Below are 230,686 nucleotides of genomic sequence, written 5' to 3'. Positions count from 1 at the left end.
AAAAAGCGAGTAGTGAAAGCCCGTTAAAACGCCCAAGTTCTATTCTTTAAACCAACTTGAATATTTTAAATAATTATTGGCAATTCTGTCAATTTCACCAGAGATTAATTCTTGCGAAATATCTTTCACTTTTTTAGCAGGAACGCCTGCATAAATACTGCCACTTTCTACCCTTGTATTTTTGGTAACTACTGCTCCTGCCGCAATAATTGAGTTAGATTCTACTACACAATCATCCATAATAATTGAGCCCATACCAACCAAAACATTGTCTTGAATTGTGCAACCATGTACAATTGCATTGTGCCCAATAGAAACGTTATTGCCTATTGTAGTTGGCGATTTTTGATAAGTTGCGTGGATAACTGCGCCATCTTGAATATTGACTTTATTACCAATTTTTATGAAATGTACATCGCCTCTAAGTACTGCATTAAACCAAATGCTGCATTCTTTTCCTAGAGAAACTTCGCCAACAATAGTGGCGTTTTCTGCTACATAACAATCTTCTGGAATTTGTGGATGTTTACCTTGTACAGGTTTAATTACTGCCATAATTTATGTTCTAAAATTGAAGCATAAATTTACTTAAAATATGACAATAAATTTCCTTTTTGAGAGGCAGAAACTAAAATTTCTTTTCCGTTAGAAACAATGACACTTCCGCCTTTTCCTTTTTTGTATTTTGTAATGGCATTTACATTTACCAAATACGATTTATGAATTCTTGCAAATGTATATTCGGTTAAAGCTTCTTCGAAATACTTTAGTGTTTTACTCACTAATTTCTTAGAATTTGCTAAATGAATTTCTGTATAATTATCGTCTGCTTTACAGAAAACTATGTCGTTTATGTCTAAAACCTCAAAACCATCTTGCTGTGGAATGGTAATTTTACCGGTTGCAGAATTTGCTTTTGGTGCTAATATTTGATGTTGTAATTGGTTTTCTTTTTCCTTGATTTCTGTTACAATATTTACAGCTTTTATTAACTCATCTATAGAAATTGGTTTTAATAAATAATAACTTGCATGATTATTTAGCGCTTCTATTGCATAATGATCGTACGCAGTTACAAAAACGGTTTCAAAGGTTCTGTTTTCTACTTTTTCTAACAAATCAAATGCATTACCAAAAGGCATTTCTACATCTAAAAAAACCAAATCTAATTCGTGTTTTTGAATTAACTTGTAAGCTTCATCAATATTACTTGCTTCGCCTAACAACTGAACATTTGGGCAATATTTACCAATATAATTTCGTAGAATATCTCTACTTATTTGTTCGTCTTCTACAATGATTGCTTTTAGTTTCATAGTTTTTTACTTTAATTTTTTTGAAGCTATCTCCTGCTTTCACTACTCGCTTTTTTTATCCTAAAAAGGAATAAAAAAGAGCTCAAACAGACCGTTCAATCAGGGCTAAACCTGTTTACCAACTTATTAAAACATTAAATTAGTTTCATATTTATTTGCCATTTACTGTTACTGAAAACTGCAACTGAATACTAATTACTTTTTCTTTAATAATAATGCTACTTTTGTTCCTTCTCCGTTTTCTAAAACATCAGCAACATTTACAGAAATTCGATCTTTATACATATTATTTAGAATTGTAATTCTGTTTTTTATAGTACTCATTCCTTTTGATTTCTGTTTTAACTGATTTTTCGTTTTTAATTCTTGCGATTTTTTTCTTCCAATTCCGTTGTCAATAATCGAAATTAAAATCGTTTCATCATCTTTTCTATTGATAGAAATTTCTAAATTTCCTTTGGTTGTTCTATATCTTAATCCGTGCCAAATTGCATTTTCTATATACGGTTGCAACAACATTGGCGGAATTGAAAATTGTTCTAAATCTATTGTTTTATCAATATTTATCTGATAATCAAACTTTTCTTTAAACCTGTTATGTTCTAATTTCACGTACAATTCTAGCAACTCAATTTCTTTTGTTAACGGAATAAAATCTTCATCAGAATTTTCTAAAACAGCACGCATTAATACAGAAAATTCAGACAAATATCTATTTGCATTACGCTCATCATTTACTGCAATAAAACTATTTACAGAATTTAAAGCATTAAAAATAAAATGCGGATTCATTTGAGAACGCATCGATTTTAATGCCAACAAATTATTAGCTAATTTTTGTTGTTTATTATTTCTAAACATAAAATACGCCAACAAACTTAAAAGTAGAATTCCGCCAAAAAGAGCATAAATTATAATACGTTGTCTTTGATTACTTTCTTCTGATAATTTTTGATCTACATACGCCAAACTAATTTTACTTTGAGCTAACTCTTGGTCTTTTTCTAAACTAGCTATTCTGTTTTGATTGTCTGCAATTTTTTTTGAAAAACGTTTTACTTGCTGAATTTCTTGCTCTTTTTTTATATATAATTCATCTACTAACTCTACATATTCTTGGTAACTTTTTAAAGCATTATTATAATCGCCAACGGTTACATAAGCTTCTGATAATTTTCTTGTTGCCTCTTTTTGAACAACAATATCTTCTTTATCATTTGCGCCTTTAATACTTTTTTGTAAAAACGGAATTGCTTCTTTATAATCTTCTTTTAAAAGATATGCATTCCCAATTTTATAATTTATTTTTTGTGATGTAATAGAATCTTTTTCTATTGATTTTCTTTTTGATGCTTCATTTTCTTCTGCCTTAATTAAACTCTTTTTACGCAATTGAATTTCATCATCAAAACGTCTATTAGAATTGTAAAAATCTGCCACTTTTTCTTCTTCTTCTAAAGCACGTTTCGGATTTTCTTTTTCAGCAAGATTTAAAGAGTTTTTAAACAATGTTTCTGCTTTATTTATTTTTCCTTGCGCAGCAAAAACATCTGCTATTTTAGAGTTTAAATCTGTAATTTTAGGAGTTATCAAATTATCTTTTGCAACTTGTAAGGCTTTTTGATAATTGATAATTGAAGTTTCAAATATTTTGGTCTTAAAAAACACATCTCCTAAACCTTCAAAAATCTGAATCCGCTCATAAATACTTAATTTTTCTTTTGATAATTCTTGATAAGTTTGTTTGCTTTCATCAAAATTATTCAATAAAAATTGTGCGTTTGCTAACGCGATTTTAGTATTTATTTCTTTATTAATTTGATATGATAATTTGTAATTATATACTGCTAAATCAAACTGTTTCCAATACAAATAAACATCTGCCAACAACTTATATGTTGCAGCATTTCTTTTTGTATTTTCTTTATTTTTTAACGCTTTTTCTATAAAAGAAAGACTTTTTTCTATATCTTTCTTTTTATAAAATTTTGCAGAATCTAAATGCCCTAAATAAAAATCTGTTTCTTTAGAAACCGTTTTTAATTTAGAAGAAATACTTCGTTTATTCTCATAGTTCTCAACAATAATTTTAATGTCTTCACTAGAAGTTAACGTGTAATACACCGTTTCAAAATCTGGATGAGAAACTCTAATTTCATCTCCAACTTTTGCTTTTACAATAAATCTACCATTAACATCCGGAAGTGAATAATACATACCATTTACTTCAATATCAATATTTTTTACAATCTTAATATTGTGTTTATCAACAATTGTAATTCTCACAAAAAAATCAGTTCCTTTTTGATTTATTATGTTTACTTGAGAAAAAACATTGGTTAAAACCCCGAATAAAAGTATAAATATTATGTATATTTTTTTAGTCATTATTTTTATCTTTTTTTCTAAAAAAAGCACCAATTCTTTTAAAAATATTAGGTTTTTTCTCAATTGCAATCATTCCTGTGGTAATAACAATTTCTCCTAAAATTGCATCATCTTCTTCCATTTGTATTATCAACGGTTTTTTTATTGATAAAACATCAATTTCTTGTGTTTTATATCCTAAATAAGAGATAACTAATATATGAGACTTTCTCTTTTTATTAGGTATTTTAATTAAAAAATTTCCATCAAAATCTGTTTGCGAAACAATCTCTGTTCCTTTTAAAACAATACTTACTCCTGGTAAATCTCCTAATTTATCTTTTATTTTTCCTTTTATGCTGATAAATTTCTCTATAGAATCATTTTCAATAAGTACTTTTCCTTTCTGATAATTGACAACTTCAACTGCATCTTTTTTTGATTGAGAAAATACAGATTCAGAAACTGCAATTGTAGCAACTAAAACCAAACTTGCAGCAATTTTTTTTAAGTTACTTTTCTTATTGGTTTCTATTTCTTTATTTAATTGAGCATCTTTAAAACGACCACATAAATTTTCTTCTTTTAATACTTTTTTAGAAATCTTTAAGGCTGATGATTTTGTAAAATCAACCACTTCTTTTCTACAACTTTTACAAAATTTCCCTTTCTGAGTTTGAGACATATTATTCCAATTTTCATGACATGGTTTTGGTATTGTAATTTTATATTTCATCATAAACTCATTTAAATTCAGTGTAAACATAAACACAAAAAACCAATCAGAAAAACGCAAAAAACCAATAAGAGCCTACATAAATCATTAAAAAACAGGGTTTACTAAATTTATATTCTCATTCACTCATTCAAAAAGCTATTTCACTCATTCTTGTTTTTTTATCAATAAAGTTAGCATTAATATTGAACCATAACAACCACCAAACTTTTAATCTATTTATAAAATCTTAAAACAAAACATTATGAAATCATTTGTATTAAAAGTAACCACCATTTTATTTGTTTTTGCAACTAGTTTAGGTTTTGCAGAACATCAATCAACAAAAGAACCAGTAAAAAATCAAACTATAAAAGTGGCGCTTTTATTAGACACAAGTAATAGTATGGATGGTTTAATCAACCAAGCAAAAGCACAACTTTGGGAAATTATAAACGAACTTTCTTATGCAAAATATGGGCAAAAAAAGCCTAATTTAGAAATTGCTTTGTATGAATATGGAAATTCTAATTTATCATCAAGAGAAGGATATATTAGACAAGTTTTACAGTTTAGCAATGATTTAGATGAAATATCAGAAAAATTATTTTCATTAACTACAAATGGTGGAAATGAGTTTTGCGGACAAGTAATACAAACTTCGCTAAACGAACTTTCGTGGGGTAAAAACAAGAATGATTTACGTTTACTTTTTATTGCCGGAAACGAACCTTTTACACAAGGAAAAGTTAATTATAAAGATGCAATTGTAAACGCTAAAGAAAAAGATGTGGTTATAAATACCATTTTTTGTGGAAATTATTCTAACGGAATTTCTGGCATGTGGAAAGATGGCGCAGATTTAGGTGGTGGCGATTATTTAACAATAAATCAGGATGAAAAAATGGTGCATATTGTTACTCCTTTTGATGATAAAATTATCATTTTAAATAAGAAATTAAACAACACTTATATTTATTATGGCAATAACGGATATTCAAAATTTTCTTCTCAAAAAGAACAAGATGTGAATGCAGCAACTTTAGATGAAGTTGTAATTGTAAAACGAACTGTTAGTAAAAGTTCTAGATTGTATGATAATTCTAGTTGGGATTTGGTAGATGCTGATAAAAAACAAAAAATCGATTATAAAAAAATTGAAAAAAAGAAATTACCAAAAGAACTACAAAATAAATCTGAAGCAGAAATTAGAGCTTATGTAAAATTAAAAGGAGAAGAACGCGAAGAAATTCAGCAGAAGATTAAAGAATTAGATACAAAAAGAAGAAATTATGTTGCCAAAAAACAACAAGAATCAAGCAAGAAAAACAATCTTAATAATGTACTAATTAAAGCAATAAAGAAACAAGCAAAACTAAAAAATTACTCTTGGTAAATTTCTTAGTAAATTATTAAAACTAAAAAACCTCATAAAACATTTTGAGGTTTTACTCTGTTTTTAAAACCTGATTAATATTTATAATATTATCTCTTAGATTATTTATTTGCTTTAATCTAGCAACAGAAACTTTAAATTTTCTGGCAATAGAATATAAAGTATCACCTTTTTTTACGGTGTAAAAATGGACTTCTTCGTTATTATCTTCCTCGCCTTCTTCAATATTACTTTCGTACTTAAAACCGTCTTGTTTTATTCGATCAAAATCATGCAATTTATAATCTTCAATAATACGTATAAGTTTTGCTGGGTAACGAGGATCGGTTGCATAACCTGCTTTTCTTAATCCCTTTGCCCATTTTTTATAATCAGTAACTCTGTAAGTAAACAGAAAAGCATATCTTTTTCTCTGAGTTAAAAAAAGTGAATGATCTTTAAAAGAAGAAGACACATATTTGTATTTTCTAAAACATTCTCCTTTTTCATCATCATCATGATAAACTCTTTTTCCTTGCCAATCCGTGTGACATTTTATACCAAAATGATTGTTAGATTTAGATGCAAGTTCACTTCTCCCAGAACCAGATTCTAAAACGCCTTGCGCTAAAGTTATACTTGCAGGTATGCTGTGCAAATGCATTTCTCTAACTGCAATTGCTGCATATTTTTTAATATATTCTAAAGAGTTTTCGTTTAATCTTTTTGAGCCTTCTTCTAACTTATCTATATGTTCATCTCCATGTACATCAGGCAAATTTTCGACTTTGCTTTCTATCTCTTTATGAGTTGTTTTGGTTTTACTTTTAACTGTTTTTTTACTTGATCCACAATTAGAAAGCATCAAAATAAATAAGCAACAAAGTAAAATTTTAACTTTCATTATAGTAGTATAATTTCTTTATTTTTTTCTTTTAATTTCTGATTTACGCCGTCTATTCCTTGAATTCCACCAGTATGAATTGCTAATATTTTAGTGTTTTCTTCAAAAAAATCTTTTTTAACTAAATCTAAAATACCAAAAATCATTTTACCTGTATACACAGGATCTAACAAAATATCAGTTTCTTTTTTAAAACTATTAATAAAACTTATTAATTCATCATCATATTTTGCATAACCTCCAAAAGTATACTCTTTTTGTAAACGCCACTTTTTGTTATTGGTAGAATATTTTTTAATTTCTTCGGATAAAAAATTACCTTTTAAAGCAGGGAAACCTATCAATTTTTGATTTCTTCTTGATCCATTAATCAATCCAGAAATCGTACCACCTGTTCCAACTGCACAACAAATTATATTAAACTTTTTGTCTTCAGATGTTAAGATTTCCTCACAACCTTGAACTCCAAAAATATTAGTTCCACCTTCTGGAATTAAATAAAAATCTCCCCATTTATTTTTCATCTTTTCGATAAAACCAAACGATGATTTTTGTCTATATATTTCTCTAGAAACAAAATGAAATTTCATTCCGCTTTCATGTGCTCTTCTTAAAGTAGCATTTTCTTCTAATGTTTTAGCTATATTTAAACCTAACTCTTCTCCTCTAATTACTGCAAAAGTTTTAAGTCCTGCTTTTTCACCAGCAACTGCTGTTGCTACAATGTGGTTAGAAAATGCGCCACCAAAAGTTAGTAACGATTTCTTTTTTAGTTTTATTGCTTCTTCTAAGTTATATTTTAATTTCCTAAATTTATTACCTGATATATAAGGATGAATTAAATCTTCTCTTTTAATAAAAAGTTCTACTTTTTTTTCTTCTAAAATTGGAAGAAAAACCTGTTGGTTTTTGGTTTGTATTTGTGAATTAAAGTTCATAATTTATAATTCCTAGAAAATAGGAACCCGGAATTGACTTATTGAAAATGTGAGTCCCTTTTTAATAAAAAAAGGGGATTTATATATTTATTTAATAACTTTACTAATGAATTTCCGTTTTACCAGAAATGAATAAAAATTAAGAAAAATTAGAGATTTCTGCTTCCAATTTCTCCCATTCTTCCATTAAACTGTCTACTTTTGCTTTTTTTGCTTTGTATTTTTGAAAGAAGTTAGGCCTAGAAGAAACTTCATCATAGTTTTTAGCTAATTCTAGATCAATTTTAGCAATTTCGGCTTCTAAATCGGCAATTTCTGTTTCAGTTTTAGAAAGTCTGTTGTTTAATTTTTTTAGGTCTTTTTCTTGTTCTTTAGAAAGTTGTTCAACCTCTATTTTAGCACTCGATTTTTCTGCTTTTACAACAGTTCTTTTTTCAGCTTCACGTAGATTTTCAATTTTATGCTGATCTAAGAAATAATCAATATCACCTAAATATTCTTTTATAATTTTATCTTTAAAACCATAAACAGTAGATGTTAATCCTTGTAAAAAATCTCTATCGTGAGACACAATTATTAACGTTCCGTTAAATTGTTTTAAAGCTTCTTTTAATACATTTTTAGAAGCAATATCTAAGTGATTTGTTGGCTCATCCATTATTAAAACGTTAAATGGTTGCAACAATAATTTACACAAAGCTAATCTGTTTCTTTCTCCTCCAGAAAGTACTTTTGCTTTTTTATCTACTGCATCTCCTCCAAACAAAAACGAACCAAGCATATCTCTAACACGCATTCTATTACCATCTGTTGCAGCGTCTTCCATAATTTCTAAGACGGTTTTTTCTGGTGGTAATTCTTCAGATTGATTTTGAGCAAAATATCCCAATTCTACATTATGACCTAGTTTTAAATTTCCTTTAAACGGAATTTCGCCAACCATCATTTTAGCCAAAGTAGATTTTCCTTGACCGTTTTGACCAACAAAAGCAATTTTACTATTTCTTTCTATAAGTAAATCTACATCTTCTAAAACGTGTTTATCTCCATAACTTTTAGATAAATTCTCTGCTTCAACAATAATTTTTCCTGGTTCTTTAGAAATTGCAAAACGAACATTCATTGCTTTATTATCATCTTGATCCACTTCAATCAACTCAACTTTATCTAGTTGTTTCATTAAAGATTGTGCCATCGATGCTTTACTCGCTTTTGCTTTAAATTTATTAATTAAATGCTGCTTTTGTTTAATTTCTTTCTCTTGATTTTTCTGAGCCTGTAATTGTTTTTCTTTAATTTCTCCTCTTAATAATAAGAACTGAGAATATGGTTTTTTATAATCGTAAATCTGACCTAAAGAAATTTCAATAGTTCTATTGGTTACATTATCTAAAAACATTTTATCATGAGAAACCAATACAATAGCACCAGAATATGATTTTAAAAAGTTCTCTAACCAAATAATAGACTCGATATCTAGGTGATTCGTAGGCTCATCTAATAATAAAATATCATTATTTTGTAATAATAATTTTGCCAATTCTATACGCATTCTCCATCCACCAGAAAAAGTATCTGTTAGTTTGTCAAAATCTTCTCTTTGAAAACCTAATCCTTGTAAAATTTTTTCTGTATCTCCTTGATAATTATAACCCCCAAGCAATTCATAACGCTCAGTATTGTCTGTTAAATCATGAATTAACTGGGTATAACCTTCACTTTCATAATCGGTTCTTGTAACTAATTGCTCGTTAATATCATCAAGTAAAGCTTCAATTTCTTTAATTTCTACAAAGGCTTGATACGCTTCTTCTAAAATAGTTCTTCCTTCAACAAAATCTATATCTTGTCTTAAAAAACCTATTTTTACGTCTTTATCAAAAGCCATTGTTCCGCTACTTTCAATGTCTTTAGAAAGTACTTTTAAAAGTGTAGATTTACCGGCTCCATTTTTACCAATTAAGCCAATTCTATCTCCTTTATTTAATTTAAAAGTGATTCCTGAAAATAATTCAGTTCCCATAAAGGAAACTGTTAAATTGTGTACGTTTAACATTAAATGTAATAAAAGTTACAAAGTTAGATTGATAAAAATTTATCTTTGCAAAAGTATCAATTTTAAATTTTATGATGTTTAAAAAAGGAACAAAATTATATAGCATTTCAAAAGGCAAGTGCCCAAAGTGCCAAGAAGGTGATTTTTTTAAGTATAAATTTACTTTTAACCCTTCTAAAGTTACTAAAATTCATGATCATTGCCCTAATTGTAATTTAAAATATATGCTTGAGCCTTCATTTTTTTATGGAGCAATGTATATAAATTACGGAATTACTGTTGCAATTTCTATTGTTGTTTTTTTAATAACCAAACTTGGTTTTGATTTAAACTTATTACAATCTTTTTTAAGCGTATTTATTGCTTTAGTTATTTTAGCTCCAATAAATTTACGTTTATCTAGAATTATTTGGATAAATATGTTTGTTAGTTATGAAGAAAAAAAATAGATTTTTAGATTTTTAGATTTTTAGATTTTTAGATTTTTAGATTTTTAGATTTTTAATACTAATCTTTATTTTTGATTGTAAAAATTTACGTTCAAAAACTTATTCAAATCTTTTAATATCGATATCTAAATCTAATTCTTCACCTTTTTCTAAGTGATTAAATAATTGTTTTGCAACTGTTGGTGCAATCATTACTCCTCGTGTTCCTAAACCGTTTAAAATTGCCAAATTATTATATGCAGGATTTACACCAACCAAAGGTCTTCTATCTCTAACTGTTGGCCTTATTCCTGCAGTTTGTTCTACAATTTTATAAGGAACAGTAATTACTTTTTTAAGTTTTTCTACCAATTCAGCTTTTCCTTCTTCGGATGGATTTGATGTTTTATCTCTCCAATTAAAAGTTGCACCTACTTTGTATAAATCATTTCCTAAAGGCAATATAAATACTGTAGATTTTATTAAAAAATTAATTTCTAAATCTGGTGCATGAATAGTAATTAGTTCTCCTTTTACCTCTTTTAATGGTAAATAATTAAAAAAAAGATTTTTACTCATTCCAAATCCTTCACAAAAAACAATTCTATCTGTAGCAATATCTTTGTATTCTAAATGATTTTCTCTAAATTTTATTTGCTGGTGTTCAAATTTTTCGAATTGAATTTTTTCTTCTTTTTTTAAATAATCTCTATAAACTTCAACTACTTTTTTTGTATCAATTCTACCAGCTTCTCTAACATTTCCGCAACCAAAATCTGCAATAATACCTTCTCTCTTTTGATGATCGATTTTAGGATCTAAATAAGGAGATAATAAAGGTTTATCTAATGCTGCAAACCAATTATTTTGATCTTCTATAGATTTAAATATTTTTTTGATTAGAAACTTTTCATCAAACTTTATATTTAATTTTTTTTCTAATTGCTGATAAAAAGGAAGTGCAACTGCTAATTGCTCTTTAGCGTTCCAAACTGGTGTAAATCGTTTTAAAATAACAGGGTTATAAACTCCGCCAGCAACTAAAGAAGAAGTTTGAGAGTCGTCTTCAAAAACTATAAACGTTTTTTTTGCTGCTAATAATTCTTCTGCAAAAGCTAAACCTGCTAATCCTAAACCAACAATAATATAATCTACTTTCATAGTACAAAAATACTTAAGTTTTTATTAAAACTATGAATTTTATAAGAAGTTACAACTAGTTTTAGCCCTGATTAAACCTTTCATCAAGCTCAAGATAGGCTCCTTATTTGAGCTCTTTTTGTTTTTTTACAAAAAAAGCGAGTAGTGAAAGCCGGAAATAGCTTCAAATAAAAAAACGCTTACTTTCGTAAACGTTTCTCTTTATAATTTTTGATTTGGAATTAATAATTCCACATATCAATTTCTCTGTTTCTAATATCTTCTTTAATTTTATCTGCTTCTAAAAGCTGAAATAAAGAATTACCACGAACATAATCTTCAATGGCTCTATTGCCATAAATATTTTCTTCTCTTACAATTACAGAGCTAAATCTACGAGCATTTAACAAGTGATCGTAAGAAATTGGATGCGTTGCATTGTCTGGATTAAATACTTTTGAATCGTGTAATGTTTGTCTTGCTGTTGGAAAGAAAATCCAAAATAATTCATATAAAGTTTCATCTTCAATACCTTCTGCGCCTATTGTTTGCACATCTTTACCCATTGGCGCAATTGCCAATAATCTGTATTTCATTTCTCCTTGACGCTTGTCAAAATACCACATTCCTTTTAACATATATCCTCCAATATCTTCAGATTGAACTCTATAAGTATCTTCGTAACCATTTTGTGTACGAACATTTACCAAACGAGAATTTATCTCATCTTGTGTCATTTTTGATGTAAAGAAAGAATCTGAATATGCTTCTTGTATTTGCCCCTGTCTAATACCTCTTATTAAAGTATCGAACAAAGATCTTCTGTCTGAAGAAATATTTGTTGTATCTATTGGAAAATAATATGGTAAATTTATTTTCTGATTTAAATCTACAAATTCCCAAACAACTTTAGACCACATAATATCTCTGTCGCTTACATAACCGTAAGGAATTGGTCCATCATTATCAGACACAGATTGCTCTATACTTTCTTTACCAATTTGATCTACAGATTTTGCGTTTAATAAATTAACTTGCGCACTTACAAAACCAGTAGTTAAAAAAGCGAAAAATAATATTAAAAAGTTTCTATTCATAATCTAATTTTTTATGCTAATTAGTTAATTCTATATTTACAGGTAAAACTTGTTTAAGGTTATAACCATTTGCTGTTGCTTTAATATCATAGATATTAATAATATCGCCTCTTTGTGCTTTGTTTAAAACTTTTTTTGCTGCTGCACTTAAAGTTGTTCCGTTTACTATAATTGTTAATTCTCCTGGAACTTTAATTTTAAAGCTTTTTACCGTTATATTTAAATCGAATTCAAAATCTGGTAAACCCGCAGAAATTGGTGAATTTGCTAAACCAGATTTTGGCATTCTAACCGTTCCATATTGTTCACGAACAGAACCCATTGCTGCCGGTATATCTTTAATTCTAAAGGTTGCTTTAGAATTTACTGTTTTACCACTACTTAATTTTGCACTTACATTTATAGTTGCAATTTTACCAGATCCTGGTTTAATACTATATTTACCATTACTACCAGTTAAATTACCTCCAGATGCAGAAACGCTTAAATTGTTATCACTAACTCCTGGTAGAGAAACAGAAATAGGATTATTTAAACCTCTATAAACCACATTCATTTTATCTGCAGAAACTACAGCATTACTTGGTTCTGGAATTACAGAATAAGAACTTTCGAAAGGAACTTCTACTACTTTACCATTTTGCGTAAAAGCAATTTTTCCTTTAATATCATGATTACCAATATTACCTGCTGGCATATCGATAATTACTTGACCAGATTCTATTTTTTTATAATCTTTACCATTTAAAATCACATTATCTGGTACCATTTCTGCATCATAACGTCCTAAAACTATTTTACCAGTAACTTTTTCACCAGCAAAATATGCGTTTTTATCAAGTGCAACAATTCCTTTATAATTATTTAAAGATAAAGACTCTTCTAATTTACCACCTAATAAAGAATTTAAAATTTCGCTTTCAGAATTTTTAATATCAGCTTGCATTTGTGTTAAATTGGTTAAAGAAGCAATTAAAGGAAAACCTTCATATCTGTATTTTAACCAAGGTACAGTTTTACCATCAGAATCAATTACATCATTAGTATCAAACCTGCTGTTAATTAAAGCTTCAAACTTACTGCCTTCTCCTAACGTAGCGTTTACATTAGTTCTGTATGCATTAATGTTATCTAAAAACTCTTGCCCTTTTGGAGTGTAATTATCACCTTTAAAGAAATAAGTATCTAAAAAAGTAGTTTTATCCATGGATTCATAAGCCTTTTTATCTTCTAAATCTGTAGTCATTTGAGTTTTTAACTCACCTAAATAGCTATAAAAATCAGCAGAATATTGTTTAATTTTCTTTGCTTGAGTATTTAACTTTCCAAATTTCTCGGTTTGTTCTGAAGCTTTTGTAGCTAAATTTGCATAAGCTTGTTTATTTTTCTCAATAGTTGAAATATTATTAGTTTCTAACTTTTCATTCATAAAACCAAAAGCTGATAAAACCTCTCTACTCATTTGCATTGCTAACATAGCAATAAAAACAAGGTACATTAAGTTTATCATCTTTTGTCTTGCAGACATTTTTCCTCCAGCCATATTTTCTAATTAGTTTTTAAGTTATTCAAATTATTTAACTAATTATTTACTAGACATAGCAGAAAGCATATTTCCATAAACGCCGTTTAAAGAAGATAAGTTTTTTGCTAAAGAATCCATTTGCATTTTTAATCTTTCTGTATTTTCTACAACAGCTGTATTTAATTCTGTTTGCTTACTTGAATTTTCTACTTGTACTTTATACAAATTATTTAAAGATTCCATATGAACTGCTGCTAAAGAAACTTGTTCATTATATTTATTTGTAGATGAAATAGATTCTGATGCAACAGATAATCCTTCTGCAGCTCCTTGAAAATTCTTCATACTATTTCCTAAACTTGTCATTAAAGAGGCGTCTATTTTAGCTTCTTGTAATAAAGCATCTAGTTTTTGAGATAAAAGACCTTCTGTACCAATTTTCTCTTCTGTAGAAAAACTATCTTCTCCCAATTCTGGATATACTTTTGACCAATCTAAATCATCTTCTGGAGTATCAAAAGCAGATAAAAAGAAAATAAGTGCTTCTGCAATTAACCCAACTGCTAATACATTTGACCCATTAAACCAACCATAACTAATATGATTTAACTTAAATAACGCTCCTAAAATTACAATTGACGCTCCAATATTATAAGCGATGTTAAACAGTTTTTTTTTATTCTTAGATTGTGCCATAATATATTTTTTTGTTTTTTCTTTAATTTATTTATTTCCTGTACCTATATAATTCTGTACGGTTCTAAAACCGATATAACTTCTTGCTGTATCTGCATATTCATAATCTCTAGAAGCTACTTCCAAATAATATGCTACATCTTTCCAAGAACCTCCTCTAATAATTTTTCTTTTGTTTTTTCTATCTTCTACATTAGGGTTCATTGTTGAAGCCATGTAGTAAGAAGATAAATTGTAAGCAGTATTTGTCCATTCAGAAACATTACCAGCCATATTGTATAAACCGTAATCATTTGCATTAAAAGATTTTGCTTCCATAGTATATAAAGCGCCATCTACAGAATAATTACCTCTAACAGGTTTAAAGTTTGCTAAGAAACAACCTCTATCACTTGTAGTACTACCTGTTCCCCAAGGATATGTAGCAAAATCTAAACCACCTCTTGCTGCATATTCCCATTCTGCTTCTGTAGGCAATCTAAAGTCTGGCACTTGAGTTGCATTTTTTCTAGTTCTTAAATAATCATTTTTCATTTTAGTTCTCCAGTTACAAAAAGCATTTGCCTGCTCCCAAGTAACACCAACAACAGGATAATCTGCATAAGATTGATGGTAAAAATAATCTTGATGCATTGGATCATTGTACGAATAATTAAAATCTTTAACCCAAACAGTTGTATCTGGATAAATATTTAACACTTCTGTTTGAACAAAATCTTTTCTATTTCCACCTTTTCTAGCAGCGTTATCTCTATCAAACCAAGAATATTTATATTTTAAATACTTTGTATTAAAAGTTCTTAAACCATCTACAGCTTCTTCTCTACTTATAAATAAAGAATCCATTACCTCTACATAATCTAAATCTGGAAAGTCTTCTGTTTTCCAAATAATATCTTCAGACCAATCTAAAGGCTGAATCGTATCAAAACTATAATAGTTTTCGTACATATATTTTTGATAAGGAGTAGAATTTGCAACTGTATCTTTAAATTTATAATTCTGAATTCCTCCAGAAGGTAGATTTCCATCTGCATCAGGAGTTGCTCCTAAACTAGCAAATTCTGCTTGATACGCTAATTTTGTTCTTACAACAGAATCTTTAACCCATTTTACAAACGCTTTATATTCATTGTTTGTAATTTCGGTTTCATCCATATAATAAGGTCTTACAGTAACAGTTTTTGTGGGCGTATTTAAAGTTCCTATAAGATCTTCATCTTGTTTACCCATTGTAAAAGAGCCACCAGGAATTAATGCCATTCCGTGAGGTTTTTCAGAAAACCATTTCTTGTTAGATTTTACACCTACTAATTCTCCCCTATCGTTAGAACCACAACTGTAAAAAACGGTTATTAAAAGTGCAAATATTGCTGCTTTCTTCATATTTTATTTTTGTCTTTACTAAAAGTTCGTAAACCTATTATTTTTTTTGCTAAAATACAATGTTGAAACCGTAATTTAACGTATTGTTTTTTAATATATTTTTAAATCACTACATTTTTCTCATTGCTTTATACCATCTTTCTGGTATAATTTGCTTTGTAGCTTCTTTGTAATCTTGGTATGTACATGGTATTAACGCATGTCTTTTGTATTTATTATCTGATAAAATTCTTATCTCAATCCACCAACGACCCGTTTTATTACTTTTATAAAAAACTAAAGGATCGTCATCTTCTAAAATTACCGTAAATTTTTGATAGTTTTCTTTTCCAGAAAACGGATAATCTTTTACTCTAAAATTAACGCCTTCAATAAAATACCAAATCATTTGCGCAATTAAATTGGCTGTTTGATGATTATTATCGTATTGCGAATTGTACTCGTAAATACCAAACGAAGAAACTTTATCACTAATACCTGCATACCTAGAAATAGCGCAAATTTCTTCGCCATAAAAACCATTTGGAGACGCATTATTATTAGCAGGAGCTTCACTTTGTCTAATTGCACCAATATCTATAGAAACAATATCTGCGTTTCTAAAAGCTGGCTCTATATTTTCTAATTCTTTTGCTTTTCCAAGTCTATAAGCATCAAAAAATAAATTATCTAACAATTGTATTTCTTCTTGAGAATTAAAATATGTTTGATATCCAACATTGCTGTAATTAAACAAATTATTGGGTTCTTGCATAATTATTTTACTCAAATACGATTGCGATGTCAATTCAGAATCTAAATCCCCTAAATCAAATCTACTATCTACAGCGGTAATATTTACAGTTTGCTCTAACAAATCGTAAGCTCTGTAATTTACATACGTAATATCCTGGCCTCCACCAATTATAATAGGAATGATATTCTTCTTTAACAAACCTGTTATAATTTCTGAAACCGCATAATATGTATCTGTAACAGAATTTCCTTTTAAAACATTTCCTAAATCTGCAATTTCTGTTTGCCAATTTCCTGGAAATAATTCATATAATTTTTTTCTGATAAAATACAAATTTTCTCCACAACCAAAATTATCTTCAGAGTTTCTATCTTCTTGAACTCCAAAAATTGCAATTTTTACATTATCTAATTCAGGAAAACCTTCTTCTTCAGAATAAATTTTAATTTTATTACCCAAGCATAAAGAAGATTGCAGCTCTAAATGTGCTAAAACAGTTTCTTTTACAGGGGTTAAAAAGTCTTGACTCATCAATTTTTTATTGGGCTTGGAAAGATACCAAATTCTTTATTTCTTTTTTGCAGTTTTTTTAGCAGTTGCTTTCTTTTTTGCAGGCGCTCTCTTTTTAGCTACTTTTTTCTTTGGTGTTTTAGCCTCAATCATTGCAACAGCTTCTTCTTTAGAAAGTTTTTCAATCTCTGTTGTTTTTGGCAACTCAATTTTTATTTTCCCTTTAATAACGTTATACCTTCCCCAACGTGCTTTTTCTACACGAATAGCTACGTCTTCCCAATTATGGATAACTTTATCTATTTCTTTCTGTTTCTTAACCTCAATTAATTCAATAATATTTTCATCAGAAAGATTGTCAAAATCATACTTTTTACTAACATTAATAAACATATTATTCCATTTTATAAATGGTCCAAAACGCCCAACTCCTTTTTGTACAGGTAAATCTTCATAATGATAAATTGGTGCATCTGCTTTTTGTTTTGCAACAATTAATTCTTCTGCTCTTGGCATATCAACTTCCATCGGATTTTCTCCTTTAGCCAAAGAAACAAACATAGTTCCGAAACGAATATAAGGCCCAAAACGCCCGTTAGAAACAATTACTTCTTCACCTTCATAAACACCTAAGGTTTTTGGTAATAAAAACAATTCTAAAGCTTCTTCTAAAGTAATTGTACCTAAATGTTGATCATTATTTAAGCTTGCAAACACTTTTTCTTCATCTTCTGGAGCACCGATTTGTGCAATTGGCCCAAATTTACCTAAACGAACCAAAACTGTTTTTCCAGACTCTGGATGTTTTCCTAAAATACGCTCACCACTTTCTCGCTCTGCATTTTCTTTAACATCCTCTACGTTATCATGAAATTTTTGATAGAAACCTTTAATCATTTCCCTCCAATTTTCTGTTCCTTCAGAAATATCATCAAAAGAACTTTCTACTTTTGCAGTAAAACCAAAATCTAAAACGTTAGAAAAATTAGCAACTAAAAAATCATTTACAATATTCCCAATATCCGTAGGCACTAATTTATTTTTATCTGAACCTGTTTTTTCTGATAAAGTATGCGTTTTTACAACTCCGTTTGATAAAATTAATTGCTGATATTCTCGTTCAACACCTTCATTTACACCTTTTTCTATATAACCTCTTCGTTGTACTGTAGAAATTGTTGGCGCATAAGTAGATGGACGACCAATACCCAACTCTTCTAATTGTTTTACCAAAGATGCTTCTGTAAATCTGTATGGCGGACTTGTAAAGCGCTGTGTAGCATTTATAAAAGTATAATCTAAACTTTCATTTACTTTTAAATTTGGCAACATTCCTGCTTGCTCTTCATCTTCATTATCATTTCCTTCTAAATATACTTTTAGAAAACCATCAAATTTTATCATTTCACCATTAGCAGTAAAAATCTTTGAGTTTTCAGAATTTTCAATTTTCACGTTGGTTCTTTCTAACTGAGCATCACTCATTTGTGAAGCTAAAGTTCTTTTCCAAATTAAATCATATAATCTATTTTGGTCATATTCTGTATCAACCGTATGCATTTTCATGTTTGTTGGTCTAATCGCTTCGTGGGCTTCTTGCGCACCTTTTACTTTCGATTTAAAAACACGTTCTTTACTATATTCTTTCCCGTAATAATTTGTAATTTCTTCTGCAGCTTCATTTCTTGCATCTACTGATAAATTTACACTATCAGTTCTCATATAAGTTATTAAACCGGCTTCATACAAACGTTGTGCAACTTGCATTGTTTTTCCCACTGGAAAACCTAATTTTCTAGACGCTTCTTGTTGTAATGTTGATGTTGTAAATGGTGCAGCAGGAGATTTCTTTGCTGGTTTTTTTGTTAAATCAGCAATTGAAAAATCTGCATTTATACAAGATTTTAAGAAATTTTCTGCTCCTTTTTTAGTTTCGAAATTTTTAGGAATTCCGGCTTTAAAAGTTGCGCCTTCTTTATTAGAAAACTCTGCAACTACTTTATAATGAGTTTCGGCAGTAAACCCTAAAATACTTCTTTCTCTCTCAACAATTAAACGAACAGCAACAGATTGTACTCTACCTGCAGATAAACCTCCTTTTACTTTTCGCCATAAAACTGGTGATAATTCGTACCCAACAATTCTATCTAAAACTCTTCTTGCTTGTTGCGCATTTACCATATTATAATCGATATCTCTAGGATTGTCGACTGCTTTTAAAATGGCTTTTTTAGTAATTTCGTGAAAAACAATACGTTTTGTACTTTCTTCTTTTAATGCTAACTGCTCTTTTAAATGCCAAGCAATAGCCTCACCCTCTCGATCCTCATCACTTGCTAACCAAACCACTTCTGCTTTTTTAGCTAACGTTTTCAGTTTTTTTACAACTGCTTTCTTATCATCAGAAACTATATATGTTGGGCTAAAATTCCCATCAACATCAATACCTAATTCTTTGGATGGTAAATCTGCAATATGCCCAAAACTCGATTCTACTTGATACTCTTTTCCAAGAAATTTTTCGATTGTTTTTGCTTTTGCTGGTGACTCTACTATTACTAAATTCTTTGCCATTTATCTTTCTTTTGTCAAAAAAACATACTATAAACCGCATGTTTTAAGAATGCAAAAGTATGTAGTTTTTTCGTAAAAAAAATTTTTTCGTTACTTTTCAGTAAATAATTAACAGAATTGCAACATTATTTTTCTGCCAATCTGTCATAAAAAATGATTTTTGGTTGTATCTTTGCACTCTTTCAAATCTTAAATTGATTAATGGAATACGTAGAAAAAATCATCGACGAAAAACTACAAGGCAAAGCACTTGTTACCGAACATAAAGTAGAAAACGGCAAGAAATTATTTATTGAAAGCTATGGCTGTCAAATGAATATGAATGATAGTGAGATTGTTGCATCTATTTTAGCAGAGCAAGGTTACAACACAACACAAATTCTTGAAGAAGCAGATTTAGTTTTAGTAAACACTTGCTCTATTAGAGAAAAAGCAGAAACAACTGTTCGTAAAAGATTGCAGAAATATAATGCTGTAAAACAAATAAATAAAAAAATGAAAGTTGGCGTGTTAGGTTGCATGGCCGAACGTTTAAAAGAAAAGTTTTTAGAGCAAGAAAAAATTGTTGACCTAGTTGTTGGGCCAGATGCTTACAGAGATTTACCTAATTTATTAGAAGAAATTGACGCTGGTAGAGATGCTGTAAATGTAATTTTATCAAAAGAAGAAACTTATGGTGATGTTTCTCCAGTTCGTTTAAATTCTAACGGAGTTACCGCTTTTGTTTCAATTACTAGAGGTTGCGATAATATGTGTACTTTTTGTGTAGTTCCTTTTACACGTGGACGAGAAAGAAGTAGAGATCCGAAGAGTATTTTAGAGGAAATTCAATCGATGGTTGATAGAAACTTTAAAGAAATTACACTTTTAGGACAGAATGTAGATAGTTTTTTATGGTTTGGCGGCGGATTGAAGAAAGATTTTAACAAAGCATCTGAAATGGCACAAGCAACCGCTGTTAATTTTGCACAATTGTTAGATATGTGTGCTACTCAATTTCCTAAAACACGTTTTCGTTTTGCAACTTCTAATCCGCAAGACATCAGTTTAGATGTAATTTACACGATGGCAAAACATAAAAATATTTGTAAATATTTGCATTTACCTGTTCAAAGCGGAAGCAATAACATGCTAAAAGCCATGAACAGACAACATACTCGTGAAGAATACATCGAGTTAATTGACAATATTTTTAGAATCGTTCCAGAAATGTCCTTATCTCAAGATATGATTGTTGGTTTTTGTGGCGAAACAGAAGAAGATCATCAAGATACTTTAGAGTTAATGAAATATGTAAAATATGACTTCGGATTTATGTTTACGTATTCTGAAAGACCAGGAACTTTAGCAGCTAAAAAAATGGTTGATGATGTGCCTTTTGAAGTTAAAAAACGAAGATTACAAGAAATTATAGATTTACAACAAGAACACGCTTTATATAGAACACAACAACATTTAGGTAAAATTGAAGAATTTTTAATTGAAGGTACTTCTAAGAAAAATCCTAATGAATGGAAAGGTAGAAATACACAAAATACAGTTGCTGTTTTTCCTAAAGGCAATTATAAATTGGGAGATTTTGTACTATTAAAAGTAGAAGATTGCACCTCTGCAACCTTAAAAGGAACAGTAATTGGGTATTCTGATAATAATTAAAAAATAGCGATAAAGTTGCAAAGTAAGTTTGAGTTTTCACTTTGCCACTTTATAACTCTGAAACTTTGTAACTGAAAAGAAAAATGGAAAACATACAAGCAATAAAACAACGTTTTGGCATTATAGGTAACGATTTACACCTTGATAGAGCTATTGAAAAAGCTGTAAGAGTTGCGCCTACAGATATTTCTGTTTTGGTTACTGGAGAAAGTGGTGTTGGTAAAGAAAATATTCCGAAAATTATACATTCTTTATCACACAGAAAACATGCAAAATATATTGCAGTAAATTGTGGTGCAATTCCAGAAGGCACAATTGACAGTGAACTTTTTGGACATGAAAAAGGTTCATTTACTGGAGCAAATCAAGATAGAAAAGGTTATTTTGAAGTTGCCGATGGAGGAACCATTTTTTTAGATGAAGTTGGCGAATTACCACTAACAACACAAGTTCGTTTATTACGTGTTTTAGAAAATGGCGAATTTATAAAAGTAGGTTCATCAAAAGTATTAAAAACCAATGTTAGAATTGTTGCTGCTACAAACGTAAATATGCAATCTGCCATTCAAAAAGAAAAATTTAGAGAAGATTTATATTATCGTTTAAGTACTGTAGAAATTCATTTACCTGCTTTACGAGATCGTAATGAAGATATTCACTTATTGTTTAGAAAATTTGCTTCGGATTTTGCACAGAAATACAGAATGCCTTCTATTCGATTAGATGAAAACGCTGTTGCTGTTTTATTAAATTATCGTTTTCCAGGAAATATTCGTCAGTTAAAAAATTTAGCAGAACAAATATCTGTTATTGAAGAAGAAAGAATTGTTACAGCTGCAAAATTACAACAATATTTACCTAATAATAACGGAAATTTCCCTACAGTAATTGGCAGTAAAAAAGAAAATGATTTTTCTACTGAACGTGATATCATGTACAAAATTTTGTTTGATATGCGCAACGATATCAACGATTTAAAGAAATTGACTTTAGATTTAATGAAAAGCGGAAACGTTGAAGAAGTACAAGAAGAAAATCATCAATTAATAGAAAAGATTTATGGAAATACTAATTCAAAAACGTCTAAATTCGAAGTTTTAAATATTCCTCAAAATTCATCCGAAGAAAAAGATTATGATTTTATTGAAACTATAGAAGAAGATGAATCTTTATCTTTACAAGACAAGGAAGTTGAAATGATTAAAAAATCATTAGAAAAAAACAGCAATAAGCGTAAATTAGCAGCCAAAGAACTAGGTATTTCTGAAAGAACTTTGTACAGAAAAATTAAACAATACGACCTTTAAAAAAGGTTAAAAATTTTTAGTTTAAAATTCTAAGATTTACAAAAGTTACACAATCTTTGAATTTTAAATATTAAACCTTGAATACTCAAGAATGAAAAAAATAATTTACATATCGCTATTTTTAATAAATTCACTAGTATTTATTGCTTGTGGAGCGTATTCTTTTACAGGTGGAAATACAGGTAAAGCAAAAACGATTCAAATAGATTTTTTTCCGAATCAAGCGCAATTAATAGAACCTGCACTAACACAACGTTTTACAAACGACTTGCAAGATTTATTTACAAGACAAACAAATTTAACACTTACAAGTTCTAACGGCGATTTGCATTTTAGTGGAGAAATTACAGGTTTTAGGGTAACACCAATGAGTGGAACATCTAACCAAACTGCTGCTCAAAATAGATTAACAGTTACTGTAAATGTTCGTTTTGAAAATAAATTAGAACCAAAAGATGATTTTGAAAAAACATTTTCTTTTTATTCTGATTATGGAGCAAACTCTCAACTAACAGGTAGCGTTTTAGAAGCTGCTTTAGATGAAATTATAGAAAGACTTACACAAGATATATTTAATGCTTCTGTTGCAAAATGGTAAAATTAGTAGAAAATTAAAAATTTGGAATTAAATACTAACATAGAATTTATAGATAATAAACGTTCAATTGAGCAACTAGATATTGCTGAATTGAAATCTGTTATTAATGAGTTTCCTTATTTTCAATCTGCAAGAGCGTTGTATTTAAAAAGATTAAAAAATCAGAATAGTTTTAAATACAATAACGAATTAAAAATAACTGCCGCTTATACTACTGATAGAACTGTTTTATTTGATTTTATAACATCCGAAATATTTATAGAAGATCAAGAAGAAAAAGTTTGTAAAGAAACAAAAGTAGAACTTTTAACAGCAAATACTTCTGACGTTATAATTAAAGATAATGAAATTCAGACAGCAACAGCATCAAAACCTATAGAAATTGCTAAAGAAAAGCTAGAAATAGGCAAACCTATTGCTTTTACAGAATCAGAAAATTTTTCTTTTAATCAATGGTTACAATTATCAACAAAAAAACCAATTGTTAGAGAAGATACTGTAAAACAAGAAGCGAACAAAAAGCAAAGTATTATTGAGCGATTTATAGAAAATAACCCCAAAATTTCGCCTTTATCAAAAGACAAAAGCGTTAATGTTTTAGTTACTCAAAACAAACAAGATTCATCTTTAATGACAGAAACTTTAGCAAAAGTGTATCTAGAACAAAAGAAATATGAAAACGCAATTCAAGCATATAGAATTTTAAGTTTGAAATATCCAGAAAAAAGTGGTTTCTTTGCAGACCAAATTAAAAGAGTACAAATTTTACAAAAAAATAAATCATGAGTTATACAGCATTTTTAATTCTAATTTTGGTTGTAGCAGTAGCTTTAATCTTAATTGTTATGGTTCAAAATCCTAAAGGTGGAGGATTATCTTCTTCTTTTGGAGGTGGTGGAGCACAATCTTTGGGTGGCGTGCAAAACACTAATAACTTCTTAGACAGAACAACTTGGACTCTTGGTATTGCAATGTTTGCTTTGATTTTATTATCAAATTTCGCAATTCCTAGAGAAGGAGCAGGTAATGTAAACTTAGATAATACTTTAGACGGAATCGAATCAACTTCAACTCCTGTAGATAACACAAGTTCTACAACTAAAGATACTGTTAAGTAATCATTTAGAAAAATTTTAAAAAAATGCCAACGTAAATGACACGTTGGCATTTTTTTTTGCCCAAAATTTAACATTAAAATCAATCAAAGAAAAAATGTCAGTTATAAGTAAATGGCATAGTTTCTGAGCATTTCAAGAAGAAATAATACTTAATTTAATTAATCAAAATTTATAAAAAATGGGATTAAACATTAAACCTTTAGCAGACAGAGTTCTTGTAGAACCTGCTCCAGCAGAAACAAGAACAGCATCTGGATTAATTATACCAGACAACGCAAAAGAAAAACCACAGCAAGGAACTGTTGTAGCTATTGGAAACGGTAAAAAAGACGAACCTTTAATCGTTAAAGTTGGTGACACTGTTTTATACAGTAAATATGGTGGAACAGATTTAAAATTAGAAGGTAAAGATTATTTAATGATGCGTGAATCTGATATTCTAGCAATTATTTAAAGAGTTATTTGCTTTTGGTTATTCGCCTTTAGCAAGAACATAAAAAAATTAGTAATTATTTTTAGCTAAAAGTCAAGTGCTATCAGCTAAAAGAAAAATAAAAAAAATGGCAAAAGACATAAAATTTGATATTGAAGCAAGAGACGGCTTAAAACGTGGAGTTGATGCGCTGGCAAATGCAGTAAAAGTAACCTTAGGACCTAAAGGAAGAAATGTAATTATTTCTAAATCTTTTGGCGCACCAACAGTTACTAAAGATGGTGTTTCTGTAGCTAAAGAAATAGAATTAGAAGATTCTTTAGAAAATATGGGAGCTCAAATGGTAAAAGAAGTGGCCTCTAAAACCAACGATTTAGCTGGTGATGGAACTACAACTGCAACTGTTCTTGCACAAGCAATTGTAAAAGAAGGTTTAAAAAATGTTGCTGCAGGCGCAAATCCTATGGATTTGAAACGTGGTATTGACAAAGCTGTTACTGCAATTGTTACTGATTTAGAAAAACAAGCTAAACAAGTAGGAAACTCATCAGAAAAAATAAAACAAGTTGCTGCAATTTCTGCAAATAACGATGATGTTATTGGTGATTTAATTGCAACCGCTTTTAGCAAAGTTGGTAAAGAAGGTGTTATTACCGTTGAAGAAGCAAAAGGAATGGAAACGTATGTTGATGTTGTTGAAGGCATGCAATTTGACAGAGGATATTTATCTCCTTACTTTGTAACAGATGCTGATAAAATGATTGCTGATTTAGAAAATCCGTATATTTTATTATTTGACAAAAAGATTTCTAACTTAAACGAAATTCTTCCAATTTTAGAACCTGTTGCGCAATCTGGTCGCCCATTATTAATTATTGCTGAAGATGTTGATGGCCAAGCCTTAGCTACTTTAGTTGTAAATAAATTAAGAGGTGGATTAAAAATTGCTGCTGTAAAAGCTCCTGGTTTTGGAGACAGAAGAAAAGCAATGTTAGAAGATATCGCTATTTTAACTGGTGGAACTGTAATTTCTGAAGAAAGAGGTTTTTCTCTTGAAAACGCAACTTTAGATTTATTAGGAACTGCAGAAACAGTAACAATCGATAAAGATAATACTACAATTATAAATGGTTCTGGAGATGCTGATACTATAAAAGCTAGAGTTAGCCAAATTAAAGCGCAAATCGAAACTACAACATCAGATTACGATAAAGAAAAACTACAAGAACGTTTAGCTAAATTAGCTGGTGGAGTTGCAGTTTTATATGTTGGCGCTGCTTCTGAAGTAGAAATGAAAGAGAAAAAAGACAGAGTTGATGATGCTTTACACGCTACAAGAGCAGCTGTAGAAGAAGGTATTGTTGCTGGTGGTGGAGTTGCTTTAGTTAGAGCTAAAAAAGTTCTTGAAAAATTAGCAACTGATAATTTAGATGAAACTACAGGTGTACAAATTGTAAACAAAGCTATTGAATCTCCTTTAAGAACTATCGTTGAAAATGCTGGTGGAGAAGGTTCTGTAGTAATCAATAAAGTATTAGAAGGTAAAAAGAACTTTGGTTATGATGCAAAATCTGAAACGTATGTAGATATGCTAGAAGCTGGTATTATAGACCCTAAAAAAGTAACAAGAGTTGCTTTAGAAAATGCTGCTTCTGTTTCTGGAATGATCTTAACTACAGAATGTGCTTTAGTAGACATTAAAGAAGATGCTCCTGCTGGCGGAATGCCTCCAATGGGTGGTGGAATGCCAGGAATGATGTAAACCATTAGCAATAACAGGCAAGTAATTCAAACTTATTACAATTAAACAAACTTTGCTTTGTTATATAAAAAAAACCGATAGAATTAAATTCTATCGGTTTTTTTGCTTTATTAATTTTACAAACAAAACAACTACAATATGTATCATCTTGTTTTTTCTGATGAAACTTTTATTTATTTTTAAACTAACGTAAATCTTAAAACACCTTTTTTATGTTATAAGATTCTATTGCTTTTTTTGTTTTTTCAATTCGCCTTTATGATCTAGAATAATCTCATCATCTCTATATTTACAACAAGGATGCACAGAATTATAAGCTTCTATTGTTGCTTCTATTTTTTTATCTTCTTCTAATAAAACATCATGACCAACTGCTAAAATATTTTTCTGCACTGTAGCAACATCGGTTTTACGTTCATCCATAATTAAATTTAATTGATGTGTTTCTACACTCCAAATTGCAAACTTTACTCCTTTAGATTTTAAAGCGGCAGTTTCAATTCTTTTTTTACACATTCCACAAATTCCATCTACTTCAAAAGAAACTTTAGCGTTTTTGTTCTTTTTTACTTCTTGCGATTGTACAGAAAAACCAATCATTATCATACTGAATACTAAAACTATTTTTTTCATTTTTATTATTTTTTATCATTGTGAGTCTACGAAACAATCTTATAATTATTTAAAAGATTATTTTATTTTAAATCTTAATCCTGTATAAATTGCGCGACCAAAAATTGGCGAATACACAATTGTGGTGTCAAAATTTGAACCAAAAGGATCATTACTAGCTAAAATAGGATTTTTCTGTTGAACATTTGTTAAATTCTCTGCTCCTATATATATTTCAAATTTATCAGAAAACACTTTTGTTATTTGTGAATTTAACAATTGATAAGGATTTGAATATGCTGGTAATTGATATTGAACAGGATTTGATGCTGTATTTGGTAAACGCTGCTTACCAATACTGTTAAAAGTAATATCAAATTTCCAATGAGAATTATTCTCTTTTACAACCGTTTCATAAGAAAGGTTTGCAAAAAATCTGTTTTGAGGCTGAATTGGTTTTTGCAAATTACCGCTTTTAAAATCCGTAGAAATATCAAAATATTTATAAGCAGTTCTAAAATTAAAAAACGGAGCAATATTATAATTAACTTCAACCTGAAAACTATTAGCAATACTTTTTCCGTTTAAATCATAAAAAGAAATTTCTTGCGGATTTTCCCAATCAACAATTACTTGATTTTGAAAATTTGTTTGATAAAAATCAAAAGTAATATCTCCTTTTTTATCAAATAAATTAAAACGCTGTAAATATGAAACTCCATAATTCCAAGCAATTTCTGGATTTAATCCGTAGATATTTCCACCAACATTATCAATATTAATTTGTCGAGAACTTGCAAATAATTGCTGATTTTCTGCAAAAATATTCGCACTTCTTTTCCCTCTACCAACAGAAGCTCTAAAAACTCCTTTTTCCCAAGGCACATATCTAAGATGTAATCTTGGTGTTATAAAAGTGCCTAACAAATTATGTGCATCAATTCTTAAACCAGCAGTTAAGCTAAAATTTTGTAAATTATCAAAGGCATATTCAAAAAACGCTCCAAAATCATTTTCTATTCTACTAAAATCAGTGGCATTTACAAGTTCATCAAATTTATCATGAGTAAAACTAATTCCTGTTTTAAATTTGTTTCTTGTATCTCCAATAATTGAATTAAAAATAACATTAGAATACAAGCTTTCATGTTTAATATCATACACATTTAAACCAAAATAAGAATCTTGCTGATGATTACTATAAGCCATTTGAATACCAATACTTTGAAAAGGTAATTCGGGAAAAACATACCCTAATTTTGCTGATGTTTCAAAACGTTTTGTATCAATTTCACTTCCCCAAGCATTCGTAGTTCCTTTATCTAAAGTTGGATTAAAATTGATTTCACCCGTTTGTTTTTCATCCTTTAAAAACCGAACATTTATAAAACTTACCCAACCTTTTTCTGCATCTGTATATTGCCAACGATTCATCACATTTACTTGATTAGCAAGCGGATTATCCAAAAAATTATCATGGTTTTTATCAAACTTTTCTCCTCGATAATTTCCATGAATATATACACCTGTTTGCCATTTATCAGAAACCCTTTCATTAAAATGTGTGTTTAATTCCAATCTTCCATTTAAAGAACTATAGCCATTTATAAAAAACTTATTGTCAGTAAAAGGTTTTACCAATTCTGCATTAATTTGCCCAGAAATACTTTCATAACCATTTACAACAGAACCTGCACCTTTAGAAATTTGAATACTTTCTACCCAAGTTCCTGGTGTAAATGTGAGTCCGAATGCTTGTGATGCGCCTCTAATTGAAGGAATATTCTCTTGTGTAATTAACAAATACGGACTCGTTAAACCCAACATTTGAATTTGTTTTGTACCTGTTAATGCATCAGAAAAACTAACATCTATTGACGGATTTGTTTCAAAACTTTCAGCTAAATTACAGCAAGCAGCTTTTAAAAGTTCATCTGCATTTACAGTAAACATATTTGCAGTTGAGAAAAATGATTTCTGAGTTGCTTTTCTTTTTGCATTAATTGTAACTTCCTCTAATTCACTTTCTAGCGTTAAAAAATGATGAATTGGTTCTAAATTATTAATGGTAATCGTATCTGTTTTGTAACCTAAATAATTAACAACTAATTTTTTATATTCGTTTTTATACGCAATTGTAAACCAACCTTTTTCGTTTGTTACTGCACTTACATTTGTGTTTAGCCAATGCAATGTAGCACCAGGAACACCTAACTGATCTTTTGGATTATTTTTATCCATAATCATTCCCTTTAAGGTTGTTTGAGAAAAGAAAATGACTGGAATAAATAGTAGAATACTACTTATAATTATTTTTTTCATTATATATTTTTATTTAATAACATGTTTGTTCATCATCATAAATTGATGCTGTTTTTCTTGTTAAAAAATAAAAATCAAATTAAAAAAGTTTGATATAAAATCTGATAATCAGAACGAATATCAGGTGGAGAAAAATCTCTGTAAAAGTTATTTTTTGATTCATTATTTACAAATAAATCGGCGTAAGAAATTACGAAAGCTGTTAAAAATTGCTGTTTTTCAAAAGAAATTTTTTCTATTTTACTAAATTGAAGTTTATCTTGACCTTCAATTTTATGAACCTCATCTTTACAGCAATTCTTCTTTTTTGTTGGCGCAACTGTTTCCATTTGCATTCCACAAGCTTCAGTTTTACCAATAAAAGAAATATCTACTAAAAAATCTCCACAATAATGCTTTTCTACCGTAAAAGAAAAGGTAGAAAAAAGCACTAAAAAGGCTAAAAGAAAAGACGATATTTTAGCGAATAGGTTTTTCATTTTCTGATTGCAAATTTACAATAAGATTTTTTAAATAAATGTTAAAACTATTTTTCTTGTAAATTTTAAACTAAAAAACGATTTACATCATAAATAAGATATATTTAAATTATTTTTGCAATCAATTTTTTACATATATGGATACAACTTTTTTACTACAAGAAATAGATGTTATAATTGCATCAACAAAATTATCAAAAGAAGAAAAATTACAAGCAATTTGTGACTTTCTAGAAAGCGAAATTTCTTATTATGATTGGGTTGGTTTTTATTTTAAAAACGGAGATAAAGAAGAATTGAAATTAGCGCAATTTACAGGAGAACCTACAGATCATGTAATTATTCCTTTTGGAAAAGGGATTTGTGGCCAAGTTGCCGTTAGTAACAAAAACTTTGTGGTACAAGATGTTACAGCACAAGATAATTATATTTCTTGTGGATGGAAAGTAAAATCAGAAATTGTGATTCCTATTTTTGTTAATGGAGAAAATATTGGTCAAATAGACATAGATTCTCATACTGCAAATACATTTTCCGCAAAAGACGAGCACCTTTTAGGGTGTATTTGTGAAAAATTATCAGAGATTCTCTAATTTACTTGTTTTTTATTTATCTTTTTGCTAGATTTGATGCATATAATGTAATTTCCAACCATCTTATTACAAGAACAATGAATAAACAACATCTATACTCTACATTTTCCTCCAGAAATTCAGAAACTAACTACAATTCAAAATTTGAATCTATTCTATATCAATTTAGAGATTGGTTTAGAAATTTTCTAGATAATGCAGAATAGAACATCCTTTATTTAGAGAAAATATAGATTTTACTTAAAATTATTGTTGATTACTTACCTTAATTTGTTACTATCTTTTTATTGCGACTCACTCAATGTTTGTGTAGATTTGCATGCTTAACAAGACAACACAAAATGAGCACTTCAAAAACAATTAAATCTGCATTAATTTCAGTTTTTCACAAAGATGGTTTAGCACCAATTGTAAAAAAATTAGACGAATTAAATGTAACTATTTACTCTACAGGAGGAACCGAAAAATTTATTAAAGAACTAGGAATCAATGTAATTCCTGTTGACGAGATAACTTCTTACCCTTCAATTTTAGGCGGAAGAGTTAAAACTTTACATCCAAAAGTTTTTGGTGGTATTTTAAACAGACAAGACAACGAAAGTGATATTGCCGAATTAGCAGAATATAATATTCCGCAAATAGATTTAGTAATTGTTGATTTATATCCGTTTGAAAAAACAGTTGCTTCTGGAGCACCTGAACAAGATATCGTAGAAAAAATTGACATTGGTGGTATTTCTTTAATTAGAGCATCCGCAAAAAACTTTAAAGATACTTTTACAGTTTCTTCTATGGATCAATATGAAGAATTTTTATCAATTCTATCAGAAAACAACGGAAAAACTTCTATTGAACAAAGAAAGAAATTTGCTGCAAAATCTTTTAACATTTCTTCTCATTATGATACTGCAATTTTCAATTATTTTAATGAAAATGAAGTAGTTTTTAAAGCAAGCGAACAAAATTCTAAAACTTTACGTTATGGAGAAAACCCTCATCAAAAAGGATATTTCTTTGGCGATTTAGATGCAATGTTTGATAAATTACATGGTAAAGAATTAAGTTACAACAACCTATTAGATGTTGATGCTGCTGTAAATTTAATGAACGAATTTATTGGCGAAGACCCAACTTTTGCAGTTTTAAAACACAATAATGCTTGTGGATTTGCACAAAGAAACACAATTAAGCAAGCTTATTTAGATGCATTAGCTGGCGATCCTGTTTCTGCTTTTGGTGGCGTTTTAATTGCTAACAAAGAAATTGACCTTGAAACTGCTGAAGAAATTCATAAACTTTTTTGCGAAGTTGTAATTGCACCAAGTTATTCTGATGAAGCTTTATCAACTTTAAAAGGAAAGAAAAATAGAGTTATCTTAATTCAAAAAACTACAGAATTACCAACTCAAAATGTTAGAACAGCCTTAAATGGTTTATTAGTTCAAGATAAAGATGCTATTACAGACACTTTAAAAGACTTAACTTACGTTACAAATACAAAACCTTCTGAAAGCGAAATAAAAGATTTATTATTTGCTTCTAAAATTTGTAAGCATACAAAATCTAATACAATTGTTTTTACAAAAAACAATCAATTATTAGCAAGTGGAACTGGGCAAACTAGTAGAGTTGACGCTTTAACACAAGCTATTGAAAAAGCAAATAATTTTGGTTTTGACTTAAACGGAGCTGTTATGGCTAGTGATGCATTTTTTCCGTTTCCTGATTGTGTAGAAATTGCAGGTAATGCTGGTATAAAAAGTGTTATTCAACCAGGAGGATCTATAAAAGATAAATTAAGTATAGATTACTGTAATAACAACAATATATCTATGGTTATGACGGGAACAAGACATTTTAAACATTAATTAATTTAATGTTAATTACAGATTAATTTCACTAAATTTGTAAGAACACATTAAGAACAAAACAAGAAAATATTTTATGGGTTTTTTCGATTTTATGACTGAAGATATTGCTATCGATTTAGGGACAGCAAATACATTAATAATTCACAATGGAAAGGTGGTTATTGACAGTCCTTCTATTGTTGCTAGAGATAGAACAACTGGCAAAATTATTGCAATTGGTCAAGAAGCAAATTTAATGCAAGGAAAAACCCATGAAAATATAAAAACAATACGCCCATTAAAAGACGGAGTTATTGCAGATTTCCAAGCATCAGAAGAAATGATTAAGGAATTTGTTAAGAAAATTCCATCAATTAAAAAGAAATTATTTCCACCAGCATTAAGAATGGTAATTTGTATTCCTTCGGGAATCACAGAAGTTGAAAAACGAGCTGTAAGAGATTCTGCAAAACACATGAATGCTAAAGAAATTTATTTAATTTACGAACCAATGGCTGCTGCAATTGGTGTTGGCATTGATATTATGGAACCAAAAGGAAACATGATTATTGACATAGGTGGAGGGACAACTGAAATTGCGGTTATTGCTTTAGGTGGTATTGTTTGCGATCAATCTGTAAAAGTTGCTGGTGATTTGTTTACAAACGATATTATGTATTATATGCGTACCCAACATAATTTACATGTTGGAGAAACAACTGCAGAAAAAATAAAAATTACAATTGGTGCTGCTACAGAAGATTTAGACACTCCGCCAGATGAAATGTTAGTTCAAGGTAGAGATTTACTAAGCGGTAAACCTAAACAAGTACAAGTTTCTTATAGAGAAATTGCTAAAGCATTAGATAAATCTATTTTAAGAATTGAAGATGCTGTTATGGAAACCTTATCTAAAACTCCGCCAGAATTAGCAGCAGATATTTATAATACAGGAATTTATTTAGCCGGTGGAGGCTCTATGTTAAGAGGTTTAGACAAACGTTTATCTCGTAAAACAGATTTACCTGTTTATGTTACAGAAGACCCATTAAGAGCTGTTGTTCGTGGAACAGGAATTGCTTTAAAAGAACTTAAAAAGTATAAAAACGTGTTAATGAATTAGCATTTTTAAGTTCTAACAATGCAACAACTTATCTATTTTTTTCGGAAGTTTAAATATTTTCTATTTTTTTTATTGCTAGAACTTATTGCACTTACTTTAACGTTTAATAATCTTGACTTTCACAAAAGCAAATTTGTAAATTCTGCAAATTCTGTTACGGGTGGCTTGTATTCTAAAACCTCTAGTATTTCTGAATATTGGAGCTTAAAATCAGAAAATAAACTTTTAGCTGAAGAAAATACTCGTTTAAAAAATCTTTTAGAAAAAAAGATTTCTGTTAGCTTAATTAAAGATTCAACTGTAATAGATTCTACCAAGTATCAACAAAAATTTACATTTACAACTGCAAAAATCATCAATAATAACTATTCTAAATCATTCAATTTCTTAACGATTGATAAAGGTGAAAATCAAGGAATAGAAAAAGAAATGGCAGTAATTAATAGCAGAGGAATTATTGGTATTACTGATAACAATTCTAAAAATTATGCAAGAGTACAATCTATTTTAAATAGAAATAGTAAAATTAATGCTCGTTTAAAGAATAGCTATTATTTTGGAACTTTAGGTTGGAATGGTGAAGATTACAACATTGTTCAGCTTTCTGATATACCAAGACAAGCACCTTTAAAAATTGGAGACACAATAGAAACTGGTGGTAAATCTACCATTTTTCCTGAAGGAATTTTAATTGGTACAATTTCATCAATCAATAAAGGAAATTCTGCAGACAACAAAGTGAATGTTACACTTTTTAACGACATGAGTAATTTAGGTTATGTACAAGTTATTAAAAATTTTAACAAATTAGAAATTAACACATTAGAAGCACAAAATGAATAACCCATTTAAAATGGTCTCTCTTTTTTTCTCTCTGCTTTTATTGCAGGTTTTTGTGCTAAATAATATTTTATTTTTAGGATATATAAACCCTTATATATATATTACTTTTGTTTTTTTATATCCTTTAAAAAATAATAGAATACCATTTCTTTTTTATAGTTTTTTATTAGGTCTCTTTGTTGATTTCTTTTCTGATTCTGGAGGAATTCATGCTTTTTCAATTTTATTTATTGCTTATATAAGATTGTTTTTTGTGAGAGTTTATTTTAGAAAAACTGAAACAGATTATTCTTTTTTCAACCTAAATTCAGAATCTTTTGGTAAGGTTTTTAATTATGTGGTAACTTTAACAGTAATTCATCACCTTATATACTTTTCTTTTGCTAATTTTAGTTTTCAAAATTTATCTACCGTAATTTTAAACACTATTTTTTCTAGTATTTTTACGTTGACCTTATACTTTTTAGGAACCTATATTTTTACCAAAAGCAAATAATGAAAAGAAGCTTTTTATTGTATTTTTTAATAACCCTTGTAGGGTTTGTATTTATTGGAAGACTGTTTCAATTGCAAATATTAAATAAAGATACTTATGATCCAATACATAATGCTGCTGTAAAAATCGAATATGATTACCCAGAACGAGGTTATATATATGATAGAAACGGTAAACTATTAGTTGCAAATCAACTTTCTTATGATGTTATGGTGCAACCAAATCAAGTTGAACCTTTAGATACATTAGAATTTTGTAATCTTTTAAAAATTGATAAAGATGATTTTTTAAAAAGATTTCAAAGAGCTAAACACTATGCCTCTTATTTACCATCCGTTTTTTTAAAACAATTAGCAAAAGAAGATTTCGCTTTTTTACAAGAAAAAATGCACAAATACAATGGCTTTTATATTCAAAAAAGAATTATTAGAAATTATCCAATAAATGCAGCTGCAAATGTACTCGGGTATATTGGCGAAGTTAATGAAGAAAAAGCTAAAAAAAGTGATTACTATCAATCTGGAGAATTAGAAGGAAAAGATGGTGTAGAAAAACAATATGAAGATATTTTAAGAGGAAGAAAAGGTAAAAAATATTTACACAGAAACCGTTTTAATAAAGTTACAGGTTCTTATAAGGAAGGTATTTATGACACACTTCCAGAAAATGGAAAAGATTTAACATTAACATTAGATATTGATCTACAATTATTTGCTCAAAAATTAATGAATGGAAAACGTGGAGGAATTGTTGCCATAGAACCTTCATCTGGAGAAATATTGGCTTTAGTAACCTCTCCTTCTTACGACCCAAACATGTTGGTTGGCAGAAAACGCTCTATAAATTCTACCAGTTTAATGGATCCTAATAATCCTGAAAAACCAACTTATGACAGAGGATTACTAGCTGCTTATCCGCCTGGATCTCCTTTTAAGATTATGAATGCTTTAATTGGCTTACAAGAAAATGTTATTAACAATAATACTACTTTTAGATGTTTTGGTGGATATAGATATGGAAGTAGAGCTAGTGCATTTATGAAATGCCATTGCGGAATTTTCAATTCTCCAATACATCTAAAAACTGCTATCGCAAGATCTTGCAACAGTTATTTTTCTAATACTTATAAAAAAATTATTGAAAAAAACAACGAACCTAAACAAGGTTTAGACAATTGGAACAGACATATAAGTAGCTTTGGACTTGGTAATTACTTAGGTTATGATTTACCTGCGGGACAAAAAGGATTAATTCCTGATGCAAATTATTATAATTCTAGATACAAATATGCATGGGGAGCATCTACTACGATATCTAACGCAATTGGTCAAGGAGAAGTTTTAACAACTCCTATTCAATTAGCAAATTTTACAGCAGCTATTGCAAACAGAGGTTTCTTTTACACGCCACATATCGTTAAAAAAATAAATAAAAAAACAATTAAGAATCCTAATTTTACGATTAAAAAACAAACAACTATCAATAAAGAGCATTTTACACCTGTAATTGAAGCTATGCACGAAGTTTTTAAAACCGGAACTGGAAGATGGAGCCAAGTTAAGGGAATTGAAATTTGTGGAAAAACTGGAACATCAGAAAACTCTATAAAAATGGTTGATGGTGTTAAAGTCCAAGCAGAAGATCATTCTATTTTAGTTGCATTTGCCCCAAAAGATAATCCTAAAATTGCGATTGCTGTTTTTGTAGAAAATGGAGGTTTTGGATCTACAATTGCTGCACCAATTACAAGTTTAATGATAGAAAAATATTTAAATGGTAGTATTTCTGATGCAAATAAATATAGAGAACAAAATATGTTAAATATGAGTTTGCAAGCAGTTTACGATAAACAAATTCCAAAACCGAAACAAATTGCGTCAGGAAAAGAATAATATTTTTGCAGGTATAGATTGGATTTTAGTTGTCCTATACATCGTTCTAATTGGTTTTGGTTGGTTAAATATTTTTGCAGCTTCAAAAACTGAAGAAAACAACCAAATTTTAGATTTTTCTACAAAATATGGTAAACAAATTTTATGGATTGGATTAAGCGTTCCATTAATAATCACAATTCTTTTCTTTAATTCTAAATTTTACGAAAAATTTGCGAGTGTTTTATATTTAATCTCAATCCTTTCTCTAATTTTATTGTTTCCTTTTGGTAAAGAAATAAACGGAGCCAAATCTTGGTTTAATTTTGGCGCAATGAGTTTACAGCCATCAGAATTTGTAAAAGCATTTACAGCTTTAGCCGTTGCTAAATTATTAAGTGACAGACAATACAATTTTAAGTTGGTTAAAAATCAGATAAAAGCTTTTATCATCGTTTTTTTTCCTGCTTTTTTAATCACTTTACAACCAGATGCTGGTTCTGCACTTATCTATTTATCATTCTTTTTTGTACTAAATAGAGAAGGTTTAACCCTTAATTATATTTTATTAGGAACAACAGTTATAGCCTTATTTGTACTCACAATATTTTTTGGAGCAAGTAAAATGTTCGTCTCTCTTTTTATCATCATTTCATTCATAGTAGCTTACACAATTTATAGAGGCGGAAAAAGATTCTTTCGATTTAATTGGTATAAAATATTAGCTTTCTATCTTTTTGTTGCGTTGTTTATTTTTGGAACAGAATTTACATACAATAATATATTTAAACAACATCATAGAGATCGTTTTGAGGTTTTACTAGGCATGAAGGTTGATAACACTAATATCGGTTATAATTCTTACCAATCAGAATTAACAATTAGTTCTGGCGGATGGTTTGGAAAAGGTTATTTAGAAGGAGACATAACCAAAGGAGACTTTGTACCAGAACAACATACAGATTACATTTTTAGTACCGTTGGTGAAGAATGGGGTTTTATTGGTAGTAGCTTTGTTATTATTCTATTTATGTTAATGATGTATAGAATTATTTATTTAGCCGAAACACACACGAATAAATTCGGAAGAATATACGGCTACAGTTTAGCATCTATTCTATTCTTTCACGTAATTGTAAACATTGGAATGGTTATAGGCTTATTACCAACTGTTGGAATTCCTTTACCGTTCTTTAGCTATGGAGGGTCTTCACTATGGGGCTTTACAATCTTACTTTTTATCTTTATTAGATTAGACGCTCACAAGAATTACGATTGGTAAAACAGTGGTTTTAAATAAATATCGCACATAACACAATAGATAGAAATATTTCTAAACTCTTAGAAATATAGAATCCCTATTAATTCTTCTAACTAATATTTATGTACAATTCTAAAAATCCCACAACTTTTAGATTTAAGCGATAATTATTAAAAAATATATTGCATATTAAAAAACGCTCTGAATACAATTCAGAGCGTTTTTTATTTTTTTTGTAAAAAGTTTTAAAAATTACAATGCAGCAACGTGTTTTGTTAATTTAGATTTTAAATTAGCAGCTTTATTCTTATGAATAATATTTCTTTTAGCTAATTTATCTAACATAGAAATAACATTACCTAATTTACCTTGCGCTTCTGTTTTATCTTCAATAGCACGTAAATCTCTTAAAGCATTACGTGTACTTTTATGCTGATATTTATTAAGTAACCTTTTAGCCTCGTTACTTCTAATTCTCTTTAAAGCTGACTTATGATTTGCCATAATTCTTAATTTATTAGTTTTTTATATTAAAACTTTGTAGTCCGTACGGGAATCGAACCCGTGTTACATGGATGAAAACCATGCGTCCTAACCCCTAGACGAACGGACCATAACAATTAAATACTTCTCAATTGCGGGTGCAAATATACAACGTTTTTTGAGTTGTGCAATCTTTTTTTAAAAAAAATTACTTTTTTTTTAAAATTAATAAGATTTAGCAAAAAGCACTCTTCTTTTAGAAGGTTTCCCTGTTAATACACAAACACCTATTTCTTCTTTAGAATCGTTAGGAATACACCTAATTGTAGCTTTAGTATACTCTTTAATTCTTTCTTCTGTTTCTATTGTTCCATCCCAATGTGCAGAAACAAAACCACCTTTATTTTTTATTGCTTTTTTAAATTCAACAAAAGTTGTAACCTCTGTGGTGTGTTCTTTTCTAAATTCGATTGCTTTATTAAATAAATTATGTTGAATTTCTACTAATAAATTATCAATATAAGTTACAACATCATCTTGCGAAACCGTTTGTTTGTCTAGAGTATCTCTTCTTGCAATTTCTACCGTATTATTTTCTAAATCACGACTACCAATAGCCATTCTAACAGGAACACCTTTTAATTCGTATTCTGCAAACTTTGCTCCAGGTCTATATGTATCTCTATTATCATATTTAACAGAAATTCCTCTTTTCCGTAATTCTTTTACAATTTCATTTACTTTTTCCGATATAGCATCCAATTGCTCATCATTTTTATAAATGGGAATAATTGCAACTTGAATTGGTGCTAATTTGGGAGGCAAAACCAATCCAAGATCATCTGAATGTGTCATAATTAACCCACCAATTAAACGCGTAGAAACTCCCCAAGAAGTTGCCCAAACATATTCTTGTTTTCCTTCTTTTGATGTATATTTTACATCAAATGCTTTTGCAAAATTCTGACCTAAAAAATGACTTGTTCCTGCTTGTAATGCTTTTCCATCTTGCATTAAAGCTTCAATTGTATACGTTTCGTCTGCACCTGCAAAACGCTCACTTTCAGATTTTGCACCTTTAACTACAGGCATAGCCATAAAGTTTTCTGCAAATTCTGCATATACATCTTGCATTTGTTTTGCTTCAAATAAAGCTTCACTTTTACTAGCATGTGCTGTATGACCTTCTTGCCATAAAAACTCTGCTGTTCTTAAAAACAAACGTGTGCGCATTTCCCATCGAACAACATTTGCCCACTGATTTATCAATAAAGGTAAATCTCTATAAGATTGAATCCATCCTTTATAAGTATTCCATATAATTGCTTCTGATGTTGGTCTAACCACCAATTCTTCTTCTAACTTAGCTTCTGGATCTACTCTTAATTTACCTAGATTATCAGGATCATTTTGTAAACGATAATGAGTTACAACGGCACATTCTTTTGCAAAACCTTCGGCATTTTTTTCCTCAGCTTCAAACAAACTTTTAGGAACAAAAAGAGGGAAATAAGCATTTTCATGCCCAGTTTCTTTAAACATTCTATCTAATTCAGCTTGCATTTTTTCCCAAATTGCATATCCGTAAGGTTTTATAACCATACATCCTCTAACTGCAGAGTTTTCTGCTAAATCAGCTTTTACAACTAATTCATTATACCATTTAGAATAATCTTCTGTTCTTTTTGTTAACTTCTTGCTCATAAATATTTACTTTGGCACAAATATTGTTATCTTTAAAGTGAATTTTTTGTTAAAATAATAATAATTTATTTTCAAAAACGTTACAAAATTACTATAATTTAGTGTTTTTAAAAGCAAAAATTCGTTATTTTAAAAAGACTCACTTAAATACCAATATTATGGATACACATTATAAAGGCTTAAACTTAAAACATATTGTTCTATTTATTACTGCAAATTTACTTCTAGTTTCTTGTGGTACTTATCGAAGTGTGTACAATAACGATGGTATTTATGGTGATAATAATGTTACAAGAGAAAAAGAACAAGTAGTTGTTTTAGAGGAAAAAAAACATAATGATTATGAAGACAATTACTTTACAAAAAGGTTAATAGAACTAGAAAACATTCAAGATGATGATTTTTTTACTGATGTAGATTCTTATAATTCAAATAACAGGTATGATGATGAAGCTATTGATGAAACTTTAAGTTATGATGCAAATGAACCTTGGGGATATGATGACAATGTTGTTGTTCAAGTAAATTTAATTAATGACCCATATTGGTACGACTATTATGGCTATAATAATTATAGCTTATACAATGGTTGGGGATATAATAATTGGAGATATAGAAATTGGGGAATATGGAATAACAATTACTGGAATTACAATAATTTTTACAACCCTTTTTATGGGGGCTACAATTGGAATATAGGTTATTACAATAATTTTCACTACTATAGACCTGGAAATTATTATGGTGTAAATAGAAACAATACTTACGGCAGAAGAGTTACTAACAATTCTTACAACAGAAGAGGTGTAAGTTCTAATACTAGATATTCTAACTCTGTAAGCAGAAGAACTAATACTTCAAATACTAGATCTTCATCAAACACATCAAGAAGAAGTTCTAACACAGTAAGTCCAACTAGAAGAAGCACTTCTACTTCACGAAGTTCTTCAACAATTAAAAGAAGTACAACACCAACAAGAAGAACATCTACTAGTAGAAACAACACTTCTTCTACACGAAGCGGAACTACAACAAGAAGAACTACTACTTCAAGTTCAAATAATAGTTCTTCAACAATGAGAAGATCAACTTCTACAAGTAGTAATAGAGGAAGAAGTTCATCATCAAGTAGAAGTTCTAGCAGTTCATCTTCTAGTAGAAGAAGAGGAAATTAAAAAATAAAAACTTTAAAGAAAAATCCAATAAAATGAAAAGATTTTTTACAATAGCGGCTTTGTTCGCGACAATATTTGTGTCTAATTCTCAATCTTTAGGCTATGAAGGTTTAGGAATTATGTTTTCTCAAAATGACAATAATGGTTCGGCGCGTTTTACAGCAATGAGCGGTGCATTTGGAGCTTTAGGAGGTGACATATCTTCAATTAATGTAAATCCTGCAGGTTTATCTGTTTTTAATAATAGTGAATTTTCTGGAACATTTAATTCAAGAAATTCTAATATTACTTCGACATATTATGGTAATTCTAGAACAACTCAAGATCAATTTATAAACCTATCTAATGCAGGTGCCGTTTTAGTTTTTGATAGTGCTTATAGTAAAGATTGGAGTAAGTTTGCAATTGGTGTTAACTATAAAATTACCAAAGATTTTGCAGATAGCTTTCTATCAGAAGGTAATAGTAATATTACTACTTTTTCTGAATACCCTTTAGACACTAACACCCCAGCTCTTGTTTATGATATTGCAGATGGGCAACGTTTTAACAATACTTATACGGGAGAATTAAGCGAAATAAACATTGGTTTTTCTTCTGTACATCAAAATAAACTACATTTAGGAGCAAGTTTAAATTTTTATGATCTTAATTTTAGTCAAAGATCTACTCTAACAGAGTTTAATAGCGATGTAAATGGTAATGAGTTAGATGCAAATTTATATCAAGAAAATTTTACTGCAGGCTCTGGTTTTTCTATGAATATAGGTTTTATTTACAAAGCAAATCAAAATTTTAGATTTGGGTTATCCTACCAAACTCCAACTTGGTTTACAGAACTTCAAGAGGAAACTAACATTATAGATAATGATGGCTTTTTTGGTGATACAGAAATTACTGTAAGCGAAGACAATTTAATATATGATAACACTGCTGGTGGCTACTACCCTTTTCAATCATTAATTTATAAATTAAAAACCCCAAGTAAATTAACTGCAAGTGCTGCTATTATTTTTGGTAAAAACGGATTATTAAGTTTAGATTATACTAATAAAAACTACAAAAGCATTAACCTTTCTGGAGCAGATTTTTCTGCAGAAAACCAATCATTTCAGGATAATTACAGAAATACAAACAACTTTAACTTAGGTACAGAATGGCGTTTTGATAGATTTAGCATAAGAGGTGGTTATATGTTTGAACAAAACCCAGATAAATCTGCTATAGATTCTGATAATTTAGAAGGTTATTCTCTAGGTGCTGGTTACAACTTTGGCAATTTTAAATTAGACTTTTCTTTTACAGACAACAACAAAACATCGGTTTACAACTTTTACCAAGGCTTTAATGTAAACCCAACGAACTTAGATTTAAACAACAAAATATTTACAACAACGCTTACTTTGGCTTTATAAACTAAATCGAATTAATAAAAAAGACCTTGGATTTCTAAAAACATCCAAGGTCTTTTTTATTGCATTTCAGTTTTTTGCCGTAATTTCGCAACTTATTTTAAGACAATGCAAGAGACAAAAATTACCATACAAGAAACTACAAATAACACCATATTAAAATTTAATAGTACAACAATTTTAATAAATGGTGGTAGTTATGAATTTTCTAATATTGATGAAGCTAAAAACTCTCCTTTAGCACAAGAATTATTTTATTTACCTTTCGTAAAAAAGATATTTATAACTGCTAATTTCATTGCAATTCAACGTTATGACATTGTAGAATGGATTGATGTTCAAGAAGAAGTTGCAGAACAAATAGAAGCTTATATTGCAGACGGAAATATTGTTGTAAACGAAAAAACTTCATCAACCAAAAAAGAAGCGATTGAAGTTTATGCAGAAGTTACACCAAATCCTGCAGTAATGAAATTTGGAACAAACAAAGCATTAACACAAACAGATGTTGAATATAAAAACATTGATGAAGCAAGCAAATCATCGCCTTTAGCTCAAGCAATATTCAACTTTCCTTTTGTAAAAGAAGTTTTTATTTCTGATAATTATATTTCTATTACAAAATATGACATGGTAGAATGGAAAGAGGTTTTTGCTGAAGTAAGAACTTTTATTCGTGAATATTTAGTAGATGGAAAGATAATTATTAAAGAAATTCCGAAACAAAATACAGAAAACAATACAGCTATAGAAACTCCAATTGTAGCACTTGAAGGAATTTCTGCACAGATTTCTGATATTTTAGACGAATACATAAAACCTGCTGTTGCTGGTGATGGAGGAAATATTGCTTTTCGTTCTTATAATGAAGAAACCAAAGTTGTAAGTGTTGTTTTACAAGGCGCTTGTAGTGGTTGCCCTTCATCTACTGCAACTTTAAAAAACGGAATAGAATCCTTGTTAATGGAAATGTTACCAAATCAAATTAGTGAAGTTATTGCCTTAAATGGTTAGAAAAAGAAATTTGAAGAAAAGTAAAAATTTTAGCTTAAAGCCTAAAAAATGTCAGCAGAAAAAATAAATCCATACAAAGATTCTCAACTAGGTAAAAAAGAACAGGTTACACAAATGTTCGATAATATTTCTGAAAATTACGATGGCTTAAACAGAGTTATTTCTTTAGGAATTGATGTAAAATGGCGTAAAAAAGTAGTGGAAATTGTTGGTAAAAACAATCCGAAACAAATTTTAGATATCGCTACAGGTACTGGAGATTTAGCACTAATGATGGCTTCTTTAAATCCTGATAAAATTGTTGGTTTAGACATTTCTGCAGGAATGCTTGAGGTTGGAAAACGAAAAATTGCAAAAGTAAATTTATCAGAAAAAATAGAAATGATTGTTGGCGATTCTGAAGAAATGCCTTTTGATGACAATACTTTTGACGCTATTACGGTTTCTTTTGGTGTTCGTAATTTTGCACATTTAAACAAAGGAATTACAGAAATTGCACGAGTTTTAAAACCTACTGGAGTTTTAGTTATTTTAGAAACTTCAAACCCAACAAAATTTCCTTTTAAACAAGGGTATAAATTTTATACAAATTATATTCTTCCAATTATTGGTAAATTATTCTCTAAAGACAAAGTTGCTTATTCATATTTATCAGAATCTGCAAATTCTTTTCCTTTTGGAGAAGCTTTCAACAATATTTTACAAAAAAATGGGTTTACAAATACAAAGCATAAACCTGTAACTTTTGGAGTTGCTACAATTTATACCGCAAGCAAATAAAAATGAATAAAAAAGTATTACTTTTTGGTGTTTTTCTAATGATTTCTAATGCATTTTACGCACAAAGAGAACGTGTAGAAAATATACCAACGTTTGATGAAAAAAAAATACATTATGGTTTTTACCTTGGTTTAAATCAGAATGATTTTAAACTAAATTTAAGAAATAGTATTTTTGACGATGCAGATATTACAGTTGAACCTACCTCGGGTTTTAATGTAGGTTTAATTGCAGATTTACGTTTACACAAAAACCTAAATCTACGTTTAGAACCAGGTTTAGTAAGTAATTCTAAAAATATTTACTTTAATCATTTAGACACAAAACAAGACAGCGTTAGAGAAATTGGATCAACTTATTTACATGTTCCTGTAATTTTTAAATTTAGCACAGACAGATATAAAAATATTCGCCCGTATATATTAGGTGGTATTTCTTATAATTACAATTTTTCTAGTAATGAAAATAATCAAGATGATAATTCTTCTGGACAATTTAGAATGACAACTCATAATTTTATGTACGAAGTTGGACTAGGAATTGACATTTATCTGTATTACTTTAAGTTTTCACCTTCAATACGTGGAATTTTTGCCATTAATAATGAGATAAAATATGATGATGACCCAGACAGTCAATGGACAGCTCCGATAAACTACATGGGAACTCGTGGTGTTTTTCTAACTTTTGCTTTTGAGTAAAAAATAGTTACAAACTAAAAAAGTTTTGAAGTTTTAAAAATTGAAAAATACTTCAACTAAAACCTTATTTAATAACTACGCTTAAATTCGCTCAATAAAATAGCAGTTGCAGTAGCAACATTTAAACTTTCAGTTTCTTGAGTTTCTCCAAATCTTGGAATAGAAATTTTGTTTTTAATAAGTGTTTTTAATTCATCAGAAACCCCATTTGCTTCGTTACCCATAACTAAAATTGCTTCTTTTGGTAATGTTGATTTATAAACATTTTCACCATCCATATCAGCAATAAAAATTGGCAATTTGGTCTCTATTAAATACATTTTTAAATCAACATATTTAATAGAAATTCTAGTTAAAGACCCCATACTTGCTTGTACAACTTTTTGATTGTAACAATCTACAGTTTCTCTAGAACAAAGTAATTGAGTAACACCAAACCAATCGCACAAACGAATAATTGTACCTAAATTACCAGGATCATTTATAGCATCTAAAGCAATCGATAATCCGTTTTTTTGAAGTGGTTTTTCATCAGGAATCATAAATAATCCTAATACTTTATTTGGCGTTTTTAAATTGCTGATTTTTTGTAATTCTTTATCAGAAATTCTAATTATTTTATCTGATGAAATATCAGTTTTAAAATCATCAGTAGCAAATAGCGTATCAATTTTAAAAGAAGAATTTAGCAATTCATTTACAACTTTAACACCTTCAGCAATAAATAATTTATATTTTTGTCTATACTTTTTTTGAGATAAACTTGTTATAGTTTTAAGTTGATTTTTTGAAATGCTCATTAATTGTGTGTAAGTAGAAATTAACCGTTGAAAAATACTATTTTTGATTTTCTTTGCAGCGCTAAAATAATGAAAAAAATATCGTTTTATTTTTTATTAATTGTCTTTTTAATTTCGTGTAATTCTACAAAACACGTTATCGAAGGAGAACACATGTTAAATGAAAATTATATTTTTTTAGATAGCGTAAAAATAAAAGGTGCAGAATTACAAAAATACATATTACAAAAACCAAATTCTCGTTTTTTAGGGCTTCCTATAGGTTTATATCTTCATAATATGGGAGATCATAACATACCAAAAACACCTACAAAATGGGCTAAGAAAAACCCAAAATCTTACAAAACTGTTAAAAGTATTTTTTCTGAAAAACAAAGTATTGCCTACGCAAATTGGTTTATAAATCTAAATAATTGGTTTTTAGATTATGATGAACCAGAAATAATTAACGACGTTAAAATAAGCAGAACGGCAGATAATTTGTGGGCTTATTATAAAACTCAAGGATATTTTAATTCGAAAGTAACTTCTAAAATTAATAAAGATTCTATCAGTAAAAAAGCTTCGGTTGCATATTATATTACAAAAGGAGAACCTACAATTTTAGATACTATTAATTTTAAAATAGCTTCGCCAGTTTTAGATTCTATTTATAAAACTTCTGGTTTAGAAACGCTGTTAAAAAACGGCGATCAATATAAAGATGAAACTTTTAGACATGAATCAGAAAATATTGTTAAGCTTTTTAGAAATAATGGAATTTATCATTTTACAGAATCTGCATTAGGTTTTTATGTAGATTCAAGCAGAACAGATCATAAAACAAACGTAGAATTATTAATTTCTGCTGATAGACTAATTGAAGAAAACGATAACTATATCGAAAAACCATATAAGGTTCATACTATAAAAGAAGTAAATGTAAAAACAGATTATTCTTTTACAAAAAAAGGAGAACCCATAAAAGACACAGTTCTCTATAAGGGAATTAAATTTTTATCATACGATAAGCTAAGGTATAATCCAAAATATTTAGCACAGTCTATTTTCTTAAAACCAAACGAAGTTTACAAAGACACATTAAGCAACTTAACAAGAACACATTTAAAATCTTTAAAGAATTTTAAATCCACAAACATTATTTATTCTTCAGTTCCAGATACAGATGATGAGTTAATAATGGAAATCCGTTTAGCGCCTTTAGAAAAATTTACTTTAGGTTTAGAAACAGAATTAACACACTCTAATATTAGAAATATTGGAACATCAGCAAAATTTTCTATTACCAATAGAAACACTTTTAAAGGTGCTGAGCTGCTAAAAATGTCTCTTTTGGGTTCTTGGTTTAATTCTAATAATGGTCCTGGTTGGGAATTTGGTGCAGATGTTTCTTTAGAAATACCAAGACTCGTAGCTCCTTTTGGATTAAATAAATTAGTACCCAAAGAAATGTCGCCAAGAACATTATTTTCTATTGGTTCAAGTTTGCAAAAAAATATTGGTTTAGACAGGCAAACGTTTTCTTTTTTAACTGATTATAAGTGGCAATTTAATTATAAGAAAACCATACAATTAGAAGTCTTAAATACTCAATATGTAAAAAATTTAAATATTGGTAGTTTCTTTGACATCTATAGCTCTGAATTTGAAAATTTAGACGAAGTAGCAGAAGTCTACGACAATGTAAAAAACACAAGTAATTACCCTCTTCCTACGGATGAATCACAGTCTATAGAATCTGTAAAATTCATGAATGCTGTTACAAACGACAGTAGTTTTAAAACATCAAATCCTGATGAATACAACACAGCAACTAACATATTAAATAGATATAATATAATTACCTCAGATTTTTTAATTCCCGTATTAGCGTTTTCATATACTTACAATAATCAAACAAATTTTAAAGACAGCGATTTTTCTTTTTTTAAAATTAGAGTTGCAAACTCTGGAAACGTTTTAGGCTTACTGTCTGATAAGACAAATATTCATGACAAAAAAACATTTTTAAACATTCCGTTGGCACAATATTTTAAAACGGATATTGAGTATAAAAAATTCTGGGATTTAGGTAATAGTTCAGTTTTTGGACTAAGAACCTTTTTAGGAGCAATAGTTACCTATGATAATTCTGATATTCCTTTTACTAAAAGTTATTTTGCTGGTGGATCGAATGATATTAGAGCTTGGCAAACATACGAATTAGGTCCAGGAAGTAGAAATACAGGCTTAGAATACAATGTTGGTAGTTTTAAATTTTTATCTAGTTTAGAATACAGGTTTGATGTTTTTAGTAGATTAAAAGGTGCTTTATTTGTTGATGCTGGAAATATTTGGGATATTTCTGGTTCTAGCCTTGTAGATGATGATTCTAAACTTACTGGTTTTGATTCTGTAAAAGACATTGCAGTTGGTTCTGGTTTTGGCGCAAGATTAGATTTTAGCTTTTTAATTGTGCGTTTAGATATTGGTTTTAAAACCTATGAACCTTATTTAGAAAGTAATAAATGGTTTAGAAATTATAATTTCTCTAATGCCGTTTATAATATAGGAATCAACTATCCTTTCTAATAAAAAACAGTACTAAAACTCTATAACGTTTTCGTTATTTTCTTAGATTTCTAGCCACTTAAACTACTATTTTTTAGTACTTTTGACATATAAAATATCCATAAAAAAAATAAAAGATGAGTCATAATATAAAACCTGGAGTAGCAACAGGAAAAGAAGTTCAAGCAATTTTTAAATTAGCAAAAGAAAAAGGTTTTGCTTTACCAGCAGTAAATGTTATAGGTTCTGACACTATAAATGGTGTTTTAGAAACTGCAAGAGATTTAAATGCACCCGTAATCATTCAATTTTCGAATGGTGGAGCGCAATTTAATGCAGGTAAAGGATTATCTAATGAAGGTGAAAAAGCAGCTATCGCTGGTGGTATTGCAGGTGCAAAACACATTCATGAATTAGCAGTAGCTTACGGAGTTCCTGTAATTTTACACACAGATCATTGTGCTAAAAAATTATTACCTTGGATTGACGGTTTATTAGACGCATCAGAAAAACATTTTGCAGAAACTGGTAAACCTCTTTATAGTTCTCATATGATAGATTTATCTGAAGAGCCAATTGAAGAAAACATCGAAATTTGTAAAACTTATTTAGCTAGAATGGCTAAAATGGGTATGACTTTAGAAATCGAATTAGGTATTACCGGTGGTGAAGAAGACGGTGTAGATAACTCTGATGTAGATGATTCTAAATTATACACACAACCAGAAGAAGTTGCTTATGCATACGAAGAGTTATTAAAAGTTTCTCCTCAATTTACAATTGCAGCAGCATTTGGTAATGTTCATGGAGTTTATAAACCAGGAAATGTAAAATTAACACCAAAAATTTTAAGAAATTCTCAAGATTTTATTACTAAAAAATATGGTGTTGAAGAAAATCATATCGATTTTGTATTTCACGGAGGATCTGGTTCTACAGTAGAAGAAATTAGAGAAGCTATTGGTTATGGAGTTATCAAAATGAATATTGATACTGATTTACAGTTTGCTTTTACAGAAGGAATTAGAGATTACATGCAAGGAAAAGCAGCTTATTTAGCTACTCAAATTGGTAATCCTGATGGAGCAGACCAACCAAATAAAAAATATTATGATCCAAGAAAATGGTTACGTGAAGGTGAATTAACTTTTAAAACACGTTTGAAAAAAGCATTTGAAGATTTAAATAATATAGATACATTATAAAATTTTAAATTCTAAAATTTATAAAAAGCATTTTGAAATATTTCAAAATGCTTTTTTTTATGCTTAAAAAAGAGGCTTATAAAAAGAATCTATTAAAGAAAATTTATAGTTCATAAAAATCTTTTACATTTGTAAATTGGTTTCTTTATTTTTTAGAAGACAAAAATTAAACATCAACAATAAAATAAACTAACTATGACTGCTTGGTTTAAACGTAAAGACAAAGGAATTCAGACTCCTACAGAAGAAAAAAAAGATACTCCAAAAGGGCTTTGGTACAAAACTCCTAGTGGAAAAATTATTGATACCGAAGAGCTAAAAAAAAACTTATATGTTAGTCCAGAAGATGGATATCATGTAAGAATTGGTAGTAAAGAATATTTCGAGCTGTTTTTTGATGACAATAAATTTGAAGAATTAGATGCAAATCTAACCTCTAAAGATCCATTAAAGTTTGAAGACACTAAAAAATATCCAGATAGATTAAAATCTGTACAAGAAAAAACCAAATTAAAAGATGCTGTTAGAACAGCAGTTGGTAAATCTTTAGGAAAAGATTTAGTAATTGCAGCTATGGATTTTGCTTTTATTGGTGGCTCTATGGGTTCTGTTGTTGGAGAAAAAATTGCAAGAGCTATCGATTATTCTATCAAAAACAAGATTCCTTTTTTAATGATTTCTAAATCTGGAGGAGCAAGAATGATGGAAGCATCACTTTCTTTAATGCAATTGGTAAAAACATCAGCAAAATTAGCACAATTAGCAGAAGTTAAAATTCCATATATTTCTTTGTGCACCGATCCTACTACTGGTGGTACAACTGCTTCTTACGCAATGTTAGGTGATATAAATATTGCAGAACCTAATGCATTAATTGCCTTTGCAGGACCAAGAGTTGTAAAAGATACCACAGGAAAAGATTTACCAGAAGGGTTTCAAAAATCTGAATTTGTTCTAGAACACGGCTTCTTAGATGCAATTTATGAAAGAAAAGAACTAAAAAAACAAGTAAATTTATATATTGATTTAATTCAGAATTTACCAATTAGATCTTAATAAAAAGAAGCCAGCGACTGCTGGCTTTTTTCTATTCTTTTAGCAATAATTCTATTTCATCATCTAAGGAGTTAACAAAAAGATTATCTTCTCCTAAAGCAGGGTATCCATTATATCTTACTTTCCCATTCTTTAAAATTATTAAATGAGGATACTTATTAAATCCAAGTTGTTTAGGAATAGTATCTGAGTCTGAATACAAAACAGGAAATTGATAATTATATTTTTCAATCATTTTTTTTGCAGATCCAAAAGTATCTCTTTTAATAGGTATATTAACAGCATATAATTTTACATTTGGATTCTCTTTATATTTTAAATATAACTTTTCGAATTCCGGAAATTTTTTAAAACATACACCACAACTTGTGGTCCAATAATCTAAAACAATAACTTCATTTTTAATTGTATCAATTCTTACCTCATTATTATGAAAATTCATTATTGGTGAATTATAATTTACTCTTGAGTTAAAATTTGTAGTATAATACCATAAATTAGTAAAACCGTAAACACCAATTAAAACTAAAAAAACTGGGTATATTATTTTATAAAAAACATGTTTATTTTTTAAATAATATCCTAAATAGAAAGTTAATGGAGTAAAGATAAAATAGATAATAATATTAACTATTATTGAACTTTCTCTAAAAAAATGAATTCCCCATATTAAAGTTAAAAGTGACATTGAATAAATCATCTCTTTTTTTTCAATGAAAAAACTGAAAATAAAAGAAGAAATCATGAAAACAGAAAAAATAAACTCATGTCCATTCAATAAAAATCTTACAATAAGATAAAATAACACAACACCTATACTGTAAATAAAGAATTTCTTCATTTTATTTTTAATTAAGCACAACTACCATTACAATCATCATTTCCAAAAAAACCACAATCACCATTATTAAGTTTACAACCTTCATTACTTAAACAATTACCACTTACAACTCCACAACCCCAATCAAATTTACAATCGCAAGTATCTGGTGGATTTTGATCTATAATACGTTTTGAATTATTCTGAATTGAAGGTACTTTTGATTTCAAAACCACATTGTCAGTTGCGAAGAATAAATCATGAATAAATTTATCACTCCATCCAAACTTCTCCTTAGCTTCTAACGTCTTATTTTTCATTTTCACATTCAAATATTCAGGCGTTGTTTCTTAGTGTTTTATTTCTTTAAAGATTCCTGCAAACCATTTTAAGTACCCATTTCTACTTTTGGCAAATCAAGAGTTAAAATATGATTAACTTTTTCTTGCCATAAATCTTTTCCTTTTTTTGGAGATAAAGCCCACAATATTGCTTTTTGTTCTTTTTCTGAAAAAGTAGTTAATTTCCCCCAATCATAGTTGATAATTTCTTTTTTATTTTCTTGAACCCAAGACTCTATTTTAGAATCATGAGAGAACTCATGATAACTAGTTTCACTACAACTATTTAAAATTGTAGCTAAAATAATCGTACAGATAAATGCACAAAAAAAAGTTTACTTTTTTCATAATAATTTAATTTAAAGTTAATAATATTTATTGGTTTGAAAATTTACAAAGTGTTCATAGCATTTATAAAAACCTTCATGGCAATAATAATAATAATAACTTACTAATATTTAAGGAGATAGTTATATAAAGTTATTTTTATTTCTCAATTCATATTTTCATTTATGTAAGAACTCGTTGTGCATTTTGGACTAAAAATATCCAAAACTGTCAGTTCGAGTGATTTTGAGGAACGAAAAATTGTATCGAGAACTAATTAAAAGCTAAAATTCTTATTCTCGATACAAATTTTACTCATTTCAATCGTAAAATTCACTCGAACTGACAGAATTTCATCAAAATGCACAACAGGTATGTAAGAAATTAATTATATATTTGCAGCTTCAATGTAAAGCGCATTGAAATACATAAAAATCATTTAAATAATATTGGCATGTACTTAACAAAAGAAGTAAAAGAAAGCATCTTCGAAAAACACGGTAAAGGTAAAAACGATACTGGTACTTCAGAAGGTCAAATTGCGTTATTCACACACAGAATTAACCACTTAACAGAGCATTTAAAAAGAAATCGTAAAGATTTTAACACTGAACGTTCATTAGTAATGTTAGTTGGTAAACGTAGAAGTTTATTAGATTATCTTAAAAAGTCTGATATTACTAGATATCGTGCAATTATTCAAGAATTAGGAATTAGAAAATAATTCTCAAAAAAAAGAGGCTCTATAAACGTGCCTCTTTTTTATTATGACAAATTTCGTGTAGCTTGCTACAAAACAATATTTGTCTTTCCTACAAGAGTAGGGATTAAAAAAAGTATTTAATTCTGTCTAACAAACAGAAAATTAATAAAAAAATCAAGAATCCTAACAAAATTCTTGTATTTCCATTGCAACAACAAACAACAACACAACAACAAACAAATTAAAAATTTAGAATTAAAATTTTATGATTCCAAAAGTATTTAGAGAGGTAATAGACCTTGGAGATGGAAGAACCATCTCATTAGAAACCGGTAAATTAGCAAAACAAGCACACGGTTCAGTTGTTGTTCAAATGGGTAAAGCTATGTTATTATGTACTGTAGTTTCTAACTACAAACAATCTGACGTTGATTTTTTACCACTTACAGTAGATTATAGAGAAAAATTTGCTGCTGCAGGACGTTATCCTGGAGGTTTCTTTAAAAGAGAAGCAAGACCAAGTGATGGAGAAGTATTAACAATGCGTTTAGTAGACCGTGTTTTACGTCCATTATTTCCAAAAGATTATCATGCAGAAACTCAAGTGATGGTACAATTAATGTCTCATGATGAAGATGTTATGCCAGATGCTTTAGCAGGTTTAGCTGCATCAGCAGCTATTCAATTAAGTGACCTTCCTTTCGAAACTCCAATTTCAGAAGCACGTGTTGCAAGAGTAAATGGAGAATTTATAATCAACCCAAACAGAGCTCAATTAGCAGAATCTGACATCGATATGATGATTGGAGCATCAGCAGACTCTGTAATGATGGTTGAAGGTGAAATGGATGAAATTTCTGAAGAAGAAATGGCAGCTGCAATTAAATTTGCACACGAAGCCATTAAAGTACAATGTGCTGCTCAAGTTAATTTAGCAGAAGCTTTTGGTAAAAAAGTTACACGTGAGTACGAACCAGAAAGAGAAGATGAAGAATTAGCGAAAAGAATTAACGATTTAGCATACGATAAATGTTATGAAATTGCTAAAAAAGGAACTTCTAAAGTAGAACGCACAAATGCTTTTGCTGAAGTAAAAGAAGAAATTACAGCAACTTTCTCTGAAGAAGAATTAGCAGATTTTGGCGGATTGATTGGAAAATATTTCAACAAAGCACAAAAAAATGCAGTTAGAGAATTAACTTTAGCAGAAGGTTTACGTTTAGACGGACGTAAAACTACAGATATTAGACCAATTTGGTGTGAGGTAGATTACTTACCATCAACTCATGGTTCATCAATATTTACTCGTGGAGAAACACAAGCATTAGCAACCGTTACTTTAGGAACATCTAGAGATGCTATTCAAATAGATATGCCATCTTATGAAGGTGAAGAAAACTTCTATTTACATTATAACTTCCCTCCTTTTTGTACTGGTGAAGCTCGCCCATTAAGAGGAACTTCTCGTAGAGAAGTTGGTCATGGTAATTTGGCACAAAGAGCATTAAAAGGAATGATTCCTGCTGATTGCCCTTATACAGTAAGAGTTGTATCAGAAGTGTTAGAATCTAATGGTTCTTCTTCTATGGCAACTGTTTGTTCTGGTACAATGGCATTAATGGATGCTGGTGTTCAGTTAAAAAAACCAGTTTCTGGTATTGCAATGGGATTAATTTCTGATGGTGATCGTTATGCTGTTCTATCTGATATTTTAGGTGATGAAGATCATTTAGGAGATATGGATTTTAAAGTAACAGGTACAGAAGATGGAATTACTGCTTGCCAAATGGACATTAAAGTTAAAGGTCTTTCTTACGAAATTTTAGTAAATGCTTTAAAACAAGCAAGAGATGGTCGTTTACATATTTTAAGTAAATTAACAGATACTATTCCTGCTCCAAATGCAGAAGTAAAAGCTCATGCGCCTAAAATGATTTCTAGACGTATTCCTAATGATATGATAGGTGCATTTATTGGACCTGGAGGTAAACATATTCAAGAATTACAAAAAGCTACTGGAACTACAATTGTAATTACAGAAGACACTGTAACCGAAGAAGGAATTATTGAAATTTTAGGTACTAAACCAGAAGGAATTGAAGCTGTTATTGCTAAAATTGAGTCAATGTTATTTAAACCACAAGTTGGTAGTGTTTACGAAGTAAAAGTAATAAAAATGTTAGATTTTGGTGCTGTTGTAGAATATACAGAAGCTCCAGGAAACGAAGTTTTATTACACGTAAGCGAATTAGCTTGGGAAAGAACAGACAATGTTTCTGATGTAGTAAAAATGGGCGATATTTTAGATGTTAAGTACTTTGGTTTAGACCCAAGAACTCGTAAAGAAAAAGTTTCTAGAAAAGCTATTTTACCAAAACCTGAAGGATATGTTGCAAGACCACCAAGAGATGATAAACGTAGTGGTGGACGTGATAATAGAGGTGGTAGAGACAATCGCAGACGTGATGACAGAAAACCAAGAGAACCAAGAGAACCAAGAAAAGAAGAGTAAACCTCTAAAAAATTAAACATACAATAAAAGGCTGTCTATAAAAAGACAGTCTTTTTTTTTAAGAAAAAACATGTATAAAATTATTTCTAAAGATTTTCAGTTCTTTTTAAAATATAATCTTTCAATATGAAAAATACTATAAACAAATATTTCTAAAATTAATATCAAAAAATATATTTCATTGAATAATTTCTGTTTATTAAATTTGTAACTTATTCAAGAATAAAATACATTACTATTAACCTTAATTATACATGATTTTAACTCCTGTTTTTATTATTCTATTTCTACTTGTGTTTATTCTACTATGGCAATTTGTAAAAAGTATTGACAATAGAAAATGGATAAGTTTACTATTAAATATAGTTTTTACTCCTATTGTATACTTTTTTCTATTTTATCCATTATTAAATATATTTAGCAGTTACCATCACGAAAAATATTTTGATTCTGAAGCCTGGAAAAAAGAACCTAAATTACGTTTCGAAATGAGTAACCAAATTATAGAAAACCAATTATTTAAAGGTAAAACAAAAACTGAAATTCTAAAAAGTTTAGGCAAAAGCGAATGGTATGGTTGGAATGATAGTATCAAAGCAAATTCTCAAGACAAATGGAATTACAACTTAGGTTTTAAACCTGGCGCTTTTAATTCAAAACAAGAATGTTTAGAGTTAATTTTTAAAAATGATACTGTTATAAAAAGCGTACAATACCAAATAGAGAAAACTGATTACTAAAAATAAAAATTAGTGATTCTTTTCATAAACTTTCTACTTCTATTGCCAAAAAAAATATAAATTTTGAACTAAGATTATTAGAACAAAATAAATCACAAAAAATTTATTCTATTAAATTTATGAAAGATGGGGAATAATTAGATTCCTTTTATTTTCTTTGCAAATCTTATATGAAAATTCAACGTATCACATATTTATCTCTAGGAACAAATCAAGGTAATAAACTTGAAAACCTTCAAAATGCAATTAATTTAATTGCTGATAAAGTTGGTGACATTCAAAAAGTATCTTCGATTTACAAAACTGCTTCTTGGGGCTTTGATAGCGAAGATTTTTTTAATATTTGTTTAAAAGTTACCACTTATCATCCGCCAGAAAAACTAATTAGTATTCTTTTAAATATAGAAACAGAATTGGGTAGAAAACGAAAAGAATCTAAAGAATATTCTGATAGAAATATAGATATTGATATTCTTTTATTTGATGATGAAATTATCTTTTCTAAAACACTTACAGTGCCACATCCAAAGATGTTAGAACGTAAATTTGTTTTGGTACCTTTAACAGAAATTGCAGGAAATACTTTTCATCCGATAGAAAAAAAACAGCTTTCTATTTGTTTAAAAAATTGCAAGGACTCGTCTAAAGTTTCATTAATTAATGACAAACTAAAAAGACCAGTTCCTTTATCAGAAAAATACAATTATATTGCTATTGAAGGAAATATTGGTGCCGGAAAAACATCTTTATCAAATATGTTGTCTGATGAATTTAATGCTAAAATTGTTTTAGAACGATTTGCTGACAATCCGTTTTTACCAAAATTTTACAAGGACAAAGAACGTTATGCGTTTCCTTTAGAAATGAGTTTTTTAGCCGATAGATACCAGCAATTATCTGATGATTTAGCTCAATTAGATCTCTTTAAAAACTTAATAGTTTCTGATTATTACATCTTTAAATCATTAATTTTTGCACAAATCACACTACAAAAAGATGAATATTTATTGTACAGAAAAATGTTTGATTTAATGTACAAAGAAATTACAAAACCAGATTTGTATGTCTATTTATATCAAAATACAGACAGACTTTTACAAAATATTAAAAAGCGTGGTAGAGATTATGAACAAAACATAGAAGCAGCATATTTACAAAAAATACATGACGGTTATAAAAATTTTATAAGCACACAACAAGACTTAAATGTAGTAATTATTGATGTATCCGATATAGATTTTGTTAATAATCCAGAAGACTATGATTTTATTATCAATAAAATAAAAAAAGCTTAAAAACTTACTTTTTAAGCTCTAATTTTTCTGCAAAATAGTCGCAAAAGTCACGCATAGTAGCACTCATCTTTTGATCGTCTGTAGCTTTTTCAAAAGCATCTGCCATAGAAACTAATGTTTGATGATAAAATTGTTTCATTTCATCAACCGGCATATCTTTGGTCCACAAATCCATACGCAATGTATCTTTTTGTTTGTGATCCCATACAGAAATCATAATCGCTTTAGATGCTTCATTATCAATTCCGCCATCTTTTGCAGTCCAAGAAATTTCTTCAGGAACTTTGTTTTCATCTAAACCAACATTAAATTTTATTTCAGAATTGTGTTTAACGGCCATTACTTTTTAGGTTTGTATTTAGATTTATTAAATAAATCTGATTCGTCTATTTTTAATAATTCTTGCAAAGATACATTATTATGTTTCATGTAAGACCTTACAATTTGCCAACCTAACCAAACACCAATTCTTCCTGGAGATAAATTATCTTGTTCCATGTAAAATTTTGAGAAAGGCGCGTTTTCTAAAAATCGCTGATTAAGTTTTGTATCTGTACTAAACAGCAATTTTTTATCTATAAAATACATCCAAATTTGTTCTTCGTTTCTAGTTGCCCAGTTTATTTTATCTTGAGAATATCCTATTTTTTCTCTATCAGAAATTGAGGGTAAATACATATCAAGTAAATACATTTTTTTTCCTTCAAAAATCATTTTTGCAATAAAATCTCTTTTGTTTGATAGATTTACTTGTTTATCAATTATAGTATTAGCAACATCAACAATTATATGATTTTTTGTATTATTTTCTTTAATATACTTTGGATAGTCTCCATAGAATTTGTGATTTTCTCCAAGATACACATCCAAAGAAATAAGCAATAAACTATCTGCATAAATAACCCTACTATCATAATCTATATTCGATAAAATTGTAACAACATTGGGCTCTTTAAAATCTGAATTGTAATATTTTACATATTTAAAAAGCGATGTTAATTCTTTTTCTTCGGATGAAAGGTTTTTATATATTTTTTGAGTTTCGGCAAATAATTCTTGTTCGTCTTTATTATTTATTTTTGCAAAAACAATGCTATCTGTAAATTCTTGTGGAAATAAATAGGGATATTTTTGCTTTAATTTTGGCAAACTTTCATTTGTAGTATTGTAAAAATCAACATCATATCTATTTACAGAAAAATCTACATTTATCTTAGAAACATCAATTTGGTTAGAATTTTTATCAGAACAAGAAAAAAAAAGGCATAAAACCATTAAAAGTGTAAAAAAAAATCTCATATTCTTTGTATCTTAGTCATTCAATTTAAGAACGATAAAAATACTAAAATAGTTTATCAATGAATACCGAAAAAGTAGCAGAATATATTATAAATTGGTTAAAAGAATATGCAACAAACGCAAAAGTAAATGGGTTTGTAGTTGGTGTTTCTGGCGGAATTGATTCTGCACTTACCTCTACTTTATGTGCAAAAACAGGTTTACCTACTTTATGTGTAGAAATGCCTATTCATCAAGCGGCAAGTCAAGTTTCTAGAGCAGAAGAACATATTGCACAATTAAAAAAACGTTTTTCTAATGTTTCTGAAGCAAGAGTAGATTTAACTTCTACTTTCGAAGATTTTAAAAATGCAGTTCCAAGTATTGAAAATTCTGCAAAATTAGATTTGTCTTTAGCAAATACTAGAGCTCGTTTACGAATGACAACTTTGTATTATTTTGCTGGTATAGAAGGTTTACTAGTTGCAGGAACAGGAAATAAAGTTGAAGATTTTGGTGTTGGTTTTTACACAAAATATGGTGATGGAGGTGTGGATTTAAGTCCGATTGCAGATTTAATGAAATCGGAAGTTTATAAATTAGCAGCATATTTAGAAGTGCCAAACTCTATACAAAAGGCACAACCTACAGATGGTTTATTTGGTGACAGTAGAACTGATGAAGATCAAATTGGTGCTTCTTATGATGAATTAGAGTGGGCAATGCATATGGAAGACAAAGGTAAAACTGCTGATGATTTTTCTGGACGAGAAAAAGATGTTCTCAAAATTTACACTCGTTTAAACACAATAAATCAACATAAAATGTTGCCGATTCCTGTTTGCGAGATTCCTAAAAAGTTTATGTAGATTAATATTTAAGTATAAAAAAACGCCTTAATTATAATTAATTAAGGCGTTTCTTAAGTTTTTTATTAAAAAACTTGTTACAGTAGGTTTGCAGCAATCATTATTTTTTTAATTCTTTGCTGAGTTCTTTTCTTAGACCCTTTAGATATTTCAAATGGTAAAAGAATAAATAATTGGACAATTTTTAAAATTTGTAATATTTTTTTCATAATACATGTTTTACTTTTTCTTACGACAAATATACAAAATATTTTTTCTGCTTATATTTAACTGCGTTAAGGAAAAACCCCTTTTTTTTTACTTTTAATAATAGTCTATTTTTATAAAATATTCACTCTAAAAACAAACACTAATTAACTACAATTCAACAATCTAATAGACAAATATTACTAATTCTATAGAACCATAAATTAACATTTACCAAACTTGAAAACTAAGACAGAATCAATTAAACAACTCTTTTAAGCTTTTCTGAAAGTCGAATTCTTAAAGAATTATAGCTCATAATCTCTTCTTTTTCTTCATTCGTAAATTCTTTTCCTTGAACCAAAAATTTATTTACTAATCTATCAATTAAAATTCTACGCAAATTATAAATTACATCAGAAACCGCTTTTGGTAATACTTCTAAAGCAGATTTAACCTCAATACTTTTTCTACCCCAATTACTTAATTGATATTTTTCTTCATCCATTAAAATAGACGTTACTGTAGTTGAAATGTCTATATTTTTATTATTTACAAATTTATCTATTTCTAATTTTTCAGATTGATTTAATTGATGAATCATTTCTGTATAAATTTCTTGAAAAAGAGGATTTGTAAATTCTATTTCATCTTCTTGTAAATGCAAATAAATTTCTGCGGAAACTAAATTTTGGTATTTTCTATTAGAAAATGTTTCTCTTCCTCTTTCATCAGTTGTAACAACTTCTTCAGAAAAACCTACTTCTTCATTTCCAAATAATAACAAAATTTTTATAATTTCTTTTTCAAGAATTGATAATTGATCTATTTTTTGAGAAGCAACTGGCCCTTTTTTAACAAGTGCCATCGAAGCCTGTTCTTGTTCATAAAAATATTCTGGTGGAGGCTCATTGGGATCTACATTAGTGTTGTAACTTGGAGTTGGTTTTTTCTTCTGAGTTGTTTCTTTTTTTAATAATTGTGCTAATTCACTAAACAAAACACGCTCAGAAATATCCATAATTCTAGAACATTCTTGCACATAAACCTCTCTTTGAATTCCGTCTGGAATTTTAGAAATACTAGTAACAATGTCTCTAATTACTGATGCTTTTTTTATAGGATCATTATTAGAATCTTTTAATAAAAGTGATACTTTAAAATTGATAAAATCTTGCGCAGAAGTTTCTAAATATTCTTTTAATTCTGTATTTGTATGCGATTTTGCAAAACTATCTGGATCTTCGCCATCTGGAAATTGAACTACTTTTACGTTCATTCCTTGTTCTAGAATTAAATCTATTCCACGAATTGACGCTCTAATTCCTGCTGCATCACCATCAAAAAGTACTGTTATATTTTTTGTTAATCTGTTTACTAATCTAATTTGATCTGATGTTAATGCTGTACCAGAAGACGCCACAACATTCTCAATTCCTGATTGATTAAAAGAAATAACATCTGTATAACCTTCTACTAAAAAACAATTATCTTGTTTGGCAATCTCTTTTTTTGCCTGATAAATTCCGTATAAAATTTTACTTTTATGGTAAATATCACTTTCTGGCGAATTTAAATATTTAGCTGCTTTTTTATCTGCAGTTAAAATTCTACCACCAAAACCTAAAACACGACCAGACATTGATTGAATAGGAAACAAAACTCGTCCTTTAAAACGATCAAATTGTTTGTGTTCTTTAACAATCGTCAATCCTGTTGATGCTAAATATTTTAGATCGTATCCTTTTGCTAAAGCTGCATTTGTAAAATTACTCCATTCATCTAAACAATATCCTAATTGAAATTTTTTAATTGTTTCATCTGTAAAACCACGCTCTTTAAAATAAGACAAACCAATTGCTTTACCTTGGTTTGTATTGAGCATTAAATTATGAAAATAATCTTTGGCAAAATTAGATACCAAAAACATACTTTCTCTTTCATTAGTTTGCTCTTTTTGTTCGTCGGTTTGCTCGGTTTCTTCAATTTCTATATTGTATTTTTTGGCTAACCATTTTAATGCTTCTGGATACGAAAAATGTTCATGTTCCATTAAAAAAGAAACTGAGTTCCCTCCTTTTCCGGTAGAGAAATCTTTCCAGATTTGTTTTACTGGCGACACCATGAATGAAGGAGATTTTTCATCAGTAAACGGACTTAATCCTTTAAAATTACTTCCTGCTTTTTTTAACTGAACAAACTCACCAATAACCTCTTCTACTCTGGCAGATTCAAAAACTCGATCTATTGTACTTCTAGAAATCATTTATTTTATATAACAAAGGGGTAACAAATATAAGAATTAGTAGTTTTATAATTCTAAAAAAGATAAACTTCAAAGATTTTAAAAACCTTTGAAGTTTATCTAAGTTTAAAAAAAAGACAACTTTCTTTTTTAATCTACTCTACGCGTTAAGGATTGAGCAATTGTTTGAGCTCTTTTTTGTTTTTACAAAAAAAGCGAGTGCGAAAGCCTGACCCTTGTGGTAACGCCCAACAAAACTTAAGAAGCTGCTCTTAATTTTTTTAACGTAGTATTTGTTAATTTAGTTTCTGCGTATTCTTTATTTACATTAAATAATTTATCATCAGAACTTGGTAAATCAAACATTGCATCTGTAAAAATTGCCTCGCATAAAGAACGTAAACCTCTTGCTCCTAATTTATATTCTATTGCTTTATCTACAATATAATCTAAAGCTTCTTCTTCTATTGTAAATTCTACTTCATCCATCAAAAACAACTTTGTATATTGCTTAATAATAGAGTTTTTTGGTTCTGTTAAAATTGCTCTTAAGGTTTTTGCATCTAAAGGATTCATGTAACTTAAAACAGGTAAACGCCCAATAATTTCTGGAATTAATCCAAAAGATTTTAAATCTAAAGGCGTTATATATTGTAATAAATTTTCTTCATCAATTTTATCATCTTCTAAAGAAGCACCAAAACCAACAGCTTGTCTGTTTAAACGTTTGCTAATTTTTCTATCAATTCCTGAAAAAGCACCACCTGCAATAAATAAAATATCTTTGGTATTTATTTCGATAAATTTTTGCTCTGGATGTTTTCTACCTCCTTTTGGTGGCACATTTACTACAGAACCTTCTAATAATTTTAACAAAGCTTGTTGAACACCTTCACCTGAAACATCTCTTGTAATTGATGGATTATCGCCTTTTCTGGCAATTTTATCAATTTCATCGATAAAAACAATTCCTTTTTCTGCTTTTTCTACATCGTAATCTGCCGATTGTAAAAGTCTACTTAAAATACTTTCTACATCTTCACCAACATAACCTGCTTGTGTTAAAACGGTAGCGTCTACAATAGAAAATGGCACATTTAACATTTTAGCAATCGTTCTTGCAACCAATGTTTTTCCTGTTCCTGTTTCTCCTACCAAAACGATGTTAGATTTTTCTATCTCTACTTCATCATCTGTATCTTTTTGCAATAAACGCTTGTAGTGGTTATAAACTGCTACAGACATTGCTCTTTTAGTTTCTACTTGACCAATAATATATTGATCTAAAAACTGCTTAATTTCTAAAGGTTTTTTAAGAATTAAGTCTTTTGATAATTCACTCGATTTTACATTAGATATTTCTTCTAATACAATACCATGCGCTTGTTCTATACATTTATCGCAAATATGAGCATCAATACCTGCAATTAGCAAATCTGTTTCAGCTTTTTTTCGTCCACAAAACGAACACTCTAAATTTTCTTCTTTCGACATTTAATTTGGTTTATGGTTTATGGTAATTCGTTTTTGGTAATAACCAATAACTACTAACCAACAACTAACAACTACTATTTTCTAACTAAAACTTCATCAATCATACCATAAACTTTAGCTTCTTCTGCTTTCATCCAATAATCTCTATCAGAATCATCATGAACTTTTTCTATAGTTTGTCCAGAATGTTTTGCAATAATTTGATACAATTCATCTTTTAATTTCAAGATTTCTCTTGCAGTAATTTCGATATCTGAAGCTTGCCCTTGAGCACCGCCTAAGGGCTGATGAATCATAACTCTAGAATGTGGTAAGGCAGAACGTTTTCCTTTTGCACCTGCACACATTAAAACTGCACCCATTGAAGCTGCCATTCCTGTACAAATTGTTGCAACATCTGGCTTAATAAATTGCATAGTATCATAAATTCCTAAACCAGCATAAACGCCTCCACCAGGAGAATTAATGTAAATTGAGATATCTTTGTTTGCATCTACACTTTCTAAAAACAATAATTGGGCTTGAATAATATTAGCAACTTGATCGTTAATTCCTGTTCCTAAAAAGATAATTCTATCCATCATTAAACGAGAAAAAACATCCATTTGAGTAATGTTCATTTGACGTTCTTCCATAATGTAAGGAGTTAAACTACTTGTAATTTTTGTATAGCTAGTACTACTAATTCCGTGATGTTTAGTAGCATATTTTTCGAACTCTTTTCCGTAATCCATTGGTGATTATTTTTAATATTTTGATTTGTAAAGATAAGAAACTATTTATTAGTTTTTTGTTAATGCAAATGCTAAAAAAACCTGAATTTAAAAATTCAGGTTTTAGCTTATTCTTTTCAGAAATTGATCATTGCGATTAAAAAAATGACAAAAGTGATCTCTTTTTTACACCAAAGAGATTACTTTGCTTCTCGTAATAATTTTTACTTATAAACTTCTTTAATAAAGTCTTCGTAAGAAACTTCTTTAGTTTTAAAGCTAATTTTCTCTTTAAAAAAAGTTAATAATTTATTACTAATTAATTGTGCTTGTAATTTTTGAGCTTCTTCTTGATTTTGTAAAACTCTACCAGCAATATCTTCTAATTCTTTTTCTTCTGGATTCATATTACCAAATTGAGCCATTTGCGAACGGATAAATCCTTTTGCATAATCGATCAATTCTTTATAATCGATTTTGATATCGTTATCTTTCATAATCTTACCTTCGATTAATTGATAACGTAAACCTTTTTCAGATTTTTCATATTCTGCAGCCGCTTCTTCCGCTGTTAATGGTTTTTCACCAGCAGTTTGCAACCATTTTTTTAAGAAATCTGCAGGTAAATCAAATTTAGTATTTTCAACTAAATACTCAGTAACAGCATTTAATAACTGTTGATCTCCTTGCTGTAGAAATTGCTTTTCTGCATCTTCTTTAATTTTTTCTTTCAATTCTGTTACATTCGTAACACTTCCATCAGCAAATAATTTATCAAACAATTCTTGATCTAAATCTGCAGGTTCTGTTTTTGTAATATCGTCGATAGTAAATGTAACAGTAATTTCTAAATCGTGAATTTCATCATGAGAAACATCTAAAAGATGTTGTAATCTATGATCATCTTCAAATAAACCTTTAGTTCCTAACTCAACAACATCACCTAATTTAGCACCAATAAATTTAGCCTTATTATCTCCTTTTAATTCTTTTACAGAAAAAGTAGCTTTTTTATTGATTTCTTTTTCTTCGTTTACGAAAGTTCCTGATAAATTAGAATCCTCATCAGCATCATCTAAAGAATTAGCGTTTCCATAACGAATTTGAATATTTTTAACCTCTTCTTCTATTAATTCATCTGTAGCAACAATATTATATTGTTGTATTTTATTTTTCTCACTTAAATCAACATCAAATTCAGGAGCTAAACCTAATTCAAATTCAAAAGTAAAAGTATCTGCATCCCAATTAAAGTCTTCTTTCATTCTAGGTAAAGGATTACCTAAAATATCTAATTTTTCATCACCCAAATACTTATTTAAAGAAGTCTGTAAAAGCTTATTAACCTCATCTATCATTATAGATTTACCATATTGCTTTTTAATCATTCCCATTGGCACATGACCTTTTCTAAAACCAGGAACATCCGCTTTTTTTCGATAATCCTCTAAAAGTCCTGATACTTTTGCTTGATAATCTTCTGCAACGATATCAATTTTTACAACTGCATTTAATGCGTCTACGTTTTCTTTTGTAATATTCATTTCTTATTATGTCTAGTTCTTAAAAAATCGAGTGCAAAATTAATCAATTTTATGAATACTACAAAGGTTTAAATAGTTCTATTTCAGCATTTTCATTTTATTTAAAAAATTAAAAATCAAAACAATAAGTCTGACTTTAAAAAAAATAAAAAAATTCCGTAATTTTGCACAACTTTAATTCTTTTCAAATAAAAAAGGATTTACAAACAATAAACTAGATGCAATACAAAAGAATTCTTTTAAAATTAAGTGGTGAAGCCTTAATGGGCGATAGACAATATGGTATAGACCCTAAACGTCTTGCAGAATACGCAAAAGAAATTAAAGAAGTTGTAGATAAAGGTGTTGAAGTTGCCATTGTTATTGGTGGTGGAAATATTTTTAGAGGCGTTGCAGGTGCAAGTAATGGTATGGATCGTGTTCAAGGAGATCATATGGGAATGCTAGCAACTGTAATTAACGGACTAGCTTTACAAAGTGCTCTTGAAGACGAAGATGTGCACACTCGTTTACAAACTGCTCTTGAAATTAAAGAAGTTGCAGAACCTTATATTAAACGAAAAGCAAATAGACATTTAGAAAAAGGTCGTGTTGTTATTTTTGGTGCAGGAACAGGAAACCCTTATTTTACCACGGATACAGCTGCTGTTTTAAGAGCAATTGAAATTAATGCTGATGCTATTTTAAAAGGAACTAGAGTTGATGGAGTTTACAACACCGATCCAGAAAAAAATAAAGATGCTATTAAATTTGAAACAATTACATTTAAAGATGTAATTTCTAAAGGTTTAAAAGTAATGGACATGACAGCTTTTACTTTAAGTGAAGAAAACAAATTGCCAATTATTATTTTTGATATGAATGAAAAAGGAAACTTAATAAAATTAGTTTCTGGAGAAAAAATAGGTACAATAGTAGACAATTAACATGCAAAATCTTTAAATTTAAAAAGATGAACGAAGAAATTGAATTTATATTAGACGCTGCTAAAGAAGCAATGAATAATGCACTTGATCATTTAGATAAAGAATTACGTTCTATTAGAGCTAGCAAAGCTACACCTGCAATGCTAGGCACTGTAATGGTAGATTATTATGGTTCTCAAACACCATTAAGCCAAGTTGCTAACGTTAGTACTCCAGACCCAAGAACTTTATCAATTCAACCTTGGGAGAAAAATATGTTACAAACTATAGAAAAAGCAATTATGTTAGCTAATCTTGGTTTTAACCCAATGAATAATGGTGATGTTATTATGATAAACGTACCACCATTAACAGAAGAACGAAGAATTAACTTAGCAAAACAAGCAAAAGCAGAAGCAGAACACGCTAAAGTTGGTATTAGAAATGCTCGTAAAGAAGCTAATAATGATATCAAAAAAGTTGATATTTCTGATGATATGAAAAAAATTGCAGAAGATGAAGTGCAACAATTAACAGATACTTTTGTAAAAAATATTGATAATAAATTCTCTATAAAAGAGAAAGAAATAATGAAAGTTTAGTCAAAAAAAAAAAAAATGATAAAAAAAAGGAGTGTTGTAAAGCACTCTTTTTTTTTAACACACAATTACTAGTTAACTAATTTCGCACAAAAAAACATTAAATGAATTTCTGGACAAAAGTTGCCGGTATAATACTTAGAAACAGGCATTTAATCTTAATAATTATTGCAATTATTACTGGCTTATTAGCATCACAAATGAAGTATATGAAGTTTTCATATACAGAAGCAAACTTGTTACCAGAAAACGATGAAGCAAATTTAGAATACAATAAATTTCTTGAAATTTTTGGTGAAGAAGGTAACTTAGTAATTCTTGGTATAAAAGATTCTACTGTTTTTACTCCTAAAAAATTTAATGCATGGAACAATTTAGTACATCAGTTTGAAAATTTAGATGAAATAGATTTTACAGTTTCTATTGCTGATGTTAAAAAACTAAAAGCAGATAGAAACAAAAGAAAATTTATACTAGAGCCCTTATACGAAAAGGATCCTACAACAACAAAAGAGGTTTTTGAAATTAAAAAACAACTTTTTGAAAAGCTTCCTTTTTATGATAACCTACTTTTTAATAAAGAAACAGGAACCTTACAAACTGCCATTTATATTAAAAAAGAAATTATAAATACACCAGCTCGTAGAGATTTTATTTTTGATAAACTAATACCAACTATAGAAAAATTTGAGAAAGAAAACAACCTAGATGTTCGTATTTCTGGAATGCCTTATATAAGAACACTAAATGCACAAAACATACAAGACGAAATTCTACTTTTTGTTGTTGGCGCATTAGGCATAACTGCTATAATATTTTTCTTCTTTTTTAGATCTTTTAGAGCCACATTTATTACTCTTTTAGTAGTATTAATAGGTGTTATTTGGGCTTTTGGCTTTATTGGTTTATTTAGATATGAAATTACCGTTTTATCAGCATTAATACCACCATTAATTATTGTTATTGGTGTACCAAATGCAGTTTTTCTCATCAATAAATATCAGCAAGAAATTAAAAAACATGGTCAACAAGCAAAAGCTTTACAACGTGTAATTTCTAAAATAGGAAATGCAACCTTAATGACCAATATTACAACTGCATCTGGTTTTGCAACTTTTGTTTTTGTAAAAAGTAATTTATTACGCGAATTCGGAATTTTAGCATCAGTAAACATCATTAGTATTTTTATTTTGGCGCTGTTAATTATTCCTATTATTTACAGTTTTATGCCACTTCCTAAAAAGAAGCATTTAAATCATCTTGAAACAAAATGGATTGAAAATGTTGTTAATTGGATGGAAAAAACTGTAAAAGAGCAAAGAATTTCTATATATATTGCATCTGTTGTTGTTATTATTTTAGGAATTATTGGCGTTTATCAAATTAGAGTTTCTGGAAGTTTAATTGAAGACATGCCTAAAAGTACGGGCTTTTATAAGGATATAAAATTCTTTGAAAAGGAATTTGGCGGCATTATGCCTTTAGAAATATTAATTGACACTAAAAAAGACAAAGGTGTTATGAAATTATCCACCTTAAAAAAGATGGATAAAATTAATGAAACTATAGAAAGTTTTCCTGAATTATCAAAACCAATTTCTGTAGTTAACTTAGTAAAATACTCTAAACAAGCATACTACAAAGGAAATCCTAAATATTATCAACTACCAACTAGTCAAGAGCAAAGTTATATTTTTTCGTATACAAAAAACTCTAATAGCGAAGCCGGAATGTTAAAGAATTTCGTTGATTCTACTGGTCGTTACGCAAGGATAACTACCTTTATGAAAGATATCGGTACAGATAAAATGGATATTATTCAAGAACGTTTAAAAGCTGTAATTAATAAAGAATTTCCTTCTGACAAGTTTACAGTTTCTGTAACCGGTAAAGCCTTAGTTTTTATAAAAGGAACTAATTATTTAATAAATAATTTAGTACTATCATTATCATTAGCTATTATTTTAATTGCTCTTTTTATGGCATGGATGTTTAGATCTCCACAAATGATCTTAATTTCTTTGTTACCAAATATATTACCTTTATTAATTACCGCCGGATTAATGGGCTTTTTAGATATCCCAATAAAACCATCTACAATACTAGTTTTTAGTATCGCTTTTGGTATTTCTGTAGATGATACAATTCATTTTTTAGCAAAATATAGACAAGAATTAATGGACAGTAAATGGAAAGTTAAACCTTCTGTTTACGCAGCATTACGCGAAACTGGAGTAAGTATGTTTTACACTTCTATTGTTTTGTTTTTTGGGTTTTTGGTATTTACACTTTCTAGTTTTGGAGGCACAATTGCCTTAGGAGGCTTAGTTTCTATAACCTTATTGTTAGCAATGGTTTCTAACTTATTACTTTTACCTTCTTTGTTACTAACCTTCGAAAAGAAAATTGCTAACAAAAGAGTTTTTAAAGAGCCTTCTATAAAAATTATTCCAACGAAAGACGAAATATCAGAAGAATAAAAAAACCTTTACTATTTTAAAATAGTAAAGGTTTTTAAACGAATCTAAGTTAGGGGACAAATTCATCTTAATCGATAGCAAAGTTTTATAATTCCTTTTTCATAGCGAATCTTTTTACTTACTCTTTTTCAATAGAATTTATTCAAAAATAAAGTATATTTACAAAATTGTCAACTGTGTCTTTTCGCAGTTTTATATATTTTTGTAAGAAATGAAGAATAAATTTGGAGAATATACAAGAGAAAGAGTATCAAACATACCTTTTGACGCAAATGATCCTGTTTACAAAGAATACAAAACAAGAGTACCTCATTTCATTGGTCAAGCTATTTATATTTACTCTTTTGAAAAAAATAGAATGCTTTATGCTTATGGATGGGAAGAAATGTTAGGCTACAAAGATGAAGAAATAACATTATTAACAATTGTTAGCTCAACATCTAAAAGACACTTCAACTTCTCTAACGACTTAAATGACAAAGGGTTACAGTATTTAAAAAATATAACCGAAGATTTAGAAAAATATAGTTTTACTTTAGAAGTTGAAAAAATTCATAAAAACGGAGAAATAGTTCCACTACTTTCTAGAGTTGGAATTTATAAATCTCATAAAGGAACAATTTTAGAAATAATCGGTATTTCAGAAAAAATACATGCCAGAAAATTAGGAGATATTATGCAATATGCAGCTTATGGACCAATAACATCTGGTTTTGAAGAATCTCTTAACGATCAATTGTTTAATAAATTAGGAATTTCCAGAAAAGAAAAAGAAGCACTAGAATTTGCTGCTAAAGGATATGCTTTTAAAGAAATTGCCGAAAAATTAAATGTTAGTCAATCTGCAATTGAAAAAAGAATTATTCCTTTATACAAAAGGTTTAAGGTAAAAAGTTTACCGCATCTTATTAGTTTTGCACATGCTAATCATATTTTGTAAAATTTTTACTTTATAAATTTATTGTAGTAATTTTTTGTTCTTCTACGCCAATATTTAACAACATTTCTTTCCAATCATCTTTATTTTTTTCATCTAAAGGCTGCTTGTTTCCTAAAACCCAAATTATATTTTTATTTTTTAGAATTTCTCTATTTTTCTTGTTTTCTAATTTTAGAGTATCAATAAAACTTAACAATTTTGTTGGCGAAATTAATTCATCCTGAATAGGTTCACTTGGGTTTATATCATCAATCATTAAAAAATCTACAGTTTTCCAATTCCAAATTTCATGAGATTCTAAAACATCTCCTTCATCTTTAAAAAAATAATTGAACATTTTTATAGCATTTACATATAAACAACTATTATTTTTTATGCTTAATTCATTTAATATTCCAACGCCTAAACTTGTTTTTCCAGCACCTAAAGATCCAAAAAGCAATAAATGATTTCCGGTGTTTTTTAAATCTAAAAAGTTCTCAACTTTTAATTTATCGGAAGAATTTATAGTAAAATCCCACTGACTTAATCGAAATTGAAAAGGAAATCTAGCATAAAATTGATACATTTTGGTTACATACCAATATCTAGTGGCAAATGCTAAATAAATAGACAAAACTGCAAGAATAATTATAATAGTATTGTTGTTAAATTTATAGATACAAAAAGCAAACAAAAAACTGCCTACAATAAAAAAGCATACATCTGTAAAGGTATCAAAAGCAACATTAAACCATTTAGGGCTAAAGATATATTTGACCTTTTTTTGTATAAAAAGAACATCAGAATTAGATTCTTTTTTGCTTAATAATGGTCCTAAAAAGTTATATAACTCAAACAAAAACCAAAAAGCAGAAACATATAAAGCAGCTTTTAATGCATCTAAATTTAACAAATAATACACTAAAAAAGAAGGAATAAATCCTAATGAAATATGCCCAAATTGATTTGCCAACCAAGCATATGTTAAAGTTACACCTCTATATGAATCTTTACCAATTAAATCTGCTTTTAATTGTTGTAGTATTCTTTTGAAAGGAATTTTATTTTTCATAGTTTCAAGCTTTTTTTTGATAAAAATATAATTTTAAATAAGACTGATGCCGAGAAAAAATGATATAATTTTAGATTCTTTAAAAATTCTCAATATTTTTTTGAATAGCTTTAATTTTAGATTTTCGATCAATCCTACTAGTTCAAAAAACCAATTAAAATATTAGTTCCGTATAGATTGATAAAATAATCAAGTATTGTATGAAAGTTTAATAGGATAGAAAATATATCTAAAACAAAAAATCAGATGCCTTTTACAACATCCGATTTTTCTCTTTAATTCAAACTACTTCTACTCTTTCACTATTCTTTTTGTCATTTTTGCATCGTCACTAAATACATTTACAATATAAATACCTTTAGCTAATTGTATAACATCTACCGAGTTTCCTGGGTTTTTATGAGTTGCTATTTTTTTCCCTAACAAGTTATAAATTTCTATTTTGTTAATAATGATATCTGAATCGTTTTGTATTTGTAGGACATTCGTAACTGGGTTTGGATATAGTTTAATAACATTCGAAAATACTTCATCTTTAGTGCTTAAAGCAGTATCAAAAGTTAAGGTTACCCTTTCTGTTTCTATGGTTAACCCTGTTACAATGCTATTGGTAACTCTACAATAATAAAACCCTGCATCTTGTTGTGTAGCATTTGCAATTTCAAAAGTACTATTAGTTGCATCTGTAATAGGGTTATAATTTTTATACCATTGATACGTATTGTTAGTCCCACTAACAACAGCTTCTAATGTTTTATCAAAACCATCTCCAAAATCTATATTTTCTTCTTCACCTACTTTTTCTTGAGAAGTATAAGAAAACGTCTTTAAATTTTGATAAGTTATAAATTCATCTTCAAAATCACCAAACTGAAATTTATTAGAACTGATGTATAATCTTTCTAAAGTTGAAGCTTCCGTAAAATCAGGAACTTTACCCATAATTTCATTATTTTGTAAATAAATGGTTTTTAACTTTAACATTCTAGTCATTTCTGCTGGTAAACTTTCAATTTTATTACTGTTTAAATACAAAGTTTCTAAAGATGTTAGGTTACCAATAGAGCTTGGTAAAGCTCCAGAAATATCATTAGAACTTAACTGTACGTTTGTTAATTTAGATAAATTACTAAAACTTTCTGGTATTTCTCCTTTTAGCTTATTTGATGACAAGCTAACATCGGTTATATGCTTTCCTCCGTCTACAATTTTTGTAGTTATCCCGTTCCATTTAGTAGCATTGTACGGATTACTTATTAATGCCTTTGCAAAATTTCCTGTCCAGTTTTCACTGTTAGTCCAATTAGCTCCATCTAAATTATTATACATATCTACCAAAGCTTGCATTTCATCTTCTGGCACATTGTTGTAAGCACTACAATCTTGACCCCAAACAATATTTGGATTTGAAGTTGCAAAAGAAGATGACTCCCAATCTGCAATTGTGTTTTGTGGCACTGCTATACAGTTTAAATACGTGTTACTTGAAAATGCAAAAGATTTTCGGTATTCACTTTCAGAAACATATGTATTATCAAAAACACTTGGAGGTACACCTATTTTTAAACCTGTTATTTGGTTTGAATTAACACTTAAAGACTCTAGGTTCACCAAACTAGAAAAATCTAAATTCCCTTCTAATTGGATACCGGTAAGAGACAAATTTTTTAACGAAAGAATGTTATTAATTTCTACTGGTATCATTTTTAAAACATATTCTGATTTCTCATAGCTATATTGATGATTAAACGTTAACTGTTCTAAATTAGATAATTCTCCAATTTCTGGTGCAATTTCTGAAACTGCATTATAATCAAATTTTAACGTTTTTAATTTCGTTAAGTTTTTAATAACTGAAGGGATTGTACCATCTAATTGATTACTATTTAATTCTACTTTTGTAACATGTTTTTGTCCGTTTACAATTGCTGTAGTTACCCCAAACCAAGCACCTACGTTTCTATTATCTTTGGCATCATTTACCCAAGTTACTCCATTGTATGCGTTTGATAAATCGTTTTTCCAACTTCCACCATTAGTACTGTTATAAACTGCAATTAGTGCTTCTCTTTCTATATCTGGAATGGAATTATTTGTAACGACAGCACAATTATCTGAATACACAACTCCATTATCTATTACATCTCCTTCTTCATTATAAAATGAGAGTTGCCATGCAACTAACTCATCACTTGGCACCTCTATACAGCCTAATGCATTTCTTTTAAGACCCAATCTGTTTGACGAAGGATTTTTTTCATTAGTTCCAAAAATAGTTGGAGACACAGCAATTTTTAAAGACAGAATATTATTATAATCTGCTTCTAAAGTATTTAAAGATTCTGATTTTGATAAATCTAGCGCTCCTGAGATTCTATTATGCCTTATATCTAAATTCTTAAGAACAATTAAATTGGTAATAGAACTTGGTAAACTTTCTAATATATTGTATTCTAAATCTAACTTTTCTAAAGTAGCTATATTTCCAATCTCATCTGGTAAATTGGTTAAGGTATAAATCAATTCACCTCTTACAGGATTTGTTGCTTGACTATTTAACCTTAATTCTTTTAAGTTCGTGAAATTACCTATGCCTGATGGTAAACTTGTTAATCCATTTGAACTCAAATCTAACTTTTCTAAACTAGCTATATTTCCTATCTCATCTGGCAAACTTGTTAAGGTACTTGTGTAGGTATAAGAATTTTCATCTTTTCGTTGACCGCTTAACCCTAACTCTACCAAACTTGTAAAGTTCCCTATTCCTGTTGGCAAGCTCTCTAAACTATTGCTTGCTAAACTTAAATAAGTTAATTTACCTAAATCTCCTATCTCTGTTGCTATAGACGCTATAGAACCGTTACTTAAATCTAAATAGGTTAACTCTGTTAAATCTTTAATCTCTTTTGGGATAGATCCTGATAGATTTTTATAATTACCTAACTCTAATCTCGTTACGTGTTTTTGTCCGTTGATAATCTCTGTAGTAACTCCTTCCCAAGAACCAACATTGGTTAATTCTGTAGCATCAGAACTCCAATTAGTTCCTACCCAAGTTACACCTGTTGTTGCATCTCTTTCTTCTCCTCCATTGGTTGCTTTATAAATCGCAACCAAAGCTTCTCTTTCTGACTGTGGAACTCTAAATCCTGTACAACTATCACTAAATGCTATTCCATTATCTGCAATGCTTGAATAACTTGCATACCTAGTTTCCCAATTACTTACTTCTAATGTTGGTACTTCTACACAAGTTAAATAAGAATTATTACTTAAATTAAAAGAGTAGGTACCACCTGAATAAGTATTAAAGTTTGATACAGGTGCATCAATCTTTAAATCTTCTATCTTATTATTGTGTAATTGTATTCTTGTCAAATTTATTAGATTCCTTAAATCTACCAAACCTCCTATTCCACTATTAGATGCTTCTAAAACTTCTAAACTTGTTAACTTATTCATCGTGGTTGGCAAACTTTCTAAATGATAAATATAAGTACCATCTGTTTGATAAGTGTACATATTCTCTATATACAACTCCTTTAAATTACTTAAATCTCCTATCTCATCTGGTAAACTTGTTAGCTTATTATTACTACTAGAACTTGATATATACAACTTCTCTAAACTTGTTAGACCTCCTATGGTTGTTGGTAAACTTGTTAACTCATTGGCTTCAACATGTAATTCTACTAAACTTGTTAATCCATTTATTGTACTTGGTAAACTTGTTAATACATTATTGTTTAAATACAACTTTTCTAAACTTGTAATACTACCAATCTCATCTGGTAAATTGGTTAAGGTATAAATCAATTCACCTCTTACAGGATTTGTTGCTTGACTATTTAACCTTAATTCTTTTAAGTTCGTGAAATTACCTATGCCTGATGGTAAACTTGTTAATCCATTTGAACTCAAATCTAACTTTTCTAAACTAGCTATATTCCCTATCTCATCTGGCAAACTTGTTAAGGTACTTGTGTAGGTATAAGAATTTTCATCTTTTCGTTGACCGCTTAACCCTAACTCTACCAAACTTGTAAAGTTCCCTATTCCTGTTGGCAAGCTCTCTAAACTATTGCTTGCTAAACTTAAATAAGTTAATTTACCTAAATCTCCTATCTCTGTTGCCATAGACGCTATAGAACCGTTACTTAAATCTAAATAGGTTAACTCTGTTAAATCTTTAATCTCTTTTGGGATAGATCCTGATAGATTTTTATAATTCCCTAACTCTAATCTCGTTACGTGTTTTTGTCCGTTGATAATCTCTGTAGTAACTCCTTCCCAAGAACCAACATTGGTTAATTCTGTAGCATCAGAACTCCAATTAGTTCCTACCCAAGTTACACCTGTTGTTGTATCTCTTTCTTCTCCTCCATTGGTTGCTTTATAAATCGCAACCAAAGCTTCTCTTTCTGACTGTGGAACTCTAAATCCTGTACAACTATCACTAAATGCTATTCCATTATCTGCAATGCTTGAATAACTTGCATACCTAGTTTCCCAATTACTTACTTCTAATGTTGGTACTTCTACACAAGTTAAATAAGAATTATTACTTAAATTAAAAGAGTAGGTACCACCTGAATAAGTATTAAAGTTTGATACAGGTGCATCAATCTTTAAATCTTCTATCTTATTATTGTGTAATTGTATTCTTGTCAAATTTATTAGATTCCTTAAATCTACCAAACCCCCTATTCCACTATTAGATGCTTCTAAAACTTCTAAACTTGTTAACTTATTCATCGTGGTTGGCAAACTTTCTAAATGATAAATATAAGTACCATCTGTTTGATAAGTGTACATATTCTCTATATACAACTCCTTTAAATTACTTAAATCTCCTATCTCATCTGGTAAACTTGTTAGCTTATTATTACTACTAGAACTTGATATATACAACTTCTCTAAACTTGTTAGACCTCCTATGGTTGTTGGTAAACTTGTTAACTCATTGGCTTCAACATGTAATTCTACTAAACTTGTTAATCCATTTATTGTACTTGGTAAACTTGTTAATACATTATTGTTTAAATACAACTTTTCTAAACTTGTAATACTACCAATCTCATCTGGTAAATTGGTTAAGGTATAAATCAATTCACCTCTTACAGGATTTGTTGCTTGACTATTTAACCTTAATTCTTTTAAGTTCGTGAAATTACCTATGCCTGATGGTAAACTTGTTAATCCATTTGAACTCAAATCTAACTTTTCTAAACTAGCTATATTCCCTATCTCATCTGGCAAACTTGTTAAGGTACTTGTGTAGGTATAAGAATTTTCATCTTTTCGTTGACCGCTTAACCCTAACTCTACCAAACTTGTAAAGTTCCCTATTCCTGTTGGCAAGCTCTCTAAACTATTGCTTGCTAAACTTAAATAAGTTAATTTACCTAAATCTCCTATCTCTGTTGCCATAGACGCTATAGAACCGTTACTTAAATCTAAATAGGTTAACTCTGTTAAATCTTTAATCTCTTTTGGGATAGATCCTGATAGATTTTTATAATTCCCTAACTCTAATCTCGTTACGTGTTTTTGTCCGTTGATAATCTCTGTAGTAACTCCTTCCCAAGAACCAACATTGGTTAATTCTGTAGCATCAGAACTCCAATTAGTTCCTACCCAAGTTACACCTGTTGTTGTATCTCTTTCTTCTCCTCCATTGGTTGCTTTATAAATCGCAACCAAAGCTTCTCTTTCTGACTGTGGAACTCTAAATCCTGTACAACTATCACTAAATGCTATTCCATTATCTGCAATGCTTGAATAACTTGCATACCTAGTTTCCCAATTACTTACTTCTAATGTTGGTACTTCTACACAAGTTAAATAAGAATTATTACTTAAATTAAAAGAGTAGGTACCACCTGAATAAGTATTAAAGTTTGATACAGGTGCATCAATCTTTAAATCTTCTATCTTATTATTGTGTAATTGTATTCTTGTCAAATTTATTAGATTCCTTAAATCTACCAAACCCCCTATTCCACTATTAGATGCTTCTAAAACTTCTAAACTTGTTAACTTATTCATCGTGGTTGGCAAACTTTCTAAATGATAAATATAAGTACCATCTGTTTGATAAGTGTACATATTCTCTATATACAACTCCTTTAAATTACTTAAATCTCCTATCTCATCTGGTAAACTTGTTAGCTTATTATTACTACTAGAACTTGATATATACAACTTCTCTAAACTTGTTAGACCTCCTATGGTTGTTGGTAAACTTGTTAACTCATTGGCTTCAACATGTAATTCTACTAAACTCGATAAACTTCCAATACTATTAGGTAAACTAGAAAGTCTGTTACTATATATTTTAAGTGATGTTAATTTATTTAAATTACCAATATTAACAGGTAATTTGGTTAATTGGTTATTGTATAGAGTCAACTCTTCTAATAAAACCAAATCACTCATATCTTCTGGTAAATCAGTATTAAAATTTGAGTTGTCTTCACCTAATCTATTATTATGTAACCGCAAAAATTTTAATTTTGTAAATCCACCTAAACCAGCAACTACTTGTAATTCGTTATCATTTAAAAATAATGTTTCTAATTCGGTAAGATTAGCAAAAGCAGCTGGAGTATTTGATAATTCACAATTAGCAAAATCTAAATAGGTCAGTTTTGTTAATTGCCCAAATTCAGATGGAATACTTGCAATATTATTAGGTGCAGCAACCAATCTTGTTAATTCAACCAAACCACCTATTTCAGGCGGTAACAAAGATATTTTTGTATTGGCAAATTCTAACGTTTCTAATTTTTTTAAATTACCTATAGTAGTTGGTACTAAATCTACTTGGGTATTGCTAAAATACAATTGTTCTAAATTAATTAAGTCTCCCAAACCAGAAGCTATAGAAGTTAGTTGATTGTTGTTAATGTTTAGCATTCTTAGATTTACTAAACTATAAAACTCATTAGGAAGACTAGTGATAAAATTATTATTTAAATACAACTCTTCTAATTTAGTCATATTATTAATTTCTTTAGGAATACTGTTAATACTAGAACTTGGAACATGTAAATATTTTAATTCTGTAAGAGCCCCTATTTCTGATGGTAGAACATCGTTAATACCTAAACCTGTAGTATGAATTTCTGTAACTCTTGTTTCTCCTTCAATTACTTCTACCTCTAACCATTCTGTATCATTTACTCCAGATTTTAGGGTATTAGCATACGTATAGGATTTATTTTGGTATAATTTTTTTAATGCATCTCTTTCTAAAATATTTGGTTTTGCTGTTTTATCAGCTTGATTGTATGGTACAATTCTAACTCCTATATCAAAATCATCATCCTCCAAATTCGTAAAATCTGAGACATAAGGAACTTCAACAAAAGCTAAGTTTGGAGTATCTTTAATATGAAATCGATTACTTGTTGTTGTAACTGAGCGTGGTAGTTTTAAAAAGTTTAATTTAGTATTATTAACTTTTAAAATATACAAATCTTTAAAGCTACTAAAATCTAAATCTCCTTCTAAACTTGTATTCCCTGATAAAAACAATACACTTAGCGTATTAGGAAAAAACTCTTCACTTATTACACCTGTAAAATTAGTATCTATAAGAAAAAGCTTTTCAAGAGCAGTAAAAGAACTAAAATCGCTAAAATCTCCAGTAAAATTATTTTCGTTTAAACTAATAGACTTTAATTTTTTTGGAAATAAATCAATATTTATATTTCCAGTTAATTTATTTGTTGCTACACTAACCCCCTGTAATTCTGTAAGCTGAGATAAATCTGGTAGCGTTCCTGTTAAATTATTATCCGTTAATACTAAATCACGAACATGATAAACACCGTCAATGTATGTAGCTGTTACTCCGTGCCAAGTCTTTACGTCCGATGTAGAATTTATATCTGTATCCCAATTGGTATTATTGGTCCAATTATCGCCATCTGTAGCATTATAAAAATCAATTAATGCTTGTCTTTCTGCTTGTGATACTTGTGCGTTTATAGCTAGGCATAAAAATGTAAAAAATAGAAATAGTTTTGTTTTCATAATAAAATTTTTTAATGATTTTCAAATATAAACTTCAAATAGATGCCTGTAAATACCTAAAAGTAGGTATATTTAATGCAGTAATATTTTATACTTTTTTAGTATTCTATCTCATTTTTAGTATTCGTATTTTAAAAACAACATAAATTAATTTTTAGAGGTCAGTATTTAAATTCATATCTTTAAAGTCAATAAATACAATATTATTATGAATATATTTAAGGGACAAAATCTTCTAGAGTTTGCTGATCGGTTTAAAACGGATGAAGATTGCAATAAATATTTGGCTGATATTAAATGGAAAGATGGATTTCAATGTGTTAAATGTGGTCATAAAAAGGCTCAAATAAGAAAAGATTTTTCACGTACTTGTAATATTTGTTCTCATCAAGAGTCATCTACCTCAAACACACTTTTTCACAAGGTAAAGTTTGGTGTTAGAAAAGCTTTCTTTATTGTTTTTGAAATGAGTACAAGTACTAAAAACCTTTCTGCTAGTTATGTTTCAGTTCGTTTTAGTGTAACAGAAAAGACTGCACGTTTATTTATGCGTAAAATTAGAGAAGCTATGGAAAGTAGTGGAAATAGTCCTATGACCGGTATTGTTCATGTGAATGAATTTTAAAGCACTTCATACAATGATTCATCAGGTGAAATCTTGGATAAGAACAACTTATTCTTGGGTAAGTGACTTTGATCTAAATAGATATTTTAATGAATTTTGTTTTAGAATTAATCGATCACAAAGTAAAGCAACAATATTCAATAACTTAATAACTAAAATGGTTGAAAAAGATAAAGTAGAGCATCAGAAAATTATATGCAACTAACTACTGACCTCTAAAAATTTTTAATTTTATCATTTTACAAGCACCCTATAATTTTATACTATTATTGACAATTGATAATTGCGCAATTTGTTGCAAAAAAGTATCTTTACGTTTCAGTAAATTAATTAAGTAGTAAATCAAACATAAAAAAGAGATGACAAAGAAAAACGTTGCCGAAATTTTAAAATCGGATTCAGTTTTACAAGAAGTAGAATTAAAAGGTTGGGTAAGAACATTTAGAAGTAATCGTTTTATTGCTTTAAATGATGGCTCAACTTTAAATAATATACAATGTGTTATCGATTTTGAAAACACCGATGAAACCACTTTAAAAAGAATTACAACAGGAGCTGCTGTTGCTGTAAAAGGCATACTTGTAGAAAGTCAAGGAAAAGGACAATCTGTTGAAATTCAAGTTTCTAATATTGAAATATTAGGAGATTCAAATCCAGATGAATATCCTATTCAACCTAAAAAACATAGTTTCGAATTCTTAAGAGAAAATGCACATTTACGTGTAAGAACAAACACTTTTAGTGCAGTTATGCGCGTGAGATCTAAACTATCTTTTGCAGTTCATAAATATTTTCAAGAAAACGATTTTAACTATGTAAACACACCAATTATTACAGGTTCTGATGCAGAAGGTGCAGGAGAAATGTTTAGAGTTACCAATTTTGAAGACAATAAAGCTCCCGTAACGGAAGACGGAAAAGTTGATTATTCTAAAGACTTTTTTGGTAAAGAAACCAATTTAACAGTTTCTGGACAATTAGAAGCAGAAACTTTTGCAATGGCCTTAGGTAAAGCGTATACTTTTGGACCAACTTTTAGAGCAGAAAATTCTAACACAACACGTCATTTAGCAGAATTTTGGATGATTGAACCAGAAGTTGCTTTTATGGATTTAGATGGCAATATGGATTTAGCAGAAGATTTTATTAAATCTGTAATTAATGATGTATTAAAAAATTGTGAAGACGATTTAGCTTTTTTAGATAAACGTTTAACTCAAGAAGAAAAAAGTAAACCGCAAGCACAACGCAGTGAAATGAGCTTGTTAGAAAAATTACGTTTTGTTGTTGACAATAATTTTAAGCGTGTTTCTTATACAGAAGCAATCGATATTCTAAGAAATTCTAAACCTAATAAAAAGAAAAAATTTCAATTCCCAATTAATGAATGGGGTGCAGATTTACAATCTGAACATGAACGTTTTTTAGTTGAAAAACATTTTAAATGCCCAGTAATTTTATTCGATTATCCTGCAAACATTAAAGCATTTTATATGCGTTTAAATGATGACGGAAAAACGGTAAGAGCAATGGACGTTTTATTTCCAGGAATTGGAGAAATAGTTGGTGGAGCACAAAGAGAAGAACGTTATGATGTTTTAGTTGAAAAAATGAAAGCCATGAATATCGACGAAAAAGAATTATGGTGGTATTTAGATTTGCGTAAATACGGAACAGCTGTTCATTCTGGTTTTGGTTTAGGCTTTGAACGTTTGGTACAATTTACAACAGGAATGGGTAATATTAGAGATGTAATTCCTTTTCCTAGAACACCTCAAAATGCAGAATTTTAAATGTTAAAACAAAGCTTACAATATAAATTACTTCAAAAATTATCTCCTCAACAAATACAGTTGATGAAGTTAATTCAATTGCCTACTCAAGCTTTTGAAGAACGTTTGAAACAAGAAATTGAAGAAAATCCGGCATTAGATACAGGTAAAGAAGAATCAGATGCTATAGATGATGATTTATCAAATGAATTTGACGATGATGAAGATACTGGAAATGAAAAAATTGAAGCAGACGATATTAATATTGATGAGTATTTGAGTGATGATGAAATACCTAATTATAAAACTCAAGCTAACAATTATTCTGCAGATGATGAAGAAAAAAATGTGCCTTACGCAGCTGGCACAAGCTTTCATCAATCTTTAAAAAATCAATTAAATACTTTTATTTTTGATGATGAAGAGCGCGCAATTGCAGAATTTTTAGTTGGTAGTATTGATGATAGTGGCTACATTAGAAGAGAAGTTATTGATTTAGTTGATGATTTAGCTTTTACCGCAAATGTATTTACATCCGAAGAAAAAGTGGTTACTATTTTAACAAAAGTGGTTCATAAATTAGACCCAATTGGTGTTGGCGCTAGAGATTTAAAAGAATGTTTAATTATTCAATTAAAGGCAAAAGAAAAAAATAAAATTAGAAGTTTAGCAATAGATATTTTAGAAAATTCTTTTGACCATTTTGTTAAAAAACATTACAAAAAACTTCAAGAAAAATATAACATTTCTGAAAAAGAATTAAAAGAAGTAAATACAGAAATATCAAGATTAAACCCAAAGCCTGGCAGTTCGTATGCTGGTAATAATAAAATTGCCGAACAAATTGTACCAGATTTTTCGATTAAAATTTTAGATGGTGAATTAGATTTAACTTTAAACTCTAGAAATGCACCAGAAATGCATATTTCTAAAGAATATAATAATATGCTAAAAGGCTATCAAGAATCTACTGTAAAAAGTAAATCTCAAAAAGATGCTGTATTTTTTATCAAACAAAAATTAGATTCTGCAAAATGGTTTATTGACGCTATAAAACAACGTCAGCAAACACTTATGGTTACAATGAATTCGATAATGCATTATCAATACGAATATTTTTTAACGGGTGATGAGCGCAAGTTAAAACCTATGATTTTAAAAGATATTGCAGATCAAATTAAAATGGATGTTTCTACGGTTTCTAGAGTTGCAAACAGCAAATATGTTTCAACTCCTTATGGTACAAAATTAATAAAAGACTTCTTTTCTGAATCTATGAAAAATGACCAAGGAGAAGATGTTTCTACCAAAGAAATTAAAAAAATATTAGAGACAGTTATTGCTGAAGAAAACAAAAGAAAACCTTTAACTGATGAAAAATTAGCTGCAATTTTAAAAGAAAAAGGTTATCCTATTGCACGAAGAACTATTGCCAAGTATCGTGAACAATTAGATTTACCTGTAGCTCGTTTACGTAAAGAAATATAGTGCGTTTTTATAAATTCATATCTGTAATTTTACATCCAATAGTTGTACCAACAATTGGTGTAATGCTTTATTTTTTATTGATTCCTAATAATTTTGAAAGCAAACAACGAATCAATATTCTAAGCCTTATTTTTGTTGTAACATACTTAATTCCGTTGTTGATATTAGTTATTTTTAAAAGGTTAAGAATTATAGAAACATATCAAACAGAAAGTATAAAAGAGCGAAAACTACCTCTTGCATTAATGATAACTTTATTTTACGTTTTAGGAAACACTCTAGACAGCGTTATAAACCTAAGAGATTTAGGCTTGCTTTTTTATGCCACTTCTTTAGGATTATTTATTATTTATATACTTTTTTACTTCCAAATAAGAGCTAGTATTCACTTATTATCAATAGGAATCGCAATAGGCTTTTTTATAGTTTTAGGTACTATTTACTCTCAATCTTTTATAATAATAATCATTGCACTATTTTTAATTGCAGGTTTATTGGCAAGTGCTAGACTAAAGTTAAATGCACATACATCTAAAGAAGTTTATATTGGTTTTTTTATAGGATTTTTATCTCCACTAAGTATGTATTATATATTATAGAAGATAAAAGATTAATCCAAATTTTAAGACTCGAGTATCAATATTTTCTCCATTAATTGTTCCTTTTTCAAAAACTGGAGTTAAACTATAAAAAAGATATGCATTAAATTCTGTATAACCTGCAGAAAATGTTAATCCGTATTGTAATTTTCTATAAGCAGAAACATCTTTATACTTATAAGCTGTTTCGTTTTCTGTAAACTGAAAAGTATTAGATATATTATATAAAAATTTTACACCAGTATAAATTCGCCAAAATTCATATCTTTTAGCAGTTGAAGTTCTCCATCTAATTTCTAAAGGAAACTCTAAATTATGGGCTTTAAATACATTAGAGCTAATATTTTCTGATGTATCAAAAAACGTGCTATTATTTATTTCTGACACTTTTAAATCATGGTTAAAAAAATCAAAACCATAACCAACACCAAGCGCAAAAGAAAAACTGCCTTTTTTATTAAGAATAATATCTTTTAAAAACCCAGTAGATACTGCATACGAAAAACTACTTTTAGTAACTCCAGATGGTTGACTATCAAATTGTGCATACGTAATTGCTGCATAAATTTGATCATCTGCATAGCGATCTCCCAATTGTAAAGAATCTTTTTGCGAGTAAATATTAGCTGTAAAAATCAGTAAAAAGAAAGAAAAAAATAATTTATCCATAATTAATTAACGAAATATAAATATACAATATTTCAAAATTAAATATCAATAGTTGTCTCTAAATTGAAAAAGTATTTAGATAAATCTTTAAACCATAATTAAAGTTGTTTTTATTAATTTAAAATCAATTATGTTTCTAATCTTTAAAAAACTTAACTGAATGCATATTATTTATTTTTAAAAGATAAATTCCTGTTTTTAAATTAGAAATATCAATAGTTTTTGTAATACTATCGGTTTTAATACTTCTTATTTTCTTACCTTTAATATCGTATATTTTTATAGAGGTTATTTTATTTTTTAATCCTTTAACAGTAATATTGTTTGTAGTCGGATTTGGATATACTTTAAATAATTGGTTATTTTCATTCTCAAAATCTTTAACATTTAGTGTAGTTTTATCCATAAAAGCATCCATTGCTACAGAAGGACTTCCATCTTCGTCCCAAGCTCCTTTAGAATAAGAAGTAAAATCGCCATGCGCAATTGGCTCCCAATAAAAAACACCCAAACCTTCTGCTTGCCTTGTTTTTTCTATAATATACACTAAAAATTGATAAGAAATACTTGGTTGATTTGAGTTAAAACCAACTTCTGATACGATTACCTCTTTACCATATCTAGATTTTAGATCTAGCATATTTGCATACGCATTATCAGTCATTTCTTTCCAATTATCTGCATCAGGATATAAAGACATTCCAATAATATCAATTTTATTAGCGTTTAAACCATGGTTAAGCAAACCATCTATATTCCATCGAAATAAACCATTATCATTTCCTTCTGATAAATGAAGAATAGTTTTAATGGTATTATTAAATGTCTTTACTGCATTTGAACCTGCATTTACAAATTTGGCATAATTTGCAAAACCACCTTCGGATGCCTTACCATCATCCCAAAGCATTCCATTACTAGTTTCATTGCCAATTTGCACCCATTTTGGTGTAATATTTTTTACTTTTAATGCTGATAAAATTTCTGTTGTATGATTAGAAACTGCTGTTTCTAATTCTAGAACCGATAATCCAGACCAAGCAGCAGGTTTATTTTGCTTACCAGGATCTGCCCACCAATCGCTGTAATGAATACAAATCATAATATCCATATTTAGTGCATTTGCCAATTCTGCTTTTTTTACTAAATCATCAATATTACACCAACCATTTGCACCAGAATTTTCTGGATTTACCCAAACTCTCAGTCGTACAGCATCTAACTGATATTCTTTTAATAACGGTAATAATTCTTTTGTATTTCCATTATTATCTTTCCAAAAATATCCTTCGGATTCCATTTCGGTCATCCAACTTATATCTGCTCCTTTGGAGATTTTATTTGTACTAAAATTAAAATTACTCGTATCTTGAAAAACCAACGTTGGTGTATTCCAATAACCCGCCCAAGCATTTTCTATCCAACCTCCACTTTTATATAAAACTGCTTTTACTTGATAATAATATCCAGATGGTAAATTTGCCGATAATTGATTATTACTACCAATAAAAAACTGCACATTTCCTTTTATATTTTCTCCTGAAGATTGATTTTCTAAAGTTATACCAGAAACCGAAGCATAAAATTCGTTCGTACTATCTAAAATCTCTAAACCAATATAAATATGATTTCCTACAGAATTAGGTTCACTAGAATATTTATAATTGATTGTTAAATTGTTTCCTATTAAAGGATTTACTTCTAACGGATTTTCACTGAATGAAACTATTTCTATTGCTTGAGAAAAAACAAAAGTTGGAAAGATTAATATAACAAGAAAAAATATTTTTAAATTTTTCATTTTATTATTTTTAATCATTTTAATGCTCAAATACTTAGATTATAAAATGATATTCTAATCCTTTTAACCTTAATTACTTTTCTATAACACTAAATATAAAAAACAGAAGAAACATTTTTATTCTCTTTACAAAATTACAACAAAAATGAATTTTTAATATTAAAAAGGCTGATTTTCAATAATTTTATAGTTTTTATTCTAATTTAAACTGTTAAGTAAAATAAATTAGTATATTAGTTCACTAATTTAAATCTATCCCCCATGAAAAAGATTTACTTTTTTTTTCTGACCTTATTTATTTGTATACAATCATATTCTCAAAATCAAAACTTTATAATTGACAACAGTTTTCCTTATCATGTAAATGAAGAAACATTAGGAAAAGCAACTATTGGAGGAGATACTATCTTTATTTCTTCTACTAGAACGAATCCTTTACGATTTCAATTTACAAATGGAGATATTAATAATCCGCTTGTAATTATTAATAAAGGAGGTCAAGTTAAAATTGAAAGTCCTAATAGTTACAGTTGGGGAGCAATTACTTTTGAAAATTGTAAATACATTAAAATTAGCGGAGCAGGACATCCAAATTATAAATACGGATTTCAATTATCTGCTGATAATTGTGGATTGGCTTTTTCTGATTTAAGTTCTGATTGTGAAGCCGAATTTATAAAAATAAGTCACGACGGTTTTTTTGGTATTATGGCTAAAAAAAATTATGATGGTAATCCTCCTTCTCCTCATCCTCTTTTTGAAAATTTAATAATCCATGATTGTTTTATTGAAAATGTATCCGAAGGGATGTATTTAGGTGAAACTAAATCACCCGGAATGGAGTTTAAACATGTTAAAATTTACAATAATATTGTAAGAAACACATTAAGAGAATCTATACAAATTGCTAACATGGTTGAAGATGTAGAGATTTACAATAACACACTCTTAAACGCTGGTTTAGAGAACATGATTTACCAAACCAGTTTACTACAAATTGGCGATAACAGCGTAGCTAATGTTTATAACAATATTCTAATTGAAGCCCCAACTACAGGTATTGCTATTTATGGTAAAGGAAATTCTTCATTTACCAATAATTATATATCATCAAATATGGGAATGTTTGTAGATAACCGCATTTTTACGGATAGTTTAACACCAATAAACATCAAACAAAATTATTTTAGAGAAGTTAGAGGAAATCAAATAATAAAAAATTACAACGAACTTAATTATTTAACTGTTCAAGATAATAAGTATGAAACAGATACTATATTTTTTCTAAATCAATCTGGTAACATAAATAATTTTACGGAACAAAATAACACTTTAACAAGTATTCCTGAAATAGAATTTACAGATCCTTCTAGTAATGATTATTCTCTAAAAAGCACAAATCCAATAGAATATCAAAACATGGGTGCGCCAGGAGGTCCAGAATATTTTGAACCAGAACCAGAACAAATTGTTATTAGCCCAGAAATGATTACAGATTTAGTTCAAGGCAGCAGTGTAAATTCGCCATTGTTTTTATTTGATGAACAAAATTTAAATATAGAATCTGATGAACATGCTACAAGCAATTCATGGAAGCCAGATTATGTAATGAAAGAAACTTCATATCATGCAATTATAGATTTAGGAAAAGAGTATCATATATCAGAAATAAATTTGCATGATATGCATAATTCTCAAGATTTTACTGTAGAATATGGTGATGAATCTAATTGGAATACACTTTTTATAGATCCTTGTAATACTTTTAATATTTGGAGTAAAAATGAAACTGATGTTACAACCCGATTCTTAAGAATTTCTATGTACACAAGTATTTACGCAGCTGTTAATGAAATAATTATTTACGGCTTTCCAGTTGAACCAGAACCAGAACAAATAGTAATTACACCAAATATGGTAACAGATCTTGTAGAAGGAGGAAGTGTAAATTCGCCCTTGTTTTTGTTTGATGAACAAGCAATAGATTTTAAGGCTGGTGAACATGCAATTAGCAACTCTTGGAAACCTTATTACACAAATGCGAATGCTCCATATTATGTTGTAATTGATTTAGGACAAGAATATCATATATCAGAAATAAATCTTCATGATATGCATGATACGCACAATTTTACAGTTGAATATGGCGATTTAACTAACTGGACTAATTTGTTTACTGATCCTTTGGATAAATTTCAATTTTGGAATAAACATATAACTGATATTTCTACCCGTTATTTGAGATTAGTAATTACAGATAGTCCTTATGCAGCTGTAAATGAAATAATTATTTACGGATATCCTATTGACGAAGAAATTGAAACAGAAAAAGAAGAAGAAACTATTGATGACGAGCAGATAATTGTAACATCAAATATGGTAACAGATCTTGTAGAAGGCGGAAGTGTAAACTCACCATTATTTTTATTTGATGAACAAAATTTAGATTTTCAATCTGGCGTAACTGCAACAAGTAATTCTTGGAAACCAGATTATGCAATGAATGAAACTTCATATCATGCAGTTATAGATTTAGGAACAGAATATCATATATCAGAAATAAATTTACACGACATGAACGATACATACAATTTTACAGTAGAATATGGTGATGAATCTAATTGGAATACTTTATTTGTAGATCCTTGTGATACTTTTAATACATGGAGTAAAAACACAACAGATATTTCAACTAGATATTTACGTTTTTCTATGTATCAAAATGTATTTGCAGCTATTAACGAAATATTTATTTTCGGATATCCTATTACGTCAAATTCAGCTAAATCTGTTAATGTAGAAAAAACTGAAAAAAAAAGTTCTAATAATTCTGTTTTTGGCACTGAAAAAATTAAAATGTATCCAAACCCTGTAAATAAAAAATTAAATGTAAAATTTCCTGTTGATATGTTAGGAAAAAGCAATCTAGTTATTAGAGATGTTATAGGAAAAACATTTTATAACAAGGAAATTATAATTAGTGCTACAAATCCTAATCTTGAATTAAATAATTATCAGTTACCAAAAATAAATGGAATATACATGTTATCACTTTTTCATGAATCAGGAGAATTAAAAACCTTAAAATTTATTAAGAAGAATTGAAGTGAAAAACCATTTTTTTTGATTCATCTTTTACAATATTATACTAAGCTCAAAATACTATTTTTAGTTGTTTTGAGCTTTTATTTATAAAAATCAATTCAGATAATTTTTTCATTCTAAAATTTAGGATTTTTAATTACTAGCCCTAAACTTTAAAGTGTGTTTTGTCTCCCTCTATAAAACTCTTTTAAAATATTTACTTGAAAATCTCCTACAACCGGTAAATTGGGGCTAGCATTCATCAATACCAATCCATAACCCAAATTAGAAAGTTTACAATCTTTCATAATTTCTCGATTTATAGAACTATAAATAGGCATAAAGTGCTTATGAACACCAATACCTGAAGAACTTGCAACTTTAACAGCCAATATTAAAGCATCTGAAATTTGCTCTAATGACAATCCTTTATTTAAAAGATCACTTGCCAAATACTTCATTTGTAGACCATAATAAAAGTCCATAAAATTCTGAATAATATCAGACGTTTCGCGCTTTCTAGTATAAATAATTAGTCCCATAATTTGTGTTTTTTATAGTGCTTTTTTATTATAGACCTTTGGCATATTCAAAAACAACCTTTTTAAAGTTTTTAAAGTCACTTGTAAAAGTTTCCATTCTTAAAAAAATATGACGGTGTTTTTCTCGATAATCATTATCAGAAATTCCTTTTTCTCCATCTAAGATTCTAGATAATAATTTTTCATGTTCAACAATACTACCTTCTAAATCGTCAAACAAATCTTTATGAATTTTATCTAAGCTTCTCAACATTTTTTCATATTGGGGATTGTTTTTTTCTGAAGATTCTTTTTTCTTTAATAAAATATCAAAGAACTTAACTTCGTCTTTCCAAAAGGCAATAATTTCTAACCATTCTCTACTTTCAAAGTGAAGAATATTTAGACCCGCACCTAATAATAATTCTGTTTTTGGATTTAATGTTTTAGTTTTCATGTTATTATTTTTTATATGTTTTTCTAATTTATTTTCCTTTAAAAGAGTTTAAGTAAATATTATTTTATAACTAATCTAAATTTTAAAAAGATCTTTTGTTACAGCATGATAACCTGTAGATATCACTTTTTTTTCTATTTCTTCTATAGCTACTAACTTAGAAGTGTAAACAGTAAACTCTTTAGGAAACACATCAAAATTGAATAATACATCTTTAACACCACTCAACTCTAATAATTGAGTTTTAATTACATTTAAATCATGCATAGCATTTGCATTTGTTGTAAATACTTTTCCGTGGTTTCCTGGTATTATATTTTTTTGTAGTAAACTCATCGATCTTATATTTTAATTTATGTTAACTTTTTTTCTCATAAATATTAAAACAACAAATTATATTTATTGCTCTCGTTTATAGTCATAAAGGTGCAATAAGATTAGAAGAAATAAAATGACCGAGGTCAGTAAGAATATTTTAATTAAAAAATATAACTATTTTAAAATCAATAGAGTTAGATGACATATTTTATAAAAAAAATTAAACTGACCCAGATCATTTGGAACTTTTTAAAGTGATTGTACATTTGATGTATAATTAAGAAAATAAGTTCTTTGATAATTAAACACATAGATTCTTAGGAAGCAATGCCCTTTGAGTTTAGAGGTTATCTAAAAGTATTTTAAGTTTTTTGTACTACGTTTCTACAAATAGAGATGCTCCAAATTAGCAAAAGTTTTAAATTACATTTAATACCTTCAAGGAAATCGAGATATCTAGATATCTCGATTTCTTAAAAAAACATATCTTTTCTCTGTAAATTAGAATAGATATTATGTTAGTTAATTGTTGTTTTTCTTTTTAAACCTAATTTTAAAAGGCTCTAGAGATAGATTTTTTTAATGACAGGAATTAAGAGAAAAATAATAGTTCCTTAATAGAAAACAGGGAGTTTAGGCTTCCTGTTTTTATATTTATTTGTTGATTAAAAATTGAAGAATGATTTAAATAAAATAAAGATTTAAAAAAACGCTATTAATTAGGGGAAGTTGTGTAAAATATAAATTTTACACAAATTAGAAACTGGGAGTTTAAAACTCTCAGTTTCTTCTCTTTTTAAAAGAAAAAAATCTTTACAAACACCTTAATTAACATCTTTTAATTCTACTGATAAAACTTTAAAAAGAACTACACTACTTAGAATTAAAAAATTTTATCTATTTGAATTTCAAATAATTAAAAACACTGACTTAGGTCATTTCAATACTTTTATAATATCTGTATTTTTGATATTATATTAAGAGTAATTTATACTTATTAGCTTGTAAAAACTAATTAAAATATCAGTATCAAAACATTAGGTCTTTTATACAATATTTTCCTAAAATTTCTATTCAATTAAGTTTTAACAAGAGTAATTGAAATGTCAATTTTTGATGTTTATATAAATATTTATGTTAGAAAAATAGAATAATTTAATACAAAATGAAAATAAAAACTATAGAAAAACTGATTTTAGCATTAAATACTTGTGCTATTAGTAATACAGAAAGCTGCTATCTAAACGCTCTAAAAAAAATAAGTATTCCACTTAAAGAATGGGAAAAATATTTCAAATTTAAGGAATACAGGCCAGGAAGAGTAAGCCTTTTTAAAAATAAACGTTATCAGTTAGTTTTATCATGTTGGGAAAAAGGTCAACAAAGTCCAATACACGACATTGATTCTAAAGAAGCATGGATTCATCCAATATCTGGGCAATTTATAGAAGAACGCTATAGAATATCAAAAGAAAAAAAAGGACTAGAACAGGTAAGCTCAATTTTAATGAATTCTTTGAGTTACTCATATATGCAAAAATCAAAAACTATTTATAGGTATATAAATTCATTTGAGCATCGATCGGCGTGTTTGCATTTATACTCAAAACCTGTTTTAGAAAGAAAAGAATATGATAAAAATACTGGCAGAGTAAGTATTGTAAAGCAATTATATGATATGCAAGTTAAAGAATATAACCATTTAAATAATTAAAAATGGATTAAAAACAACTAGTAAAGAAGTTCAAATTAAATTAATAAACATTCTTAATAATATTTAAACTTTTAATCATGAAAAATAATCTTTTCACACATTTATATGGTTCAATTACAATACTGGGAGGTTTTTTTCTTATTTTCTCTAAGTATTTTACATTCGAAAACATAAAATTTAGCTTAGGATTATCTCTAATTACAGGAGCTATCTTAGCGTTAGTAACAGCTTTTTATCGCAAAAGAAAACAAGTTGAATTTACTTATCATGAAATGCATGCATTAGCAATGATGGTTTATGGAGCTTCTGTTTTGTTGTTTTGTAAAAATATAGAAACACTTATAAATTTTACTTCTTTTCTGTTTCTCTTTTATACGTTATCAGAAATTATTTTTTGTAGTTGGCTTTTTAATTTAGACAGAAAAGTAAGTTATAAAATTATTTTTATTCGTTTACTTTTAGCATTAATAGTAGGTTTTGGAGTTGTAATACTCGAGTACTCTCCCGAAATAAATAAAGAAATAAACATAGAAGGTTTTGGACTACTTTTTATCATAATTGGTATAAATATTTTTCTTTATGCTCCTGTTATGAGAAATAAAAATTTAAATAAAGTTGATAATTAAAAGTTTACATTTAATAAAATAACGAAAGAAATTAAAAGAACTCTTTTGGATAAAAAAGAGCATAAATTGCAAGTAAAATTAAATAACTTTTACAACCAACATAAGCATAGATTTGAGTAATTTTACAGAAAATACTGAAACAATAATAAGTAGATTAATTCACTTTTTATGCAAGTTAAGGATTCAAATACACAGATTAAACAAGAACTCGTAAACAGCATTGTACATGGCTTCGGAATCATTTTTGGCATTGTAAGTATTCCTATTCTTATAGCATTTGCTATTAAAAGTGATAATACGATTGGTATTATTGGTGCGGCTATTTATGGATTTTGTTTTCTACAACTTTTCACCTTTTCTACACTTTATCATAGCATACAGCACGCCCAAGCAAAACACACACTTGAAATCCTTGATCACATCAGTATCTATTTCTTAATATCTGGTACTTACACTCCTTTTTTATTGATGTATATGCGCAATTCTTTTGGTATAACGTTACTATCTGTTTTGTGGGGTTTAACTGCATTCGGAATCATTTTTAAGATTTTTTTTACAGGAAAATGGAATATTTTATCAACAATAATTTATATAGTAATGGGCTGTATTATGATTGTTGGTGGGCGAACATTTTTTGAAAGTATTCCTTCTAACATCCTAACAATGCTTCTAATTGGATGCGGACTTTACCTTATAGGCGTTATTTTTTACTTATGGAGAAAATACCCTTATAATCACGCTGTCTGGCATTTTTTTGTACTTGCAGCAGCTGTTTGTCATTATATAGCTATTTTATTAGCAGTTGAATCAAATTAATTATAAAGTTATTTATCCCTTTTTTTCGTTTTCTATGTAAATTCATTATTCTTTAGCAATAACAAATGTAAAGGCTTCTTCTATTTGAGAAACATCAAAATATCGTTCTTCTCTTCCTTTGCTTGTTTTGGCAAAAAACAAATTATCTATAGATACTAAAGCTTTTAACAAATCAGAATGAGCTACAATTGCAAAACGCCCCATTTTATTATAATTTCTAGATAACCATATAATATCTTCAAAAAAGACTTTTACCTTACACTTAGAAATTTTAACCTTATCAACCCTTACAAGGATATTAATAGACTTAAAACCCTTACTTATTTTTCTCTGGAATATTCTCTCGCAAACTTTTTCATCTATTTTGGTAAAACCATCAATTACCTCAATAGCGATTACATTTGAGTCGAAAATTTTTATTTGTTCTATCATAATTATTAGATTTTAAATGAAGTGTAATTGTTTGAATATGCTTTTTAAACAACAATCTAATTCTTATAAATTTAGCCTCATTAACAAGAATAATTGATGTTAAGAATTGAGATTTTACAAAGGTTGATTATTTCATCTTTAATCGATATGACTTGTGTCATTTAGATAAAAAATAATGTATAAATTCTCTAGAAGCGTACAATAAGATTAGTAGTCAAAACCCTCTTAAAACAAGATTAACACACAATATTTACAACTATGTAAACTGATCAAAGTCATTTATCTATAGCTAAAATTACTCTAAATTAGCTTTAAATAATTGATAAAAATTGAGCAAAACGAACTCTATAAAAGCAAGTACCAAACTCTTTTTTAATGAAGTTGGCGATATAATTTATTTCGCCATTCGTTTTTTTAGAGAAGTTTTCACATCTCCTTTTGAGTGGAAAGAATTTTTAAGACAATGTTACCAAATTGGTAATCGATCGTTTTTATTAATTGGTGTTACAGGTTTTATTTTAGGATTGGTTTTTACGCTACAATCTAGACCTACACTTTTAGAATTTGGAGCTACTTCTTGGATGCCATCAATGGTAAGTTTATCAATTGTAAGAGAATTAGGACCCGTAATTTTTGCACTAATTTGTGCCGGTAGAATTGGCTCTGGAATTGGCGCCGAACTTGGTTCAATGAAAGTTACAGAGCAAATTGATGCGATGGAAGTATCAGGAACAAATCCTTTTAAATACTTAGTTGTAACACGAATATTAGCAGCAACATTAATGCTACCGTTACTTATTCTTATGGGGGACGCTATTGCTTTATTTGGATCTGCACTTGTAGAGAATTTAAAAGGGGAAGTTTCTTATCTTTTATATTTTAATAAAGTTTTTGACGCGCTGCAGTTTAGTGATATTCTTCCCGCAACCGTAAAATCTTTTTTCTTCGGTTTTTCTATTGGTTTAGTAGGTTGTTATAAAGGATATAATTGTTCTAAAGGTACTGTTGGTGTTGGTGAAGCATCGAATGCTGCAGTGGTTTACACATCAATGTTATTATTTATTATCGATTTTATTGCCGTATTTATCACAGATATTTTCTTTAAGTTATGATAAAAACAAAAGACAACATACAGCCTGTTTTAGAAATTAAAGATTTACATAAAAGCTTTGGTACAAATCATGTGCTAAATGGTTTTAATTTAAAATTATACGAAGGAGAAAATCTGGTTGTAATGGGTAAATCTGGTTCTGGAAAATCTGTAATGATAAAATGTTTGGTGGGTTTATTAGAGGCTGATAGTGGCAGTATTACAATTAAAAATCTTGATATTCTAAAACTAGGCAGAAAAGAATTAGATGTTCTTAGAACAGAAATTGGTTTTTTATTTCAAGGCAGCGCATTGTATGATTCTATGACAGTTAGGGAAAACTTAGAATTTCCGTTACGTAGAAATAGAGACAAAACAGATGCAACAAAAACAGATGAAGAATTAGTAATAGAAGCACTACAAAATGTAGGGTTAGCAAATACAATAGATTTAATGCCAGCAGAACTTTCTGGCGGAATGCAACGTCGAGTAGCATTAGCAAGAGCTTTAATCTTAAAACCAAAAATTATTTTATATGATGAACCTACAACAGGTCTTGACCCTATTACTGCAAAAGAAATCATTCAGTTAATGAGAACTATTCAGAAAACATATAAAACATCATCTCTTATTATTACGCATGATGTGGATTGCGCACGAGTAATTAGCAACCGAATGATTTTATTAGTAGACGGAATTAATTATGCAGAAGGTACTTTTAAAGAACTTTCTACATCCGAAGACATAAAAATTAAAGCCTTTTTTAAAAATTAAATACGATGACACGCTATTTACCGCTTTATAAACCAAATGGAATGAGTACTTTAATTAATCTTATTATTTAAAAATTTTATTATGATAAAAAAAACAGATCCTCATAAAACTCGAGTTGGCATATTTGTAGTAATTGGTACTCTTATTTTATTAGTTACCCTTTATTTTATTGGAAACAGACAACATCTTTTTACTAAAAACATTGAACTTTATGCAGTATTCCAAAATGTTAATGGATTACAATTAGGAAATAACGTTCGTTATTCTGGTATAAATATAGGTACTGTTAGCAGTATAAATATGATAAATAATACAGAAATAGTTGTACAAATGATGATTGATACTAAAACAGGAGCCTTCATTAAAAAAGACGCAATTGCAAGTATAAGTTCTGATGGTTTGGTAGGAAGCATGGTTATCAATATTATTCCTGGAAAAGAGAATTTACGTGCGGTTATTTCTGCTGATACAATTACATCTTATAATAAAGTTGGCACAGAAGATATGTTATCTACACTTAATGTAACCAATAAAAATGCAGCTTTGTTAACATCAGATTTATTAAAAATTACTACTAAAATTTTAAAAGGAGAAGGCGCTTTAGGTGCGCTAATTACAGACTCTTTATTAACAAAAGATATTCGAGCTACGTTAGTTAATTTAAAAAAAACTACAAACGGAACAAATAAACTCATTGGCACTTTAAACAATAAATTCTCAAAAATTAATATGGAACAAAGTGCTTTAGGTCTTTTAGTTAATGACACTATTATGGGAAATCAGGTAAAACAAATAGTTTCTAACTTTGAACAGTCTAGCACAACTTTTTTAGAAACAACAAAACAACTAGAGGAAATTATTTCTGGAATAAAAAATAGTGAAAACACTTTTAATTATCTTACAAAAAATGAAACCTTACCAAAAACAATAGATTCTACAATGATAGAAATTAAAGAAGCTTCACATAAATTAAATGAAAATATGGAAGCGTTAAAACACAATTTCTTTTTTAGAGGATATTTTAAAAAACAAGAAAGAATAGAAAAAAGAAACAAAAAAATACAAGAAAAAGAAAATTAAACATACAACTATGCCTTTTTAATTCTATCGATAATGACATTTTTTTGCACCACACCAGATTGACGCCATATTTGCTGTCCGTTTTTAAATAATAGTAGCGTTGGTACACCTTTTACATTATATTTAGATGAAATAGATGTGTTTTTATCTACATCTATTTTAACAATTTTCACTTTATCCCCAAGCGTTTCTTTTACTTGTTTTAAAATTGGCGCTAATGTTTTACAAGGACCACACCAGTCTGCAAAAAAATCTACAAGTACAGGAACTTCTGATGAGATAATGGAATTAAAACTACTTTTCATTTTGTATTTATTTTTTATTAAATCCAGTGTAATTTAAGATAAAATTAAGCAACTAGATTTATAGAAGAAATGACATAAGTCATTTTATATCTAATAGTAGGTAGTTAACTTTGAGATATTAAATCCACACTTTAATGAAACATATATTACTACCCACAGATTTTTCAAAAAATGCAGATAATGCTATTTCCTATGCTGTGCAACTATACAAAAACGAAGTATGTAGGTTTTACATTCTTCATACCGATATACCTATAAGTTCTGGAGCAGAAGATTTAGTAGATAGCTATTCTATACTTACTTTACAAGAAATACAAAAAGAGGCTGCTAAACAAAAACTCAAAAAAATAGAAGATCAATTAAAAAAGAAGTTTAATAATGCAAACCACTCATTTATTCCTATGGCTTCATTTAATCTTTTTATATCAGAAATGAGAAGGGTTATTAAAGAAAATAACATCGATTTGATAATTATGGGAACAAAAGGAGCTACAGGAGCTAAAGAAATATTTATTGGTACAAATACAATGCAAACCATTAAAAAACTAAAATGCCCAGTAATTGCTATTCCTTCGGATTTTAAATATGAGAAACCAAACGAAGTTTTATTTCCTACAAATTATGAAGCTATTAAATCTAATAAATACCTTCCACTAATAAAAAAAATATGCAAAGAGCATAAATCTAAATTACATATTTTAAATGTTTATCAAGATATTCCTTTAAAAGAAAAACAAGAAAAAATAGAAACCTTTTTAGACACCTATTTTAAAGATACTCATCATTTTTTTCATAGCAGTGAAAAGCATGACCTTATTGAAGCTATCGAAGATTTTGAAATTGAAAATAGAATAAATTTTTTAATAATGATTCAAAACCATCATAACTTCTTTGAAAACTTACTTTTTAAACCTATCGTTAATCAAATGGTATATCACACAAACATTCCATTCTTAGTAATCCCCTCAAATGAACTGATAAAAAACTAAAAGAAGCACTTTCTTATGAAAAATATTCTTGTGCTAACAGATTTTTCAAAAAATGCTTATTGTGCTTTGTTTTATGCGGCAAAATTATTTGAAAAAGAACCGGCTCATTTAATTATTTTAAACTCGTTTGAAGCTGAAGTTTCTAGGCACTCAAGTGTTATAGATTTAGATATATCTCAAGTAAATATTGATAAACTATTTCACAAATCAGAAGCAACATGTTTAGCTATAAAATGCAAACTCATTAAAGAATTAAAATCTACAAAACATACTTTTAAAATAATTGCTACCTCATTATTATTAACAAGAGCAATTAATGAGTTTATTGAATCAGAAAATGTAGATTTTGTAGTAATGGGAAGTAAAGGTAAAACAGCTACAGAAAGAATATTTGTTGGCAGTAATAGTTTTAGAGCAATACAAACAATAAAAAAAGTACCTATTTTAATTATTCCTGATGAAATAGATTATAAAGAACCCAAAAAAATAGGATTTGCCTCTAGTTTTAAAAGATCTTATACTAATGAACAGTTAGTACCATTAAAGGAAATTAGTAAATTATTTAATTCAAAAACAACCATAATTTATGTTTATGAACATGAAAAACTTAATGCAAAAAAACTAGCAAATCTTGAGAATTTGCTAGAAATTTCAAAAGATGAAAACATAGAACTAAACTGGCTACCTAAAAGACAAAGTAAGGCAGATACTATTATGGAATATGTTTACAAAGAGCAATTATGTATGTTAACTTTTTGCTATTATAAACACAACTTTATTAGTGATTTATTTAGGGAAAATGTAGTAAAAGAAATAACATATCACATTAGAAATCCATTATTGATTTTACCTAATTTCAACTGATGATTGTGATAGCTTTTAACAACCTGTTTAGCTAATTTTATTAAATAAATTGTAAATATAAACTGATGAAAAAAAAGATAATACTTCCAACAGATTTTTCAAAAAATGCATTAAATGCAATAAGTTATGCTATTGAACTTTACAAAGAAGAACCTTGCGAATTCTATATTTTACATACCTATTATCTTCCCGGCTTTTCTAAAAATAATTTATTAAGTCCAGAGCCTACGGATAAAAAATTAAATGAGGTAAAAAAAAGAGCTGAAAAAAATATTCAAAAATTAAAAACTCATGCTCTTTTTAATAATGTAAACAGCAAGCATACGTTCTATTTTCTTAATGAATTTGGTTCTTTTAACAATGTGCTTAAAAAAATTATAGAAAAAGAAAACATTAAGTTAATTATAATGGGAACACGTGGAGAAACAGACGATAAAAACATAATTCTTGGTAGTAATGCAGTAATTACGATGGAAGAAGTTAGAAACTGCCCCGTGTTTGTTATTCCAGGAAACGTTCGTTTTAAACATCCAAACGAGATTGTATTTCCTACTAGTTTTAAAGCTGATTATAAAGAAAATGAATTGACTACTTTAATAGAAATTTCTAAATTACTAAAAGCTCCAATCAGAATTTTACACATTAAAAAAGACAAAGAATTTAGCAAGGAACAATTTAAAAATAAAAATTTACTAAATCATATTTTAGCTTCTACCAGCTTTACTCATCACGAGCTTTACAACTCTAATTTACACGAAGGTATTCGCTGTTTTTCACAAAGTAGAGAAAGTGAAATGATTGCTTTTTTCAATAAAAAACATCATTTCTTCGGCAGTGTTTTTTCTAATCCAATGGTTAAAGAATTAGGTAATAATGCCAATATTCCTATACTTGCATTGCACGATTTGAAAAACTAGTTTTAAAAAGATTAAAAATTCAATTGATAAATTATAGGATTAAATCATAGTTAAAGAAAAAACAAAAATTCTAAATAAGCTTATAAAACGTATTTATTTTTTTCCAAATTGATAAAAAATACTAATCCTATATAAACAGTTATCTCAAAAGAAAAGTATAACAGATAAATTGTTAAGCAGGTTAAAAAATTAGGCTAACCACCTTTACATATAAAGATAATGGATAAATAACCTTGTTAATCCATCCAAAATAAAAACTAGGCGAGTAAGCAGAAAATCGTTAAGAGTAAGCAATTACATTAAAAATTTAACATTGTATGAAGGTACGTTTTATATTTATTTTATTAGCATTTTTTTCAATTAGTAAATCTAATGCACAAACATTAAGAAGTTTATTAGAATTGATTCTAGATAATTCGTATGAGAAAAAAGTTGTTGAACAAAACACTATTTTCTTTTTTGATAAATCAAATGGAGTAAATAAAATTTACGATATAAGTGAAAACGGTAAACTAGGTACAAAGACTTATGATAAAGAGGGATTAAATAAGTCATGGGATCAAGTATTTACATATAAAGCAGATTCAAAAACATTTGCTTTTTTTTATGATAATGAAAATGGTACTATTAAAATATATGATATTTCTAATAGTAGCCTTGGTGTTAAAACCTATAACAAAACGGGTTTAAATAAAGATTGGGACATAATAATACCCATAACCGAAAATGATAAAAGATATGTTCTTTTTTATGATAATGACAAAGGAGTAATGAAAATTTATTCATTAACAAGTAATGGTGAATTAGGTTCTAAAACTTTTGAGAAGGCAGGTTTACATAAAAATTGGTATTCGATCCAATCATTTGAAACAGCAAATTCATCATTTATAACATTCTATGACAAAATGAATGGTGTGATTAAGAATTATTCTATTAAAAATGGTCAATTAGGCACTAAAACTTATGAAAAGGCTGAACTAAGTAAAGATTGGAATATTATAAATACTTATTCAGTAAAAGGCATTAATATTATATCATTCTTCAGCAATAATGGAGGTATTTATAAAAGTTATATCTTAACAAATGATGGAGAAATGGGTGCAAAAGTATACGATAATGCTATCAATACATCATGGGACATTATATTACCATATTCTATTTCTAATAGTACATACATATTGTTTTACGATAAAGAACGAGGTTTGTCTAAGACTTATGTCATAACCAAAGAAGGAGGATTGGGAGATAAAATAGATGAGAATATTTCATTAAGAAAAACATGGGATATAATTGCTGTATATTAAGTAAAACCCTATAAATATTGGATAAAAAAGAGAACATCTTGGATATTCAACAACTCAAAAACAAAACTTCAGCTCTGATAAGACTTACTAAATGGGATGAAAATAATCAAATCCCACAACTTTTTGACTTGATCCGTTTTAGGTGTGTTTTAAGAAAGAAATTAACAAAGCTTCACAGAAATGTGAAGCTTTGTTAATACTTGTAGCGGGAACTGGACTCGAACCAGTGACCTTCGGGTTATGAGTTTTCAGTAATTAACACCACCGTGAATCCAAACACACTAATTGTCAGTATTTTAAATTTTTTAAACATTAAATAAACCTGAATTAAACCGTTTTAAAACACTATTTGTTGTACCTATGTTGTACCAAATTTGTATCTTTGTTTTAGTAAAATAAATTTATGAGTTCAATATCGGCAACATTGCGCAAAAAACCAAACAAACAAGGTTTGTTTCCTTTAGCGGTACGTATCACTAAAAACAGAAAATCGACTTTCTTATATATTGGACAGTATATTGAAGAAAAATATTGGGATGCTCAAAATAAACGTGTAAAAAAATCACATTCTAATTCGGTTAGATTAAATAATTTAATTGCAAAAAAAATATCAGAAGCTAACGATACACTTTTAGAAGTTGTTGCAGAAAACAAAAAAGCAAGCGTTAAAAATATTAAGACAAAAATCACCTTAGAAGAACGTTCAAATGATTTCTTTTTTGTTTCAGAAATCCATTTAGAAAATTTAAAGGGCAGAAATAAATTCCATCAGATAAAAACAGAAAAAGGACGTTTGAAGGTTTTCAAACAATTTATAAAATCTGATAAATTCTTATTAGAAGATTTAACATCTACTTTGCTTAAAAAATTCCAATCACATTTACTTTTAACTAGAAAAATTTCTCAAAGAACTGTTGTCAATTACTTGATACTTATACGTACAGTTTACAATATTGCCATCACTCAAAATTTTGTAGACAGAAAGTTTTATCCCTTTGGAAAAGGCAAAATTCAGATTAAAATTCCAGAAACAGAAAAAATAGGCTTAAATGAAAAAGAGATTCTACTTCTAGAAAATATTAAATTAGAAAGTGCTGCTCAACGCCACGCTATTAATATTTGGTTAACAAGTTTCTATTTTGCAGGAATTCGTATCGGAGATGTTTTGCAATTAAAATGGTCTGATTTCGTTGATGGACGATTACACTACCGAATGAACAAGAACCAAAAATTAGTAGCCTTAAAAATCCCAGAAAAAGTGATTCCTATTTTAGAACAATACAAATCTTCACAAAAAGGAAAAAATGATTTTGTTTTTCCAGAAATGAAGAAGGCAAATATGAAAGATGCAAATGATGTATTAACCAAAACTCAAACGGCTACTAGAAAATTTAATAGACACCTTAAAAATATGGCTAAAACAGTTGGTATCGATAAAAATTTAAGTTGTCACCTTGCTAGACATTCTTTCGCCTCTATAGCAGGAGACAGTATCAATATTCAAATCTTACAAAAGTTATATAGACATAGCTCTATTACCACTACTATCAATTATCAAGCTAATTTTGTGCATAAAGATTTTGATGAAGCTCTTGATTCTGTTTTAAATTTTTAATTTCAAAATAGCAAAATAATGAAATTTTATTATTCTATTAAGTGAAATAAATACTCAATATTATCTTATCTTAGATTACTAAATTTTAAGCTATAAAAAGAATAAATATGGATAAAGGAAATCATTACAAAAAATGCGACTTACAAATACATACCCCAAGAGATAGAAATTGGAAAGGTGGACCAAAAGTCACAGAAGAAGACCGAGATCTATATTCTCGAAACTTCATAAAAGAATGCCGAGATGCAGGTCTAGATGCAATTGCAATAACAGACCATCATGACATGGTCTTTTATGAATACATTAAAAAGGCTTCATTAGAGGAATTGGATGAAGAAGGAAATGCTATTCCCGAAGAAAACAGAATAATAATTTTCCCTGGAGTTGAGTTAACACTGCATTCCCCTCCAATTCAAGGCTTATTAATATTTGATGCAAACTTCCCAATAAGATTATTCCCTACAATTTTAGGAGCGTTATCTCTTGCTCAGGCGCCCAAAACAGATTCTAAAACATCTCAAACCGTAGCAATTCCAAGCGGATCAATTAGTAGTATAAATGACATCTACTTTAAACTTGATGGCACCGATGGAGTAAAAGGGCGATACGTCTTTTTACCACACGTTAAAGAAAAAGGACATAAGACTCTTATGAGAGATGGTTTTCACGAAGCTTATGCAAAAATGCCTTGTGGAGCAGGATATGTAGATGGTAAATTTGAAAATGGTGGAGTTGGATACTTAAAGGTATTAGACGGAACTGTGGCTGCCTATGGATATAAATCAATTGCAGTAATTCAAACAACAGACTACAGAGCAGAAAAAGAAATTAAAGATTATGATGTTGCGACTTGGATAAAGCTAAAGGAACCAACCGCAGAAGCGTTAAGACAAGCTTGTCTAGCTAAAGAGTCTCGAATTAGTTTAACTGTCCCAGAAATCCCAAATACTTTTATAGAAAAAATTGATGTAACCAATTCTGCCTTTTTATCTAAATTCGATTTAGATTTTAACCCACAATTAAACTCGATTATTGGAGGTAGAGGCTCTGGAAAATCAACTATTCTTGAATATTTAAGATGGGCTTTGTGTGACCAAACAGAAAAATTTGGCAGTGATGAAGCAAAAACAGAAATAGAAAGAAAGAGGAATTCTTTAATTGAAAAAACTTTAAAAGAAGTTGATGGCGAGGTAAGGGTTTTCTTTAATGTTAATGGAACAAGACACATAATAAAAAGAAACCCCAAAAGTGAAGAAGTTAAACTTAAAATAGGTGATGAAGAATTTCAAAGCGTAAGACCATCACAGATATCAAATTTATTACCAATCCAAGCCTATAGTCAAAAACAACTTAGCAGCATATCAATTAGACCTGATGAATTAAAAAGGTTTATTGTACAGCCAATTGCTAATGAAATTGAAGAAATTGATAAACAAATTGAAAGTGCCTCTAAAAAAACAAGAACTGACTATCTTAAATTATCTAGTAGTAAAAAAATAGAATCAGATATTAAAAATAACTCATTAGACATTAAATCTTTTAAATTACAGATTGAAGAATTAAAAGGCGGATTAAAAGGTATTTCAGAAGATGACAAAAAAACAATAGATAGAGCTAAATTTTATGTAAATGAAAAGAATAGACTTGATGAGATAAACTTAGAGTACTCAACTGTTAATGATGGTATTTCAGAATTAAAAGAATTAGTAGAAAAATTAAATGGAATTAGTTTAGAGGAAGGTGTTGAGTATGAAAATATTGAAAAATTCAAACTAATAAATGATGAGCGAAATAAATATTTAAAAGATTTACTGGAGAATCTTACCAATTTAGAAAAGACCCATTTAAATTCAGAGACTACAATTGAAACCTTAATAAAAGATTGGGATATATTAAAAATTGAATTTCAAAAAGAATATTTAAAGGCAAAAGAGAAAACTACTTCAAGTCAGGCAACTTTAAATGGCATTAAAGAACTTGAAGGAAAGTTAGAAAAATTAGAATTAATTATAAGACAAAAAAAAGTAGAATTATCTAGTTATACTGTTACTGAATTAGATTTTTCTACAAGTTTAAAAGATTTTATTAAATTACAAGATTTAAAAATCAACAAGCTAAAAGAATCTACAGAATTTTTCACAAAACTATCTGATGGTTTAATTAAAGTAGATTTTTCGAAAATTATTAATGCAAATAATTTATCTAAATCGCTAATAAGTCTTTTTTCTGGAAGTAGTTTAAACATCCCAAAAGCTAGAAGCATTCAACTAACAGAATTCGTTTCGAATTCAGAGGATTCATTAAAAAATTGGTTAGAAATTATATTAGAGTTTAAACTTTTAAGTGAGTTCAATATAAACCCCGAGTCTCAAAACGAATATCCTCATTCTCCAATCCTTGATAGTCTTGGGTTTTCAATAGCTAATAAAAAGAAAATTACAGAAAACCTAAACAGCAATAATTTTTTAGATATAGCTACAATTTCATTAGATTTTTTACCTAAATTTAAGTATCAAACTAATAACCAAATGGAAGATGAAATCCCTTTTGAAGATGCTTCTGCTGGACAACAAGCTACCGCTTTGTTAAATGTTTTATTAAACCAAAATGGCTTCCCGTTAATTATAGACCAACCAGAAGACGATATTGACAATAGAGCTATAGAAAAAATAATTAAGAATCTATGGAACTCTAAAAAGCACAGACAAATTATTTTTAGTAGCCATAATGCTAATTTAGTTGTTAATGGCGATTCAGAATTGGTTATATGTTGTGACTACAATGAAACAAGTAATCAAACCAAAGGGCAAATAAAACATGAAGGTTCTATTGATAAAAAAGAAATCAGAGACGAAATAACTTCTATTATGGAAGGTGGAGAAAGAGCCTTTAAATTAAGAAAAGAGAAATATGGTTTTTAGACATTAAAATTTATAGTGTTTAAAAATTATTAAACTTTACATAAAAAATAGGACAAAAACTTGTCCTATTTTTTTTGGTTTAAAAACTATTTATTCATTGAGGTTCCAATCCCTACCGATATTGAACTTTTTCCTTATTTCGGTTCTTCCAAATTTCTTTTACCATACCAAAAAACAGAGAATTAAATTCTTCTTTTGCCTCTGTATTGTCGTTTATTACTTTGTAAAAATCAAAATTGGTTGTTACGTATTTTAATAATTCTTCTTGTGCTACCTTATCACTCGTAATTCTTGCATTTTGTTCGTCTGAATGTTCAAGTGAATTTTGCAAATCAATATTTTCAGCGCCGTCAACCGCAATATCTTCGACCATTTTCCTTACTTTATCTGCATCTTCAAACTCTGTTCCATATCTATCATTAAATGTTTTTAAAATATTCGATAGTTGGTCAATTTCAGGGTCTTTAACTCCCCCTCTCATTTCAGTTGGAATAGGCTGTAAGTCATCTCCCTGTTCCATAGCAATATTCGTTGTTGCCTCCAACTGTAGTCGGTAGGTTTCCATATCAATATCATCTAAAACACCTTGTGAAAAATCTGGTTCTGATTCTGTAACTAACTTGTTTTGTAAATGATTTAAGAAAATATACAAACGTTCTAAATAGGCATTTTCAAAATCTACTATTTGAGATAAGAAAATATATAATCGAACATAAGTTTTCACTTTTGCTCTAAAATCTGCCTGTTGTTCTTCTTCTAATTCTTCTCTAAAAACTGCACTAGATTCATCTAAAATAGCGTGTAATTCGTCAACTTTTACATTTGCTAATATTTTATTAGAAAATTCCTCTACTTGCTCACGAGAATATACTTGGTAATTATCTAAAGCATCTTGTAAGTCAAATAATTTATTTGGGTCTGTAGCTTCTCCTAAAATTGTGTTTTCAAAATAAGGTTTAAAAGCCTTTTCTATATCTTCTGAGGTATTGGCAAAATCCAACACAAAAGTCTCTTTCTTTAAAGGATGACTTCTATTTAAACGTGATAAAGTTTGAACCGCATTTACACCTCCCAATTTTTTATCTACATACATTGTATGCAATAAAGGTTGGTCAAATCCTGTCTGAAATTTATTCGCTACTAATAAAAATTTGTATTTGTCTTTCTCGAATTCTTCAGGAATATTTCCACCAGAAAAGCCATTTAAACTAGCCTCCGTTTCTCCATCAACTTCTCCCGAAAATCCAACAATTGCTTCGTAAGGACTATTTATTGATTTTAAATAAGCATCAAATGCGTGTTTGTATTGCACCGCTTTTGCACGACTACTAGTAACCATCATAGCCTTAGCTTTGTTGCCCATTTTTTTCTTCTTAACCACCTTGTCCATAAAATGATCTATCATTAAGATAGACTTCTTTTTAATGGCGTGATCGTGTCCTTCTACATAAGCTTTTAATTTTTTTTGTGCTTTCTTTTTATCATACTCTGGGTCGTCTTCTATTTTTTTAAGTAGCGCATAAAAACTTTGATATGTTGTATAGTTTTGCAAAACATCTTTAATAAAACCTTCTTCAATTGCCTGTTTCATTGAGTATAAATGAAACGCTGCATATTTGGTTTTTCCATCTTGCTCAAAAGGTTCTCCAAATAATTCTAAAGTTTTGTTTTTTGGTGTGGCTGTAAAAGCAAAGTAACTGGCATTTGGTAACAGTTTACGTGCTTTAACAATTGCTCTAATAAAATCTTCTCCTGTTACTTCATCATCTTCAGTTTCATCATAATTTTCTAAATCGTTTTGCAGTTTTTCTTCATCAGAAACTTTGGCAAGTGTTTCATTTAATTTACGAGCCATTTGTCCACTTAAACTACTATGAGCTTCATCAATAATAATCCCAAAATTATTTCCTGGTAAATCCCCAATTTCTTCAACAATATGAGGAAACTTTTGAATGGTGGTAATAATTATTTTCTTACCATCTTCTAAAGCAGATTTTAATTGTTTACTCCCTTCTGTTATGGCAGCTACAACTCCTTTTACTTGTTGGTATTGCTTTATATTTTCTCGTATTTGTTTGTCTAAAACTCTACGATCTGTAATAACAATAACTGTATCAAAAATGGTAGAAGCTCCTGTTTTATCGTGCAAACCAACTAGTTGATGTGCCAACCAAGAAATAGAATTACTTTTCCCTGAACCTGCTGAATGTTGAATTAAATATTTTTGTCCTGCTCCATTTTCTTTGGCATCTTCTAATATTTTAGAAACCGCATTTAACTGATGAAAACGAGGGAAAATTAATTTTTTGGTTTTCTTTATTTTCTTTTTCCCTTTTGAGTCTTTGTATTCTTTTTCTTCGGTAATTAACTTCGCATAATTTTGAAAAATATTCGTAAACGTATCTCTAGTTAAAATCTCTTTCCAAAGATAATCGGTTTTTATACCTCCATTTGGCTCGTTTCCTGCTCCGTTTTTATTTCCTTTATTAAACGGTAAAAAATAAGAACTATCGCCTTTTAATTGCGTACACATCCAAACTTCTTCTGTATCAACAGCAAAATTAACCACCATTCTCCCTAAACGAAACAATTCTTCATTTGGGTCTCTATCTGTTTTGTATTGTTTAATAGCGTGTTTTACATTTTGCTTGGTCAATTCGTTTTTCAACTCAAAACTTACAACTGGCAAACCGTTTATAAAAGTTACAATATCTAATGAGTTTCTATTTTTGGTTGAATAATAGACCTGTCTTATCGCCGAAAATATATTCGCTTGATATAAGGCTGTGTTTTTGGTGTTATAAGCAGAAACAGGTTTATCAAAAAACAATCGAATTTTAGTGTCTGTAAAACCGTCTGTAATTCCTTTACGTAAAACTTCAATAACGCCTTTTAGTTTTATTTGGTCGTTTATACGTTTTATTATTTTTTGTTGATATAATTCTTTATGGTATCGTTTTAGTTTTTCTACTGCTTTGGGTTGTGTTGTTTCTAAAAACTGAAATAAAAGCTCACTATCTACACAACTAACATTGTTATAATCTTGTGAAGTACGCAATACATAACCATTATTGTTTACCAAATAGTCTACAATATGTTTTTCAAACCCGTTTTCTTTTGTATTTGTAGATTTACTCATCTTTATTCTTTTTCTTAGGAAGATTTTTAGTCAATTTATCAAAATCTGATAGATAATTTCTGTCTTGTTCTACTCTAAAAACATCATATTCGCTTTCTGCTTTTAGTTTGGCTTCTAAGGCTGATATTTTTCCTTTGTGTAATAATATAGGATAATCAGATAATTCTAAAAACTTATCTAAAAAAACCGTCCAATCTTTCATATTCATCACAATACCTCTTTCTGCTCTATTTTCTGCCAAATCTAAATACGCAGTTACCAATCTTTGTAATTGGTTTAAATGTTCTTTTTCTAAGTAATTTTTGGCAATACTTACATCGCTTTTTAAGATTTTACCATCAGGTGCATTTTTCCAAGTTTTTAAACCCATTGCTATTTTTTTAGCATCTACTTGAGAGTAAATAATTTCGGCGGCTGTTTTACCTTGTATTGCCCAATGCAATTTATTTTGAGTTGTTGCAAAAAAGTTTTTAGTAATAAACGCATCTGTGCTGTAATCTGCCGAAAGTGCGTAGATGTCTGTTATTTTTTGATAAAAACGTCTTTCACTTAAACGTATTTCTCTAATACGTTCTAGCATTTCATCAAAATAGTCCTGCCCAAAATGTTTCATTTGTTTTAGACGTTCATCATCCATAGCAAAACCCTTAATAATGAATTCGTGCAATATTTCTGTTGCCCATTTTCTAAATTCTATGGCTCTGGTTGAATTTACACGATACCCAATAGCAGTTACCGCTCTTAAATTATAATATTTTGTAGTATAGTTTTTTCCATCTTTGGCAGTTGTTCGGAATTCCCGAACAACTGCATTTTCATTCAGTTCTCCGTCTGCAAAAATATTCTTGAAATGTTCACTAATAGTCGATTTTGATTTCTCAAACAATTCGCAAATTAGCTTTTGAGTTAACCATAAAGTGTCGTCTTTAAAATAGACTTCTATATTCACTTTTCCCTTTCCTGTTTGGAAAATAACAAAATTGGGTATTTTTTCTAATTCACTCATTATTAATCTACTTTATTATAACTTATAGCTTCTTCTGCTACCATTGCCAAAGGCTCTTCTGTATTCGGAATTTCAAATTCTCTTACATCTATTTTACCTGTAACTGCTTCTGCAATTAAAGCTGTTTTGTATTCCTCTACTAAAGTGATTTCTTTTTCTATGGTAGAGATAGTTTTGTCTAATATGGAAGTTTCTTCTTTAATATAAGAGACTATTTCATTTTGCTCCTTTATGTTTTTAGGAATAGAAACAATTATTTGATTTAACACTCCAGTAGTTAACTGATTTATTGTAGAGGTAAAAAACATTCCTGACTGTGCCTTAAAGCTCGCCGAATTAAAATAATAATGTAAATATTCGAAATAAGGACTACGAACAACTGTCATAAACGCACCAAAAGATTCATTACTTGCTTTTTCATCAATTAGTGCATTTTTTCCAACTAATTTAATACTTCCATTTCTTGAGCAAATTAATATATCACCAACCCTTGTTCTTTTCTTTTCTGGGATTTCAGTAGTAACATAAACGCAATCTTCATAGGCTAATTTCCCTTTTTGAACATTAGAAGAACGCAAAACTAAAGTTCCTTCTCCTTCATCAACCATTTCTGAAGGACTATAAGTTAATCCAATAATTGCATCTCCCAAAAATTTCATCCTTTTCGTTTCCCAATGTTCAGGTATATCACCAAGCCATTCAATACCTGAAGGTTTTAGTTTTACATTCGGATTGATTCCTTTGGTAACTGCTTTGTTTACAATAGCTGCTTTTTGCTCATTAAGTAATACAATTAACTGTTTTTTCTTTTTTATAAAACGGTCTATTTTTTCTGTTTTGAAATCAAGATAATTGACTAATGCTATTTGTTCAGAAATATTGGGTAAAGGTAATCTCATTGATCGCAAATCATCTCTTGAAATCTTCAGTCTCAAAGTATTATATTTCCCTTCACCTCTATCAATAGCTATCAAACCTCTACCAAGACTATATAAAACGCTTTGAACTACTTTACATCTAAATAAATATTCATAAAACCTTGTAGTATAGGCATCACTATTATTTCCATAAAAAGTATAATAAACAGGACTTACACAACCAAAATATTTTGAAACACCAACAGCTCCAACAATCATATTCATACTGTTTAACACCAAATCACCTTTATGAGCTAACTTATATTTACTAACATCATCTTTAAAGCGGTCTAAGTTTGTGGTTTTTTCAGCATATAAAGTAACTCCTTTGTTAATTGAAAGTGAAAGAATTTCTTTAGTCCTTATAGGGTTATTTTTTTCATTCCTTTCTTTTAGAATATTTTTAAATGATTCAATTCTCCATTGCTCAGGAATCTCCCTCAACCAAGCAATACCACTATCTTTATATTTAGAATATCTTTTCATTAGTTCACTATTTCTTTAAGTAAACTTTCTGTTTCATTTTCTAAAGCTAAAATATCTCCTGCAATATCTTTTAATGGTCTCAAAGGTTTATATTGATAAAAGTATTTATTGAAAGCTATTTCATAACCAACCTTCATTTTCTTTTTATCGTACCAAGAATTTTCAGCAAAAGGTAATACTTCTCGAGCAAAATAATCTTCAATATTTTCTTTCATTGGCACATTTTCAGTATCCTTTAAATCCTTGTCTGACTTGAGGATTCCTTTACTGTCTTTTATAAATTCACCCTTTTCGTCCTTTGCTGGCTGATGCGTTGTAATTTGGTAATATCCAAAATCCTCATTATCAAATATTTTAGAATATTCATTTTCTTCAAAATCGAAATAGATATTTTGAATATCTAGAATGTGATTTGGTTTAAGTTCATTACTTTTACTACCCAATGCCTTTCGCATTTTACTAAAAAACTTATCAGAAGAAGCATTAATCAATTGTACTTTCCCTTTACGCTCTTTAGCTTTATTGTTACTCAATATCCAAACATAAGTTGCGATACCTGTATTATAAAACATAGCATTAGGCAACTGAATAATACATTCTAATAAATCATTTTCTAAAATGTATTGTCTTATACCACTTTCTCCACTACCTGCACTACCTGTAAAAATAGCCGAACCATTGTGTACAGAAGCAATTCTACTTCCTCCATCTTTTGGGTCTTTCATTTTAGACAACATATGCAACATAAACATTAATTGTCCGTCATTACTACGAGTGGTTAAACATTTTTTTTCTAATTCACCTTTAAAGTTTTTAATTTCTAGATTAAAACGAGTATCGTTTATTTCTATTTTTTTTGCTGTACCAACGTTTAGTTCTTTTTGGTCTTCTTTCCAACTCGTTCCATAAGGAGGATTGGTTAACATAAAGTTGAACTTTAGATTTGGGTCAAAACCGTATTTACTCAATGTAGAACCAAATTGTATTTTATCAGGATCTTCTCCTTTTAAAAGCATATCAGATTTACAAACCGCATACATTTCGCCTGTATTTTCTTGTCCGTATAAATGAAAACTTGCTTTACTTTTAATTTCACCTTCTGGGTTGGTTGCAAATTTTTTAGATTGCGTAAGCATTGCACCAGAACCTGCACAAGGGTCGTATACCAAAAAAGTTCCTTTTTTAATTTTATCTTTTACAGGTAAATACACCAAGTGTGTCATCAACTCAATAATTTCCCTTGGTGTAAAATGTCGCCCAGCAGCAGCGTTGGTTTTTTCGTTGAACCTTCTAATAAGGTCTTCAAACATATACCCCATTGCCATTGGAGAAATTTTCTCTGGGCTTAACTCTACTTTTGGACTACAGAATTTTTCTAATAAGGAAAAAGTAATCCCTGTTTCTTCAAAAGTTTCTAACTGATTTCTAAATTTAAACTTTTGGATAATATCTTGAACATTTTCTGAAAACCCATTTAAGTAATCTAAAAGATTAGTATCAATACTTTTCGGGTCGTCCAACAACATTTTCATTGTGTATGGAGACGTATTGTAAAACTCCAAACCAGAACCATGATCTTTACTTGTTAAAAGTCCCGAAAGATTGTCCATTTTGCTTTTAAACTCATTGTGCGTTTTTAGGACTTGTTTTTTAGTAGGTTCTAAAGCTAAATCTAAACGCCTTAAAACCGTCATTGGTAAAATAACGTCTTGGTATTGATTTTCTAAATATTTATTAATCAATACATCATCTGCAACTGTCCAGATAAAATTGATAATTGGTTGTAGACTTTGAGTATCTAATGTCATTTTTTATTTTTATAGTACAGCACCACAATACTAATTTCAGTATAAATGGCGAATGTTTTGAGCAATGTTATTTTTTGTAGACTACTAAAGTAAGAAACTTATTAATTTTAGACTTCTTTTTTTTGATTAATTAAAGTTCCTAAAATTAGGAGAAAATTAAAATCTAAAATCCAGTTTTGATTATTATTAGAGATTTTTTTTCAGGGATTCCATAAGGGTTTTCCCTTTGGCAAGTTGTAACTTTAGCGAGAAATAAGTATTTGAAAAATACTGTTTCCGGTAAAGTTGCAAACTTGCTATTCACTTTTGAGCCTACCAAAGTGTTTTTATATTCTGCTAATTTCAAAGCTCAAAAACAACAACGCTAAAACTTTTTTTAAAATTATTCGATAGAAAATTTTAGAATGTGTTTTGACCTTTCTTTAAACTACAACTTCTTGTTTAAGATGTTGTAGTTTTCTTATCAATTATTAAAAACTCGTAATGTTATAGAAATTCTTCTTCCCTTATATTTGTTAAAGTTTGGTACTTCGTGTGTCCATTTTGAGTTTACACTCATTGGTAAAATGATAATATCTCCTTTTGCTAAAAGTAAATCTTTAAAGCCTTTTTTCTTCCAAGGTCTCATTCTAAAAATCCGTTCTTCTCCAAGCGAAATAGTTACAATTACACTATCTTTAATTATATCTTTTTCATCATCTCTATGTGCACCAATATAATGGTTCTGTTCTCCATCATACCAATTTATTAATAAACCATTAAGTCGTTCGTCAATATTACTTTTACACCATTTATGGATTGAATTAAGAAAATCAGGAATAGGTAAAGCATTATTTAGCGAACCAGAATATTCATAGTTCTTACCATAAGCTTGTTGCCATCTTGGAGTTGGAATCATTTTCCCAAACATTCTTACCAAATGAAAATCTTGGGGGTGTAAATTCCAAATTTCATCAAAATCATTTAAAAATACATCAAATTGAATTGGCAACTTCCCTTTCCAGATACTTGCTTCTTCATCTAAAGAAATTTCTTTAAAAATATTGTTATTCAAACTCATAGCTTTGTTAGTTTTTTGTCTAACAAAGTTAATGAGTTTAATTTTTAAATAGGGCTATATCTCAAGCCCTAAAAAATCTGCTAAATCATAAGCAACTTGCTCAAAAGAAAACCAAGCTAAATGATTTTTTAATTGATGTGGTATATGCATTACCTCACCTGTAGACTCTTCAAATTCAGTTTTCAAATCCATTATTTCTTCATAGTGGAAATCAAAGAATTTTTCTGTGTCACGGTAGTAGATTAATGAGCTAATCATTCCACTGGAACAACCATTTTGAAGTAAATCTTCAAAGAAATCTGTAATGTTATGGTAATCAAAAGCTTCTTGAATAACACACGCTTTTACGGTATTTGGGTTTTCAGCTAATACTTTTTGCAATTGTTTTTTTAGTTTTTTCTCAGAAATGTTTCTTGTAGTGCTCATAGTATGATAGATTAAAAAATGAATACACTCCGTACATTTGAAAGTTTTAAAAAAAACAAGGAGGAACTCGCAGAGGCAAATCCTTTTATTTTTTACAAACTGGAAAATAGGTTTGTGTTTTCTTTTTTTAACTAGCTAGGAGTATTTAGAAATCTTTCTTAAAAACGAATACATTGTTCAAAAAATTTGCTCACAAATAACTAAATTTTGTTTTCTAAGGTTGATTCTATACCTATGTTTTCAAGGAAATAAGTTCGTAATCGTTCCCGTAAGGAGCTCCAAACCAAACTATCAGTACATAAAACAGGCTTTAAGCCTTTACTAGAGCGGTTATAATTGAGTTCGATTCTTCTATTTTCCAAGTCAAACAGATGTTTGATTTTTTTTATAATTGAAAAGGCTAAAGACAACTCTATGCTTAGTTTTTCTCCATTTATTAAGAAGTTCGATCCAATTAGATTTAAAATCTTTTTTCTTTGTTCAAATGTGCCAGACTGGAATTTTTCTTGTGCATGAAGAGTGAATTCAAATAGGCTTCTTACTTTATCAAAATCTAGCTCAGTTTGTTTTTTTTGATTCTTTATTCTTTGTTGAATTAATGATAATTCTTCTTCTAATTTTTGATTCATTTTTAGATACAAATCATCTTTTATAATTCCTTTAATTAGCTTTTCTCCTAAAACAGTAATTTCATTTTCTATTTCAGTATTCCGTCTTATAAGTAATTGTATTTTTTTAGCATCTTGATTTTCTTCTTGTTCGCTCACTTCCTTCAACTTAACCAGTACAAAATCAATGATACTTTCAGAAAGAGTTAAACCTTTAAGTATTAATAAAACTTCGCTATCAATTTTGGCTCTTGTAAGTGGTTTTTGAGTGCAATTTTTATCCTTATTCACACACTTTAAATAATGATAAGTTGAAACTCCTTTAAAACGATTAAGTTTAGTTTTCGAATACCCTGTTATGAAAGACTTACATCTAGAACACTTAATAAAACCCGAATAATAGTTCTGATATTTACTTTGACTAATTTTTTGTTCTCTTCCCAATAAAAACTGAATTTTCTCATATTCTTCAACCGTTATCATTGGCTTATGTTTTCCTTTTATCAATTTTCCTTGCCAGTAATATTCCCCACAATAAAAACGCCTTTTTAGAATTAAATACAAACTACTATTAGAAAAAGGTTTATTAGACCTTGCAAGAATCCCCTCTTCTGTCATTTTTTTTCTTAATTCTGGAACAGAATATATCCCTGTAGCAAATGATTTTAAAAATTGTTGAATGGGTTTAAAATACTTGTCATCTACAAAAATTTTCTTCTCACCCTTCAAACCTACTGGGTCATTTACATAACCATAAGGGGCTTTCACTGGCCTATAACCACTTGAAACCTTCTTATTCATACCTTCTTTTACATCTTTAGATAATTCTATCGAAAACTGGGTAGCTTGTCCAAAGTCAACACCCATTATAATCTGATTTTCATTCTCTCTATATTCCCTATCACGAGCAAGAATATGCGTTATTTTTTTACGCATAAAAGCGTATTTAATAACTCCTTCATCAATAGGATTTCTAGCCAAACGAGAAATTTTCCATGTAATTACACCAATTGGTTCTTCGGATTTTTCTATTGCTGCAATCATATCTTTAAACCCTTGTCTATTTAATTTGTGTGCAGAACTGCTGTCTTCAAAAAATTTAGCGATTTTTAACCCTCTTCGTTTAGCTTCTGTTTTACACCATTTATATTGCTTAGGTATAGATTGAATCTGTCTTTTTTTATCCTCAGAAGATTTTCGGATATACGCATAGTATTTCATTGAATGAAGGGAGAAGAAATAGTTTGATTATCATAAAGGTTTTTTTGAAATATTCAAAATTTATAAAAAAAGAACTCAATCATAAATGAACATATGAAAGCATTCATAAAGATTCAAAAGCATTTTTTTTGCTTCTTTTTCGGATATTTCTTGATTGGTTTCTAACTTAATTATTTTTTGAAACTGTTGAATTTCTTCAATAGTCCAAATAGGAGAGATGAAAGTGTTAGGGACAAATAAATTGTTTAATTAATGAAATATAAGTCATGAAGTTGGGGTTAAAAATTATTCTTGAAATTCTCTATTTATAAAATCAACTTTTCTAAGTTGAAAAAGCCTTAACACGTTTCCAGATAGGCAGGTTGAATCTTTAATATATTCAAGTTTTAAAAATTCAGCTAAAGCTTCGGTAACTAATTCCAAGTCAACCAAAGCTCCTTTTCCTATATCAAAATCAGATTTTGAAATTGGCGAAAAAAGCGCCTTCTGAACGAACACAAATTCTCTTTTTGTTTTCATGTTTATTTTTGTTAAAAATGCACAAGAAAAAAAGCCCTTTTTAAGGAACTAAAAAAACGGGGTTAAGAAATAAATAAGAGGGCACAAATCTCTATAGCTAGAAAAACCTAGCATACAGCTACCTGTTTTTTAAAATATTTTGGGTTGTACGTAATTAGTAAATGTTTTAGTTAGATGTTATCGCATAATGCTATTCAATGAATATTTCATCCTATTTTTGAAATTTTTAAGATAATTCTCGTTAAGGTCTATATAAGGAATATCTCCCTCAACTATTTTAAAACTAAATTCCGAAGGGAAATTATCTAATAAATAAGACACCTCCCTTAAGTTATTTTTAATAAACTCTTGCCCTTCAATTAAATTGCTATTAAAAAAACATATTTCTAATAAATATAGAAACCCAATATATGATTTATCAATACTATCATTTCGTAAATACTCACAAACAGAAATCATTGAATTTTCATCTATAATTTTGTTTACATAGCCAATTTTTTCTTCATTATAAAAATTCTTAAATATAGTAGAAATAAAGAGTGTAAAACTAAAAGACTCTATTTTTGTAATTCCGATTCTTTTTAAAACCTCTTTAGAATAAAAAGGAAAAATCACCCTTCCTGTTTTAAACTGTAAAATTAAATCCTCTACTGTTGTATTTTGAATTTGATTTATATTTATAGGACTCTTTCCTGTAATTTTCTTTCCAAAAACAGTTGCAACTATTTCTTTATCCTTATGATAAGATTTAGCTATTCCAAACTCATCAATATTCAAATAAACACTTCTATAAAAATGATATTGAAACTTATACAATGAATACTTATCTCCTTTGCCATATTGCTTTTCTAGTTCTATAAGAAATGGTTTAATTTCTTCTAAAATTTCAAAACTTTTTAGAGACGCAATAAAAACCATTTCAGAAAAATAAGTTTGAATTATGTTTTCAAGATAGACTACTATGTTTGGTTTTAGTTTATACGCTTTTTTAAAAAATTTACGAGCCATTTTTGAATCACCAAACTCATCATTATAAAAAATTCCTAAATCGTTTAATATTTTTGTATCTTCTATGTTTTCTATTTTTAAATCCTCAAGAATCAACCACATATTTTTATAGTCTTCATTCTTTTTATAATACAAAAAAACACAAAAATCATTCAAACAATCGTCTATTTCTCCAATCCTAGAAATTGTACTTTTTATATTATCAAAATCGTTTAAAGCTAAGTAACATTCAAATAAATCATAAAGACATTTTTTTTCTCTATATTTTCTTTTAATTAGTAACCCATAAAGTTCTATTGCTTTTTTATAATTAGATTCTTTCTGTAAAAGAAATGCCATAAAATACAAAGCATAATCAGATTTGTTATTGTCTTTTTCTAAATAACCTTTAAATAAAGTTTTAGATTTATTTAAATCACCTACCTTATAATACAGTAATCCTAAAGTTTCAAAAACATATGACTTATTATCATCATTTAATAAATCAAACTTACTTTGCAATGTAAATTCTAAATAATATATTGCCTTAGTATAATCACTATTCTTGTAATATGCGTGACCTATTAGAGCATAATAATCAATTCTATCCTCGATTTTTTCATTTTCTAATGAAAAAGCTATAGCTTCTTCATACCTATTTAAATCATTGTAACATTTAATTATATGACTTATTTTATTGCTATTATTAATATACTTATCGTTTTTTAAATCGTTTAATGCTAATTCACTTTTATTTTTACCCATTAAAATAATACCAGAAAAATAACTCGATTTAATTGTTTTTTGTAGTTCTACAGTAAAATTAAATACGTTTGAAATTATTTTTTCTTTTAATACTAATCCTATATTTTCAATTTTATTATGATTTAGAGTTGCCGTAAATAATTGATCCAAATAAAAGTATACTCCTTTACTCTTTTTTGAATTATTAATTATTTTTTTATTTGTTAAAGAAAAAATGTATTTTAAATCACTATCGATTTTTATATTTTTTGTATTTACTACCCCCTCGTTATAAAAGTTTTCACCATAACAACAAAATTTTATATTATTGAATGGTATTGATATTGAAAAATATTCATCATCTATTACATCGGGTAAAAACCATTTAAAATGATCATTAAAGTGTTTTAAAAGCATAGGAGCTCTTTCTGTTTGATAACCAGTTTTCAATTGAACAATCAGATAATTTAGCATCTCCAATATAGTGTTTTGAATACGCTTAATTTGAACGAGACTGCTTAAAATTGATGATTCCTTTGCTTTATTACATAAAACTCCTAAAAACAGCCCTATTGTTGCATGCATTGAAATATCTTCATCGTTTCTTAGAATTAATTGAGATAAATAGTCTTCTTTACATTTTGAATAATTTTTTATAAAAGATAAATTCAAGCCAGAAATCAATGCTATTTTTTGGCTTCTTATATTCAAATCTTCTTTCTCTTGAAAATAAAAATTTAATACTTGAAATAAATAATCATCTATTTTTAAAGCGCTCAATAATTTAGAAAATGTGTTTTTGGTTAAAAAAAAGGGTCGTTACCTTTACTTAGATTTTCTTTGAAAGCTACTCTTAATTTTTCTGTTTCATTTAAAAAGCTTTTTTCGTAAATTTTCATATAAATTGAAGCTGTATTTTTTTCTTCTTCATCCTCTTCTTCCATTTGGGCAGCTAAAACATCCCCTATTTTAGGAGGTTTTATTTCAACATCTTCTATATCTAAAAAATCACTTTGTTCTCTTTTATTATAGTTTATTTTCTCTTTACTTTTTAAGCTCTCTTTATAACCGTTTATATCAAACTTCGAAAAAATTAGTTTTATATTAGGACTATCCATATCTAACATAAAGCAATCAGCAATTGTTATATTATTTTGAAAACCACCCCAACCTGCATAACCTAGATAAAAACTAAAGTAATCAAAGGTTTTATTGTCTAAACCTTTAGTACCATTTATTTTGTTAAACCTTTGAAAAGTATCTGAGCTTATTATGCAAGAATCTATAATTAAATCTGTTTTTTTTATCTTTTCCTTTGTCTCTTTGTCAATTAACTCTGCAAATTCAAATACTGCTTTATAATTAATACTCTTAAAACATTTTTTAATATTACTTTCTAATATTTTATATGACTCTTTAATACCTTTTGAACAGTCATAATCATATTCTTCTAGCTTAATTAATAAGTTTGCAGGAGTTACAAAAAAAACATTTTCGTCTTTATTAAAACCTCCTATTTCTTTTGTTTTAGAAATAACTCTTTTTCTTAACTCTTCTATATATACTGCTTTATTTGGCACTATTGACAATTTTAATTTTTTAAATATAATCTAATTAATGGACAAAAAATTAAATTCAAATGGCATTTATCATATTAAACCAAATTTTCATGAACCTTCAGAAGATTCTGTTAATGAATTTTCAGGAATACCAATTCCTACAACTGAGGCTAGTGAATGGCTAAATCCTGAAAAATTACAAATTATACATGAAAAATTAAATCATAAGATTTTAAATAGTAATAATGAATCTTATGAATTACATGGTATTCAAGGATTTATTGACTTCAATACTGACGCTGTTTTTAGGGTTTTGAATCACTCTGTTCATGATATGTTGAGCAGACGTGGTGGGAAAGGAGATGTTGAATTTGATGTGCCTCAAGCATTAAAGGATAATAATTATGAAAAGCTTAAAGACATTAATCATTATATCATCGTTTTTCAAGGAATTTACAACAAAAAACTTATAAGATATCGGAATATGACTTCTGAGGAATTTTTTAAGAAAAATCGTTTGAGTTAAACTCTTTCCCATTTGCTTTTAGTTTGCTTTTCGTCTGCTTTTCATCTGCCCTTTTTTTGTTGATTTTCATCTCTAGCTTTGCTGAAAGCTTTTTAAAGTAAGAAGCTAAAAACTTTTAAATATGCCTATTATGAGAAGTTACAGCAGACATGAACTTACGAGTAAAGAACCAGTTAAAGAGCTCGTTTTAGTTACAATTATTCAAGTAGCCATTTTTCTTGGCTTTGGTATTTTTTGCTTAGTCATCAGTTCTTAAAACTAACAGGAGCGATATTTAACATTTTTCGCTCCTTTAAATTTTTTAATCTCCAAAACCAAATCAAAAAACATAGAATTATGAAACCAACGATAGAACAATTAACAAGTGCTATTCTTTCTAATAAAGAATTTTTTCAAAATATAAAATTACCTGTTCCTCAAAAATACGGGACATTTTATCAATGCCGTAGTTACGCAAAATTTTGTGCGACAAGAATATTTAATGAAAATTTTAAAGACAATAAAAGTGAGGAAGTTCATTAAGAAAATTTTTAAAGGAATCCTGCTTTTTATTTGTCCACCCATTGCAGTCTTTGACAGAGGTTTTTTCTCTATGATTTTTACTGGAATAGTTTGGAGTTTCAATCGAATAGCAGGTTCAATTTTAGCATTATTGATTTTAATTTTTAAAAAGAAAATATAATACAGTTTTTACTCGTTGAGCTGTTCAAAAAAACGAGATGTGAATGTTTAAGCGTGCCAAAAAAATAGAATTATGTCTACAAGACCTACTAAAGGTGGTGAAGCCATTGGAGAAGGAACTCTCCATGTTGGATAAACCAAATTTTTTTAAAAGTTTAGTGAACAATAGTATCTAAATTTTTAACAGCGGGCTGAAATGCCCGCTTATTTTAAAATTTAATAAAAACATCTAAATATGAAATTTTCAGAACAAATTACAAAAGGAACATTACTGACTTATCAAGTTTATAAATATGTAGCTAAAAACGGGTCCATTTTTAAATTCAGTTATCACAAAGTAGGCAACCATTTTGAAATTGATATTCATCAACAACCTAGTTATGAAGATCGTCCTAATAGTTCTCTAATTTGCCATTATTTATCTTCCTCGCGAGATGCAACAAGAAGAATTTGTATAACAGTGGGTAGCGAGCCTACCAATTTACAAAGAGCTAAACAAATAAGTGCTGAATGGGCTGATTTAACTTGTAAGTATATAGCCACAGGAATTACAATTGACAGACAAGTTCAAATGCGAAATTAAGAGTTATGGAAACTAAAAAATTTAAAATAACTCAATCTGCTTTTGATGAAATAAAAGCTACCATAGGTAACAAGCCAGCTGAGTCTGGCGGGTTACTCTTTGGTTCTAGAAAAGATTTTACAGTTACTCGATTTTTGTTTGACAAAAACTCGATTAATACACGAAGCAGTTACACTTTTAATACTGGGTATTTAAATCCTATTATTAAGAAATGGTGGGATGAAGAAGAACTAGAATTACTTGGGTTTATTCATAGTCATCCTTATGGCTTAGGAAGGCTATCACAGCCTGATAAAGATTATTTCGCTTCTCAATTTAAGAATATTGATGTGGAAAAATTTTTAACACCATTGGTATTTTCCGCCAAAGATGGTGGATTCAAGTTTATCCCATTAGCCTATAACAAAAATGGAACGGTAGATACATTAGAGTTAGAAATAGTAACGAACTCTAATGAAATTACAAAAAAGAAAAAAAAGTCTACTCGAAAAAAAAAGAAGATTAATAATTACAAAAGCAAAACAGTAATTAAAATCAACAACACTTTTAAAGTAGAGCCTAAAACAATTCCTTTAAAAATAGATGAGATTAAAAAAGAAACAGAAGAACGAGTACATAAAACTATTCTTGATAGTTTCAATTTCTCTCAGCTTTATCAAGTCATTTTTACTTGTTTTCTAATAATACTTTTAGGTTTTCTAATTGTATTGATACCAGTTTTTTACAAATACATTATTCAGCAACTTTTAAATTAAATATTATGGATTATTCAAGAATAATAGAAGCAGTGGATATAAAATTACTCCAAAGAACTCATATTATAGTTGTAGGAGCAGGTGGTTCTTATTCCCTTGTTTGTTCTTTAGCAAGAACAGGAATAGGTAAAATAACGGTGTTAGATTTTGACACCGTAGAGGCTTCAAACATAGTAAGACAAGGATATAATCAAACCGATATAGGTAATTACAAAGTCAATGCTTTAGGAAAAGCGGTTTCTCAAATAAACCCTGACACTGAATACCTTGGAATTACTAAAAACTTCCATGACATGAATGAAACAGAATTAGATACTATTTTCAAAGAGGCAGATTTAGCACTTTTTTTAACAGATAGTTTTAAGGCTCAATCTTTTGGAAATATTCTCGCTTTAAAATATATGATCCCTGCTATTTGGGCTGGATTTTATGCAAAAAGCAGAACTGCTGAAATTTTCTTTTCAATACCAAAATATACACCATCTTGTTTTAGATGTTGTTGTTCTTATCGGTATTTAGCAAATAAAAAAGAAGAAATTAAAGTTTCTTCAAATTGTAATACCATTTTTCATTCACAACATCTAGACAGCTTTATTGGATTTATTGCTTTGGCAATACTTCATAAAAATCATTTAAAAAGAAAAAATGATTTTGAATTTGCATCATTTTTTCAAGAAATGAAAAATGAAGATGGTAAAATCAACTACAATTTTATCCAATTTAAAGTACACCCTTTAGGTGGGAATAAACTGTTTGATAATGCTTTTAATAATGTCGGAATGAATGCTCAAAACTTTAATTCTTATTGGCAAAGAATTGAAGCTGAAATACCAGATAACGGATATAATACTTGTCCAGATTGCAAAGGTAAATTACAACAAATGATCAAAGAAAAATAAACACCACTTTGAAATTAAAAAATCAACATATTAAGAATAGTGACCTCATTTATAAGGCGAGAAACTTCGCCTTTGAGGCTCACGCTAAAGAAGAGCAGCGCTATGGAGAGCACGCTTATTCTAAGCACCTATCTGATGTGTTCTTACATTTAATTTCTATGGGGTATTCTGAGCCCGAATACCTAGCAACAGCTTTACTTCACGATGTTTTAGAAGATTGTCCTAATGTTACACGTTTAGAAATTAAAAATCTTTTTGGAATAGATGTTTTAAATAATGTAATAGCACTTACAAAACTATCGAATGGAGAACCTAATTATGCTTTATTAAATAAATTTCCAGTTGCAAAAGCTGTTAAAATAGCAGATTCGACCGCTAATTTAGGGCAAGGTCTACTAGAAAAAAACTCAAAATCAGCTAAATACATTAAGCGTTTCCCTACTTATCAACAACAACTTCGCATTGAAGGAGAATACGAAAACCTTTGGAATGCTATGGCAGAACGAATTATTGTATACGAAGCACTCGTTTTAGTTTAAAAAAATTTCTTAACACACATTGTTTGTGTTATAAAAATAAACCAAACATTTTATTCAAATAATTTTTGAACCTTTTTTCTATGATGAATTTTCAGCAATACATATCGCATTTCAGCATAAAACCTACTACTCTAGAAGAATGGAAGGAGGCAAGAAAATCTTATAGAAAGTATTATCAAAAGGAATATTTAAAAACTTACCGAAATAATTCTAAAAGAATAGAGATTTTATTCTCGAATGAAGAGTATGAAACCATTAAAAATATTGCTAAAAAATACGATGAAAAACCGACCACTTTTATAAGAAAGAGCTCTTTAGCCTATATTCAAAGTGAAGCTTTTTTACCTATAAATGAAAATATTGAAGAAGCTAAAATGCTAATTCGTAAAAGCTCTAATAATATAAATCAATTGGTTTTCATGTCTCACAGCCAAAAAAATATTTCAGAAGGAAGATTTTCAGAATTAATTAAACAAGTTAATCAATTAGAAAACATAGTAAACACACTTTATGTAAGCCCTAAAATTAATTTTAAACCTATTCATCTAATACCTAACCTCAATGCTGATTAAAATGCTAAGTAGATCACTTTCACGACCGAATTTACCCCAATTAATCAGATATATTAATGAGGGAAAAACACATTTTGATAATGAAAAAAATTTCATTCTGAGACATAATACGTTAGGAAAAAACACTAAAGAAGTTGCCGAAGATTTTAAACAAAATAATAAGTTTATTAAACAAGGAAAACAGAAACGAATTGGCGTTCAGCATATCATTTTAAGTTTTCATCCGAAGGAAAAACTTTTTTTAAATACTGAAAAACTATTTGGTTTTGCTCAAAAATTCTCAGAATTAATGAATTTTAATTCCGCTATAACTTTTGGAAGAGTTCACTTTGAAAAAGAAAATATTCATCTACATTTTGCGGTTTCCGCTTCTCAATTTGGTAATGGAAAATCTCGAAGAATATCAAAACAAAGACTAAAAGAAATTCAGATTGATATGAATAGATATCAGCAAAAATTCCCTGAATTAAAACACAGCTTGCTATATCTACCTGAATTAGAAAAAAGTAAAAAATCAACATTAACTGGCATACCATTACCTGAAAAAATGAAAGAAACGGATGGCTCTATTCGTGCTAAAAAACGAGGACAAAAAAGTCTATTAGAAAACATTAAAGAGAAACTTATCAGTATTGCCAAAAAATATCCAAAGAAGGAAGATTTTTTAAAATCAATTGAAAAGGAGGAAGATTTTTCTGTTTATACCAGAAATGGTAAACCCACAGGAATCATTACTGAAACAAATAAGAAATTTCGATTTACTAGGCTTTTGATTGATATAGAAAATCTAAAAAAAGAAGTTCGTTTATACGAATTAGAACAATTAAAGAATAGAGACCAAGAACGGTCTATTGAAAAACAGTAATTAATTTTTAATCCCATTTTTATGAGCCAAAGAACGTTTTTTGATTATTTGTTGAACCCAGAGAAAGTTAGCTCTCATGGAAGTGCTGAATTTTGTGGGTTTTGGGAGCAACGCAAATTATTAAAGCCATCTAATTCTGGTGTATATATAGCTAACGACTTACGATTAAATCAAGATAGTTCTTATAAAAATTTAATTTTAATAAGTCCTACAGGTGGTGGGAAATCTACTCGATTCGTGTTAAATCAAGCTTTAAGAAAATGGGGTTCAAATGTTTCACTTATATTTTTTGATCCTTCTGGAGAAATAAGAAAGTTATCAGAAACGTGGCTAATCAAACAAAGATTTGAGCCAATTTATTTAGACCTAACAAACCCTACTAATTCTGCAAAGCATAATCCCCTATTAAAAATAACCAACAAAAGCACGGCAAAAATCATGGCAGAATCTTTAATTGGTGTTGTCTATGAGAACTCTAAAGGCGACCAATTTTGGACGCAATCTTCGATTTCTATATTAACACTGCTCATTTTGGGAGTAGTTCTTAAAATTCCAGTAGAAAATAGAAGCCTTGCCTTTGTAAATAGACTCGTAAACAAAATGGGACATGCCGATGAGGAGATTAATGCTTTGATGGAACTTGCTTTGAACGAGGATGATTTTGATGAGTATTGTTCGTTTATGGCTGGAAGCCAAAAAGTAAAACAGTCAATCATAGCAACGGTTAAAACGGCTCTTTATATCTATAGCGAGGAAACACTGACTACCGTTTGTTCTGAGAGTACTTTTTCTTTTACTGATTTAAGAAACAAAAGAACCGTCTTGTATTTATCTCAAGAGGAGCATAAAATGCCATATTACAAGGGTTTTTGGAATTTATTTTATCGCCAATTATTTGAATCTCTGATGACTGAAAGTACAGGTAACGCCGTTTATTGCTTTATGGATGAATTTGCGAATGTTGGAGCTATTCCAAATTTTGAAACCATCATTACTACTAACCGTAAGAAAAGAATTCATTTAAGCCTGATTTTACAGAGCTTTGAGCAACTTACCTCTGTATATAATAGTAAATCAAAAATAATTTTTGAAAACTGTAATAGCAAACTCTTTTATGGCGGATTGAGTTATGAAAGTTCTCGGATTGTGTCTGATATGCTTGGTGTAAAAACCGAAAGCTATTCTGCAAAAGGGGTTTTCAAACGCAATCAACCTATGAATCGTATTTCTAGAAATTTAATGACTCCTGAAGAAGTGAGAACACAATTAAAAGATGACGAATGCCTTTTCATTCATGGAAGCTATAAACCAATGAAATTAAAAGCAACCGCATTTTTTAAAAATAGAACCCTAAAAAACAGAAGCAAATTATGATTACAATTTTATTATTCCTGCTGTTTATTAGTATATTTTTTCCTCAACCCATTAAAGCATTATTTGACACAAGTGTTTCCATTATTGGAAAAATTTTATCTCCACTTGCTACGGGTTTTGTAAAAATAATAGAGGTTGTTTTAGAGAAGAGTATTCAAATTATCGGAAGCATTTTTAATGGATTACTAAAAATCATAGTCATGGTTTTTGATAGAATTAGATTTTAAAATTATGACAACAAATAATACCAATTCAAATAGATACGAATTTCTTTCAAACATAGAAACCCAATGCTATAAAGCATTGGTTTTTATTACTAAAAACCTTTTGTGGGTATTCATTTCTATATCAGAAATTATTATTACAAAACTGCTTGAAATTTTTCAGGCAATAAAAACAAAACTATAAATAGTAAAATTATGAATTTAGATGTTATTTGCCTTGAAACAGAGGCGTATTACCGTTTGGTACAAGAAATTGTAGAAATGGTTCAAGAAAAAGAAAAAGTAGAAGAGCTATGGTGCAATGGAGAACGAGCGAGAGAAATTCTAAACATTGGAAAGACAAGTTTACAATCGCTTAGAAATAATCAAGAAATAATTTTCAGCCAACCAAGTCGTAAAACAATTTTGTATTTGGTTTCTAGCCTGTACGAGTATTTAGAAAAAAATATCGCGAATTATTAATCAAATGTTTAACAAAAAAAATAAAATTATGACACCAGAACAAGAGAAATCACATATATTACAAGGATTCAATAACGGTTATATGTTGTCTATTTATAATCCAAAAATTTTAGACCGACTATTAACACTCCCGCACATTTCAGCTTATAAGGAGGGGTTAGAAAAAGGCATTGCCACTTATGAAAAGCATAAGTCATTACTTTTAAATTCAAGAGCAAAACTCCAAGAACGTAAAGCAAAATTGGCAAAGATTAAGGCGCAAGAAAAAAGCATCGAAAAAGATGAAAAAGAACGATAAATTATGAGTTGGTTATTTTCAAAAAATAAAGAGTATCAAGACTATTATAACGAAGCGTATCTTTTGGCGGTTTTTTCTCCAAAAGAAAATTTAGACCGATTAAAAAAGAAATATCAGTCCATGAAAAAAAGTGCCTCTAATAACAAAAAAATGAAGGCTCTTATGAGTGGGTTTATGGCAGGACTAGAACAACGTAATCGCTCAAGATTAGAAACTTTAGAAAAAATGAAAAGCAAAGAACAAAAACAAAACGAAAGAGAACTTTAAATTAGATTGTAATAGTTCAAATAAGCGTGTTTAAAAACGCTATTTGTTGTACCTATGTTGTACCTGATAAAATAAAAAAGGCTTCACAGAAATGTGAAGCCTTGTCTTTACTAGTAGCGGGAACTGGACTCGAACCAGTGACCTTCGGGTTATGAGCCCGACGAGCTACCTACTGCTCTATCCCGCGTTGTGATTTCAAAAATAACGACTTAGCTTTTAACTTTCGATTCATAAACTCGATACGTTATTTCCGAGTGCAAATATACAACTTAACAAAACAATTTACCAAACTTTTATCAATTAATTTTTAAATATTTTTTAATCTTCTAAATTCTAATCAACTATAAAATCTATTTATCTTTGCAGCATGACTCACAAAGCTGGTTTTGTAAATATTATAGGAAATCCTAACGTAGGTAAATCAACATTAATGAATGCTTTGGTAGGTGAAAAGCTATCAATCATAACACCTAAAGCGCAAACTACAAGGCATCGCATTCTCGGAATTGTGAATGAAGATGATTTTCAAATTGTTTTTTCAGACACTCCAGGAATCATTCAGCCTGCTTATGAATTGCAATCTTCTATGATGGATTTTGTAAAATCTGCCTTAGATGACGCCGATGTTTTAATTTATATGGTGGAAGTTGGTGAAAAAGAATTAAAAAACGAAGCTTTCTTTAATAAGATTATTCACAGCGAAATTCCTGTTATTTTATTATTAAATAAAATTGATAAATCTACGCAAGATGAGGTTGAAGAAAAGGTAGAATACTGGAAAATAAAAGTACCTAATGCTGATGTTTTTGTGATTTCTGCTTTAGAAAAATTTAATATCACAGCAGTTTTCGAAAAAATTAAAGAATTATTACCAGAAGGACCTCCTTTTTATCCAAAGGATCAATTAACAGATAAACCTGAACGTTTTTTTGTGAATGAGAAAATTAGAGAGAAAATCTTAATGCATTACAAAAAAGAGATTCCCTATTCTGTAGAAGTAGAAACCGAAAGTTTTATTGAAGAAGAAAATATTGTTAGAATTAGATCTATCATTATGGTAGAAAGAGAAACTCAAAAAGGAATTATTATTGGTCATAAAGGTGCTGCATTAAAAAGAGTTGGCGCAGAAGCTAGAAAGGATTTAGAACAATTCTTTGAGAAAAAAGTATTTATTGAATTGTATGTAAAAGTTAATAAAAACTGGAGAAGTGATAAAAATCAATTAAAACGATTTGGATACAATCAAAATTAATTATTTATTACTTTCATCATAAAATCGTGTAACTTTTTCATTTGATTTTTACCTGTATTTTTTCCTATTTTACCTAAAAAATATAATAGAACCCAAATTAAAGGTAAGAAAATTATCATAATTAAAGGAAAGAATACAGATTCGTTTAACGAAATGTTTGTGTAGAGTAACGCGGCAAATCCTAAGAAAGAAACACCTATAACAAAATGAACAAACATAAAAAGTGTCCAGACATGTGGTTTTGGCCCAAATAATCCTTTTAAAAGAGATTTATTTTCTGATGTTTCTAAAATTTCTAAATGCAATTGTGGCGACCAAAAGTGTTCATCTTTTTTTGAAACAGAAATAAAAATATGCCCATCAACTATATTTCCTAAAAAAACACAGTCTTCTTTTTTAAATTCATTAATAAAATCTTGTAGTATTTTATCACGATTTTCATCTAAATCAATTGTAAATCTTGGTCTTAAAAAAACCTCACTATTTCTTGTCTCAATTAACATATTCAATTTTTCATCCATAAAAACCTATTTTATAACTGTTTAAATTTACGATAATTTTTCATTTAGTAAATTGTATCTTTGCAAAAAATTTCAAATCAAATGAATAGTATTGTTGCCATTGTAGGAAGACCAAATGTAGGGAAGTCAACACTTTTTAATAGATTGGTTCAAAGAAGAGAAGCAATTGTAGACTCTGTTAGCGGAGTTACAAGAGACAGACATTATGGAAAATCTGACTGGAATGGAAAAGAATTTTCTGTTATAGATACTGGTGGATATGCTATTGGTTCTGATGATATTTTTGAAGAAGAAATTAGAAAACAAGTTAAGCTTGCTCTTGATGAAGCAGATTTAATTGTTTTTGTTGTAAATGTAGAAGATGGTATTACACCTATGGATGCTGAAGTTGCAAAGCTTTTACGCAAGGTTAAAAAACCAATTTTTACAGTGGTAAATAAAGTTGATAACGCCATGCGTGAACCAGATGCTGTAGAATTTTACAATCTAGGTTTAGGCGATTACTTTACAATTGCATCTATTAACGGAAGCGGAACTGGAGATTTATTAGATGCTTTAGCAGCAGAAATGCCAGAACCAGAACCTATTGATTTAGATGCAGAAGAACTACCTAGATTTGCTGTAGTTGGTAGACCAAATGCAGGAAAATCGTCTTTTATTAATGCTTTAATTGGCGAAGACAGAAATATTGTAACAAATATTGCTGGTACAACCAGAGATTCTATTGACACAAAATATAACCGTTTTGGATTTGATTTTAATTTAGTTGATACTGCAGGAATCCGTAAAAAATCGAGAGTAAAAGAAGATTTAGAATTTTATTCTGTAATGCGTGCTGTTAGAAGCATCGAATATTCTGATGTTATTATTTTAGTAGTTGATGCAACTCGTGGTTTTGAAGGTCAAGATCAAAATATTTTTTGGCTAGCAGAAAAAAACAGAAAAGGAATTGTTATCTTAATAAATAAATGGGATTTAGTTGAAAAAGAAACTAACACAATGCGAGATTTTGAAGCAATGGTTAGAAAACAAATAGAACCTTTTACAGATGTACCAATTATTTTTACATCTGCACTTACTAAACAAAGAATATTTAAAGCTATAGAAACTGCTGTTGAAGTTTTTCAAAATAGAAAAATAAAAATACCTACTAGCAAACTTAACGACACCATGTTAGAGATTGTAAAAATGTATCCACCACCAGCAACTAAAGGTAAATTTGTAAAAATTAAATATTGTATGCAATTACCTACATTAACACCTCAATTTGCTTTTTTCTGTAACTTACCACAATATGTTAGAGACCCATACAGACGATTTATAGAAAATAAATTACGTGAAATCTATAACTTTTCTGGTGTGCCAATTACTATTTATTTTAGACAAAAATAGAATTCTTTTTGAAAGGAATTTGATGTAATTACGTCTAAAAAAATTAGTTTATATAAATTTGCATCAACAATTAATGAGCATGAAAATCGTATTACCAAATTCAGTTTCAGAAAAAGAGTTACCGTTACAGCTAAATATTTCTTTTCAGAAAATTTTTGTGCTGTTTGAAAAATATGCAAATAAAGAATTTTCTAACCATCCGTATCACGCATCAGCAAGAGAAATGGTGAATATTTTTAAAAATAATCCCGAACTAATTGAGGGGTTTTCTGATGAATCTTTATTAGAAAAACATAAAGAACAAATAAATTTATTACTAGAACCGCTTTTTCCAGAACCTTTATTATTAAACGAAATAAAAGCTGCAAGCGTTCCTTTTTCTTTTACTTCTTTTAAGTTTACAGAACGTTTTAAAAATATTTTAAAAAATGCTGGCGAAAACTACGAATTAAATGTTCGTAATTTTGAAAATGACGACATGTACATTATGGCTTGTACATTTATTTTAAGCTTTTTGTATGACTTTAATGTTGATTTAAAAAGACCGTTTTACTTTAATATTCCAGATAATACAACTGGAACAATGAAATATTACAGAGCTACTTTTAATGCTGATTTTTCTGATATAAAAGCAACCGAGAATGCTCCAACAATAACAGATAAAGATTTTAAAGAACTCTTAAACAACTTTGATAATATAGAATTATGGAAAGAAAAATTTCCACCAAATAGCTATATTTTTAAAGGTTTTGGATTAATTAACCTATTTGATGTTACTGCAGAAGAAGTGTTATCATCTATAAAAGCAAATTTATTGGCAGGTGACACACAATTATTACCAAAATTACAGAATAACTTAAGAGACTTTTACAGTATTAAAGATTTAAAATTAGGTTATTCTATTTTTGACAATATCAATACAAAAATTTGTGAAACTGTTGTAAAAAAATCAAACAGTATTATTTTAAATAACCTCTCAGAAATTAAATGTGATTCTAATTATTTTTGCTCTGGAATTCTTCAAAAAGTGTTTAAAGATCATGAAACTTTTATAATTTCTGATGTTGAAAAGTATGGCTTATCTACCAATAAAAATCCATTTTATCAAAATTTAAAATTACTTGGTATAAAAAGCATCATTTTAATACCAATTAAAGCAACTAATAATGGCGATTTAGCTTTATTAGAAATTGCATCGCCAAGAGCATACGACTTAAACTCTGTAAATATTAATAAATTAAAAGACATTATCCCTGTTTTTGAAGCAGCTGTAAAAAGAACTGCAGAAGAACGTCAAAATATTTTAGAGGCTACAATTCAAGAAAACTACACTTCTATACATAGTTCTGTAAAATGGCGTTTTTATCAAGCTGCAGAGCAATATCATGTAGATTCTCAAACGAATGAAAATGCAAAATTAGACGAAATTATTTTTAATGATGTGTATCCTTTATTTGGTCAAAGCGACATTAAAGGTTCATCCGAAGCAAGGAATAATGCTATTAAAGAAGATTTAATAACACAACTCTCTTTAGCCATTAACGTACTTAAAGACGCTTGTAAATCTGAAGATTTACCTATTTACGATGAACTAATGTTTAGAGTTGCTGCATATTTATCCGAAGTAAAAAAAGGATTAAATGCTGGTGATGAAATATTAATTTTAGATTTTTTAAAACGAGAAATATATCCTATTTTTAATCATATTAAAACAATAAATATTAAACTTTCTGAGCAAGTGGATATTTATATGAAACGAATAGACAGTGAGTTAGGTGTTGTTTATGAAAAACGAAAAGAATATGAGAATAGCGTAAACCTTTTAAATGATAAACTTGCTAAATTTATAGATAAAAAACAAATTCAAGCCCAAGAAATGTATCCTCATTATTTTGAAAGATACAAAACAGATGGTGTAGAATACAACATGTATATTGGTCAATCGATCACTAAAGAAGATTCTTTTGATGATATTTATTTGTACAATTTACGTTTGTGGCAACTACAAACTATGTGCGAGATGGAAAACGTGGCTTTTGCTGAACGCAAAAACATGATTGCAGATTTACAAGTTGCTTCTTTAATTCTTGTTCACAGTAATTCTATGGCAATTAAATTTAGAATGGATGAAAAACAATTTGATGTTGATGGCGCTTATAATATAAGATACGAAATTATTAAGAAAAGAATTGACAAAGCAAATATAAAAGGTACTAATGAACGTTTAACTGTGCCTGGTAAAATTGCCATTGTTTATTCTCAAGAAAAAGATGCTCTAGAATATTTAAAATACATTTCTTACTTACAATCTAAAAATCAATTAGGTAAAGTTGAAAGCCTTGTTTTAGAAGATTTACAAGGTGTTGCAGGTTTAAAAGCATTAAGAGTAGAAGTTATTTATCATAAAGATTTTAATGCAAAAAACACCATTACTTTTAATGATTTAATAAAAGAAATTGAGAATTAATTTTATAAAGAAACTCCAGAATCTTGTAATTTAAATGCTACAGCAAATGCAAGTACACTTACTATAATACCAATCATAAAAACGGTATATGTAATTCTTAATATTTTATATTTTCTATTTAAAACCAATCCTAAAAAGTACAAATCTTTAGTTAAAGAACTATACAAATAATCTCTGTCTTGCATCATTTCTGTAATTCCCCACTCAAATTCATTTAATTTCATTTGATGAAAATTACCAAAGAACAAAAGGTTTACTTTTTTATTAGCAACATCTTCTTTTGTAAATTTACCACCTGTAATATTTGGTCTTGTTGCTAAAATTGATAAAACAATAGAAGCCACAGTAAAAACTATAAAAGTTACTGCTGGTAAAATTAAATAATGATTAGATGGGTTATCTAATTTTGGTAATAATGTAGACAACGCTAAAGAAATAATAATAGCATTTACAGAAAGTAAAATATTTGCTTTTGTATCTGCAATATTACTTAATGTCATATGGTTTTTTAAAGCAACTCTAAACATGGTTTCAACTCCTCTTTCTGGAACCTCGCTTTTATTTTTTTTAATTTCTAATGCTTCTTTTTTCTGATTAAACTTGTTATTTTCTTGCTTTACCTTTTTTTGATTTTTTAAAAGTGTAGCTATATTTTTACTTTTAGTTTTAGACCAATTTTTTAATGCATAATCTGTGTAAAAACGATGATCTTGGGTTAAAAATTGAAGATTTGTATTTGCCCACTCTACATCTGTATACATCTTATTTTCTGCAATTTCCCACTCTTTTCTTAATAATGCTGTTTTATTATCAAAATTTTTGCTTCCTAAATGCGCACAATCTGCATCGATAATTATTTTTTCTAAATCATTTGTAGGCTCAAAACCCATTTTTGTTGCTAAAATGATATTAGAGATGGCTTCTATTCTAGTTTCATCAACATTATTTTTAGTTAAAAAACGCTTAAGAATACGCACACTTTCATCTTCATGATTTTCCACTCCTTTTATGAAACCAGTATCATGAAACCATGCAGCTAAAAGTAAATTTTCATAAGAAATTTCATCAACTTTTAAATTTTTAGCTAGTTTACTTGCTTTTTCTACAACATTTTGTGTGTGAACTAAATTATGATATACATAAATAGTAGGTAATTTTTTATTTAATAAATCGAAAACGTATTTTTCTGCATCAACTAATAATGTACTCATCTTAACTCTATTTTAAACAAAAATAAGCAATTTAAACTTGCTTTTCTATCTTGCAAATTTGTCGTAAAATTTTTAATTTATTTACATAATGTTTTATTAATAAAACATTATGTAAATATTATTTTTTTTTAAAGTTTGCTAAAGGGTATTTTTTAAATATCTTTGAATTCAATTATCTAAATTTAAAACATGAAAAAACTATTTTTCGCTCTCGTAATTCTTTCTTTAATTTTTACATCATGTGGAGGTTCTACAGGAGAAGACACTAACAACACTCCAAATGCGGTTGATGACTCTGCTTCTACAGCGATAAATACAGCAGTAAACATTAATGTTTTAACTAATGATAACTTTGGTGTAGATGGCCCAAATACAGGTTCAATTACGATCATTTCTAGCATTTCAAATAATGGTGGATCTATTTTAGTGAATAAAGAAGGAACAACTAGTGACCCTACTGATGACACAATCGATTACACACCCGAAACTGATTTTGAAGGAACAGATACATTTAATTATACTATTACAGACAATAGCGGAGACACATCTACAGCTACAGTAACAGTTACCGTGATTCCTCCTACTGGACCTTCTCTAGGAACTACTTTTAGTGTTGGTGAATTAAAATATACCATAACAAATGTAGAAAATAAAGAAGTATCCGTAGAAAAAAGCACTGAAACAGGTCCTTCTGGCGCTTTAGATTTACCAGAAACCATAGAACAATTTGATTTAACTTACTCTGTAACTAGTATAGCAGAAGAAGGTTTTGCTTATTCTTATAACTTAACAAGTGTTACTATTCCTAGTGGTATTACAAGTATTGGAAACCTTGCTTTTTATGATTCTCAAGGTATAACTAGCATTAGCATTCCTAATTCGGTTACAAGTATGGGAAATGATGCTTTTGGTAGTTGTTTAAGTTTAAAAACAATTAATATTCCTTCTGGAACTACTCATTTATCAGATAATATTTTTGCTAGTTGTAAAAGTTTAGAAAATATTACGATACCAAATACGGTAACAAGTATTGGAAAATCTATTTTTTATGATTGCAGTAGTTTAAACAATGTTACAATTCCAGATAGTGTAAAAAATGAAGATATGGGAACTGCTGTATTTGGTTTATGTGTAAGTTTAACAAATGTAACTTTTCCTAGTAGTTTTACAACAATTCCTAACGAAACCTTTTATGCCTGTAATAGTTTAGAAAGTTATACAATTCCAAGCAATATAACTAGCATTGGTTCTTCTGCATTTTATGAATGTAGCGTTTTAAAAGAAATTACTATCCCTGCAACCGTAACCAGTATTGGTGAATCTGCTTTTGGTTTCTGCGTTAATTTAACAAAGGCAGAAATTCCAAATAATTTTACAAGTTTACCAGACAATATGTTTTATGAATGCCCAAAACTTAAAGATTTTACCATACCTAGTGCTGTAACAAGTATTGGAAATGCTTTCTTTTATGGATGTACTAGTTTAGAGGAAATTAGCTTACCTAACAGTATAACTAGCATAGGAGACAGTGCTTTTGGTAATTGCTTTAGCTTAAAGAATTTTGATTTACCAAGTAATTTAACAACAATAGAAGCTACAGTTTTTTGGAATTGTAGTAGTTTAACAGAAATAAATATTCCTAGTGGAGTAACAAGTATAGAAAGTGGAGCTTTTGGTGGTTGTAATAGCATTAGCGAAATAACGATTCCTAATGGAGTTACTTCTTTGCCTGAAAACACTTTTTATAATTGTAGTAGCTTAAGTGTAATTAATCTTCCAGATAATTTAACAGCTATAGGAAAAACTGCTTTTGGTCTATGTAATAGTTTAACTAATTTTAGTATCCCAAATACTGTAACAAGTATTTCTGAACAAACTTTTTATCAATGTACAAGTTTAACAGATGTTAATATACCAAATAGTATAACAAGTATTGGAAATAGCGCTTTTTACAATTGTGGTAGTTTAAAAAATGTAACTGTAGACATAGTTACTCCTTTAACTATAGAAGCTAATGTTTTTGAATATGTTACCATGAGTAATATGAATTTAAAAGTACCTTCTGCTTCTATAACAACTTACAAAGCTACTGATGTTTGGAAAGAATTTGGATCAATAAACGCGATATAATCGCTCCTAAAATATAAATTGAAAATTATTTTTAATATATAAGTTTATAAAAAAACACTGCTCAAGTAAAATGCTTGAGCAAGTTTCATTTTACAAACCTATATAAAATCTCTCCCCCATAAGCAAAGAAAACTGTTGCATAAATAAAAGTGCTATCTAAATAAAAACAATATATTTGTTTTTTTTTATAAAAAATAATATCCTTTTTATGTTATCAATTTCACACCTTAAAGATATACATAAAAAAAAATAAAAATGATGAATTTAAAAATCGCTAATACTTTTTTATTATTGCTTAAAAACACTTGTATTTGCTTATTTTTTTTATACAACCTACATTCCTTTTCACAAGAAAAGCCTCTTAATGCTGATAATCAGAAAGGAAATACTACAAATACAGAACAAGAATTATTAAAAAAGGCGAAGGATTATATTACCAAAAAAGAATATGATAAAGCAGCTTCATTTTTATCAACCAATTACCAACAATTTTCTGAAAACCTGACTATAAATTGGCTTTATGCACAAGTACTGTCTTTAAACAATGATAAAACACAAGCCGAAGAAAAATTTAAAAAAGCAATTTCAATAGCTCCTTTAAATAAAGACCTTCAACTAGATTATGCTAGATTTCTTTACGAAACAGGAAAAATAAAAAAAGTAGAGTCTATTTTATCAAAATTTATAACTAATGATTCTAAAAATGCTGAATTTTTATTGATGCAAGCAAATATTAGTTTTTGGAAAGGAGACATTAAGAATTCACAGAAAAAAATTGCTAGAATTAAAGAAATCTATCCTGACACAGAAATTACTAAAAGTTTAACTGCGCAAATAGATGAGTTAACAATCTATTATATAAATACCAATTTTGAATACCATACAGATTCTCAACCTTTAGATTTTTTTGCATATCATATAGCAATAGGTCACTATGAATCTAGGTTTCTAAATCCTAAATTAGAATTATCAACCTATAATTTCTCTCCAGAAAAAGAACAAGCTGTTATACTTAAAATAAGTAATCAATTTTATTTTGATAATTTAAAACTTACAGCAAATATAACTGGAGGTATTTATAAAAACCTTTCTGAAAAAGTAGATTGGATTGGTGACATTAGTTTCATCAAAAAAATAACTAAAAATGTATCATTAAATGTTGGATATTCTAAAAACAGCGTACTAAGTACCATTGCAAGCACTGCATTTAATTTAACGAAACAAGATGTTTTTGGCGAAATAAATTATAGTAATAAACTATTATTATTAAATGCTGGCTATAATCAACAATTTTATAAAAATGACAATACCATTGAATCTATTGGTGCTTGGATTTTATCTCAACCTATTAAATTTAGAAATTTTAATTTTCAATTAGGATATAGCTATAATTACACAGACTCAAAAGACATTTTATTTATCTATGACAATCAAGGTGTAGGGGTTTATAATCCTTACTTTACCCCAAAAGAACAACAAATTCATTCTGGTTTATTTATAGTCAATTATAAACCAACCAAAAAATTATCATTAGAAGCAAAAGCCAATTATGGTTTTAAAGCTACGATAAGAAACCCTTACCCCCTTCAAGTAACTGCAACTAGTATAGAAATTGGCGGATTTTACGATGAAACTTTTACACCTGTAGAACTTACAGGAATTATTAATTACAGTTTTTCAAATCGTTTTAATGCAAAAATTACGTATACAAATCAAGAAACTTTTTTCTACAAAAGAGAAAATATTAACTTAGGATTAAATTTTAACATTTAATGAATTCAAAATTACGAAATGATTTATGGGTATTTAAGGAGGCAAAAAAAGTAACGAGCCTTGATAAAGCTATCTTTTTAGGCCTAACACTTGCAGGGTTAATTAGCATGTTTAATTTAATGGAATGGTGGTTTAGAGCAGAACATATAGAGAACCTTCCTTTATTCATTATTTTAACTCTTTTTTTTGGCTATGGAAACATAAGGATTGCTTTAATCTGGATTAATTATTTACGCATACAAAAACCAAAAGAAGTACCCGTTCCTGAAAAAGACTTAAGCGTTGCCGTTTTTACAACCTCTTCTCCTGGCGAACCTTTATCAATGTTCGAAAACACATTTAAAGCACTTAAAAACTTAAATTATCCTCATACAACTTATTTGCTAGATGATACTGGTGATCTTGCTTTTAAAGAATTAGCAGAAGAACATGGAGTTGTATGGTTAGATTTACCAAATATACCAGGTGCAAAAGCTGGTAAAATTAACGAAGCTTTAAAAATAACGAATGAAGATTTTATTTTAGTTTTAGATCCAGATCATATTGTTTTTCCTAATTTTTTAGATCAAACATTAGGTTTCTTTCAAGATGAAAAAGTAGGATTTGTACAGGTAAGTCAAGGTTATTATAACATGTATCGTTCTTTTACTGCGCAAGGAGCTGCAGAACAAACATATGCTTTTTACGGACCTACACAAATGGGTTTATTTGGTTATGGAGGCGCAGTTGCTATTGGTGCAAATTGCACTTTTAGAAGAAAGGCTTTAGAAAGTATTGGAGGTCATGCAAAAGGTTTATCAGAAGATTTAAATACTTCTATTAGAATTCATTCAAAAGGATGGAAATCTGTTTACAATCCTGTAATTGTTAGTCGTGGTTTAGTTCCAGAAGATTTTACTTCATTTTGTAAACAACAATTAAAATGGGCTAGAGGTGTATTTGAAATGTTATTTGATGAATTTCCAAAAGCATCAAAAACATTAACTTTTTGGCAAAAAGTATCCTATTTTTCAATAGGAACTTATTATTTAGTTGGGCCAATGACGGCTTTTTTTATTTTTGTTCCTTTATTATTTTTCACCACAAAAATAGGTCCTGCAAGTATGGATTTTACTGAATTTTTAATACTTGGCAGTCCAATTGTGTTAATTGCAACTTTAATATACGCACATGCACAACGTTTTATGTGTGATAAAAAAACCGAACAAGGCGTTCAATGGAGAGGAATGGTTTTAAAATATTCTTGTTGGCCAGTTTTTACGTATGCATTCTATTTGTCTTTAATTAACAAAAAAGTTCCATATATTCCAACAGCAAAAGTAGCTGTAAAAGGTTTTATGAGTCCGTTTGTAAAACCATTAATTTTATACTGTATAATATTTATATTTATTTTGATAGGAGTTTATATTGAAAGAAGATATTACACTCCAGAAACTGAATTGATTCTTACTGCCGAAAAAACTTGGGCTATGATAGGTTTTGCTATGATTGCCTTTATACAGTTTATAGGAGGTATTGTAGCCGCATATAAATCTTTAAATATTAAAGCAGAAAATGCTTGGAGCAATATGATCATAACATCAGATAAAAAAATTAAAATTAAAGAATAAAAAATCAATAGTTTTTAGACCAAAAAATCAGAAAAGATAAAGGTTTTAAAATCATTATAAATCAAATATAATTATGTCATCATTTGGTAAAAAATATAAAAGACTTTTTAATGTAGTCCTTGCAATAGTAATAGGTTATTTTATAATTTATGGCTTATCGGCTGTTAGTAAAAGCTCTAAAGGTCCTTTAGCCGGGTTTCTAGAAAACGCAGGTAATATGGTTAAAGACTTTGAGCACGATAATATTTTAGGAAAAAGAGAAAAAAATAGAGAAAAAAAGTTGGCTTGGTTTAACGACCAAAGAAATAATAAGTTTGCACTTCTAAAAACCAAAAAAATTCTTTTTGGAGCATCAGACGATAGTAAAGAAGGCTCTTATGAAAACATTATTAATTTAGAAGATTCATTAGCGTTAACGTTTCCTATTATTCACATCTACAAAGCTTGGGGAGAAGGGCAAACTTATGAATTCCCTAAAAATGATGTTGATGCCATTGTTAGAATTGGATCTGTGCCAATGATTACTTGGGAGCCTTGGTTAGAAAAATTTACACAAGAAAATTTTCCTAAAATTAAAGATTTAGAGCAAAGAAACAGTCATGGGCTTGCATCTGTTGCTAATGGAGATTATGATTCTTATTTAAAAGAATGGGCTACAGAGGCAGCTAAAGTTGGTTATCCTATTTATTTAAGAGTAGGACACGAAATGAATGACCCTTATAGATATCCTTGGGGACCACAAAATAATGACCCAGCAGAATATGTTGCGGCATTTAAACATGTAAAAGATGTTTTTGATACTGTTGGAGCTACAAATATTATTTGGGTTTGGAGTCCGCATTTATCCTACGGAAAATTCCAGGAATATTACCCAGGAACTGATTATGTAGATATTGTTGCTACAGGAGCATTAAATTATGGTACAAGTACCAGTTGGAGCGATTGGTGGACTTTTGAAGAAATTTTTGGTAATTTCTATAACCAATTAGCAGCTTTCTATAAGCCAATAATGATTGCTGAATTTGGTAGTTTAAAACCTGGAGGAAGTAGAGCAAAATGGTTTAAAGATACTTTTAAGAATTTTAATGCAAAATATCCTTATGTAAATGCAATTGTATTTTTTCATTATTCTAGTGACGGAACTATTACATACAAAAATGTAGATTGGTATATAAAAGATGATCATGAAGTAACTACTGCAATTAAAGATGCACTAAAAGAGTGGCCAGCTAATATTAAGCAACCTAGTATTGAGTAACAAAACAGTAACCTTTATAGATTATTACTTGATCTATTAGTTATAAATCAGTCTTTATTTTATGGTTTATGAACTATTAAATAATAAAAACCCCTTCATGCAAATTGCTTTGAAGGGTTTTTTATTATGTTTTGATTTAAGAACTGAGATAACTTTTAATCCTTTAATAAAAAATTAAAGTATTTATTTAAATATAATTAAAACAAATACTTTGAAGATTAAAACACTTTTTAAGACTGTAAAGCGAGGTTAAGCTTAATTGATGGAATAAGTATATTTAAGCCCTAGAACATGCAAGGTTTCGTTCTTAAAATATTTTATGATACTTTCTTCGTAACGATAAAATACACCAAATTTTCCAATTTTTCTAAATTTATAATCAGTTCCAAAAGTTACTCTAAACTTATCTAAACTTAAATCTCTAATTAGTTGAACATCTTCTTCTATTCCGCTAAAGAGTTCTAAAGAAAAACTAGGATCTAAAGGCCATTTACGTATGTTATATTCTATACCTGTTTTAAACCTTATTGTTTCTTTTAGCACATTTTCTTCATCAACAGGAAGATTTAATTCTTTTTTATTTTGGTAGCGTATTCTATGTGACAGAGTAAATCTTTCAATATCATATTTGTAACTAGCATCAAAATTAAATCTAAAATGACTTTCATAACCTTGCTTTTTACCTACATTATCATTCTCTTTAATAAACCTTACTCCTCCACCAATTTCAAAATTTTTAAAAACTTCGTATTGCAAGCTTATTTCTGTAAAGTATTCATCGGTTACTGTTGCATCTTCTTTTAATCTTAGACTTTCTTCTACACCAATTTTTAGTTTTTTAATAGGAGAATAATCAATACCAACAGAACTCCATATTGCAAAATCTGAAGTATCTACTTGAGAAAATGCCACATTAGATACTAAGAGTAAACAAAATAATGTTTGAAAACTATTTTTTGTCATTCTTATCATTTTAATTTTTTTACTACTTGATTATTATAAAAAATAGTAACAGTTGCACTGTCTTTTAAGAAGTCTACATCTTCAATAATAGCTTTATTAATTACAAGACCTGTTCTGTTTTCTAAATCAGAAATAAGAAAATTATAGTTTTCGGGTTTTATATTCTCTATCTTTTCGTAGTTAATTTTTTTTGTGATTTCATGTTTTAAATGCCAAACTTTTTCTATAATTATAATAGCAAAAACTATTGCAGAATTGGCAAAAATAATTTCGAGATAACTCATCTTTTTATTTACAAAAGAATTCATTAAAGAAACCCCTATTACAACAAACAAATAGGTCATTTCTTTAATTGGTATCGATTCTGTTCTATAGCGAATAATACCAAAAATTGCAAAAAGACCAAGTGCTATACCAATATCTACTTTATACTTTTTAAGAGTAAAACATAAAAAGAAAACTATAATACTTATCATATAAAATGTAAACAAGTAATCTTTTCTTCCGCTAGAACTGTAATAAAGCCATCTAATGATAAGTGTTAAAAAAAATAAATTCATTAAAAAAATTGATGCCAATTTAAAAAAATCGTCATCAAATAAAGGAATGTTAAAAAAATCCATACTAATTATATATTATTTATTTTTAATAATTTAGGTTTAAATATATTGTGTTTTAAATTTTGATAAAGGTTAGCTACACCAATACAATACTTACTTATACTGTAAGGATTGTGACCAATACTTTTAAGCACTTTAACAACGAGGGATTTTCTATCAAATCTGCTTTGCTTTAATTCTATTACGGCTAGGTTACTGTATTTTTTTTCTTTATCATCAACAGTGTATGTTAAATTAAAGTCTATAGTAACTCTTTCGTTCTCTTTTAAATTTACAAGCGTTATTCTATTAAAACTATTCCATAAACTGGTTTGTAAATTATAATCTTCATTGGTAATTTCTGATATAAACTTTTTAGATTTATCAGACAATTTAGTTTCAAAATCGTTAATCTTAATTCTAAATTTATTGGTTTCTCCTTTTCCGTTTTTCTTTTTTATCTCTAGAAAAGTTAAATCGGAATCTACATATTTACGTTGTCTTATTTTTGTTCTATTCACAATTCCATTATGATGATCGTGATAGAACTTAAACTCTTTAGTATCTAAATACAAAGAAGAATAATTCATAATTCTTTGCTCTTTAATTTCTAAAACTTTATACGTTTCAGACAGTTTTTCTAGAACTTTAGATAAAGAAGAAATATTAATTACATATTTAGTATCTGTCCTTTTCATTAAAGCAACACTGTTCATTTCATCCAATGAAATTGGATGAAATTTATTTATAAAAAGAACAAGTGCTTTATTCATTAATTATTGTTAACTACTAGAATTAAGGAGATTAATTAAAATTATTCTTTTACGATTCTTTTAGTTGTAGAAGATCCGTCAGAAAAAACTTTTACAAAATAAATACCTTTAGAAAAGTTACTTAAATCAACAGTAGAATTGTTTAATTTTTCTGATTTATAAACCAATTTACCAAGAACATTATATACTAAAACATTTTTGATAGTAGTATTTGAAAATATTTTAATCTTATCTTTTGCAGGATTAGGATAAACCATTATGTTTTGCTTTTCTTTTATAAATTCATCTGCAGATAATACATTTTTATCAACTGCACTAATGGCTACATTATTAAAAATTACTTTTTTGTCAGCATCTTCAGTCATATCTGTACCGTTAAATCTAAATCTAACTTTAAAAGCTTCATTTTCATCAGCTAAAGAAACATTAGAAAAGTCAAATTCTTTTAGTTCATAATCTGAAACTATAGATTGTGTACCATTAATAATATTAGTAGAAACCCAATTTGATCCATTCCAGTATTCAGCAATTATAGTATTTGCAGCTCCATCAGAATTAATTGCCAATGAAATTTTAATATCTTCATAACCAACAGTAGAAAAATCTAATTCAAAATTATTCTCTAAACTACCAGATTTAAAAGGTTGTTTTATTTGCAAACCTTTCATCATTTCTGGTGCATAAGCAATATTATCATTTGCAATAGTTTGATAATTAATTGCTACTGGTTTATTAGTTCTTTCTAAAGATGCTTTTCTCCAATCTGCATTATTAGCGTCAAAAGGATACCCTGATAATGATGAATTATAGTTCATCATTGCTGTTAAATCATTTCTAGAATAAGTAGAATTTAAACTTTCTAAAGGTGTGTCGTTTGTAATATTATCATCAAAAAGCCAAAAGTAAAGCAAATGAGAATAATCTTCATCTGGTGTAAAAATTGCACTTATTTGTAAATCATCTGTAGGTGTAATTGTAATTTTACTGCTATTACCACTAGCATCTCCAGACCAATGAGAAAAAGTATATCCTGGCATTGGGTTAGCTTCTAAAGTTACTGGTATATTATCAAAATAAACACCAGACCAAGGATAAGGTTTGTCATTAACACCAGGTGTTGTTGAGTTTATATTGATAGTATTTAATGTAATATAACCTGCATTTGGATTAGAAACATTTAAATCTAAATTTATAGTTTTATCAATTTCAAATAGCTCATTTATTTGATCTCTAAAAATAGCTGGCCTTTCTTGAATCCAATCTAAAAGTTTAACTTTATCGCCATCTTCATAGAATCTTAATCTTGGAGAACGATTTCTATCTTCTTCTAAAAGTGGTGCTACTACATCAAAAGTTTCATTTACAATAGCATCAAATCTCTCTTTAACAAATGCTGTGTTTAATAAATCTGCTGTACGATTGATAAATTTAACCTTAAAACCTTCATTATCAATTAGATTTGAAAATATATTACGTTGCCAACTGCTAGAATTTCCAGAAAAATCTTCTAACCAATTCAAACGACTAATCATTGCTGCTTCAAAATCTTGAGTATAAACGCGAAACTTACCATCTCCAAATTCGTCATTTACAGGATTTGTTGCCCTCCAAAATTTAATTTCATAACTATCTCCTTCAGAAAAGGTCTCTAGAGCAATATGATCTATATATGAATCTATATCTAAAATGTCTGCTACTTTTTGGTATTCAACATCAGACTTTAAATCATCATGTTTTAAATCTTTAAATAAATATCGTAACACCCTTTCAGGATTGCTATCACGATCGTCTGGTCCATCTTGTAATACACAAGACCCAACACAACTTACGATAGATACATTATCACTATCTAAACCAAAATTATTAGCTATATGGTTTACATCAAAACGATCTCTAATAGCTGTAATTCCAAAATACTCACCATTAATAAAATTCACTGCTGTTTTTATTCTCATAATACCATTAAAGAATGGTTGCATGAGCCTACTAAAAACCATATCATTGGCTATTTGACCACCACTACCATTTCCACGAAGCATTAATCTTTTAAATGTATTATTATAAGGTACTGGAGAGTCTGGTATTTGTTGATCAAAAACATCTAACTCAAACTCATTATCTTCATCATATTCACTCCTTGCATAAATTCTTAAGTTTTTAATAATATCTGCTCTTGAAGTGTTACCATGAATTCTTATACCTGCATCTTGATTTAAGATAGATTCTAAATTTTCGTTAAATACTTGAACATGCACTTCGCGTTCCCACTCTCTTCCATCTTGCCCATAATTACTAAATTGTGCATTACCTGGCTGATTACCATTTGGTTCTGCAGTTCTCCAATCGTCAAAAGTTTTACCTGACGTATAGATACCTTTTTCGTAACCAAATAAATTCTCTTCGAATGTAGTTAAAGATATCACAGGAACGTCATAAGGGTTTCCTTCTGGCCAAATAAAATAATTTCTTGTTCTAGTTCTAGAACCTTTCCCATTTAAAAAAGCTTTAGCTCTTAAAACTGTAGCTTTTCTCACCTTTACTGGCGGAATATAAATATCAGCAGAAACTGTATTTTTTCTTGCTAAAACATCTTCGTCATTAGATCTATCTCTTATCTCAATTGGACCAGTGTATGAAAAAGATTGATAACTTTGATTTAACATTTCACCAAAACTTTCACCTATATCGTAAGGATAATCGTTTTTATATTGAAAACTAGATCCATTTAAATTATTGATATCTGGTTCCGAACCATCTAAAGTATAAATTATAACAGCACCCTCATTTTCTGCTGTAAGTGATAAATTAAAAGGCTCTGAAAACAACCCTGAAGCATGAGAAAACACAGGTGGTTTAATTATCTCTGTTAAACCAGAACTCGTATTTGAGGCTAAAGGTGTTGGTTCATCAAAATACAACCAATCTCCAGTTCCGTCTGGTTGTCTCCCATAAGAAACATCTACATCTAAAACTACAGAAGGCGAACCACTTACTAAAGCACCCGATGGATTCTTTAAAAATATTGACTCTCCACCTGAACTTATTTTGAAATTTGCATGCAAAGGTTCATTAGCAACTGATATATCTTTATCTGAAGCCCAAACTAAAATATATTGATTTGGATCTATTGTTATAGAAGGGAAAGTCCATTTAAAAGACTCGCCATTATCATCAGACAAACCATAACCTTCTAAATTTACAGATGTTGTTCCGTAGTTATAAAGTTCTACCCAATCATTAAAATCACCATCTTCATCTGCTATAGTAGCATCATTTGAGCTCATAACCTCATTTATAGCAATTTTTTCTGTAGCTGCATTCACCGTACCTGTATTACTTAGTTTTGGTGTAGGTGTATTAAAAAACTCCCAAGAACCTGTTCCATCTGGTTGTCTACCATAAGAAACATCTGTAGCTATCGCTATAGCAGGAACATTATTTATCTCTGTTCCACCAGAGTTTGTAAGAATAATCGTTTCTCCTCCTGAGCTAATTTTAAAATTAGCATGTAACGGTTGACTAGGAATCGTTTTATCTTTACCAGACGCCCAAATTAATAGGAATTCTTGTGGTTCAAGTGTATAAGTAGGAAAAACCCATTGATATGGATCTGAAGCATCATCAGTTAAACCATAACCTCCGATATTTACGGCTGTTGTACCATAATTATAAATCTCTATCCAATCATTAAATTCTCCATCTTCATCAGCTAAAGTAACATCATTAGAAGACATAACTTCGTTTATTGCTACATTTTGCGAGTGTACTTGTGAAGAAAATAAAAGAAAAAGAATTAAAACTTTTGTAAACAGAAAAGCTTTTTTAAAATAAATTAATTGTAATTTTTTGCCCAACATATATAGTAATTTTAGGGCAAATATAACTAATTAATTTAAGTGTGTTAAATTAAAGTTAATTAAACATTACCCGCAAAAAAACACTTACATCACACATAATAATGCTACTAAATTTAATAAAAAAACAATCAAAACCCCCGTAATAGATACTTAAACATGATTCTAATTTAATTTACATTTTCTAATTCTAATAATAAAAAAGACTTAAAAATTTAGTTTTAAAATCTTTTAAATGATCTCTATGTTAGACAAATAACACACCTCCAAAAATCAAAATTTATCCAATTTAATTTGATAATTTTTAAAAAAACATATAACAAACACAATCAGTATGGTAAAAAAACAGCGGCAAACTATAGTATCTTAAGTTTCTCATCTATATTCGTCATAAATTTATTAAAACATTTTCATCCGTTTTTTAGCATGAATTACCTGTAAGATTACAAGTTTTTTTACGTCAAAAAAAGAGATAAAATTATTAACTTAGAAAAGAAATAAATATGCTTACTTGGAAAGAAATTATCAATTTTAGTGTAAAAGGAAACCCAACTCCAGATAAAAGAGTTGAAAAATCTGAAAAAGAATGGAGAGCACAGTTAACAGCAGAACAATTTAGAATTACCAGACATAAAGGTACAGAAAGACCACATACAGGAGATTTATGTAGTATTTATGATGAAGGCCAGTACAATTGTGTTTGTTGCAACACTCCTTTATTCGATTCTACTATAAAGTTTGATTCTAGTTCTGGTTGGCCAAGCTTTACGCAACCAATTAAAGAAAACGCCATTAAATATCATAAAGATATTTCTTTTGGAATGATTCGAGTTGAAGTAATGTGCAATACTTGCGACGCACATTTAGGGCATGTTTTTCCTGATGGTCCAGAGCCAAGCGGATTGCGTTATTGTATTAATTCTGAATCGATGATTTTAGATAAAAAATAACTTAACAAAAAAACCAATGTCATTCCGAATAAGGAACGAGGAGGAATCTCAAAATCTACAAGATTTTTTATCGCTTTGAAATGACAAAAAGAAATAAAATGAATAAAAATTTACAAATCGCCACTTTAGGAGGTGGATGTTTTTGGTGTACAGAAGCTGTATTTTTAGAAGTAAAAGGCGTAGAAAAAGTAGTTTCTGGTTATTCTGGCGGTAACGCTCCTGGCAAACCAACGTATAGAGAAATTTGCTCTGGTTTAACAGGACACGCAGAAGTAATTCAGGTAACTTTTAATGCAGATATCATTTCTTATCAAGATATTTTAGTCATTTTTATGACTACGCACGACCCTACAACTTTAAATAGACAAGGAGCAGATAAAGGAACGCAATACAGATCTGTAATTTATTATCAAGATGAAATTCAACAGAAAATTGCCGAGGAAGTTGTAAAACAAATACAACCTTATTATGATGCTAAAATTGTTACAGAAATTAGTGCGTTAAACATTTTTTACGAAGCCGAAGAGGAACATCAAAATTACTATAGACAAAATTCGCAACAAGGTTATTGTAGTTTTGTAATTGCCCCAAAATTGACTAAATTGAGAAAATTACACGCAGATAAATTAGCATGAAATTAAACATAAAAAATACGTTTACTACAGCATTGCCTTCTGATTCTAATTTAGAAAATTCGAGAAGGCAAGTAGAAAATGCCGCTTTCTCATATGTAAAACCAAAGAAAACATCAAAACCAGAAGTAATACATGTTTCGCCAGAAATGGCAGATGCTTTACATATTTCTGACAACGCATTAAAATCAGATTTTTTTAGAAACATTGTTACTGGTAATGAAATTTACCCAAATACAACACCGTATGCAATGTGTTATGGCGGACATCAATTTGGAAATTGGGCAGGACAATTAGGAGACGGAAGAGCTATTAATTTGTTTGAAATAGAGCATCAAAATAAAAACTGGAAAGTACAATTAAAAGGCGCCGGCGAAACTCCGTATTCTAGAACTGCAGATGGTTTGGCGGTTTTGCGTTCTTCTATAAGAGAATATTTATGTGCAGAAGCCATGTTCCATTTAAACGTACCCACTACAAGATCTTTGTCTTTAAGTTTATCTGGTGATAACGTTTTACGTGATGTTTTGTACGATGGAAATCCGGCGTATGAAAAAGGAGCCATTGTTTCTAGAATTTCTCCTAGTTTTTTACGTTTTGGTAATTTCGAAATTTTAGCTGCCAGAAAAGATATAAAAAACTTAAAGAAACTCGTAAATTATACCATTAAACATCATTTTGCTCATTTAGGAAAACCATGCAAAGAAAGTTATATCAATTTTTTTAAAGAAGTTTCAGAACGAACTTTAAAAATGATTATCGATTGGCAACGCGTGGGTTTTGTACACGGAGTGATGAATACAGATAATATGTCTATTTTGGGTTTAACCATAGATTACGGACCTTATGGCTGGTTAGAAGGGTTCGATTTTGGCTGGACTCCCAACACAACCGATAGGCAACACAAACGCTACCGTTACGGAAATCAACCAAATATTGGTTTGTGGAATTTGTATCAATTGGCAAATACTCTGTATCCAATTATTGAAGAAGTAGAACCACTAAATACCATTTTAGAGCAATATAAAGTCGATTTTGAAAAGCAATCTTTACAAATGATGAAATCTAAATTAGGATTGGTTGTTTCAGATGAAGAAGATGTAAAAGTGATACAAGAATTAGAAGACAATTTGCAATTGGTAGAAACCGACATGACCATTTTCTTTAGAAATTTAAGTAATTTTACAGATGAAAAATCGGGCTTAGAATTGATAAAAGAAGCTTTTTACGATGCTGAAAACGTTTCTGATGAAGTTAAAAACAAATGGACAACTTGGTTTAAAAAATATACGAATAGACTTGCCTTAGAACGCAATTCATCCGAAGAAAGAAAAACACAAATGGATTTAGTAAATCCTAAATATGTGTTGCGTAATTATATGTCTCAATTGGCAATTGATGAAGCAGATAAAGGTAATTACGCTTTAATTGATGAATTATTTCAGCTCTTAAAAAAACCATACGCAGAACAACCAGAAAACGAAAAATGGTTTGCAAAAAGACCAGAATGGGCAAGAAACAAAGTGGGTTGCTCTATGTTGTCTTGTAGTTCATAAAATAAAAATTTAGTAAAAGACCTTTCAAGTTTTTAAAACCTGAAAAATCTAAAAAAACAAAAAATATGCAATTAGGATTAGGAACCGCTGCTTTAGGCAGACCTCAATACATTAATGTACGAACAGAAAGTTGTGACAACTCCAACTTAGCTGAATTTAGAAAGCAAAGTTTTGCCGTTTTAGAAGAAGCTTATAATTTAGGAATCCGTTATTTTGATACGGCTCCAGGTTATGGTTTGGCAGAAGAATTAGTCTTAGAATGGTTGCAAACCAAAAATAATACTTCTATAAAAATTGGTACAAAATGGGGGTATACGTACACTGCAAATTTTAATGCAAACGCAACAGTGCACGAAGTAAAAGAACACAGTTTAGCAAAATTAAAAGAGCAATGGAAATTTTCTAAACAACTACTACCCTATTTAAAAGTGTATCAAATTCATTCTGCGACCTTAGAAACCGGAGTTTTAGAAAATAAAGAAGTCTTAGAATATTTAGCTTACTTAAAAACAGAACACCACCTAAAAATAGGATTAACGACAACAGGAACAAATCAGGTTGAAGTGATTAAAAAAGGGTTAAATGTTTTGGTTGATGGAGAACCACTTTTTAATGTATTTCAAGTAACCTATAATTTTTTAGACCAAAGTTTATTAGAAATTTTAGATGAGTTAAACCTACAAAATAAATCGATTGTAATTAAAGAAGCGTTGGCTAATGGAAGGATTTTTAGTAATAAAAAATATCCTCATTATGCCAAAATGTATGCAACATTAAAAGAGTTAGCCAAACAACACAATGTTGGTGTAGACGCCATTTCTTTAAAATATTGCGAGCAAACCGTTTCTAATGCAACCGTTTTAAGCGGTGCAAGCAGCATATCACAATTAAAAGAGAATTTAAAACTGAATTCTTTTATGCTTTCTTCTGAAGAAATTGAAACTTTAAATTCGTTTAAAATTTCGCCTGATGCTTATTGGGCAGAAAGAAAGCAATTGGCATGGAATTAATACAAGCTAAAAATTTTTATTCCAAAAATTTAAACAAACGTAAAGCACCTCACTTTATTCCGACTACCTAAAAAATCAAAAAAAAATGAATACAGTTAAATTAGAAATCGGAAACAAAAAAGGCTTAAAATTACAAGCGTATTTAGAATTACCTGCAAATGAAAAACCAAATCAATTTGCCATTTTTGCACATTGTTTTTCTTGCAACAGTAATTTTAACGCGGTAAAAAACATCAGTCGTTCTTTGTCTAATCATGGTTTTGGCGTTTTACGTTTCGATTTTACAGGATTAGGAAGAAGCGAAGGCGAGTTTGCTGAAAGTCATTTTTCTGCCAATGTAGAAGATTTGTTAGCGGTAAATGCTTTTTTAGAAAAAAACTACAAAGCTCCATCGTTATTAGTTGGTCATTCGTTAGGAGGTGCAGCTGTTATTGTGGCGGCTTCAAAATTAAAAAACATAAAAGCTGTTGCTACTGTTGGCGCACCTGCCACTGTTGGGCACGTAACTCATTTATTCTCTCACGGAATAGAAAAAATTCCAGAAAAAGGAGATGTAGAAGTAAAAATTGGAGGTCGTCCTTTTAAAATAAATCAAGATTTTGTAAACGATTTTGGCAAAACCGATTTACCAAAAATTATTAAAGACTTGCGCAAACCCATCTTGGTAATGCACGCTCCTTTTGATAACGTTGTGGGTATAGAAAATGCGCATGAGATTTATCATAATGCCATGCACCCAAAGAGTTTTGTTAGTTTAGATGATGCAGATCATTTATTATCAAAACCAAAAGACAGCATCTATGTTGGTAATATGATAGGCACTTGGGTGGAACGCTATTTTGAGCCTGAAGAGAACAACATGATTTCTACCGAAGGTGAGCAATTAGTAGGTCATTTAAACTTATTAGAAGACAATTTTACAACTTCAATTCAGACTAAAAAACACTCATTTATAGCAGATGAACCCGTAAGTGTTGGTGGTGATGATTTTGGTCCTTCTCCGTATGATTTTTTAAGCGCAGGTTTAGCTGCTTGTACTGTAATGACCTTAAAAATGTATGCAGCCCAAAAAAAATGGGACTTACAGGAAGTCTTTGTATACATTACGTATTCTAAAAAACATAGTGACGACTTAGATATTGCTGTAAATAAACCAACTCGTTTTGATCATTTAAAGAAAAAACTAAAGTTTATTGGAAATCTAGATGAAAAACAAACACAACGTTTAAAAGAAATTGCGGCAAAATGCCCTGTTCACAAAACTTTACAAAGCGATATTATTATAGAAACTGAATTAGTATAACCCAAAAAATCATAGATAAGAATCTTACTATTTTTTTATACATGTACAGTTTTAGAATAGCTTCTAAATAAATACAGAAAGCTGTCTAATTTTAGCAAAAGAGTTAAAAATTTATGATATAAGGACAATTTGAATAGCATTTGTAAGTTACATTTGCAATGCTAAAACCATTAAATCATAGTGTCTAAAAAAACCAGAAATAAAAAACACAAATTTTTAAGAAGATTTTTACGAATCTTCTTAGCTTTTCTATTTCTAATTTGTTTATTAATCCTTTTTATTAGAAGCCCTTGGGGACAAGATATTGTTGTAAACAAAGCCGTAAACTACGTTTCTAACAAAACCAATACTAAAATTTCTATAGACAAACTTTTTTTAACTTTTAAAGGTGGTCTGCAATTAGATGGTTTGTATTTAGAAGACACCAAAGGAGACACATTAGTGTACTCTAAATCTTTAGAAGCAAATTTGCCGCTTTGGTCTATGATAAGAGGAACTTCTGTTGGTATTGATGATTTAAAATGGAAGGGATTGCGTGCCAATATTAAAAGAGATGACACTATTTCTGGGTATAATTTTCAATTTTTAGTAGATGCTTTTGCCGATGGAGAAACAACCACTACTGTTAAAGAAACAGACAAAGAACCTTTAAATATTGTACTTGGAAATCTAAATTTAGAAAATATTAATGTTGTTTTTAATGATGAAGTTTTAGGAATTAACAGTCATTTTAAAATTGGAAATCTAACTGCTAGTATAGATAAAGTAGATTTAGAAAAAATGACTTTTAACGTAGATAAAATAGGTCTTTCTGATACAAATATCAAATTAATTCAGCAATCTGTGGCTAAAGATACTTCAACTGCAGCATCTGTTTCACCCGTTTTATCAGCAAAAAATATCACTTTAAAAAATGTAAAAACGTATTACGAGAATTCAGCAAATAACTTAATTGCCGATGTAAATATTAGTGATTTTTACACTACAATTCCTGAAATAAATTTAGCAGAAAACCAAATTAATCTTAGCACATTACAACTTAAGAACTCTGATATTCTTTTAAAAACAACTTCCACTAATTCAACTGTTGCAGAAACAACAACAAACAATAACACTGCTTTTATTTGGCCCGATTATAACATACAAATAGATGAAATTGACTTAGACAATAACAAGATTCAGTATTTTGTAAATAATGAAAAAGTGGTGAAAAACATTTTTAATCCGAATGCCATTGCATTAGAAGAGCTAACATTAAAAGCTTCGGATATTTTCTTGAAGGATAAAAAAGCAGGTTTGCAAATGTCTGCATTTAATTTTAAAGAAAAATCAGGCTTTCGGTTAAAAAAATTTACATTAAATACAGAAATAACAGACACTGAATTAAAAGTTTCTGAACTAAATATCAACTTAAATAAAAGTAAGATTACTGGTTTTGCAAACGCTAATTACAAGTCTATTTCACAATTAATTTCATCACCAGAAAATACAAGAATTCAATTAGGAATTCCGTCTTTCTCCATTTTTTTAGAAGAAATTTTTACGTTTCAACCTAGTTTAAAACAAAATGAATACATTTCTAAATTAAGTAAAAAAGAGCTTTTTGGAAAAGTAAATATTAATGGAGTTTTAGCAGATTTAAATATTTCTAAAACAAACCTAAATTGGGGATTTGCTACCAAAATGTCTTTAGATGGCAACATTAAAAACAGTACAAACCCAGATAAATTACAATTAAACATTGCAAATTTTAAAGCAAAGACAAAACGAAATGACCTTTTACAAATTATAGACGAAAAAGAATTTGGCATTCATTTACCCGAAGATATTGTAATTACCAGCAGTGTAAATGGTTCTTTACATAACATCTCTACAAAGACAACAATAAACACAACACAAGGTCTTGCAAAGATTAAAGGAAACTTTAAAAACGAAGCTAAAATAAAGTACGATGTAATTGTAAATATTGAAAACTACAATGTTGGAGATTTATTGATAAATCCTAATTTTGGAGAATTAAGCGTTACTTTAAATTCCTCTGGAAACGGTAAAAACTTACAAGATTTAGATGCTCAATTAGCAACGAACATTTCTAAATTTCAATTAGAAAACTATGTAATTAAAGATTTAAACATCTCTGGAAACTTAAAAAACAGCAAAGGTAAAATTACAACTACATATAAAGACAAAAATCTAAATTTAGACTTAAATACACTGGTAAATTTAGACACTATAAATACAAAAGCAACTTTAAATTTAAACCTTATTGGCGCAGATTTACAAGCGCTTGGTTTAATGCAACGTAAGGTAAAATCGGCTATGGAACTTTCATTAGATTTTACTGGAAACTCAGAAAAATACGCCGTAAAAAGTAATATTAAAAATGGTGTAATTGTCTATAATAATCAAACCTATTTATTAGGTTCTTTAGCTGCTAAGGCGTTTGTAGATAAAGACACCACAGCAGTTTCTATCAATAATAAAATGATAGATTTAAAACTAGAATCAAACACAGATCCGCAAACATTTAGCACTGCATTACAGCGTCATGTTTCTAGTTATTTTTTTAAAGACAGTATTGTTTCCGACACAATTAAAAATCCGGTTCATTTAATTTTAAAAGCAAAAATTTCTCAAGCTCCTCTTTTAAATGAAGTGTTTTTAGTTAATTTAAAAGATTTAGATACCGTAAATATGAATGTTGATTTTAAAGAAAAAAATCAAAAATTAACCGCTAATATTACTGCGCCACACATCAACTTTAGCGATAATAAATTAGACAGTTTGTCTTTTTCTATGCACACAAATAAAGAGGAATTCAATTTTAATATCGGTTTTAAAAACATAACTGCTGGTCCTTTAAATATACCCAAAACAAGCATCGAAGGAAATAAAAAAGATAAAGATTTATTGCTTAATTTTTTAAGTTCTTACCAAGGAAACAAATTGATAAATGTAAATTCAGTTATCACCAAAAACAACAATCAATTAAAATTTACAATTCATCAAGATAGTTTATTGTTAAATAGTAATCAATGGAAAATCCCTAAAACCAATGCCATTCTTTTTAAAGATAATAAACTAACATTTTCTGATTTTAAAATAAGTCTTGGAAATCAATCTATAGAAATTACCGATAAAATTTCGAGTATTTCTAAAGATCATATTGCTCTAAATTATGCAAACTTTAAAATTGATGAAATTTTTAATTATTTAAGTCCAGACAAAGAAATTGCAACAGGAACTTTAAATGGAAATTTTATTTTAGAACAACCTTTTGAAAACACAGGTATTATTGCCGACTTAAATATTAGTAAATTAAAAGTTTTAAAAACAGACTTTGGTAAATTAAATATAGATGCCAAATCTTTAGAAAATGGAAAGTATGATTTTAATGTTTCATTAAAAGAAGGCGATGTAGATTTAGATATTAAAGGAGATTATTTATCAGAAAACAACGATGCTAATTTAAATTTAGATTTGTTAATTAATTCTTTTAAAATGAAAGCTCTAAACACGCTTTCTTTTGGAGAAATTAAAGAAACTTCGGGTAGTTTTTCTGGTGATTTTAAAATAACAGGTCAAACATCAGCACCAAAATATAACGGAAATCTAAAATTTACAAACGCTACTTTTAATGTTGCCAAACTAAACACAAAATTTAAGTTACAAAACGAAACTTTAAATATCGATAACAAAGGTTTAAGCATGTCTAACTTTACAATTTTAGATGCAGAAAATAATTCTTTGGTATTATCTGGTGCTATAAAAACCAAGAGTTTTATAAATCCTTCCTTTAATTTAGATATAAAAGCCAAAAACTTTCGGGTTTTAAACGCAACCAAAGAAGACAACGAGTCTATGTATGGTAAAGTTACTTTTAATGCGGATGCAAAGCTAACCGGAGATTTACAAATTCCTAAATTAGACACAAAATTAGTGGTTGGTTCAGAAACAGACATTACCTATGTTTTACCTTCTACCTACACAAATATTGAAGAAAGAGACGGCGTTGTTGCTTTTGTAAATAGAGAAAATCCGGATGCAATTTTAACACAACAACAAGAAGAAACGGCAACAATTACTGGCTTTGATATAAAAGCACTTTTAAAAATTGATAAACAAGCTGCCGTAACTGTTATTATTGATGAAGAAACTGGTGATAATTTTAAGGTTTCTGGTGATGGAGATTTTATTTTTCTAATGAATCCGAATGGAGATGTATCTTTAACAGGGGCTTATGAAGTTGCTTCTGGCCAATATCAACTAAACTTATACAATGTTGTAAACAGAAAATTTGTTCTAGTTCCTGGAAGTAGAATTTCTTGGGCAGGAGATCCTTTTGATGCAAAGTTAGACATCCAAACAAAGTATACTTTAAAAACATCTGCTTCAGATTTAATGGCGTCGCAAATTTCTGGCGAAGATGCATCGGTACAAAATAAATACAAACAAGTATTGCCTTTTAACGTGTATTTAAATATTGCTGGCGAATTGTTACAACCAAAAATATCTTTTAATTTAGACATGCCAGAAGATCAGCAAGGTGCTATTAGCGGTCAAGTTTACGATCGTGTGCAACAAGTTAATCAACAAGAAGACGAGTTAAATAAACAAGTATTTTCTTTATTAGTTTTAAGTCGATTTTATCCAGATTCTGGGAGCGACGGTAGTTCTGGTGGTTTTGCAACCATTGCAAGAAATAATTTAAATGATGCAGTTTCTGGTCAATTAAACTCTTTTTCCGATAAACTTTTAGGCAGCTCTGGTGTACAGTTAGATTTCGGTTTAAATAGTTTTACAGATTACCAAGGAGACACACCAACCGATAGAACGCAATTAGATGTTGCTGCCCAAAAAAAATTATTTAACGATCGTTTAACCGTAAGAGTTGGTAGCGAAATAGACATACAAGGAAGTAGCCAAACCGGAGAGGAATCGCCATTAATTGGAAATGTAAGTTTAGAATATAGACTTACAGAAGATGGAAGATACAGCTTAAAAGGTTTTAGAAAAAGTGAGTTTGAAAACGTAATTGACGGGCAAACTATTGTAAGCGGAATTGCATTAATCTTTACCAAAGAATTCAATGAGTTTCAGCAACTCTGGGATGCTATTTTACGTTCTAAAAAAGTAGAAAAATCTGTGAATAAAGTAGAAAAATCTGAAAATAAAAAGTAACTAAATTTTGAAAAAAAACTATAAAAATTACAGTCTTTTCATAATTATATGCCTACTTATATATAGTTGTGGCATCAAAAAACACATACCAGAAAACAAACGCTTATATACTGGTGCAAGCATAGAAATAGAAGCAGACACTACCGTAGAAAAAATAGACGAACTAAAAACCGATTTATCTTCTATATTAAGTAAACAGCCAAATACAAAGTTTCTTGGCATGCACCTTGGATTGTATTATTTCTACAAAAATCAGCAAGAAAAAACCAACTTTTTAAACAGATGGTTGTATAAAAAATTCGGACAAAAACCGGTTTATCAATCAGATATAAATGAGTTAGAAAACAAAAAAACTCTAAGAAATAAATTAGAAAACTATGGTTTTTTCTATAGTAGAATTAATTCTGAATTTACAGAAAAGGAAAAAGAGGCTGCCATAACATATCAATTAAAAATTCCTGCACCTTACAAAATAGCAACCTACAAAATAGACAGCATGGTTTTGCCCATTTATAACGATGTAAAAAGCTTAACAAAAGCCTCTATTATTAAAGAAAATATGCGTTTTGATTTAACCACTTTAAAGTTAGAAAGACTGCGTTTAGATTCCGAATTAAAACAAAAAGGATATTACAATTTTAATTCAGATTTTTTATTATTTGAAGCTGACACCAATAGAAGCAACACTAAAAAGTTCGATTTATTTTTAAAATTGAAAGCAAATGTTCCCAAAAAAGCAACCGTTCCTTATAAAATTAAAAACATCAATATTTATCCAAATTATAATTTAAATGATTCTACAGAGATAAAAAAAAATCGTTTTAAAGATAAAAACTACCTGCAAGACACTGTATTTTTTGCCCCAAAATATTTAGATGATTTTATCACTTTAAAAGAAGATGAATTTTACAACCCATTAACTTCTAAAAATACTGCCAGAAGACTGTCATCAATAGGTACGTACAAATTTGTAAATATTCAATACAAAGAAATAAAAAACGCGCTTACAGATAGTATTGGTTCTTTAGAAGCCAACATATTTTTATCGCCTTTAACCAAACGCGCAATAAGAACAGAACTGCAAGCAGTTACTAAATCTAATAATTTTGCTGGTCCAGAATTGGCTGTAACCTATAGTAACAGAAACTTATTTAAAGGTGGCGAAACGTTAAATATTAGCACTAATATTGGTTATGAAACACAAATTTCTAACGGTAGTATCTCTGGATTAACCAGTTTAGAATTGGGTTTAAAAGGTGAAATTGTCTTCCCTAGAGTTATTGCGCCATTTGCAATTAATAAAGATTATTTCGATTATTCTATCCCTAAAACAAAAACAAGTATTAGTGCCACTTATTTAAGCAGAAGCGATTTATATACACTTTTATCTGGAACAGCCTTGTTTGGTTATACTTGGAATGCCAATAAATATATTACCTATGAGTTTAATCCTATTTCGGTAAATTACACACGTTTATCTAACACAACAGCCGAATTTCAGGAAATTTTAGACAACAACTCGTATTTAGAAAGTAGTTTTGATCAGCAATTTATAAGCGGACTTACATTTTCATTCACCTATAATGAAATGATAAATTCTGCTAAAAAACAGCAACTATTTTTACAAACTACCTTAGATGTTGCCGGAAACTCCATTAGTTTGTTTGATAAAAAAACGGATGAAACCAATAAATTTTTAGGCTTAGAATATGCACAATACGCAAAAGCTGATTTAGATTTTAGGTATCATTATAATTTTGGCAACAAAAACAAACAAACGATTGCCACCAGATTATTTGCTGGTTATGGTTATGCTTATGGCAATTCTGATATTGTTCCGTTTGTAAAACAATATTATTCTGGTGGACCTTATAGTGTAAGGGCTTTTAGCATTCGATCTTTAGGGCCGGGAACTTATAATGGGACTAATACTGATGATGACAGTTCTTATTTTGACAAAACAGGAAACGTACGTTTAGAGGCCAATTTAGAATATCGTTTTCCCATAGTTTCTATTCTTAAAGGTGCTATTTTTGCAGATGCAGGAAATGTTTGGAATACGGTTTCTAACCCTGATTTTAATGATGATGAGGGTAACATTACAGATACATTTACATCAAACTTTATAAATGAATTAGGAATGGGCGCAGGTGTTGGTTTACGAGTAGATGTACAGGGTTTTGTGCTCCGTTTTGATTTGGCAGCTCCTTTTCATGATCCTTCTTTAGAAGAGGGAGAACGATGGAATTTTAATATTGACAAACCTGTTTTTAATTTTGCTATTGGATATCCTTTTTAAATTGATGTAAAAATAGTTTTATATTTAAACCTAAATTTTAGTTTTATTCATGAATCACGAACTCAAAGAAATAGTAAATAAAGCCATAGTAAATCAACAAAAAGGGTTGAAAAACGTATTGGCTTCTGTTGTCTTTTTAGAAGGTTCTTCTTACAGAAAACCCGGGGTAAGAATGTTAATTTCAGAAGATTTAACTTCTGTTGGTGCTGTAAGTGGTGGTTGTGTAGAAAAAGAAATTATACATAGATCAAAAAGTGTTTTTTCTGATAACAAACCAAAAATAATTACCTACGATGGCAGATATAAACTAGGTTGCGAAGGCATTTTATATATTTTAATAGAACCTTTTTTAATTTCTAATGAATTTATAACACAATTTTCTGATGCAAATTCTAAAAGAGAAACCATAAAGATTGAAAGTCATTTTACAAAAGAAAATGAAGCTTTTGGCAATTTTGGTTCTGTAATTATTTTTAACAATAAAGAACAATTTCAATTTTCTAAATTCTTTGAACCTAAAAACAAAAAAGACGTTTTAATTTTCTCTCAAATAGTACAACCAAGTTTTCGATTGATTATAATTGGAGGCGAACACGACGCCGTTAAACTCTGTAAAGTAGCCGCAACTTTAGGTTGGGAAATTGATGTAATAACCTGCGTAAAAGACTCCAAAGAATTAAAAGACTTTCCGGGTGCAAATTCGGTAAATGGTAATTCTGCAGAAACGATTCAGTTTACAAATATCGAAGAAAATACAGCCATCGTAATTATGAATCATAGTTACGTGCAAGATTTAAAATATGTTATAAAATTATCTAAATACAAACCAAAATATATTGGCATTTTAGGTGCACCAAATAGAAGAGAGCGTTTATTTAATGAACTTTTTGAGTTTGTACCTGATATTTCCGACGAATTTTTAGAAACGATTTACACACCAGCAGGCTTGCATATTGGTGCACAAACACCAGAAGAAATTGCCATTTCTATTGTTGCCGAAATTTTATCTGTCATCAGAAAAAAAGAACCTTTTTCTTTAAGGAATCTAACAGGAAAAATCAATACATAAATTTATGAAACATATTGCTATTTTAGTTTTAGCTGCTGGAAAATCATCTAGAATGAATAGCATAAAACAGTTAGAAAAAATAAATCATAAAACACTTTTAGATATTACTTTAGAAAAAATTAAAAGTATGTATTCTGATGACATTTATTGTGTTTTAGGTGCAAATGCTGATGAAATTAAACGTAAAATCACATCAGAAAAGATCCAATTTATTGAAAATAAGAATTTTGAAAATGGTTTAAGTTCTAGTATTATTTCGGGCATTAATTACTTTAAAAAAGAAAATTTAAATTTTGATGGAATTTTAATTCTTTTAGCAGATCAACCAGCAATTGAAAGTTCTTATTTAAGATCTTTAGTTCATTTATTTTTAGAAAATCATGATAAAATTATTGCTTCTAATTATGGAAATCAATTAGGTGTACCAGCACTTTTTCCACAAAAATATTTTGCTGATTTATTGTTGATAAAAGGAGATAAAGGTGCAAAAGAATTTATTAATCAGAAAAAAAATGAAGTTATTTATCCTAAACTAACAACAAACTTCTTTGATATTGACACCAAAGAAGACTTAGAGTTATATAAAAATAGCTAATTTTGCATTTATGAAATTATTCAAAAAATCGTTCTTGTTAATCTTACTTTTCTTGGTTTCGTCATGCGCAACAAAGAAAATGCAAATTGCAGAAAATCAAAATTTAGAACTTAAAAAAAACGATTCTAAAATTGACCATACTTTTTATTTAATTGGTGATGCTGGTAATTCTACTTTAAAAAAAGATTCACCTGCTTTAAAATATTTAAAAAAGAAAATTAAAGGTGCCTCTAAAAACTCAACCTTACTTTTTTTAGGTGATAATGTTTACGAATCAGGAATTCCAAAGAAAAAGAAATCTAAGAAATATAAATTAGCAAAAAGAAGAATTGAAGCACAAACAGATATTGCGAAGAAATTTAAAGGAAACGCTATTTTTATTCCTGGAAATCATGATTGGTATCACGGTTTAGATGGTTTAAAAAGAGAAGAAGATTTAGTTGAAAAAGCATTAGGAAAAAACACTTTTTTACCCGAAAATGGTTGCCCATTAACATCAGTAGATATTTCTAAAAAAATAGTTTTAATTATTGTAGACACACATTGGTATTTAACAAATTGGGATAATCACCCAACAATAAATGACAATTGCGAAATAAAAACTAGAAATAAGTTTTTTGATGAATTTGAAGGTTTAATAAAAAAAGCAAGAGGAAAAACAACCATTATTGCTATGCATCACCCAATGTTTACAAATGGTTCTCATGGTGGAAAATATTCGTTTTCGAGCCACATGAATCCTTTACCAATTTTAGGTTCTTTAAAAAATTTAATCCGTAAAACTTCTGGACTTTCTAATACAGATCTTCAAAATAAAAATTACAACGAACTTAAAAAACGAATTGTAACTTTGTCTCAAGAAAATGATAAAACCATTTTTGTTTCTGGTCACGATCATAATTTACAATATATAGTTCAAGATAATATCCCTCAAATTATTAGTGGTTCTGGCTCTAAAACTAAAGCAACAAAATTATCTGGAGGCGCAAAATTTACTTATGGAAAACAGGGTTTTGCAAAATTAGATGTATTTAAAGATGGTTCATCACAAATTAATTTTTACACCGTAAAAGATAACAAAATAGTATATCAAGCTCAGGTTTATTCAGAAGATGAAAAAGAAACTTTTAATACATTTCCTCTACAAAATATTACAGAAAAAAAAGCATCTATTTATACGCAAAACGAAATTACAAAAAGTAAACTGTATCGCTTTTTGTGGGGAGAACGTTATAGAAAATATTTTGGCACAGAAGTAATTGCACCAACGATAGATTTAGACACACTTTTTGGCGGATTAAAACCTATTAGAAAAGGCGGTGGTCATCAATCTAAATCATTAAGACTTAAAGATAAAAAAGGACGTGAATACGTTATGCGTGCTTTGCGTAAAAATGCTGTTCAATATTTGCAAGCTGTGGCTTTTAAAGATCAATATATAGAAGGTCAATTTGATGATACTGCTACAGAAAATTTATTGTCAGATGTTTTTACAGGTTCGCATCCTTACGCACCTTTTACTATTGGCAAACTATCTGATGCTATTGATCTTTATCACACAAATCCTGTGTTATATTATGTTCCTAAACAGCCTAGTTTAGGTCAATTTAATGATGATTTTGGTAATGAATTATACATGATTGAAGAACGAACAGATTCTGGTCATGGCGATAAAGCTAGCTTTGGTTTTTCTGATACGTTAGTTAGTACAGATGAATTATTGCTAAATTTAAACAAAAACGAAAATCATATTTTAGATGAAGAAGCCTATATAAAAGCACGTTTATTTGATATGTTAATTGGCGATTGGGATAGACATGAAGATCAATGGCGATGGGCAGTTTTTAAAGAAAAAAACGAAACAATTTACAGACCAGTTCCTAGAGATCGAGATCAAGCTTTTTCTATTTTTGGTGATGGTGCTTTGCTAAATACATTAACAACTTTAGTGCCTGCTTTGCGTTTAATGAGGTCTTATAATGAAGAGTTAAAAAGTCCCAAATGGTTTAATTTAGAACCTTATCCTTTAGACATGGTTTTAATTTCTATGGCTGATAAAAAAACTTGGGATAAACAAGTAAATTTTATTATCAATAATATTACAGATGACATAATTGATGAAGCTTTTAAAGAGTTTCCTGATGAAGTTAAAGACGAAACAATACAAGAAATAAAAAGAAAATTACAAGGAAGAAGACACAATTTACAAAAAATATCTGATGCTTATTTTTACCATATAAACAAGTTTCAAGTTATTAGAGGAACTCAAAAAGATGATTGGTTTGAAATTGAAAGATTGCAAAACGGACAAACAAAAATTACAGGTTATAGAATTAAAAATGGTGACAAAGATGATATTTTTCACCAACGAACTTACAATGAATCTGAAACCAAAGAAATTTGGATTTATGGCTTAGATGATGAAGATGTTTTTGTTGTAAAAGGTAATGGAAAAAAGCTCATAAAACTAAGACTTATTGGCGGGCAAAATAATGATAAATACAAAATTAAAAATGGTAAAAAAGTAATTATTTATGATTATAAAACTAAGAAGAACACATTTAAAACTAAAAATGCAAGAATAAAATTAACAGATGATTATCAAACAAATGTGTATGATTACAAAAAATTAAAAAACAATCAGAATATACTAACACCAACCATTGGTTTTAATCCAGATGATGGCGTAAAAATTGGGTTTGCAAATACATATACAACCTATGGCTTTGAAAGAAATCCTTTTACCGCTCAACATACATTATCTGGTTCTTATTATTTTGCCACAAATGGATTTGAGCTTAATTATTCATCTGAATTTGCTAACATTTTTAACCGTTGGAATTTAGGAATAAACGCAACTATTACAAGTCCTAATTTTGCAATAAATTATTTTGGCTTAGGTAACAACTCTATTAATCTTGAAGCTGATAACTTAGAAGAAGAAGAATATAATAGAGTTAGAATTAGAAAATTTATTGTTGGTTCTTATATCAATTGGAAAAGTAATTTAGACGCAGAAATAAAACTTGCAGTTAACTATCAAACCTTTAAAGTTGAAAACACTTTAGGCAGATTTTTAAATAGTGAACTTGAACCAAATAATCCCATTTTTAAAAGTAAAGAATTTATAAATACAGAAGCTAGTTATCATTTTGAAAACACAGATAACCCAGCTTTTTCAACTATGGGAATGAAAACCGATTTAATAATGGGCTATACAACAAGCTTAAATAATGCTGGTAATTTTGGTTATTTAATTCCATCTATTTCTTTTGATCATAAATTAACTGCAAACGGACAATTAGTCTTAGCAACTAAATTAAAAACTCATCATACTTTTGGAAATTCTTATCAGTTTTATCAAGCAGCAAGTATTGGCGGTAATGATGGTTTAAGAGGATTTAGAAATCAACGTTTTACAGGTAAAAATTCTTTTTATCATAGTACAGATATTCGTTTAGATTTAAGACAATTTAAAACTAGTTTAATTCCTTTAAATATTGGAGTTTTTGGCGGTTTTGATTATGGTAGTGTTTGGGGGCAACAAAACACAACATTTAAAAACACCAAATTTAACACCTCTGTTGGTGGTGGAGTTTTCTTTAACGCTGCAAATATGATGTCTGGAAATATTTCTATTTTTAATAGTAGCGATGACGTAAGATTGGCATTAACTTTAGGCTTTGCTTTTTAACTTTTTATATGACACAAACAGCAGTAATCTTTGGTTCTTTATTCGGATTTACAGCAGTAATCTTTGGTGCTTTTGGCGCACATTTATTAAAGAAAAAACTAACTACAGATCAATTACAAAGTTTTGAAACTGGTGTAAAATACCAAATGTATCATGCAATAGTTTTACTTATTTTGGGATTCAATTTAGATAAAAATAGCACTATAGACACTTACATTATTAATGCTTTTGTAATAGGAATACTTTTATTTTCTTTCTCTATTTATGGTTTGGTAATTTCATCAGCAAAAAATAAAAAAATAAAAATTTTAGGACCAATTACACCTTTAGGTGGTTTATTTTTAGTTACTGGCTGGGCGCTTTTACTATTTAAATTTATAGTTTAAATTTTTTATTATTATAGTTTTAAACCACATTTACATTAAAAAGATGGCCTACTAAAGCTGTTATACCCATTGCAACCGTTCCCCAAAAAGTAATTCTTAAAACTGCTATTCCTATTTTAGAACCACCAGCTTTAGCGGCTAAAGCTCCTAAAATAATTAAAAAAATAATAGCAAAACCATAAATTGAATATTCTAAATACTCTAATGGCAGAAAAAGTGTTACTAAAAATGGAAGTAATCCGCCAATTGTAAATGCAGCTCCAGATGCAAATGCAGCCTGAATTGGGTTTGCTTGATTAATTTCATTTATTCCTAATTCATCTCTAACATGCGCGGCTAAAGCATCATTTTCTGTAAATTCTTTTGCAACAAGTAAAGCAGTCTCTTTTTTAAGGCCTCTTTTTTCGTAAATATCTGCCAAGTATTGCATTTCTAATTCTGGCATTTCTTCCAATTCAATTCTTTCTCTTTCTATATCTGCATTTTCAACATCAGTTTGTGAACTTACAGACACATATTCGCCAGCCGCCATAGATAAAGCTCCAGCAACTAATCCTGCTAAAGTTGCTAAAACAATAGGTTCTCTAAAATCACTTGCAGCTGCAACACCAATTGCCAAACTTGCTGTTGATAAAATACCATCATTAGCACCAAGAACTGCGGCTCTTAACCAATTACTTCTGTGTATGTAATGATTTTGCAAATAATCATCTATTTCACCAGTTTTTTGAGCTTCTTTTTTCATTTTAATGATGTTATCTAATTTTGTACATCAATTTTTAGTTCATATAAATTACCACCTTCTCCATGAGCTTTTTCATCAGTAATTAGCAATGTATTATTGTCTTTAAAGCAGATTCCTTCTTTTTGAGTTTGATGTTCTAACTCAATCTTCTTAACTTTTCCTGACAAAAAATTATCATCTTTAAAATCAGTAAAGACAAGTATATTTTTTTGAGATAAAAGCACCACTTTTGTTCCATCAGAAGAAATATCTGCAGAAGTAATCCAACATTCTAAATCATTACCGTTATTAAATTTGCCAATTAATCTAGCGGTTTGTTTACCTTTTTTTGCAGGAAATTTATATAATGACGTTTTTCCATATTCGCCCTCCACTCTGCTTTTTGTAAAAATGTAAAAGTTTTTATTAAAGTAAAAAAAAGCCTCTGCATCAAAAAATAATTCTTTCTTTTTGGGCGGAAATTTATCCTGATCTTCATACTCAAATTCAATTTCTTTTACCTTAGCGTTTTTCTTTCTTAAATACTTTTTATCAATTTTTAAAATTCTTAAATTCTTTCTGCTGCTTGTATTATTACCAAAATTACCAATATAAATATTGCCCTTTTTATCAGAAGTTAAGTCTTCCCAATCTGTATTTTTAGATTTAATATTAATTTCTTTTTTTATTTTTCCTTTTTTAGAAACAGCATATAATTTTGATTTATTTCCCCCGTCATTTATCATCCAAATAAGCGAAGAATTATTTAAAACTTCATTTCCTGAAACTTCATTTAATTCATTTGACAAATCTGCAAGTAAGTTAAGTTGTCCATAATTTTGACAACTCATAAATAATAGTAAAGTAAAAAAAGTAAGTATTTTTTTCATTATAATTGATAAGATAAATTTCTGTTTTTACAGAAAATATAATACGAATTTAGGTAAATAAATTACATCATTTACCAACCTCCAGATGCTCCTCCACCACCAAAACTTCCGCCACCAAAGCCACCGCCGAAACCGCCGCCACCAAAACCGCCACTACTACTTCCTCCAGAAGAACCGCCAAAGCCACCTCCAAAACCACCACCACTTCTACCTAAACTACTTAGAAGAATCGTGTCAAAAATAGTTTCAGATAAAGAACCCGTTCTGTTATTTCTACCTCCACCTCTATTATTTTTATTACCTCTAGAAATTAAAATAAAAAAGATAATTATAATTAAAATAAACACGATAACTCCTGAATCTGAACCTTCGGATTCTTCTTGACGAGAACCTTTAAATTCACCATTTAAAGTTCTAAAAATATAATCTGCACCTAAATATAAACCTGTATAATAATCACCTTTTCTAAATTCTGGCGTTATAACTCTATCAATAATTCTTTTAGATTGAAAATCAGTTAGTAAATGTTCTACACCTTTACCAGTAGAAATGGTTATTTTTCTATCATCTTTTGCCAAAACAATCAAAACACCATTATCTTTTTCTACATCACCAATACCCCATTTTTCTCCCCAATTTGCAGCTAAATAATTAATATTTTCACCTTCGGTGGATGAGATAATTGCCACAACAATTTGAGTTGATGTAGAATCTGAATACCGAACTAATTTACCTTCTAAGTTTTGTTTTTGAGAAACAGAAAGTAAATCTATATAATCGTAAACACTTGTTTGAAATTTTGGTTTCTCTGGAATTTCAAACCCTTGAGAAAATGTAATCTGACTTATTAAGAAAGTAAATATTAATAGTACTTTTTTACTAATCACTAAAAACTGAGAACTAAACACTTTTTTCATTATCCTTTAGAAATTTCATTAGAAAGTTCGTTTTTATCATCTGTTTGATAAGGAAAATGATTTTGTAATTCTTCACCCGCTTTTAAAATTCCATCAACAATTCCTTGTTTAAAATTTCCTATTTTAAAATGATTTTGTATCACATTTTTAGTAGTATCCCAAAAATCTTTTGGTACAACACTATTAATTCCTTTATCACCATAAACAACAAATTTTTTATCATTTACAGCAACATAAATTAAGACTGCATTTGCATCTTTTGTGTTGTTCATTTCTAAGAGATAAAACACTTCTAGTGCACGATCATAATGCGCTTTTTCTGTAGTAGCTTCAATATGAACTCGTATTTCACCAGAAGTATTTTTCTCTGCAATTTGAATAGCAGAAATAATTTCTTGTTCTTCTTCTTTAGTCAGAAACTCTTCTACTTTAGACATATTTACTCTTTTTTATTGTTAAAATCAAAGTTTACATCTGGTGCATTTTCAGAACCTGCATTTGCTTTATAACGAGTCATTTCATCAAAATTAAACATACCCGCTAATAACGAATTTGGAAAAACTTTAATATGTTTATTATACACATTTACATCTTCATTAAAACGATCTCTAGCAACATTAATTCTGTTTTCTGTACCTTCTAACTGACTTTGTAATTCTAAAAAGTTTGCATTCGCTTTTAAATCAGGATAACGTTCTACAGACACTAATAATTTAGACAATGCTCCAGTTAAACCAGATTGTGCTTGTTGAAATTGCGCCATATTTTCTGGTGTTAAATCACCCGCATTAATATTTACCGATGTTGCTTTTGCTCTAGCATTAATTACATCTGTTAATGTACTTTTTTCAAAATCTGCTGCTCCTTGTACCGTTTTTACTAAATTACCAATTAAATCGTTTCTACGCTGATAGGCACTTTCTACATTAGACCAAGTAGTTTTTGCGTCTTCTTGTAATTCTACTGCTGTATTATTAAAACCTTTACCCCAATTATAGAATCCAAAGACTATAACTACTATTATTATTACCGGAATTAACCATTTTTTCATAATTTCTAAATTTTATTTAATTGATTTTTTGTTTTACAAATTTACGCATTATTATTCACTATTTAAAGAGATGTACCTCCATCTAAAGTAATTGTTTGCCCTGTAATAAATTTTGTATTATCAGAAGCCAACCAAACTACAGCTTCTGCAATTTCTAATGTTTTGCCAAAACGTTTCATCGGAATTTGACTTTTTAAAACTGAATTCATTTCTGGTTTTACATTTAATAATTGATCTAACAAAGCCGATTCTGTATAACCTGGGCAAACAGCATTTACTCTAATATTTTTAGTTGCATATTCCATTGCAGCAGATTTTGTCATACCAACAACCGCAAATTTACTTGCGCTATAACTTATGTTATTGGGTGATGCTTTTAAACCAGCTAGCGAAGCAATATTTACAATATTTCCATGACCTTGATTTAAAAATTGTTGCAAAGCTATTTTCATGCAATAATAAACTCCTGTCTGATTTACAGAAATAACTCTTTCCCAATCTCTTAAAGTTGATTCGTGTGTTTTTAGAAAACTCGGTCCAATTCCTGCATTATTTACAATAACATCTAGTTTTCCAAATTCCTCAATAGTTTTATTTATTAAATTTTCTACTTCTTTATAAACTGCAACGTTTGCTTTTATAGGTAGCGATTTTCCATTATTTGTTACAATTTCTTCAACAACTTTTTCTGCTTTTTCAAAATTAATATCAGAAACTATAACTGTTGCTCCAAATTTTGCTAATAGAACTGCTGTTGCTTTACCAATTCCAGAACCAGCTCCAGTTACAATAACAATTTTATTTTTTACTTCCATTTATTCTAATTTTGGGCGTTGCTTTATCCTGAAAGCATTCAGAACCAAGGTCGGGCTTTACACTATATCTTTTTGCCAAAAGCAAAAAGGATGTCGTTTCTATCCCTAACGCAAATGCGTATTTATTAATAAAATTAGGTAATTATAAGAATACTTTGTAAATAAATTATAATTCGCCTAAGAAAACAATAAAATAAGTATTAAGAATTTTTATATCAATAAAAAGAAAAGTATAAAATTAAAACTCTAAAGTTGATTTTTAATTTTTTGAAGCTCTGCTTTTACAGCTTCTAAACGGCTAATAATTTCGTGATTACTATAAATTCCTTCAGGATTTTTCTTGAGTTTTTGTTTTGCACCTTCTAAGGTAAAACCCCTTTCTTTAACTAAATTAAAGATTAATTTAAAATTTACAATATCTTCTTGGGTAAATAACCGATTTCCTTTTGCATTTTTTTTGGGTTTTATAATTGCAAATTCTTTTTCCCAAAAACGAATTAATGATGCATTTACTTGAAAAGCTTTCGCCACTTCCCCTATTTTGTAGTATCTTTTTTCAGGTAAATCTATATACATTATTCTGTAATCAGTTTCAGTAATCAAAAATTAAAAAAAAGGAAAAGATAAAAATTAATATTTCACTAAACTTATTCACTTCTTTCAACTTCAAGTTTCTCTCTTGTTTCTTATTTCCCGTATCTATACCAAAGAAAATTAATCAAAAGATTGACTTTCTTCAGAAGATTTTTGTAACTCAGCAAATTCATCCAAAGATAAATCTCCATAATAAAAATTAATAGGATTTAAAGCTATTCCGTTTTTATGAACTTCATAATGTAAATGTGCTGCAACAGATAAACCTGTATTACCCACATAGCCAATTAAATCTCCTCTTTTTACCATTTGACCTCTTCTTGCTTTAATTTTACTCATGTGTGCATAAATAGTTTCATACCCGTAACCATGATCTATATAAACAACATTACCATACGAACTACTTCTAGAAGCAACAGTAACTTTACCGTTTCCTGATGCATAAATAGGAGTTCCTATTCGTGCTGTAAAATCCATTCCTTTATGAAACTTTTTAATTTTGAGAATAGGATGCATTCTCATTTTATAACCAGAAGCTACAGAAGTTAAATCTTCTTTTTTAATAGGAAGAATTGCAGGTATAGAGGCTAACATATCTTCTTTCTTTTTTGCTAAAGTAATAATTTCATCTAACGATTTAGATTGTACTACCATTTGTTTAGACAAAACATCTACTTCTTTTGTAATGTCTTTAATTAATTTAGAATTATCGTATCCATCTAAAACTTTATACCTGTTTACACCACCAAAACCAGCTTTTCGCTGCTCTTCTGTAATAGGGTTTGCCTCAAAATAACTTCTATAAATATTATTATCTCTTTCTTGTAATTGGGCTAAAATTGCAGAACTTTCTTCTAATCTTTTGTTTAACAACTCAAAATGAAATTTTAAGTTTTCTAACTCTCTTTTTTGTGCAAGAGCAGTTGGCGACATTATAATTTGACTAAAACCTACAAAACCAATAAATGCAATAATAATAACAGCTAAAAAGATTAAAAATACCCTTTTATAAGAATCACTCTTCTTAACAGTAATTTTTCTGTAAGAAAGCGTATTCTCATCATAATAATATTTTACTTTTGCCATAATGCTAAATATACTATTTTTGTTCTTTTAAATTCGTTTTGTTATTAAAACTTCTTTATTAAGAACTCGCAAATTTACAAAATGTTTTACAACTGCTTTTTATAAGTAGTTTTTTTAAAATTAAATTAACATAATCCAACTTGTTGGAAACTTCTTTTTTATGAAATCTCAAGAAATTCGTTCTACTTTTTTAAATTTTTTCAAAAATAAAGGACATTTAGTTGTTCCTTCTGCACCAATGGTAACAAAGGATGACCCAACTTTAATGTTTGTAAATTCTGGAATGGCACCATTTAAAGAATTCTTTTTAGGAAATGGAAAGCCAAAAAAGAACAGAATTACAGATTCTCAAAAATGTTTACGTGTTTCTGGTAAACATAATGATTTAGAAGAAGTTGGTTACGATACGTATCATCACACATTATTTGAAATGTTAGGCAACTGGTCTTTTGGCGATTACTTTAAAAAGGAAGCAATTGCTTGGGCTTGGGAATTATTAACTGAAGTTTACAAAATTGATAAAGATATTTTATATGTAACCGTTTTTGAAGGATCTGATGATGCTGATAATTTAAAAATGGATACAGAAGCCTATGATATTTGGAAACAATATATTGACGAAGACCGAATTTTAAAAGGAAATAAAAAAGATAATTTTTGGGAAATGGGCGAACAAGGACCGTGTGGACCTTGCTCTGAAATTCATGTTGATATACGCTCTGCAGAAGAAAAAGCAACAGTTGATGGTAGAACTTTAATTAATGAAGATCATCCTCATGTGGTAGAAATCTGGAATTTGGTTTTTATGCAATTCAATAGAAAGGCAAACGGAACTCTAGAAGATTTACCAAACAAACATATTGATACAGGAATGGGTTTTGAACGTCTTTGTATGGTTTTACAAGGCGTGCAATCTAATTACGATACAGATGTTTTTACACCAATTATTAGAGAAATAGAAGCTGTTACAGATACAAAATATGGTAATGATGAAAAACAAGATATTGCAACTCGTGTAATTTCTGATCATGTAAGAGCTGTTGCTTTTTCTATTGCTGATGGACAATTACCAAGCAATACTGGTGCTGGTTATGTAATTCGTAGAATTCTTAGAAGAGCTGTTCGTTACGGGTTTACATTTTTAGATAAAAAAGAACCTTTTCTTTACAGATTAGTCGATGTTTTAAGTAAAAAAATGGGAGAAGCTTTCCCAGAACTAAGAGCTCAAAAACAACTAATCGAAAACGTAATTAGAGAAGAAGAAACTTCATTTTTAAAAACTTTAGATCAAGGTTTAGTTTTGTTAGATGGTATTATTTCATCAGCAACTACCAAAGAAATTTCTGGGGATAAAGTCTTTGAATTGTATGACACTTTTGGTTTCCCGATTGATTTAACTGCTTTAATTTTATCAGAAAAAGGATACACTTTAGATGAAAAAGGGTTTGAAACCGAATTGCAAAAACAAAAAAACAGATCTCGAGCTGCTAGTGAAATGACTACTGAAGATTGGACTATTTTAGTTGATGATTCAATTGAAGAATTTGTTGGTTATGATACTTTAGAAACTACTGTAAAATTAACAAGATACAGAAAAGTAACTTCTAAAAAAGATGGCGAAATGTATCAACTTGTTTTTAATTTAACTCCTTTTTACGCAGAAGGCGGCGGTCAAGTGGGAGATAAAGGATATTTACAAAGTTCTCAAGGTGATATTGTTTATATTTTAGATACTAAAAAAGAAAACAATGTAATTATCCATTTTACTAAAAACTTACCCAAAAATTTAGACGATCGTTTTACAGCATCTGTAGACGCTAAACAAAGACATAGAACAGAATGTAATCACACAGCTACACATCTTTTACACCAAGCTTTAAGAGAAGTTTTGGGCACGCATGTAGAGCAAAAAGGTTCTGCTGTACATTCTAAATATTTACGTTTTGATTTCTCTCATTTTTCTAAAATGTCTGTGGATGAATTACGTGATGTAGAAAACTTTGTAAATGCACGTATTTCTGGAAAACTGCCTTTAATTGAAAAAAGAAATATACCAATGCAACAAGCAATTGACGAAGGTGCAATGGCTTTGTTTGGTGAAAAGTATGGCGATACTGTTAGAGCTATAAAATTTGGAAAATCTGTAGAGCTGTGTGGTGGAACTCACGTAAAAAACACAAGTGATATTTGGCATTTTAAAATAAAATCTGAAAGCGCTGTTGCAGCAGGAATTAGAAGAATTGAAGCAATTACAAATGATGCCGTAAAAGATTTTTATTTTGAAAATAACAGAACTTTATTTGAAGTTAAAGACCTTTTAAATAACACCAAAAACCCTGTAAAAGCAGTAAATACTTTATTAGAAGAAAACTCATCGCTTAAAAAACAAATTGAGCAATTATTAAAAGATAAAGCAAATAATTTAATTGGTGATTTAAAAAATCAATTGCAAGAAATTAATGGAGTTCAGTTTTTAGCTACTAAAATAGATTTAGACCAAAACGGAATTAAAAACCTTGCTTTTGCAATTGGAAAAGAACACAAAAATTTATTTTTACTTTTTGCTTCTTCAGTGAAAAAAGACAAAGCAATGTTAACATGTTATATTTCTAAAGAATTAGCAAATGAGCGTGGTTATGATGCTGGAAAAGTTGTTAGAGAATTAGGAAAACTGATTCACGGTGGCGGTGGCGGACAAAATTTCTATGCAACTGCGGGTGGTAAAAATCCTGGCGGAATCCCTAAAGTTTTAGAAAGAGCTAAAGATTATTTAGTTTAGAAAAGCAAAAATATCAGTCGTTTAAATTCTAATAATTAATATCCGGAAAAATCATGGAAGTTTTAAAGGACTAACAAATTGTTGTCCGTTAAAAAAACTAGTTTTTTCTTACTTGGAATTTCTCTAGAAAACAAAATTGCTGTTTTTACATTAGATAAATATTTAAGTTCTTTTAAATATAATGATGTTTATTATAGATCTTTTTTACTTACAAACCTTTATTAAAGGGCTTTTTTTGATTTAAATTTTAATCAAAATCAATAATAGTTATATTTGTAAACTATAAAATAACATGACACACACTTTAGAACAATTAAAATCAGGAAGTTTAATAGGAACAAAAAGATTAAAATTAGCTTGCGGTTTAAAGCAGTTTCCAAACGAAATATTATCACTTTCAGAAACTTTAGAAATTTTAGATTTATCTGACAATCAAATATCAGAATTGCCTGATAGTATTTCTCAACTTAAGAACTTAAAAATTATATTTTTCGAACGTAATAATTTTACAGAATTCCCTACTATATTAAAGAAATTACCGCTTCTAAATATGATTGGTTTTAAATCTAATCATATTAAAACAGTTCCAGAAAATGCATTTCCACCAATGTTAAAATGGCTGATTTTAACTAATAATGAAATTAAAAAAATACCAAAAAGTATTGGAGATTGTTTGCTGCTTCAAAAATGTACAATTGCTGGTAATCAAATTGAAGAATTACCATCAGAAATGAGTAATTGTGTAAATTTAGAACTCTTAAGAATTTCTGCTAACAAACTACAATTGATTCCTAATTGGTTATTTGAGTTGCCTAAATTATCTTGGGTTGCTTTTGGTGGAAATCCTGTTTCACATCAACCAAAAACAAACACAAATATTAATTCTTTTGACTGGAATGAGTTTACGCTTAAAGAAATATTAGGCGAAGGTGCTTCTGGTTTAATATCGAAAGCAAGTTGGAAATCAGAAAAAGAAGACGTTGCAATTAAAGTTTTTAAAGGAAGTATGACGAGTGATGGATTGCCAGAAGATGAAATGAAAATTTCGATATCTAGTGGTTCTCATCAAAATTTAATTCAAATATTAGGAGAAATTAAAAATCATCCTGAAAAGAAAAGTGGTTTAATAATGAAATTAATATCGCCAACGTATATTAATTTAGGAAATCCACCAAGTTTAGAAACTTGCACAAGAGATGTTTATGATGAAAAAACTGTTTTTAATGAAAAAGAAATCCTAAAAATCGCTAAAAGTATTGCTTCTGTTTGCGCACAATTACACGGCAAAGGAATTAATCACGGAGATCTTTATGCGCACAATATTTTAATAAACAAAACAGCAGATTGTCTTTTTGGTGATTTTGGTGCGGCATCTTTTTATGATGTAAATTCAACTCTTGCTCATAATATTCAACGTGTTGAGACGAGAGCTTTTGGATGTTTATTAGAAGATTTATCAAGTCTTATTACTGAAAACGAAATTAGTAATCCGTTTCAAAGAAAATGGCAAAAATTAATTGCTAATTGTACAAGTAAAGATGTTAATTTACGTTTAAGTTTTCATCAAATTATTGAAGAGTTGAATACATTCTAGTAAAATTTTATCTTAGCATTCCTACTTATTTTATGAAACTTCAAACTCAAATTCCGTTAAAAAAAGAAACTAGAAATCTTATTGATTATCAATCTAAAATTTTAATGTTAGGTTCTTGCTTTTCTGAAAACATTGGAGACAAATTAAGTTACTTTAAATTTCAATCAGCACAAAATCCATTCGGAATTTTATTTCATCCGAAGGCAATTGAAAATTTAATTGCAGATGCTATTAATGAAAAAGAATATTTTTTTGATGACCTTATTTTTAATAATGAAACTTGGCATTCTTTTGATGCACATTCTAAATTAAGTTCTGTTGATAAAAATAAACTTTTAAGTAACTTAAATTCTGCTATTTCATCAACCAAAAAAGAACTAAAAGAAGCCACACATATTGTAATTACGCTTGGTACTTCTTGGGTTTATAGATTTATAGAAACAGATAGCATTGTTGCTAATTGTCATAAAATTCCACAGAAAAAATTTTTAAAAGAATTGCTTTCTGTTGATGAAATATCAGAAAGTTTAGAAGCAATAATTGCTCTTTTAAAAACTGTAAATAAAAATATAACTGTACTTTTTACGGTTTCGCCAATTAGACATTTAAAAGATGGCTTTATAGAAAATACGCAAAGTAAATCGCATTTAATTAGTGCAATTCATAATATTGTAGACAACAGAAAAAACAGCTATTATTTTCCTAGTTATGAAATTATGATGGATGAATTACGAGATTATCGTTTTTATACAGAAGACATGATTCATCCAAATAAAACAGCTATTAATTACATTTGGGAAAAATTTAAAGAAACCTGGTTTTCTGAAGAAACAAAACCAATTATGAAAGAAATTGATGTTATTCAAAAAGGTCTTTTACACAAACCTTTTCACGAGAACACAGAGCAACATCAGCAATTTCTAAGAAATTTAAGCATAAAAAAAGAGAAAATTGAACAACAATTTCCTCTTATTAAGTTTTAAATTAACTATCGATTTTTAATTTCTCTATAGAAATTGATCTACGTTACCCCAAGGACCACCATTAATAACATCTACTCCGTTTTGTTTTAAAAACTGAGTTGCTTGTCCGCTTCTTGCGCCACTTCTACAAACTGCAATAATTGGTTTGTTCCAAGATTTTATTTTTTCTATTTCTAAAGGAATTATAGTTAAAACAACATGTTTTGCGCCTTTAGAATGACCTTCATTCCATTCTTCTAATGTTCTAACATCTAAAATAATTGCTCCTTTTTCTAAATACTCTTTAATTTCTTCACCCATGTTTTTTCTTTTAAATAAGTCAAATAAACCCATACTATTCTATTTATTTTTGCACAAAACTAATCCATTTTCTATTAGTTTAGTGTAGCTTTTGTTACACTTTAATTCTTCTAACCTTTTTAAGATTTCTACTTTTAAAGCATACTTATTTTGCAAAGCTAATTCATAGATTTCTAAATTCAACAACCAATCATTAGAAAATTTATTTTTTAACTGATTAAATATTTCTGTTATTTTTTTTTCTGATGTTGAATTAGCTTCACGCATTTGTTTTACTTGGTCGTATAAATCATATAATTCTTTCTCTGATTCTGAATATAAAATTTTATGCGTTTTTACATCAGAAACCTTGCTTTTATCTTCAAAAGAATTTACATCCGCAGCACCAGCATACACAGAAATTACTTCTTTACCAATTGCCATATCATAAATTCCCCATTCTGGTTGAAAGAGAATTTCGTCTTTATAAGTAACTGTGCATTCATCCAAAGAAATAATTAAAATTTTACCTCTTAAATCTCTAGTTCCTGTAATTGCTTTTCCTTTTACAATTACTCCGCTTTCAAATTCTAGCGTCATAAATTCGCCTTCGTAAATTCCGTAAGCTCTTAAATCTCTTGGACTCATATCTTCAATTGGCAAATTAATTCCTTTTAATTTACCAACGGGAGAACCAAAACCACTTGCGTGTGATGAAATTCCGTGACCAATTAATTCTTTATCTCTGTTTGATAAAGCTGTTGCGCCTGTTGTTTGCAAATACGCAACTTTGTTATTTTTATACTGAATTACTTTTGTAAAAGCTCCAGAAATTTGAATTCCTGTTGATAATTCTACGGTTCCTAAATTTTCTGAATTAATTAGTTTTTTAACACCATTTAAACCGCCAGTTCTTAATGCCATTGTATTTGCAAATTCATCTAAAACGAGACTTAAATAAGCAAAATCTGGAGTAACAAATAATTGAGGTTGTGGTTTTGTAATATCAAAATTTATGTTTGCGGCTTCAATAGAATACGGCAGTTTTTTAACTTCATCTTGCATACACCAATCACTTTCACCAATTGATGATAATAAACCCGCTCCATAAATTTTAGGATTTTCTAAAGTACCAATTAATCCATATTCTACAGTCCACCAATGTAGGTTTCTAATTTGTGCCATTTCAGACAATTCGCCCATATTATTTTGCAACCATTCCACTTTTTCTTGCGCTTCATTTATTTCTTTTTCTGATGAATTTGGATCTTCTTTTAAGATTGATAAAAGCCTAATTGCTTCATACATTTCGTAATCTTTGGCAGATGAAATTGCTTTGCTTCCTATTTCACCAAATCGTCTTAAATACTCGGCATATTCTGGATTTGCAATAATTGGTGCGTGACCTGCAGCTTCATGAATAATATCTGGAGCAGGCGTATATGCAATATGGTTTATGGTTCTCATATCTGAAGCAATTACCAAAACATTATAAGCTTGAAATTCCATAAAAGCATTTGGCGGAATAAAACCATCTACAGAAACTGCTGCCCAACCAATTTCTTTTAAAATTCTATTCATTCCTTCCATTCTTGGAATAGTATCAATAGAAATACCCGTTTTTTTTAATCCTGATAAATATGATTTATGAGCAACTTTACTCAAATAATCTACATTCATTCTCATTACATATCTCCAAACCGCTTGATTTTGTGTTGTATATTCATTATAAGGTTGTTTTACAACAAACTTGTGTAAATGTATAGGCAACTTTTTAGTTATTTCATTAATTTCAAAACGCATACTTGTTAAGGATTTCATAAAATTTACCTTGTAAAATTAAGAATTTTATAATTTAAACATAATTATTTCTCGTTAAAAGTTCTGTTCATATAAATCCAAAAGGAATAATAGTAGTTTTATGACAACATTTAATTGATTTTTAATCACTCATAAAATAAGACCTTTTAGCTATAATTTCGATATTAGGAATGATTATCAGTCTAAAAAAGAACAAGAGTTCCAACTTTTGATAAAGTGAAAAATTTAAAAAAGTTACAGAAAAGAAAATTAATTATTTTTATCGATGCTATTTGCATACTTATTTATGTTATCGGCTTCGTAAAATTTTAAACAAAAAAACAGACTGCCAAAAAATGACAGTCTGTTTTACTTTAGATTAATTAATTCAAATAATAATACTAAAGTGCTTCTTTTATAACTTTTATGGCATCTACCGCTTTCGATCTTTTTGCAATATCTAAAGCTGTCATACTTCCTTTATCTGATTTTGTTTTTAATTTTGCGCCATTATCAATTAATAATTTTGCAATTTTTGCTTTATTATGTCTTGCTGCAAACATTAATGGCGTTAATCCATTAGATTTTTGATTAACATCTTCGCCTGTTTTAATTAATGCTCTTACAGCATCATAATCGCCCATTTGAATTAGTTTACAAAAAGCACTAACATTATATACTAGTGTAATTTCTGATCTTACTTCTTTAGGATCATCTTCATTATTAGTTGCATTTACTGTTGAGAAAGCAAAAAAGAAAAGTAACATTGGTAGGATTAATTTTTTCATGATAAATAAAGTTTTAAGTTTAATAATTATTTGTTTGTTATATTTAAAAGACTTCTAAAAAGTAAAAACGTTTCAGCTAAAACCCATATTTAACAGCCGTTTAACATTCTTAATCTATTTTTCTAAAAGTTATCACAATTTATGTTAAAGCAAAAAACTGATGATTTTAACTTAATTATCAATACATATAGTTTACGTTATCGGTTTCGTTAAAATTTTATAAAATCCGCAAAATATTTCTTATTTTTACTGTTCAATTTAAGACAATGAACAAGAAAGTTATTTTAATGATTTTGGACGGATGGGGAATTACACAAGACCCTAAAGTATCCGCAATTTACAATGCTAAAACACCTTTTATCAATAGTTTATACGACAAATACCCTAATGCACAATTAAGGACAGATGGAGAACATGTTGGTTTACCAGAAGGACAAATGGGAAACTCAGAAGTTGGTCATATGAATTTAGGAGCTGGTAGGATAGTTTATCAGAATTTAGCAAGAATAAATAAAGCTGTTAAAGAAAAAACTTTAGGCGAAGAAAAAGTATTGTTAGATACTTTTAAATATGCCAAAGAAAATAATAAAAATGTACATTTATTAGGATTAGTTTCTAATGGAGGTATTCACGCGCACATAGATCATTTAAAAGGTCTTTTAGATGTTGCCAAAGAAAATGAAGTAGACAACGTTTTTTTACACGCATTTACAGATGGTCGTGATTGTGATCCTAAATCTGCTACATTTTTCATCAACGAAGTTCAAGAATATATGAAAGAAAGTACCGGAGAATTAGCTTCTGTTACTGGGCGTTATTATGCTATGGATAGAGATAATAGATGGGAACGTGTTAAAATTGCTTATGACGGAGTTGTAAATGCAATTGGCACAAAAACTACGGATGTTTTAAAAACTATCAACGAAAATTATGAAGCTGGTTTAACAGATGAATTTCACAAACCAATTATCATTACTAATGCTGATGGATCTCCAAAAGCACAAATAAAAGAGGGCGATGCTGTAATTTTCTTTAACTATAGAACAGATAGAGGAAGAGAATTAACAAATGCGCTAAGCCAAAATGATTTTCCAGAATTTGGAATGAAAAAATTAGATTTATACTTTACAACAATGACTTTGTATGATGAATCTTTTAAAGGCATTAATGTTATTTACAATAACGAAAATATTAAAAATACGTTAGGTGAAGTTTTATCCGTAGCTGGAAAAAAACAAATTAGAATTGCCGAAACAGAAAAATACCCTCACGTAACTTTCTTCTTTTCTGGCGGCCAAGAAGAACCTTTTGAAGGTGAATCTCGTATTTTAAGAAACTCACCAAAAGTTGCAACCTACGATTTAAAACCAGAAATGTCTGCATACGAATTAAAAGATGCTCTTTGCGAAGATTTAGAAAAAGGCGAAGCAGATTTTGTTTGTTTAAATTTTGCAAATGGAGATATGGTTGGTCATACAGGAATTATGGAAGCTGCAATTAAAGCTTGCGAAACTGTAGATATTTGTGCAAAAGAAGTAATAGAAACTGGTTTAAGAAACGGATATTCTATCTTAGTAATTGCAGATCACGGTAATTGTGAAACAATGATGAATCCTGATGGATCTCCTCACACAGCGCACACAACAAATCCTGTTCCTTTTATTTTAGTTGATGAAGAAATAAAATCAATAAATAGTGGAGTTTTAGGTGATATTGCCCCTACAATTTTAGACTTAATGGGCGTTGATCAACCAAAAGAAATGACACAAAAATCTCTTTTATAAAATATGAAGAAAAGTATAATTATATTTTTAATAGCTGTTATTTCTGCTTGTAATTCAACTAAAAAAGTTGTAGAAACAAAAACAGTTGAAACTAAAAAAGCAGAAGTTGAGAAAGTGAAGCAAATTACCAGAGAAATAACTGCGAAAAAAGACGCCAATGGGTATCTAATTGGTGTTGCTAATAAAGACTCTTTTAAAGACGAATCTTTTAAAAATTGGTTTAATAGCAGATATAATGAATACACAACAGATAAAGAAACGGTTAACAAACTTAAAACTGCTTTAGAAGGCTATACCATAAAAGGTTTTATGAGTAGTTGGTGTGGAGATAGTAAAAGAGAAACACCTCGTTTTTATAAACTTTTAGATGAAACTGGTTTTAATCAAAATGATTTTGAGTTAATTACTGTTGATAGAAGTAAAAAAACACCAGACAATCTTCAAGAAGGTTTCAATATTATAAGAGTACCAACTTTTATTTTTTATAAAGAAGGTAAAGAAGTTGGTCGATATGTAGAATACCCAAGAGAGACTTTAGAGAAAGATATTTTAAAGATTGTTACAAATCAACCTTACAAACATTCATACGATAGAAGCGAATAGTTTTTTATTAATTTAAAATATTTTTTTAGACATAGATTTCACAATTAAACAGAGATAAAAAACTGTAAAATTTTGTAAAATCTATGTCTTATTTTTTAAAATGTTTAACAACGTTTGTTTCGTCTAAAAGACAAATTCTTAATAATTATAGTAACTTTGCTTTTCAATTTTTTTAGAATGATAAAGATTAAAACAAGAGAAGAAATAGAATTGATGCGCGAAAGTGCGTTGGTAGTTTCTAAAACATTAGGAATGCTTGCAAAAGAAGTAAAACCAGGTGTTTCTACTTTATATTTAGACAAACTTGCAGAAGAATTTATTAGAGAACAAGGAGCAATTCCTGGTTTTTTAGGTTTGTATGATTTTCCAAACACACTTTGCATGAGTCCGAATGCTCAAGTTGTTCACGGAATTCCGAATAAAACTCTTTTAAAAGAAGGAGATATTATCTCTATTGATTGTGGCGCTTTAAAAAATGGCTTTTATGGTGATCATGCTTACACTTTCGCTGTTGGTGAAATTGATGCTGAAATTAAAAAATTACTAGAAGTTACCAAAGAAAGTGTATACGTTGGTATTAGAGAATTTAAAGCAGGAAACAGAGTTGGCGATGTTGGTTATGCTATTCAAAAATTTACTGAAGATCATGGTTACGGAGTTGTAAGAGAATTGGTAGGTCATGGTTTAGGTCGTGAAATGCACGAAGATCCAGAAATGCCAAACTACGGAAAAAGAGGACGAGGAAAGAAATTTGTAGAAGGAATGGTAGTTGCCATTGAACCAATGACAAACTTAGGAACTCAAAAAATTAGACAACATGCTGATGGTTGGACAATTACAACTTTTGATAATAAACCTTCTGCTCATTTTGAACACGATGTTGCTATTGTAAATGGTAAACCAGAACTTTTATCAACTTTTAAATATGTGAATGAAGCATTAGGAATTGTTACTGATGTTGAGGATGAATTTAGACAGTAGATTTATCAGACATTAATTTCACTTTTAATAATTTAAAATTTTGACACTGATTTCACAGATTTTCACTGATAAATAAAAAAAACATGACTGATTTACTATACAAAGAAGATACTTATAAAATAATAGGTATTTGTATGGAAGTTCATAATCAGCTTGGAAAAGGGTTTAATGAAGTGGTTTATAGTGATGCTTTAGAAATTGAATTTATAGATAATAATATTAAATATTCTAAAGAACAAAAGTTTAATATTAGTTACAAAGGAAATATTTTACCTCATAAATACAGAGCAGATTTTATTATAAACGACAAAATAGTTTTAGAATTAAAAGCTATAAAATGCTTAACATCATCTCATGTAAAACAAACTTTAAATTATTTAGCGGTTTCTAAGTTAAAAATTGGTTTATTGATTAATTTCGGAGAAGATAGTTTAAAATACCAAAGAATAATTTTATAATAGTTTCCGTGAAAATTTGTGAAATCCGTGTCAAATAAAATCTTTAAAAAAATACTAAATACAATACCAAGACCTTGGCTAATTAAATTTAGTTACTTGGTGCGTCCAATAATTGCTTTTTCTTTAAAAGGTGATAAATTTACAGATCCTATTGATGGTAAAAGTTTTCGTAAATTTTTACCTTACGGATATGGAAAACAACGAGAAAATGCACTTTCTCCATCCACATTATCACTAGAAAGACACCGATTAATGTGGCTTTTTTTAAGAGATGAAACTACTTTTTTTACATCCGAAGAAAAACTAAAAACATTACATATTGCACCAGAACAATGTTTTTTAGATATTTTTAGAAAACAAAAAAACTTAGACTATTTAACTTCAGATTTAGAAAGCCCAATTGCAGACGTAAAAGCAGATATCTGTAATTTACCTTTTGAAGATAATTCTTTTGATGTGGTTTTTTGCAACCATGTTTTAGAGCATATTCCTGATGACACAAAAGCAATGCAAGAGTTGTTTAGAGTGCTAAAAAAAGGCGGATTTGGTATTTTTCAGATTCCGCAAGACATTACTAGAGAAACTACTTTTGAAGACGATTCAATTACTGATAAAAAAGAACGTGCTAAAATTTTCGGTCAATATGATCATGTAAGAATTTACGGTAAAGATTATTTTAACAAACTACGTTCTATCGGTTTTAAGGTTGATGAAATTGATTACACAAAAAAAATCGCCCCAGAAAAACTAGAACGATTTTGCTTAATGCGGAACGAAATTCTTCCTGTTTGTTATAAAGAATAATTGTTTTCTTTCAAAATCTAAAGTTTTACATTAGATTTTTTAAAAAAAACTATTTATAGATATATGTTGTGTATTCATCAATACGATGCTCTGAATTAGAAAATAAAAGAATTACCTCTAAATTAGGATGCTTCTTTAAAAATTCCTTTGTCTTTTCTAAACCCATTGCCATAAAAGCAGTTGCATATGCATCTACATCTGCACAATCTGCACTTGCAATTACAGAAGCACTTAACAAATTACTTTCTGTTGCATAACCAGTTTTAGGATTTATAGTATGCACATATTTTTTTCCTTCGGATGAAACTCTAAATTTTCTATAATTACCAGAAGTTGCCATCGATTTATTAGAAAGATTAATCGTTTTATAACCTCCGTTTTCTGATGCATTAGCAGGATTTACAACTTTAATTAACCAAGGTTTATTATTTTCTTTTGTGCCTTTTGCTCTTATTTCTCCTCCAATTTCAATTAAATAATTTTCTATTTTCTTTTCATCAAAAAAACGAGCAACTAAATCAATTCCGAATCCTTTTGCTATAGAATTAAAATCTAAATATATTTTTTTATCCTCTTTTACAATTTTTCCATCAATCAAATTAACCTTATCTAAACCAACAAATTGCATCTGATTTTTTATTTCTTCATCCGTAAGGTCATTTAATCTTTCTTTAGGCCCAAAACCATAAGCATTTACCAAATTACCAACTGTTGGATCAAAAAAACCATCAGTTTCTTTAAAAATTCTTTTTGCTTTCGTAAAAACTTCAGAAAAAATAGCATCAACAACAATTGTAGAATCTCCATTATTTATTTTAGAAATTTCTGATGTAGGAATATAAGTTGACGTAGATGCATTCATTAACAAAAACAAACTATCTAAAGATTTTTGATAATCTATTGCTGTATCTAAGTAGGTTATTTTGTAACTGGTACCAAAAACGAAGCCTTGTAATGTATGATGATTATTTTCACTTTCTTGCTTACAGGCAATCAAAAACAATAAAACAATTAGAAGAACGTTATTAAATTTGAGTTTCATAGATTTAGTAAATTAGCTGTAAAAATAGTGTATAAATTTCTCATAAATTATTGTTAAACGCATTTTTTATAGCTATGTTTTATTAAATTTGCAATATAAAATTAATCAATTAAAGATGAAAAAAATATCAATATTATTATTAACTGCTATTTTAGCAAGTTCTTGTGTAACTAAAAAAAAGTTTGTTGATTTAGAAACAGAACATGAATTAACAAAATCAGAATTAGTAGATTTAAAAGCTAATTTACAAAAATGTTTAATTGACAACGAAAAAGAATCTACCAAAGTTTTTACTTTATTAGAAAAAATAAAATATTTACAAGAAGACAAAAAAACAGCTTTAAAACAAGTTGAAAACTTAACTGTTTTAACGCAATCTTCTTCTGATAATATAAAAACTGTTATTTCTCAATTAAGTGAAAAAGACAAATATATTAACGGAATTAGAAAAGCAATGACTCAAAAAGATTCTTTAAATCTTGCTATCAAGTTTCACTTAACTAAAAACTTAACAGATGGTATTCAAGATGAAGACATTGAAGTTAATGTTGAAAAAACTGTTGTTTTTATCTCAATCTCAGACAAATTATTATTTAAAAGCGGAAGCTATAATGTAAATAATAAAGCTTACTCTGTATTAGAAAAAATTGCAAAAGTAATTAACGATCAACCTGCAATGGAGGTTATGATTGAAGGTCATACAGATACAACACCTATTAAGAGAAATTTAATTCAAGATAACTGGGATCTATCTGCTTTAAGAGCAACTTCTATTACAAGAATTTTACAATATAAATACGGCGTAAAACCAGAGAGATTAATTGCTGCTGGTAGAAGTCAATATATTCCTTTAGCACCAAATGATTCTGCAGCTAATAAAGCTAAAAACAGAAGAACAAAAATTATTATCATGCCTAAATTAAATCAATTCTTCGAGTTGTTAGAGCAAGATGCAAATAATTAATTTTTAGTTTTTTTTTAAAAATTCTAAAGCCAACTCTTTACGAGTTGGTTTTTTTGTTTCTATTTTCTGATAAACTCCCATTTCTATTAAATAACTTATGCTAGAAAATAATCAATTTGAATAAAAAAATACTCATTAATTTATTTTTTTATATATTTAAAACATGAAAAATTTAAAGAAAATATTTTTTGTCTCGATATTTTTTATATTGTATGCATGCTTTAATCAAGTAGATGAAGTTACAATTTCTAAATCGGGTAAAATTAAATTAGTAACAACAATAGAGGTTACGGCCAAAGAAGCGGATAAAAAAAGCGTTCAAGAAGAAATTGACGCCAGAGTTAAATCGTTAAAAAAAGCAGGCTGGAAAGTCTCTTACAAATGGAAAAGTAAATCTAAGCCTTATAAAGTAAAGTTTACTATTTCAAATACACTAAATAAATTATACGAATATCAAAAGAAACCAGAAGATGTAAATCCTTCGGGAGTATATATTTATAAAAAATTTTCAGAAAAACAATATGTAATATCTTTTGATTTAATAAAAGACGCAAACAATAGAACCATTAATCTAAGTAAAAAGAGCGTATCTCTATATCGTAAGTATGGAGATAATAAATTGAAAAAATTTAGAAACATAGAAAGCGAAAAATATTACTATGTTTTTCTAAAGTAAAACAAAGCTTTGAATTCTTAATGCAAGATGTTACTCTTAACTAGAAAAGTGCTGCCCAAAATGTTGTCCCCAATGCATTATTCTTTGGTCAATTTTGTCTAATGTAGGTCGAGAATAAATTCCGTAAGCACAAATTATCAACAATACAATAATGATAATTAATAGAATCGTATTAATTTTGATTTTTTCATATTCTTATCTTTTTAATTTCGTTAGGTAATTATTAAAAATAATAAACTTACCCAAGTTACTCCAAAATCTTCAAAAAATCTTCAAAAGCTACATAATAAGGTTGGTCTTTAAAAACCGGACTTTCTACACTTTCTGCATTTGCAATTCCAACACCTGCAAACCAAACTTTAGCATTTTGTTTTTTTGCGTGTTCTTTAAAAGTTTCCATCCAAAGAACATCGTATTCATGTGGGTTTTGCAAGTTATTAGAAGCTTTTACCAACACAAAAATAGTAGGTTCTCCTTTTTTAAATAACACAAACTGTGGATGCCTTTTTAACTGGCTATTAATTGCCTGAAACTCATAACCCATTTCTTGCAACTTTTCGCCAACAATATTCATAGCCAAATTATGCAATTCTTGCGCGTTTAAAATATGCATTACTTTTTCTTATTACGTAAATTATAGTTTTTATCTCCTCTTGTTTTTGGTTTCTTATATTTTTTAGCAATTTCTCTTCTATAAGAACCACCTTGATTGGTTTTACTGTTCTTTTCGCTCTTTTCATGAAAAGCTGGCCCAGGAACATATTCTAAAGCTGTTCTGTTTTTAGATTGCCCATTATCTTCTTTTGGACGCTCATCTTCCGTTAATAATTTCGAAATTTCTACACTTTCAGGAAGTTCGATAACAGGAATCTTGTAATCCATTAATTCCTCTATAAGAACTTTACCTTCTTGCTCTTTTTCTGTAGAAAATAAAATGGTTTTACCGGCTTTTTCTGCTCTACCAGTTCTACCAATTCTGTGCATGTAATTTTCTGGAAAATCTGGAGTATCAAAATTAATAACATGACTTACATTATCAAAATCTAACCCACGTGCCATTACATCTGTAGCTAATAAGATTCTATTTTTCCCTTCTTCAAATTGACGAATAGAGCGTATTCTATAATTTTGTGTTTTATTAGAATGAATAATACACAATTCATTGCCAAAAACTTCTTCTAAATGTTTAAAAAGCAAATCTGCACTTCTTTTAAAAGCAACAAAGATTAGCACTTTATGAAACGTTTGTCTATCTTTTAAAAAGTGATGTAATAAATTAACTTTCGTAAAAAAGTTAGGAATATTGTAAGAAACTTGCTCAATATTATCTAAGGGAGTTCCGCTAACTGCTACAGAAATCTTTTCAGGATTTTTAAAAAAATCATCAATTAAAGCATCTACATCTTCTGTCATGGTTGCAGAAAACAAAATATTTTGTCTTCGCTCTTGTAACAAATCAAAAATATTCATCAGCTGAAATCTAAAACCTAAATCTAGCATAACATCTACTTCATCAATCACTAATTTCTGAATCGTTTTTAGCTTTAAAACATTACTTAAAGCCAAATCATATAACCGTCCAGGAGTTGCCACAATAATATCTTGACCTTGAGCAATTCCTTGTTTTTGAGTGTTAATATTAGCACCACCATAAACTCCTAAAACACGAACATTTAAGTATTTTGCTAATTTTTCTATTTCATCTACAACTTGCAAAACCAATTCACGAGTTGGCACTAAAACTAAAACTCTTGGATGCTGCGTTTTTAAAAATTTTAAATCTCTTAAAATTGGTAACATGTAACCAAATGTTTTTCCTGTACCTGTTTGTGCAATACCAACTACATCTTTACCAGATCTAATTACAGAAAATGCTTGCTCTTGAATTGGCGTTGGGCTCTCAAAACGCAAGTCATCAATTGCATATTGCAACTGATTTGATAAATCTAAATCTTTAAAAGTCATTCTTTTAATTTTTTGCAAAGATACGTTTTATAAAATGTAAGACAATAGCAATCTAAACAGGAATATTTAGTAGTTTTGTTGACGAAAATCAAACTAAAAAATGATTACAGATACGCACACCCATTTATATTCAGATCAATTTAACGAAGACAGAAAAGATATGATGCAACGAGCAAAAGACGCCGGTGTTTCTCGTTTTTTTATTCCGGCTATAGATTCTACTTACACAGAAAGCATGCTTTCTTTAGAACAAGATTACCCAAATGAGGTATTTTTAATGATGGGTTTGCATCCAACTTCTGTAAAAGAAAATTATTTAGAAGAACTTGCTCACGTAAAAAACTGGATTGATAAAAGAAATTTTTACGCAATTGGTGAAATTGGTATCGACTTATATTGGGATAAAAGTTTTTTAACCCAACAACAAGAAGCTTTTAGAACTCAAATTAAATGGGCAAAAGAAAAAAAATTGCCAATAGTAATTCATTGCAGAGATGCTTTTGATGAAATTTTTGAGGTTTTAGAATCAGAAAAAAGTGACGATTTAAGAGGGATTTTCCATTGTTTTACAGGTACTTTAGAACAAGCAAAACAAGCCATTTCTTATAATATGAAATTAGGAATTGGTGGAGTTGCTACTTTTAAAAATGGTAAAATTGATAAATTTCTAAACGAAATAGATTTAAAACACATTGTTTTAGAAACCGATTCTCCTTATTTAGCGCCAACTCCTTTTAGGGGAAAAAGAAACGAAAGCGCTTTTATTACCAATGTTATCGACAAATTAGTTGATATTTATGGAATCGATTTTAATAAAATTGCAGAAATTACTACACAAAACTCAAAAAATATTTTTAATGTTTAACACTATGAAAAAATACTTTGTATTTATAATTTTATTAGCACTCACTTTCACAATTAATTCGCAAGAAGAATATAGAAAATATTGGAAAGATGGTAAATTAACTTGGGACGATTTTCAAGCGCAACCAACACAAAATAATCCAACATATCTTGCATATGTTTTAATGTATCAAACTGATAAAAAAGTGATTGATGACGTTACTTATTATGGTGTTTTTTCTGATGCGTATATCGATAAATCTTTATCATTTGTTCATCATAATTTAAAAGATGAGCATCATTTAGATTACAATCAGGTAATTTTTAATCTGGTGGAAATTCATAAAAGAAAATTACAAAAAAGAATTTATACATCAAATAATATCTATGAGGTAAATCCTTTATTTAGCGACAGCAAAAGTCAGTTAGAAAGAGAAGTTTATAACTTTCAGCAAGAAGGAAATTATGGAATTCAACAAGATGTAACAGCTCAATGGCTTTTAAAAACATCCGAAGAGTTAGCAACTTCTCCTTCATTTATAATACCTGATTTTAGAAAAAGCAATTGGACGTATGGTTTATACGGCGGAGTAGATTTTGGCTTTTATGGCGATACTTATAATGAAGTTTTTAACAACACAATTGCGATGTCTCTTGGTTTTGAATTTTCTTATAAAAAAGTTTTTATGGGCTTAAATATGAACTTTACAAACAGCAAATTAAATACCGATTTAATTGATGATTCATTTCTAATTACTGAAGGTGAAAGAAGTACAATCGGACTTTTAAATGGTTATGTTGGATATCCTGTTTATGAAACAAAAAAGTTTAGAATTATGCCTTTTGCTGGTTATGGACTTACATTTCTTAGTGAAGCAGGAAATGAAGATAATAAACAAGAAACTTCTGCGGCAACTTCTGTTTTTGGTGTAAATTTTGATTTAAAAAACAAAAAAAAGGTCAATTTTACGCCTTCTCTTTTCGACATCAGAGAAGAAGGAAATAGTTATTTTAGAGCAAGAATTTTTATGAGCAACTCTAATTTTAATCCAAATTTAAAAGGTTATAGTTTTAATATTGGTTTATATTATGGAATTGAAGGTCGTTTGTTATCAAAAAAATAATTTGCAGATACAAACAACATATTACAAAACACCCATAGGAATCGCTGAAATTATTGGTGATAAAAGCGGAATTCAATCTGTTGCTGTTTTAGATGAAAATGCTATTTCTGATAAACTCTTAAATTTAGAAACGCCAGAATGTTTGCAAGAGTGTGTTTCTCAATTAGAAGAATATTTTACAGGAAAAAGAATTGATTTCAACCTAAAACTAAATCCGAAAGGAACTTCATTTCAGAAAAAAGTTTGGGAAGAATTATTGAATATTCCTTTTAATACAACCAGAACTTACTTAGAACAAAGTAAGGCTTTAGGAGATGTAAAAGCGATTAGAGCTGTTGCTTCTGCAAACGGTAAAAATCCTATTTGGATCATCATTCCGTGTCATAGAGTTATTGGTTCTGATGGTTCTTTAACGGGTTACGCTGGCGGAATTTGGCGTAAAAAATGGTTATTAGCGCATGAAAACCCAGTAAAACAACAAGCTCTTTTTTAAATTTTGATTTATTAAAACATAAAAAACATATTTTTACGTTCTCTAGGTATTGTTTTATATGCTTCAAAAATACACATTTCTTATACTTTTATTTATTGGATTTTCGATCCAATCGCAAACGATATCAACAGATTTTAGAAAAAGAATTATAGAGGTAAAACAAGATACCATTCGGTTAGATTCTGTGCCTATTAATTCTCAGAAATTTAAAATTCTTGATAATTCTAAAAACCTAATAATTTCTTCTAATTACAAAGTAGATTTTAGCAAAGCAATTTTGATTATCAACTCAAAAAAATACTCGAAAATTACAGTTGAATATTTTAGATTTCCAGAATTTATTACTAAAGTCTATTCTCCTTATGATGAAAAACTTATTATAGAAAACACCACAAATAATGGCGTTTTATACAGTTTAACAACCAATAAAAAAGCATCAGAAATTAAACTTTTCGAAGGCTTAGAAACCAAAGGTTTTATTTCTAGAGGAATTACTTCTGGTAATAACCAAAATGCGGTAACAAACTCAGCTTTAGATTTAGAAATTTCTGGAAAACTCTCTAAAGACGTAACTTTAAGAGCTAATATTTTTGACACAAATATTCCGATTCAAGAAAACGGATATTCGCAAAATATTACAGATTTTGATAGAATTTTTATAGAAATGTTCAGCAATAATTGGCGCGTAAGAGCTGGAGATATTTCTCTAAAAAATGATAAAAGTTATTTTTTAACTTTCACAAAACAGGTTGCAGGTTTAGAAGTTGAAGCAAACGTAAACGATAATTTAAAAATTGCTGCTTCTGGAGCTGTTGTAAGAGGTAAATTTAACCGTTTTACTTTTACTGCTGCAGAAGGAAATCAAGGTCCTTATAAACTTTATGGCGCAAATAATGAATCTGCAATTATTATGATCGAAGGCAGCGAAAGTGTTTACATTAATGGTTTACTAATTAATCGTGGCGAAAATGAAGATTATACAATTGATTATAATTTAGGCGAAATTACTTTTAACACCACTTTTCCTGTTACAAACGACATGAGAATTACTGTAGAATTTCAATATTCTGATAGAAATTACACACGTTTTATTACTTATAATGAAGTAGATTATAAAAGTGAAAAATTAAATATTGCAGGATATTTTTATTCAGAAAATGATGCGAAAAACCAACCTATACAACAAAGTTTATCTACAGAACAAAAACAAATTTTAGCAAATGCTGGCAATAATGCTGATGCAATGTTTTCTGAAAGTGCTTTTTTAGACACTTATGATGAAAACAAAATTTTATACAAAAAAGTAATAAATGGCGTGATAGAAATTTTTGAATATTCTAACCTAGAAACAGACGAATTATACAATGTAACTTTTACAAATGTGGGCGCAAATAATGGCGATTATAATTTAGACAGAAGTATTGCTATTGGAAATATTTTTGTTTTTGTTGGTGTAAATCAAGGAGAATATCAACCAATTGTAAATTTAATTGCTCCCACAAAATCTCAGTTTTTTGTTGTAAAGTCTGATTATAATCCCACGGAAAAAATGCAAATTAATTCAGAAATTGCGCTTAGTAATAATGATGCAAACTTATTTTCTAACATTAATGATGATCAGAATAAAGCAGTTGCAGTAAAAGTTGGTTGGCAACAAATTTTGATTGATAAAAAATGGCAATTAAAAACCAATATCAATCATGAATTTGTAGCAAAAAACTTTGAAACAATTCAGCGTTGGGAAACCATAGAATTTAATAGAGATTGGAATATTTTAACAAATGATGCAACAAAAAACTATTTTCAATCTGAAATAAGTTTACAAAATAAAAAAGATAATTTTGTGCTATATAGATTTAACAATCTAAATTATACAGATGTTTTTAATGGAAACAAACATGAATTAACATCGAAATTAAAATTTAATAACACCTCTTTTTTTGTTGATGGAAGTTTTTTAGAAAACACTTCTACATTAGAAGATAACACGTTTTTTAGAGCAAAAGCAACAGTAAATCAAAGTTTAAAAAAATCTTGGATTGGAGCTTTTATCAACTTTGAAACAAACAGCAGAAAAGATCTAAACACTGAAGAGTTTATCAATACAAGTCACCGTTTTAAAGAATATGAAGGTTATTTTGGAATTGGAGATTCTACCAAAATTTTCGCGAAATTCGGCTTTAATTATAGAAATAATGACAGTATAAAATTAAATGAATTTACAGAAATCAACAACAGAAAAACTATTTACTTAAATAGTAAACTTATCAAAAATAAAAATACCGATTTAAGCATTTTTGCAAATTACAGAATCACAAAAAACTATTTTACCGAAGATGAGAAAAACCTAAATTCTAGAGTTATTTTTAATCAGAAATTATTTAAAGATTTCATGTTTTTAAGTTCAGTTTATGAAACTTCATCAGGAAATGTTGCTAGACAAGATTATGTATATGTAAAAACAGAACCCGGTTTTGGATTTTATACTTGGATTGATTATAATAATGACGGAATTCAAGATTTTAATGAATTTGAAATTGCACAGTTTCAAGATCAAGCTGATTACTTACGTGTGCCAAAACCAAACTTGAGTTATATTGCAACACAACGTGCAAAATTTCAACAAAATTTAAGTATAAATCCAAGGAGTTGGTCTTTAAAAACGGGAATTAAAAAACTGATTTCTCATTTTTACAATCAAAGTTTTTTATCCGTTGAAAACGAACAAGAAAGAATTGGAAATTCGTTTCAACTAAATCCTTTTAATTTTGATGAAAACTCATTAATCGGTTTAAACCTCAATTTTAGAAACAGCTTGTTTTTCAACAAAGATTTGCAAAAAAATAGTATGACTTTTACTTATGGAGATTCTAAGATAAAACAACAGTATTTTATAGGTAATCAAGAAAACAACATCAAACTTCATCAAATAGAATATACTCATAAATTTGCAGATTTCTGGTTGATAGATTTATTAGGTAAAACATCAAAAAACACCTTAGAAACTGAAAATTTTACGAATAGAAATTACGAAATTGATGCAAAAGAAATTCAGCCAAAACTTACTTTTTTATACAATACTAACAATCGGTTTTCTGCCTTTTATCACTTTAAAAACAAACAAAATAAATTGGAAGATTTCGAAGAACTAAATCAACAAAAGTTCGGAATAGAATATTTTTATATCAGTAAAAAGAAAAATCAAATTTCTGCAAATCTAAATGTGTTTTTAAATGATTTTACAGGAAGCGAAAATACACCAGTTGCATATCAGATGTTAGAGGGTTTACAAAATGGAAAAAATTATACCTGGAGCCTGTTATTTAATCAGAAACTAAATTCATTTTTAAACTTAAATCTTAATTATTTAGGACGAAAAAGCGAAAATTCTAAAACAATTCATACCGGAACTGTACAACTAAAAGCTAATTTTTAAAGATTAAATTTTCGTTATGTAACAATTATATCATGATTTGTTTAAAAAAATTCTTTATTTTGTACTCTAATGATGAAACTTGCAACAATTCTATTATCAAATTTGATTCTGCTTCAGAGTCTAAATATTGATGCAGAATCATTTTCTAAAATAAATGTATTGTTAAAACATGCTCAATTTCATCAAGAAAAATATGGTGATACTTTTTTTGATTTTTTATCTGAACATTATTTTGAAGATCAATATCAAGCAAACAACAATCATAAAGAACATGAAAAATTACCTTTCAAGCATGATTCTCAAACTTGCAGTCATTTAAATACTCATTTTACATTAAACCCAATAATTTTTGAAATAGAAAATGATGATGTTCTAGAAGCTATTTCTTATTTCATTTACAAAGAATCTTCTTCCTCCTTTGAAAAACATGCTGTTTTTCAACCGCCAAAATCCGCATAATTCTTTACTGATTAAAGTCATTTCTTAATAAGTTATTTTTCAATAGCTTACAATATTTTAATATACTAATTATGTTAGAAAGCATTATAAAAATCAGCTTAAAAAATAAGCTGATTATTTTCATTTTCACAGCATTTATTATTGGTTTCGGTATTTTTTCTTTAACCCAAATACCTATTGGCGCTGTGCCAGATATTACCAATAATCAAGTACAAGTTATTACCACATCGCGCAATTTATCTACACAAGATATTGAACAATTTGTTACCTATCCGGTTGAGCTAGAAATGGCAAATTTACCTGGAGTTGAAGAAATTCGCTCCGTTTCAAAATTTGGATTATCTGTTGTAACCATTGTTTTTAATGATGAAATGGGCACGTATTTGCCTAGACAATTAATTGCCGAAAAAATTAAATCGGCTTCAGAAAAAATTCCAGAAGGTTTTGGAACTCCAGAAATGGGACCAATTACAACTGGTTTAGGCGAAATTTATCAATATATATTAGATGTAAAACCTGGTTTTGAAGATCACTATTCTATAACAGAATTACGAACTATTCAAGATTGGATTGTAAAGAGACAACTTTCTGGAATTCCGGGTGTTGTTGAAGTGAATACTTGGGGCGGACTTTTAAAACAATATGAAGTTGCAATCAATCCGAATAAACTAAATGCAATGCAAATTTCTGTCGTTGAAATTTTTGATGCTTTAGAAAAAAACAACAGTATTGCTGGTGGTGGTTATATAGAAAAAACCAACGAAACTTTTTTTATTAGAGGTGAGGGTTTGATAAAAAACCTAGAAGATATAAGCAATATTGTCGTTAAAAATGAAGGAACACCCATTTACGTTAAAGATGTTGCAAAAATTGGTTTTGGTAGTGCAACTCGTTTTGGCGCAATTACTGGAAACGGAGAAGGAGAAAAAGTGCTTGGGCAAATTATGATGCTAAAAGACGGAAACTCTAAAGCTATTATTGATGCTGTAAAAGAGCGTGTAAGCGAAATTGAAAGCACTTTACCAGAAGGCGTTTATATTAATGCTTTTTTAGAACGTAGCGAACTGATTAACAAAACTACATTTACTGTTTCTGAAAACTTAATTTTAGGTTCACTTATTGTAATATTTGTTGTTGTTTTATTATTAGGAGATTTACGGTCTGGTATAGTCGTTGCTTCAGTTATTCCTTTAAGTTTATTATTTGCAATTTCTTTAATGTATATTTTTGGGGTTGATGCCAATTTAATGAGTTTAGGTGCCATTGATTTTGGTATTATAATAGATGGTGCAGTAATTATTGTTGAATTTATTGCTTTTAGAATTATTACAGAAAGTGATAAGCTAAAATCTCTTTCATCAGAAGGGAAACAAGAAGAAATTGATAAAATTACCCTTAAAAGCGCTTCAAAAATGATGAATTCTGCCATTTTTGGGCAATTAATCATTTTAATAGTTTTTATTCCTATTTTATCTTTAAGCGGTGTAGAAGGTAAAATGTTTAGACCTATGGCACTTACTTTTAGCTTTGCTTTAATTGGCGCTATGTTACTATGTTTAACCTACGTTCCGGTTGCTTCTTCTCTCTTTTTAAAATCTCAAAAACAAAATAAAAATAACATTTCCATTAAATTGATGAAAGTGTTAAATTTTTGGTATAAACCATCGATAGGATGGGCTTTAGCTCATAAAAAAATTGTTATTGGTTTGGCTGGATTATTATTAACAACAAGTGTATTTTTATTCAGCACAATGGGTGGTGAATTTGTACCAACTTTAGATGAAGGCGATTTTGTAATTCAGCCTGTTTTAAAAACAGGAACATCATTAGGCAAAACCATCGAAATTACCACAAAAATAGAGCAAATTCTTTTAGATAATTTTCCAGAAGTCGATCAAGTAGTTAGTAGAATTGGTGCTGCAGAAGTTCCTACAGATCCAATGTCTATGGAAGAAAGCGATGTTATTATCAAATTAAAACCGAAAAGCGAATGGATTTCTACAAAAAGCAAAGATGAGTTAGCCGATAAATTTAAAGAAGCTTTAGCCATAATTCCTGGCATGGAAGTAGAATTTACACAACCTATAGAAATGCGTTTTAATGAGTTAATTACAGGGGTTAGAGCAGATGTTGCAATTAAAATTTTTGGTGACGATTTATCGGTTTTAGCTAATAAAGCAAACGAAGTAAAAGAATTGATAAAAAATGTAGAAGGAGCATCAGACATTATTATAGAAAAAGTAGAAGGTTTACCACAAATGAGTGTAAACTTTAACCGCAGTAAAATTGCACGTTATGGTTTAAATATTGCTGATGTAAATAAAATGATTACCATGGGGTTTGCTGGCGGAACAGTTGGTAATATTTTTGAAGGTGAAAAACGCTTTGATTTAGTGATTCGTTTGGATGAAAAAAATAGAAAGAATCTCGAAAGTTTACAACATTTATATATTGATACTCCAAATGGAAATAAAATTCCGTTGAGTGAATTAGCAACAATTAAATATACAACCGGACCTGCTAAAATTTCTAGAGACGACACAAAACGTAGAATTGTAATTGGCATAAATGTTAGAAATAGAGATCTACAATCTGTTGTAGATGATGTAAGAGCTATTATTGATCGAAAATTTAAAATACCTGTTGGTTACAAGGTTACTTATGGCGGACAATTTGAAAACTTACAAAGCGCTAAAGCACGTTTAACAGTTGCCGTTCCTGTTGCTTTAGCATTAATTTTTCTACTTTTATACTTTGCTTTTGGTTCTGTTAAAGAAGCGCTATTAGTCTATTCTGCCATTCCGCTTTCTGCTGTTGGTGGGGTTTTATTACTTTGGCTTCGAGATCTGCCTTTTAGTATTTCTGCAGGAGTTGGCTTTATTGCACTTTTTGGAATTGCAGTTCTTAACGGAATTGTGTTAATAGAACATTTTAAAGTACTTAAAGAAGAAGGAATTGAAGATATTGAAGAACGCATAAAAAGAGGCACAAAAGAACGTTTAAGACCTGTTTTATTAACTGCTTCAGCTGCTGCTTTAGGTTTTTTACCAATGGCTGTTTCTACGAATGCAGGTGCAGAAGTTCAGCGTCCGTTAGCAACTGTAGTTGTTGGTGGTTTGGTAACTGCAACAATCTTAACATTAATTGTTTTACCAGTTTTATACGCATGGTTTGAAGAAAAAAAATCTATAAAAATGACTAAAAATAGTGTTCTTACTATTCTTGGTTTCTTTTTTATTATCAGTAGTTCTGCACAAAATAAACTAACAATCAATGAAACTTTAACTTTGGCTATAAAAAATAATAAGAGTTTAAAAGCTGCTAATTTAAAAATAGCTGAAAGCAACGCTTTAGTTGGAAATGCATTTAATTTTGATAAAACAGCTTTTTATTATAGTTATGATGAAAATAATTTGGCTGTAAATAACCTGCCTTTAAAAGTATTTGGAATTGCGCAAGATTTTAAATTTCCAACGGTTTATTTTGCTGATAAAAAGGTACAGAAATCAAAAGTAAACATCGAAGAAACGAATTATAGTTTGCAACTTATGCAAATTAAAAAAGCAGTTTACAGCAATTATTATCAGCTTAGTTATGCTAAAAATAAGTTAAAAACCTATCGTTTTTTAGATAGCTTGTATTTAGATTTTGCAACAAAAGCAAAACGAAAATTTGAGTTAGGTGAGACTAATTATTTAGAAATGATTACTGCAAAATCTAAACAAAAACAATTACAAACATCCTGTAATCAAGCTTTGCAGGAGGTAGTCTTTTCATCAGAACAATTAAAAGCTGTTGTGCAAATAAATTCATTACGTATTTTAGATCAACCGCTTATAAAATTAAAGATTGAAACTATTTCTATTAAAAATAATTTAGGGTTACAATATTTTGATAATGCTAAAAACTATCAAAAAGCTTTAACTAAAAAAGAAAAGCAAAGTTTATTACCAGATATTAGTTTAGAATATTTTCAAGGTACAAATAGTCAATTAAACACAAACATAAATGGGTATCAATTTGGATTAAAAATTCCGTTATTATTTTCTGGTATTTCATCAAAAATTAAAGCTTCTAAAATTGCTCAAGAAATTGTTATTGAACAAAAAGCAGCTTATAAAATAAAATTAGAAGGACAATATAATACGCTTTTAGCAACATTAAAACAATATGAAGAAGCTATAAACTATTATGAAAACGAAGGGAAAACTCTTAAAAATGAAATTATCAAAACCGCTAACCTTACATTTAAAGAAGGTGAAATAGATTTTTTTCAATACATACAAAGTTTAGAAACTGCAAAAGACATTGAGTTAACGTATTTAGAAAATTTAAATACCTACAACCAAACTGTTATCAACATTAATTATCTTATTTTAAATACATTTTAAAAATGAAAAACATATATATTTTACTATTTTCCATCACCTTTTTAGCTTGTGGAAATAAAGAAAAACCTTCAACTACAGAAATAGAAACTGTTATTAATAAAAACGAAATCAGTATTAATAAGGCTCAATTTAAGGGTGAAAAAATGGAATTTGGTCAACTTACTAAACAAACTTTTAACACAGTTGTAAAAGCAAGCGGAATAATTGATGTTCCGCCAGAAAATAAAGCAAGCGTGAGTACTTTTGTTGGTGGTTATGTAACTAAAATTCCGCTTTTAATTGGCGACAAAGTAACAAAAGGTCAATTAATTGCTAGTTTAAAAAACATTGAATTTGTAGAAATGCAACAAGAATATTTAGAAATCGCAGAACAACTTGCTTATTTAAAAAATGAATATTCTAGACAAAAAACTTTGTTTGATGAACAAATTTCATCAGAAAAAAATTACTTAAAAGCAGAAAGTACTTACAAGAGTAATTTAGCTACTTATAATGGTTTGCGTCAAAAATTACAAATACTAAATATCAATCCAGATACTGTTGAAAAAGGACAAATTACATCAACAATAAATATTTATTCACCTATAAATGGTTTTGTAACCAAAGTAAATGTTAGCAATGGAACTTTTGTATCTTCTGAAAGTGAGTTATTAGAAATTGTGAATACCAATCATATTCATTTAGAATTATCCGTTTTCGAAAAAGATATTTTAAAAATTAAAAAAGAGCAAAAAATACTTTTTAAAGTTCCTGAAGCATCCGATACAATCTATGAGGCAGAAGTGCATTTGGTTGGTACAACTATAAATAACGACAGAACTATTAAAGTTCATGGTCATATACATGAAGAAGAGAAAACGAATTTTATTACAGGAATGTTTGTAGAAGCTGATATTATTTGTGATTCAAAAAAAGAAATTTCACTTCCAAAAAGAGCAATCATACAAAATAATGACAGCTATTATGCTCTCGTTTTAAAAGGCACAAAAGAGGATATATATCAATTTGAAAAGGTGGAATTAAATGTTGGTTTACAAGATGAAAATTATATACAAATAAAAAATTATGAAGTATTTAATAACAAAAAAATACTTACAAAAGGAATTTTTATGTTGCTAAATAGTTTTTCTGAAGAATAAATTTTACAATAAACAACAACTATAAACCTAATTATCAATTAATTAATAAAAATAAATAGATATTACAAACAGCTCTTACATAGATTCTGTAATAAAAAACTGTTTTAAATTTTTCGTGGAATGCTTTTTGATACTTTTGTTAACTTAAAACATTAAAAATAAACCATGAAAAAAATTACTTTATTAATTCTTTTAGCAGTAACAACAATCTCTTTTGCTCAAGAAAAGGAATCAATTTACCCACAAGATGTTAACAAAAAATATGAAGTAAAATTAAATGCATTTAGCTTAATTGTTTTTTCTTCTTTGGATGTTTCTTATGAATATTTACTGAACAAAGATTCATCATTTGGAGTTGGAGTTTTCTACAACTTTAATGATATTAATAATGATTTATATTTTCCTAAAAAGTTTTCTATAACACCTTATTATAGATGGTATTTTTCTGAATCTAGATATGCAAGAGGTTTCTTTGTAGAAGGTTTTGGAATGTTAAACACGTATAAAGACATAAATTATTATTACTCCTATTACGATAATTATGGAAATTACATTGAGAATGATGAGGTCTATAAAGAAACAAATTTTGCTCTTGGAGTATCTGTTGGTGGTAAATTTATTATAAAATCTGGTTTTACAGCAGAAATATATTTAGGTGTTGGTAGAAACCTTTTTAATAATAGTAGTAACGACAATGATTATTTAGAAAATGATTTAATTACTAGAGGAGGCATTTCTTTAGGGTACAGATTTTAAATTATACAATTAGAATTTAGTATGTTTGCACCACATATTTAATAAAAATAAAATCCATGAAAAAATTAGTTTTACTTATTACTTTATTTATAAGTTCTTTTGGTTTTGCTCAACAAGAATTAAAACTAGATATAGCTAACACATTAATAATTAAAAATTTATCGTTTTCTTACGAACAATATTTATCAGACGAATCTTCTTTTGGAGTTTCTGCTTCATTTAATTTAGCAAAACAAAGTGCCGATTTTAGATACAATGAAAACACAATGATTACTCCTTATTATCGTCATTATTTCACAACAAATGAGCAATGGAACTTTTTTGGTGAAGGTTTTTTTGGAATAAATTCTGGAAAAAAAGAATCCGTTAAAAATTCTGACATTTACGATGTAAAATATACAGATGGCGCTCTTGGTGTTGCAGTAGGTACAAAGTACATAGCAAGCGGTGGTTTAACTATTGATTTATATGGTGGTCTTGGTCGTAATTTATTTGGCTCAGATTCACCTGTAATAGTTCCAAGATTGGGCTTAAATGTAGGTTGGAGATTCTAGAAAAAAAATCAATAATTTAAATAAAAAAGAGGTCGTCTAAATTGTTTTTAGACGACCTCTTTTTTTTGTGTTAAAACGCAATATAGTTACATCTTTTGTAACCAAGTCTTTACATCAACTTCAGCTTTAATAATATCTTTTAAATCTGCTATTGCAACACGTTTTTGTTCCATAGAATCTCTATATCGAATAGTAACAGTTTTATCTGCTAAAGTATCATGATCTACTGTAATACAAAAAGGCGTTCCGTTTGCATCTTGTCTTCTATAACGTTTACCTACTGCATCTTTTTCATCATAAAAAACATTAAAATCCCATTTTAATTCTTCCATAATTTCGCGAGCAACTTCTGGCAAACCATCTTTTTTAACCAAAGGTAAAATTGCCGCTTTAAAAGGCGCTAAAACTGCTGGTAATTTTAAAACGGTTCTTGTTGTTCCGTTTTCTAATTCTTCTTCTACTAAAGAATTAGAAAAAACAGCTAAAAACATTCTATCTAAACCAATAGAAGTTTCTACAACATAAGGCGTATAACTTTTATTCTCTTCATGATCGAAATACTGTAATTTCTTACCAGAGTATTCTTCATGTGCTTTTAAATCGAAATCTGTACGAGAATGAATTCCTTCTAATTCTTTAAATCCGAAAGGAAAATTAAACTCGATATCTGCTGCTGCATCTGCATAATGTGCTAATTTATCGTGGTCATGAAAACGGTAATTCTCTGTTCCCATTCCTAAAGATAAATGCCATTTTAAACGCGTTTCTTTCCATTGTTCATACCAAACTTTTTGAGTTCCTGGTTTTACAAAAAATTGCATTTCCATTTGTTCAAATTCACGCATTCTAAAAATAAATTGTCTTGCAACAATCTCATTTCTAAAAGCTTTACCTGTTTGTGCAATTCCGAAAGGAATTTTCATTCTACCAGTTTTTTGTACATTTAAAAAGTTTACAAAAATACCTTGCGCTGTTTCTGGTCTTAAATAAACTTGCGTAGAACTTTCTGCAGATGCACCAATTTGAGTACCAAACATTAAATTAAATTGCTTAACTTCTGTCCAATTTCTAGAACCAGTTAAAGGATCTGCAATACCTAATTCTTCAATTAACAACTTAACATCTGCTAAATCTTCATTACTTAAAGATTTACCCATTCTTGCTAAAATTGTATTTATTTGTTCTTGATAACCAACAACTCTTGCATTTGTAGCTAAAAATTCTTCTTTATTAAAAGCGTCTCCAAAACGTTTTGCTGCTTTAATAACTTCTTTATTTATTTTGCCTTCGATTTTAGCGCAATAATCTTCAATTAAAACATCTGCTCTGTAACGTTTTTTAGAATCTTTGTTATCAATTAAAGGATCGTTAAAAGCATCTACATGACCAGATGCTTTCCAAGTTGTAGGATGCATTAAAATTGCTGCATCAATACCAACAATGTTTTCGTGCATTTGCACCATTGCTTTCCACCAATAATCTCTAATATTTTTCTTTAGCTCAACTCCATTTTGAGCATAGTCGTAAACCGCGCTTAAACCATCATAAATTTCTGATGATTGAAATACATAACCGTATTCTTTTGCGTGTGATAAAACTTTTTTAAATTGATCTTCTTGTTTTGCCATAATGAGCGCAAAGATACATGTTTACTCAAATTTTTCAAGAAAAATTTAAACGACTTTTTTACAGCGATAAATAAATGCCGGAGGAATATTTAAAGGCTCAAACTCTAATGAAATAGACTCTTTATATACATTTTTTAATTTTCTAAAATAGCTTAAACTGTATTGATACTGTATAAAATTGCCATTTTCTTCTAAAACTTCGAAAGATCTTTCTAATATTTCACTAGAAATTTCATCAGGAATAATTGTAAGCGGCAAACTAGAAATGATATAATTTACTTGATGAATTTGAAGTTTTTTTAATTCATCGACAATTTTTTCTGCGGATGCTTTTAAAATAATTAATTGCGGATGTTCTAATTTATGTAATTGCTGATAAAAATTATCGTTAATTTCAAAACAAATTAAGATTGCCTTTGGCGATAAATTATCTAAAATATATTTTGTTATTGCTCCAGTACCAGGACCTAATTCCACAATAACATCTGCATTTGAGAAGTTTATTTCTCGTAACATTCTTTTAGATAAAAATCTTGAACTTGGCGTAACAGTACCCAATGTTTTAATATTTTTTACTGCTTCTTTTAAAAATTTTATTCTGCTAGACAATTGTTATTTCTTAATTATTAAGTATATTTATTTAAAATTGTTCTGTAAAGATGAGACTTTTAAAAGACTTATTCCATCTTTTTTACCCTAAATTGTGTACAGTTTGTGAAGATAAATTAGTAGAAAACGAAACTAGTATCTGTACAATTTGTAGACACGACTTACCTTTAACAGGTTTTCTAGATTTTAAAAATAATAAAGTTACACAAACTTTTTATGGCAGAATTCTTATTGAAAAGGCCTTTTCATTATTGTTTTACAGAAAAAAAGGAAGTGTTCAAAAATTAATACACGATTTAAAATACAAAGGCAATGAAGAAGTTGGTGTATTTTTTGGCAATTGGTTAGGCGAAATTTTAAAAGAAAATCAAGAATTTAAATCGATAGATTACATAATTCCTGTGCCCTTACATCCAAAGAAATTAAGAGAAAGAGGCTATAATCAAGTTACAAAATTTGGTAAAATCATAAGCAATCATCTAAATATTATCTACTTAGAAAATAATTTAGTTAGAATTTCATCAACTAAAACCCAAACTTTTAAAGCTCGTTTTGAACGTTTTAATAATATTGACACAAAATTTCTTTTAACGAATCCTTCTTTTTTTGATAATAAAAACGTTTTATTAATTGATGATGTTATTACAACTGGCGCAACTTTAGAAGCTTGCGCAAAAGAATTTCTAAAATCTAAAAACTGCACCTTAAGTATTTTAACAATGGCATATACAGAGTAAATTTTATGATTTTATATTCAAAAATTATTGTTAATTTGTATCAAATTTAATTTTCGTGAAAATAGTTTATAGATTTCTTTTTTTATCCGTCTTACTAATTTTTGTTACCAATTGCGCAAGAACTGGTAGACCAGATGGTGGCCCAAAAGATGAAGAAGCACCTTTGTTTGTAACTTCTATTCCGCCTTATGAAACTGTAAAATTTGATAAAAAAGAAATTAGAATCAACTTTAACGAGTACATTACATTAAAAGAATTAAACAGTCAATTGGTGATTTCTCCTCCAATGGAAAACCCTGCATTAATTTCTCCTCAAGGTACACCAAGCGAATATATAAAAATTAAAATCTTAGACACTTTACAACCAAATACAACCTACATTATTAATTTTGGAAACGCAATTGAAGATAATAATGAAGGTAATAAATTAGAGAATTTTAAATATGTTTTTTCTACAGGAACATACATTGACTCCTTAACAACTTCCGGCAGTATTGTTGATGCTAAGCTTATTGAAACACCTAAAAAAATTAATATTTTATTATATAGAATAGATAGTGCTTTTAACGATTCTATAGTTTATAAAAAGAAACCAAATTACATTACAAGTACTTTAGATACAACTGTTTTTAATTTTACAAACCTTAGAAAAGGAAACTATTTAATGTTGGCTTTGCAAGAATCTGTAAGCGATTATATTTTTAATCCTGTTACAGAAAAAATTGGTTTTAGTATGGATACTATCCAATTTCCCAGAGATAGTATTATAAAAAACCCACTTATTTTATTTAAAGAAGAACAACCTTATAAATTTAAAAGAGGAAAAGAAATTACCAAAGGAAAAATAGAATTTGGTTTTGAAGGTGATGCAAAAAACATGCAAATAAAAGTACTTTCTAAAGTACCAGAAGACTTTAAAAGTGTCTCTAAATTAGAAATAGATAAAGACACATTAAACTTTTGGTTTACTCCGTTTGAAGCTGATTCTTTAAATTTTGAAGTTTCAAATAACGAATTTTCTGATACTTTAACCGTAAGATTGCGTAAAAAAAAAATAGATTCTTTAGTAATAAAATCGTCCATAAGTAACACTTTACACCTAAGAGACACTTTATTCTTTAAAAGTAATAACCCTATTGTAAAAGTTGACACGAGTAAAATTAGCCTTTTTGATAAAGACACAATTGCTATAAAATACACAACTTTACTTTCTAAAAAGGAAAATAAAATAGGATTACTTTTTAAGCAAGAACCTAATCAAAAATATCATTTAACTGTTCTTCCTGATGCTTTTAATGATATTTTTTCATTTAAGAATGACACTCTTAAATACAATTTTAGCACAAAAGAATTAGAAGATTACGGCAGAATTACATTAAAAGTAAACAACGTAAATTCTAAAAATTTAATTGTTGAATTACTTACTGGTTCTAAAAATTTTGAAGTTGTACAACGTAATTTTATAGCAACTACAGAAACCATTGTTTTTGATTTATTAGAACCTAAAAAATATACAATTAGAATTATTATTGATGAAAATAAAAACAACAAATGGGATACAGGAAGTTTTCTGGAAAGAAGACTGCCAGAAACTATTTTATATCATAAAGAAATAAACAACGCAGATCTTAGAGCCAATTATTTCTTAGAAGAAAGTTTTATTGTTGATTAAACTTCATAAAAAAAATCCTGAAAGAATTTAAATCTTTCAGGATTTTTTAATTTTTATATTTTCTAATTAACTCTTAGGTTCTAGTGTAAATTTTTTAATGAGTTTTCCAACCGTTAAACCTTGTACTAAGATAGAAAAAACAACAATAATGTAAGTTATTACTAGAAATAAATCGCGTTCCATATCTTGCGTTAAACTTAAGGCCAAAGCAATTGAAATTCCACCTCGTAAACCTCCCCAAGTCATAATTAAATTTGTTTTCGGAACAAAATCTAACTTCTTAGCGTATAATTTTATTGGTATTAATAATGAAATATATCTTGCAAATAACAATAAAGGAACCACTATAAAACCTGCTAAAATATAACTAGTATCTAATGTTAAAACTAAAATTTCCATTCCAATCATTACAAAAAGAATTGTGTTTAAAAGTACATCTATCAATTCCCAAAATTTATCAACATAAAGCTCTGTAACTTCGCTCATAGAATTTTTTCTAACCGTATCTGTACCTACTAATAATCCTGCAGTAACCATTGCTAAAGGAGCCGATAAATGAAAATGTTGAGCAACTAAAGTTCCGCCCATAACAGCAGCGAGTGTAATAATTACTTCGGTGTCATAATCGTCAATACTTTTTAATAATCTATAAGTTATCCAACCAATTACAAGGCCAAATACAATTCCACCAACAACTTCAACAAGAAATAATTCTGCAATATGACCCACAGAAATTTCGCTTCCTCCACTTGCAATTTGGTAAATAGTTAGAAAAATTACAACGCCAACTCCGTCATTAAATAAAGATTCTCCAACAATTTTTGTTTCTAGTTTTTTTGGTGCTCCAACTTTTTTCATAATTCCTAAAACAGCAATAGGATCTGTTGGTGAAATTAAAGCTCCAAAAAGTAAACAATAAATAAAATCTACATTAAGATTTACAATTTTAAGCGCATAAAAAACAAGAACTCCTGCTAAAAAAGTAGAAATTAAAGTGCCTAAAGTTGCAAAAATTAATACTGGTTTTCTTTGGATTTTTAATTGCTGAAAATTGGTATGTAAAGCACCTGCAAAAAGCAAAAAACTTAACATAACATCTAACAAAACTGTTTTAAAATCAATACTTGTAATGAGTTCTCTTTCTTTAAGCAGCAAAGTGTCATCAAAATAACTTAATACAAAAACTGCTAACGTAAACAAAATGGTTATCAGCATTAAGCCAATTGAGTTTGGCAATTTTAAAAAACGTGTATTTATATACCCAAAAAGAGCTGAGAGTACAATTAAAACGGTTGCAATTAAAAAATAATCCATAGAATATTATACGATTTTTTTAATAGATCTAATAATTCCGTAATGAATTCCTTCATGAAAATTATTAAATGAAATTGCAGATTCTATAGTAGTTAAAACAAAACCTGTACTTGTTGGGTATTCTTTAAAAGACTCGAAAATACCTGCTTTATAATCTTCTTCTAAAGTATCTGGTAAACCTAAAAGCAAATCTTTTATTTCTTCAAATTCTTCTTCTGTAAAAGTTTTTGAAGGCAAAGTTCCTTTTTTATAATCTTCAATCAATTCATCAGAACATAAACAATCTAAACCTGCTAATTTGTAATTTAATAATTGTTGCGTAACCACTAAATGCGCTACATTCCAAGCAATATTATTTTTAAACCCTGTTGGAATTTCATGAATTTGCTCTAAAGTTAAACCTTCTAACTCTTTTAAAACAAGATTTCTCGATGTTCTTAAAATATCAAATTGTGCTTTCATATATTCTTTTATTTATTTTAAACTTACACATTTACATCACTTTAAATACTTCTATTTCTGATAAAACATTTAATTATGCATGTTAGATTTTTATGTGTAATTTTGAAGATGTAAATATAATTTAATAAAATGAAGAAAGTCTACTTTTTACAAACTTGTGATACTTGCCGAAGAATTTTAAAAGAAGTAAATACTGATGGTTTTGAGCGTCAAGAAATAAAAGCTAATCCAGTTACTGTTGTTCAATTAGAAGAAATGCACAAACTTTCTGGAAGTTATGAAGCCTTATTTAATAAACGTGCAAAGTTGTACAAATCTAAGGATTTAAAAAATCAGACGTTAACAGAAGCAGATTATAGGCAATTTATTTTAGATGAATATACTTTTTTAAAACGCCCTGTTTTTATATTTAATGATGAAATTTTTATAGGAAACAGTAAAAAAGTTATTGAAGAATTAAAAAAGAAAATTGGATAATGTTTCCTTTATTTTACGAGTTAATAAAAATAAAAGATGTCTACAAAAATTGCAGACATCTTTTGTTTACTCTAAAATTTAACTAAATTTCTATTTATTTTGATGAGATTTTAATATCAGAATTAGAAATCATTTCTGCTAACTCATCTTTTGTAATTTTTGTTTTTAAGCCAAATAAAACAAGTTTATCATTATTGCTATTTGTTCTAATAATGATTTCTCTTATGTAATCTTTTTTTTCAATAAAAAACAGTTCTGCATTGCTACCATTATCTTTTATGCGAGCAAACGTTTTTAATTTATTTTTTCTGATAAATTTTCTAAAATCCTTTGAAACAACATTATCTTCATTATCAAAAATCATAACTTTAAAATCACTCGATTTTTTAATAACATTCATTAAATCGCTATCATTTTCATCATCTAAAAATGAGCCCGCTAATGAAGCTGATAAATTGATTGAAAAAGTTGATTTATCTTTATTTACTTTATAGAATTTTTGAAAAGCTACTTCTTGCGCAGAAATACTAGTAATTAAAAGTGCGAATAAAATTGTTGTTAAATGTTTCATGTGGTTGTTTTATTTTGAGACGACTACAAAAACAATTTGTTACAATTTTTATTTTTTTCACATCAAAAGTTCATTACAATTCCTAAACTTGAACCTTTAAAATTTAAATTAAATTCTGGTTGAAAGCTAGCACTAACAGTTGGCAAACCAACATTGTAGAGATCTACCGCAGCTTTCGATTTTTTATTATAATTATTTAAAAGAGGAATTGCTACTAAAATTAAAGTTGCACCCAAACCAGCAATTTCCCATTTTGGATCTCCACCTCCTATTGCTGTTCCGATAGGAATACCTATTAATGCGCCACCAGAAAACCCTAAAACCGATGACCACGTATAATTATGTTTTGCTGATTTTATCAAATCTAAGGTTTCTTTATTATTTTTTAAAACCTCTTTTAGTTGATTCATTGTTAATTTTTCTCCATTCTGATAAAATAAATTTTCTCCAAAAAACTTTTTAACTTCTATTTTTTGAGCATTTACATTCGAAAATGTAAAGATTGCTATTAAAAAGGCGAATATTATTTTTTTCATTTTTTAATTATTTTGATTTATAAAGTGCTATTAAGTTTTGAGCTTCTTTTTTTGCACTCCAGTTTTTAACAATTTCTTCTCTAGCTTGTTTTCCTAAATGCGGAATTTCGTTTTTAATAGCTTTTGATAAAAGGTTTTCTAAGGTTGATGAATCGCCAGCATTAAACAAATAACCATTTTTTTTATCAGAAATTAATTCTGAATGTACCCCAACATTTCTTGTAGCAATTACAGAACATTCGCAAGACATTGCTTCTGCTGTAACTAAAGAAAATCCTTCAGAAAAACTTGGAGCAACTACAATTTTTGCCGCTTGATAATAAGATATAATATCTCTCGTTTCATCAATAAAATAAACCTGATTTTCTATTTCATGTTTTTTAGCTATTGTTTTTAATTCTTCTAAAAAAGCTGGTTTATCTACTTTGCCAACAATTACTAAAGCCCAATTTTTATGCTCTTTTAAAGTTTTTGCAGCTTCTAACAAAACAAATTGACCTTTTGCTTTTCTTACTCTTCCTGCATTTAAAACAATGTTTTCTTGTAATATATTTTCTAACTTTTTTTCAGAATTTGGCAAAAATTCATTAACCTTAACTCCGTGACCAACAATTGTATTTTTTATACCTAAATTAATACTCATACTTTTTATGAGTGTAACAACTTTATCTGCTTTTTTTAATAAAAACTTAGTTAAGCCAGAAGGCACAGTTTCTGCATGTCTTGTTGCAACTAAGGTAAATTTTGCTCCTAAAAAACGAAATAATAACATCCTTATTATTTCATTATTTCTATGACAATGCACAACAGTTTTTACATCAGAAAATAAAATAGATTTTAGCTTAGATGTGGTAATTTGAACTCCGTTTATATTTGTACCATAAACATAGGTTTCAAATTCATCAGTAAAAAAAGGAAGTACATTTTCTATACTTCTAGTAACTCCGGTTTTTCGTCTATGAAAATGTGTATGAATTAAAACTGATTTCAAGCTAGAAAAATTATATTGTTAGATTTAAGAAAACTTACGTTCTATAATTTCTAAAAAACGAGCTTCTAATTCCTCGTGATTAGACCAATTATAATCTGGTTTTACCATTTTAATAATAAATTCTTTTGCTTCTTTTACAGATTTAAAAGTGTTTAATTGAGAAATTACTCTGTTATAATCTTCTTGCTGATTGTTAAAAAGGTTTTTTACAAAAGCAATTCTATCATTTAAACCAATTTGAATGTTTGCTGCAAATTTATCATTTAACGATTTTGGTTGCGCATTATCAAACAAATCTGCCATTAAATCTACAGAAAAAGTGTCTTGCAATTCTTCTTCTAACGTTTTTGTTTTATTTACTTCAACCATAACAACATCATTTATATAAGGTTCTTCTGGTTTTGCTTCTTCTGTTTTAGGCTCTTCAATTTTAGTTTCAGAAAAAATAATTTCTTCTAATTCATCAAAAGGTTGTTCTAAAATTTCTTCAACTTTAGGCGCTACTTTTTCTTCAATTACAACTTCTTGCTTAATTTCTTGTTTTTCTTCTTCAGATTCATCTACAAGATTATACATTACTTTTTCTTCTATTAAAATAAACTCTTCTGCATCTTTTTCATCAACATTGCTATTTTCTTTTACTTCAAAAGCTTGTTCTACTTTTTCTACTAGTTCTTCTTTTGTTTCTTTTATACCTGGTGTTGCGTTTACATATTCTTCAACAAATGCAAGAACAGATAGCTTTTCATAAATTTCTTTCGACTTTTGTTTTAATAAGAACACATTTTCTTTATTCTTCATCTGCAAAATGCTGTGAGCTAAGCTTATTAAATCTGCCTCTAATTTTTTGTGCATAAGTTGTTGTTTGATTTTATTTTTTACTCGTAAATATTCCTAAATTTGCGACACGCAAAGTAACACAAATTTTTAACGCTTAAAATTACAAAATGTTTCTCGAAAATACAGTAAATCACACAGAACAATTTGGCTGGATTGAAGTTATTTGCGGCTCTATGTTTTCTGGTAAAACAGAAGAATTAATTAGACGTTTAAAACGAGCTCAGTTTGCTAAACAACGCGTAGAAATTTTTAAACCTGCAGTTGATACACGTTATGATGAAGAAGAAGTTGTTTCTCATAATGATAATAGAATTAGATCAACACCTGTACCAGTTTCTTCAAATATTCGTTTGTTAGTAAATGATGTAGATGTTGTTGGTATTGATGAAGCTCAATTTTTTGATGATGAAATTGTTGCCGTTTGTAATGATTTAGCAAATAGCGGAATTAGAGTTATTGTGGCTGGTTTAGACATGGATTTTAAAGGAAATCCTTTTGGACCAATGCCAGCTTTAATGGCAACTGCAGAATATGTAACAAAAGTACACGCTGTTTGTACTCACACTGGTAATTTGGCGCATTTTAGTTTTAGAAAAGCACAAAATGATAAATTGGTAATGTTGGGCGAAACTCAAGAATACGAGCCTTTAAGCAGAGCTGCATATTACAAAGCCATCAAAAACAAACAAAACCAAATAGTTTCTTCTGATGAAAATAAACCCGAATCAGAAGACACTGAATAAAGTGCTAAATTTATGAATAATCATGTAACTGTTTTAGAAATTGATGGAAAAGCACTAGAACATAATCTTACTTATTTTAAGCAAAAACTAAAACCAGAAACCAAAATTTTAGCGGTTGTAAAAGCCTTCGGATATGGAAGTGATAGTGTAGAAATTGCTAAATTTTTAGAAGAAAAAGTAGATTATTTTGCTGTTGCTTTTGCTGCTGAAGGAATTGCTTTACGTGAAGCTGGTATTGAAGCACCTATTTTAGTTTTACATCCACAAGTGCAAACTTTACAATCTATTGTAGATTACAGATTAGAACCAAACTTATATGGTTTTAAAGTTTTTGATGCTTTTTTAAAATTGGCAGACGAAACGCCTTTAATGAATTACCCAATTCATTTAAAATTTAATACAGGTTTAAACAGATTAGGTTTCTGGCATACAGATATTCCTAAAATTTTATCAGATTTAAAAGAAACAAATCATGTGAAAGTGCAATCTTTATTTTCGCATTTAGCAGCCAGTGAAGATTTAGAAGAAAGGGATTTTACAATAAATCAAATAAATAATTTTGCATACATAGCACAACAGTTTTACAAACACTTAAGCTATAAACCAATGTTACATATTTTAAATACATCTGGAGTTGTAAATTATGCAGAAGCGCAATTTGATATGGTTAGAATCGGTATTGGATTATACGGTTTTGGAAATGATGAAAAAGTAACATCAACATTAAAAAATACGCACAATTTAACTTCAATAATTACTCAAATTCATTTAATTGAACCTGGAGAAACTGTAGGATATAACAGAGCTTTCGTTGCTAAAAAACCTATAAAATCTGCAACAATTCCTGTTGGTCATGCAGATGGAATTTCTAGAAGATTGGGAAATAAAAAAGGTTTTGTAATCATTAACAATCAGAAAGCAAAAATTATTGGTAATGTTTGTATGGATATGATTATGGTTGATGTTACTAAAATTGATTGTAAAGAAGGTGATAAAGTAATCATTTTTAACAATCAAGAAATGATACAACATATTGCTACGGTTTCCGAAACTATAGTTTATGAAACATTAACTGCAATTTCGCAACGTGTTAAAAAAGTGTTAAATAAATAAATTTTTACTACTTTTACAGCCTAACAAATTAAAAATCAATTTAAAATGGGAATGCTTAAAGAATTTAAAGACTTTGCAATGAAGGGAAACCTTATTGATATTGCTGTAGGTTTTGTTATGGGAGCTGCTTTTAAACAAGTAGTTACTTCGTTTACAGGGGGAATTGTTTCTCCGTTAATTGGCTTATTATTTAATGCTGATTTTAAAGATCTAAAATACATTGCTAAAGAAGGTATTGCAGATGAAGCTGGTAAAATTACTGGTGAAGTAGCTATTTTATATGGTGATTTTATTACGAATGTTATCGATTTTATTATTGTTGCTTTTGTAATGTTTATGATTGTAAAAGGTATTAATGCAACTAAGAAAAAAGAAGAACCAGCACCAGAACCAGCACCAGCAGGTCCTAGTCAAGAAGATTTATTAGCAGAAATTAGAGATTTATTAGCAAAAAAATAAATAATCATATTTCTATAAAAAAACAAATCCTGAGTTTTAATTAACTCAGGATTTTTTTATGATTTAAAATCAATTTTATTTACAAAATATAATCTGTACTAATAAAATTAGAAGCTTTTTTATCTAATAATTCTTCTAAAATAGCATTATTATAAGGTGTATCTTTAGAAGCTACAAAAGTTCTAATAGAAAAAGAACGCAAAGCATCGTGAACACTTAAAGTTGCTACTGCAGAATCTTTTCTTCCTGTAAACGGATACACATCTGGCCCACGTTGACAAGAACTGTTTAAGTTTACTCTACAAACTAAATTTACAAGTGTATCAATTAAAGGCGCTAATGTTTTTACATCGCTTCCAAAAACACTTACTTGTTGCCCGTAATTAGACTCTGCCATATCATCTAACGGTTCGTCAATATTTTTAAACGACAAAACAGGTGTTACTGGCCCAAATTGTTCTTCTTGATACACTCTCATATCTTTAGAAACTGGATATAAAACTGCTGGAAAAATATAATTCTCTGTAGTTTCTCCACCTTTTTTATTGATAATTTTAGCACCTTTTTCCGCTGCATCATCAATTAATTCTTGAATATATGCTGTTTTACCAGGTTCTGGCAATGGTGTTAATTGTACTCCATTTTCCCACGGATTTCCAAATTTTAAAGCATCAACTTTATCAGAAAAACGCTTATTAAATTCTTCCACTATATTTTCGTGAACATAAATTACTTTTAAAGCTGTACAACGTTGACCATTAAAAGAAGTTGCACCAGATAAACATTCGTTAATTGCTAAATCTAAATCGGCATCTTCTAAAACAATTGCAGGATTTTTAGCCTCTAAACCTAAAACTAAACGCAATCTATTTTTTTGTGGATGATTTGCTTGAATTGCATTTGCAGATTTACTGTTACCAATTAAAGCTAAAACATCAACTTTACCAGTTTTCATAATTGGTGTAGCTAAAGTTCTACCTCTACCATAAATAATATTTACAACGCCCGCAGGAAAACTACTTTGAAAAGCTTCTAATAATGGTGATAATAATAAAACACCATGTTTTGCTGGTTTAAAAATAGTTGTATTTCCCATCATTAAAGCAGGAATCAACAATGCAAAAGTTTCATTTAAAGGATAATTGTAAGGCCCTAAACACAAAACAACACCTAAAGGTCCACGTCTAATATGTGCATGAACTCCGCTATTTTTTTCAAACTTAGCAGAATCTCTATCCATTTGTTTGTAATCTTCAATAGTATCGTAAATATATTCTACAGTTCTATCAAACTCTTTTTGTGAATCTGGCAAAGATTTACCAATTTCCCACATTAACAATTTTACAATTTCTTCACGTTTGGTTTTCATTTGAACTACAAACTTCTCCATCGCTGCAATTCTACCTTCAACTTTCATTGTTGGCCATAAACCTTGCCCTTTTCCGTATGCTTTTATAGCAGAATTTAAAGCCTCTAACGCTTCATCTTCTCCTAAATTTGGTACAGTACCTAATAATGTTGGCTTATAATTTTCTGTTGATGAAATTGTAGAAAAAACATCAGCAGTATCTCCTTTCCATGCTTTTAATTCACCATCAACTAAATACGTTTTTTGATGTAAAAGTGATTCAATTTTATATTCGTCTGGTATTTCCTCAAAGACTTGTTTCATAATTTTAAATTTAATTTTGAAGCTTAAAAATAACCTCTGTAATCTATTTAGATTAATTATTATTGGTTCAAAGTAACAAAAAATAAGCTTAAATTATCCTGTTTGCTTTTACAATTATCGGTTTAATCACGAAATGCTTTTCGGTATTTTCTCTTAAAATATTGAATTAGACAACTCAATTTTACACCAAAAACTGAAACAAATCTGGCTTATCATTTAAATAATCGCCAAAGAAATTATTTTCTTTCATTCTATGTATTAATGGTTCTAAATCACTTGCCGATTTTAGTTCTAAACCTACAACTGCAACACCTTTTTCTCTATTTGTTTTCTTGGTATATTCAAAATGAGTAATATCATCATTAGGTCCTAAAATTTCTGCCACAAATTGTTTTAAAGCTCCTGCTCTTTGAGGGAATTTTACAATAAAATAGTGCTTTAAATTTGCATACAATAATGCTCTTTCTTTAATATCTGCTGTTCGTGTAATATCATTATTGCTTCCGCTAACTACACAAACAACATTTTTTCCTTTAATTTCATCAGCATAAAAATCTAATGCAGCAATACTTAGAGCGCCTGCAGGTTCTACAACAATGGCATCTATATTATACAAATCTAAAATTGTCTGACAAATTTTGCCTTCTGGAACTGTAATTATAGCATCTAAATTTTGCTTACAAATAGCAAAATTTAAATCACCTACTTTTTTAACAGCTGCACCATCTACAAAATTATTTATAGTTTCTAGTGCTGTATTTTTTTTATTCCTGATAGATGTTTGCATAGAAGGTGCGCCTTCTGGTTCTACACCAATAATTTTTGTTTCTGGTGATAATTCCTTAAAAAGAGTTGACAAACCTGATGACAAACCTCCACCACCAACAGGAACAAAAACATAATCTATTTTTTTATTTGTTTGCTCTAAAATCTCTAAACCAACTGTAGCTTGCCCTTCTATTACTTTTTCGTCATTAAAAGGATGAATAAAAGTTTTGTTTTTAGAATCGCATTCTAGTTTTGCAGAATTAAATGCATCATCAAAAGTATCACCTTCAATAATGATATTTATAAACTCCTCGCCAAACATTTTTACTTGATTTATTTTCTGATTTGGCGTTGGAGAAGGCATAAAAATAGTACCTTTTATTTCTAATAACTTACATGATAAGGCAACACCTTGTGCATGATTTCCTGCGCTAGCACAAACAATTCCTCTTTGTTTTTCATCATCATTTAAAGAAGAAATTTTATTATAAGCACCTCTAATTTTATACGACCGAACTACTTGTAAATCTTCTCTTTTAAATAAAACAGTAGATTGAAATTGCTTAGAAAGGTTTTGATTTTGAATCAATGGAGTAACATAAGCAACGTCTTTTAAATTTGAAGCAGCTTGTTTGATATTTTCTAAACTAGGGAAATAGGTTTCTTGAGTTTTCATTAATCAAATATAAAAAGAAAACCTGTCAGATTTTAAATTCTGACAGGTTTCTATAAAAGTTAAAATCTTTATTTTATTATGCAGATTTTATTACTTGCATTGCCGTCATAGAAGTTCTTAATCTTTCTCCTACTTTTTCTACTGGGTGATTTCTAATAATTTTGTTAACTCTAATTAACTCTTTATTATCAACATCATTAGAGTCTGTAAATTTCTTACCAATAATATCTGTCTTAACAGTTTTCATAAAATCTGTTAATAAAGGTTTACAAGCATGATCGAATAAATAACAACCATATTCTGCTGTATCAGAAATTACACGATTCATTTCTGCTAGCTTCATTCTTGCAATTGTATTTGCAATTAATGGTGTTTCGTGTAAAGATTCGTAGTATGCAGAAGCAGCAATAATTCCAGATTCTGTCATAGCTTCAAAAGCCAATTCTACACCGGCTCTTACAAAAGCAACTAATAAAGTTCCGTGATCAAAATATTCTTGTTCTGGAATTTCTTGATCTGTAATTGTTTGTTTTTCAAAAGCAGTTTCTCCAGTTGCCGCTCTCCAAGTTAATAAGTTTTTATCATCATTAGCCCAATCTTCCATCATTGTTGCAGAGAAATGACCAGTCATAATATCATCCATATGTTTTTGAAACAACGGACGCATAATGTCTTTTAATTCTTCAGAGAGTCTGAAAGCTTCTACTTTTGCAGGATTAGACAATCTGTCCATCATATTTGTGATTCCTCCATGTTTTAAAGCTTCAGTTACAGTTTCCCAACCATATTGAATTAATTTAGCAGCATAACCTGGCTCAATACCTTCTTCTACCATTTTATCAAAAGATAAAATTGCTCCTGTTTGTAACAAACCACATAAAATAGTTTGCTCTCCCATTAAATCAGATTTAACTTCAGCAACAAAAGAAGATTCTAAAACCCCTGCTCTATTTCCTCCAGTTGCAACTGCATAAGCTTTTGCTTGTGCCCAACCTTTTCCTTCTGGATCATTTTCTGGGTGAACTGCCGTTAATGTTGGTACTCCAAATCCTCTTTTATATTCTTCACGAACTTCCGATCCTGGAGATTTTGGCGCAACCATAATTACAGTTAAATCTTCACGAATTTGCATACCTTCCTCAACGATATTAAAACCATGAGAATACGATAATGTTGCTCCTTTTTTCATTAAAGGCATTACAGCAGTTACCACATTTGTATGTTGTTTATCTGGCGTTAAGTTAATAACCAAATCTGCTGTAGGTAACATTTCTTCGTAAGATCCTACTTTAAAATTATTAGAAGTTGCGTTTATAAAAGATTGTCTTTTTTGATCTATAGCTGCTTGTCTTAATGTATAAGAAATGTCTAAACCAGAATCTCTCATATTTAAACCTTGGTTTAAACCTTGAGCTCCACAACCCACAATTACAATTCTCTTTCCTACCAATGCATTTACGCCGTCTTCAAATTCTGAAGCATCCATAAATCTACATTTTCCTAACTGCTCTAATTTTTCTCTTAATGTTAATGTGTTAAAATAATTTGACATTTTTATGTATTTAGTTGTTGTATGACTCTAATAATGTTGATATTTTCATTTCGTCTTTAGTTACAGAAATAAGGCCAGAACGTGTGTATTGCATAATTCCAAAAACACTTAAGGCATTATATAAATCTACTATTTCTTCCTTTTTTCCAGACTTTTCTAAAACAAAAAACTCTTTATTTACAGTAACAATTCTAGCGTTACTTTCTTTAATAATATTCTGTATTTGACGCTCTTCAAACAAAAGCTCTGACTTTATTTTAAACAAACCAGATATTTGATAAATAACCTCATCTAGCGTATGATAATAAGCCTTTATAACTTCTACTTGTTTTTCTATTTGGCCTATAATTTTCTTAACATTTACTTCAATCATATTTACTACAATAGTAAATCTAGAAACACCTTCTATTTCTGATGGAGAAATGTTTAAGCTCTCAATATTAATGTGTCTTCTTTGAAAAATTGCCGAAATTCTATTCAACAATCCAATGTTATTTTCAGTATAAACTGATATTGTATATAATTGTTTTTCTGTACTCATTTTTTATAGATATTAGAAAATAGATATTAGAAAATAGACTTAAATTAACATTATTTTTCTTACTACACTTGTCTTTATTCTTTCTTCTATATTCTATTCTGTTTTTATTTTATTCTAACCTTATATCTGAAACACTTGCTCCCGTAGGAATCATTGGAAAAACATTTCCTTCTTTTTCTACACAAACCTCTAAAAAGTAAGCCTCTTTACTTGCCATCATTTCTGCAACAGCGTCTGCTAACTCTTCTCGTTTAGTAACTTTCTTAGCTTTTATATAATAACCTTCTGCAATTGCAACAAAATTAGGGTTTACCATTTCTGTTGAAGCATAACGTTTATCAAAAAACAATTGTTGCCATTGACGAACCATTCCTAAAAAGTCGTTATTTAAAACAACTACTTTTACCGCTGCTCTTTGTTGAAAAATAGTACCTAATTCTTGAATGGTCATTTGGTAACCACCATCACCAGAAATAGAAACAACTTCTCTTTCTGGAGCCGCCATTTTTGCCCCAATTGCTGCCGGCAAGCCAAAGCCCATTGTACCTAAACCACCAGAAGTAATATTACTTTTAGTTTTATTAAATTCTGCATATCTACAAGCTATCATTTGGTGTTGACCAACATCACTTACTATTGCTGCGTTTCCTTTACTCTGAATATTAATTTGATGAAGAACCTCACCCATGGTTAATCCTTCTTTCGTTGGATAAATATCGTCTTTAATTACTTTTTCGTACTCAACAGCATATAAATCTGCAAATTCTTTGCGCCATTCTGGATGTGTATTTTCGTTTAATAATGGCAATAACAACTCTAAACTTGTTTTTGCATCACCCAAAACAGCAACATCTGTTTTTACGTTTTTATCTACTTCTGCAGGATCAATTTCAAAGTGAATTACTTTTGCCTGTTTTGCATACGTAGCTAAAGTACCAGTAACACGATCATCAAAACGCATACCGATAGCTATTAAAACATCACATTCATTTGTTAATTTGTTTGGCGCATAATTACCATGCATACCAACCATACCAACATTTAATGGATGCGAAGTTGGTATTGCAGAAGCACCTAAAATAGTCCATGCTGCAGGGATTCCTGCTTTTTCTACAATAGCTTTTAAATGCTCTTCAGCTTCACTTAAAATAACACCTTGTCCCCAAACAATTAATGGTTTTTTAGCACCATTAATTAATTTTGCAGCTGCCTCTACAGAAGAAAGATCTGTTTTAGGAATTGGGTTATAACTTCTTACTCTTGTACACTTTTTGTAAGAAAAATCAAATTCTTCTAACTGTGCATCTTTCGTTATATCTATTAAAACAGGACCTGGCCTACCACTTTTTGCAATATAAAAAGCTTTTGCCATCGCAGCAGGAATATCAGAAGCTTTAGTAACTTGACAATTCCATTTTGTTACAGGTGTAGAAATTCCTACAATATCTGTTTCTTGAAAAGCATCAGAACCTAATAAATGAGAAAAAACTTGCCCAGTAATACACACCATTGGTGTAGAATCTATTTGAGCATCAGCGATACCTGTTATTAAATTTGTTGCTCCTGGACCAGAAGTTGCTATACAAACACCAACTTTACCAGAAATTCTAGCAAAACCTTGTGCAGAATGTGTTGCACCTTGTTCGTGACGTGTTAATACGTGATGAATTTTATCTTGATACTTATATAATTCATCATAAACTGGCATAATTGCTCCACCAGGATAACCGTAAATTATCTTAGCATCTTCTTCAATTAAACATCTTACAATTGCTTCACTACCAGAAATTCTTTCTGTAGTTTTAGTAGCTGGTTTTTCGTTTTTTATGGTTTGTGTTTCCATACTTTTTTATTTAAAATCCCTGAATTTGCAGGAATAACAGTCTTTTTGATTATAAATCTGTAACACATCCTTTAGATGCTGATGCTACTGTTTTTGCATATTTATACAAAATCCCTTTTTTGTGCTTTAATGCTGGTGCAACCCATTTAGATTTTCTTTCTGCTAATTCTTCATCAGAAATTAAAACATTTATAGAGTTATCTTCTGCACTAATTCTAATTTTATCTCCAGTTTTTAATAACCCAATTGTTCCTCCAGATTGAGCTTCTGGTGTAATATGTCCAACCACAAAACCATGAGTTCCTCCAGAAAAACGACCATCAGTAATTAAAGCTACAGATTTACCTAAACCTGCTCCCATTATTAAAGAAGTTGGTTTTAACATTTCTGGCATTCCTGGTCCTCCTTTAGGTCCAACATAGCGAATGACGACTACATCTCCTCTTTCTACTTCTCCATTTATAATTCCTGTATTTGCCGCTTGTTCTCCATTATAAACCACAGCTTTTCCTTCAAACAATAAACCTTCATTACCAGAAATTTTTGCTACAGCTCCTTCTTCTGCTAAGTTTCCAAATAAAATTTGTAGGTTTCCTGATGATTTTAATGCTTTATCTTTTGGATAAATTACATCTTGATCTTCAAATTCCATTGCTTTTACATCTGCTAAATTTTCTGCTAATGTTTTACCTGTAACAGTCATACAATCTCCATGTAAATATCCATTTTCTAATAAATATTTCATAATTGCAGGCGTACCTCCAACCCCATGAACATCTTCCATTAAGTATTTTCCTGATGGTTTTAAATCTGCAATTAATGGCGTTCTGTCTGAAACTCTTTGAAAATCTTCTAAAGTAAACTCAATATCTGCTGCATGCGCAATTGCTAAAAAGTGTAAAACTGCATTTGTTGATCCTCCTAAAGCATTTACCAATGCGATTGCATTTTCTAAAGATTTTTTAGAAATAATATCTAAAGGTTTTAAATCTAATTCTAATAAATTTTTAATTGCGATAGCAGTTCTTTCCGCTTCTGATAATTTATTCGGATTTTCTGCTGGTATTGATGAATTATAAGGCAACCCAAACCCCATACATTCTATTGCAGAAGCCATTGTATTTGCTGTATACATTCCTCCACAAGCACCTGCTCCTGGAATTGCCCTTTTTATAATTTCTCTATATTCATCATCTTCAATTTCTCCAGCCATTTTTTGACCTAAAGCTTCAAAGGCGGAAACGATATTTAATTTTTTTCCTTTGTAATTTCCTGATGCAATTGTACCACCATACATCATAATTGATGGACGATTTAAACGTAACATTGCGATTACTGCTCCTGGCATATTTTTATCACAACCAACCACAGAAACCAATGCATCATAACTTTGAGCATTCATAACAGTTTCTATAGAATCTGCAATAATATCTCTTGAAGCTAAAGAATAATTCATACCAGAAGTCCCCATAGAAATTCCATCAGAAACTCCAATTGTATTAAATCCTAAACCAACTAAACCTGCAATTTTGCTTTCTACTTTGACTTCTGCAGCCAAATTATTTAAATGCATATTACAAGGATTTCCATCATAACCTGTGCTTGCAATTCCAACTTGAGCCCTACTCATGTCTTCATCTGTTAATCCAACAGCATACAACATTGCTTGTGATGCAGGCTGAGATTCATCTTGCGTTAATCTTTTGCTATGTTTATTTAATTCCATTTAATATATTCTTCAATTTGATGACTAAATTAGACTATTTCTCTATTTTCATTGAATAACACTCAATAAGACTCTTTAAATTCAGGTGTTAAAAAAAACATATAACAAGCTGATAAAAAGCGTATTAACCCTATTTAAATATGACATTCAATCATTAAAATAAATTCAAAAAAAAACCTCCCAAATAATTGGAAGGCTATAATTTTAAAAATAAATACCACTTCCTTATCATGTCGTAGAAATTACGATGACAATAATTGAAATAATATTTAAAATTTGTTTTTTCATTCTATGCTTCAAATATTTGAAATTAAAGTTTAATATCCAAATAAAAATTTTATCTTTTTAAATAATTGTACTTTGACCCATATGAATATTTTTAAAATTCATATTACTATCTTCTTGATTTAAAATATAGTCTGCAATAAAACCTCCTACTTTTGATGTTGATGCAGAGTATTGATTTTTACCTTTTATATCTTCTGTTGTAATACCTAAAGTTAACGATTTTTCTAAAGCTCTTTTTATTGCATCTGATTCTTCTTGCAAACCAAAATGTTCTAAAAGCATAGCTGCTGATAAAATTGAAGCTAACGGATTTGCGATATCTTTTCCTTTTGCTTGCGGATAAGAACCATGAATAGGCTCGAACATTGCAGTTTTTTCTCCAATTGAAGACGAAGCCAACAAACCAATAGAACCACTAATTACACTGGCTTCATCAGAAATAATATCACCAAAAAGGTTTTCTGTTAATATAACATCAAATTGTTTTGGATTTAAAACAATTTGTAATGCTGCATTATCTACAAACATAAAATCTAACTCTACATTTGTATATTCTTTTGCGATTTCTGTTACTGTCTTTCTCCATAAACGAGAAGTTTCCAAAACATTAGCTTTATCAATTAAAGTAACTTTTTTCTTTCTATTTTGAGCTGCTTTAAAAGCTAAGTGTGCTACTTTTGAAATCTGATCAACAGTATAAGAACAAATGTCAAAAGCAGATAATCCATCTTCACTTAATTCTTTTGTGTCAAAATAAATTCCGCCACTTAATTCTCTATAAATTACAATATCTGCACCTTGTATTACTTCTTTTTTTAGTGGAGAATTTTTAACTAATTTTTCGTAAGCTTTTACAGGTCTTACGTTACAATATAAACCTAGCTCTTTTCTTAATCGAAATAACCCTTGTTCTGGTCTTATTTTAGCTTCTGGATCGTTATCGTATTTTAAAGTTCCAATTGCTCCATATAAGATAGCATCTGCTTTTTTACAAATTTCGATAGTTGCATCTGGCAAAGGATTTCCAGTAGATTCCATTGCACAAGCACCCATTTGTGCTTCTTTGTATAAAAAAATATGGTCATAAACTTCTGCAACTGCATCCAAAGCTTTTTTAGCTTGTGCAGTTACTTCTGGTCCAATACCGTCTCCAGGAATTACAGCAATTGTTAATTTCATTATTTATTTTATGATTAAAACTACTATTTTATTTAAACAGAAGTTAAATCAAAAGTAATATAACTATTATTGAAGACAAAATTTCTTTTGCTTTTTTATACCATTGTAATTTTAGAAACCTTACTCACCACTTTCATAATAGTGTGAATATCATCATTTTTGATTTCTTTTTGTGTATCAGCTAACTTTAAAAATGAAGTATACGCAACGTCTAACTGTACTTTTGTAAGTTCATATCCTATTTTTTTTGCTCTATAAGCCAACGCCGCTCTTCCACTTCTTGCTGTTAAAACAATTGCACTTTCTGTAACACCAACATCTTCCGGATCCATAATTTCGTATGTTTCTCTGTTTTTTATAACTCCATCTTGATGAATTCCAGAACTATGAGCAAATGCATTTGCACCAACAATTGCTTTATTAGGTTGCACAGGCATTCCCATACTTTCGCGAACCATAATACTAGTATCGTATAACAGTTTTGTATTAATACTTGTTTCTAAATTTAAATATGGATGTTGTTTTAGTACCATTACAACTTCTTCTAAAGCTGTATTTCCTGCTCTTTCACCAATCCCATTTATGGTACATTCTATTTGTCGAGCACCATTTATTACACCAGCAATTGAGTTTGCAGTTGCCATTCCTAAATCGTTATGACAATGACAAGAAAGAATTACATTATCAATACCTTTAACGTTTTCGCGTAAATATTTCATTTTTGCTCCATATTCTTCTGGCAAACAATAACCTGTTGTATCAGGAATATTTAAAACAGTTGCACCCGCTTTTATAACGGCTTCACAAACTCTTGCTAAAAATTCGTTATCTGTTCTACCTGCGTCTTCTGCATAAAACTCTACGTCTTCTACAAAAGATTTTGAATATGAAACTGCTTTTACTGCGCGTTCTATAACTTGCTCTCTGGTTGAATTAAATTTGAATTTTATATGTGAATCACTTGTTCCAATACCAGTATGAATTCTTGGATATTTTGCAAATTTTAATGCTTCTGCAGCAACTTTTATATCATTTTCTACAGCTCTAGTTAAACCACAAACTGTAGCGTTTTTTACAATTTTAGCAATTTCAGACACAGAAATAAAATCTCCAGGACTTGAAACTGGAAAACCTGCCTCTATAACATTTACACCTAGTAAATCTAATCTTTCTGCGATTACTAATTTTTGTTTAGTATCAAGTTTACAACCAGGCACTTGCTCTCCATCCCTTAAAGTAGTGTCAAAAATTTGAACTTTATTATCTTGCATCATTTTGTAAAGATTATCTTTATATTTGACCAAAAGTATATATTGTATTTTCAAATATTACTTTTGCACAACATCTTTCACGATTTCTAATATACTTATAAAAAACACAAGTATTTAAACATCAATATATTATGAGTAAAATTGTTACATCAGCCAATCAACAAAATGACGCTCTTTTTGTTCTTATCAAGTCTTTAACAAAGTCTGAAAAGAGGCAGTTTAATTTATATGTTGGTAGATTAGGTGGTAATATTGACGCTAAATTCTTTTCGCTTTTTAAGTTTTTAGAAAAATTAAAAGTATATGACGAAAAAGTCATTATAAATAGCGGTATCGTTTCGAAACAACAGCTTTCTAATTTAAAAGCGCATTTGTACAAGCAAATATTAATAAGTCTTCGATTGAATCCTGCACATAAAAACATCAGAATTCAACTTAGAGAACAGTTAGATTTCGCAACCGTTTTGTATCAGAAAGGATTATACAAACAAAGTTTAAAACTGTTAGAAAAAGCGAAACATTTAGCACTTGATAATGAAGAGAAAAATATTGCTTACGAAATTGTAGAACTAGAAAAAGTAATTGAAACACAATACATTACAAGAAGTTTAAGCAACAGAGCAGATCAACTTTCTGTACAAGCAAAAGAGTTGAGTTTGCAAAATGTGCTGGCAAGTAAATTATCTAATTTGTCGCTTCAACTATACAGTCATTTATTGCAAAATGGGTATGTAAAAAACAATGAAGAATTAGAGTTTGTGAACACCTATTTTTATGGTAAAATACCAAGATATAAATTTAATAATCTAGGATTTAGAGAAAAACTATGGTTATACAAATCTCATTTATGGTTTAGTTTCTTAACTCAAGATTTTTTACAAAGCTATAAATATGCCAGAAAATGGGTAGACTTATTTAAAGAGGATAAAAAATACATTAATTTACACCCTGTATTTTACTTAAAAGGAATAAACTATTTACTAGAAGCCTGTTTTCTTGTTCAGAAAAGAACAACATTTAAAAAAGAACTCACTTCTTTTGAAGAAGATGTTGCACAAAAAAATATACCAATAAACACAAATACTGAGTTACTAATTTTCGAATACACATACACAAACAAATTACATTTACACTTTTTAGAAGCTACTTTTTCTGAAGGTGAATATCTTGTTGATATTATCAATCAAAAAATTGAAAATTACAGAGACAGACTTGATAATCATCACATAGTAATGCTTTATTACAAAATTGCCTGTTTGTATTTTGGAATGGGTAAAAACGAGCTTTGTATAGAATATTTACAAAAAATTATCAAGTCTAAAAATTTAAGTTCCGCAGAAGATTTACAATGCTTCGCCAGAATTTTAAACCTAATTGCACATTATGAATGTGGTTTAGATTATGATTTAGAAAGACAGTTTTTAGATACTTATAAATTTTTATTGAAAATGGAAAACTTACAAGAAGTACAAAAGGTTTTCTTAACTTCTATTAGAGATTTAAGTGATATCTTTCCGCATGAAATTAAAAATGAATTTAAAAAAATACATTCAAAATTAAAAAAATACGAAGATCATCCGTATGAAAAAAGAGCGTTTTTATATTTAGATATCTTATCTTGGTTAGAAAGTAAAATACAAAACAAACCCATAGCTACAATTATTAAAGAAAAAATAATTATATCTAAAAAAAATAGGAATTTACATGTATAGTCCTTAGTTTTTTAAGATAATCGTATTAATTACATATAAACATAAAATAATACCCAGTAAAACCTATCAAAATAAATAATACCACTATTTTTGTGATGTGAATCTTTCTAAATTAAATACAAATTCTTCTAAAACTACTTCTGTAGTATGTATTTCTATGAACACTATTATTCGCACAACACCTACAACTACAACCCTTTAGGGGTTATTTATATTCATATCATTTAGGTCAACTATTTTTCGTAAAAACGAAATAACATCATAAAATATATTACATAACTATTATCATAAAAAGATGAAAGTATTAAAATTTGGAGGCTCGTCTGTAGCTAACTCAGAAAACATCAAAAAAGTTTTAGACATTGTTGCTAAAATAGCAAAAGAAAATAAAGTAGCTGTTGTAGTTTCTGCTTTTGGAAAAACAACAAATAACCTTTTAGCAGGTGCTGATGCAGCTTTAGAAGATATTGTTTCAGCTAAAAAAACCTTAGACTCAATTAAAGAATTGCATTTTGATACCATTGATGATCTAATTACAAAAAACATAAAAGAAGTTAAAAAAGAGGTTACTTATCTGTTTGATAGATTAGAATCCATTTATTCAGGTGTTTTTTTATTACAAGAATTGTCTGACAAAACATTGGCTAAGATTTCTAGTTTTGGCGAAAGACTTTCTTCTTATATTATTGCAAATGCTG

191 protein-coding genes, 2 tRNA genes and 1 pseudogene (1 of these 194 only partly in view) are annotated in these 230,686 nt (G+C 28.9%); 108 read left to right on the top strand and 86 right to left on the bottom strand.

The genetic code is table 11. From position 1 onward, the window contains the following. Nucleotides 1-39: 39 nt before the first annotated feature. The 4 genes from BLT70_RS01605 to BLT70_RS01590 all read right to left on the bottom strand — a co-directional run bounded on the left by BLT70_RS01605 (nt 40) and on the right by BLT70_RS01590 (nt 4,419). Nucleotides 40-555, bottom strand: a complete 516-nt coding sequence (locus BLT70_RS01605) for a gamma carbonic anhydrase family protein (RefSeq protein ID WP_091890643.1) — start codon at nt 553-555, stop codon at nt 40-42. A gap of 29 nt (nt 556-584) precedes the next feature. Then, entirely contained in the window at nt 585-1,316 is a 732-nt protein-coding gene (locus BLT70_RS01600) for a LytTR family DNA-binding domain-containing protein (protein ID WP_091890640.1), read from the bottom strand. A 195-nt stretch (nt 1,317-1,511) separates the two neighbouring features. Next, complete coding sequence (locus tag BLT70_RS01595; protein WP_091897313.1) at nt 1,512-3,704, bottom strand: histidine kinase; 2,193 nt, start codon at nt 3,702-3,704, stop codon at nt 1,512-1,514. Then, nucleotides 3,697-4,419: a carboxypeptidase-like regulatory domain-containing protein gene (locus tag BLT70_RS01590; RefSeq protein ID WP_172824370.1), complete on the bottom strand. Its 723-nt coding sequence runs from the start codon at nt 4,417-4,419 to the stop codon at nt 3,697-3,699. The genes BLT70_RS01595 and BLT70_RS01590 overlap by 8 nt, the downstream gene beginning before the upstream one ends. Before the next feature lie 244 nt (nt 4,420-4,663). Between BLT70_RS01590 and BLT70_RS01585 the strand changes: the two genes are divergently transcribed. Further along, nucleotides 4,664-5,794 (top strand): vWA domain-containing protein, encoded by a 1,131-nt coding sequence (locus BLT70_RS01585; protein ID WP_091890634.1) that lies wholly within the window; start codon nt 4,664-4,666, stop codon nt 5,792-5,794. Between the two features lie 52 nt (nt 5,795-5,846). Here BLT70_RS01585 and BLT70_RS01580 read toward each other — a convergent pair whose 3' ends face one another. The 3 genes from BLT70_RS01580 to BLT70_RS01570 form a co-directional block, all read right to left on the bottom strand. Beyond that, entirely contained in the window at nt 5,847-6,677 is an 831-nt protein-coding gene (locus BLT70_RS01580; RefSeq protein WP_091890631.1) for a glucosaminidase domain-containing protein, read from the bottom strand. Further along, nucleotides 6,677-7,615, bottom strand: a complete 939-nt coding sequence (locus tag BLT70_RS01575; protein ID WP_091890628.1) for a 1-aminocyclopropane-1-carboxylate deaminase/D-cysteine desulfhydrase — start codon at nt 7,613-7,615, stop codon at nt 6,677-6,679. Before BLT70_RS01575 ends, BLT70_RS01580 begins: the two co-directional genes overlap by 1 nt. Before the next feature lie 139 nt (nt 7,616-7,754). Next, nucleotides 7,755-9,671, bottom strand: coding sequence for an ABC-F family ATP-binding cassette domain-containing protein (locus tag BLT70_RS01570; RefSeq protein WP_091890624.1), 1,917 nt, complete (start codon nt 9,669-9,671; stop codon nt 7,755-7,757). A gap of 71 nt (nt 9,672-9,742) precedes the next feature. Between BLT70_RS01570 and BLT70_RS01565 the strand changes: the two genes are divergently transcribed. Further along, nucleotides 9,743-10,120 (top strand): DUF983 domain-containing protein, encoded by a 378-nt coding sequence (locus tag BLT70_RS01565; protein WP_231962782.1) that lies wholly within the window; start codon nt 9,743-9,745, stop codon nt 10,118-10,120. Between the two features lie 99 nt (nt 10,121-10,219). Here the strand turns inward: BLT70_RS01565 and BLT70_RS01560 are convergent, their stop codons facing one another. The 7 genes from BLT70_RS01560 to topA all read right to left on the bottom strand — a co-directional run bounded on the left by BLT70_RS01560 (nt 10,220) and on the right by topA (nt 19,763). Next, nucleotides 10,220-11,260, bottom strand: coding sequence for an FAD-binding oxidoreductase (locus tag BLT70_RS01560; protein ID WP_091890621.1), 1,041 nt, complete (start codon nt 11,258-11,260; stop codon nt 10,220-10,222). 221 nt (nt 11,261-11,481) lie between these two features. Beyond that, a complete protein-coding gene (gene gldN, locus BLT70_RS01555; RefSeq protein WP_091890618.1) occupies nt 11,482-12,336 on the bottom strand; it encodes a gliding motility protein GldN in 855 nt (284 codons plus the stop codon). A gap of 16 nt (nt 12,337-12,352) precedes the next feature. Then, entirely contained in the window at nt 12,353-13,879 is a 1,527-nt protein-coding gene (gldM, locus tag BLT70_RS01550) for a gliding motility protein GldM (RefSeq protein WP_091890613.1), read from the bottom strand. A 42-nt stretch (nt 13,880-13,921) separates the two neighbouring features. Further along, nucleotides 13,922-14,557 carry a gliding motility protein GldL gene (gldL, locus tag BLT70_RS01545; RefSeq protein ID WP_091890611.1) on the bottom strand — a complete coding sequence of 212 codons (636 nt, stop codon included), beginning with the start codon at nt 14,555-14,557 and terminating at the stop codon, nt 13,922-13,924. Between the two features lie 27 nt (nt 14,558-14,584). Continuing rightward, nucleotides 14,585-15,943, bottom strand: a complete 1,359-nt coding sequence (gldK, locus tag BLT70_RS01540) for a gliding motility lipoprotein GldK (protein WP_091890608.1) — start codon at nt 15,941-15,943, stop codon at nt 14,585-14,587. A 109-nt stretch (nt 15,944-16,052) separates the two neighbouring features. Further along, the gene (locus BLT70_RS01535; protein WP_091890604.1) at nt 16,053-17,210 is read right to left on the bottom strand and encodes a formimidoylglutamase; all 1,158 of its coding nucleotides are present in this window, start codon (nt 17,208-17,210) and stop codon (nt 16,053-16,055) included. Nucleotides 17,211-17,246: 36 nt separating this feature from the next. Further along, the gene (gene topA / locus BLT70_RS01530) at nt 17,247-19,763 is read right to left on the bottom strand and encodes a type I DNA topoisomerase (RefSeq protein WP_091890601.1); all 2,517 of its coding nucleotides are present in this window, start codon (nt 19,761-19,763) and stop codon (nt 17,247-17,249) included. A 201-nt stretch (nt 19,764-19,964) separates the two neighbouring features. Here topA and miaB point away from each other — a divergent pair, with 201 nt between their 5' ends. The 7 genes from miaB (at nt 19,965) to groL (ending at nt 26,637) form a co-directional block, all read left to right on the top strand. After that, the gene (miaB, locus tag BLT70_RS01525; RefSeq protein WP_091890598.1) at nt 19,965-21,419 is read left to right on the top strand and encodes a tRNA (N6-isopentenyl adenosine(37)-C2)-methylthiotransferase MiaB; all 1,455 of its coding nucleotides are present in this window, start codon (nt 19,965-19,967) and stop codon (nt 21,417-21,419) included. A gap of 83 nt (nt 21,420-21,502) precedes the next feature. Beyond that, a complete protein-coding gene (locus BLT70_RS01520; protein ID WP_091890595.1) occupies nt 21,503-22,726 on the top strand; it encodes a sigma 54-interacting transcriptional regulator in 1,224 nt (407 codons plus the stop codon). A 91-nt stretch (nt 22,727-22,817) separates the two neighbouring features. Continuing rightward, entirely contained in the window at nt 22,818-23,324 is a 507-nt protein-coding gene (locus BLT70_RS01515; protein ID WP_091890592.1) for an LptE family protein, read from the top strand. Between the two features lie 21 nt (nt 23,325-23,345). Next, nucleotides 23,346-24,110, top strand: a complete 765-nt coding sequence (locus tag BLT70_RS01510; protein ID WP_091890589.1) for a hypothetical protein — start codon at nt 23,346-23,348, stop codon at nt 24,108-24,110. Beyond that, complete coding sequence (gene secG / locus BLT70_RS01505) at nt 24,107-24,442, top strand: preprotein translocase subunit SecG (protein ID WP_091890586.1); 336 nt, start codon at nt 24,107-24,109, stop codon at nt 24,440-24,442. The genes BLT70_RS01510 and secG overlap by 4 nt, the downstream gene beginning before the upstream one ends. 178 nt (nt 24,443-24,620) lie before the next feature. Next, nucleotides 24,621-24,896, top strand: a complete 276-nt coding sequence (groES, locus tag BLT70_RS01500) for a co-chaperone GroES (RefSeq protein ID WP_091890583.1) — start codon at nt 24,621-24,623, stop codon at nt 24,894-24,896. 106 nt (nt 24,897-25,002) lie between these two features. Then, entirely contained in the window at nt 25,003-26,637 is a 1,635-nt protein-coding gene (groL, locus tag BLT70_RS01495; RefSeq protein WP_091897308.1) for a chaperonin GroEL, read from the top strand. 225 nt (nt 26,638-26,862) lie between these two features. Here the strand turns inward: groL and BLT70_RS01490 are convergent, their stop codons facing one another. The 3 genes from BLT70_RS01490 to BLT70_RS01480 all read right to left on the bottom strand — a co-directional run bounded on the left by BLT70_RS01490 (nt 26,863) and on the right by BLT70_RS01480 (nt 30,050). Beyond that, entirely contained in the window at nt 26,863-27,270 is a 408-nt protein-coding gene (locus tag BLT70_RS01490; protein WP_091890580.1) for a heavy-metal-associated domain-containing protein, read from the bottom strand. 57 nt (nt 27,271-27,327) lie between these two features. Beyond that, the gene (locus BLT70_RS01485) at nt 27,328-29,571 is read right to left on the bottom strand and encodes a carboxypeptidase-like regulatory domain-containing protein (RefSeq protein WP_091890577.1); all 2,244 of its coding nucleotides are present in this window, start codon (nt 29,569-29,571) and stop codon (nt 27,328-27,330) included. A gap of 74 nt (nt 29,572-29,645) precedes the next feature. After that, nucleotides 29,646-30,050 carry a hypothetical protein gene (locus tag BLT70_RS01480; protein ID WP_091890574.1) on the bottom strand — a complete coding sequence of 135 codons (405 nt, stop codon included), beginning with the start codon at nt 30,048-30,050 and terminating at the stop codon, nt 29,646-29,648. 137 nt (nt 30,051-30,187) lie between these two features. On the opposite strand from BLT70_RS01480, the gene BLT70_RS01475 reads away from it, so the two are divergent. From BLT70_RS01475 to rodA, 7 genes are all read left to right on the top strand, one after another. Further along, entirely contained in the window at nt 30,188-30,643 is a 456-nt protein-coding gene (locus tag BLT70_RS01475; RefSeq protein ID WP_091890571.1) for a GAF domain-containing protein, read from the top strand. A 341-nt stretch (nt 30,644-30,984) separates the two neighbouring features. Beyond that, complete coding sequence (purH, locus tag BLT70_RS01470; RefSeq protein ID WP_091890568.1) at nt 30,985-32,511, top strand: bifunctional phosphoribosylaminoimidazolecarboxamide formyltransferase/IMP cyclohydrolase; 1,527 nt, start codon at nt 30,985-30,987, stop codon at nt 32,509-32,511. A gap of 76 nt (nt 32,512-32,587) precedes the next feature. Beyond that, complete coding sequence (locus tag BLT70_RS01465; RefSeq protein ID WP_091890565.1) at nt 32,588-33,616, top strand: rod shape-determining protein; 1,029 nt, start codon at nt 32,588-32,590, stop codon at nt 33,614-33,616. 72 nt (nt 33,617-33,688) lie between these two features. Next, nucleotides 33,689-34,459, top strand: a complete 771-nt coding sequence (gene mreC, locus BLT70_RS01460) for a rod shape-determining protein MreC (protein ID WP_368086341.1) — start codon at nt 33,689-33,691, stop codon at nt 34,457-34,459. Continuing rightward, nucleotides 34,452-34,955, top strand: coding sequence for a rod shape-determining protein MreD (gene mreD / locus BLT70_RS01455; protein ID WP_091890559.1), 504 nt, complete (start codon nt 34,452-34,454; stop codon nt 34,953-34,955). Before mreC ends, mreD begins: the two co-directional genes overlap by 8 nt. Beyond that, nucleotides 34,955-36,847, top strand: coding sequence for a penicillin-binding protein 2 (gene mrdA / locus BLT70_RS01450; RefSeq protein ID WP_091890556.1), 1,893 nt, complete (start codon nt 34,955-34,957; stop codon nt 36,845-36,847). The genes mreD and mrdA overlap by 1 nt, the downstream gene beginning before the upstream one ends. Further along, nucleotides 36,828-38,108, top strand: coding sequence for a rod shape-determining protein RodA (gene rodA / locus BLT70_RS01445; protein ID WP_091890553.1), 1,281 nt, complete (start codon nt 36,828-36,830; stop codon nt 38,106-38,108). The genes mrdA and rodA overlap by 20 nt, the downstream gene beginning before the upstream one ends. A gap of 231 nt (nt 38,109-38,339) precedes the next feature. Here rodA and rpsT read toward each other — a convergent pair whose 3' ends face one another. The 3 genes from rpsT to proS all read right to left on the bottom strand — a co-directional run bounded on the left by rpsT (nt 38,340) and on the right by proS (nt 40,274). After that, nucleotides 38,340-38,591, bottom strand: a complete 252-nt coding sequence (gene rpsT, locus BLT70_RS01440) for a 30S ribosomal protein S20 (RefSeq protein WP_091890550.1) — start codon at nt 38,589-38,591, stop codon at nt 38,340-38,342. 37 nt (nt 38,592-38,628) lie between these two features. Further along, nucleotides 38,629-38,700: transfer RNA gene (locus tag BLT70_RS01435), tRNA-Glu, on the bottom strand. Nucleotides 38,701-38,795: 95 nt separating this feature from the next. Next, nucleotides 38,796-40,274 (bottom strand): proline--tRNA ligase, encoded by a 1,479-nt coding sequence (gene proS / locus BLT70_RS01430; RefSeq protein WP_091890547.1) that lies wholly within the window; start codon nt 40,272-40,274, stop codon nt 38,796-38,798. Nucleotides 40,275-40,432: 158 nt separating this feature from the next. Here proS and BLT70_RS01425 point away from each other — a divergent pair, with 158 nt between their 5' ends. From BLT70_RS01425 to BLT70_RS01405, 5 genes are all read left to right on the top strand, one after another. After that, nucleotides 40,433-41,449 (top strand): hypothetical protein, encoded by a 1,017-nt coding sequence (locus BLT70_RS01425; RefSeq protein ID WP_157691817.1) that lies wholly within the window; start codon nt 40,433-40,435, stop codon nt 41,447-41,449. 32 nt (nt 41,450-41,481) lie between these two features. Next, on the top strand, nt 41,482-42,864 hold the full coding sequence (locus BLT70_RS01420; RefSeq protein ID WP_091890542.1) for an OmpP1/FadL family transporter: 1,383 nt from the start codon (nt 41,482-41,484) through the stop codon (nt 42,862-42,864). A 105-nt stretch (nt 42,865-42,969) separates the two neighbouring features. Further along, nucleotides 42,970-43,875 (top strand): NifU family protein, encoded by a 906-nt coding sequence (locus BLT70_RS01415; RefSeq protein WP_091890539.1) that lies wholly within the window; start codon nt 42,970-42,972, stop codon nt 43,873-43,875. Between the two features lie 48 nt (nt 43,876-43,923). Then, nucleotides 43,924-44,655, top strand: coding sequence for a bifunctional demethylmenaquinone methyltransferase/2-methoxy-6-polyprenyl-1,4-benzoquinol methylase UbiE (ubiE, locus tag BLT70_RS01410; protein ID WP_091890536.1), 732 nt, complete (start codon nt 43,924-43,926; stop codon nt 44,653-44,655). A 2-nt stretch (nt 44,656-44,657) separates the two neighbouring features. Continuing rightward, a complete protein-coding gene (locus BLT70_RS01405; RefSeq protein ID WP_091890533.1) occupies nt 44,658-45,356 on the top strand; it encodes a porin family protein in 699 nt (232 codons plus the stop codon). Between the two features lie 68 nt (nt 45,357-45,424). Here BLT70_RS01405 and BLT70_RS01400 read toward each other — a convergent pair whose 3' ends face one another. Beyond that, nucleotides 45,425-46,156 carry an RNA methyltransferase gene (locus BLT70_RS01400; protein ID WP_091890531.1) on the bottom strand — a complete coding sequence of 244 codons (732 nt, stop codon included), beginning with the start codon at nt 46,154-46,156 and terminating at the stop codon, nt 45,425-45,427. Nucleotides 46,157-46,225: 69 nt separating this feature from the next. Between BLT70_RS01400 and BLT70_RS01395 the strand changes: the two genes are divergently transcribed. The 3 genes from BLT70_RS01395 to accD all read left to right on the top strand — a co-directional run bounded on the left by BLT70_RS01395 (nt 46,226) and on the right by accD (nt 50,967). Next, the gene (locus BLT70_RS01395; RefSeq protein ID WP_091890528.1) at nt 46,226-48,727 is read left to right on the top strand and encodes a BamA/TamA family outer membrane protein; all 2,502 of its coding nucleotides are present in this window, start codon (nt 46,226-46,228) and stop codon (nt 48,725-48,727) included. Nucleotides 48,728-48,843: 116 nt separating this feature from the next. Beyond that, complete coding sequence (fbaA, locus tag BLT70_RS01390) at nt 48,844-49,911, top strand: class II fructose-bisphosphate aldolase (RefSeq protein WP_091890525.1); 1,068 nt, start codon at nt 48,844-48,846, stop codon at nt 49,909-49,911. 195 nt (nt 49,912-50,106) lie between these two features. Further along, nucleotides 50,107-50,967, top strand: coding sequence for an acetyl-CoA carboxylase, carboxyltransferase subunit beta (gene accD, locus BLT70_RS01385; protein WP_091890521.1), 861 nt, complete (start codon nt 50,107-50,109; stop codon nt 50,965-50,967). Between the two features lie 31 nt (nt 50,968-50,998). On the opposite strand, the gene BLT70_RS01380 is transcribed toward accD, so the two are convergent. Beyond that, nucleotides 50,999-51,667: a TlpA disulfide reductase family protein gene (locus tag BLT70_RS01380; protein WP_157691816.1), complete on the bottom strand. Its 669-nt coding sequence runs from the start codon at nt 51,665-51,667 to the stop codon at nt 50,999-51,001. 152 nt (nt 51,668-51,819) lie between these two features. Continuing rightward, nucleotides 51,820-52,107, bottom strand: a complete 288-nt coding sequence (locus BLT70_RS01375; protein ID WP_091890516.1) for a bacteriocin fulvocin C-related protein — start codon at nt 52,105-52,107, stop codon at nt 51,820-51,822. An 802-nt stretch (nt 52,108-52,909) separates the two neighbouring features. Between BLT70_RS01375 and rpsO the strand changes: the two genes are divergently transcribed. The 4 genes from rpsO to folK all read left to right on the top strand — a co-directional run bounded on the left by rpsO (nt 52,910) and on the right by folK (nt 57,705). Continuing rightward, nucleotides 52,910-53,179 (top strand): 30S ribosomal protein S15, encoded by a 270-nt coding sequence (gene rpsO / locus BLT70_RS01370; protein WP_091890513.1) that lies wholly within the window; start codon nt 52,910-52,912, stop codon nt 53,177-53,179. 244 nt (nt 53,180-53,423) lie between these two features. After that, nucleotides 53,424-55,670, top strand: a complete 2,247-nt coding sequence (locus tag BLT70_RS01365) for a polyribonucleotide nucleotidyltransferase (RefSeq protein ID WP_091890510.1) — start codon at nt 53,424-53,426, stop codon at nt 55,668-55,670. 254 nt (nt 55,671-55,924) lie between these two features. Next, complete coding sequence (locus tag BLT70_RS01360; RefSeq protein ID WP_091890507.1) at nt 55,925-56,410, top strand: hypothetical protein; 486 nt, start codon at nt 55,925-55,927, stop codon at nt 56,408-56,410. 170 nt (nt 56,411-56,580) lie between these two features. Further along, entirely contained in the window at nt 56,581-57,705 is a 1,125-nt protein-coding gene (gene folK, locus BLT70_RS01355) for a 2-amino-4-hydroxy-6-hydroxymethyldihydropteridine diphosphokinase (protein ID WP_091890504.1), read from the top strand. A 4-nt stretch (nt 57,706-57,709) separates the two neighbouring features. Here folK and gldC read toward each other — a convergent pair whose 3' ends face one another. Beyond that, the gene (gene gldC / locus BLT70_RS01350; protein ID WP_091890501.1) at nt 57,710-58,045 is read right to left on the bottom strand and encodes a gliding motility protein GldC; all 336 of its coding nucleotides are present in this window, start codon (nt 58,043-58,045) and stop codon (nt 57,710-57,712) included. Next, nucleotides 58,045-59,004, bottom strand: a complete 960-nt coding sequence (gene gldB / locus BLT70_RS01345) for a gliding motility lipoprotein GldB (protein WP_091890499.1) — start codon at nt 59,002-59,004, stop codon at nt 58,045-58,047. Before gldB ends, gldC begins: the two co-directional genes overlap by 1 nt. A gap of 59 nt (nt 59,005-59,063) precedes the next feature. Here gldB and nadE point away from each other — a divergent pair, with 59 nt between their 5' ends. Next, nucleotides 59,064-59,852 carry an NAD(+) synthase gene (nadE, locus tag BLT70_RS01340; RefSeq protein ID WP_091890496.1) on the top strand — a complete coding sequence of 263 codons (789 nt, stop codon included), beginning with the start codon at nt 59,064-59,066 and terminating at the stop codon, nt 59,850-59,852. Between the two features lie 77 nt (nt 59,853-59,929). Here the strand turns inward: nadE and BLT70_RS17490 are convergent, their stop codons facing one another. From BLT70_RS17490 to tig, 5 genes are all read right to left on the bottom strand, one after another. Next, nucleotides 59,930-60,061: a hypothetical protein gene (locus BLT70_RS17490; RefSeq protein ID WP_302847797.1), complete on the bottom strand. Its 132-nt coding sequence runs from the start codon at nt 60,059-60,061 to the stop codon at nt 59,930-59,932. 239 nt (nt 60,062-60,300) lie between these two features. Continuing rightward, nucleotides 60,301-62,304, bottom strand: a complete 2,004-nt coding sequence (gene dnaG / locus BLT70_RS01335; protein ID WP_091890493.1) for a DNA primase — start codon at nt 62,302-62,304, stop codon at nt 60,301-60,303. A gap of 237 nt (nt 62,305-62,541) precedes the next feature. Then, entirely contained in the window at nt 62,542-63,777 is a 1,236-nt protein-coding gene (clpX, locus tag BLT70_RS01330) for an ATP-dependent Clp protease ATP-binding subunit ClpX (RefSeq protein WP_091890490.1), read from the bottom strand. A gap of 74 nt (nt 63,778-63,851) precedes the next feature. Then, nucleotides 63,852-64,511: an ATP-dependent Clp endopeptidase proteolytic subunit ClpP gene (clpP, locus tag BLT70_RS01325; RefSeq protein WP_091890487.1), complete on the bottom strand. Its 660-nt coding sequence runs from the start codon at nt 64,509-64,511 to the stop codon at nt 63,852-63,854. 203 nt (nt 64,512-64,714) lie between these two features. Continuing rightward, complete coding sequence (gene tig, locus BLT70_RS01320) at nt 64,715-66,034, bottom strand: trigger factor (protein ID WP_091890484.1); 1,320 nt, start codon at nt 66,032-66,034, stop codon at nt 64,715-64,717. A 218-nt stretch (nt 66,035-66,252) separates the two neighbouring features. On the opposite strand from tig, the gene pyrH reads away from it, so the two are divergent. The 4 genes from pyrH to BLT70_RS01300 all read left to right on the top strand — a co-directional run bounded on the left by pyrH (nt 66,253) and on the right by BLT70_RS01300 (nt 70,958). Continuing rightward, nucleotides 66,253-66,960, top strand: a complete 708-nt coding sequence (gene pyrH / locus BLT70_RS01315) for a UMP kinase (RefSeq protein ID WP_091890481.1) — start codon at nt 66,253-66,255, stop codon at nt 66,958-66,960. Between the two features lie 26 nt (nt 66,961-66,986). Then, entirely contained in the window at nt 66,987-67,541 is a 555-nt protein-coding gene (gene frr / locus BLT70_RS01310) for a ribosome recycling factor (protein WP_091890478.1), read from the top strand. Nucleotides 67,542-67,642: 101 nt separating this feature from the next. Continuing rightward, complete coding sequence (locus tag BLT70_RS01305) at nt 67,643-70,018, top strand: RND family transporter (RefSeq protein WP_091890476.1); 2,376 nt, start codon at nt 67,643-67,645, stop codon at nt 70,016-70,018. Between the two features lie 211 nt (nt 70,019-70,229). Beyond that, entirely contained in the window at nt 70,230-70,958 is a 729-nt protein-coding gene (locus tag BLT70_RS01300) for a LuxR C-terminal-related transcriptional regulator (RefSeq protein ID WP_091890473.1), read from the top strand. 10 nt (nt 70,959-70,968) lie between these two features. Here the strand turns inward: BLT70_RS01300 and BLT70_RS01295 are convergent, their stop codons facing one another. Beyond that, on the bottom strand, nt 70,969-72,012 hold the full coding sequence (locus BLT70_RS01295; protein ID WP_091890470.1) for an ATP-binding protein: 1,044 nt from the start codon (nt 72,010-72,012) through the stop codon (nt 70,969-70,971). A 291-nt stretch (nt 72,013-72,303) separates the two neighbouring features. After that, nucleotides 72,304-80,052 carry a leucine-rich repeat domain-containing protein gene (locus tag BLT70_RS01290; RefSeq protein ID WP_091890467.1) on the bottom strand — a complete coding sequence of 2,583 codons (7,749 nt, stop codon included), beginning with the start codon at nt 80,050-80,052 and terminating at the stop codon, nt 72,304-72,306. Nucleotides 80,053-80,260: 208 nt separating this feature from the next. On the opposite strand from BLT70_RS01290, the pseudogene BLT70_RS01285 reads away from it, so the two are divergent. The 4 genes and pseudogenes from BLT70_RS01285 (at nt 80,261) to BLT70_RS01270 (ending at nt 84,536) form a co-directional block, all read left to right on the top strand. Further along, nucleotides 80,261-80,882, top strand: a pseudogene (locus BLT70_RS01285) (transposase). Nucleotides 80,883-81,036: 154 nt separating this feature from the next. Further along, a complete protein-coding gene (asnS, locus tag BLT70_RS01280) occupies nt 81,037-82,470 on the top strand; it encodes an asparagine--tRNA ligase (protein ID WP_091890465.1) in 1,434 nt (477 codons plus the stop codon). Next, the gene (rpoN, locus tag BLT70_RS01275) at nt 82,471-83,937 is read left to right on the top strand and encodes an RNA polymerase factor sigma-54 (RefSeq protein WP_091890462.1); all 1,467 of its coding nucleotides are present in this window, start codon (nt 82,471-82,473) and stop codon (nt 83,935-83,937) included. It abuts the gene before it with no gap. Then, entirely contained in the window at nt 83,937-84,536 is a 600-nt protein-coding gene (locus BLT70_RS01270) for a hypothetical protein (RefSeq protein WP_231962779.1), read from the top strand. Before rpoN ends, BLT70_RS01270 begins: the two co-directional genes overlap by 1 nt. Here BLT70_RS01270 and BLT70_RS01265 read toward each other — a convergent pair. Further along, the gene (locus BLT70_RS01265) at nt 84,531-85,205 is read right to left on the bottom strand and encodes a porin family protein (protein WP_091890459.1); all 675 of its coding nucleotides are present in this window, start codon (nt 85,203-85,205) and stop codon (nt 84,531-84,533) included. The genes BLT70_RS01270 and BLT70_RS01265 overlap by 6 nt on opposite strands. Nucleotides 85,206-85,341: 136 nt before the next feature. Then, on the bottom strand, nt 85,342-87,006 hold the full coding sequence (locus BLT70_RS01260; protein ID WP_172824369.1) for a glycosyl hydrolase 53 family protein: 1,665 nt from the start codon (nt 87,004-87,006) through the stop codon (nt 85,342-85,344). Nucleotides 87,007-87,267: 261 nt separating this feature from the next. Here BLT70_RS01260 and BLT70_RS01255 point away from each other — a divergent pair, with 261 nt between their 5' ends. Beyond that, the gene (locus BLT70_RS01255) at nt 87,268-90,111 is read left to right on the top strand and encodes a T9SS type A sorting domain-containing protein (RefSeq protein WP_091890453.1); all 2,844 of its coding nucleotides are present in this window, start codon (nt 87,268-87,270) and stop codon (nt 90,109-90,111) included. Nucleotides 90,112-90,263: 152 nt separating this feature from the next. Here BLT70_RS01255 and BLT70_RS01250 read toward each other — a convergent pair whose 3' ends face one another. From BLT70_RS01250 to BLT70_RS01240, 3 genes are all read right to left on the bottom strand, one after another. Then, entirely contained in the window at nt 90,264-90,632 is a 369-nt protein-coding gene (locus tag BLT70_RS01250; RefSeq protein ID WP_157691815.1) for a hypothetical protein, read from the bottom strand. A gap of 28 nt (nt 90,633-90,660) precedes the next feature. Beyond that, nucleotides 90,661-91,068, bottom strand: coding sequence for a hypothetical protein (locus BLT70_RS01245; RefSeq protein ID WP_091890447.1), 408 nt, complete (start codon nt 91,066-91,068; stop codon nt 90,661-90,663). Between the two features lie 75 nt (nt 91,069-91,143). Then, entirely contained in the window at nt 91,144-91,404 is a 261-nt protein-coding gene (locus BLT70_RS01240) for a heavy-metal-associated domain-containing protein (RefSeq protein WP_091890444.1), read from the bottom strand. A 1,147-nt stretch (nt 91,405-92,551) separates the two neighbouring features. Here BLT70_RS01240 and BLT70_RS01235 point away from each other — a divergent pair. The 3 genes from BLT70_RS01235 to BLT70_RS01225 all read left to right on the top strand — a co-directional run bounded on the left by BLT70_RS01235 (nt 92,552) and on the right by BLT70_RS01225 (nt 94,542). Next, the gene (locus BLT70_RS01235) at nt 92,552-93,100 is read left to right on the top strand and encodes a cysteine dioxygenase family protein (RefSeq protein ID WP_091890443.1); all 549 of its coding nucleotides are present in this window, start codon (nt 92,552-92,554) and stop codon (nt 93,098-93,100) included. Nucleotides 93,101-93,177: 77 nt separating this feature from the next. Further along, nucleotides 93,178-93,726 (top strand): hypothetical protein, encoded by a 549-nt coding sequence (locus BLT70_RS01230; protein WP_091890440.1) that lies wholly within the window; start codon nt 93,178-93,180, stop codon nt 93,724-93,726. Nucleotides 93,727-93,894: 168 nt separating this feature from the next. After that, on the top strand, nt 93,895-94,542 hold the full coding sequence (locus BLT70_RS01225; RefSeq protein ID WP_091890437.1) for a hemolysin III family protein: 648 nt from the start codon (nt 93,895-93,897) through the stop codon (nt 94,540-94,542). A 45-nt stretch (nt 94,543-94,587) separates the two neighbouring features. Here the strand turns inward: BLT70_RS01225 and BLT70_RS01220 are convergent, their stop codons facing one another. Continuing rightward, entirely contained in the window at nt 94,588-94,974 is a 387-nt protein-coding gene (locus BLT70_RS01220; protein ID WP_091890434.1) for an STAS/SEC14 domain-containing protein, read from the bottom strand. Between the two features lie 329 nt (nt 94,975-95,303). Between BLT70_RS01220 and BLT70_RS01215 the strand changes: the two genes are divergently transcribed. The 3 genes from BLT70_RS01215 to BLT70_RS01205 all read left to right on the top strand — a co-directional run bounded on the left by BLT70_RS01215 (nt 95,304) and on the right by BLT70_RS01205 (nt 97,918). Then, the gene (locus BLT70_RS01215; RefSeq protein ID WP_091890432.1) at nt 95,304-96,086 is read left to right on the top strand and encodes an ABC transporter permease; all 783 of its coding nucleotides are present in this window, start codon (nt 95,304-95,306) and stop codon (nt 96,084-96,086) included. After that, the gene (locus BLT70_RS01210; protein ID WP_091890429.1) at nt 96,083-96,838 is read left to right on the top strand and encodes an ABC transporter ATP-binding protein; all 756 of its coding nucleotides are present in this window, start codon (nt 96,083-96,085) and stop codon (nt 96,836-96,838) included. The genes BLT70_RS01215 and BLT70_RS01210 overlap by 4 nt, the downstream gene beginning before the upstream one ends. An 81-nt stretch (nt 96,839-96,919) precedes the next feature. Further along, nucleotides 96,920-97,918: an MlaD family protein gene (locus tag BLT70_RS01205; protein ID WP_231962777.1), complete on the top strand. Its 999-nt coding sequence runs from the start codon at nt 96,920-96,922 to the stop codon at nt 97,916-97,918. An 8-nt stretch (nt 97,919-97,926) separates the two neighbouring features. Here BLT70_RS01205 and trxA read toward each other — a convergent pair whose 3' ends face one another. After that, nucleotides 97,927-98,223 (bottom strand): thioredoxin, encoded by a 297-nt coding sequence (trxA, locus tag BLT70_RS01200; protein ID WP_091890426.1) that lies wholly within the window; start codon nt 98,221-98,223, stop codon nt 97,927-97,929. Between the two features lie 134 nt (nt 98,224-98,357). Between trxA and BLT70_RS01195 the strand changes: the two genes are divergently transcribed. The 6 genes from BLT70_RS01195 to BLT70_RS01170 all read left to right on the top strand — a co-directional run bounded on the left by BLT70_RS01195 (nt 98,358) and on the right by BLT70_RS01170 (nt 106,833). Next, on the top strand, nt 98,358-99,212 hold the full coding sequence (locus tag BLT70_RS01195; RefSeq protein WP_091890423.1) for a universal stress protein: 855 nt from the start codon (nt 98,358-98,360) through the stop codon (nt 99,210-99,212). A 15-nt stretch (nt 99,213-99,227) separates the two neighbouring features. Further along, the gene (locus BLT70_RS01190; protein WP_091890420.1) at nt 99,228-100,076 is read left to right on the top strand and encodes a universal stress protein; all 849 of its coding nucleotides are present in this window, start codon (nt 99,228-99,230) and stop codon (nt 100,074-100,076) included. A 65-nt stretch (nt 100,077-100,141) separates the two neighbouring features. Next, nucleotides 100,142-100,993, top strand: a complete 852-nt coding sequence (locus tag BLT70_RS01185; RefSeq protein WP_091890417.1) for a universal stress protein — start codon at nt 100,142-100,144, stop codon at nt 100,991-100,993. A 317-nt stretch (nt 100,994-101,310) separates the two neighbouring features. Then, complete coding sequence (locus BLT70_RS01180; protein WP_091890414.1) at nt 101,311-102,297, top strand: hypothetical protein; 987 nt, start codon at nt 101,311-101,313, stop codon at nt 102,295-102,297. A gap of 403 nt (nt 102,298-102,700) precedes the next feature. Further along, nucleotides 102,701-103,912: a site-specific integrase gene (locus tag BLT70_RS01175; RefSeq protein WP_091890412.1), complete on the top strand. Its 1,212-nt coding sequence runs from the start codon at nt 102,701-102,703 to the stop codon at nt 103,910-103,912. Between the two features lie 107 nt (nt 103,913-104,019). Beyond that, the gene (locus BLT70_RS01170; protein WP_091890409.1) at nt 104,020-106,833 is read left to right on the top strand and encodes a TrlF family AAA-like ATPase; all 2,814 of its coding nucleotides are present in this window, start codon (nt 104,020-104,022) and stop codon (nt 106,831-106,833) included. 112 nt (nt 106,834-106,945) lie between these two features. Here the strand turns inward: BLT70_RS01170 and BLT70_RS01165 are convergent, their stop codons facing one another. The 10 genes from BLT70_RS01165 to BLT70_RS01120 form a co-directional block, all read right to left on the bottom strand. Then, nucleotides 106,946-109,972 (bottom strand): type I restriction endonuclease subunit R, encoded by a 3,027-nt coding sequence (locus BLT70_RS01165; protein WP_091890406.1) that lies wholly within the window; start codon nt 109,970-109,972, stop codon nt 106,946-106,948. Then, a complete protein-coding gene (locus BLT70_RS01160; protein ID WP_091890403.1) occupies nt 109,965-110,978 on the bottom strand; it encodes a virulence RhuM family protein in 1,014 nt (337 codons plus the stop codon). The genes BLT70_RS01165 and BLT70_RS01160 overlap by 8 nt, the downstream gene beginning before the upstream one ends. A gap of 2 nt (nt 110,979-110,980) precedes the next feature. Beyond that, complete coding sequence (locus BLT70_RS01155) at nt 110,981-112,381, bottom strand: restriction endonuclease subunit S (RefSeq protein WP_091890401.1); 1,401 nt, start codon at nt 112,379-112,381, stop codon at nt 110,981-110,983. After that, nucleotides 112,381-114,189 carry a class I SAM-dependent DNA methyltransferase gene (locus tag BLT70_RS01150; RefSeq protein WP_091890398.1) on the bottom strand — a complete coding sequence of 603 codons (1,809 nt, stop codon included), beginning with the start codon at nt 114,187-114,189 and terminating at the stop codon, nt 112,381-112,383. The genes BLT70_RS01155 and BLT70_RS01150 overlap by 1 nt, the downstream gene beginning before the upstream one ends. A 463-nt stretch (nt 114,190-114,652) precedes the next feature. Beyond that, a complete protein-coding gene (locus BLT70_RS01145) occupies nt 114,653-115,249 on the bottom strand; it encodes an alpha-ketoglutarate-dependent dioxygenase AlkB (protein WP_197678378.1) in 597 nt (198 codons plus the stop codon). A gap of 54 nt (nt 115,250-115,303) precedes the next feature. Further along, nucleotides 115,304-115,675, bottom strand: a complete 372-nt coding sequence (locus tag BLT70_RS01140; RefSeq protein WP_091890395.1) for a hypothetical protein — start codon at nt 115,673-115,675, stop codon at nt 115,304-115,306. 200 nt (nt 115,676-115,875) lie between these two features. Then, complete coding sequence (locus BLT70_RS01135) at nt 115,876-117,504, bottom strand: recombinase family protein (RefSeq protein ID WP_091890392.1); 1,629 nt, start codon at nt 117,502-117,504, stop codon at nt 115,876-115,878. A gap of 285 nt (nt 117,505-117,789) precedes the next feature. Next, nucleotides 117,790-118,023, bottom strand: coding sequence for a hypothetical protein (locus tag BLT70_RS01130; RefSeq protein ID WP_091890388.1), 234 nt, complete (start codon nt 118,021-118,023; stop codon nt 117,790-117,792). 177 nt (nt 118,024-118,200) lie between these two features. Next, a complete protein-coding gene (locus BLT70_RS01125; protein WP_091890385.1) occupies nt 118,201-120,534 on the bottom strand; it encodes a lipopolysaccharide assembly protein LapB in 2,334 nt (777 codons plus the stop codon). 23 nt (nt 120,535-120,557) lie between these two features. Beyond that, nucleotides 120,558-121,334, bottom strand: coding sequence for a hypothetical protein (locus BLT70_RS01120; RefSeq protein ID WP_157691814.1), 777 nt, complete (start codon nt 121,332-121,334; stop codon nt 120,558-120,560). A 37-nt stretch (nt 121,335-121,371) separates the two neighbouring features. Between BLT70_RS01120 and BLT70_RS01115 the strand changes: the two genes are divergently transcribed. The 13 genes from BLT70_RS01115 (at nt 121,372) to BLT70_RS01050 (ending at nt 129,358) form a co-directional block, all read left to right on the top strand. Then, complete coding sequence (locus BLT70_RS01115; RefSeq protein ID WP_091890379.1) at nt 121,372-121,839, top strand: hypothetical protein; 468 nt, start codon at nt 121,372-121,374, stop codon at nt 121,837-121,839. Nucleotides 121,840-122,175: 336 nt separating this feature from the next. Further along, complete coding sequence (locus BLT70_RS01110) at nt 122,176-122,361, top strand: hypothetical protein (protein ID WP_091890376.1); 186 nt, start codon at nt 122,176-122,178, stop codon at nt 122,359-122,361. A 394-nt stretch (nt 122,362-122,755) separates the two neighbouring features. Further along, nucleotides 122,756-123,103, top strand: coding sequence for a hypothetical protein (locus BLT70_RS01105; protein WP_091890372.1), 348 nt, complete (start codon nt 122,756-122,758; stop codon nt 123,101-123,103). A 5-nt stretch (nt 123,104-123,108) separates the two neighbouring features. Then, entirely contained in the window at nt 123,109-123,858 is a 750-nt protein-coding gene (locus BLT70_RS01100; protein WP_091890368.1) for a Mov34/MPN/PAD-1 family protein, read from the top strand. 5 nt (nt 123,859-123,863) lie between these two features. Next, complete coding sequence (locus BLT70_RS01095) at nt 123,864-124,757, top strand: ThiF family adenylyltransferase (protein ID WP_157691813.1); 894 nt, start codon at nt 123,864-123,866, stop codon at nt 124,755-124,757. Nucleotides 124,758-124,765: 8 nt separating this feature from the next. Then, on the top strand, nt 124,766-125,296 hold the full coding sequence (locus BLT70_RS01090) for an HD domain-containing protein (RefSeq protein WP_157691812.1): 531 nt from the start codon (nt 124,766-124,768) through the stop codon (nt 125,294-125,296). A gap of 80 nt (nt 125,297-125,376) precedes the next feature. Beyond that, on the top strand, nt 125,377-125,868 hold the full coding sequence (locus tag BLT70_RS01085; protein ID WP_091890359.1) for a hypothetical protein: 492 nt from the start codon (nt 125,377-125,379) through the stop codon (nt 125,866-125,868). Further along, nucleotides 125,858-126,733, top strand: coding sequence for a relaxase/mobilization nuclease domain-containing protein (locus BLT70_RS01080; protein WP_091890356.1), 876 nt, complete (start codon nt 125,858-125,860; stop codon nt 126,731-126,733). Before BLT70_RS01085 ends, BLT70_RS01080 begins: the two co-directional genes overlap by 11 nt. A gap of 21 nt (nt 126,734-126,754) precedes the next feature. Continuing rightward, on the top strand, nt 126,755-128,107 hold the full coding sequence (locus BLT70_RS01075) for a type IV secretory system conjugative DNA transfer family protein (protein ID WP_091890353.1): 1,353 nt from the start codon (nt 126,755-126,757) through the stop codon (nt 128,105-128,107). Further along, a complete protein-coding gene (locus BLT70_RS01070; protein ID WP_091890350.1) occupies nt 128,104-128,334 on the top strand; it encodes a hypothetical protein in 231 nt (76 codons plus the stop codon). Before BLT70_RS01075 ends, BLT70_RS01070 begins: the two co-directional genes overlap by 4 nt. Nucleotides 128,335-128,526: 192 nt before the next feature. Further along, nucleotides 128,527-128,793 carry a hypothetical protein gene (locus tag BLT70_RS01060; RefSeq protein WP_091890344.1) on the top strand — a complete coding sequence of 89 codons (267 nt, stop codon included), beginning with the start codon at nt 128,527-128,529 and terminating at the stop codon, nt 128,791-128,793. Between the two features lie 28 nt (nt 128,794-128,821). Then, on the top strand, nt 128,822-129,091 hold the full coding sequence (locus BLT70_RS01055) for a hypothetical protein (RefSeq protein ID WP_157691811.1): 270 nt from the start codon (nt 128,822-128,824) through the stop codon (nt 129,089-129,091). Between the two features lie 3 nt (nt 129,092-129,094). After that, nucleotides 129,095-129,358: a hypothetical protein gene (locus BLT70_RS01050; RefSeq protein WP_091890338.1), complete on the top strand. Its 264-nt coding sequence runs from the start codon at nt 129,095-129,097 to the stop codon at nt 129,356-129,358. 114 nt (nt 129,359-129,472) lie between these two features. On the opposite strand, the gene BLT70_RS01045 is transcribed toward BLT70_RS01050, so the two are convergent. Then, nucleotides 129,473-129,545, bottom strand: a tRNA-Met gene (locus BLT70_RS01045). A 180-nt stretch (nt 129,546-129,725) separates the two neighbouring features. Here BLT70_RS01045 and era point away from each other — a divergent pair. Beyond that, the gene (era, locus tag BLT70_RS01040) at nt 129,726-130,610 is read left to right on the top strand and encodes a GTPase Era (RefSeq protein WP_091890335.1); all 885 of its coding nucleotides are present in this window, start codon (nt 129,726-129,728) and stop codon (nt 130,608-130,610) included. On the opposite strand, the gene BLT70_RS01035 is transcribed toward era, so the two are convergent. Further along, nucleotides 130,607-131,131: a hypothetical protein gene (locus BLT70_RS01035; RefSeq protein ID WP_091890332.1), complete on the bottom strand. Its 525-nt coding sequence runs from the start codon at nt 131,129-131,131 to the stop codon at nt 130,607-130,609. The two genes, era and BLT70_RS01035, sit on opposite strands and share 4 nt — an antisense overlap. An 81-nt stretch (nt 131,132-131,212) precedes the next feature. Between BLT70_RS01035 and der the strand changes: the two genes are divergently transcribed. Next, nucleotides 131,213-132,523 carry a ribosome biogenesis GTPase Der gene (der, locus tag BLT70_RS01030; protein ID WP_091890329.1) on the top strand — a complete coding sequence of 437 codons (1,311 nt, stop codon included), beginning with the start codon at nt 131,213-131,215 and terminating at the stop codon, nt 132,521-132,523. Nucleotides 132,524-132,602: 79 nt separating this feature from the next. Continuing rightward, nucleotides 132,603-134,990: a GAF domain-containing protein gene (locus BLT70_RS01025; RefSeq protein WP_091890326.1), complete on the top strand. Its 2,388-nt coding sequence runs from the start codon at nt 132,603-132,605 to the stop codon at nt 134,988-134,990. 2 nt (nt 134,991-134,992) lie between these two features. Here the strand turns inward: BLT70_RS01025 and BLT70_RS01020 are convergent, their stop codons facing one another. Next, nucleotides 134,993-136,201 (bottom strand): Pycsar system effector family protein, encoded by a 1,209-nt coding sequence (locus BLT70_RS01020; RefSeq protein WP_091890325.1) that lies wholly within the window; start codon nt 136,199-136,201, stop codon nt 134,993-134,995. Nucleotides 136,202-136,390: 189 nt separating this feature from the next. On the opposite strand from BLT70_RS01020, the gene BLT70_RS01015 reads away from it, so the two are divergent. From BLT70_RS01015 to BLT70_RS01000, 4 genes are all read left to right on the top strand, one after another. After that, the gene (locus BLT70_RS01015) at nt 136,391-138,331 is read left to right on the top strand and encodes a leucine-rich repeat protein (RefSeq protein ID WP_091890322.1); all 1,941 of its coding nucleotides are present in this window, start codon (nt 136,391-136,393) and stop codon (nt 138,329-138,331) included. Nucleotides 138,332-138,586: 255 nt separating this feature from the next. Beyond that, entirely contained in the window at nt 138,587-140,104 is a 1,518-nt protein-coding gene (locus BLT70_RS01010; RefSeq protein WP_157691810.1) for a M48 family metallopeptidase, read from the top strand. Further along, the gene (locus BLT70_RS01005; RefSeq protein ID WP_091890316.1) at nt 140,104-141,714 is read left to right on the top strand and encodes a glycosyltransferase family 2 protein; all 1,611 of its coding nucleotides are present in this window, start codon (nt 140,104-140,106) and stop codon (nt 141,712-141,714) included. The genes BLT70_RS01010 and BLT70_RS01005 overlap by 1 nt, the downstream gene beginning before the upstream one ends. A 73-nt stretch (nt 141,715-141,787) precedes the next feature. Then, a complete protein-coding gene (locus BLT70_RS01000; protein ID WP_091890313.1) occupies nt 141,788-142,972 on the top strand; it encodes a glycoside hydrolase family 26 protein in 1,185 nt (394 codons plus the stop codon). A gap of 255 nt (nt 142,973-143,227) precedes the next feature. On the opposite strand, the gene BLT70_RS00995 is transcribed toward BLT70_RS01000, so the two are convergent. Genes BLT70_RS00995 through BLT70_RS00980 form a run of 4 tightly spaced genes read right to left on the bottom strand, consistent with a single transcriptional unit; the run spans nt 143,228 to nt 149,164 of the window. Beyond that, a complete protein-coding gene (locus tag BLT70_RS00995; protein WP_157691809.1) occupies nt 143,228-143,935 on the bottom strand; it encodes a DUF2490 domain-containing protein in 708 nt (235 codons plus the stop codon). Nucleotides 143,936-143,940: 5 nt separating this feature from the next. Then, the gene (locus BLT70_RS00990) at nt 143,941-144,558 is read right to left on the bottom strand and encodes a DUF4956 domain-containing protein (RefSeq protein ID WP_091890308.1); all 618 of its coding nucleotides are present in this window, start codon (nt 144,556-144,558) and stop codon (nt 143,941-143,943) included. Between the two features lie 5 nt (nt 144,559-144,563). Further along, nucleotides 144,564-145,307 (bottom strand): polyphosphate polymerase domain-containing protein, encoded by a 744-nt coding sequence (locus tag BLT70_RS00985; protein ID WP_091890305.1) that lies wholly within the window; start codon nt 145,305-145,307, stop codon nt 144,564-144,566. Nucleotides 145,308-145,348: 41 nt separating this feature from the next. Then, nucleotides 145,349-149,164, bottom strand: a complete 3,816-nt coding sequence (locus BLT70_RS00980) for a lamin tail domain-containing protein (protein WP_091890302.1) — start codon at nt 149,162-149,164, stop codon at nt 145,349-145,351. Between the two features lie 500 nt (nt 149,165-149,664). Here BLT70_RS00980 and msrB point away from each other — a divergent pair, with 500 nt between their 5' ends. From msrB to BLT70_RS00925, 11 genes are all read left to right on the top strand, one after another. Then, on the top strand, nt 149,665-150,111 hold the full coding sequence (msrB, locus tag BLT70_RS00975) for a peptide-methionine (R)-S-oxide reductase MsrB (protein WP_091890299.1): 447 nt from the start codon (nt 149,665-149,667) through the stop codon (nt 150,109-150,111). A gap of 98 nt (nt 150,112-150,209) precedes the next feature. After that, nucleotides 150,210-150,746: a peptide-methionine (S)-S-oxide reductase MsrA gene (gene msrA / locus BLT70_RS00970; RefSeq protein WP_091897296.1), complete on the top strand. Its 537-nt coding sequence runs from the start codon at nt 150,210-150,212 to the stop codon at nt 150,744-150,746. Continuing rightward, complete coding sequence (locus BLT70_RS00965; RefSeq protein ID WP_091890296.1) at nt 150,743-152,299, top strand: YdiU family protein; 1,557 nt, start codon at nt 150,743-150,745, stop codon at nt 152,297-152,299. The genes msrA and BLT70_RS00965 overlap by 4 nt, the downstream gene beginning before the upstream one ends. Before the next feature lie 65 nt (nt 152,300-152,364). Continuing rightward, nucleotides 152,365-153,309 (top strand): aldo/keto reductase, encoded by a 945-nt coding sequence (locus BLT70_RS00960; RefSeq protein WP_091890293.1) that lies wholly within the window; start codon nt 152,365-152,367, stop codon nt 153,307-153,309. An 85-nt stretch (nt 153,310-153,394) separates the two neighbouring features. Then, nucleotides 153,395-154,612, top strand: coding sequence for a bifunctional alpha/beta hydrolase/OsmC family protein (locus BLT70_RS00955; protein WP_091890291.1), 1,218 nt, complete (start codon nt 153,395-153,397; stop codon nt 154,610-154,612). Between the two features lie 180 nt (nt 154,613-154,792). Further along, nucleotides 154,793-159,793, top strand: coding sequence for a translocation/assembly module TamB domain-containing protein (locus BLT70_RS00950; protein ID WP_172824368.1), 5,001 nt, complete (start codon nt 154,793-154,795; stop codon nt 159,791-159,793). 7 nt (nt 159,794-159,800) lie between these two features. Then, entirely contained in the window at nt 159,801-162,092 is a 2,292-nt protein-coding gene (locus BLT70_RS00945) for a BamA/TamA family outer membrane protein (protein WP_091890288.1), read from the top strand. A gap of 49 nt (nt 162,093-162,141) precedes the next feature. Then, complete coding sequence (locus BLT70_RS00940) at nt 162,142-163,161, top strand: XdhC family protein (RefSeq protein WP_091890285.1); 1,020 nt, start codon at nt 162,142-162,144, stop codon at nt 163,159-163,161. A gap of 4 nt (nt 163,162-163,165) precedes the next feature. Then, on the top strand, nt 163,166-163,756 hold the full coding sequence (locus BLT70_RS00935) for an NTP transferase domain-containing protein (RefSeq protein ID WP_091890282.1): 591 nt from the start codon (nt 163,166-163,168) through the stop codon (nt 163,754-163,756). A 10-nt stretch (nt 163,757-163,766) separates the two neighbouring features. Then, complete coding sequence (locus BLT70_RS00930; RefSeq protein ID WP_091890280.1) at nt 163,767-167,450, top strand: metallophosphoesterase; 3,684 nt, start codon at nt 163,767-163,769, stop codon at nt 167,448-167,450. A gap of 8 nt (nt 167,451-167,458) precedes the next feature. After that, nucleotides 167,459-167,836 carry a DUF423 domain-containing protein gene (locus BLT70_RS00925; RefSeq protein ID WP_091890277.1) on the top strand — a complete coding sequence of 126 codons (378 nt, stop codon included), beginning with the start codon at nt 167,459-167,461 and terminating at the stop codon, nt 167,834-167,836. A gap of 19 nt (nt 167,837-167,855) precedes the next feature. Here the strand turns inward: BLT70_RS00925 and BLT70_RS00920 are convergent, their stop codons facing one another. The 8 genes from BLT70_RS00920 to BLT70_RS00885 form a co-directional block, all read right to left on the bottom strand. Beyond that, nucleotides 167,856-168,581, bottom strand: coding sequence for a VIT family protein (locus BLT70_RS00920; RefSeq protein ID WP_091890274.1), 726 nt, complete (start codon nt 168,579-168,581; stop codon nt 167,856-167,858). Nucleotides 168,582-168,595: 14 nt separating this feature from the next. Beyond that, nucleotides 168,596-169,450, bottom strand: coding sequence for a hypothetical protein (locus tag BLT70_RS00915; RefSeq protein ID WP_231962775.1), 855 nt, complete (start codon nt 169,448-169,450; stop codon nt 168,596-168,598). A 71-nt stretch (nt 169,451-169,521) separates the two neighbouring features. Beyond that, entirely contained in the window at nt 169,522-170,367 is an 846-nt protein-coding gene (locus BLT70_RS00910; RefSeq protein WP_091890271.1) for a YgcG family protein, read from the bottom strand. Continuing rightward, on the bottom strand, nt 170,367-170,804 hold the full coding sequence (locus BLT70_RS00905; RefSeq protein WP_091890269.1) for a TPM domain-containing protein: 438 nt from the start codon (nt 170,802-170,804) through the stop codon (nt 170,367-170,369). The genes BLT70_RS00910 and BLT70_RS00905 overlap by 1 nt, the downstream gene beginning before the upstream one ends. Before the next feature lie 2 nt (nt 170,805-170,806). Continuing rightward, entirely contained in the window at nt 170,807-171,418 is a 612-nt protein-coding gene (locus BLT70_RS00900) for a LemA family protein (RefSeq protein ID WP_091890266.1), read from the bottom strand. A 62-nt stretch (nt 171,419-171,480) separates the two neighbouring features. Then, the gene (locus tag BLT70_RS00895; protein ID WP_091890263.1) at nt 171,481-172,233 is read right to left on the bottom strand and encodes an SDR family NAD(P)-dependent oxidoreductase; all 753 of its coding nucleotides are present in this window, start codon (nt 172,231-172,233) and stop codon (nt 171,481-171,483) included. A gap of 246 nt (nt 172,234-172,479) precedes the next feature. Next, nucleotides 172,480-172,809, bottom strand: a complete 330-nt coding sequence (locus BLT70_RS00890) for a MerR family transcriptional regulator (RefSeq protein WP_091890260.1) — start codon at nt 172,807-172,809, stop codon at nt 172,480-172,482. 138 nt (nt 172,810-172,947) lie between these two features. Continuing rightward, the gene (locus BLT70_RS00885; RefSeq protein WP_091890257.1) at nt 172,948-173,913 is read right to left on the bottom strand and encodes a M23 family metallopeptidase; all 966 of its coding nucleotides are present in this window, start codon (nt 173,911-173,913) and stop codon (nt 172,948-172,950) included. A 160-nt stretch (nt 173,914-174,073) separates the two neighbouring features. On the opposite strand from BLT70_RS00885, the gene alaS reads away from it, so the two are divergent. From alaS to BLT70_RS00870, 3 genes are all read left to right on the top strand, one after another. Further along, complete coding sequence (gene alaS, locus BLT70_RS00880) at nt 174,074-176,692, top strand: alanine--tRNA ligase (RefSeq protein ID WP_091890254.1); 2,619 nt, start codon at nt 174,074-174,076, stop codon at nt 176,690-176,692. 292 nt (nt 176,693-176,984) lie between these two features. Next, entirely contained in the window at nt 176,985-178,286 is a 1,302-nt protein-coding gene (locus BLT70_RS00875; protein ID WP_091890251.1) for a leucine-rich repeat-containing protein kinase family protein, read from the top strand. Between the two features lie 32 nt (nt 178,287-178,318). Next, a complete protein-coding gene (locus BLT70_RS00870; RefSeq protein ID WP_091890248.1) occupies nt 178,319-179,269 on the top strand; it encodes a GSCFA domain-containing protein in 951 nt (316 codons plus the stop codon). Between the two features lie 24 nt (nt 179,270-179,293). Here the strand turns inward: BLT70_RS00870 and BLT70_RS00865 are convergent, their stop codons facing one another. The 3 genes from BLT70_RS00865 to BLT70_RS00855 all read right to left on the bottom strand — a co-directional run bounded on the left by BLT70_RS00865 (nt 179,294) and on the right by BLT70_RS00855 (nt 182,136). Beyond that, the gene (locus tag BLT70_RS00865; protein ID WP_091897287.1) at nt 179,294-179,569 is read right to left on the bottom strand and encodes a rhodanese-like domain-containing protein; all 276 of its coding nucleotides are present in this window, start codon (nt 179,567-179,569) and stop codon (nt 179,294-179,296) included. A gap of 39 nt (nt 179,570-179,608) precedes the next feature. Then, nucleotides 179,609-181,369: an aromatic amino acid hydroxylase gene (locus BLT70_RS00860; protein WP_231962774.1), complete on the bottom strand. Its 1,761-nt coding sequence runs from the start codon at nt 181,367-181,369 to the stop codon at nt 179,609-179,611. Nucleotides 181,370-181,749: 380 nt separating this feature from the next. Then, nucleotides 181,750-182,136, bottom strand: coding sequence for an ankyrin repeat domain-containing protein (locus BLT70_RS00855; protein ID WP_091890245.1), 387 nt, complete (start codon nt 182,134-182,136; stop codon nt 181,750-181,752). Nucleotides 182,137-182,402: 266 nt separating this feature from the next. Here BLT70_RS00855 and gpmI point away from each other — a divergent pair, with 266 nt between their 5' ends. From gpmI to BLT70_RS00830, 5 genes are all read left to right on the top strand, one after another. Then, nucleotides 182,403-183,920 (top strand): 2,3-bisphosphoglycerate-independent phosphoglycerate mutase, encoded by a 1,518-nt coding sequence (gene gpmI / locus BLT70_RS00850; RefSeq protein WP_091890241.1) that lies wholly within the window; start codon nt 182,403-182,405, stop codon nt 183,918-183,920. A gap of 3 nt (nt 183,921-183,923) precedes the next feature. Beyond that, nucleotides 183,924-184,523: a thioredoxin family protein gene (locus tag BLT70_RS00845; protein WP_091890238.1), complete on the top strand. Its 600-nt coding sequence runs from the start codon at nt 183,924-183,926 to the stop codon at nt 184,521-184,523. A 177-nt stretch (nt 184,524-184,700) separates the two neighbouring features. Beyond that, the gene (gene map, locus BLT70_RS00840) at nt 184,701-185,504 is read left to right on the top strand and encodes a type I methionyl aminopeptidase (RefSeq protein WP_091890235.1); all 804 of its coding nucleotides are present in this window, start codon (nt 184,701-184,703) and stop codon (nt 185,502-185,504) included. Nucleotides 185,505-185,587: 83 nt separating this feature from the next. Then, nucleotides 185,588-185,962 carry a GxxExxY protein gene (locus BLT70_RS00835; protein WP_091890232.1) on the top strand — a complete coding sequence of 125 codons (375 nt, stop codon included), beginning with the start codon at nt 185,588-185,590 and terminating at the stop codon, nt 185,960-185,962. Nucleotides 185,963-185,989: 27 nt separating this feature from the next. Continuing rightward, nucleotides 185,990-186,766, top strand: a complete 777-nt coding sequence (locus tag BLT70_RS00830; protein WP_091890229.1) for a class I SAM-dependent methyltransferase — start codon at nt 185,990-185,992, stop codon at nt 186,764-186,766. Between the two features lie 49 nt (nt 186,767-186,815). Here the strand turns inward: BLT70_RS00830 and BLT70_RS00825 are convergent, their stop codons facing one another. Then, nucleotides 186,816-187,808 (bottom strand): FAD:protein FMN transferase, encoded by a 993-nt coding sequence (locus BLT70_RS00825; protein WP_091890226.1) that lies wholly within the window; start codon nt 187,806-187,808, stop codon nt 186,816-186,818. 115 nt (nt 187,809-187,923) lie between these two features. On the opposite strand from BLT70_RS00825, the gene BLT70_RS00820 reads away from it, so the two are divergent. Beyond that, complete coding sequence (locus tag BLT70_RS00820) at nt 187,924-188,772, top strand: OmpA family protein (protein WP_091890223.1); 849 nt, start codon at nt 187,924-187,926, stop codon at nt 188,770-188,772. Nucleotides 188,773-188,935: 163 nt separating this feature from the next. Beyond that, the gene (locus BLT70_RS00815) at nt 188,936-189,448 is read left to right on the top strand and encodes a hypothetical protein (RefSeq protein WP_157691808.1); all 513 of its coding nucleotides are present in this window, start codon (nt 188,936-188,938) and stop codon (nt 189,446-189,448) included. A gap of 247 nt (nt 189,449-189,695) precedes the next feature. Here the strand turns inward: BLT70_RS00815 and BLT70_RS00810 are convergent, their stop codons facing one another. Beyond that, nucleotides 189,696-190,061, bottom strand: a complete 366-nt coding sequence (locus tag BLT70_RS00810) for a Na(+)-translocating NADH-quinone reductase subunit F (RefSeq protein WP_091890217.1) — start codon at nt 190,059-190,061, stop codon at nt 189,696-189,698. Next, nucleotides 190,061-191,413, bottom strand: coding sequence for a DEAD/DEAH box helicase (locus tag BLT70_RS00805; protein ID WP_091890214.1), 1,353 nt, complete (start codon nt 191,411-191,413; stop codon nt 190,061-190,063). Before BLT70_RS00805 ends, BLT70_RS00810 begins: the two co-directional genes overlap by 1 nt. Before the next feature lie 100 nt (nt 191,414-191,513). Between BLT70_RS00805 and BLT70_RS00800 the strand changes: the two genes are divergently transcribed. The 9 genes from BLT70_RS00800 to BLT70_RS00760 all read left to right on the top strand — a co-directional run bounded on the left by BLT70_RS00800 (nt 191,514) and on the right by BLT70_RS00760 (nt 204,608). Beyond that, entirely contained in the window at nt 191,514-192,278 is a 765-nt protein-coding gene (locus BLT70_RS00800) for a TatD family hydrolase (RefSeq protein WP_091890211.1), read from the top strand. Nucleotides 192,279-192,282: 4 nt separating this feature from the next. Further along, complete coding sequence (locus tag BLT70_RS00795) at nt 192,283-193,380, top strand: hypothetical protein (protein ID WP_157691807.1); 1,098 nt, start codon at nt 192,283-192,285, stop codon at nt 193,378-193,380. Nucleotides 193,381-193,387: 7 nt separating this feature from the next. Further along, nucleotides 193,388-193,873, top strand: coding sequence for a methylated-DNA--[protein]-cysteine S-methyltransferase (locus BLT70_RS00790; RefSeq protein WP_231962866.1), 486 nt, complete (start codon nt 193,388-193,390; stop codon nt 193,871-193,873). Nucleotides 193,874-193,931: 58 nt separating this feature from the next. Then, a complete protein-coding gene (locus BLT70_RS00785; protein ID WP_091890203.1) occupies nt 193,932-197,309 on the top strand; it encodes a hypothetical protein in 3,378 nt (1,125 codons plus the stop codon). Between the two features lie 69 nt (nt 197,310-197,378). Then, the gene (locus BLT70_RS00780) at nt 197,379-197,768 is read left to right on the top strand and encodes a hypothetical protein (RefSeq protein ID WP_091890200.1); all 390 of its coding nucleotides are present in this window, start codon (nt 197,379-197,381) and stop codon (nt 197,766-197,768) included. 71 nt (nt 197,769-197,839) lie between these two features. After that, entirely contained in the window at nt 197,840-202,159 is a 4,320-nt protein-coding gene (locus BLT70_RS00775) for a CusA/CzcA family heavy metal efflux RND transporter (RefSeq protein ID WP_091890197.1), read from the top strand. Nucleotides 202,160-202,161: 2 nt separating this feature from the next. Continuing rightward, on the top strand, nt 202,162-203,298 hold the full coding sequence (locus BLT70_RS00770; protein WP_091890194.1) for an efflux RND transporter periplasmic adaptor subunit: 1,137 nt from the start codon (nt 202,162-202,164) through the stop codon (nt 203,296-203,298). 165 nt (nt 203,299-203,463) lie between these two features. Next, entirely contained in the window at nt 203,464-204,054 is a 591-nt protein-coding gene (locus BLT70_RS00765; RefSeq protein WP_091890191.1) for a DUF3575 domain-containing protein, read from the top strand. A gap of 56 nt (nt 204,055-204,110) precedes the next feature. Beyond that, on the top strand, nt 204,111-204,608 hold the full coding sequence (locus tag BLT70_RS00760; protein WP_091890188.1) for a DUF3575 domain-containing protein: 498 nt from the start codon (nt 204,111-204,113) through the stop codon (nt 204,606-204,608). Between the two features lie 86 nt (nt 204,609-204,694). Here the strand turns inward: BLT70_RS00760 and BLT70_RS00755 are convergent, their stop codons facing one another. Together BLT70_RS00755 and BLT70_RS00750 are read right to left on the bottom strand one after the other, a co-directional pair. Continuing rightward, on the bottom strand, nt 204,695-206,236 hold the full coding sequence (locus BLT70_RS00755; protein ID WP_091890185.1) for a glycine--tRNA ligase: 1,542 nt from the start codon (nt 206,234-206,236) through the stop codon (nt 204,695-204,697). A gap of 45 nt (nt 206,237-206,281) precedes the next feature. Further along, complete coding sequence (locus tag BLT70_RS00750) at nt 206,282-206,845, bottom strand: class I SAM-dependent methyltransferase (RefSeq protein WP_091890182.1); 564 nt, start codon at nt 206,843-206,845, stop codon at nt 206,282-206,284. Between the two features lie 50 nt (nt 206,846-206,895). Between BLT70_RS00750 and BLT70_RS00745 the strand changes: the two genes are divergently transcribed. Beyond that, on the top strand, nt 206,896-207,582 hold the full coding sequence (locus tag BLT70_RS00745) for a ComF family protein (protein ID WP_091890180.1): 687 nt from the start codon (nt 206,896-206,898) through the stop codon (nt 207,580-207,582). 55 nt (nt 207,583-207,637) lie between these two features. Beyond that, complete coding sequence (locus BLT70_RS00740) at nt 207,638-209,254, top strand: Ig-like domain-containing protein (protein WP_091890177.1); 1,617 nt, start codon at nt 207,638-207,640, stop codon at nt 209,252-209,254. A 66-nt stretch (nt 209,255-209,320) separates the two neighbouring features. Here BLT70_RS00740 and BLT70_RS00735 read toward each other — a convergent pair whose 3' ends face one another. Together BLT70_RS00735 and BLT70_RS00730 are read right to left on the bottom strand one after the other, a co-directional pair. Then, nucleotides 209,321-210,568 (bottom strand): sodium:proton antiporter, encoded by a 1,248-nt coding sequence (locus BLT70_RS00735; RefSeq protein WP_091890174.1) that lies wholly within the window; start codon nt 210,566-210,568, stop codon nt 209,321-209,323. 6 nt (nt 210,569-210,574) lie between these two features. Then, nucleotides 210,575-211,030 carry a DinB family protein gene (locus tag BLT70_RS00730; protein ID WP_091890171.1) on the bottom strand — a complete coding sequence of 152 codons (456 nt, stop codon included), beginning with the start codon at nt 211,028-211,030 and terminating at the stop codon, nt 210,575-210,577. Nucleotides 211,031-211,159: 129 nt separating this feature from the next. Between BLT70_RS00730 and BLT70_RS00725 the strand changes: the two genes are divergently transcribed. Then, nucleotides 211,160-211,507, top strand: a complete 348-nt coding sequence (locus BLT70_RS00725; protein WP_091890168.1) for an arsenate reductase family protein — start codon at nt 211,160-211,162, stop codon at nt 211,505-211,507. Nucleotides 211,508-211,601: 94 nt separating this feature from the next. On the opposite strand, the gene BLT70_RS00720 is transcribed toward BLT70_RS00725, so the two are convergent. The 4 genes from BLT70_RS00720 to BLT70_RS00705 form a co-directional block, all read right to left on the bottom strand. Continuing rightward, nucleotides 211,602-212,078, bottom strand: coding sequence for a DUF4252 domain-containing protein (locus BLT70_RS00720; RefSeq protein WP_091890165.1), 477 nt, complete (start codon nt 212,076-212,078; stop codon nt 211,602-211,604). A gap of 62 nt (nt 212,079-212,140) precedes the next feature. Continuing rightward, complete coding sequence (locus BLT70_RS00715) at nt 212,141-212,614, bottom strand: hypothetical protein (RefSeq protein ID WP_091890163.1); 474 nt, start codon at nt 212,612-212,614, stop codon at nt 212,141-212,143. A gap of 7 nt (nt 212,615-212,621) precedes the next feature. Then, the gene (locus BLT70_RS00710; protein WP_091890160.1) at nt 212,622-213,605 is read right to left on the bottom strand and encodes a glycosyltransferase family 4 protein; all 984 of its coding nucleotides are present in this window, start codon (nt 213,603-213,605) and stop codon (nt 212,622-212,624) included. A 24-nt stretch (nt 213,606-213,629) separates the two neighbouring features. Then, on the bottom strand, nt 213,630-214,460 hold the full coding sequence (locus tag BLT70_RS00705; RefSeq protein WP_091890157.1) for a hypothetical protein: 831 nt from the start codon (nt 214,458-214,460) through the stop codon (nt 213,630-213,632). A gap of 92 nt (nt 214,461-214,552) precedes the next feature. On the opposite strand from BLT70_RS00705, the gene BLT70_RS00700 reads away from it, so the two are divergent. From BLT70_RS00700 to mscL, 3 genes are read left to right on the top strand one after another with little or no spacing between them, the layout of a single operon-like run. Beyond that, nucleotides 214,553-215,188, top strand: a complete 636-nt coding sequence (locus BLT70_RS00700) for a thymidine kinase (protein ID WP_091890154.1) — start codon at nt 214,553-214,555, stop codon at nt 215,186-215,188. Nucleotides 215,189-215,200: 12 nt separating this feature from the next. Continuing rightward, entirely contained in the window at nt 215,201-216,301 is a 1,101-nt protein-coding gene (alr, locus tag BLT70_RS00695) for an alanine racemase (RefSeq protein WP_091890151.1), read from the top strand. A gap of 51 nt (nt 216,302-216,352) precedes the next feature. Then, complete coding sequence (gene mscL / locus BLT70_RS00690; RefSeq protein ID WP_172824444.1) at nt 216,353-216,760, top strand: large-conductance mechanosensitive channel protein MscL; 408 nt, start codon at nt 216,353-216,355, stop codon at nt 216,758-216,760. A gap of 79 nt (nt 216,761-216,839) precedes the next feature. Here the strand turns inward: mscL and BLT70_RS00685 are convergent, their stop codons facing one another. The 8 genes from BLT70_RS00685 to BLT70_RS00650 form a co-directional block, all read right to left on the bottom strand. Next, nucleotides 216,840-218,432 carry an NADP-dependent glyceraldehyde-3-phosphate dehydrogenase gene (locus BLT70_RS00685; RefSeq protein ID WP_091890145.1) on the bottom strand — a complete coding sequence of 531 codons (1,593 nt, stop codon included), beginning with the start codon at nt 218,430-218,432 and terminating at the stop codon, nt 216,840-216,842. Nucleotides 218,433-218,613: 181 nt separating this feature from the next. Then, nucleotides 218,614-219,876 carry a threonine ammonia-lyase IlvA gene (ilvA, locus tag BLT70_RS00680; RefSeq protein ID WP_091890142.1) on the bottom strand — a complete coding sequence of 421 codons (1,263 nt, stop codon included), beginning with the start codon at nt 219,874-219,876 and terminating at the stop codon, nt 218,614-218,616. Nucleotides 219,877-219,952: 76 nt separating this feature from the next. Further along, a complete protein-coding gene (ilvC, locus tag BLT70_RS00675; protein WP_091890139.1) occupies nt 219,953-221,428 on the bottom strand; it encodes a ketol-acid reductoisomerase in 1,476 nt (491 codons plus the stop codon). 10 nt (nt 221,429-221,438) lie between these two features. Further along, nucleotides 221,439-221,969 (bottom strand): acetolactate synthase small subunit, encoded by a 531-nt coding sequence (gene ilvN / locus BLT70_RS00670; RefSeq protein ID WP_091890136.1) that lies wholly within the window; start codon nt 221,967-221,969, stop codon nt 221,439-221,441. 109 nt (nt 221,970-222,078) lie between these two features. Then, nucleotides 222,079-223,812 (bottom strand): biosynthetic-type acetolactate synthase large subunit, encoded by a 1,734-nt coding sequence (ilvB, locus tag BLT70_RS00665; RefSeq protein ID WP_091890134.1) that lies wholly within the window; start codon nt 223,810-223,812, stop codon nt 222,079-222,081. 49 nt (nt 223,813-223,861) lie between these two features. After that, entirely contained in the window at nt 223,862-225,538 is a 1,677-nt protein-coding gene (gene ilvD / locus BLT70_RS00660; protein WP_091890131.1) for a dihydroxy-acid dehydratase, read from the bottom strand. 345 nt (nt 225,539-225,883) lie between these two features. Continuing rightward, a complete protein-coding gene (gene leuB, locus BLT70_RS00655; protein WP_091890128.1) occupies nt 225,884-227,005 on the bottom strand; it encodes a 3-isopropylmalate dehydrogenase in 1,122 nt (373 codons plus the stop codon). 95 nt (nt 227,006-227,100) lie between these two features. Further along, complete coding sequence (locus BLT70_RS00650; protein ID WP_091897281.1) at nt 227,101-228,276, bottom strand: 2-isopropylmalate synthase; 1,176 nt, start codon at nt 228,274-228,276, stop codon at nt 227,101-227,103. 131 nt (nt 228,277-228,407) lie between these two features. Between BLT70_RS00650 and BLT70_RS00645 the strand changes: the two genes are divergently transcribed. After that, nucleotides 228,408-229,988 (top strand): hypothetical protein, encoded by a 1,581-nt coding sequence (locus BLT70_RS00645; RefSeq protein WP_091890125.1) that lies wholly within the window; start codon nt 228,408-228,410, stop codon nt 229,986-229,988. 295 nt (nt 229,989-230,283) lie between these two features. Beyond that, a protein-coding gene (thrA, locus tag BLT70_RS00640; protein ID WP_091890122.1) for a bifunctional aspartate kinase/homoserine dehydrogenase I crosses the window boundary here: on the top strand, nt 230,284-230,686 show its start. The gene runs 2,036 nt beyond the window's last position; the window shows 403 of its 2,439 coding nt (coding positions 1-403); the start codon lies at nt 230,284-230,286; its stop codon lies beyond the right edge, outside the window.

The organism is Polaribacter sp. KT25b (genome assembly GCF_900105145.1).
GTDB lineage: Bacteria > Bacteroidota > Bacteroidia > Flavobacteriales > Flavobacteriaceae > Polaribacter.
This window is presented reverse-complemented; position numbering and strand designations above follow the sequence as displayed.

Excerpts from the sequence above, each read along its gene's own strand:
- BLT70_RS01605 (WP_091890643.1), bottom strand. The coding sequence starts at position 555 with ATGGCAGTAATTAAACCTGTACAAGGTAAACATCCACAAATTCCAGAA.
- BLT70_RS01600 (WP_091890640.1), bottom strand. The coding sequence starts at position 1,316 with ATGAAACTAAAAGCAATCATTGTAGAAGACGAACAAATAAGTAGAGAT.
- BLT70_RS01595 (WP_091897313.1), bottom strand. The coding sequence starts at position 3,704 with ATGACTAAAAAAATATACATAATATTTATACTTTTATTCGGGGTTTTA.
- BLT70_RS01590 (WP_172824370.1), bottom strand. The coding sequence starts at position 4,419 with ATGAAATATAAAATTACAATACCAAAACCATGTCATGAAAATTGGAAT.
- BLT70_RS01585 (WP_091890634.1), top strand. The coding sequence starts at position 4,664 with ATGAAATCATTTGTATTAAAAGTAACCACCATTTTATTTGTTTTTGCA.
- BLT70_RS01580 (WP_091890631.1), bottom strand. The coding sequence starts at position 6,677 with ATGAAAGTTAAAATTTTACTTTGTTGCTTATTTATTTTGATGCTTTCT.
- BLT70_RS01575 (WP_091890628.1), bottom strand. The coding sequence starts at position 7,615 with ATGAACTTTAATTCACAAATACAAACCAAAAACCAACAGGTTTTTCTT.
- BLT70_RS01570 (WP_091890624.1), bottom strand. The coding sequence starts at position 9,671 with ATGTTAAACGTACACAATTTAACAGTTTCCTTTATGGGAACTGAATTA.
- BLT70_RS01565 (WP_231962782.1), top strand. The coding sequence starts at position 9,743 with ATGATGTTTAAAAAAGGAACAAAATTATATAGCATTTCAAAAGGCAAG.
- BLT70_RS01560 (WP_091890621.1), bottom strand. The coding sequence starts at position 11,260 with ATGAAAGTAGATTATATTATTGTTGGTTTAGGATTAGCAGGTTTAGCT.
- gldN (WP_091890618.1), bottom strand. The coding sequence starts at position 12,336 with ATGAATAGAAACTTTTTAATATTATTTTTCGCTTTTTTAACTACTGGT.
- gldM (WP_091890613.1), bottom strand. The coding sequence starts at position 13,879 with ATGGCTGGAGGAAAAATGTCTGCAAGACAAAAGATGATAAACTTAATG.
- gldL (WP_091890611.1), bottom strand. The coding sequence starts at position 14,557 with ATGGCACAATCTAAGAATAAAAAAAAACTGTTTAACATCGCTTATAAT.
- gldK (WP_091890608.1), bottom strand. The coding sequence starts at position 15,943 with ATGAAGAAAGCAGCAATATTTGCACTTTTAATAACCGTTTTTTACAGT.
- BLT70_RS01535 (WP_091890604.1), bottom strand. The coding sequence starts at position 17,210 with ATGAGTCAAGACTTTTTAACCCCTGTAAAAGAAACTGTTTTAGCACAT.
- topA (WP_091890601.1), bottom strand. The coding sequence starts at position 19,763 with ATGGCAAAGAATTTAGTAATAGTAGAGTCACCAGCAAAAGCAAAAACA.
- miaB (WP_091890598.1), top strand. The coding sequence starts at position 19,965 with ATGGAATACGTAGAAAAAATCATCGACGAAAAACTACAAGGCAAAGCA.
- BLT70_RS01520 (WP_091890595.1), top strand. The coding sequence starts at position 21,503 with ATGGAAAACATACAAGCAATAAAACAACGTTTTGGCATTATAGGTAAC.
- BLT70_RS01515 (WP_091890592.1), top strand. The coding sequence starts at position 22,818 with ATGAAAAAAATAATTTACATATCGCTATTTTTAATAAATTCACTAGTA.
- secG (WP_091890586.1), top strand. The coding sequence starts at position 24,107 with ATGAGTTATACAGCATTTTTAATTCTAATTTTGGTTGTAGCAGTAGCT.
- groES (WP_091890583.1), top strand. The coding sequence starts at position 24,621 with ATGGGATTAAACATTAAACCTTTAGCAGACAGAGTTCTTGTAGAACCT.
- groL (WP_091897308.1), top strand. The coding sequence starts at position 25,003 with ATGGCAAAAGACATAAAATTTGATATTGAAGCAAGAGACGGCTTAAAA.
- BLT70_RS01490 (WP_091890580.1), bottom strand. The coding sequence starts at position 27,270 with ATGAAAAAAATAGTTTTAGTATTCAGTATGATAATGATTGGTTTTTCT.
- BLT70_RS01485 (WP_091890577.1), bottom strand. The coding sequence starts at position 29,571 with ATGAAAAAAATAATTATAAGTAGTATTCTACTATTTATTCCAGTCATT.
- BLT70_RS01480 (WP_091890574.1), bottom strand. The coding sequence starts at position 30,050 with ATGAAAAACCTATTCGCTAAAATATCGTCTTTTCTTTTAGCCTTTTTA.
- BLT70_RS01475 (WP_091890571.1), top strand. The coding sequence starts at position 30,188 with ATGGATACAACTTTTTTACTACAAGAAATAGATGTTATAATTGCATCA.
- purH (WP_091890568.1), top strand. The coding sequence starts at position 30,985 with ATGAGCACTTCAAAAACAATTAAATCTGCATTAATTTCAGTTTTTCAC.
- BLT70_RS01465 (WP_091890565.1), top strand. The coding sequence starts at position 32,588 with ATGGGTTTTTTCGATTTTATGACTGAAGATATTGCTATCGATTTAGGG.
- mreD (WP_091890559.1), top strand. The coding sequence starts at position 34,452 with ATGAATAACCCATTTAAAATGGTCTCTCTTTTTTTCTCTCTGCTTTTA.
- mrdA (WP_091890556.1), top strand. The coding sequence starts at position 34,955 with ATGAAAAGAAGCTTTTTATTGTATTTTTTAATAACCCTTGTAGGGTTT.
- rpsT (WP_091890550.1), bottom strand. The coding sequence starts at position 38,591 with ATGGCAAATCATAAGTCAGCTTTAAAGAGAATTAGAAGTAACGAGGCT.
- proS (WP_091890547.1), bottom strand. The coding sequence starts at position 40,274 with ATGAGCAAGAAGTTAACAAAAAGAACAGAAGATTATTCTAAATGGTAT.
- BLT70_RS01425 (WP_157691817.1), top strand. The coding sequence starts at position 40,433 with ATGGATACACATTATAAAGGCTTAAACTTAAAACATATTGTTCTATTT.
- BLT70_RS01420 (WP_091890542.1), top strand. The coding sequence starts at position 41,482 with ATGAAAAGATTTTTTACAATAGCGGCTTTGTTCGCGACAATATTTGTG.
- BLT70_RS01415 (WP_091890539.1), top strand. The coding sequence starts at position 42,970 with ATGCAAGAGACAAAAATTACCATACAAGAAACTACAAATAACACCATA.
- ubiE (WP_091890536.1), top strand. The coding sequence starts at position 43,924 with ATGTCAGCAGAAAAAATAAATCCATACAAAGATTCTCAACTAGGTAAA.
- BLT70_RS01405 (WP_091890533.1), top strand. The coding sequence starts at position 44,658 with ATGAATAAAAAAGTATTACTTTTTGGTGTTTTTCTAATGATTTCTAAT.
- BLT70_RS01400 (WP_091890531.1), bottom strand. The coding sequence starts at position 46,156 with ATGAGCATTTCAAAAAATCAACTTAAAACTATAACAAGTTTATCTCAA.
- BLT70_RS01395 (WP_091890528.1), top strand. The coding sequence starts at position 46,226 with ATGAAAAAAATATCGTTTTATTTTTTATTAATTGTCTTTTTAATTTCG.
- fbaA (WP_091890525.1), top strand. The coding sequence starts at position 48,844 with ATGAGTCATAATATAAAACCTGGAGTAGCAACAGGAAAAGAAGTTCAA.
- accD (WP_091890521.1), top strand. The coding sequence starts at position 50,107 with ATGACTGCTTGGTTTAAACGTAAAGACAAAGGAATTCAGACTCCTACA.
- BLT70_RS01380 (WP_157691816.1), bottom strand. The coding sequence starts at position 51,667 with ATGATTTATTCAATGTCACTTTTAACTTTAATATGGGGAATTCATTTT.
- BLT70_RS01375 (WP_091890516.1), bottom strand. The coding sequence starts at position 52,107 with ATGAAAAATAAGACGTTAGAAGCTAAGGAGAAGTTTGGATGGAGTGAT.
- rpsO (WP_091890513.1), top strand. The coding sequence starts at position 52,910 with ATGTACTTAACAAAAGAAGTAAAAGAAAGCATCTTCGAAAAACACGGT.
- BLT70_RS01365 (WP_091890510.1), top strand. The coding sequence starts at position 53,424 with ATGATTCCAAAAGTATTTAGAGAGGTAATAGACCTTGGAGATGGAAGA.
- BLT70_RS01360 (WP_091890507.1), top strand. The coding sequence starts at position 55,925 with ATGATTTTAACTCCTGTTTTTATTATTCTATTTCTACTTGTGTTTATT.
- folK (WP_091890504.1), top strand. The coding sequence starts at position 56,581 with ATGAAAATTCAACGTATCACATATTTATCTCTAGGAACAAATCAAGGT.
- gldC (WP_091890501.1), bottom strand. The coding sequence starts at position 58,045 with ATGGCCGTTAAACACAATTCTGAAATAAAATTTAATGTTGGTTTAGAT.
- gldB (WP_091890499.1), bottom strand. The coding sequence starts at position 59,004 with ATGAGATTTTTTTTTACACTTTTAATGGTTTTATGCCTTTTTTTTTCT.
- nadE (WP_091890496.1), top strand. The coding sequence starts at position 59,064 with ATGAATACCGAAAAAGTAGCAGAATATATTATAAATTGGTTAAAAGAA.
- BLT70_RS17490 (WP_302847797.1), bottom strand. The coding sequence starts at position 60,061 with ATGAAAAAAATATTACAAATTTTAAAAATTGTCCAATTATTTATTCTT.
- dnaG (WP_091890493.1), bottom strand. The coding sequence starts at position 62,304 with ATGATTTCTAGAAGTACAATAGATCGAGTTTTTGAATCTGCCAGAGTA.
- clpX (WP_091890490.1), bottom strand. The coding sequence starts at position 63,777 with ATGTCGAAAGAAGAAAATTTAGAGTGTTCGTTTTGTGGACGAAAAAAA.
- clpP (WP_091890487.1), bottom strand. The coding sequence starts at position 64,511 with ATGGATTACGGAAAAGAGTTCGAAAAATATGCTACTAAACATCACGGA.
- tig (WP_091890484.1), bottom strand. The coding sequence starts at position 66,034 with ATGAATATTACAAAAGAAAACGTAGACGCATTAAATGCAGTTGTAAAA.
- pyrH (WP_091890481.1), top strand. The coding sequence starts at position 66,253 with ATGCAATACAAAAGAATTCTTTTAAAATTAAGTGGTGAAGCCTTAATG.
- frr (WP_091890478.1), top strand. The coding sequence starts at position 66,987 with ATGAACGAAGAAATTGAATTTATATTAGACGCTGCTAAAGAAGCAATG.
- BLT70_RS01305 (WP_091890476.1), top strand. The coding sequence starts at position 67,643 with ATGAATTTCTGGACAAAAGTTGCCGGTATAATACTTAGAAACAGGCAT.
- BLT70_RS01300 (WP_091890473.1), top strand. The coding sequence starts at position 70,230 with ATGAAGAATAAATTTGGAGAATATACAAGAGAAAGAGTATCAAACATA.
- BLT70_RS01295 (WP_091890470.1), bottom strand. The coding sequence starts at position 72,012 with ATGAAAAATAAAATTCCTTTCAAAAGAATACTACAACAATTAAAAGCA.
- BLT70_RS01290 (WP_091890467.1), bottom strand. The coding sequence starts at position 80,052 with ATGAAAACAAAACTATTTCTATTTTTTACATTTTTATGCCTAGCTATA.
- asnS (WP_091890465.1), top strand. The coding sequence starts at position 81,037 with ATGACAAAGAAAAACGTTGCCGAAATTTTAAAATCGGATTCAGTTTTA.
- rpoN (WP_091890462.1), top strand. The coding sequence starts at position 82,471 with ATGTTAAAACAAAGCTTACAATATAAATTACTTCAAAAATTATCTCCT.
- BLT70_RS01265 (WP_091890459.1), bottom strand. The coding sequence starts at position 85,205 with ATGGATAAATTATTTTTTTCTTTCTTTTTACTGATTTTTACAGCTAAT.
- BLT70_RS01260 (WP_172824369.1), bottom strand. The coding sequence starts at position 87,006 with ATGAAAAATTTAAAAATATTTTTTCTTGTTATATTAATCTTTCCAACT.
- BLT70_RS01255 (WP_091890453.1), top strand. The coding sequence starts at position 87,268 with ATGAAAAAGATTTACTTTTTTTTTCTGACCTTATTTATTTGTATACAA.
- BLT70_RS01250 (WP_157691815.1), bottom strand. The coding sequence starts at position 90,632 with ATGGGACTAATTATTTATACTAGAAAGCGCGAAACGTCTGATATTATT.
- BLT70_RS01245 (WP_091890447.1), bottom strand. The coding sequence starts at position 91,068 with ATGAAAACTAAAACATTAAATCCAAAAACAGAATTATTATTAGGTGCG.
- BLT70_RS01240 (WP_091890444.1), bottom strand. The coding sequence starts at position 91,404 with ATGAGTTTACTACAAAAAAATATAATACCAGGAAACCACGGAAAAGTA.
- BLT70_RS01235 (WP_091890443.1), top strand. The coding sequence starts at position 92,552 with ATGAAAATAAAAACTATAGAAAAACTGATTTTAGCATTAAATACTTGT.
- BLT70_RS01230 (WP_091890440.1), top strand. The coding sequence starts at position 93,178 with ATGAAAAATAATCTTTTCACACATTTATATGGTTCAATTACAATACTG.
- BLT70_RS01225 (WP_091890437.1), top strand. The coding sequence starts at position 93,895 with ATGCAAGTTAAGGATTCAAATACACAGATTAAACAAGAACTCGTAAAC.
- BLT70_RS01220 (WP_091890434.1), bottom strand. The coding sequence starts at position 94,974 with ATGATAGAACAAATAAAAATTTTCGACTCAAATGTAATCGCTATTGAG.
- BLT70_RS01210 (WP_091890429.1), top strand. The coding sequence starts at position 96,083 with ATGATAAAAACAAAAGACAACATACAGCCTGTTTTAGAAATTAAAGAT.
- BLT70_RS01205 (WP_231962777.1), top strand. The coding sequence starts at position 96,920 with ATGATAAAAAAAACAGATCCTCATAAAACTCGAGTTGGCATATTTGTA.
- trxA (WP_091890426.1), bottom strand. The coding sequence starts at position 98,223 with ATGAAAAGTAGTTTTAATTCCATTATCTCATCAGAAGTTCCTGTACTT.
- BLT70_RS01195 (WP_091890423.1), top strand. The coding sequence starts at position 98,358 with ATGAAACATATATTACTACCCACAGATTTTTCAAAAAATGCAGATAAT.
- BLT70_RS01190 (WP_091890420.1), top strand. The coding sequence starts at position 99,228 with ATGAAAAATATTCTTGTGCTAACAGATTTTTCAAAAAATGCTTATTGT.
- BLT70_RS01185 (WP_091890417.1), top strand. The coding sequence starts at position 100,142 with ATGAAAAAAAAGATAATACTTCCAACAGATTTTTCAAAAAATGCATTA.
- BLT70_RS01180 (WP_091890414.1), top strand. The coding sequence starts at position 101,311 with ATGAAGGTACGTTTTATATTTATTTTATTAGCATTTTTTTCAATTAGT.
- BLT70_RS01175 (WP_091890412.1), top strand. The coding sequence starts at position 102,701 with ATGAGTTCAATATCGGCAACATTGCGCAAAAAACCAAACAAACAAGGT.
- BLT70_RS01170 (WP_091890409.1), top strand. The coding sequence starts at position 104,020 with ATGGATAAAGGAAATCATTACAAAAAATGCGACTTACAAATACATACC.
- BLT70_RS01165 (WP_091890406.1), bottom strand. The coding sequence starts at position 109,972 with ATGAGTAAATCTACAAATACAAAAGAAAACGGGTTTGAAAAACATATT.
- BLT70_RS01160 (WP_091890403.1), bottom strand. The coding sequence starts at position 110,978 with ATGAGTGAATTAGAAAAAATACCCAATTTTGTTATTTTCCAAACAGGA.
- BLT70_RS01155 (WP_091890401.1), bottom strand. The coding sequence starts at position 112,381 with ATGAAAAGATATTCTAAATATAAAGATAGTGGTATTGCTTGGTTGAGG.
- BLT70_RS01150 (WP_091890398.1), bottom strand. The coding sequence starts at position 114,189 with ATGACATTAGATACTCAAAGTCTACAACCAATTATCAATTTTATCTGG.
- BLT70_RS01145 (WP_197678378.1), bottom strand. The coding sequence starts at position 115,249 with ATGAGTTTGAATAACAATATTTTTAAAGAAATTTCTTTAGATGAAGAA.
- BLT70_RS01140 (WP_091890395.1), bottom strand. The coding sequence starts at position 115,675 with ATGAGCACTACAAGAAACATTTCTGAGAAAAAACTAAAAAAACAATTG.
- BLT70_RS01135 (WP_091890392.1), bottom strand. The coding sequence starts at position 117,504 with ATGAAATACTATGCGTATATCCGAAAATCTTCTGAGGATAAAAAAAGA.
- BLT70_RS01130 (WP_091890388.1), bottom strand. The coding sequence starts at position 118,023 with ATGAAAACAAAAAGAGAATTTGTGTTCGTTCAGAAGGCGCTTTTTTCG.
- BLT70_RS01115 (WP_091890379.1), top strand. The coding sequence starts at position 121,372 with ATGGACAAAAAATTAAATTCAAATGGCATTTATCATATTAAACCAAAT.
- BLT70_RS01110 (WP_091890376.1), top strand. The coding sequence starts at position 122,176 with ATGAAACCAACGATAGAACAATTAACAAGTGCTATTCTTTCTAATAAA.
- BLT70_RS01105 (WP_091890372.1), top strand. The coding sequence starts at position 122,756 with ATGAAATTTTCAGAACAAATTACAAAAGGAACATTACTGACTTATCAA.
- BLT70_RS01100 (WP_091890368.1), top strand. The coding sequence starts at position 123,109 with ATGGAAACTAAAAAATTTAAAATAACTCAATCTGCTTTTGATGAAATA.
- BLT70_RS01095 (WP_157691813.1), top strand. The coding sequence starts at position 123,864 with ATGGATTATTCAAGAATAATAGAAGCAGTGGATATAAAATTACTCCAA.
- BLT70_RS01085 (WP_091890359.1), top strand. The coding sequence starts at position 125,377 with ATGATGAATTTTCAGCAATACATATCGCATTTCAGCATAAAACCTACT.
- BLT70_RS01080 (WP_091890356.1), top strand. The coding sequence starts at position 125,858 with ATGCTGATTAAAATGCTAAGTAGATCACTTTCACGACCGAATTTACCC.
- BLT70_RS01075 (WP_091890353.1), top strand. The coding sequence starts at position 126,755 with ATGAGCCAAAGAACGTTTTTTGATTATTTGTTGAACCCAGAGAAAGTT.
- BLT70_RS01070 (WP_091890350.1), top strand. The coding sequence starts at position 128,104 with ATGATTACAATTTTATTATTCCTGCTGTTTATTAGTATATTTTTTCCT.
- BLT70_RS01060 (WP_091890344.1), top strand. The coding sequence starts at position 128,527 with ATGAATTTAGATGTTATTTGCCTTGAAACAGAGGCGTATTACCGTTTG.
- BLT70_RS01055 (WP_157691811.1), top strand. The coding sequence starts at position 128,822 with ATGACACCAGAACAAGAGAAATCACATATATTACAAGGATTCAATAAC.
- BLT70_RS01050 (WP_091890338.1), top strand. The coding sequence starts at position 129,095 with ATGAGTTGGTTATTTTCAAAAAATAAAGAGTATCAAGACTATTATAAC.
- era (WP_091890335.1), top strand. The coding sequence starts at position 129,726 with ATGACTCACAAAGCTGGTTTTGTAAATATTATAGGAAATCCTAACGTA.
- BLT70_RS01035 (WP_091890332.1), bottom strand. The coding sequence starts at position 131,131 with ATGGATGAAAAATTGAATATGTTAATTGAGACAAGAAATAGTGAGGTT.
- der (WP_091890329.1), top strand. The coding sequence starts at position 131,213 with ATGAATAGTATTGTTGCCATTGTAGGAAGACCAAATGTAGGGAAGTCA.
- BLT70_RS01025 (WP_091890326.1), top strand. The coding sequence starts at position 132,603 with ATGAAAATCGTATTACCAAATTCAGTTTCAGAAAAAGAGTTACCGTTA.
- BLT70_RS01020 (WP_091890325.1), bottom strand. The coding sequence starts at position 136,201 with ATGAGTACATTATTAGTTGATGCAGAAAAATACGTTTTCGATTTATTA.
- BLT70_RS01015 (WP_091890322.1), top strand. The coding sequence starts at position 136,391 with ATGAAAAAACTATTTTTCGCTCTCGTAATTCTTTCTTTAATTTTTACA.
- BLT70_RS01010 (WP_157691810.1), top strand. The coding sequence starts at position 138,587 with ATGATGAATTTAAAAATCGCTAATACTTTTTTATTATTGCTTAAAAAC.
- BLT70_RS01005 (WP_091890316.1), top strand. The coding sequence starts at position 140,104 with ATGAATTCAAAATTACGAAATGATTTATGGGTATTTAAGGAGGCAAAA.
- BLT70_RS01000 (WP_091890313.1), top strand. The coding sequence starts at position 141,788 with ATGTCATCATTTGGTAAAAAATATAAAAGACTTTTTAATGTAGTCCTT.
- BLT70_RS00995 (WP_157691809.1), bottom strand. The coding sequence starts at position 143,935 with ATGACAAAAAATAGTTTTCAAACATTATTTTGTTTACTCTTAGTATCT.
- BLT70_RS00990 (WP_091890308.1), bottom strand. The coding sequence starts at position 144,558 with ATGGATTTTTTTAACATTCCTTTATTTGATGACGATTTTTTTAAATTG.
- BLT70_RS00985 (WP_091890305.1), bottom strand. The coding sequence starts at position 145,307 with ATGAATAAAGCACTTGTTCTTTTTATAAATAAATTTCATCCAATTTCA.
- BLT70_RS00980 (WP_091890302.1), bottom strand. The coding sequence starts at position 149,164 with ATGTTGGGCAAAAAATTACAATTAATTTATTTTAAAAAAGCTTTTCTG.
- msrB (WP_091890299.1), top strand. The coding sequence starts at position 149,665 with ATGCTTACTTGGAAAGAAATTATCAATTTTAGTGTAAAAGGAAACCCA.
- msrA (WP_091897296.1), top strand. The coding sequence starts at position 150,210 with ATGAATAAAAATTTACAAATCGCCACTTTAGGAGGTGGATGTTTTTGG.
- BLT70_RS00965 (WP_091890296.1), top strand. The coding sequence starts at position 150,743 with ATGAAATTAAACATAAAAAATACGTTTACTACAGCATTGCCTTCTGAT.
- BLT70_RS00960 (WP_091890293.1), top strand. The coding sequence starts at position 152,365 with ATGCAATTAGGATTAGGAACCGCTGCTTTAGGCAGACCTCAATACATT.
- BLT70_RS00955 (WP_091890291.1), top strand. The coding sequence starts at position 153,395 with ATGAATACAGTTAAATTAGAAATCGGAAACAAAAAAGGCTTAAAATTA.
- BLT70_RS00940 (WP_091890285.1), top strand. The coding sequence starts at position 162,142 with ATGAATCACGAACTCAAAGAAATAGTAAATAAAGCCATAGTAAATCAA.
- BLT70_RS00935 (WP_091890282.1), top strand. The coding sequence starts at position 163,166 with ATGAAACATATTGCTATTTTAGTTTTAGCTGCTGGAAAATCATCTAGA.
- BLT70_RS00930 (WP_091890280.1), top strand. The coding sequence starts at position 163,767 with ATGAAATTATTCAAAAAATCGTTCTTGTTAATCTTACTTTTCTTGGTT.
- BLT70_RS00925 (WP_091890277.1), top strand. The coding sequence starts at position 167,459 with ATGACACAAACAGCAGTAATCTTTGGTTCTTTATTCGGATTTACAGCA.
- BLT70_RS00920 (WP_091890274.1), bottom strand. The coding sequence starts at position 168,581 with ATGAAAAAAGAAGCTCAAAAAACTGGTGAAATAGATGATTATTTGCAA.
- BLT70_RS00915 (WP_231962775.1), bottom strand. The coding sequence starts at position 169,450 with ATGAAAAAAATACTTACTTTTTTTACTTTACTATTATTTATGAGTTGT.
- BLT70_RS00910 (WP_091890271.1), bottom strand. The coding sequence starts at position 170,367 with ATGAAAAAAGTGTTTAGTTCTCAGTTTTTAGTGATTAGTAAAAAAGTA.
- BLT70_RS00905 (WP_091890269.1), bottom strand. The coding sequence starts at position 170,804 with ATGTCTAAAGTAGAAGAGTTTCTGACTAAAGAAGAAGAACAAGAAATT.
- BLT70_RS00900 (WP_091890266.1), bottom strand. The coding sequence starts at position 171,418 with ATGAAAAAATGGTTAATTCCGGTAATAATAATAGTAGTTATAGTCTTT.
- BLT70_RS00895 (WP_091890263.1), bottom strand. The coding sequence starts at position 172,233 with ATGGAAGTAAAAAATAAAATTGTTATTGTAACTGGAGCTGGTTCTGGA.
- BLT70_RS00890 (WP_091890260.1), bottom strand. The coding sequence starts at position 172,809 with ATGTATATAGATTTACCTGAAAAAAGATACTACAAAATAGGGGAAGTG.
- BLT70_RS00885 (WP_091890257.1), bottom strand. The coding sequence starts at position 173,913 with ATGGCAAAAGTAAAATATTATTATGATGAGAATACGCTTTCTTACAGA.
- alaS (WP_091890254.1), top strand. The coding sequence starts at position 174,074 with ATGAAATCTCAAGAAATTCGTTCTACTTTTTTAAATTTTTTCAAAAAT.
- BLT70_RS00875 (WP_091890251.1), top strand. The coding sequence starts at position 176,985 with ATGACACACACTTTAGAACAATTAAAATCAGGAAGTTTAATAGGAACA.
- BLT70_RS00870 (WP_091890248.1), top strand. The coding sequence starts at position 178,319 with ATGAAACTTCAAACTCAAATTCCGTTAAAAAAAGAAACTAGAAATCTT.
- BLT70_RS00865 (WP_091897287.1), bottom strand. The coding sequence starts at position 179,569 with ATGGGTGAAGAAATTAAAGAGTATTTAGAAAAAGGAGCAATTATTTTA.
- BLT70_RS00860 (WP_231962774.1), bottom strand. The coding sequence starts at position 181,369 with ATGAAATCCTTAACAAGTATGCGTTTTGAAATTAATGAAATAACTAAA.
- BLT70_RS00855 (WP_091890245.1), bottom strand. The coding sequence starts at position 182,136 with ATGAAAAAATTAATCCTACCAATGTTACTTTTCTTTTTTGCTTTCTCA.
- gpmI (WP_091890241.1), top strand. The coding sequence starts at position 182,403 with ATGAACAAGAAAGTTATTTTAATGATTTTGGACGGATGGGGAATTACA.
- BLT70_RS00845 (WP_091890238.1), top strand. The coding sequence starts at position 183,924 with ATGAAGAAAAGTATAATTATATTTTTAATAGCTGTTATTTCTGCTTGT.
- map (WP_091890235.1), top strand. The coding sequence starts at position 184,701 with ATGATAAAGATTAAAACAAGAGAAGAAATAGAATTGATGCGCGAAAGT.
- BLT70_RS00835 (WP_091890232.1), top strand. The coding sequence starts at position 185,588 with ATGACTGATTTACTATACAAAGAAGATACTTATAAAATAATAGGTATT.
- BLT70_RS00825 (WP_091890226.1), bottom strand. The coding sequence starts at position 187,808 with ATGAAACTCAAATTTAATAACGTTCTTCTAATTGTTTTATTGTTTTTG.
- BLT70_RS00820 (WP_091890223.1), top strand. The coding sequence starts at position 187,924 with ATGAAAAAAATATCAATATTATTATTAACTGCTATTTTAGCAAGTTCT.
- BLT70_RS00815 (WP_157691808.1), top strand. The coding sequence starts at position 188,936 with ATGAAAAATTTAAAGAAAATATTTTTTGTCTCGATATTTTTTATATTG.
- BLT70_RS00810 (WP_091890217.1), bottom strand. The coding sequence starts at position 190,061 with ATGCATATTTTAAACGCGCAAGAATTGCATAATTTGGCTATGAATATT.
- BLT70_RS00805 (WP_091890214.1), bottom strand. The coding sequence starts at position 191,413 with ATGACTTTTAAAGATTTAGATTTATCAAATCAGTTGCAATATGCAATT.
- BLT70_RS00800 (WP_091890211.1), top strand. The coding sequence starts at position 191,514 with ATGATTACAGATACGCACACCCATTTATATTCAGATCAATTTAACGAA.
- BLT70_RS00795 (WP_157691807.1), top strand. The coding sequence starts at position 192,283 with ATGAAAAAATACTTTGTATTTATAATTTTATTAGCACTCACTTTCACA.
- BLT70_RS00785 (WP_091890203.1), top strand. The coding sequence starts at position 193,932 with ATGCTTCAAAAATACACATTTCTTATACTTTTATTTATTGGATTTTCG.
- BLT70_RS00780 (WP_091890200.1), top strand. The coding sequence starts at position 197,379 with ATGATGAAACTTGCAACAATTCTATTATCAAATTTGATTCTGCTTCAG.
- BLT70_RS00775 (WP_091890197.1), top strand. The coding sequence starts at position 197,840 with ATGTTAGAAAGCATTATAAAAATCAGCTTAAAAAATAAGCTGATTATT.
- BLT70_RS00770 (WP_091890194.1), top strand. The coding sequence starts at position 202,162 with ATGAAAAACATATATATTTTACTATTTTCCATCACCTTTTTAGCTTGT.
- BLT70_RS00765 (WP_091890191.1), top strand. The coding sequence starts at position 203,464 with ATGAAAAAAATTACTTTATTAATTCTTTTAGCAGTAACAACAATCTCT.
- BLT70_RS00760 (WP_091890188.1), top strand. The coding sequence starts at position 204,111 with ATGAAAAAATTAGTTTTACTTATTACTTTATTTATAAGTTCTTTTGGT.
- BLT70_RS00755 (WP_091890185.1), bottom strand. The coding sequence starts at position 206,236 with ATGGCAAAACAAGAAGATCAATTTAAAAAAGTTTTATCACACGCAAAA.
- BLT70_RS00745 (WP_091890180.1), top strand. The coding sequence starts at position 206,896 with ATGAGACTTTTAAAAGACTTATTCCATCTTTTTTACCCTAAATTGTGT.
- BLT70_RS00735 (WP_091890174.1), bottom strand. The coding sequence starts at position 210,568 with ATGGATTATTTTTTAATTGCAACCGTTTTAATTGTACTCTCAGCTCTT.
- BLT70_RS00730 (WP_091890171.1), bottom strand. The coding sequence starts at position 211,030 with ATGAAAGCACAATTTGATATTTTAAGAACATCGAGAAATCTTGTTTTA.
- BLT70_RS00725 (WP_091890168.1), top strand. The coding sequence starts at position 211,160 with ATGAAGAAAGTCTACTTTTTACAAACTTGTGATACTTGCCGAAGAATT.
- BLT70_RS00720 (WP_091890165.1), bottom strand. The coding sequence starts at position 212,078 with ATGAAACATTTAACAACAATTTTATTCGCACTTTTAATTACTAGTATT.
- BLT70_RS00715 (WP_091890163.1), bottom strand. The coding sequence starts at position 212,614 with ATGAAAAAAATAATATTCGCCTTTTTAATAGCAATCTTTACATTTTCG.
- BLT70_RS00705 (WP_091890157.1), bottom strand. The coding sequence starts at position 214,460 with ATGCACAAAAAATTAGAGGCAGATTTAATAAGCTTAGCTCACAGCATT.
- BLT70_RS00700 (WP_091890154.1), top strand. The coding sequence starts at position 214,553 with ATGTTTCTCGAAAATACAGTAAATCACACAGAACAATTTGGCTGGATT.
- alr (WP_091890151.1), top strand. The coding sequence starts at position 215,201 with ATGAATAATCATGTAACTGTTTTAGAAATTGATGGAAAAGCACTAGAA.
- mscL (WP_172824444.1), top strand. The coding sequence starts at position 216,353 with ATGCTTAAAGAATTTAAAGACTTTGCAATGAAGGGAAACCTTATTGAT.
- BLT70_RS00685 (WP_091890145.1), bottom strand. The coding sequence starts at position 218,432 with ATGAAACAAGTCTTTGAGGAAATACCAGACGAATATAAAATTGAATCA.
- ilvA (WP_091890142.1), bottom strand. The coding sequence starts at position 219,876 with ATGAAAACTCAAGAAACCTATTTCCCTAGTTTAGAAAATATCAAACAA.
- ilvC (WP_091890139.1), bottom strand. The coding sequence starts at position 221,428 with ATGTCAAATTATTTTAACACATTAACATTAAGAGAAAAATTAGAGCAG.
- ilvN (WP_091890136.1), bottom strand. The coding sequence starts at position 221,969 with ATGAGTACAGAAAAACAATTATATACAATATCAGTTTATACTGAAAAT.
- ilvB (WP_091890134.1), bottom strand. The coding sequence starts at position 223,812 with ATGGAAACACAAACCATAAAAAACGAAAAACCAGCTACTAAAACTACA.
- ilvD (WP_091890131.1), bottom strand. The coding sequence starts at position 225,538 with ATGGAATTAAATAAACATAGCAAAAGATTAACGCAAGATGAATCTCAG.
- leuB (WP_091890128.1), bottom strand. The coding sequence starts at position 227,005 with ATGAAATTAACAATTGCTGTAATTCCTGGAGACGGTATTGGACCAGAA.
- BLT70_RS00650 (WP_091897281.1), bottom strand. The coding sequence starts at position 228,276 with ATGCAAGATAATAAAGTTCAAATTTTTGACACTACTTTAAGGGATGGA.
- BLT70_RS00645 (WP_091890125.1), top strand. The coding sequence starts at position 228,408 with ATGAGTAAAATTGTTACATCAGCCAATCAACAAAATGACGCTCTTTTT.